Source organism: Caulobacter zeae (assembly GCF_002858925.1).
Classification (GTDB): Bacteria; Pseudomonadota; Alphaproteobacteria; order Caulobacterales; family Caulobacteraceae; genus Caulobacter; species Caulobacter zeae.
On sequence record NZ_PJRS01000040.1, the window covers coordinates 1 to 181883 of the forward strand.

The following is a 181883-nucleotide window of genomic DNA, read 5'->3' on the forward strand; positions in this document are numbered from 1 at the left end:
CCTCTCGCCGATGCCGGGCCTGGTCGTCTCCATGGACGTCGAGGTCGGCCGCCAGGTCCGCGAGGGCGAGGTCGTCTGCGTCCTCGAGGCCATGAAGATGCAGAACATCCTCCGCGCCGAGCGCGACGCCGTCGTCAAGGCCGTCAACGCCAAGCCCGGCGATCCGGTCGCCGCCGACCAGGTGCTCGTGGAGTTCCAGTGACGCCTGTGTTTAGGTCGCCGGCGAAATCAATTGGGGGATGATTCCGTGGACGTGAAGCACAAGCTGTTCGGCTTTTCGGGTCGCATCCGGCGTCTCGACTACTGGCTGCTGAGCATCGGCGCCAATATCTGCATCGCTATCGTCGACAGCCTTCAGACGCTGGCGCTGAACGGGTGGGACATCAACGCCCTGGAGAACAGCGACAATCTCGTCAGCGGCGGGATCTCGCTTGTGTTCAGCCTGCTGAACCTTTGGATCACCATCTGCCTGATGCTCAAGCGCTGCCACGACCGCGACAAGGGCGGCGGCTGGGTGGCGTTCTTCCTGCTGGTGCCGATCGTCGGCTGGATCTGGGGCTTCATCGAGCTGGGCTTCCTGGACGGCACGCAAGGCCGCAACCGCTTCGGGCCGTCGCCCAAGGGCATCGGCGGCAGCGAAGAGGACGACGTGGCCAAGGTTTTCGCCTGAGGGTGTGACCCGGCGGCGACTTCCGCTCGCGCTCGCCTGCGCCTAGGTTCCGCCAAGAAGAGTCGCGGAGCCTTAGATGAACGGTCGGATCGATTGGGCGGAGCTGTTCCTGTCCTCAACGGGCAGGCTGGCGCGCGCGCCGTTCCTGATCGCCTCGGCCGTGCTGATCGGCGTGGCGGTGCTTTACGAGGCCATCGCCGGCGACGTGCTGCGGCTGCTGACCGGCTGGCTGGTCTATACGGCCCTGTTCTACAGCGGCGCCTGCGTGCTTTCGAAGCGCCTCCACGACCGGGGGCGGTCGGGCTGGTGGGCGGCGCTGGTGCTGGTGGCCCTGGTCGCCGTCTGGCCGACCCCGCAGCACTTCCTCGACTTCGTCTTCGCCCTGGTGATCGTCTGGGCGATCGTCGAGCTGGGCGTGATGGGGGGAGAGCAGGGGGCCAACCGCTACGGCCAGCCGCCCTTGAAAGCGCCCGCGATCTAGTCGCCCTGCACCGGCGGGGCGGCGTCCTCGACCGCGCCGAACATCTTGCGGAAGCTGGCCTTCAGGGCCTCGTCGGCCTCGTCCAGCGTCACCGGCAGGCCAAGGTCGACCAGGCTGGTCACCCCGTGCTCGACCTGGCCGCAGGGCACGATGCCGGAAAAGTGCGACAGGTCGGGCTCCACGTTCAGGCTGATGCCGTGGAAGCTGACCCAGCGGCGCAGCTTGACGCCGATGGCGGCGATCTTGTCCTCGCGCGACCAGCCCGGCCCCTTGCGCTCGACCCACACGCCCACGCGCCCGTCGCGCATCTCGCCGGTGACGTTGAAGGCCGAGAGGGCGTCGATGATCCAGGCCTCCAGCGCCGCCACGAAGGCGCGCACGTCGCGCCCGCGCCGGCTCAGGTCGAGCATCACATAGGCCACCCGCTGGCCGGGGCCGTGATAGGTGAACTGGCCGCCGCGGGCGCTCTCGAACACCGGAAAGCGCTCGGGCTCCAGGAGGTCGGCGGTCTTGGCCGAGACGCCGGCGGTGTAGAGCGGCGGATGCTCCAGAAGCCAGATCAGCTCGCCCGCCGCACCGTCGGCGATGGCGGCGGCGCGGGCCTCCATGGCGGCAACGGCTGCCGGGTAGGGCACGTAGCCGGTCGAAACCGCCCACCCCGCCGGGGCGCCGTCCGGGCGCGACAAATCGGGAAGGCCTTTGTCTTCAAGGTTTAACGGGCGATCAAGCATGCGGCCTTAGTCTTGCATGAGCCGGGGCGCGGTCATCCCGCCGCTCGGCAACTTCAGTTCCAGGGGCCTTACTTCGTGAGCCAGGTCAACGCCGTCAATGTCGAGATTTCCGTTCTGCTCGGCCGGTCGATCCTGCCGATGCAGCAACTGCTGCGCATGGGCCGCGGCGCGGTGATCCCGCTGGACGCCAAGACCAACGACGAGGTCTGGATCCTGGCCAACAATCACCCGATCGCCCGCGGCGAGATCCAGATCAACGACGATCGCATCGCCATCCAGGTGACCGGTCCGGCCGACGTCTACGATTACATGGCCGGCGGCGCCTGAAGTTCCCTGTGGGTTCTTTGAGATAATCCAACTCTCCTCTTCCCAAAGCCGATTCAGTTTGCTACCTGCCGCGCCTCACCACGAGCGGTCGTGGCGGAATTGGTAGACGCGCAGCGTTGAGGTCGCTGTGGGGCAACCCGTGGAAGTTCGAGTCTTCTCGACCGCACCAGGTGAACTTGCGTAGAGCGCGGCAGGCTTCGGTTTCCGAATCGCCTTCCGCGCTCTAACCATTTTTCGGCCAAGGTTTGGGAGCAACCGCCCGCCAAGCTTCGGCTTTCAATCATTCGGATCACGCGCGCGCAGCTTAAGCCTCGCCTAAAGTTCAGGAGGTCCCCATGACCCGGGAAACAGCCGACCTGAGCGAAGACGCGCGCCACGCCCTGTCCATTCCCGAGCCGGAGGTCGTCGAGGATCTCGAGGACCTGGCGCTCGGCGACGACTACGCCCTCAAGCCCGACTATGTGGAGATGGTGGTCGACGCGGCCGATCGCGGCGACACCGCGCGCCTGTCCGAACTGGTCGGGGCCCTGGATCCCGCCGACGTCGCCGACCTGATGGGCTTCCTGTCTGCCGCTTATCGCGAGGAGGTCATCCCCGTCCTGGCGCCCCACGCCCTGGGCGAGATCATCTCCGAGCTCGAGGACAACATCCGCGAGGAGGTGCTGGAGGCGACCCCGTCGGTCACCCTGGCCCGCGCGCTGGAGGAACTGGACACCGACGACGCCGCCGACGTCATCGACGACCTGGACGACACCAAGCGCTTCCAAGTGCTGGCGGCCATGGGTGAGACCGACCGGGCGGCCATCGAGACCACGCTGTCCTATGAAGACGAGACCGCCGGCCGCCTGATGCAGCGCGAGTTCCTGGCCGCGCCGCAGTTCTGGACCGTGGGCCACACGATCGAGCACGTGCGCCAGTCGGGCGACAGCCTGCCGGAGCTGTTCTTCGACGTCTATGTGGTCGACCCGTCGTACACGCCCGTCGGCGCCCTGCCGATCAGCCTGCTGCTGACCAGCAAGCTGGAGACACCCCTGGCCGAGATCATGGAGCCGGTGACCGAGATCACCGTCGACATGGACCAGGAGGAGGTGGCCTACATCTTCGACAAGTATCACCTGATCAGCGCCCCGGTCGTCGAGCCGGGCGGGCGGCTGGTGGGCCAGATCACCGTCGACGACATCGTCGGCGTCATCCGCGAGGAGGCGCAGGAAGACATTCTGGCCCTCGCCAACGTGTCCGACGTCGGCCGCGACGCCAGCGTGGTCGAGATCGTGCGCTCGCGCCTGCCGTGGCTGCTGCTGAACCTTCTGACGGCGACCATCTCGGTCTCGGGGATCGCGCTGTTCCAGGCCGAGATCTCCAAGCTGGTGGCCCTGGCGGTGCTGATGCCGATCGTCTCGTCGCTGGGCGGCAACGCCGGCACCCAGACCCTGGCGGTGGCCGTGCGCGCCCTGTCGAGCAAGGAGCTGACCGCGGCTAACGCCACGCGCATCGTCATGCGCGAGCTTTTGGTCGGCGTCATGAACGGTCTGACCCTGGCGGTCGTCATGGGGGCGGCGGTCTATGTCTTCTACGACAATCCCAAGCTGTCGCTGACCGTGGCCCTGGCCCTGGTGGTCAACATCTTCACCGCCGCCGTCGGCGGCATCCTGGCGCCGCTGGCCCTGGAGAAGATGGGTCGCGATCCGGCCGTGTCGTCGTCGATCTTCGTGACCTTCCTGACCGACTTCGCGGGCTTCTTTTCGGTGCTGCTGATCGCGGCGCTGCTGTTCAACTAGACCTGGCGAATTCTTTCCCCGGGACGGGAGAAGCGACACCGAACGGCGCCAGTCTTGCGCGGGACGAGGCGAGGGCATCCGCCCCTGTTTCAAATTGGGTCGTTTCTCGCGATGAAGCCGCGTCATCAGGTCTCCCGCGCCGCCGTCGATCTCATCAAGAGGTTCGAGGGCTATCGGCAGAAAGCCGCCCAGCTGCCCGACGGCCGCTGGACGATCGGCTACGGGCACACCCTGACCGCCCGGGGGGGCGCAACCGTCTCGGAACAGGACGCCGAGGCCCTGCTGCTCTACGACCTGATCACCGTGGCCCACGCGGTGAACGAGCACACCTACGCCCCGCTGAACCAGAACCAGTTCGACGCCCTGACCTGTTTCGCGTTCAACATCGGCACCGAGAACTTCATGCGCTCGGGCGTGCTGCGCCGGATCAACGAGGGCTCGCTGCTGCAGGCCGCCTGCGCCATGGAGATGTGGCGCAAGGCCGACTTCGAAGGCGAGCGGATCGTCATCGACGCCCTGGTGCGCCGTCGCGCCGCCGAGAAGACCCTGTTCCTGACCCCGCCCGACGGCCAGTGGGTGCCCGCGCCCAGCCCCGTGCTGCGGCCCAAGGTCGATTACGACGCCAGCTGCGCCGTCCCGAAGCAGACCCCCGCCGCCGTCTCGGCCCGGCTGGAGGGCGACAAGGCCGTCGCCGAGCGTGAGGAAGGCCCCGCGCCCCTGACCCCGGTCGTCCCGGAAGAGGACGCCCCCAGCGCCAGCCAGCAGGCCGCCGCGGCCGTCAGCGCCCGCCTGGAAGCCATCCTGGCCGACGAGCCGGTCGCTCGCCCGGTCGACAAGCCCGTGCAGGACCTGGCCATGCCGGAGCCGCCGGCTCCCGTGGCGGCCGCCGCGCCCGCGCCCGTGCTGCATGCGCCCGTCGAGCCCGCGCCGACGCTCGAGCCCTTCCGCCTGACGCCGGAAGAGCCGGTCCCGGCCCAGGCCCCGCTGTTCGTGCCCGATCCGCCGGCCGCGCCCGCCGCGCCGGCTCAAGTCGAGCCGACCCTGTTCGAGACCGCCCGCGAGCCGACCCGCTCGCCCTTCAATCTGGGCGGCTTCTCGACCAGCGGCGCCGAGGTCGACATCCAGACCCTCGACGTGCCGCTGAACCCGCCCGAGCAGCCGGTGTTCGGCAACGGCAGCCTGCTGGTCAGCCTGGGCCTGCTGGGCCTGGCTTTGTTCGGCGGCGGCGTGCTGTGGAACCTTTCAGTGGCTTCCGATCCGGGCCTGACGGCCGTGCGCATGTTCGGCTGGGGCGCCAGCGTCATCGGCGTCATCTGCTTCGCGGTCTCGGCCTATCTGCTGCTGCGCAAGCTGGGCGGCCCCGATCTCGACGAGGAATGATCGTCGAACGTCGTGGCTGAAAGGCCGGTCGGACCCCTGATCGCCGAAGAAAAGAGCATGAACGCCCACCGGTCTCGTTGATCGGCGGGCGTTTGTGCTATGCCTGCGGGCATGACGCTGCAAACCGCACCCTCGATGGACTTCGCGCTCGGCGAGACGGCCGACGCGATTCGTGAAACCACGGCCCGCTTCGCCGCCGACAAGATCGCGCCGCTGGCGGCCAGGATCGACGAGACCAACGCCTTCCCGCGCGAGCTGTGGGTCCCGATGGGCGACCTTGGCCTGCACGGCATCACGGTCGAAGAGGAGTTCGGGGGGCTGGGCCTGGGCTATCTCGAGCACGTGGTGGCCATGGAGGAGATCTCCCGCGCCTCGGCCTCGGTTGGCCTGTCCTACGGCGCCCACTCCAATCTCTGCGTCAACCAGATCCGCCGCTGGGCCACGCCCGAGCAGAAGGCCCGCTACCTGCCCAAGCTGATCAGCGGCGAGCACGTCGGCTCCCTGGCGATGAGCGAGGCCGGCGCCGGCTCGGACGTCGTCTCGATGAAGCTGCGCGCTGAGCAGGTCGGCGACCGCTACGTGCTGAACGGCACCAAGTTCTGGATCACCAACGCCCCGCACGCCGACGTGCTGGTGGTCTACGCCAAGACGGGCGAGGGCAGCCGCGGCATCACCGCCTTCCTGGTCGAGAAGGGCATGAAGGGCTTCAGCGTCTCCAAGAAGCTGGACAAGATGGGCATGCGCGGCAGCGACACCGCCGAGCTCGTGTTCGAGGACTGCGAGATTCCCGAGGAGAACGTCATGGGGCCGGTGGGCGGCGGCGTGGGCGTGCTGATGAGCGGTCTTGATTACGAGCGCGCCGTGCTGTCGGCCGGTCCCCTGGGCATCATGCAGGCCTGCCTCGACTACGTGCTGCCCTATGTGCGCGACCGCAAGCAGTTCGGCCAGGCGATCGGCTCGTTCCAGCTGATGCAGGGCAAGGTCGCCGACATGTACGTGGCCCTCAACTCGGCCCGCGCCTACGTCTACGCCGTGGCCCGCGCCTGCGACGCCGGCAAGACCACCCGCTTCGACGCCGCCGGCGCGATCCTGATGGCCAGCGAGAACGCCGTGAAGGTGTCGCTGGAGGCCATCCAGGCCCTGGGCGGCGCCGGCTACACCAAGGAATGGCCGGTCGAGCGCCTGCTGCGCGACGCCAAGCTCTACGACATCGGCGCGGGGACCAACGAGATCCGCCGCTACCTGATCGGGCGGGAACTGGTCGGGGCGTAGGCCGGATCAGCCCTCCGGGCGAGCATCCTCGCGACGAGCTGGTCGACCTTGGCGACGACCGCCGCGCGCAGGGCCTCCTTCTCGCGGGCGCGGCGCGAGCGGCCCCGACGAGGGGGCGGCTTCCTGGTCTTGGGTCCGGCCATGGGGCCTCCATACGGGCACGGGATATCGCCCGGGCGCCGAAGGGCGCTCGGATCGGGGAGGGGGCGGAGCGCCGGGCTGCGCCCGGAAGCTGTTTGAGCAAGTACCGTTTCGACGAAGCCCGGACGCTCCGCGCCGCCGTTTTCCATCAGCCTCCGGCCGGCGGCGCTGTTGACGCCTTGCCGGAACGCGCCCGCCGGTTTCCCGAAAGGCGCGCCGCGGGGCGGGGATGTCCTGGGTAGGAGCGTCTCTCCCGTCTGTCCCCGACGAAGCCGACGGCGGGCGGGCCTGGCCAGCGCCAGGTCCCGAGCGTCCGGCTTTCCTGGCCGGACTCGATCCCGCTCGACTGCATCCCGAAACCGCGAAGGTCGCTGGCCGCGCGCCCTCCCCATCGCTTCGAGACCCGGCGAGTATGGGGCGAGGGGAGCAGGCGGGGGTATGGCGGGGTAAGGGTGAGGCTTTTCAGCGGCTTACGGCCGGGAGGGCGTTGCGCGGGCGGGGCGCCCTGGATCCTTGACCTCGTTTGAAGCGCCGCAGTCGCGCGTCCGCGCGTACCCCCTCAGTCGCTCCGCGACAGCTCCCCCAGAGGGGGAGCATCTTTGAGGAGCGCCGACACCAATAAATCCTCCCCCTCTGGGGGAGGTGGCCCGGAGGGCCGGAGGGGGCAGAGCCCATTGACTCACTCATAACTCGTCAGTTATAGAAATCGCATAACCCGTGAGTTATCGATTTCGCCCATGGAAACCCAGACCGACCTCCTGTTTCGCGCCCTGGCCGACCCGACCCGTCGGGCCCTGTTCGAGCGGCTGTGCCGCGAGGGCGAGCAGACGGTGGGGGCGCTGACGGCGACGGCGGGGGTGTCGCAGCCGGCGGTGTCCAAGCACCTGGCGGCGCTGAAGGCGGCCGGGCTGGTGGCCGACCGGCACGAGGGCCGGCAGACCCACTACAGCCCCCGCACGGCCGCCCTGGGGCCGCTGGCGGACTGGACGAGAGAGATGGCGCGGTTCTGGGAAGGGCGGTTCGACGCCCTCGAGGATCTGCTGAGCAGGATGGACCAATGACCGATACGCGCACCGCCGTCGTCGAGCGGGAATTCTCGCATCCCCCGGAAAAGCTGTGGCGGGCCCTGACCCAGCCGCACCTGATCGAGGAGTGGCTGATGAAGAACGATTTCGTCCCCGAGGTTGGGCGCCGCTTCCAGCTGAAGGGCGAGTGGGGCGGCACGCTGGACTGCGAGGTCCTGACCCTCGAGCCGGGCCGGGTGCTCGCCTACCGCTGGGACTTCGAGCACGAGGACCCGGCCTATGGCCTCAAGAGCATCGTCACCCTGACGCTGACGCCGACGGAAAGCGGCACGCACCTGCGCATGGAGCAGGCCGGTTTCCGCCCCGACCAGAAGCAGGCCTATGGCGGCGCCCACGCCGGCTGGAAGACCTTCTTCGACAAGCTGGACGGGCTGCTGGCGAAGGAAGGCTGACGGTGCGTGGTCCTCGTCCTTCGACAAGCTCAGGATGAGGACCAAGGCCAGGCTCGGGCGATCAAGAAACCTCACCCTTAGCCTGTCGAAGGGCGAGGTTTCCGCCCCAACCACAACAAAGGGAGGAAAACCATGAGCGGCTTCATCCGCCAGAGCCACCGCTGGCTCTCCATCGCCTTCACCCTGGGCGTGCTGACCTACATCGTCGTGATGAGCACGCGCGGCCAGCCGGCGGCGTGGGTGGGCCTGCTGGCGCTGATCCCGTTGATCCTGCTGCTGGTCTCGGGGCTTTATCTGTTCGCGCTGCCCTATGTGCTGCGCTGGCGGAGGAAGGGCTGAGCCATGACGGGCGATACGGCGCCGGTGAAGCTGCTCTCGGGCGGCAATCCGCAGATCCCCAAGGGCGACGGCGACGGGCCGGTGCAGGCCTATATCGCCGCCATGCCGGGCTGGAAGCGCCAGGTGGGCGAGCGGATCGACGCCGTGGTCGCCCGCGAGGTTCCCGGCGTGCGCAAGGCGGTGAAGTGGAACTCGCCGTTCTACGGGGCGCCGGAGGGCGAGGGCTGGTTCCTCAGCCTGCACTGCATGACGAGGTACGTGAAGGCAGCGTTCTTCAAGGGCGCGGCCCTGGAGCCGCCGCCGCCGGGGCCGTCCAAGCAGGCGAACGTACGCTATCTCGATATCTACGAAGACAGCCTGAGTGATGGGGGCTGGGACGAGGCCCAGTTCGCCGACTGGGTGCGGCAGGCCGCGGCCCTGCCCGGCGAGAAACTGTGAGGGAGTAAGCAGATGAAGGCGGGAGCCACCGGCGAGCCCCAGAGCGGGACGGACGCCAGCAAGCTGATCGACGAGCGCATCGCCTCGCTGGGCGACTGGCGCGGCGAGACCCTGGCCAGGGTGCGGGCCTTGATCCACGCGGCGGACCCCGACGTGCTGGAGGAGTGGAAGTGGCGCGGCACGCCGGTGTGGTCGCACGCCGGCATCGTCTGCACCGGCGAGACCTACAAGGCCTACGTCAAGCTGACCTTCGCCAAGGGGGCGTCGCTGCCCGATCCCAAGGGCCTGTTCAATTCCAGCCTGGAGGGAAACACCCGCCGGGCGATCGACATCCCGCAGGGCGCGGCGATCGACGAGGCGGCGCTGAAGGCGCTGTTCCTGGCGGGCGTGGCGCTGAACCTGAGCAAGAAGGGGAAGCGCTGAGCCTTCCCTTCTTCCCGTCATTCCCGCCCTTGTGGCGGGAACCCCTGGTTCCGTTCGCACGTGAAGCTCAAGCGGATCGCCGGCGATCCGCCTCACTCGCCCTTGCGGCTGACAGAGAGGTTCCCGCCACAAGGGCGGGAATGACGGGAGGTGGGGAGGGAACAAAGAAAAAGCCGCCCCGGTCGCCCGGGACGGCTTTCTCGTTTCGCTCTCGCGACGCCTTAGTACTTGAAGGTGGCGCCCATGAAGAAGCGGCGGCCGGCGTAGCCGGTGTTGATCAGGCGGATGTCGCCGGCCCAGCTGGTTTCGTCTTCCTTCGTGAGGTTCTTGCCCTCGGCGAAGAACGACAGGCCCTTCACCGGCGTGCGCCAGGTGATCTTGCCGTCCAGGTAGCCGGTCGGGTCGCGGAAGATCGGGTTGCCCGACTGGTCCGCGGCGGTGACCAGGTATTCCGAACGGTAGTTGTAGGCCAGGCGGGCGTTGATCGGGCCCTTATCGTACCAGAGCGTGGCGTTGTAGCTGTGCTCCGACAGGCCCGGATAGGGCAGGGACGAGCCGTCAAGCGAGCTGAACACGCCGACGTCCTTGGCCTTCTGGTAGGTGTAGTTCAGGTCGACGCCGAAGCCCGACAGCAGGCCCGGCAGCCAGGTGAAGGCGGTCTTGGCCGTCAGTTCCAGGCCCGAGATCTTGGCGCCGTCGCCGTTGATGTAGGTGTTGTAGTAGTACAGCGTGCCGTCGCCGAAGATGTCCTGCTGGCCCAGGTTGGTGCGCTGCGACAGGTAGAACGACTTGATGTCCTTGTAGAAGAAGCCGGCCGACAGCTGGGTGTCGGTGTCGGGGTACCACTCGAACGACAGGTCGTACTGGTCGGCGCGATAGGGCTTCAGGGCCGGGTTGCCGGCCGAGCAGCTGTCGGGACCGTCTTCGGCCGTGCCGTCGTTGGTGTAGTTGATGGTGCAGGTGACGTTCGGGATGATGAAGTTGCCCAGCGGGCGGGCCATCAGCTGGGCGTAACCGGCGCGCGCGCTCAGGCGGTTGTCGATCAGCCAGGTCTGGATGTTGAAGCTGGGCAGCCAGATCGTGTAGTCGCGCTTGAACGTCGCCTGGGTGTTGGACACCGTGTTGGTCGAGGCCACGCCATTGACCAGGCGGGTTTCGTTGCGGGTCACCTGACCGGTCGACGACGTCTCGGTGTAGACGCGGCGCAGGCCGAAGTTGCCCAGCACCTCACGGCCGCCGAGGTCGAAGCCGTAGTCCAGTCGCAGGTACTGGGCGTTGGTCTTCTCGTCGATGCTGTAGGGGATCTGGTCGTAGGTCTTACCGTCGTTGCCGACGCCCTGATACAGGTTGTTCAGGTTGAAGTGGCTGGTGTCCAGGTACTGGGAGATGCCGGCGAAGGTCGGGTACTTCCAGGTCGAGGGCAGGCCGTTGCCGGCATAGTAGAAGTTCGACGGCAGGTCGGTCATCGCCGCGGCGAAGACCTGGTTGGAGAAGGCGCGCGACCAGTTCTCGGTCGAGTTCCAGTAGCTGGTCTGGTAGGCGTTGCCGAGCACCGGGTTGGTCTGGTCGGCGGCCTGGCCGTTGACCACCGTGGCGGTCGAGTTGACCGAGTTGGCGTAGATGACGATGTCGTCCAGGGCGCTGGTCGGGTTGGCGCCGCCGTCGATCACGCGACCGCCGTAGCCGTAGCCCGAGATCGCCGCGTTGGAGTAGCGGCCGCCGAACTTGATCGACTTGATGATCGGCAGTTCGGTCCGGTACTCGAAGTCGATCTTGTACTGGTCTTCCGAGTTGGCCGACTGCGAGGGACGGTACTGGATCTGGTACTGGTTGACCGCCGCCGCGTCCGACGGGCTGAAGCCCGGGGCGAAGGTGAAGATCGGCGCCGAGGTGCCGTCGGCCAGGGTGACCTTCAGGCCGGGCGTGTTGAACGACACCGAGGCGTTGTTGGTCTCGCTGATGGTCTCGGTCGAGGCGTTCGAACCGACGAAGTCGATCTTCCAGCGCTCGTTCTGGTAGTTGAAGCCGTAGGTGACGTACTCGGAGTCCGTCTCGTAGGTGAAGTCGCGCGACGAGATGCTGAAGGCGTTGTTGCCGCCGCGGTTGGCGGTGCCCAGGCAGTCGCCGATGACGAATTCGGTGACGTTGTGGTTGGCGTCGACCTTCACGCCGGGGACGTTCTGGGCCGTGGCCGGCGTCACGCGGGCGCAGCCGGGACCGTAGTTCAGGGCGTCGAGCGACGTCAGGCCGGTGCCGTAGTTGATGTCGTTCATCACGTCTTCGCGCTTGTTGCGCTGATAGGTGACGTACGCCGTCAGGTCGTCGGTGAAGCGGTACTGGGCGGTCAGTTCGGCCGAGGAGCGCTTGGAGTCGCGGTCCCAGACGCGGTAGCGCGGCACGCGCGGGCTGTAGTCGTACCACTGGCTTTCGCAGGCGGTGCGGGCCTGGGCGGTCGACAGCACCGACGAGTCCGGGGTGACGACGCTGGCGCAGCTGGCTTCGGTGTTGAAGCCGCGCAGGTAGTCGTTGACCGTCTGGTTGTAGGCCGGGTTGTAGTACTCGACGGTCTTCTCGGCGGTGTTGTCGAAGTCGGCCAGGCGGGCCCACGAGTTGCCGTCGTAGTAGTCGCCGCGGGTGATGACGCGGTCGTAGGTCAGGTTGCCCATCAGGCCCAGGCGGCCTTCGAACAGCTGGGTGGCGCCGAACAGGTTGCCGCGCGGCTTCCAGCCGCCCTGGGTGTCGAGCTTCTGGCCCGAGGCGGTCATCGAGAAGGTCGGCTTCTTGAAGTCCAGCGGCTTGTTGGTGGTCACCGAGACCGTGCCGCCGACGCCGCCTTCGGTCATGTCGGAGGTGAAGCCCTTGAAGACGTCGATCGACTTGACCAGTTCCGAGGGCAGTTCGCGGAAGTCGTTCGAGCGGCCGCCGCCGCCGTAGACGCTGAGGTTGCCGGCGGTCGACAGGGCGCCCACGCCGTTGATCTCGACGCGGTTCAGGTCGGGCTCGACGCCGCGGATCGACACCGCGTTGCCTTCGCCGAAGTCACGCGCCAACTGCACGCCGGTGATGCGGCCCAGGGCTTCGCCGACGTTCTTGTCGGGGAACTGGCCGATGTCTTCGGCGACGATCGAGTCGGAGACGGTGTTCGCGCGCTTCTTGCGGCCCATGGCCGATTGCAGGCTGGCGCGGGTGCCGACGACGATGACTTCCTCGACGGCGGTTTCCGTCGCTGCGCCGGTGTCCTGGGCGGGAGCCGGGGCCGGAGCAGGAGCCGTCTGGGCGAGGGCCGAGCCGCCGCCGATCATCAGCAGGATGGCAGCCATGCCCGTGGTGCGCAGCAGTCCGTTATCGCGTCGGACCTTGGTGTTGACCTTCATAGTATTCCTCCAAGCGTGGGCGGCGAACCGCCCGGACCAGCGGCGTCTCTCGAGGCGGCTGGCTTTAAAGTCATGAGATGGAAGCCTGGGCGGTTGGAGCGTCCGACGAAGACCGGCAGTCGAATCGGAAGTCCCGGGCCCGGGCCGTTGCGATGCGCGAAGGTCGAGGACAGGACAGGCCCGGCGGCGCTGTGCGCTCTGGCGGGCAAGTCCTGACGGCGGGCCTGGGGTAAGGAGCTGACGCCTAGACGGCCGGCGGCGAAACGCTGCGCCGGTCCGTATCTCGATCTTCTGCGATCGTGCGCGTGTTGCGGGCACGCGGCACTGTCTAAGGCGGTCTGTCGTCCGTCGCGGACCTTTGGTCTCTGCGTACGGAACGTATCCATCCATTTCCAAACCGAAGCGCGGAGTCAACGGTCCGGAGACAAAATTACGTCCGTGAGGCCCATAGTCCCATTCATGTGACAATTAAAGCACTTTATTCCCATATCATGGAATGCTTTCGCAACAATCGGGATTAGTGCTTGATTTTGGCGCTCGTCCTGCCCAGTGTGGCGACATTCGGCGCGTCCGCGCGCCCGGCCGACGGCAAGATCGGGATCGAGAGGAAGCGACAGGAGATGCCCAAGCGGCCCTTCCCAAGCTCCAACCGTCCCCTCCGAACCGCCTGCCGTCTGGGGTAGTTAGCAAGGAGGGACAGTCATCCCACCGGTCGCTTCGGCGGCGCGCCCGGAGCCATCGGAAGGCGGCTCAGGCGCGACGAGGATACCGGTGTCTATAGCGGTCTTTTAGTCACTACAGATTGTGGTCGCGTTTCTCGGCGTTGTGTGTGCGTGCCGTGGTCGACGCTTCCGGAAGGCGGGTTCGCAAGGGGTTGCGAGCGCGCCGGCAAGCACTGACCGTCCCGTCCTGCAGAGGGCGGGGCGAATTCCATTTCTGGGGGGCTCTGCCGGGCGTGATTGCGCCTGGCGAGTCTGTCGGCCGCGCTGTCGAGACGCGCGGGCCGGGCGCATGGGCGCCGAGATTTTCTATTCGCAAAACGTCGTTCCGAAACGAAAGAAGCCCCGGACCGTGTCCGAGGCTTCCGATCCGTTCACGGCCCGCGCTTGGGCGCGGGGCCGAAGGACGGCATTTGTCCGCAAAGGGCGCTGGAGGTCAGATTTGACCCATGGTCTTCACGGAGCGTTCCAGCGCGTTCGCGATCGACAAATGAGACACTGGATCACCTCCTTTTCGGCTGCGCGTCACAACCTGACGCACCACTAAGGTTGGGTGGGCGAGAGGCGTTGGCAAGAGGCGTGGTGTCGTGGGGCTCTTCGACGAGGCGGAGAGGGGGCAGCCCCGGTTCGCGCAAAGGGGGGACGATGCGCGATCCGGGGCCGCGCTCCTGGTAACCGGCTAGAGGGCGCGCCAGGCCAGGAGGATCAGGGTCCAGAGACCAAGGTTGAGGGCCAGGGCCGCCACGCGGGGGCCGTTCACGCGCGCGGCGAGGGCCACGGCGCGGGGGCGCTGGGCGGTCGGGGCGGCGGAAGCGGCGGTGCGGGTCACGGCGATGGTTCCTCTGAAGGGGTGGGCGGCGCTGCGTGCGTCGCTCTTACCCTTCTAAGATAGGAAGCCGGCCGATGGTTTCATATGCGACAAAACCGACGCGCCCCTGCATGGTCCTGCGCGAATTGTCGCAGAGAGTCGCGCCATGCCTGCCTGGGATCCCGACGTCTATTCCCGCTATCGCGCCTATCGCGACCGGCCGGCCCTGGACCTGATGCTGAAGATCCCCCGCGACCTGGATCCGCGCGAGATCTGGGACCTGGGCTGCGGTCCGGGCGAGCACGCCGCCCTGCTGGCCGCGCGGCATCCCGGGGCGGTGGTCCACGGCCTGGATTCCAGCCCGCAGATGCTGGAGCGCGCCCGGGGGCAGGGCGCGGACGTCGACTGGGTGCTGGGCGACATCGACGTCTGGCGTCCGGCCCTCGCGCCCGACTTGATCTTCACCAACGCCGCCCTGCAATGGCTGGTCGGGCACGAGACGCTGTTTCCGCGCCTGCTGGACAGCCTGGCGCCCGGCGGGGTGCTGGCCTGCCAGATCCCCCAGGTCGAGGACGCCGGCTGGCGGAGCAGCCTGCGCGAGGTCGCCGGCCAGGGGCCATGGGCCGGCAAGCTGGCGGCGCTGGACGGCGTGCGCCAGGGCCACGATCCGCGCGCCTATCACGACTGGCTCTCGCCGCTGGCTTCTGACCTCGACGTCTGGGTGACGACCTATGTCCACGCCCTGGAGGGCGAGGACCCGATCGTCGACTGGACCTCCGGCACCAGCCTGCGGCCCTATCTGGAGCGCCTTGAGCCGGGCGAGGAGACGGCGGCGTTCCTGGCGGCCTGGCGGACGCGATTGGCCGAGGATTATCCCAGGCGCGCGGACGGGATCACGCTGCTGCCGTTCACGCGGCTGTTCGTGGTGGCGCGGCGGTAGACGTTACTGATCCCTCTCTCTTCGAGAGAGGGAGGGGCCCGCGCCGCAAGGCGTGGGAGGGTGAGAGGTTACACTCTCTCCGAATGGAGCGCGGCTAGTCGGTTATTCGGCGGTAGTCGCGGGATTTCGCTCGTAATTGAAGGAATCGAGGTTCGCCGGCTGACGGTGAAACCTCTCACCCTCCCACCGCTTCGCGGCGGGCCCCTCCCTCTCTCCAAGAGAGAGGGACCAAACTCTCCAAGAGAGAGGGATCAAAAAAACTACCCCATCTCCGCCAAACTCTTCCTGCGCCGAAGCTGCGTTACCGGAACCGCGAGGCTGTCCAGGGCCAGGGCCGCCGCCTCGAAGCCCGCCGCCACGGCGGGTTCGAAGGCTCTCCAGTCGCGGATGTCGACGCCTTCGAGCTTGGGGGTGATCAGCACGTCGCTGGCCTCGCGGCTGGCGGCGAGATCGCGGCCGGTGGAGACGGTGGCCGCGCGCATCAGGAGGGCGACGATCGGCGGGCCCTTGCGCCACTCGCCTGAAAACAGCCAGCGCCAGAACGAGGGCGGGGTGACGATGTCGTCGGCGGTGATGCTGCGGCCGCGGGTGACGTCGACGCCGATGATCGGCCCCAGCTGGAAGGCGCGCATGACGTCGGCGGGGAAGTTCTTCATCACCGCCCCGTCGACCAGCACGGCCTCGCCGTCGGTCACCGGCGGCAGCACGCCCGGCAGCGAGATCGAGGCCCGCAGCGCCTGGTGCAGCGGTCCGGTACGGTGCAGGTGGTAGGCCCCCGAGGTCAGGTTCGACGACACGCAGAAGAACGGCAGCCACAGGTCGGCGATGTCGATGTCGCCGAAGTGTTCGTGCAAGCGGTCCTTGACCTTCTCGCCGCGGGTCATGGCGATCAGGGGGAAGGCGATGTCGTCCAGGGGGCTGGAATCCACGAAGGCCTTGCGGATCCGGGTCTCCATCTCGCCGTCGTCCCAGCCCATGGCCAGGCCCGCCGCGACGATGGCCCCCATCGAGGCGCCGCCGACGAAGTCGATGGGCACGCCGCGCTCGCGCAGGGCCTGGACGGCGCCGACGTGGGCGTAGGCCCGCGCGCCGCCGCCGGAGAGGACCAGGCCCACCGATTGGCCGGTGAGCACCCGGGCCAGCCGCTCGACGTCGGCCAGGCCGTTTTCGCGCAGGTGGAACAGGCGCGCGGCGTCGGTGGCCTCCACCCAGGCCTGCGAGCCCTGCGGCCGCTTGGCGCCGGGCGGCTGGATCAGGATCAGGTCGATCAGCCGCTGGGCCTGCAGGGGGCGCGAGGCGTAGGTCGGCAGCTCGACCGGCGGGCGATGGTCGCCGCGACCGACGCGGAACAGCCGGTCGACCTGGCGTCCGACCACGTGCTTCCAGGCGGTTTCGCCCATCTCGGCGACATACAGCACGAAGTCGTGGGTGCGCTCGACGCGACTGAACCACTCGGTCGGAGCCAAGAGGCTTTCACCGCCCTCGACGGTGACGGCGTAGCCCAGCGAGCCGATGCAGCGGGCGATGCGCTCGACGATCGGGCGGATGGGCGGCCCGTCGCTGGCGGCGATGAAGCCGTAGACCGACGGATCGCCGATCGAGGCGTGGGCCCCGGCCTGGCGGGCGCGGCGAATCATCAGCCGCGACAGTTCGATCATCACGTGGGGGTCGCGCTCGACGGCCTCGAAGAAGGCCGTGCGGGGCAGGGCTAGGACCTCCGAGTCGCGCAGGGCCACCATGTGGGCCGAGTGCGGGGCGCCGGCGATCATCGCCATCTCGCCGGCCGGTTCGCCCGGACGGATCACGCCCAGGAACTGCGGCTCCTGGCCTTCTTCCCGCCTGAAGGCTCCAAGGCGGCCGGTGCGCAGGAAGTAGAGGTGGTCGGAGGCCTCGCCCGGCGCATAGAGTAGGGAGCCGCCGGGCAGGGAGAACCAGGCGGCGTCGCCCTCGCGCCCTTCGCGCGCGAACAGCCGGGCCAGGGCCGAGTCGGCCATGAAGTCGGGTAGGGTGACCACGGGACGGACGCTAGAGCTAGTTCGCGCCGGATGAAACATCTGATCCTGCGAGCGTGACAATCGGCGGGCGGGCGGCGGGCGGGCGGCGCGCGGGCGAAAACCTCGTCCTTCGACAAGCTCAGGATGAGGTTTTTCTGTTGCCTGGGCTTGTAAGATGCCCGCGCTTGTAAATGGTCCTCATCCTGAGCTCGTCGAAGGACGAGAACCACGCACCGGGGGCGATGTCAGCGATGTCGGCAAAGGTCGAATATCGCCGCTTTCGGTGTGAAACGGAAAAGGCTATGCCTCGCTTATGCCGAAGCTGAACACGCTTATTGACAAGAACAGCGCTTCGTTCGCGAAAAACGCTGCCCACAACACGGCCCTGGTGGAGGAACTGCGCGAAAGGGTCGCGACCGCGGCCCTGGGCGGCTCGGAGAGCGCCCGCAGCAAGCACGCCGCCCGGGGCAAGCTGCTGCCGCGCGAGCGGGTGGAGCGCCTGCTCGACCCGGGCTCGCCGTTCCTGGAGATCGGCCAGCTGGCCGCCTTCGACCTCTACAAGGGCGAGGCGCCTGGCGCGGGGATCATCGCCGGCATCGGCCGGGTGTCGGGCCGCGAGGTGATGATCGTCGCCAACGACGCCACGGTGAAGGGCGGCGCCTATTTCCCGATGACGGTGAAGAAGCACCTGCGCGCCCAGGAGATCGCCGAGCAGAACCGCCTGCCCTGCGTCTACCTGGTCGACAGCGGCGGCGCGAACCTGCCCCACCAGGCCGAGGTGTTCCCCGACCGCGACCACTTCGGCCGCATCTTCTTCAACCAGGCGCGGATGAGCGCGAGGGGCATCGCCCAGATCGCCTGCGTCATGGGCTCGTGCACGGCCGGCGGCGCATACGTGCCGGCGATGAGCGACGAGACCGTCATCGTGCGCGAGCAGGGCACCATCTTTCTGGCCGGCCCGCCGCTGGTGAAGGCCGCGACCGGCGAGGTCATCTCGGCCGAGGAACTGGGCGGGGCCGACACCCACGGCCGCCGCTCGGGCGTGGTCGACCACGTGGCCGACGACGATGAGCACGCGCTGGAGATCGTCCGCTCGATCGTCGCCAACCTGAACGCCGAGAAGCGCCATGAGGCGGTGATCGCCGACGCCGAGCCGCCGCTCTACGATCCCGAAGAGATCTACGGCGTCGTGCCGACCGACGTGCGCGCGCCCTACGACGTGCGCGAGGTGATCGCCCGCATCGTCGACGGTTCGAAGTTCGATGAGTTCAAGGCGCTGTACGGCGCGACCCTGGTCTGCGGCTTCGCCCGCATCTGGGGCCAGCCGGTGGCGATCCTAGCCAACAACGGCGTGCTGTTCTCGGAAAGCGCCCTGAAGGGCGCGCACTTCATCGAGCTGGCCTGCAAGCGCAAGATCCCGCTGGTGTTCCTGCAGAACATCTCGGGCTTCATGGTCGGCGGCAAGTATGAGGCCGGCGGCATCGCCAAGGACGGCGCCAAGCTGGTGACGGCGGTAGCCTCGGCCGAGGTTCCGAAGTTCACGGTGCTGATCGGCGGCAGCTTCGGGGCCGGCAACTACGGCATGTGCGGCCGGGCCTACAGCCCGCGCTTCCTGTTCACCTGGCCCAATTCGCGGATCTCGGTGATGGGCGGCGAGCAGGCCGCCAGCGTGCTGGCCACGGTCCACCGCGACGCCGCGACCTGGACCGACGAAGAGGCCGAGGCCTTCAAGGCCCCGATCCGCCAGCGCTACGAGGACGAGGGCAATCCCTACCACGCCACCTCGCGGCTGTGGGACGACGGGATCATTGATCCGGCTCAAACCCGCGACGTGCTGGGCCTGGCCATATCGGCCAGCCTGAACGCGCCGATTCCGGAGACCACCTTCGGCGTCTTCAGGATGTGACGGTTCAAGCGGAACCTCTGCTTTGGGCGTATCGTTGACGAGGGCCGTGCGTGGACCCCGCCCTTCGACGAGCTCAGGGTGAGGTCCAAGGCGCGGATCGTAGAAAAACCTCATCCTGAGCTTGTCGAAGGACGAGGTTTTCGCCCCAGTGTGTGACGGCGGACTTCAACAAGGAGCGTGCTCATGACCAACCCCATCGCCGACCCGATCGTCGAGGTGCCGGACACCGACGCCATGAGCCCGCTGGTCCACATGGAGTCCACGCCCGAAGGGGCGGTGACGGTGTGGATCAACCGGCCCGAGAAGAAGAACGCCTTCGACGGCGAGACCATCGCCGCCCTGGCCCAGGCCTTCGAGACCCTGCACGGGGCCGAGGGCGTGCGGATCGTGTTCCTGCGCGGCGTGGGCGGCACGTTCTGCGCCGGCGCGGACCTGGAATGGATGGCCGCCGCCGCCGAATGGGACGAGGACGACAACCGCGACGACGCGCTGGTGCTGGCGCGGATGCTCAAGGCCCTGCACGACATCCCGGCCCTGACCGTGGCCCTGGTCGAGGGCTCGGCCTTCGGCGGCGGCGCTGGCCTGGTGGCCGCCTGCGACCATGCGCTGGCGACGGCGGACGCCAAGTTCGCCTTCTCGGAGGTGAAGCTGGGCCTGACCCCGGCCACCATCAGCCCGTACGTGATCGCCGCCCTGGGGCCGCGCACGTCGAAGCTGCTGTTCGCCACCGGCCGGGTGTTCGACGCCGACGCGGCCTGGAGCTATGGCCTGGTCGACGAGGTGTTCGACGACGTCGAGGGGCTGGTCGCCGCCCAGGACGCCCTGATCGAGGAGGTCGTGGCCTGCGCCCCCGGCGCGATCGGCGACGCCAAGGCGCTGGTCAACGACTTCGCCTTCGAGAAGATCGATCGCGGCCTGATCGACGACAGCGCCCGCCGCATCGCCCGTCGTCGGGTCTCCGACGAGGGGCAGGAGGGCGTGCGGGCGTTCCTGGCCAAGCGCAAGCCCAGCTGGATGGCCGAGGGCTAGGGCCTAGCGAGCCGGCGTCCTGTCGCGCGCTTCGATGATCAGCGACAGGACGACGCCCGTGGCCATGCCGATCAGCATCCACAGGCTGCTGGTCACCAGCCAGGAGCCGACGACGGCGTCGAGGGCCCGGCTGAGCCAGAACAGCACGAACATGCCGTAGTAACGGACCTGGGCGAGTTGCTCGCCCAGGACGGCGGTGGGCAGTCGGTGGCCGATCGCCAGGGCCAGGATCACGGCGACGCACAGCGGAGCCCAGGACGGCGGGGTCTCGCCGGTCATTCGCCAGGCCGTCAGGCCGGCCGCGATCACCGCGGCCAGGAAGGCCAGCGCGCCGAAGAGGCGCAGGGGCTTGCCCATCTCCAGATGCCAGGCCTGCATCCCCTGCGCGCCGCCGCGGAAGTCGACGGCGGCCGCCACGCTCAGGGCGAGGATCATCGACGGGCTGATCACGTCGACGTCGAACAGCGGCAGGCTGAGCGCCCAGGCGAACGGCGCCACCTGTCCCAGCAGGCGCTGGTGCAGGGGAAGGGCCAGGCCCGAGGCCGCATCGGTGGTGACGAAGGTCCAGGCCAGCAGCAGGGCGCCCAGGCCCGTCACTGCGAGCGGACTCCACAGGGTGTCGGGCAGGAGCGCCGACACCGGCAGCAGCACGAGGCTGAGCGGCGCCCAGCCGATCCGTTCCAGCGCGCCGGCGCGCCAGGACCGGTGGATCTCCCAGGCGGTCTTCAGGCGCAGGTAGCCGTAGAGATAGGACAGCTGGCCGGCCAGGATGACGCCCGCCGTGGCGACATAGACCGCCAGCAGGGCCAGGGGCGACAGGTTGTTGACGGCGGCGATCAGCGGGGCCAGCAGCGGCGCGCCCAGCGTGAACCAGATCATGCCCGAGCTCAGCCGGGGACGCTCATAGCGCCGGCGCCAGAGGGCGACCGTTTCGGCGTCGAAGCCGGCCATCAGCACCCCATCGCCGGCGCCGAGGCGCTCGAGCAGGGTCTTCATGACGATCTCGAAGCGCGGATTGAGACGGCGCCACAGCGGGATCTTGGCCGTCGGCGGCCCCTGCAGCACGGCCACGACCGCGCGGGCCTGATCGTCGTTGCGCAGCAGGCGGTCGCGGCGCTCGACGAAGTCGCGGCGCTGGATGATCGCCTCGGCGGCGGCCGAGGGTTCGAAATGCAGGTCGTCGCGCCGCCAGCGGAAGGCGTCCACCGCCGGCGCGAGCAGGGCGTCCGACCGGGGCGCGGTTTCCAGCAGCAGGTGGGCCAGCCGGGTCTCGACCTCGTCGGCGACCGTGATCTGTTCCAGGGCCTCGGCGTTCAGCACCGCGTGGAAGGCCGCCTCGAGCTCGGCGGCGGGAGCGACCTCCTGACCGCGCAGCAGCAACTCGAGGCGCTCGATCCGCGCGGCCAGCTCCTGGGCTTCAGGCGTGAGCGGCGCGGGCGAGGGGGGAGCAGGGCGCTCCAGCGTCGCCAGGGCGATCGGTGCGGCGGAGGCTGCGGCGGCAAGCGGATCGCCGGCCTGCACGTCGGGCTCGCCGTCGCCGTCGCCGTCGTCATCTTCCTCCCACATCCAGTCCCAGTCGATCCGCGCGACCGCCTCGTCGTGGGCTTCGCGCAGGCGCATGAAGCCCTCGGCGTCGTCCTCGGGATTGGTGACGCGCAGTTTGCGGGCATAGGCGCGGCGGATGGCGTCGCGGTCGCGGGTGGGCTCTATGCCGAGCACGTCCCAGATGTCGTGGCTCACAGGAAGCTCTCGCCCTCGAGTTCGTCCAGGGCGGCCAGCAGCTGCTGGCGCGCGGCGTCGATCTGGCGCGGGTCCTGGCCGTCGAGCACGCCCTCGAACTGCGACAGCAGCATGCCGACATGCTCGCGCACGTCGCCCAGGAACATCTCGTAGCAGCGCTGGGCGCGGGCCATGGCGGCGCGGTTGGCGTCGGTGTCGCGCGGATTGACCTTCAGCGCGGCCAGGGCGGCGCGGCGGGCCTCCAGGTCGGGGGCGTTGCGGTCGTCCTCGTCGACGATCACCAGCTGCCGGCGCTCGTTGGTCTGGGGCACCAGGACGTCGATCTCGATCAGGCCGTTGACGTCGTAGCTGAAGCGGCATTCCAGCGAGATCTCGCCGGCCTTGGCGGGCGGCACGGGGATCTCGACCTCGCCCAGGCGGACGTTCTCGGAAACCATCCGCGCCTCGCCCTGGTAGATGCCGAACAGCACCTTGCGCTGGCCGTTCTGCATGGTGCTGAAGATCTTCGAGCGGCTGGCCGGAACCACCGTGTTGCGCTCGATGACTGGCGAGAAGATGCCGGTGCGCAGCACCCCGCCAGGCCCCTGTTCGGCGACGTCGACGCCCAGGGAGTAGGGGCAGACGTCGGTCATCACGACGTCCTTGAGAGCGGCGTCGCGGCTCTTCAGGCCCGCCTGGATCGCGGCGCCGATGACCACGGCCTCGTCGGGATGGACGGCGGTGGAGGGGAAGCGGCCGAACATGCGGGTGACCGCGCGACGCACGACGGGCATGCGCGTGGCCCCGCCGACCAGGATGATCTCCTTCAGGTCGTCCGGTCGCAGGCCGCCGTCGCGAAGGGCGCGGGTGACCGGCTCCTTCAGCTTGGCCAGCAGCGGCGCGGCGGCGGCCTCGAAGTCCTCGGCGGTGACCTCCAGCGTGTAGGCCTGGTCCTTCCAGGTGACCGCCATCTCGGCGCGGTCGGCGGTGGTCAGGGCGCGACGGGCCTTCTCGGCGGCGGCGTCCAGGCGGGTGGAGAGCGCCTCGCCGAGCAGGTCGGCGGCGAAGGCCTCGCGGTGGGCGGTCCGCATGCGGTCGACCAGCACCTTGTTGAAGTCCTCGCCGCCCAGCCGGTTGTCGCCGGTGGAAGAGCGCACCTCGATGACGCCTTCGAAGATCTCGAGCACCGACACGTCGAAGGTGCCGCCGCCCAGGTCGAAGACCAGGAAGCGGGTCTCGTCGGCCAGTTCGTGGATGCCGTAGGCGAGGGCGGCGGCGGTGGGTTCGTTGAGCAGGCGCTCGACCTTCAGCCCGGCCAGTTCGCCCGCCCGGCGGGTGGCCTTGCGCTGCTTGTCGTTGAAATAGGCCGGCACGGTGATGACGGCCTCGCGCACCGGCTCGCCCAGATAGGCTTCGGCGTCGGCCTTCAGTCGCGCCAGCACCAGGGCCGACAGCTCCTCGGGGCTGTAGGACTTGTCGCCCAGCCGCGTGGCGCGGGTCGTGCCCATGTAGCGCTTGAAGGTCGTGGCGGTCAGGTGCGGGTGGGTCGAACGCCGCTCGCGCGCGGCCAGGCCCACCAGCAGGGAGCCGTCGTCGTCGAGCCCCACCGCCGAAGGGGTGAGCACCGCGCCCAGGCTGTTGGGCACGAGCTCGGCCTTGCCGTCCCGCCAGACGCCCACGGCGCTGTTGGTGGTTCCCAGATCGATGCCGATGATCACGCGACGCTCCCCCGTACGCAAACTCAAGCTTGGGTTTAGCCTCGCCGGCGTCGAGAACCAAGGGCGCGTGCATGGTGGGAGCAGGGCTGCGGGCGGGCGGGGGATTTATCCCCTTGCTCCCGCCGTAAAAACGCGCATCTAGGCCCCATGCGCCGGTTCGACTTTTCCAGCCCCGACTTCGCCCAGGCCTTCAAGGCCTTCCTCGACGAGCGTCGCGGTTCGCCCGCCGACGTCGACGCCGCGGCCGCGGATGTGCTGGAGGCCGTGCGACACGGCGGTCTGGACGCCGTGCTCGACTACACCCGCCGGTTCGACAAGGTGGAGCTGACGCCGGAAACCGTGCGCGTCACCGCCGAGGAGATCGAGGCGGGCGCGGCCGAATGCTCGGCCGAAGTGCGCGAAGCCATCGCCTTCGCCGCCGCCCGCATCCGCGCCTATCACAGCCGCCAGCGTCCGGCCGACCAGGCCTGGACCGACGAGGCCGGCGTCGAGCTGGGTTGGCGCTGGACGCCGCTGGAGGCCGTGGGCGTCTATGTGCCCGGCGGCCGCGCGGCCTATCCCTCGACCGTGCTGATGAACGCCGTGCCCGCCCAGGTGGCCGGCGTCGACCGCATCGCCATGGTCACCCCGCCCGGCAAGCTTCAACCCGCCGTGCTGGCCGCCGCGAAAGAGGCGGGCGTCACCGAGATCTGGCGCATCGGCGGGGCCCAGGCCGTGGCCGCCCTGGCCTATGGCGCGGGTCCCATCCAGCCCGTCGACAAGATCGTCGGTCCCGGCAACGCCTATGTCACCGCCGCCAAGCGCCGCCTGTACGGCGTGGTCGGCATCGACGCCCTGGCCGGTCCGTCCGAGATCGTCGTCGTGGCCGACGCGCAGAACAATCCCGACTGGATCGCCGCCGATCTCCTGAGCCAGGCCGAGCACGACCCGGCCGCCCAGTCGATCCTGATCACCGACGACGAGGCCTTCGCCGCCGCCGTCGAGGCCGCCGTGGCCGAGCGCCTGAAGACCCTGTCGACGGGCGAGGACGCCGCCGCCTCGTGGCGCGACCACGGCGCGGTGATCATCGCCCCGCTGGACGAGAGCCCGGCCCTGGTCGACGCCATCGCCCCCGAGCACGTCGAGTTCGCCATGGAGAACCCCGAACGCCTGTCGGACCGGGTGCGCCACGCCGGCGCGATCTTCCTGGGCCGCCTGACGCCGGAAGCCATCGGCGACTACGTGGCCGGCTCCAACCACGTGCTGCCCACCAGCCGCGCGGCGCGCTTCCAGTCGGGCCTGTCGATCTACGACTTCATCAAGCGCACCTCGATCGTGAAGTGCGACGCGGCCTCGTTCGGGATCCTGGGTCCGCACACCGCGGCGCTGGCGCAGGCCGAGGGGCTGCCGGCCCACGCCCTGTCGGCGTCGATCAGGTTGCCTTCGAAGAGCTGACGGGCAAATCTCGCCGTACGATGTCAGACACGCCCAAGCACTTCCTGAAGACGATCGCCATCGACGAGGATTCGCTGGCGGCGGCCTCGCGCGACCAGGAGCAGGAGCGCCAGGTCGCGATCTTCGACCTGCTGGACGAGAACTATTTCGAGCCGGCGGAGGCGCAGGGCGGGCCCTATGACCTGAAGCTGTCGCTGATCGAGAATCGCCTGGCGCTCGACATCGCCGGCGGCGGCTACGAGAAGCGGCACCTGCTGTCGCTGTCGCCGTTCCGCGGGGTGATCCGCGACTACTTCATGATCTGCGACAGCTACTACCAGGCGATCCGCAACTCGACGCCCCAGCAGATCGAGGCCTTGGACATGGGCCGGCGCGGCCTGCACAACGAAGGCTCGGCCCTGCTGCGCGAGCGGCTGGACGGCAAGGTGAAGACCGATCTCGACACGGCCCGGCGCCTTTTCACCCTGATCTGCGCGCTGCACTGGCGGGGCTGATCGTGGTCGATCTGCCCGATGCGGTGCTGTTCACCTGCAACTACAACCGCGTGCGCTCGCCGATGGCGGAGGCGCTGTTCAAGCGGTTCTACGGCACCCGGGCCTATGTCGACTCGTGCGGCCTGAAGCCGGATCCGGCCGGGGAGGGGATCGACCCCTTCGTGGTGGCGGTGATGGACGAGATGGGCGTCGACGTGGCCGCCCACCAGCCCAAGACCTTCGACGAGCTGGAGGACGACAGTTTCGACGTCGTCGTGTCGCTGACGCCCGAGGCCCAGCACCGCGCCGTGGAGCTGTCGCGCGACCGGGCCGTCGAGATCGAGTACTGGCCGACCCATGATCCGACCCTGGTGAACGACGGCTCGCGCGACGCCATGCTGGCCGCCTATCGCGAGGTTCGCGACACGCTTTCGGCCGCGATTCGCGCGCGTTTCGGGACACCATCGACGTTCGGGGGGTGAATGCGCTATAAGCCCCGCCTCGCAGCCGCGGCTCGCGTCACGACTCGTTTCCGGGTCGCGCGGGCCGCGTTGCTATTGAACCCCTGTTGAGAGGCCTGATGGCTAAGGAAGAACTGCTCGAGTTTCCCGGTACGGTCAGCGAACTGCTGCCCAACGCCACCTTCCGCGTGAAGCTCGAGAACGATCACGAGATCATCGCCCACACCGCCGGCAAGATGCGCAAGAACCGCATCCGCGTGCTGGCCGGCGACAAGGTGCTCGTTGAAATGACGCCCTACGACCTGACCAAGGGCCGTATCACCTACCGCTTCAAGTAAGCCGGGCGCGCACATGACGGTCGCCCAGCCTTCGCTGGTCCTGGCCAGTGCGAGCCCCCGGCGCTTGGACCTGTTGGCCCAGGTCGGCGTAACGCCCGACCGGGTCGATCCCGCCGACATCGACGAGTCGCCGCTGCGCGACGAGGCTCCTCGCCGCCATGCCCTGCGCCTGGCGCAGGAGAAGGCGCGCGCCGTCGCCGCCCGCTCGCCGGGCGATTTCGTGCTGGCCGCCGACACCGTGGTGGCCGTCGGTCGCCGCATCCTGCCCAAGGCCGAGACGGAAGCCGACGTTCGCCATTGCCTGAAGCTGCTGACCGGCCGCGCCCACAAGGTGCTGACCGGCGTCGCGCTGGTCGGGCCGGACGGAACGATCAGCTCGCGCGTCGTCGAGACCCGGGTGGTGTTCAAGCGCCTGTCCGACGCCGAATTCGAATCCTACGTCGCCAGCGGGCAGTGGCGCGGCAAGGCCGGCGGCTACGGCGTGCAGGGCGCGGCCGGCGGCTTCATCGTCGACCTGCAAGGCTCCTATCCCAGCGTGGTCGGCCTGCCGCTGTACGAGACGCTGTGCATGCTGGAAGGCAAGGGCTGGACCCGCCGCGAGGCCGCCGCATGAGCGAGCGTCGCGCTTACCTCTACAAGGGCGTCGGCGAGACCGTCGGCGTCGTCACACTGGACGGCCGCCCCGAGCGCCTGATCGTGCAGTGGCCGGGCGACGACGTCCTGGACGCCGAGGGCGTGCGCGGCGTGGCCCGGGTGAAATCCGTCGAGCGCGCCTTCGGGGCGGCCTTCGTGGCCCTGCCGGGCGGCGCCGACGTGCTTTTGCCGATCAAGCCCGACATGCCCAAGCTGGTGCAGGGCGGCCTGGTCGAGATCGAGATCCGCACCGCCTCGCGCGCCGACAAGGCCGCCGTGGCCCGCTTCGTCGGGGAAGGCCCCGTGGGGGAGGGAGCCGAGCCGCGCGTGCTGGCCGCCGCCCCGACGCTCGAAGAGCAGCTGCGGCACTATGTGAAGGCCGGCTCGCCGACCACGGGCGAGCGCGCCCTGGAGGCGGTCGAGGCCGCCGAGGCCGATATTCTCGAAACCGTCTTTTCCCTGCCGGGCGGCGGCGACGTCGCCATCGAGACGACCCGCGCCCTGACCTCGGTCGACGTCGACCTGGGCGGCCGGGAAGGCGACGCCAAGCGCGCCGCCCGCCAGGCCAACATGGCCGCGATCGCGGTTTCGGCCCGGGTGCTGCGCTTGAAGGGCCTGGGAGGCCTGGTGGTGTTCGACCTGGTGGGGCGCGGCCACGACGGCCAGGCCCTGACCGTGGCGGCCCGCAACGCCTTCGCGCCCGACAATCCGGGCGTGGCCATCGGGGCGATCAGCAAGTTCGGGGCGCTGGAGATGGCCCTGCCGCGCCGCGCCCGGCCGGTCATGGAACGCCTGGTGGACGCTCGCGGCGGCTGGACCGCGCCCTACGCCGCCCGTCGCCTGGCCCGCGCCCTGGAGCGGGAAGGGCGCGCCGATCCCGGCGGCCGACTGGCCGCCCGCTGCGCCCCGGCCGTGCTGGAGGCCTTCGCCGAGCTCGACGCGGGTCTTGCCGAGCGCCTGGGTCGCCGTTTCACCGTTTCGGCCGAGCCCGGCTGGAGCAACGACCGTATCGAGGTGTCCGCGGCATGAGCAGCGCCTGTCCCATCTGCGGAAAGCCCGCCCAAGCCGAGGCGCGTCCGTTCTGCTCCAAGCGCTGCGCGGACGTCGACCTGCAGCGCTGGCTGTCGGATCGCTACGTCGTGCCGGGCGGCCAGGACGACGAGGAAAACCCTCCATCCACAGACTTCGACAATTAGTCGAAAAGGGCGCTGGACAAGCCCGGCGGGCTCTCCTATAGACCCCCTCCTCGCCGCCGGGCGAGGCCAGAAGCGGCCTTCACCGCTTCGAAGGCCCAAGGGCCTGGGTAGCTCAGTTGGTAGAGCAGCGGATTGAAAATCCGCGTGTCGCTGGTTCGATTCCGGCCCCAGGCACCACCTTCCTTTCAAGCTGTTCCAAGTCGACGCCTAGGCGAGCTGTCGTTTCGTCTCGCCTTCCTGCGACCGGGCAGGGCGGGCTCAGCGCCTTCCGGCCAAGCTTTCGGCTAGGTCGGCAGGGCGACGGATTCTTGTCCTGCGAGGACATTTGCGTGCGGTCGCAGAGATTCTGAGGCGCCTCGTTTGGAGGACATCTGACCACCCCGCGCGCACTTGCCGGAAGATCGCTGTTTTGTCGCTATGCTGCGGTGCGGCGCCAATATTCCCTTTGATAGGGAAAAACCGCTCCGAAATCCTGATTTGCCATTTGTGCAATGCAGCAAAGGGCGTTCATCGGGGGTGACTGTCGTAAATTTATGCCCAAGCGGCCCCCTTGACGGTGCGAAAAGGGGTTGCCAAAGGACCCATGCCGCAATTCTAACATTGCGGTAAGGCCTGGGCTTCGAGAGGAGCTCCGGTCACTCGCGCTTCGAAACGATCCTTCACGGCGGGCATGAGCCTTCCGCGGCGGGCGTAACGGGTCGAGCGCAGCGAAGCGGGTTCGCCCACCTTCCGAGAGATCGGATGGGAAAGCGGGCTTTTCAAGTTAGGGTGGAGACGCTCTCGCGCGACGACCCTCGGTCCAAACGTGCTAGACCAATCAGGAACTGGCGACAGATGCTCGACATTAAACGGAAGACCCCCCTCATCGCTCTCGTCGGCGCCATGGCGCTGATGGCGAGCGCCCCGGCCTTCGCTCAGGACGCCGCCGCTCCCGCGCCGGCCACCACCGAAGCCGCCGCTCCGGCCGCCACCCCGGCTGCTGAAACCCCGGCCCCGGCCGCTGACGCCGCTCCCGCCGAGGACGCCGGTGAAGCCGCCACCGAAAAGATGAAGTCGCACTCGCTGACCCCGGTCGGCATGTTCCTGGCCGCCGGCATCGTCGTTAAGGTCGTCATGATCGGCCTGATCCTGGCCTCGATCTTCTCGTGGGTTCTGCTCATCACGAAGCTCCTCGAGTTCGCCAGCCTGAACAAGCAGACCGACCAGTTCCTGGAAGCCTTCCGCGGCGCCCGTTCGATCTCGGACATCGCCCGCATCGGCTCGTCGGAAGAATTCGAAGGCAACCCGCTGGCCGACATGGCCGCCGCGGCCGCCCAAGAAGTCGAACTGTCGCGTCAAGCTGGCCTGCAAGTCGGCGGCGAGCACCGCGACTCGACCCTGGCCCGCGCCACCTACGCCATCAACGCCGTGCAAGCCTCGCTCGCCAAGCGTCTGTCGGGCGGCATGGTGTTCCTCGCCTCGGTCGGTTCGGGTGGTCCGTTCATCGGTCTGTTCGGCACCGTCTACGGCATCATGACCTCGTTCATCAGCATCGCGAACACCAACACGACCAACCTCGCCGTCGTGGCCCCGGGTATCGCTGAAGCCCTGCTCGCCACCGGTATCGGTCTGTTCGCCGCTATCCCGGCCGTTATCTTCTACAACTACTTCCAAACCCGCATCTCGGCTTTCGGCACCCGCTCGGAAGGCTTCGTTGCTGAACTGATGAACGCTATCTCGCGTCAGCTCGACAAGGGGGCGTAAGACCGATGGCCGCCAAACTTTCGGGCGGCGGCGGCGACAGGTTCAACGTCGAACAGAACAGCGAGATCAACGTCACGCCCTTCGTGGACGTCATGCTGGTCCTCCTGATCATCTTCATGGTGGCGGCTCCGCTGGCCTCCGTGTCGATCGAAGTGAACCTGCCGCCGGCGGTAGCGAAAGCATCGCCTAACCCGCCGAAACCGGTCTACATCTCCATCAAGTCAAACGGTCAGCTGTACATCGGCGACGATCGCACTTCGATTGACACGATGGGTGAGGACCTGACGAAGAACATCGGCAGACGCGACCCTTCGAAGGAGCGCATCTTCATCCGTGCTGACGAAAAGACGCGCTACGGCTCGTTCATGGAGGTGATGAACACCCTCCAGGACAACGGGTTCTACAGCGTGGCTCTCGTGGGCCGTGATGAGAACAGCTGAGGGGTGATGCATGGCTGAACAACAAACGCCCGAGCATCGCCACTACGATCCGCTGACTTCGGAAGGCCCGCGCCGGAAGAAGGGCATCGGCACCTTCGGCGTCGCGACGATCATCGTGATCGGCCTGCACGCGGCTCTCTTCGCCTACCTGGCGAAGCAGAAGTTCGAAGCAGTGCTGAAGGAGTATAGCGACGAAGCTGTGGACGTGGAGCTGCCTCCGCCTCCGCCGCCTCCGCCGCCGCCTCCTCCGCCGCCGCCGCCGCCGCCGACCAACGCTCCGCCCCCGCCTCCCGCGGTGGTGCAGCCGAGGCCGCCGATCGCGCCGCCGCCGGACGTGACGCCGCCGCCGCCGCTCCCGATCCCGCCCGTCAAGGAGCGGGTCGAGCAGACGGCGCCGCCGATCATCTCGTCGGCTCCGCCGGCGCCGGTGACGGCTCCGCCGGCCCGCGCTTCGGTCGTGACGCGTCCCGACTGGGCGCGCAAGCCGAACGCGGACGACATGGCCCGGTACTATCCGGACCGTGCGCAGCGGATGGAAGTCGGTGGTCGTGCGACGATCCGTTGCACGGTGAACGCCAAGGGTTCGCTCGAGAACTGCTCGGTCGTGTCGGAATCTCCGGCCGACTACGGTTTCGGCGACGCGGCCCTGAAGCTGTCGCGCCTCTTCCGCATGAAGCCGAAGACCCTCGACGGGGCTCCGGTGGACGGCGGCGAGATCACGGTGCCGATCACCTTCCAGGTCCCGCAATAGCGACCGACCTGGGACGATCCCAAGAAGACGCCTCGGAACTCCGGTTCCGGGGCGTTTTTCTTTGCCCGCAACGGCGGGCGAAGGCGCGGCGGCATCAAGGCCTGTTCGAGGCGTGAAAATTTCCCCGCGTGACGCCTTTTCGCCGCTTGATCCCGGGGGCGGGTCCGACTAAGAACACGCCTCTCGCGGAGCCGCCTTAGCTCAGTTGGTTAGAGCGCTAGATTGTGGATCTAGAGGTCCTCGGTTCGAGCCCGAGAGGTGGTACCACGAGACGATGAACAGGCCCGGCGGCGACGCCGGGCTTTTTCTTTTTCGTCGTTCAAGCCGTCACGTCTCGAGGCCGCGCCATTGCGTCGCGGCGGCGGACCGCCGCATGGCGAGGCCTGGCGGTCCGTGGGATTTTCCGGGCGCGGACGAGGTTTCGTGGGACGGATCGTCGCGCACTTGCACGGACCATAGCCAAGTCGCGTGCAACGTGCGTACGGTGACGTTCACGACACCGCCGCTTGAGCGGGCCCGCGTGCGTCGCGGAGCGAGATCGGGGAGGAAGCAATGGCGGACGGCGCTATGGGAATCGTTCCGACGGAAGAGCAATTGGCCGCCGCCGCGCTGGACGTGGCCGGGCTGCTGGGATTCGCCGACCTGCTGCCGGCCTACGCCGCGGCGCAAGGCGGCGAGAAGCTCGACGTGCTGAACGCCATCGTGCGCGTGATCGCCGCCGATGTGCTGGGGGTCGAGCCCGGCGGCGACCGTATCGCGCCCGAGTCGGTGCTGTTCCTGGGCCAGGACTAGCGGCGCTCGAGAGGCGGCGGCGTTATCGCAGGCCGACGCTCTCCTTCCACATATCCATCATTCGCGGCCGTGCGGCCGGCCTTGCTGGCGCTGCCTGAAATGGTGCGCCGTGCTTCTAAGGCTCGGTCCAGCCGCCGCCGAGGGCCTGGTAGAGCGCCACGGCGTTGAGCAGGCGGGCCTCGCGCACCTGCGACAGGGCAAGCTCGGTGGCCAGGAGGCCGCGCTGGGCGTCCAACTCCTCCAGATAGGCGACGTAGCCGGCCTGGTAACGCTTGTGGGCGTGGCCCAGCGTGCGCGCGGCGGCGTCGCGTTGCAGGCGGGCGTGGTCCTCCTGCTCGGCCAGGCGGCCCTGGCCCTCGAGCGCGCTCTCGACCTCGTTGAAGGCCGTCAGGGCCGCCTTGCGATAGGCGAAGGCGGCCTGGTCGCGACGCGCGGCCGCGGCGTCCGAGGCGCCGCGCAGGCGGCCGCCGTCGAAGATCGGGGCCAGCACGCTGCCGCCCAGGCTCCAGGTGGTCAGCGGATCGACGTGCAGCACCTTCAGCCCGCCGGCGGCGGCCGACAATCTCACCTGCGGCAGGAAGGCGGCGCGGGCGGCCGCCAGGCTGGCGTCGGCGCCTGCGAGCGTCGCTTCGGCCTGGGCGATGTCGGGGCGGCGCTCCAGCAGGGCCGAGGGCAGGGGCGCGGCCGGCTGTGGCACGGTCAAGGCGTCGAGACCGCCCCGGGCGATCGGCCCCGCGCCGTCCTCGCCGGCCAGCAGGGCCAGGCCAGCCTCCTGGCGACGGACGGCCAGTTCCAGGGCCGGCACGCGCTGGGCGGCGGCCTCCAGCTCGCCCTCGGCCTGACGCAGTTCGAGATTGGAAGTCACGCCCTGCTGGGCGCGGCGGCGGGCGCGGGCGGCGGCCTCCTGGCGCGAGACAAGGGTGGCGCGGGCCGTGGCCAACTGGGCGTCCAGCGAGGTCACCGAGACATAGGCGCGGGCCACAGCAGCGGAGACCGACAGACGGGCGGCGTCGCGGCCATAGCGGCTGGATTGCAGGCTGGCGCGGGTGGCGGCGTCGCCGGCCCGCAGCCGGCCCCACAGGTCGATCTCGTAGGCGGCCTGAAGCTGGCCCTGGGCGGCCAGCGGTTCGGCCGGCGTGCCGAAGGCCGAAAGCTCGCGCTGCTTCTGCACCCCGCCCGCGGCGTTCAACGTCGGAAGCAAGGCGGCGCGCGACTGAGCGGCCAGGCCCTCGGCCTCGCGCACCCGGGCCTCGGCGATCCCGAGGTCGGCGTTGCGGACGAGGGCGACGGCGATGAGTTCGGAGAGGCGAGGGTCGCCGAAGGCCTTCCACCAGTCGGCGGCGACGGCGTCCTGGCCGGCCGGCGACTCGGCGCGCCAGCCGGCGGGAGGGCTGACGGCGGCCTCGCTGGGCGGGGCGGTCTTGGGGCCGGGCGTGGCGCAGGCGGCGAGCAGCAGCGTCGTGGCCAGCAGAGGGAAGGCGCGGCGCATCAGCGGCGCTCCTTCTCGCGCGGCGCCTGGGCCAGGTCGACCTGGGCTTCGACCGACATGCCGGGCCGCAGGCGGGCCAGATCGGCCTGGCCGGCGTCGAGCACGATGCGCACGGGCAGGCGCTGGGCGATCTTGGTGAAGTTGCCGGTGGCGTTCTGGGCCGGGAGGATGCTGAACTCCGAGCCGGTGGCCGGCGAGATCTGCTCGATGCGGCCGTGGAAGCGCCGGTCGGCCAGGGCGTCGACCGTGACGCTGGCGGGCTGGCCAGGGCGCATTCGGCCGGCCTGGCGCTCCTTGAAGTTGGCGATGATCCAGCGCTGCGGCGGCACGAGGGAGACAAGCTGGGTCCCGGCGGTGACGAACTGGCCCTGGCGCACGCCGATCTGGCCCAACTGCCCGTCCGTGGGGGCCAGGACGAGGGTGTTGTCCATGTCGATCTGCGCCAGCCGCAGGGCGGCGCGGGCGGCGGCGACGGCGGCCTCCAGCCCCTGGCGCGAGACTCCGACCGAGCGGACGTCCTGGCGGGCGATGTCGCGGCCGGCCTGGGCGGCCACGACCTGGGCCTCGGCGGCGCGCAGGGCTGCGCGGGCCTGGTCGCGTTCGCGCAAGGAGACCGAACCGTCCGTGGCCAGGTCGGCGACGCGGGCCATGTCGGCGCGGGCGCGCTCTAGCTGGGCCTGGGCCGAGCCGATGTCGGCGTGGCGGGCGGCCAGGGCGGCCTCGCGCGAGGCCTGGGCCTGGGTCGAGTTGGCCAGATCCGCCTCGCGGGCGGCCAGGGTGGCGCGGGCCTGGTCGAGCCGCTGGCCGTAGATGCGGCGGTCGATCTCGACCAGGGGCTGGCCGGCGCGCACGGTCTGGAAATCCTGCACCAGCACCTTGGTGACATAGCCGCTGAGCTGGGGCGCGATGACGGTCACCTGGCCGCGCACATAGGCGTTGTCGGTGCGCTGCACCGAGCCGGCGAAGGGCGGCAGCTTCCACAGGAACAGGATCAGCAGCACGACGGCCAGCGTGACGGCCGCCGTCAGCACGATGGCCCGCAGGCCCGGCGGCTTGGGCCTGGCGGGAGGCGGGGCGGCCGCGGCGGCGCGGTCCTCTGGCTGAGGCGAAGGCGCGGTGGGCGGCGGCGGGGCGGCGGCGTCGGTCATGCGGGTTCCGAGGCGGGCTTGGGTGGTGTCTGGGGCGGTGTCGGAGTGGCGGCGCCCTGGCGCTTCATGCGCACGGCCAGCAGCACGAACAGCAGGGCGGCGTAGAAGAACTGGGCGACGGCGATGATCCCGATCACCCGGAAGACGTCGTTGAAGGCCAGGATGTTGGCCTGCTGGACCAGTTGCTGGGTCAGCAAGGCCACGCCGTCGGCGGCGCGGAAGGCCGGATCGCCTTGGGTGGCGGCATAGGCCCCGCCATAGGCCTGCAAGGTCGCAGCGACGGCCGGGTCGGAGCCGGTCAGGTGCTCGGCCAGATAGACGGCGTGATGCTGGGCCCGCACGGTCTGCAGCGTGCCCAGCAGCGAGGCGCCGAACAGGCCGCCCAGGTTCTGGGCGACGCCGAACATCACCGAGAAGGTGATGATCGAGCCCAGGCCCCGGGTCAGCAGTTGGCCGATGCCGAACATGAAGGCCGGCCCCAGGAACATGGCGGCGGCGAAGGCCAGCAGGGCCTGGCTGAGATAGAGGTTGGCCGGCGCGGTCAGCACCGTGGCGCGGGCGTCGAGGAAGGCGCCGAGCGCGATCAGCAGGATCGAGCCTAGGAACTGCGGGGCCAGGGTCTTCTGGTTGAGGGTCGTGGCGCTGACCACGACGCCGGCTATGGTGGCCAGCAGGACCATGCCGTAGAGCAGCCGCTGCTGCTCGGCGGCCAGTCCCAGGGCGTTCATCAGGCCGGCTGCGCCGACGCTCTGCTCGGACAGGATCAGCCGCACCAGGGCGATGTTCAGGCAAAAGCGCAGGAAGGCGCCGGTGGCCACCCAGCGGGTGTCGATCAGCGGGTGGATGCGGCCGTGCTCGACCAGCGAGGCGACGGCGATCATCACCACGGCGGCGGCCAGACACCAGCCGAGCCACGGCGCCTCGAACCACCAGACGATGCGGCCAAGGCCAAGCACCGCGACGATCAGGCCAAGGCCGCCGCCCAGCAGGGCGAAGGTCAGGACGTCGGTCTTTTCGAAGACGTGGATGCGCACCCCGTGCGGCAGGCGAAACAGCAGCACGGCGGCCAGGCAGGCGGCGGCCAGGCACGCTTCCAGGGCGTAGAGGCCGTGCCAGTAGGCGGCGTCGAGCAGGTCGGTGGAGATCACCCGGGCCAGCGGCGCGCCCAGCTGCGAGACGCCGACCCCCAGCACCAGCGCTCCCATCCGGAACGAGGCGGGGAAGGCTTGCAGCATGTAGAACATGGCCAGGGCGCTGAGCGCGGCGGCGCCGACGCCGCTGATCGCCCGCAGGGCCAGGGCCATCGGATAGTTGTCCAGGAACAGGTGGGCGAAGGCGGCCACCGTGTAGAGGCTGAGGAACACCAGGGTGAACCGGCGGATGCCGAACTGCTGGCGGTACTTCACCAGCAGGAGGTTCATCGAGATGTTGGTCATGATGTAGATCGTGGTCAGCCAGGCCCCTTGCGTGGGGGTCAGGCCCAGCGAGCCCTGGATGGCCGGCAGGTTGACCGAGATCAGCGCCGTGCCCAGCGAGCCGGTGACGCCGATCAGCAGGCTGATCAGGCCGTGGACGATGCGGAAGGGCAGGGGAAAGTCCGGCGTCGAAGGCGAGCCGGGCATCATCGGCCGCTCGTGCGGCAGCCAATCCGGGGTCTGGCCGATCGTCTCGCCGTGCCGGGGCATCGCGCCTCTTGGTGCTGACGACGTCACTGTGGGATGCGCCGCGTCGTCGGTCAAATGTCGTCGATGACGCAGGCTTGGGAGCGTGGCCGGGCTGCGTCTTGAACGAAATTCCTCAGACCTCGGCGCATCTTGACGCTTGCGCCAAATTCGAACGCTTGTAAGGGTTCCCTAGGGGTAAAGGGGATTGAAGTCTTGAGTTCGACCACCGAGATCGCCGCCGGCCAGGACGCCGAGGCGCAGGAAACCGAAGCCGTCACCAAGAACCTGGTGTTCACGGCGGCCGAGCGGCTGTTCGCCCTGCACGGCTTCCAGAACGTGTCGGTGCGCGACATCACCGCCGCGGCGGGCGTGAACCTGGCGTCGGTGAACTATCACTTCGGCTCCAAGGACGCCCTGCTGTTCGAGATCTTCAAGCGGCGCACGGCCGAGCTCAATCGCGAGCGGGCCCGCATGCTGCACGAGGCCAACGACAGGAACGAGGGCGCCCCGCCGGTGCGCGAGATCCTGGCTGCCCTGCTGACCCCGCCGCTGCGCTGGCTGGCCCCCGACCACGAACGCCGCATCTCGCTGCAGTTCCTGATCCGCGCCCGCAGCGAGGGCACCGACGAGATCCGCAGTGTGCTCAAGACCGACGTCTCGCACCTGCGCCGCTTCTCCGACGCCCTCTTGAAGGCCCGCCCGGACCTGTCGCCGGAGGACGTCTACTGGCGGCTGCACTTCACCCTGGGCATGCTGCACAACAACCGCTTCGCCGAGTTCGACCGCCTGAACGTGCTGTCGGAAGGCCAGACCAGCGAGGCCGACGTGGTGTCGCTGCTGGAGCGGATGCTGGCCTTCGCCGAGGCCGGCTTCGCGGCTTGAGGCTAAACCCCTCTCTCATGGAGAGAGGGAGGGGCCCGCGCCGCAGGCGTGGGAGGGTGAGAGGGTACGCTCTCACCGATGAAGCGCCCCCACTTCGTCATCCCGGAAAGCCCGAAGGTCTTATCCGGGACCCAGGGGGGCTGGGCTCGGCAGCCAGTTTGGGCGCCCCGGCGGATATCGACGCAGTGCGGCGGCCCCTGGGTCCCGGCTCTCCGCTTCGCTGCGGCCGGGATGACGGCTTAAGGCGAGAATTGGGATTCACGGCCAAGGGTGAAACCTCTCACCCTCCCACCGCTTCGCGGCGGGCCCCTCCCTCTCTCAAAGAGAGAGGGTTTGGCGCGTTTGCACGAATCACCGGCATGTGAGGAACGATCGCCGGGCCTGGGGGTTAAGGTGCCCCATGGCTCGGCTCGGCATCACTCATGAGACCCGCTACGCTTACGAGCGCCCGGTGGCGTTCGGGCCGCACCGGCTGCTGATCCGGCCGCGCGACAGCCACGCCATCCGCATCGTCGAGGCCAGGCTGGCCACCTCGCTGCCCGGCCAGACGCGCTGGAGCTATGACGCCAGCGGCAACTGCGTCTGCACCTTCCTGCCTGAGGGGCGGGCCGATTTCCTGACCATCACCAGCAGCCTGGTCATCGACCGCTTCCCCGCGCCGCTGAGCGACCAGGCGATCGACGACCCGCACACGGTTTCGCCGATCGTCTACGGACGCGAGGACCGGGCGGTGCTGGACCCGTTCATCCGTCCGGCCACCGAGGACGCCGACCGGGTGATGCTGCGCTGGCTGCGCGAGCAGATGGAGCGGCCCGACGAGCCGGCGCTCGATTTCCTGCTGCGCCTGAACGCCACGATCCACGACCAGTTTGAGTATCAGGCGCGGTCGGCCGAGGGCACGCAGAGCCCGGCCCTGACCGTGGCGCGCAGGGCGGGCACCTGCCGCGACTTCGCCTGGCTGATGGTCGAGGCGCTGAGGCGGCTGGGCTACGCGGCGATGTTCGCCACAGGCTATATCTACAGCCCCTCGCACGGCGGGATCCGGGGCGCGGGCGCGACCCATGCATGGTGCGAGGTGTTCCTGCCCGACCTGGGCTGGACCGAGTTCGACCCGACCAACGGCCTGGCCGAATCCGAGGACCTGATCCGGGTTGCCGCCACCCGCACGCCCGCCGAGGCCCTGCCGGTCTCCGGCACGGTGATCGGCGATCCGGGCCTTTCCGAGCTCAGCGTGGCCGTCGACGTGCAGCAGCTTGACGCGCTGTGCGAGGCGGCTTGAGCCTTATCAAATGAAAAGCGCCGCCAAGGCGCGTAGAGTGATGTTCAGACGGGAGGCGCCGCCATGATGACCAAGCCGTTCCAGCACCAGAAACCCACGACGGACTTCGCGTTCTCGAAGTCGGAGCCCAAGGCCCAGCACGGCCAGAAGCCCGCCAAGGAATGCGTCGAGCTGAAGGACGAGAAGCGCTCGTTCGAGCCGCGTCCGGGGCACTAGGCCGCCCCAAATCGTCATCCCGCGGAGGCGCGCTTACGCGCCGTAGACCCCGGACCCAGGGGCCGATGCACGGCAGCGGCTCCCGCCGACCGCGCCTGATCCCCCCACCGCGCCCCGTCTCCTGGATCCCGGCTCTCCGCTGCGCTGCGGCCGGGATGACAGGGTAGGGAGAGCGGGCGAGGCTCACCCCCGCCGCAGGATGAACTCCAGGTCCTGGACCTCGCCCACCGGGAAGAAATACTCGCCCGCCTTTTCGAAACCCATGCGGCCGTAGAGGCGCTGGGCGCCGAAGTTCTCCGACCAGACGCCGATCCACAGCGGGCGCGGGCCGTCCTTTTCCAGCCAGTCGAGCACGGCGTTCAGCAGCAGCGAGCCGCGGCCGCCGCCCTGGTGGTCCTTCAGCACGTAGATTCGCTTGAGCTCGCCATGACCCGGCTCGACGTCGGGGTGGGGCAGGTCGCAGGGACCGGCCAGGGCGTAACCGATCGCCTGGCCGTCGTGCTCGAGGATCCAGCTGGCCTTTTCCGGATCGGCCAGGTCGCGGCAGGTGCGCTCCAGGCCGTAGGCATAGGCCAGGAAGGTCTCCAGGTCCTTGGGCGGATAGAGGTGCGCGAAGGTCTCGGCGAAGGTGCGCGCCCCGAGGGCGGACAAGGTTTCGGCGTCCGCGAGGACGGCGCGGCGCAGGGTCGTGCTCATGGGCAGGTGATGCCTCGAAAAAGGCGGTGCGGACAAGCCATGTGACGCGTTCTTGAAATGCGATTGGTCTTATGGCGACCGGCCGACAAAGGGCCTAGGTAGGGGCCGCCATAGCGCGGTTTTTGGGGTCGGCCTCGGGCCGGACCGACCCCCATGCTTGCCAAGCGCGCACGGGCATGTCATGACAACGTTGTCATAGGGTGGACGAAATTGACCAAGAAAAAAGCCGATAACGGTGAGACGGGCCGCGACGTCCTGGTGCTCCTCGGGGGCGCCGGCGACCTGGCCCTGCGGATGCTTCTGCCGTCGCTGTATTTCCTGGAAGTCGACCGGCTGCTGCCGCGCGACCTGCGCATCTTCGGCGTCGCGCGCGGCGACCTGGACGGCGCGGGCTACCGCAAGCTGGTGCGCGAGCACCTGGGCAAGCGCGCCAATGTCGAAGAAGCCGCCTGGGAGCGCCTGGCCGCCCGCCTCGACTACCTCTCGGTCGACATCACCAAGGAGGAGGGCGCCAAGGCCCTGGCCGGCAAGATCGGCGGCCACGACTCGCTGACGGTGTTCTTCGCGGTTTCGCCCAGCCTCTATCCGTCCGCCTGCCAGGCCCTGCAGGCCGCCGGCCTGACCGGCCCGTCGACGCGCCTGGTGCTGGAAAAGCCCATCGGCCGCGACCTCGAAAGCTCCAAGGCCACCAACGCCGCCGTCGGCGCCGTGGTCGACGAGAGCCAGATCTTCCGCATCGACCACTATCTGGGCAAGGAGACGGTCCAGAACCTCACCGCCCTGCGGTTCGCCAACGTGCTGTTCGAGCCGCTGTGGGACAACAAGTCGATCGACCACGTCCAGATCACTATCGCCGAGACCGAGAAGGTCGGCGACCGCTGGCCCTATTACGACGAGTACGGCGCCCTGCGCGACATGCTGCAGAACCACCTGCTGCAGCTGCTCTGCCTGGTGGCCATGGAGGCCCCGTCGGGCTTCGATCCCGACGCCGTGCGTGACGAGAAGGTCAAGGTGCTGCGTTCCCTGCGCCCCTTCACCAAGGACAACGTGGCGCACGACACCGTCCGCGGCCAGTACGTGGCGGGCGTGGTCGAGGGCACCGCGCGCGCCGGCTATTTCGAAGAGGTCGGCCAGCCGTCCAAGACCGAGACCTTCGTGGCCATGAAGGTGGCCATCGACAACTGGCGCTGGGCCGGCGTGCCGTTCTTCCTGCGCACCGGCAAGAACCTGCCCGACCGCCGCACCCAGATCGTCGTGCAGTTCAAGCCCGTGCCGCACAACATCTTCGGCCAGGTGACGCAAGGCGAGATGCAGGCCAACCGCCTGGTCATCGACCTGCAGCCGGAAGAAGACATCTCGCTGTCGGTGATGACCAAGCGTCCGGGCCTGTCGGAAGAGGGCATGCGCCTGCAGTCGCTGCCGCTGTCGCTGAACATGGCCGCGCCGGGCGCCCGTCGCCGGATCGCCTATGAGAAGCTGCTGCTGGACGCGTTCCGCGGCGACCGCACCCTGTTCGTCCGTCGCGACGAGGTCGAGGCCGCATGGCGGTTCGTCGACGGGGTGGCCAAGGCCTGGGCCGATGCGGGCATCGAGCCGGCGACCTACGCCGCCGGCACCTGGGGGCCACCCAGCGCCGCCTCGCTGATCGCGCCGCAAGGCCGCGGCTGGAAGTCGTAAGAAGGGTATCCGCAACATGCCCAAGATCGAAGTCTTCCCGACGCGCGAGGCCCTGTACGACGCGGCCGCCTCGACCATCGCCGGCGCCCTGACCACGGCCGTGGCCACCCACGGCAAGGCCGGGTTCGCCGCCACCGGCGGCACGACGCCCGCGCCGGTCTACGATCGCCTGGCGACCCTGACCGTTCCCTGGGACAAGGTCACCGTCACCCTCAGCGACGACCGCTTCGTGCCGCTCGACCATCCGGGCAGCAACGAGGCCCTGGTGCGCCGTCACCTGCTGACCGGCGACGCGGCCAAGGCCGCCTTCGCGCCGCTCTATTTCGACGGCGTCGACCACGAAGCCTCGGCCGCGAAGGCCGAAGAAGGCGTCGCCCAGGCCCTGCCGTTCGGCGTGGTGCTGCTGGGCGTCGGCGCCGACGGCCATTTCGCCTCGCTGTTCCCGGGCAACCCCGCCCTGGCCGCGGGCCTGGATCCCGACACCGACCGCCTGGTCGTGGCCGTGCCGAAAGGCGAGCCGGCCCCCGACCTGCCCCGGATCAGCCTGACCTTCCAGGCGTTGATTCAGGCGTCGCTGATCGTGTTGCTGGTCACGGGCGAGGCCAAGCGTGAGCTCCTGGCCGGGGAGGTAGATCCCGACCTGCCGATCGCCAGGATCCTGAAGCAGGACCGCGCCCCGGTCCGCATCCTCTGGGCGGAGTAAGTTCTGATGGCCCTCAATCCCGTCATCGCGCAGATCACCCAGCGGATCATCGAGCGCAGCCGTCCGACCCGCGAGGCCTATCTGGCCCAGATGGAAGCCGCGTCCCTGGCCCAGCCGGGCCGCGCCAAGCTGTCCTGCGCCAACTGGGCCCACGCCTTCGCCGCCTCGCCGGCCGCCGACAAGGTGCGCGCGCTCGACCCGAACGCGCCCAACCTCGGCATCGTCTCGGCCTATAACGACATGCTGTCGGCCCACCAGCCGCTGGAAGAGTATCCGGCGCTGATCAAGGAAGCCGCCCGCGAGGCCGGCGCCACGGCCCAGTTCGCCGGCGGCGTGCCGGCCATGTGCGACGGCGTCACCCAAGGCCGTCCCGGCATGGAGCTGTCGCTGTTCTCGCGCGACGTCATCGCCATGGCCACGGCCGTCGCCCTGACCCACGACGCGTTCGACGCGGCCATGTACCTGGGTGTCTGCGACAAGATCGTGCCGGGCCTGGTCATCGGCGCCCTGGCCTTCAGCCACCTGCCGGCAGTGTTCGTGCCGGCCGGCCCGATGACCTCGGGCCTGCCCAACTCGGAGAAGGCCCGCATCCGCGCCCTCTACGCCGAGGGCAAGGTCGGCCGCGACGAACTGCTGGCCGCCGAGAGCGCCAGCTATCACGGCCCGGGCACCTGCACCTTCTACGGCACGGCCAACACCAACCAGATGCTGATGGAGCTGATGGGCCTGCACCTGCCGGGCTCGGCCTTCGTGCATCCCAACACCCCGCTGCGCAGCGCTCTCGTCAAGGAAGCCGCCCGTCGCGTCGCCGCCGTCACCCACAAGGGCAACGAGTGGATCCCGGTCGGCCGCGTCATCGACGAAAAGGCCGTGGTCAACGGCGTTGTCGGCCTGATGGCCACCGGCGGCTCGACCAACCTGGCCTTGCACATCGTGGCCATGGCCCGCGCGGCCGGGATCATCCTGACGCTGGAAGACCTGGACGACATCTCCAAGGCCGTGCCGCTGCTGGCCAAGGTCTATCCGAACGGCTCGGCCGACGTGAACCACTTCCAGGCCGCCGGCGGCATGGCCTTCGTGGTGCGCGAACTGCTGAAGGCCGGCATGGCCCACGAGGACGTGCTGACCATCGCCGGTCCTGGCCTGTCGAACTACCACCAGGAGCCCTACCTGGACGGCGACGAGCTGAAGTGGCGCGAAGGCTCGGAAACCTCGCTCGACGAGGCCATCCTACGCCCGGTCGAGAACCCCTTCAGCAAGGAAGGCGGCCTCAAGCTGCTGGCCGGGAACCTCGGTCGCGGCGTGATCAAGATCTCGGCCGTGAAGCCCGAGCACCACGTGATCACCGCGCCCGCCGCCGTGTTCCAGGAGCAGGAAGACTTCATCGCCGCCTTCAAGCGCGGCGAGCTCGACCGCGACGTCGTGGTGGTGGTGCGCTTCCAGGGCCCGTCGGCCAACGGCATGCCCGAACTGCACAACCTGTCGCCGTCGATCTCGGTGCTGCTGGACCGCGGCCACAAGGTGGCCCTGGTCACCGACGGCCGCATGTCGGGCGCCTCGGGCAAGACCCCGGCCGCCATCCACGTGACGCCGGAAGCCGCCAAGGGCGGGCCTTTGGCCTACGTGCAGGACGGCGACGTCATCACCATGAACGCCGACACCGGCGAACTTTTCATCCATGTGGACGAGGCGGAACTCCTCGCCCGCACGCCTGCACCAGTCCCGGCGTCCAAGCCGGGCTTCGGGCGCGAACTGTTCAGCTGGATGCGACACGGGGTCGGCGCCGCCGACGCCGGCGCGTCCGTGCTGTTTGCTTAAAGGGAACGGGAAACCCATGAACGGCGCCAACGCACACGGGCTGGGTCTGGTAGGCGATATCGGCGGGACCAACGCCCGCTTCGCCCTGGTCGACTTCGACGGTCCGGATCCCCGGCTGATCGAGCCCACCGCCTACAAGGGCGAGGACTACGACACGGCCGAGGACGCCATCGAGGACTATCTGGCCAAGGTGGGGGTCAAGCACCCCGACCAGGCCGTGGTCGCGGTGGCGGGCCCGATCGAGCATGGCGCCGTTCACTTCACCAACATCGACTGGCGCCTGTCGGAAGACAGCCTGCGCCGGGCGGGCGGCTTCCGTAACGCCCGGCTGATCAACGACTTCACGGCCCAGGCCCTGGCCGCGCCGCGCCTGAGCCCCAAGGACCTGCGCCAGATCGGCCCGCTGCCGACCTCGGGCGAGGGCGATCTGGCGATCATCGGCCCGGGAACCGGCTTCGGCGCCGCCGGCATGGTGCGCCGCCACGGCTGCGACACCCCGCTGACGACCGAAGGCGGCCACATCTCTTTCGCCCCGGTCGACGAGCTGGAGATCGAGATCCTGCGCGGCCTCCAGGCCAAGTACGGCCGGGTGTCGGTCGAGCGGATCCTGGCCGGTCCGGGCATGGAGGACCTGCACGTCCTGCTGGCCAAGATCGAGGGCCGCCCGGTCGAGGAACTGGCCGCCAAGGCCATCACCGAAGGCGCCGTGGCCGGCCGCGAGTGCTGCAAGACCACGGTCGAGCGCTTCTGCGCCATCCTCGGCTCGGTCGCCGGCGACCTGGCCCTGGCGCTGGGCGCGCGCGGCGGCGTGTTCATCGCCGGCGGCATCGCACCGCGGATCATCGACCTCCTGGAAGCCAGCGCCTTCCGCGAGCGTTTCGAGGCCAAGGGCCGGCTGAGCGACTATGTGCGCGACATCCCGACCCACGTGATCCTGCACCCGCATACCGCCCTGATCGGGGCTGCGGTTGCGATGACGCCGGACGGCCAGGCCTCGATTTCGTAGGGCTGGTTTTCCTGAGCCAGTGCGTGGTCCTCGTCCCCATCGGATCGCGCCGCTGGCGCGGCCCGCCCAAGGGCATGCTTCGACACGCTCAGGATGAGGACCACGGCCGGCGTTCTGGACGTATAGAAACCTCATCCTGAGCCCGTCGAAGGACGAGGTTTCCGCCGCGGAAGTCGCCGCTAGAACCCCCGCTTTGGGCCCCTTCGTTCAAAAAGGGGTCGCCTTGACAAGGTTGTCATGGCTTGTTGTCTCGCTTGAAGGCTGAATCAACGCCGCGCGAGGCCATTTCTTGAACGCCAAGGTTACGATCCACGACGTCGCCCGCATGTCGGGCGTTTCGATCAAGACCGTGTCGCGGGTGCTGAACCGCGAGCCCAACGTCAAGGCCGACACCCGCGACCGGGTGCAGGAGGCCGTGGCGGCGCTGAACTACCGTCCCAACATCTCGGCCCGCAGCCTGGCGGGCTCGAAGGCCTATCTGATCGGCGTGTTCTTCGACAACCCCAGCCCCGCCTACGTCACCGACGTGCAGTTGGGGGCGATCGGACGGTGTAGGACGGAAGGCTATCACCTGATCGTCGAGCCGCTCGATTCCGAGGGCGACGTCGAGGAGCAGGTGGCGCCGATGCTGGCCACCCTGCGGATGGACGGGGTGATCCTGACCCCGCCGGTCTGCGACGACGTGCGCGTGCTGGACGTGCTGGACGCCGAGGGTGTGCCGTATGTGCGCCTGTCGCCGGATAAGGACCTGGACCGCTCGGCCTATGTGCGCATGGACGACATGGCCGCCGCCTATGACATGACCGCCCACCTGATCAAGCTGGGCCACAAGGACATCGCCTTCATCAAGGGCCACCCCGACCACGGCGCGGCCCACCTGCGCTACGACGGCTACGCCAAGGCCATGGCCGACCACGGCCTGGTCGTGCGCGAGGATCGCGTCGCCCAGGGCTGGTTCTCCTTCCGCTCGGGCTTCGAGGCTGCCGAGACCCTGCTGGCGGGCGAGGACCGGCCGACGGCGATCTTCGCCTCCAACGACGACATGGCCCTGGGCGTCATGGCCGTGGCCAATCGCCTGCGGCTGAACGTGCCCGACACCCTGTCGGTCGCCGGCTTCGACGACACGCCCGGCGCCAAGGTCGTATGGCCGCAACTGACCACCGTGCGCCAGCCGATCCAGGCCATGGCCGCGGCGGCCGCCGACCTGCTGCTCAGCGGCGCGCTGAAGGGCGAGGACGGCGTCGCTCCTTCGCGCCTGCTCGACTTCGAGCTGGTGGTCCGCGAAAGCACCGGACTGGCGGCGGGGTAGGGGCGACTGTCGCTCCCCGTTTCGTCTTGGTGAAAAAATCTGCTCGCCGCTGCTTGCGGCGGGGTTGAACATTGCGATCGGCTCACCATATGAGCGTCAGAGCTGATCGCGCCCTGCCTGTCAGGCAAGTTGCGCAATGTGCTCCATCGCCCATCTCGTGCGGCGTTTCGAACGCCGCCTTCGGGCTTTCCACCCTTTGTTGAACTTTTGGTTCGGCGACACGCCGAGCCCTGTCTGGAATTAAATGAACACCAATACCGCCCGTGCGGCCGCCGCTCAGCGCAAGCCCCGCACCCAACCGCATTCGCGCGCCGTGACGCCGCCTGCCCGCACCGAGTGGGCGTGGCCGGGACTCACCCGCGCTGAACTGCGCGAACACATCATCGAACAGATCGGCTGATCACGGCCCTCGCGGCCGGCGCCAGGCCGGCCGCATGCTCGGCGCCGCGAAGCCTTTTCCCGCAAGGCTTCGCGGCTTTCAGCCGATAAATCGTACAAACACCCAAAGAGAATTTTGTTACGCGATTGACAGCGTTGTCCATTGACAGCGCTGTCGCGTTACTCCTAGGTTGCATCCGCCGACCCCCGAGAAGGGTCGGAGAACAAGGGAGGATGCGCAAGGCATCCCGCAAAACTGGCGAACTTGCCCACGTCGACACCGTCGGCGGAGATCGGCTCTCTGCGGCCGTAACCTAGGGGAATGCTCATGATTTCGAAGACTTACGCGACCCGGTACGCGCTGATGGCGGCGGCGTCCTCGGTCGTCCTGATGGGCGCGGGCCAGGCCCTGGCCCAGACCGCCGCCACCGATGCGGCGGCGCCGGCCTCGGCCCAGGAACCATCTGCGGTTGAAGAAGTGATCGTCACCGGCTTCCGCGCCTCGCTGCAGAGCGCGCTGTCGGCCAAGAAGAACTCGAACCTGATCATCGAGTCGGTCACCGCCGAGGACATGGGCAAGTTCCCCGACCAGAACATCGCCGAGTCGCTGCAGCGCCTGCCCGGCGTGCAGATCGACCGCGAGAACGGCCAGGGCACCCGGGTGCGTATCCGCGGCCTCGACCAGAACGTCACCGTCCTGAACAACGACATCTTCGTCTCGGGCATGGAGCTGTTTCGCCTGGGCGAGGGCAAGATCAACCAGACCAACTCGCTGGAAGGCATCCCGTCCGAACTGATCGGCGGCGTCGACGTCTACAAGTCGCCGGACGCCTCGCTGCTGGAAGGCGGCCTGGGCGGCATCATCAACCTGAAGACCCGCAACGCCCGGTCCCTGCGCGACGACGTCACGATCGCCGGCGACCTGCGCGGCAACAAGGCCGGCGAGACCGACTGGAACCCGACCGGCTCGCTGGTGCTGGGCTACAAGTTCAGCGACCGCTTCGCCGTGCTGGGCACGCTGTCCTACGACAAGACCGAGCTGCACACCGACGTGCTGGGCGGCGAGAACCGCGGCGGCTGGGCGTTCAACGACCGGCCGGTGGTCGGCGGCGGAACCCTCGACGTGTGGTCGCCGGAATATCGCTACGCCACCTATCGCGACCAGGAGCGCAAGCGTCTGGGCGCGTCGATCAACCTCGACTTCGCCCTGACCGAGTCGCTGCAGCTGACCGGCGACTGGTTCCACTCGGACCTGAAGATCAAGACCAGCGAAGCCTCTATCAAGTTCCCGTTCGCCAACGAGAACGCCACCTACGCGGCCGGCGCCAGCGTCGACAGCAACGGCGTGCTGCAGAGCGGTACGGTCACCGCCAACTCGGCCGAGGGCACCTCGTACCTGCAGGACTCCCAGGCCAAGACCGACAACTTCCAGGTCGCCTTGAACTGGGACAACGGCGGGCGGGTGACCGGCAGCGTGCGCGCGGCTTATTCCACCGCCGACTACGAGAGCGCCAGCGCCAACAACGACGTGCGCTACACCCAGTACACCGTGCGCAACGGCACGGCCGCGGGCCTGACGCCCAACGCCACCGCGCCGGCGACCTTCACCTACAGCTACGCCAACGGCGACAATCCGCGCTTCACGCCGGCCAACGCCGCCCAGTTCACCACGCCGTCCAGCGTGTTCGCCAAGTCGCACTGGGTGTTCGGTGAAGACACCCAGATCGACAACACCTCGATCCGCGGCGACCTGAAGTGGCGGCCGGAGTTCGGCGAGAGCGGCGACCTGGTGATCAGCGCCGGCCTCCGCTACGCCGAGCGCAAGATCGACTCGGAGTTCTGGCAGCTGCTGGCCGACTATTCGGGCAAGGGCGAGCTGAACGGCCGGTCCTTCGGCCAGGACTGGACGCCGTACGGCTACTTCCAGGACGGCGCCATCGGCTTCAAGTCGTGCGGCCTGCCGGCCGGCACGCCGGGCCGCCCGAACTGCGGCCAGACCGCCACCGACGATGGCCGCTTCGGCGCCTCGCCGGCCCTGATCACGCCCTACCAGACGGCGGCGTCGAACCCCGAGCGGTTCGAGACCCTGACGGTCGGCGGCATCACGGCGCTGTTCCAGAACCGCAGCCAGATGGAAAATCCGGTCGCCTGGCTGTCGAACCTCTATTCCTCGACGCCGTTCAAGAAGTTCGCCGACCCGATCCAGTCGTTCCGCATCAAGGAGCGCACGACGACCGGCTATGGCATGGTCGACCTGGGCGGCTCGGACGATCGCTATCACGTCAACGCCGGCGTCCGCGTGGTCCGCACCGAGCTGACCATCGACTCCAGCGGCACCCCGACCACGCCGTGGTACTGGGGCACCGACAGCTGGAACGGCGTGATCGGCAATCCGGACGCCATCAAGACCACCCGCGAATATACCGACGTCCTGCCCAGCGCGAGCGCGGTGTTCGACGTCAACGACAGCGACAAGGTGCGCGTGTCGGCGGCCCGGGTCGTGTCGCGTCAGGACCTGTTCCAGCTGGGCCAGGGCTCGGCCTTCAACTTCACCCGCAGCTCGACGCCGGGTCCGAATCTCAACCGCTTCCTCTACACTAACGGCAGCGGCGGCAACCCGGACCTCGACCCGTACCGCGCCTCGCAGTTCGACATCGCCTACGAGCGCTATATCGGTCGTAGCGGCATCGTCTCGGGGGCGTTCTTCTACAAGAGCGTCGACTCGTTCATCCAGACCGACACCGTGCCGCGCACCGTGGCCGACGGCTCGGTCGAGGGGGCGACCCTGGGCGTCTACACCGCGCCGGTGAACGGCGACGGCGGCAGCATCAAGGGCGTCGAACTGGCGGCGCAGTACGCCTTCGAGAACGGGTTCGGCTTCAACGCCAACTACACCTTCTCGGACTCCGAGACCTCGAAGTCGAACGACTATGACGACAACCTGCCGATCCCGGGGGTGGCCAAGCACGCCTTCAACCTGCAGGGCTTCTACGAGGGCCACGGCTTCGAGGCCCGCGTCTCCTACGCCTGGCGCGACAAGAGCTACCAGGGCGACTTCTCGTTCGGCTCGGGCGCGGACCGCCACAGCCTGGGCACGTGGGAGCGGGCCTATGGCCAGCTCGACGCCCAGGTCGGCTACCAGGTGACCCCGGCGATCAAGATCGTGCTGGAGGGCATCAACCTGACCGAGGAGCCCACCGGCCGTTATCTCCAGTGGGAGAACCTGCCGTTCCGCTACGCCACGGCCGATCGCCGCATCGTGCTGGGCGCGCGGTTCAAGCTGGGGATGTAAGTCCTCTCATGCCGGCGGCGGACAGTCTTGCGAGCCCGCCGCCGGCTCTTTTCCTGACACGCGCTCCGCCAGAGGGTGCGAACGGGGAGGAAACGCCATGGATCGCGCCATAGGCTCGATCGCCATCCTCGGCGGCGGCACCGCCGGCTGGATGGCCGCCGCCGTGCTGGCCCAGGTGCTGCGCGGGACGAAGACGACGATCACCCTGGTCGAAAGCGCCGAGATCCCCACCGTCGGGGTGGGCGAGGCGACCATCCCGCCGATCGTCGACTTCCTGCGGCTGCTCGAGATCGACCAGGGCCAGTTCATGGCCGCCACCGAGGGCAGCTTCAAGCTGGGCATCCGCTTCGACGACTGGCGGGTCGTGGGCGAGCGCTACTGGCATCCGTTCGGAACCTTCGGGCCGTCGGTCGACCGTCGGCCCTTCCATCACGTCTGGCATCGGCTTGTCGCGGCGGGCGACGATCCCCGTCTCGAGGCCTACAGCCTGGCTACGGCGCTCGGCGACGCCGGCCGCATGGCCTTCGCAGACGGGCAAGGGCTTGACGGGCAAGGGCAGGGGCCTCTTGGCGGCATGCGCCATGCCCTGCATTTCGACGCCGGCCTGGTGGCCAGGTTCCTGCGGACCTATTCCGAGCAGCGCGGCGTGCGCCGGCTGGAGCGGCGCGTCGAGGGCGCGACCCTGAAGGATGACGGCTTCGTCGAGGCCCTGGTCCTGGATGGCGGCGAACGACTGGAGGCCGACCTCTTCATCGACTGTTCGGGCTTCCGCGGCGTGCTGATCGAGGGCGCGCTGAAGACCGGCTACGAGGACTGGAGCGCCTTCCTGCCCTGCGACCGGGCGGTGGCCGGCCTGACCGGGCGCGACGCCAACCCGCCGCCCTTCACCCAGGCCGCGGCGCGGCCGGCCGGCTGGCGCTGGCGGATCCCGCTGCGCCATCGCACCGGCAACGGCTATGTCTATTCCAGCGCCCATGTCAGCGACGACGAGGCCCTGGCCGACCTCGAGGGAGAGGCCGGCAAGCTGCTGACCGAGCCGCGCGTGCTGAGGTTCACCGGCGGTCGCCGCAAGGCGTTCTGGAACCGCAACGTCGTGGCGCTGGGCCTGGCCTCGGGTTTCATCGAGCCGCTTGAGTCGACCAGCATCCACTTCGTGACCAGCGGCCTGATGAAGCTGCTCGACCACTTCCCGGACAAGGATTTCGACGGCGCCAACATCGCCGACTACAACAAGGCGCTGATCGCCGAGTACGAGGCCGCGCGCGACTTCATCGTGCTGCACTACCAGCCCACCCGGCGCGACGAGCCGTTCTGGCGCGAGCGGGCGGCCGCGACGCTGCCGCCGGACCTGGCCGAGCGCCTGGCGCTCTACCGCGGCACGGGGCGCATTCCGCACCGGCCGACCGAGCTCTTCACCGAGCTGTCGTGGTTCTACGTGCTGGAGGGCATGGGCGTGCGGCCACAGGCCTACGACCCGCTGGTCGATCTCTCCAACCTTTCACAGGTGCGCGAGGGCCTGGCGGGCTGGCGGCGGCGCGTGGCCGAGATCGTCCAGGCCGCGCCCCTGCACGACGCGGCGCTGGACCAGGTGGCCGGACAGAGGCGACCCGCGGCCTGAGGGCAGTACGGAACCTCGCGCAACGAAACGATACAAAAAGAGGATAGACAGCGCTGTCAAGAAATGGTGTCTGATCGATGTGACCGCTATCGCCACGCGCCTCGAAGGGGCGGCGGGCAGGGCGGTCGCGCAACGAAACCAGGGAAGGAAACCGCTTTGGCCGATCGGCGCGCGACCGCGTCGCCGGGGCCTCGTCTCCGCTTCTCGTCATTCATCCCGCTCCAGCGTCGACGCTGTATTCGTCGACGGGATGCCGCCTTCGGCTGTTCGGTCCCCCCTCCGGCCGACGGCGGTGGCTGGAGGCCCCTCCTGCAAGGGGTTGCTCCCACTGCGGCGCGGCGGGCTCGCCGCGCCGATCTTTTCCGATTTTCTCGCTTTCAAGGGCACCGTCATGAACCTTCGCCGTCCGCTCCTTCGCGCCTCGTCGCTGGCCTTGACCGTGGGCCTGGCCCTGCCGGCGCTGGCGGCCGAGCCGAGCCTGATCGCGACGACGCCGCAGACCACGGCCCATCCGGCGCTATGGCCGGCGGCCAAGAGCCCGGCCAGCATCACCGACGCCAAGACCGAGGCCTTCATCACGCAGCTGATGGGCAAGATGAGCGTCGAGGAGAAGGTCGGCCAGACGATCCAGGGCGACATCGCCTCGATGACCCCGGCGGACCTGGCCACCTATCCGCTGGGCTCGATCCTGGCCGGCGGCAACTCGGCGCCCGACGGCAACGACCGCGCCACCCCCAAGGCCTGGACCGACCTGGTCGACGCCTATCGCAAGGAGGCCCTGGCCAAGCGTCCGGGCCGCACGCCGATCCCGCTGATGTTCGGCATCGACGCCGTGCACGGCCACAACAACATCGTCGGCGCCACCATCTTTCCGCACAATGTGGGCCTGGGCGCCATGCGCGACCCGGCCCTGATCGAGCGCATCGGCCAGGCCACCGGCGAAGAGGTGGCGGTGGTCGGCGGGGACTGGACCTTCGGGCCGACGGTGGCCGTGCCGCGCGACGACCGCTGGGGTCGCTCGTATGAGGGCTACGGCGAGGATCCCGAGATCGTCGCCAGCTATTCGGGCCCGATGACCCTGGGCCTGCAAGGCAGGCTCGTCCCCGGCAAGCCGATCGCGCCGGGCCGCATCGCCGGCAGCGCCAAGCACTTCCTCGCGGACGGCGGCACCCAGGACGGCCGCGACCAAGGCAATGCGGTGATCTCCGAGCAGGAACTGGTCGCCGTCCACGCCCAGGGCTATCCGCCCAGCATCGACGCCGGCATCCTGACGGTGATGGCCTCATTCTCCAGCTGGAACGGCCAGAAGATCACCGGCAACAAGACCCTGATCACCGACGTCCTGAAGGACCGCATGGGCTTCGAGGGCTTCGTCGTCAGCGACTGGAACGCCCACGGCCAGCTTCAGGGCTGCTCGAACGTCTCGTGCCCGCAGGCGATGAACGCGGGGCTCGACATGTACATGGCCCCCGACAGCTGGAAGGGCCTCTACGAGAACACCGTGAAGCAGGTGAAGTCGGGCGAGATCCCGATGGCGCGGCTGGACGACGCCGTGCGGCGGATCCTGCGGGTGAAGGTCAAGTCGGGCCTGTTCGACCGCGTTGCTCCCCAGGTGCAAGGCAAGTTCGACCGCCTGGGTTCGGCCGATCACCGCGCCATCGCCCGCGAGGCGGTGTCCAAGTCGCTGGTGCTGCTGAAGAACGACGGCGTGCTGCCGATCAAGGCCGGGGCCAAGGTGCTGGTGGCCGGCGACGCCGACGACATCGGCAAGGCCTCGGGCGGCTGGACCCTGACCTGGCAGGGCACGGGCAACAAGAACAGCGACTTCCCCAACGGCCAGTCGATCTGGGGCGGCCTGAAGGAGGCGGTGGAAGCGGCCGGCGGCAAGGCGACCCTGGCCAAGGACGGCAAGTTCGCGGGCGAAAAGCCCGATGTCGCCATCGTGGTGTTCGGCGAGGATCCCTATGCCGAGTTCCAGGGCGACGTGGCCAACCTGGCCTACCAGCCCAACGGCAAGATCGATCTGGAGCTGCTCAAGACGCTGAAAGCCCAGGGTATCCCGGTGGTGGCGGTGTTCCTGTCGGGGCGCCCGCTGTGGGTGAACCCCGAGATCAACGCTTCGGACGCCTTCGTCGCGGCCTGGCTGCCGGGCTCGGAAGGGGGCGGCGTCGCCGACGTGCTGGTGGCCGGCAAGGATGGGAAATCCAGGCGCGACTTCACCGGCAAGCTGTCGTTCAGCTGGCCCAAGCGCGCCGATCAGGGCCCGCTGAACCGCGGCCAGCCCGGCTACGACCCGCAGTTCGCCTATGGCTACGGCCTGTCCTACGCCAAGCCCGCAAAGGTGGCGCAGCTGTCGGAGAGCGCCGGCGACCTCGGAACCGCCGCCAGCGTCGACCGCTACTTCGTGGCCGGCCGGGTTCCGGCCCCGTGGATGCTGAGCTTCTCGGGCGCCGGCGCGGTCAAGACGATCGACGCCGGGGCCCAGGAGAACGGCCGCCAGGCGACCTGGAGCGGGGAGGGCGAAGGCCTGCTGGCCGTTCAGGGCCCGCCGGTCGACCTGTCGCGCCAGACGACCGGCGACATGGCCGTGCTCGTGAGGTGGCGAGTCGACAAGGCGCCGGTTGCGCCGGTTTATCTGACTGTCGGTTGTGGCGAATCCTGCGGTGGGAGGCTAGACGTAACGTCAACGTTGTCAGGCTCGAAAATCGGCGAATGGCGTTCAGCCAAGATCAAACTTTCCTGTTTCCAGGCGGCGGGCGCCCAAATGGCGCACGTTTGGTCTCCGTTCGGCCTGAGCACCTCGGGGCCGCTGACGATTTCGCTCACCGAAATCCAGTTGGCGTCCAACGAGGGCGACGCTTTCTGTCCCAAGTAACCCCCCACCAAGACAAAGGAGCGGCCGCATGATCCGCGCGCGTCGTTCCCGCATCGTCGCTACCATCGGCCCGGCCTCGGGTTCGCCGGAAATGATCGTCAAGCTGGCCAAGGCCGGCGCCGACGTCTTCCGCCTGAACTTCAGCCACGGCGCCCACGAGACCCACGCCGCCGTCTACGCCGCCATCCGCGCGGCGGAGGCGGTGGTCGGGCGTCCGCTGGGCATCCTGGCCGACCTGCAAGGGCCCAAGCTGCGCGTCGGCAAGTTCGCCGACGGTCCGGTTCAGCTGAAGCCCGGCCAGGCCTTCCGGTTCGATTCCGATCCGACCCCGGGCGACGAAACGCGGGTTCATCTTCCCCATCCCGAAATCCTGACCGCGATGAAGCCGGGCGCGACCCTGCTGCTCGACGACGGCAAGCTGCGGATGACCGTGACCGAAGCCGGCCCCGGCTACGCCGAGACCAAGGTCGTCAACGGCGGCAAGCTGTCGGAACGCAAGGGCGTGGCCGTGCCGGACGTCATCATCCCGATGTCGCCCCTGACGCCGAAGGACCGCGAGGACCTGGCCTTCGCGCTGCGCCTGGGCGTCGACTGGATCGCCCTGTCGTTCGTGCAGGCGCCGGAAGACATGGCCGAGCTGCGTCGCATCGTCGAAGGCCGTGCCGCCGTGCTGGCCAAGATCGAGAAGCCGCAGGCCTTGCAGACCCTGGGTCCGATCCTGGACCTCTGCGACGGCGTGATGGTGGCTCGCGGCGACCTCGGCGTCGAAATGGCGCCCGAAGAGGTGCCGGTGGCGCAGAAGGAAATTCTGCGCGCCGCTCGTGAGCGCGGCATTCCGGTGATCGTCGCCACCCAGATGCTGGAGTCGATGACCAGCTCGCCGACCCCGACCCGGGCCGAGGCCTCGGACGTGGCCAACGCCGTTTACGAGGGCGCGGACGCGGTGATGCTGTCGGCCGAAAGCGCCGCCGGCGACTATCCCGAAGAGTCGGTGGCGATGATGAACCGCATCATCGAGCGCGTCGAACGCGACCCGCGCTGGCCCGAGCTGATGCAGGCCGAGCAGCCGCATGTCGACGAAGACGCCGACGTGCTGGTGGTCGCCGCCGCCGGCGCGGCCAAGTCTGGCTCGACCAAGTGCCTGGTGGCCTTCACCACCACGGGCGCCACGGCTCGCCGCCTGGCCCGCGAACGGCCGCTGCAGCCGGTGCTGGCCCTGTCGCCGAAGATCGAGGCCGTGCGCCGCATGGCCCTGGTCTGGGGCGTCGAGCCGCGCGTCTCGGCCCAGCCCGACAGCCTGGAGGTCGTCACCACCGACGCCGCCGCCCGGGCCCTGGAGCTGGACCTGGCCAAGCCCGGCGAACGCATCCTGATCGTCGCCGGCACGCCCTTCGGCGCCCCCGGCGCGGCCAACCTGCTGCGCCTGGCGCATGCGCCGTTCCCGGTGAGGAAGCGGTAGAAGGAACCTCCCCCTCTGGGGAGGCGATCGCTTTGCGATCGGTGGGGGGAGGACGGCCAGCGCCTCGGCGGCTGAAAACGTCCCCCCTCCGGCCCTCTGGGCCACCTCCCTCATGGGGGATCTTTACGACCCGAACGGCTCGGGCAGCAGCCGCTCGTAGCCCTTTCTCACCGCGCCGTAGCACTCGCAGGCGATGGCCTCGAGGCCCGGGCGGTCGAGGATGTCGACGACGCCGCGGCGGTAGCGGATCAGGCCCTTGGCCTGCAAGGCGCCGGCCACGGCGGTGACCGTGGTGCGTTGGACGCCCAGCATGTCTGCCAGGAACTCCTGGGTCAGGCTTATGGTGTCGACGTCTATGCGGTCGCGGAAGCCCAGCAGCCAGCGGCAGAAGCGGGCCTCCACCGCGTGCAGGGCGTTGCAGGCCACCGACTGGATCGCATGGCCGAACAGCGCGTCGTTGTGGCGCTCGATCAGGTCGCGCAGGACCGGGCTGCGCTCGACCCCTTCGCGCAGGGCCGAGGCGCTGATGCGCGAAACCCCGCCGGGCGCCTGGACGATGGCGCGCGACAACGACTGGCGCGACGAGATCGCGGCCATCAGGCCAAGTCCGCCCTCGCGGCCGATGGTGGCCGACTCGATGGCCGCGCCGTTCTCCATCAGCGTCATCAGCGAGATGACGCAGTCGTGCGGGAAGTAGACCGTGTCGATCGGGTCGCCGGGATCGTACAGCAGCTTCCCCTTCTCCAGGTCCTGATGGGACAGCTGGGCGGCGATGTAGCCGAAATCCTCGGGGGGCAGGGAAGCGAGCAGACGGTTCTTCAAGGGATGTAGAGGCCCTGTCATGGCGAATCGAACGCCGGCTTGCGGCAAGGGTTGCAAGCTATAGGCAGGACTGAGGTGCGGCGCTGTCAGGTAGCCGACGCAATGCAGGCGCTGTCGGGCCTAAATCGAGTTGGCGCTATATTGTGGCCATATGAGCTGTAATAGCTCCGACTATCTCGCATATGTCGGGTTCCCGACGAAGAGTGTTGAAGGGGGCTGAAACTACAGCGAAATCAACGAGCGATCAGGACTTTCCCCAAGGAAAAGGCCGCGCCGTCGCCGGCGCGGCCCTGATCTTCGGTTAAGTCCGTGAACGGACTCAGGCGATGCCGATATGGGCCCGATCTCCAAGGTCGGGCTTGCGATCGGTGAGGTTGGCCTTGGCGATTTCCCAAGCGAAGCGGATCGCGCCGCCCTTGGATATCCAAAGCTCGGCGTCGCGGGCGTCCAGGCGCAGCAGGGTCAGGTGCGGGTCATCCTGGCCGTCGGGATACCAGGCGGCGACGATGGGCGACCACCAGCGCCGGATGCGGGCGGTGTCGTGGTCGCGGCTCAGGCGTCCGCCGATGCAGGCCTGGAAGTCGCCGTCCTTGGCCTGGACCACGAACATGGCGTCGCCGCCATCGGCCGCCACGGCCCGGGCCAGATCGGTGTCGTCGCGGGTGAAGAACCATATCTGGCCGGTCTCCGGTTCGGCGAAGGCGGTCATGGGCTGGTAGTGCTGGTGGCTGTGGACGAGACCCAGCATGCCGAAGCGGGCCTCCTCGATCTCTTTCCAGAGGCGCTTTTCGACGTCGGTCTTGTCGTTGGGATCGGTGCTCATGGCGGCTCCTGCGCTTTGCGGTAAGGCAGGAGAACCGGCCGGGGAGGGGGCGGTTCCTAGGGCCAAGGTCTGGACCCCGCGCTCTCGCTTGCATAAATGACGAATACGAACTCGCCTTAAGCGAGCGTCGGCGTGTTCCAGCGCTGGCGATGGTTGGAGGGACGATTGCAGGATCTCAGCTATTGGGCGCTGGTCTATGGCGCGGCGATCGTACAGGTCGTGCTGGCGGGCCTCGTCTACCTGATCCCGTTCTGGGCGGCCTCCAGCCGGGGGCATCCGCGCAAGATGTCGATCCTGGCGCTGAACCTGCTGCTGGGATGGACGGTGGCGGGCTGGGCGGCGGCGCTGATCTGGGCTCTGACCCGGCCGTCGCCGCGCGAGTTGCCCGAGGACGAGCAGATCCTGCGCTTTGCTGGCCTGCGCGACCAGGGCCTGATCACCGAGGCCGAGTTCCTGGCCAAGAAGCAGCAGATCCTGGGAAGCCCGGCCTGACCGGGCTTCCCGCGGCTTTCTAGAACCCCATCAGCCGCGCATAGCGGTCGCGGTGGAACGAGGCCCCGCCGAACAGGGCTTCGGCCACGCGGGCCCGTTTCATGTAGAGGCCGGAGTCGTGCTCGTCGGTCATGCCGATGCCGCCGTGCATCTGGACCATCTCGTTGGAGGCCAGGTGCAGCACCTCGCAGGCCTTGGCCTTGGCGAGGGACGACAGGGCGCGGGCGTCGGCGCCGGCGTCCAGGGCCTCCAGGGCGGCCTCGACGCACGAGCGGGTCGTCTCCAGGTCGGTGAACCACTTGGCGGCGCGGTGCTGCAGGGCCTGGAACGTACCGATGACCTGACCGAACTGGGTGCGGGTCTTCAGATAGTCGAGCGTGATCTCGAAGGCGGCGCTGGCCGTGCCCAGCATCTCGGCCGCCAGGCCCGCATAGGCGCGGTCAAGCACGGGCTCGAGGATCGTCCAGCCCTTGCCGACCGCGCCCAGGACGGCGTCGGCGCCGACCTCGACGCCGTTGAAGGCGATCTGGGCCGCGCCGCGGCTGTCGGCCAGCGACAGGTGGGTGCGGACGACGCCGGGCGCGCCGCCGGGCACGAGGAACAGGGTGACGCCGTCGGTGTCGCCGCTGGCCCCGCCGGTGCGGGCGGCGACGATCAGCAGGTCGGCGGCCTCGCCGTCGAGGACGAACGTCTTGGTCCCGTTCAGGGCCCAGCCGTCGCCGCTCGTGGTGGCTGAAAGCGCGATCCGCGTCGGATTGTGGTGGGCGTGCTCGTCGATCGCCAGGGTGGCGACGGCCTCGCCGGTGGCGATCCTGGGCAGCCAGGCGGCCTTCTGGGCGTCCGAGCCGCCCAGTTCCAGCGCCGAGGCGGCGATCAGGGCGGTGGAGAGGAGGGGAGAGGCGGCCAGGGTCTTGCCGGTCTCTTCCAGGATCAGCCCCAGGCCCAGATAGCCGAAGCCCGAGCCTTCGTAGGCCTCGGGCACGACCACGCCCGCCCAGCCCATCTGGCCCATCTCGCTCCAGGCGGCCGGATCGAAGGTCTGCCTGGAGCCCTCGTTGCGCAGGCGGCGCAGGGCCGAGACCGGGGCGCTTTCCTGCGACCAGGCCTTGGCGGCGTCGCGCAGCATCGTCTGTTCTTCGGTCAGGACGGCCATGTCAGGCGCTCTCCATGTCTTGATGGCGGACGGCCCAGTCGAGGGCCTGTTCGAGACGGTCGTTGCCCCAGAAGAGCTCGCCGTCGGCGGTGACGAAGGAAGGGGCGCCGAACAGCCCGCGCTCGCGGGCCTGGCGCACGTGGTCTTTCAACTGGTCCTTGATCGGCGCCGAGGCGGCGGCGGCCAGGACGTGCTCGGGTCCCGCGCCGACGCCGGCGATCAGCGGGGCCAGGACCTCGGGGCTGCCGATGTCGAGGTCGTCGACGAAATTGGCCTGGTAGACGGCGCGACTGAAGGCCGGAGTCCAGCCGTCCTCCAGCCCGCAGATCGCCACCCGCGCGGCCAGCAGGCTGTTGCGCGGGAACTGGCTGGGATGGTGCAGCGGCAGGCCCTCGCGGTCGCAGACCCGTTGCAGGTCGCGCCACATGTAGTCGCCCTTCACCGGGAAGGCGTTGAACGGGCTGTCGGTCAGGCCCTGCTGCTCGTTGAACAGCGGGCCGACGATGAAGGGGCGCCAATGCACCACCACCCCGGCCTGGTCGGCCAAGTGCTCCACCCGCATGGCGGCGGGATAGGAGTAGGTGGAGGCGAACTCGTACCAGAACTCGATCATGACCTTGTCTCCGCTGCTTGGCGGAAGGCTGTCACTGGTGATCGAGCAGGCCAAGCACGCGCTTGGCGACGACGTTCAGATTGACCTCGCTGGTGCCGCCTTCGATCGAATTGCCCTTGGCGCGCAGCATGGCGCGCAGGGCGGCGATCTCGTCGGGGGCGAAGCCTTCGCCTTCCCAGCCCAGACCTTGCAGGCCCAGCGCCTCGACCAGCAACTCGGTGCGCTCCTGGTTCATCTTGGCGGCGGCGTACTTGATGATCGAGACGGCGGCGCTGGGGCCCGAGCCGGTCTTGGATTCCGCTTCGGCTCGGCGGACGGTCAGCAGGAAGGCGTGGGCGTCCATCTTGTGAGCGGCGAGGCGCGCGCGCAGGTCGCCGTCGGCGATGCGGCCCTCGCTGTCGACGCCGACATGGGCCTTGGCCGCATCGACCGGGTCGAGACCGCCGCCGCCGCCGAAGCCCGAGGCGCTGATGTTCTGGCGCTCGTACTGCAAGAGTCGCTTGGCGATCTCCCAGCCGCCGTTGACCTTGCCGACCAGCTGCTCCTTGGGAACCTTCACATTGTCGAAGAAGGTCTCGCAGAACGGCGAGGAGCCGCTGATCAGCTTGATCGGCCGGGCCTCGACTCCGGGCGAGGTCATGTCGAACAGCACGAACGAGATGCCCTCGTGCTTCTTGCTGGTGTCGGTGCGCACCAGGCAGAAGATCCAGTCGGCCTGGTCGGCATAGCTGGTCCAGACCTTCTGACCGTTGATCAGCCAGTGGTCGCCCTTGTCCTCGCATTTCGTCTGGAGGGAGGCGAGGTCGGAGCCGGCGCCCGGCTCGCTGTAGCCCTGGCACCAGCGGGTCTCGCCGCGCACGATGCCGGGCAGGAAGCGCTGCTTCTGCTCCTCGGTGGCGTACTCCAGCAGCACCGGGCCGAGCATCCAGACGCCGAAGCTCATCAGGGCGGGGCGGGCCTTGATGCGGCGCAGTTCCTGCTCGAGCACCTTGTTCTGGGCCTTGGAAAGGCCGCCGCCGCCGTACTGGGTGGGCCACATCGGCGCGGTCCAGCCCTTGTCGGCCATGCGGTCGAGCCAGAGCTTGGCGTCGGGGTTCTTCCACTGCGCCTTGCGGCCGCCCCAGGGGGCTTCCTTCTCGTCCGTCATCGGCGTGCGCATCGACGGCGGGCAGTTGGCCTCCAGCCAGGCGCGCGTCTCGGCGCGGAAGGTGTCGAGTTCGGTGGCGCCGAAGTCGGCCATGGCGGGCTCTCCCTGGATCGTGCCGGGCGCTTGGCGGCCCGCTTCGGCGCCCAGACTACGCCACGCAACGCCGGGAGCAAGTCGATTCAAACAATCGTTCGCATCGCCATGCGCGACGAGAACGTCCTGGACGCGTTATAGAAGCGCCGATGACGTTTCCCGGTCCGGGATTCGCCGTTCAGGGGTCTTGATGTCCGCGCCAGAACTGAGACCCGCCGCTCTGGCGGTCGCACCGACTCTCGCCGCCATCCTGGCCGCCTCGGCCGGCGTGCTGCTGCTGGCGTCGGGTGCGACCCCGTCCGAGCCGACGCGTTTCGCGATCCTGCTGGCCTTCGCGCCGTCGGCCCTGATCGAGATCAGTCACTTCGTCTCGTCGATCATCGGCCTCGTGCTGGTGCTGCTGGCCTTCGGCCTGCGCGCGCGCCTCGACGCGGCCTGGTGGGCCAGCCTGGTGATGCTGGCCGCCGGCGCGGTGCTGGCGATCTTCAAGGGCCTGAACTGGGAAGAGACGGCGACCCTGACCGCCTTCTTCGTGGCCATCCTGCCGTTCCACGAGGCTTTCCCGCGCAAGGCGGCCCTGTCGCGGATGGAGATCACGCCCGGCTGGCTGCTGTCGGCGGCCGCGGCCATCGGCGGGGCGGCGTTCCTGGGCTGGTGGATGTTCAACCACGTCGAATACGCCGACCGCTCGTGGATGCGGATCATGGGCGACCGCGAGGCCGCCCGCGCCATCCGCTCGTCGATCGCCGCGGCGGTGGTGCTGATGGGCATCGGCGTGTGGCGGCTGATCGCCACCCCGGCCACGCCCCCCGTCGTCGACGACACCGACCCCGACTTCGACCGCGTGCGCGCCATCCTGGCCAAGGCCGAGGCCGCCGAGCCGGCCTCGAACCTGGCTTTGCTGGGCGACAAGCGCTTCCTGTTCTCGGCCTCGGGCGAGAGCTTCCTGATGTTCGGCGTGCGCCGCCGCTCGTGGATCGCCCTGGGACCGCCTATCGGTCGCCACGACGAGCGCATGGAGCTGTTCTGGCGCTTCCGCGAACTGGCCGACGCCCATGCCGCGCGCGCCGGCTTCTACGCCCTGGGGCCGGAAGACCTGCCTGACACCGTCGACCTGGGTCTCGCGATCCAGAAGACCGGCGAGAGCGCCATCGTGCCGCTGGAGAGCTTCACCCTGGCGGGCCGCCGCCGCGAGGTCCTGCGCCGCAACTGGCGCAAGGCCGGCGAGGGCGGGGCGGCGTTCGAGGTCCTGCCGGCCGGCGCGGCCATGACCGTGATGGCCGAACTGCGGGTGATCTCCGACGCCTGGCTGGGCCACCACGCGGGCGGCGAGAAGAGCTTCTCGATGGGCGGCTTCGATCCGCGCTACGTGGCCGAGTTCCCCGTCGCCCTGGTGCGCTCGGAAGGCCGCATCGTCGCCTTCGCCACCCTATGGACCACGGCCCACAAGGCCTCGTTCTCGATGGACCTGATGCGCTACTCCGACGAGGCGCCCAAGAACATCATGGACTACCTGTTCGTCGAGCTCCTGCAGTGGGGCAAGGCGGAGGGCTATACGGCGTTCGAGTTCGGCATGGCCCCGCTGGCGGGCCTGGACGACCGGCCGCTGGCCCCGATCATGTCGCGCGTGGGTCGCCTGCTCTACGAGCGCGGCGAGGGAATCTACAATTTCCAGGGCGTGCGCCGCTACAAGGACAAGTACGACCCCGTCTGGCAGCCGCGCTACATTGCCGCGCCTCGACGCTGGGCCATCCCTTTCCTGCTCGCCGACATCGGCCTGTTGTCGTCCGGCGGCATGTCCGGCCTGACGAAAAGGCCGCGGCCTAATAGCGCGGGTCGCCCGTCTTAAAGCCCAGAAGATTGAGCGCGTGAGCGGCCAGAAGCAGGGTCGCCACCGCCGTCGCCATCATCATCGGGCGCCACGGCGCCATGCGCGGACCCTTTGCCGGGTTGGAAGGGCGCGCGCCCAGCCAGCCGAACAGCACGGTGAGGGCGAGCGTGGTCGCGCCCGCGATCAGGGTGAGGGTCATGTCCATGGGCCGCAGATGGCCTGCGACAATCGGTCTGGCAATAGGTTAATACGCATTAACACATTGGAACCAAATCCTCTGTACATACCTTGGTAACTGTGTCTGTTAACCTGTCCACAGGAACGCTAAATCTAGCGTTTACCGTCGCGTTTACACGCTAGGAATCGGTGACTAGCGTGGGTCCCCAGGTGCGGGGAGAGCGATTCGCATGACTGCTGCAGCGCCATGGAGCGTAAAGGGAATTGACCCGAAGGCACGGGAGGTCGCCAAGGACCTCGCCCGTCGCTCGGGCATGACCCTTGGCGAGTGGTTGAACCGGATGATCATCGAGGGTGATTCAGCCGGTTTCGACGCGCCTCCCGCCGATCCCGTTAACGATACTGGTCGTTCGAACGGCCGCTCTGTTTACCTTGAAGCCGATCGCGCCGAGGCGCCGCCGCGCATCGAGGCGCCTGAGCATCCCGCCGACGAGGTGGGCCGCATGGCGTCGGCGCTTGACCGCCTGACCCAGCGCATCGAGGTCGCCGAGGCCCGCTCGGCCCAGGCCATCACCGGCATCGACCAGTCCGTGCGCGGCGCGTTGCAGCGCCTGTCGCATTCCGAACGCGAGCAGATCGCCGTCGCCGCCCGCTTCGAGGGCCTGGCCGACGAGATCAAGACCGAGCAGGGCCGCAACGCCGAGCGCCTGCGCCGCATCGAGAACGAAGCCGCCGGCCCGCGCTCGGCCGAGGCCCTGCGCGCGCTGGAAAGCGCCGTCGGCCGCGTGGCCAACCACCTGTACGAAGGCGAAGGCCGCACCCGCGAGACCCTGGCGGCCCTGGAAGCCAAGGTCGCCGCCCAAGCCGCCGCGCCCGCCGCCGGCCTCGTCGACGAGGTCGTCGCCCGCCTGCAGGAACGCCTGGAAGCCGCCGAGGCCCGCACCGCCGATGCGTTGCAGCAACTGGGTGGTTCGTTCCAGGCGCTGGACACCCGCTTGTCGGCCGTCGAGGGCGAGGGCGGCAGCGCCCAGAAGCGCCTCGAGGAACTGGCTGGCGGCCTTACCGCCCGCATGGAGGCCGCGCGCGCCGAGATGGCCGCCAAGCTGCGCGAGACGGCCGACGGCCGCTTCGACCGCATGGAGCGCAAGCTGGGCGAGATGACCGCCCACATCCAGGCCGCCGAAGCCCGCTCGGCCCAGGCGATCGAGCGCATGGGCCGCGAGGTCGTCGGCCTGGCCGACGCCTTCAACCGCCGCATTCAGACCTCCGAAGCCCGCCAGGCCAACGCCATCGAGCAGGTCGGCGGCGAGGTGGCCCGCATCGCTTCGAGCGTCGAGCACAAGCTGAACCGCGCCGACAGCGTCCAGGCCCAGGCCCTCGAGAAGCTGGGCGTCGAGATCGCGCGCATCACCGAGAAGCTGGCCGAGCGCATCAGCGCCTCTGAGCGTCGCAACGCCCTGGCCATCGACGACGTCGGCGACCAGGTGGTCAGGGTCACCGACCGCCTGAACCAGCGCGCCGAGCGCAGCTCGCAGGAACTGATCGACCGCATCCGCCAGTCGGAGGAGCGCACCGCGCGCCTGCTCGACGAGGCCCGCGAGAAGATCGACACCCGCCTGGCCGACGCCCAGCGTCGCCTGGCCGAGACCCCGACCCCCGCGCCGGCGCCGGCTCGTGCTGCCGCGCCCGCGGCTTCGCCGTTCGACGCCGACCGCTTCTCATTCGGCGCCGAGGCTGTCTCCGAGGACGTGTTCGACCAGCCGGCCTTCCCGCAGGCGACCTTCCAGGCCCCCGCCGTCGCCCCGCAGGCCGCCGCGCCGGCCCCGACCGTCGACAGCGGCTGGTCGGCCTCCAGCGGCTTCGACGCCGACTTCCCGGTCGAGGAGCCCGAGGCTCCCGGCTTCGCCGACGAGGACTTCGAGGCCGCCGACGGCTTCTCCGCGACCCCGCGCATCGAGGCGCCGTCGTTCGAGGCCGACGCCTTCGATCCCGAGCCCGAACTGCCGATGGCGCCGGCCCGCGCCCTGTCGACCCGCGAGGTGATCGAGCAGGCCCGCGCCGCCGCCCGCGCCGCGGCCGCCGGCGCCGAAACCAAGGCCAAGGCGAAGACCAAGGCCGACAAGGCCGCGGCCAAGTCGCTGTTCGCCGGCTTCGGCAAGGCGCTGCAGAAGAAGGACAAGCGCACGTCCTCGACCCTGGTCACCGCGCTGCTGGTCTCGGCCGGGGCCGCGGCCCTGGGCGTCGGCACGGCCGGCCTGACCCTGCTGCCCAAGGACAACGACGGCGCGCTCAACGACCGCGTGGCCCGCGCCATCGCCGGTCGCGCCGCCGACATCGAGATCAAGACGGGCGAAGCCGACACCACGCCGGCCCAGCCGCGCGTGGCCATGGCCGTCGTCACGCCCGCCGCCCAGCCGGGCGCGGCCCAGGCGTCCGCCGAGGCCGAGGCGCCGGCGCCCGCCGCCGTCGACGAGGGCGCTGCCCTGTTCGCCGAGGCGGTCAGCCGCCTGGAAGCCAAGGATCGCGGCGGCCTGGTTCCGCTGCGCAAGGCCGCCAATCTGGGCCAGCCCAAGGCCCAGTTCCTGCTCGCCAAGATGGCCGAGATGGGCGAGGGCGGCGTCAAGAAGGACCTGGTCGAGGCCCGCCGCTGGTACGAGCGCGCGGCCCAGGGCGGCGATCCCAGCGCCATGCACAACATCGCCCTGTTCGCCTATCGCGGCGACGGCGGGGCCAAGAACCTGACCACGGCCGCCAACTGGTTCCGCAAGGCCGCCGAGACCGGCCTGGTCGACAGCCAGTTCAACCTGGCCCAACTGTACGAGAACGGTCGCGGCGTCGCCCAGAACCCCGCCGAGGCCTATCGCTGGTACCTGATCGCGGCTCGCGCCGGCGACGCCGACGCCCGCGGTCGGGCCTCGGCCCTGCGCGGCCAGCTGACGCCGGAAAGCCAGCGCATCGCCGAACGCTCGGCCGAAGCCTTCCGCTCGCGCCTGGCCGCCGCGCCGCGCACGACGCAAGTGGCGACCGCCGCCGCGCCGTCGGCCGGCACGGCCACCGCCCAGCGCGCGTTGTCCAGTCTCGGCTACTACCAAGGCCCCAAGGACGGCGTTTCGTCGCCAGCCCTGCGCATGGCCGTCCAGGCCTATCAGCGCGACCAGAACCTGCCGGCCTCCGGCGCCTTGGACGGCGAGACCCTGAACCGCCTGTCGGCCTTCGCGCGCTGATCTCAGCCCGGGCCCGAAGTTCGCAAGCGCCCTCGAAGCCCGCTCCGGGGGCGTTTTGCTGTCCACTTCCAGCGTGGACCTCGCCGCCGACCTCGGTAATAGTCACCGTTTCGACGCAAACCGGGCCGGGTGAAACAATCCCAGGCGCGGTTCGGACTAGGGTTTGCGCGATCGGCCGGGACGCCGGCGGTCGCGGACGGGGCGGGGGAAGGCCTTCGGGCCTGCCGGAGGAGTGACGAGCTGATGACGGATCACGTGACCGAACGCGTGCCGGTTCCGCGCGCCGTATGGGTGTTCGGCCTTTGCACGCTGGCGCCCTTCGTCATCGCCTCGGGGCTGTTCTGCTACGGACCCCAGGGCCAGCGCGGCCCGGCGCTGGTGGCGCTGCTGGCCTATTCGACGGCGATGCTCTCGTATCTCGGCGGCGTGCGCTGCGGGCTCGAGATCGACCACGTCCAGCCCCGCTGGATGACGCTGGGCCTGTCTCTGCTGCCGCCGCTGGCCGGCGTGGCCCTGATGCTGGGAGCCGAGCGCTTCGGCGCCGCCTGGCAGCTTTCCGGCTTCCTCTTCGTGTTCCTGCTGCAATGGCTGTGGGACGTCACCAGCCACGAGGGCCCCGCCTGGCGTCCGCGCCTGCGCACCCTGCTGACCACCGGCGCGGCCCTGTCGCTGGCCTTCGCGCTCGAGCAGGCGCTGGCGCTTTAGCGCGTCGCAACGGCCTTGCGCGCCAGCGGATCGTCGAGGCAGGCCTTGGCCACCGCGTGGTTCAGCTTGGCCTTCTTTCTTTCCAGCCTGTGGGTCAGCGCGCCGCCCGCGGCGGCGCCGGCGAAGGGCATGACCACGTTGCCGCCCACGCCGACCACGGCGCGGACGATGCGGTGCTCGTTATACTGCTCGGCCTCGGCGCGGGCCTTGCGGCACCTGGCGCTGTCGTAGCGCGGATGGCTGGCGTCGAGCCTGGCGACGGTGTCGCGCGGGGCGGGATTGCTGGCGCAGGCCGACAGCACCAGGAGGGCGGCGAGGCTCGGGATCAGCGGACGCATGGAGCGGGGTCTCCCTGGTGGAGGTTTCCGGGCAAACGCCGGTGATCGCTGGAGCGATCCCAGGGTGAAGCTTGGAGCGCTGGGCGTGGTCCTCGGTCGCCTCAGTCCGGCCGCAGAGACTTGGGACCTACCGCGTGCACCCGCTTGCCGCCCAGCGCGCCGGCCAGGGGCGGGGCGGAAAACAGGCCCGCGAACGCCGCGTCGAGGATGTTGAGGCCGCCGGCATAGGCCCCGAAGGCCGGCAGGATCAGGCGCTGGCCGTCGGTGACGAAACAGCGCCTGCGCACGCTGCCGCGACCGCTGGAGACCCGCGCCGCCGGGTGCAGGTGGCCTGCCACCTCGCCGGGCTGCGGGCCGGGCTCGGGCTCGTGGCGCAGGATCAGGCCGCCGATGGCCATCTCGTCGATCACCTGGCCGGGCAGGGCGCGCGGACCGTCGGCGTCGTGGTTGCCCACCGCCCAGATCAGGTCGCGGCCGACTGACAACGCGCGCAGGCGCTCGGCGTCATCGGCGGCGAGACGATCCTCGGCCGCACCGTCGTGGAAGCTGTCGCCCAGGAAGATCAGCGTCGCTGGCGCCAGGGCCGCGACCTCGGCTTCCAGCCGCGCCAGGGTCTCGCGGGTGTCGTAGGGCGGCAGCATCTGGCCGAAACGCGCGGCGTAGGACGAGCCCTTCTCGAAGTGCAGGTCGGCGACGACCAGGGCGCGCTCGGCTTCCAGCCACAGGGCGCCGGAGCCGCGCAGCACCACCGTTCGCTGGGCCACCAGCACCGCCAGGCCGCCACAGTCTCTGGACTGGAACCTGGTCATCAAGACAGCGCCTCCGCGATCAGGTCTTCCTCCGCCTCGGCCAGGATCATGTCGCTGGCCGCGTCGCCCGGGGCGCGCTCGCGGCCGATCTCCAGCATGATCGGCACGGCGAAGGGCGAAACCTTGTCCAGCGCCGCATGGCGGATGCGGCCCTTGATACGGGCCAGAAGGTCGCCCAGCCGCGCCACGTCCAGCTGGCCGGTCGCCGCGTCGGCGCGGGCGCAGCGCAGCAAGAGGTGGTCGGGCTGGTGCTTGCGCAGCACGTCGTAGATCAGGTCGGTCGAGAAGGTCACCTGCCGGCCCGACTTCTCCTCGCCGGGATAGCGCCGCTCGATCAGGCCGCCGACCAGGGCGCAGGCCTTGAAGGCGCGCTTCATCAGGAAGCTCTCGTTCAGCCAGTCCTCGAGATCGTCGCCCAGCATGTCCTGGTCGAAGAGGTCATCGAGGTCCAGCTCGTCCATCGGCTTCAGCGACCAGATGTTCAGCGCGTAGTCGTTGCAGACGAAGCCCAGCGGCCCGACGCCCAGGCGGTCCAGCCGGCGGGTCAGCAGCATCGCCAGGGTGGTGTGGGCCAACCGTCCCTCGAACGGATACATGACCATGTGGAACCGCTTCCCGCGAGGAAAGGTCTCCAGCAGCATCTCGTCCTCGTCGGGGATCCGCGAACGGGCCTTCTGGTAAGCCATCCACTCCTGCACGTCCGGGGGCAGGGCGGTCCATTCGGTCTCGTCGTGCATCATCTTGCGCACGCGCGACGCCAGATAGGTCGAGAGCGGGAACTTCGAGCCGCCCCAGCTGGGCATCTTCGGGTCCTTGGCCGGGGCGGGGCTGACATAGGCGTCGGCGCCCACCAGGCTGTTGAACTGCCAGACTTGGCCGGCGAACACGAAGGTGTCGCCCGGCGTCAGCTGCTCGAAATAGCCTTCCTCGGCCTCGCCGATCTTGCGACCTCCCATGGGGCGCCGGCCGCCGCCGATACGGACGTTGACCACCGCCGGCGAGACGATGGCGCCGACGTTCATGCGGTGGCGCTGGACGACTTGCGCGTTGCGGGCCTTCCAGAAGCCGTCGGCGTCCTCGACGATCCGGCGGAAGCGGTCGTAGGTCTTCAGGGCATAGCCGCCGGTCGAGACGAAATCGACGACGGTCTCGAAGTCTTCCCATGACAGGTCGGCATAGGGCCCGGCGGTGCGGACTTCGTCATAGAGATCGACCAGCCTGAAGGGCTCGGAGCAGGCGCAGCCCATCACGTGCTGGGCCAGGACGTCGAGGGCGCCGATGCGGGCCGGCTCGCCGTCGAGGTGGTTTTCCAGGATAGCGTCGGCGGCGGCGCGGCACTCCAGCATCTCGAAGCGGCTGGCGGGCACGAAGAGGGCGCGGCTGGGCTCGTCCAGGCGGTGATTGGCCCGGCCGATCCGCTGGACCATCCTGGAGGCCCCCTTGGGCGCGGCCAGCTGGATGACGAGGTCGACGTCGCCCCAGTCGATGCCCATGTCCAGCGTCGAGGTGCAGACGACGGCGCGAAGGTCGCCGCGCGCCATGGCCGCCTCGACCTTGCGCCGCTGCTCGGCCGACAGGCTGCCGTGGTGCAGGGCGATCGGCAGGCCCTCGTCGTTGAGCTTCCACAGCTCCTGGAAGGCGAACTCGGCCTGGAAGCGGGTGTTGACGAAGATCAGCGCCGTGCGGGACTGGCGGATGATCTCGTAGACCTCGGCCATGGCGTGCTGGGCGGTGTGTCCCGCCCACGGCACGCGGCCGCCGGAGACGAGGACCTCCACGACCGGCTGGGCGCCGCCGGAGCCGAGGACGAGGTCGACGGACGAGATCGATGAACGAGGAACCTCCCCCCGTGGGGGAGGCGATCGCGTAGCGATCGGAGGGGGGAGGGCGTCCGGCGTTTCGGAAGCTGAAACCGCCCCCCCTCCGGCCCTCCGGGCCATCTCCCCCGGAGGGGGAGGATCTTGTTGCTTACCAAGCCACCGCCGCACCAGGTCCGGGTCATCGACCGTCGCCGACAGCCCCACCCGCCGCATGCGCGGCGCGAAGGTCTGAAGCCGCGCGATGTCCAGCGCCAGCAGGTCGCCGCGCTTGGAGGGCCACATGGCGTGGGCCTCGTCGACGATCACGCACGACATGTCGGCGAAATACTCCCGCGCGCCCTCCCAGGCGCAGAACAGGGCCAGTTGCTCGGGCGTGGTCAAAAGGATGTCGGGCGGGCGGATGCGCTGGCGGGCCTTGCGGCTCTCGCCGGTGTCGCCGGTTCGGCTCTCCGCGACGATCGAGAGGCCCATCTCGCGGATGGGCGTCATCAGGTTGCGCTCGACGTCGACGGCCAGCGCCTTCAGCGGCGAGATGTAGAGGGTGTGGATCCCGGCGGGCGCGTTTCGCGGCGGGCGCTCGTAGAGCTCGATCAGGCTGGGCAGGAAGCCCGCAAGGGTCTTGCCGCCGCCGGTGGGCGCGATCAGCAGGGCGTCGCGGCCGGCCCTGGCCTTCTCGATCATCGCCAGCTGGTGGGCGCGCGGCGACCAGCCGCGGGTGGCGAACCACTCGGAGAAACGCGGGGGAAGCAGGTCGGCCGGAACCATCGCGGTGGCTATAGCATGTTCCTGTTCTGTTTCTGGCGGGGAATCGACTTAGCCGCAAAGAACGATGTGCGAAGTTTGCCCTCGTTCGCCAAGCTTCCTAGGGTCGGCTCCGAAAATCTCGGAGTTCGCCATGTCCCGCCGCGCCACCCTTCTGCTGACCGCCGCCTTGGCGCTACCCGCCCTGGCCCATGCGCAGGGCGCCAAGGTCGATAGCAGCCCGATCGATCCGGCCAAGCTGTCGGAGATCACCCGCGTGCTGGCGAGCGACGAGTTCCTGGGCCGCGCCCCGGGCGGTCCGGCCGAGCAGAAGACCACCGACTACATCGCCGCCCAGTTCAAGGCGCTGGGCCTGGAGCCGGCCGGCGACGCCGGGTCCTACACCCAGAAGGTGCCGCTGGTGCACACCCGCATCGACGGCCCGGTGGCCATGAGCTTTGCGACCGCCGGCGGCCCGGTGGCCCTGGCGCAGGGCGAGCAGGCCCAGGTCATGACCCTGCTGCCGGTCGACAAGGTGGCGATCAAGGACGCTCCGCTGGTGTTCGTCGGCTATGGGGTTTCGGCTCCCGAGCGTGGCTGGGACGACTTCAAGGGCGTGGACCTGAAGGGCAAGGTCGCCGTCTTCCTGATCAGCGACCCCGACCTGGAAGCCGAGGCCGGCGAGCCGGCCTTCGGCAAGTTCGGCGGCAAGGCGGCCACCTATTACGCCCGCTGGACTTACAAGTACGAGGAGGCCGTGCGTCGCGGCGCGGTCGGCGCGCTGATCGTCCACGAGACCCTCGGCGCCGGTTACGGCTGGTCGACGGTGAAGGCATCCAACGGCGAGGGCTACGACATCGTCCGTCCCGACCCGGCCAAGGAGAAGCTGCAACTGCAAGGCGGGATCCAGCGTGACGTGGCCGTCGACCTCTTCAAGCGCTCGGGCCTCGATTTCGAAGCCCTGAAGCGCTCGGCGCGCGAGCCGTCGTTCAAGCCGGTGGCGCTGACGGGCGCGGCGTTCTCGGCCGCCTACAAGGTGGCTCACGAGCCGATGGTCAGCCACAACGTGGTCGCGCGCCTGCCGGGTACGAGCCACGCCGACGAGAGCATCATGTACGCCGCGCATTGGGACGCCTACGGCGTGGGCGCGCCGGACGCGCAAGGCAAGACGATCCGTCCGGGCGCGGCCGACGACGCCATCGGCGTGGCGGGCGTGATCGAGGTGGCGCGGGCCTTCAAGCAGGGCCCGGCGCCGCAACGCTCCATCGTCTTCGCCGCCTGGACGGGCGAGGAGCGTGGCCTGCTGGGCTCGGAATACTACGCCGTGAAGGCCGGCGATGCGGCTCTGGGCAAGATGGCCGCCAACTACACCCTCGACGTGCTGCAAACGGCCGGCCCGGCCAAGGACATCGTGCTGGTTGGCGCCGGCCAGAACGAACTGGAGCAGGGCCTGGCCAAGGCCGCGGCCGCGCAAGGGCGCACGGTGACGCCGGACGCCAAGCCGGAACGGGCGCTGTTCTATCGCGCCGATCACTTCTCGCTGGCCAAGCGTGGCGTGCCGGTGCTGCTGGTGATGGGCCTGGGCGGCGGGGCCGACCTCTTGAACGGCGGCCGCGCGGCCGGCGACGCCTGGGTCGCCGACTACACCGCCCGCTGCTACCACCAGCCCTGCGACGCCTGGAGCGCCGACTGGGACCTGCGCGGCGCGGCCCAGGACGTGGCCCTGGTCTACGAGGCCGGCAAGGCGATCGCCAACTCGCGCGTCTGGCCCGACTGGAACGCCGGTTCGGAGTTCAAGCCGGTGCGGGCGGCCAGCGCGGGTCAGCGGAAGTAAGCTTCGAAGCACCAACAAGCTCGTCATCCCGGAAGCCGCGTAGCGGCTATCCGGGCCCCAGGGGACTGGGCGCGGCGGATCGATCAAGCGCTCCGGCGGCTGCCGACGCCATGCCGCGGCCCCTGGGTCCTGGCTCTGCGCTTCGCTGCGGCCGGGATGACGCGCTTTTGGGGGGGGGGAGGGGAGTTCCCCGTTCGTTTCCCCGCGCCGAAGTGTTAATCCACGCTCGTGAGCGCGCTTCCTCCGAATCTTGACCTTGCCCCGGCCCTGGTGGTTCTGCCCGGCCCGCGCGCCGGACTGGCCGACGGTTCGGGCGAGGGGCGGGTGATCCGGCCGCCGGACGCGCGCGACCTGTTCGAGCACGGGCCGGTGCTGGTCGCCCACGCGGCCATGACGGCCAAGCGCCTGAACCTGCACGCCCCGCTGCGCTATCCCGGCATCTTCGACGTGCTGGAGCTCTATGCCTTCACCCGGCCGGCGACCTTCTGCGCGCCGTCGTCGGTGGGGCTGGCCATGGCCTTGGGCCTGCCGGAACCGAAGGGCGCGGCCGCCCAGGCCCAGACCCTGCGCGAGGCCGCCGACTTCCTGCTGCGCGAGCTGGCCCTGACGCCCCATCCGTCGCGGGAGGAGGCCCTGGCCGTGGCCGAGACCCTGGCTCGCGCCGGATGGTCCTGGGGGGCGGCGGTGGTCGGCGCCCTGCGCTCGGTTCCGGTCGGCAACCAGTTCAGGAGCTCCGGCCTCGACGTCTGGAGCCGGCTCGTCGAGTGGGAAGACCAGGCGCCGCTGGGCGAGCCGCTGTCGCGCCCGATCGACCCCGAGGCCGCCTCCGAACGCCTGAAGTCGCTGCTGACCCGCGCCGGCCTCGACGAGGTGCGCGAGGCCCAGGACACCTACGCCCGCGAGGCGTCGTTCGCCTTCCAGCCCCGGGAACGTGAAGGCGAGCCGCGCATGATGCTGGCCGAGGCCGGCACGGGCGTGGGCAAGACCCTCGGCTATCTGGCCCCCGCCAGCGTCTGGGCCGAGGCCAACGGCCCGTCGGTGTGGATCAGCACCTATACGCGCGCCTTGCAGCGCCAGATCGAGCGCGAGAGCTCGGCCATCTATCCCGATGCGCAGGTGCGGGCCCGCAAGGCGGTGGTCCGCAAGGGCCGCGAAAACTACCTGTGCCTCCTGAACCTGCAGGAGCAGGTCAACAGCGCCCAGCTAGGCAATGGCGACCTGGTGGGCCTGGCCCTGGCCGCGCGCTGGGCGCGGGTCAGCCGCGACGGCGACATGACCGGCGGCGACTATCCGGCCTGGCTGCCGACCCTGTTCGCCGTGCAGCCGTCTGCTCAAGCGAGCGCCGCCAACCTGGTCGACCGCCGGGGCGAGTGCATCCACGCCGGCTGCCAGCACTATCGCGTCTGTTTCATCGAGAAGGCCGTGCGGGCCTCCAAGCGCGCCGACATCGTCATCGCCAACCACGCCCTGGTCATGACCCAGGCGGCCTTCGACGGCGCGCGCACGGCGCGGGGCCTGAAGGGCGACAACGAGACCACGGCGGTCAAGCGCGTGGTGTTCGACGAGGGTCACCACCTGTTCGACGCCGCCGACAGCGCCTTTTCGGCCGCCTTGTCGGGCGCCGAGGCCGCCGAGCTGCGCCGCTGGATCCGTGGTCCGGAAGGACGCGGGCGGCGGGGCAGAGGGCTGGAGGCCCGGCTGCTCGACATCCTGGGCGACAAGGAAAGCGCCCGCCAAGCGCTGAGCGCGGTGATCCAGGCCGCGACCGCCTTGCCGGGCGAAGGCTGGTCGGGCCGCATCGCGCCGCCGGACGGCCAGGTCAATCCGATCGGGCCGATCGAGAACTACCTCGTCGCCGTCATCGAGCAGCTGCGCGCCCGCACCAGCGAGCGCGGCGGGCCGGAACTGGGCCTGCAATGCGCCGCCCGCCCGGCGGTGGACCTGGTGCGCGAGCGGGCCGGAGAAGCCGCCCGGGCCCTGGCCGGGGTTGAGGCGCCGCTGCTGGCCCTGGCCCGCCAGCTGGAGGACGTGCTCGACGAGGACGCCGAGCACCTGGGGCCGTCCGAACGCGCCCGCATCGAAGGCGCACTGCGGGGCCTGGACCGCCGGGCGCGCATGACCTTGCCGGCCTGGCGCTCGATCCTCAAGGCCATCGACGAGGACGCCGAGGACGATCCCGACTTCGTCGATTGGTTCGAGGCCACCTTCCTCTACGGCCGGGTCGTGGATGCGGCCTGCCGCCGCCACTGGGTGGATCCGACCGAGCCGCTGCGCGCGGCGGTGCTCAGCCCCGCGCACGGCGTGCTGGTGACCAGCGCCACCCTGGTCGATCCGGCGCTGGAGGATCCGTTCGCCCTGGCCGAGATGCGCAGCGGCGCGGCGCGTCTGCCGCAGCCGCCCAAGGTGCTGCGCCTGGCCTCGCCCTTCGACTACGAGAAAAACGCCCGCGCCTTCGTCGTCACCGACGTCAACAAAGAGGACGCGCGCCAGGTCTCGGCGGCCATGCGCGAGTTGTTCCTGGCCGCCAACGGCGGGGCGCTGGGCCTGTTCACCGCCATTCGTCGGCTCAAGGCCGTGCACGAGCGTATCGCCGCGCCCCTGGCCGACAAGGGCCTGCCGCTCTACGCCCAGCACGTCGATCCGCTGGAGGCCGGCGCCCTTGTCGACATCTTCCGGGCGGAGGAGGACGCCTGCCTCCTGGGCACTGACGCGATCCGTGACGGCGTCGACGTGCCCGGCCGCAGCTTGCGCCTGCTGGTCTTCGACCGCGTGCCCTGGCCGCGTCCGGACATCCTTCACAAGGCCAGGCGCACCAAGTTCGGGGGGAAGGGCTACGACGACTCCATCGCCCGCGCCCGCATCAGCCAGGCCTTCGGCCGCCTGATCCGTCGGGCCGAGGACCGGGGCGTCTTCGTGATGCTCGATGCGGCCGCCCCCACGAGGCTCTTTTCAAGTCTGCCCGAAGGGGTGACCATCGAGCGACTCACGCTCGTGGAAGTCATTGAAGCGACGGCCGCATTTCTGTCCGAAGCGCGCGATTAAACGAGCCGTGAGCATCCTCCGTGGGGGGAGGATTCCAGGAGGAAGACTTGGCGTTTCGTTTGGGGGCGACGGCCCTGCTGCTTGCCGGCCTGCTGGCCGGTTCCGCGTCCGCGCAGGAGTTCGTGCGGGGCGACTGCCTCAACGTGGTCCAGCCCACGCGCGGCCTGCGTTTCGAGAATGATGACCACGCCCGCTGGTACAAGCGGTTCTGGACCGGCAACTGCCAGGACCTGAACCTGTGCTTCCCCGGCTCGCCCAACTGGAACGACATCGTCAGCAAGCTGCTGGTCAAGGGCGGTCCGGCCGAGAAGCCGGCCCTGCTGCCCAAGGCCTGCCGCCTGGGCCAGCTGATCGGCATGGAGTGGGCGCGTGATCGCCGTATCAAGCGGATCAGCACCCAGGACCTCAAGCGCTTTTCCAACATCCTCGACGACGCCGGCGACCCGCTGAAGGGCGTCGAGGCGGTCGAGGTCAAGGCGCGCGCCCTGCTGGCCAAGCCCCAGGGCTGACCGCCTGGCCAAGCCGCCCCCGAACCGTCGTATTGGCGACGTGCGGCCGTCGAATTTGTGCAATCGAACGCGTATAGAGGAGCGGTCGGGGAGAAGAGCAGCGAAGGGAGAGATCCTATGGCCGCAGCGCGCCTGACCACGACCGATATCGCCATCGACGACAGGGCCGCGCCAAGCGAGGTCCGCTCGTCCCGCGCGCTTGTGCAGGCGGTGCGGTGGCGCAGCGGCCTGTCGCAGGCCGAGTTCTCGCGGGCCTTCGCCATTCCCCTGCCGGTGCTGAGCGAGCTGGAACACGGCGAGGCGCGGCCAGATGCCGCCATGCTGGCCTATCTGCGGGTCATCGACCACGCGCCCGACGTGGTTCGCGAGGCCCTGACGCGCGCTGGCCTCTAGGCTGCCGCACGCGGATGGCCCAGAAGGGGGACAGCTTCCTCCGTCAGCGGATTCCGCCATGTCCGATCCCGAAGACTACAGCCGCGGCTTCGGCGGCGAGGCGCTGGCGGCCCGCCTCCGGCGCGTCTCCGAGCGGATCGACCGTGACGGCTCGCGGGTCTATGCCGCCCGCGGCGTCAAGTTCGAGCAGCGCTGGTACGGCGTCCTGCGCCAGTTGGTCGAGCGCGGCGCCCCGATGGCGGTGGGCGAGATCGCCGCGATCCTGCGCATCACCCACGTGTCGGTCAGCGAGGCCAGCCGGTCGATGGAGAAGGCCGGCCTGATCGTCTCGCAGGTTTCGGCCCAAGACGGGCGCCGCCGCCTGATCGCCCTGACCGACGAGGGACAGGCGATGGTCGCCAGGCTCGGCCCTGTCTGGGACGCGTTCAACACCGCCGCGCGGGAACTGGACGCCGAGGTCGGCGACCTTGTCCGGCGGCTCGACCAACTGGACGACGCCTTGGACCGCCGGTCGATGTTCGATCGGATCATGGATGGAATTTCATTGGACGACCCCGGGTATGGGAAGGATATGTAGGCGCCTACATATTTCTTTCGGAGGGGACCATGAGCACCACGCGACGCATCTTCCTGGGCGCGGCCGCCGCCTCGCTGGCCGCCAGCGCGACCGCTTCGGCCGCGACGGGACAGGCCGCCGGCGTCGTGATCAACGGCAATCTGCTCCTGCCCATGGATAGTGAGAAGCCGCTGGACCAGGAGGCCCGCGACCTCGTCAAGGCGTCGGGCCTGACGGCGGCCAAGCTGACGATCGGCGGGCCGGGCACGGAAACCAGGGCCGAGACCGCCGCCTCCATCGCCGACATCGACAAGGTCGTGGCGCTCAATCCCGACCTCTATCTCAAGGTCGCGTCCGTCGCCGACTTCGCCCGCGCCAAGGCGAGCGGTCGTCTGGGGATCATCTATTCGTTCGAAGCCGCCGAGATGTTGGAAGGCGACCTTGCCGCCATCGACCAGTTCCGCGCCGCCGGCGTGCTGGTCATGGGGCTGAGCTACAACCGGACGACGCCGTTCGCCTCGGGCACGATGTCGTCGCCGCCGACCGGCTTGACCGAGTTGGGGCGGCGCGCGGTGGAGCGCATGAACGCGACAGGCGTGACGATCGACGTCAGCCACAGCGACGAGCCGTCCAGCCTGGGCGCCATCGCCGTGTCCAGCAAGCCCGTGCTGATCACCCACGCCGGGGCCGCCGCCGTCCACGCCCATCCCCGCAACAAGTCCGACCGGCTGATGAAGGCCCTGGCCAATCGTGGCGGGGTCATGGGGATCTATGAGCTGAGCTATCTGACGACGGCGCCGGCCCAGCCCTCGCTGGACGTCTATTTCGCCCACCTGATCCACGCCCTGAAGGTCTGCGGCGAGGACCATGTCGGCATCGGCAGTGACGCCCTGCTGTGGCCGTTCGACACCTCGTCCGAGAGCATGGCCCAGTGGAACAAGAGCCTGGAAGAGCGCAAGGCCGCCGGCGTGGCCGCGCCCGGCGAGGGGCCGCCGCCGTTCGTGACCGGGCTGAACCGCCCGGATCGCTGCGCCGTCATCGCCGACGAACTGCGGCGGCGGGGCTATTCGACGCGGGTGGTCGACAAGGTGATGGGCGGCAACTTCCGGCGGGTCTTCGCCGAGACCTGGACGGCTTAGCCCTTTTTCCGCTTCTGCGAGAACAGCCAGGCCCGCCAGGCGTCGTCGTGCATCATGTCGGGCGGCACTACGTGGGCCATGCCTGAATAGGAGACGAAGCGCACGTCGCCGCCGGCGTCGGCCAGAGCCCCGGCCCAAGCCAGGTCCGGCGCGTAGGGGTTCTCGCGGTCCTTGTCGCCGTGGACGATCATCACGGGCGTCGGCGCGACCTTGGCGGCCAGGGCGCGCTCGGGCGGCACGCCGGAGAAGGCCGCGACGGCGGCGAACTTGCCGGGCTCCAGGGCCGCGGCGTTCATCGCCGCCGAGCCGCCCATCGAGAAGCCGACGAGATAGATGCGGTCGGTGTCGATCGGCAGGCGGGCCGAGAGGTCGTCGATCAGGGCCAGGATCGCCGGCAGGCTGGTCCCGGGGCGCGAGGCCAGCAGCCGGTCGGCGCCCTTGGCGTAGTTGGCGGTGCGGATAGGGGCCTGGGGCGCCAGCACGAAGGCTGGGAAGGTCTTGGCCGTGCCGGGGCGGGCCCAACTGCGCACGAACGGGCCCATCTGGGCCTTGTTGTCGTGGCCCACGGCGCCCGAGCCGTGCAGCACCACCACCAGCGGCAGCTTCTCCTTGGTCGCCGGCGACAGCAGCCGATAGGGCAGGCGCACGCCGTCGGGCGCGGTGAAGCTGGCGGCGGCGAAGGCCTCGGCCGGCGGCAGGTCGGACGGGGTCGGCGTCAGGGGCGTGGTCGCGTAGCTGCGCGTCTCGACCGCGAGCTTGGGGGCCGGCGCGAGGGCGGGCGCCTCCGAAGGCGTCGAGGCGCAGGCGCCCAGCAAAAGGCAGGCGAGCAACATGAGCGGCTTTTGCATGGCGTTTGCATAACCTGCTTCGCGCCGCTTGTCTGGAGGCGGAGCAACCCCGGCCATGACCTGCGGGTTTATCTCTCGACGCCCTCGCGGGCGAAGCATGGGAGAAACCGGTCATGATCGGTCACAGGCATCATCAGGAAGACGGCCGCCACTTCACGCACGGCACCTCGGCGACCACCGCCGACTGCGCGGCCGAAGGCAAGCTGCGGCCGGAGGACCGCCATATCGAGGCGCCTCATTCCAAGCAGGCGGACAGGCCGCTGGCGCACAACGAAAAGCACGACCAGCTGGCCGAGAAGGTCGAGTGCTCGGAAAGCCGCCAGGAAGCCCTGCTGGACGAGGGCCTGGAAGAAAGCTTCCCGGGCAGCGACCCGGTCAGCGTCAAGCGGATCACCTGACGAAAGATCAGGCCTCGCGCGGGAAACGCGCGGCGGCGCGGGAGGCGAAGCTGCCGTGGGCGGCTTCGCTTTCGGCGGCGACGGAGGCGGCTGGCATGACGACGCTGCTCTTGCGGCGACGGCGGCGCTGGCGCTGGGCCGAGATGTCCGAGAAGCGCATGGCGCCGCGCTCGCGGGCGTCGCGGCGGACGGCTTCGATGTGGCTGGCCAGGTAGACGACGGCGATGCCCGCGACGTCGGCGGCGAAATCGGTGAAGCTGGCGCTGCGATGGGCGAACAGCTGCGCGACTTCGGCGCTGGCGCCCAGCAGGATCGCGGCGATCGCCAGGTCGTTGCGGCGCATCTTGGGGAAGGCCAGGAAGGCCATGGCGGTCAGGCCGCCGAACGCCAGGGCGTGCGCGGCCTTGTCGCTGAGCCCGAAAGCCTGTTCCAGGCCCTGGAACGGGCCGAGCATCAGGGTTACGGCGCTGGCCGCCCCGACGAACAGCACGGCCTTGGCGGCGATAACGACATGGTTGGGCGTCAGCATGGGCTCGGCTCGCGGTGGAGCCTTGAGTCCTAAGGCCGCATGCCTCGCAAACCGTGAAGGAACACGGTCAACGGAAGATGACTATTTCTTCGGACTGACCGGCCGGCTCCTGGCCTTGTCGGAGGCGTCCTTGGCGGTCTTCCAGGCGTGGTAGGCCTCCAGATACGGTTGCCGGCGCAGGATCTTCGAAGCGGGGTCGACGATCACCGGAACGGCGTCGCCGACGCGCACCCGGCCCGTCCCATCGGCCATCGGCAGGGTTACCATCTTGCCGCCGACCTTGACCTCCACAGGCATCGGGAAGCGCCCGGCCGGGGTCTTCCAGGCCAGCACCAGGTCTTCGCCGTCGCGGGTTTCGACAAGCTCCGGCAGGGCGGCGTGGCGCAGATAGGTGTCGAAGAACCAGCGGTAGTCAGCGCCGGTCGCCTCGCTCACCGCCTTGATGAAGTCGTCGGTCACCGCGTAGCGCGGGGCGAAGTTGCCGGGCTTGGGATCGGGGCGGCCATAGACCAGCACCCGGGTGGCGGTGAAGAAGGCCTCGTCGCCGATCAGGCCGCGCAACGTGTGCAGCATGTTGGCGCCCTTGTAGTAGATGTCGGTTCCCGGCCCGACCTTGGCGTCGTAGACGGCTTCCTCCTCCATCGGCTTGCCCGAGACGATGGGGAACTTGTTGAAGCTCTTCACCCGCATCTCGTTCAGGCGGACCATGTATTCCATGTCGCCGTGCAGCCACTGCGAATAGAGCGGCTGCATGTAGGTGCCGAAGGCCTCGTGCAGCCACATGTCGTCCCAGTCGACATTGGTCATCTGGTTGCCGAACCACTCGTGGGCCAGTTCGTGCTCGAGCAGCCAGTCGAAGCCGTAGATTTCCTTGGCGTAGCCGGCGCCGTAGGCGTTCAGCGTCTGGTGCTCCATGCCCAGGTGCGGTGTCTCGACCGCGCCCATCTTCTCCGAGCGGAACGGATAGGGCCCGATCATCCCCTCGTAGAAGTCGAGCATCGGCGTGAACTGGGCCAGCAGGTCGCGGCCCTTGGCCTCGTTGCCCTCCAGGGCCCAGAACTCGATCGGGAAGCTGTCGCCGAAACGGCTGCGGTAGAGCGCGGTCAGGTGGACATAGGGGCCGATGTTGAGCGCCACGGCGTAGGTGTTGGGCGTCTTGATCCGCCAGTGGAAGGTGCGCCGCCCGCCGCCGGCCTCGGTGACGTCGATCAGGACCCCGCCCGACGGCGCCGACAGCCCGGCCGGAACGGTGACGTGCAGGTCGACGAGGTCGGGCTCGCCGGTCGGGTGGTCGATGCACGGCCAGAAGAGGTCGCAGCCCTCACCCTGGACGGCGGTGGCGATCCAGGGGCGGCCGTCGGGGGCCTTGGTCCAGACGAAACCGCCGTCCCACGGCGCGTTCTTGGCCTCTACCGGCACGCCGGCGTAGCGGATGCGCACGGCGGTGGTGCGGCCGGCCGGGATCGGGGCCGGCGGGGTGATCGAGAGGCGGCCGTCCGGATTGCGCCAGGCCGTGGGCGGCAGGTCCCGGCCGTCCAGCGACACCGCCGACACCGGCAGTTCACGGTCGAGGTCGAGCACGATGGTCGCCAGCTCGCGGTCGGCGCGCAGGGCCAGCACGGCCTCGCCGGAGATCGACTTGCGCTCGGGGAAGACCTCGATCGACAGGTCGACATGCTCGATATGCACGCCGGCCTGGTCGGGCTTCAGCGCCCCGCCGGTGGCCAGGGTCTGGGCGGTGGGGGCGGCGCGCGCGGGCTTGGTCGGCTTGGCGGGCGCGGCGGCGATCAGCAGCGGCAGGGCGGCGGCGAGGGCCAGTGCCCGGACGGACGACGAAGGCAAGACGACTCCCCGCGATGATCAGGCGTCATCGGTAGGGGAGGCGGGGGCGAAGGCCAAGCCTTTGAATCCCTCTCTCGCAGAGAGAGGGGTTTTACAGCTTCTCGCTGATCTTGATGGCCACCTTGCAGCCGGTCTGGATGACGGCGCTGAGCAGCGGATAGGCCGTGGCCTCGTGGGCGCCTTCCTCGATGGCGAGGTCGCGGTGCATCAGCTCGTCGTCGCGGAATTTGGAGAGCTCGGCGGCCAGGGCCGGGTCGCGGTCCTTCAGCTCGTCGATCTGGCCGGCGTAGTGCTTCTCGATCACCGACTCGACGGCCTCGGTGCAGGCGTGGGCGGCCTTGTCGCCGATCAGGGCGGTGCCGGCGCCCAGGGTGAAGGCCGCCAGGCGCCACAGGGGCGACATCAGGGTCGGGCGCACCTTGCGCTCGGACAGCAGTTCGTCGAAGCGCGACAGGTGGACCTGCTCGTGGCCCTCCATCTCCTTCAGCTGCTCGGCGATGCGCTCGCGGCCGCGGGCGTGCTTCATCACGGCCTGCTGGCCGCGATAGATGTGGACGGCGGCCAGTTCGCCGGCCTGGTCGACGCGCAGGATCTCGGCCAGGCGCGCGGCCTGGGCGCCGCGGCCGGGGCGGGGCGGAACGGCTTTCTGCTGGGCGGCGCTCATCGTCAGGCCTCCTTGGAGCGAAGGGCGGCGAAGGCCGAGGCGACGGCCAGGCCCAGCGAGACCAGGGCGTTCCAGCCGGCCATCGACAGGCCCAGGAACACCCAGGCGGCCTTGTCGCACATCGGAGGCTGGATCTTGGCGCCTTTCAGCATGGCCACCAGGTCGTCGGAGGTGGCGAGGCCCCCGCCGGTGCAGGTGCTGGGACCGGGCCACCACTTCCATTCGACGCCGGCGTGGAAGGCCGCCAGGCCTGCGCCGTAGAGGAAGATCGCGCCCAGCAGCCACAGGGCCGGCGCGCGCAGGCGCGTCCAAAGGGGCGTGCGTTGCAGGATGGTGGCGATCAGGCCGACCGTTCCGGCCACCCAGTAGACCTCGCGCTGCTTCAGGCACAGGTGGCAGGGCGCCAGGCCCCCGAAGCTTTCGAACGCATGGGCCGCGCCCAGCATGATCGCGCTGGCGGCGAAGGCCAGGACCGGCCAGTGCCTGGCGACCCACGCCAGGGGCGGACGCTTGGGAACGAGGGGACCGGTGGTCACGGCCGGGGTGTCGGTGGTCATACGGCGCACGCGCCTCCGCTGCTTCCCCCCAGGAAATGGCTCGCGGCGAGGCCGATGACAAGGAGCAGGATCAAACCGCCGGCCACCAGGGCGAGGCGCCGTTCGATCACCGGCAGCAGGGTCGGGCCGAACTTCTTGACGACGAAGGCGACGAGGAAGAAGCGCGCGCCGCGGGTGACGACAGAGGCGAAGATGAACATCGGGAAGCTGAAGGCCGCCAGGCCCGAGGCGATGGTCACAAGCTTGTAGGGGATGGGGGTCAGACCCTTGGCCAGGATCACCCAGACCCCGTACTTGTCGTACCAGCACTTGAATTCGGCGAGGCCCCCCGCGTGGCCGGTGGCGGCCATCATCCACTGGCCCACGGGGGTCAGGAAGTAGCCGATGGCGTAGCCCAGGATGCCGCCCAGCACCGAGGCCAGGGTGCAGATGGCGGCGTAGCGCCAGGCCTTGTCCGGCCGCGCCAGCACCATCGGGGCCAGCATCACGTCGGGCGGGACGGGGAAGAACGAGCTCTCGGCGAAGGAGACCGCGAACAAGCTCGTGGGAGCGTGACGCGAGGCGGCCAGGCCCATGACCCAGTCGTAGAGGCGGCGCAGCATGCGAACTCCCGTTTGCGGATGCGCCGTTGCTAGCAGGGGGCGGCGCGCTTGTCCCGGGCGATGCGACGACGATTTCCCGTTCTTTTTGCGACGCCGCGAAGGCGGGCGCTGAAGCATGCCCCAGACAATAAAACGCCCCGTCCTCCAGGCGCCGGGCCGACATGGCGCGGAGGAGGACGGGGCCACGCGGTCGCCGCAACATTACGACCGCGTGTCTCGGTTAGGACCTTTGGGGTCCTAGAACTTGACCGCCAGCGAGACGCTGTAGTTGCGTCCGGGAGCGGTGTAGCCGTCGACGATCACCGCCGGCACGGTGGCCGAGGCGGCGGCCGACTGGCCGCGCACGTCCGACCACCACCAGTACTTCTCGTCGGCCAGGTTGAAGACGCCGCCGCGCAGGGTGACCGCGTCGGTGACGTTCCAGTAGGCGGTGGCGTCGGCGGTGGTGAAGGCCGGCGGGGCGAAGCAGCCGCCCGTGCAGGTGACGCCCAGGCTGTCGACCGACTTCTTCTGCACGTGCATGACGCTGAACTGGCCGCCGAAACGACCGGCCGGATCGCGGTACGACAGACCGGCCGTGAACTTGGCCGGATCGACCGACTGCAGCGGGGTGCTGACGCCCGCCGTGTTGGTCGAGAAGCCGCGAGCATAGGAGGCCGCGCCGATCAGGCGCCAGTTGTCGGCGATGATGACTTCGCCGCGAGCCTCGGCGCCGCTGATCTCGGCCTCGGCCAGGTTGACGAACTGGAACACCGCGGGGTCGGTGGGGCGGAACGAACCGCTGACCTGCACCTGCTCGATGAAGTCGTCATACTTGCCGGTGAAGCCGGTGACGCTGATGTTCCAGGTCGGCTGGCGCAGGCGGAAGCCCAGTTCGAAGGTCTGGCTGGTCTCGGGCTTCAGGTCCGGATTGGCGATCGCGGTGTAGAAGCTGGTCGGGTTCGAGAAGCCGTTGTTGACCTGCGACGGGGCCGGGGCCTTGAAGCCGGTGGCGGCGTTGGCGAACACGCTGATCAGGTCGGTGGCCCGCCACACGGCCGACAGCTTCGGCGAGAAGCGCGAGTCGCTCTGGCCGACCGCGGTGTTGGCGGTGAACAGCGGATCGTTCTTCGGGTCCAGCTTGTAGTAGTCGTAGCGCAGGGCCGGATAGAAGGTGACCGGACCAACCGCGAACTCGTCCTGCACGTAGCCGCCGAACAGGGTGTAGTCGGTGGTCGGGAAGGCGCGGTTGGGGAAGGTCTCGCCGGCCGGCGGCACGGTGCCGTCGCGCAGGCCCTGCTGGCGCGTCAGCGAGGCGTCAGCGCCCCAGACGATGCTGTGGTCCACGCCGCCGAAGCTGGCCTTGCTGGTCAGCTCGACCGCGCCGCCGAACACCTCGTTGTCGAACTTGGCGTCGCGGGTGCGGTCGGCGGCGGTGTAGCGGTCCTCGGCCGAGAACTGCCGGGTGGTGCTGTCCTGATAGTAGAGGGTGGTGCGGGCGCTCTGGATCAGGCCCTGGCCGCCGGTGAAGGCGTGGGCCAGGCTGACGCGGTCGCGGCGCATCTTGTCGAAGGCGGTCAGCCCGACCACGGCGGTCGAGGCCGGGGTGGCGTTCGGGGCGACATAGGTGATCGCCGACAGCACGTTCCAGTCGATGTCGCGATCCAGGTGGTCGACGGTCAGCGAGAACTTGTTGCGGTCGTCGAGGTTGAACACCAGCTTGCCGAGCACGGCGTTGGAGCTGTTGTCCTCGGGGTTGGCGACCGTGCGGCGCACGTCGCGCAGGGCGGCCGTGCCTTGGGTCTCGGTCTCGTGGCCGTCGCGGCGGGTGTAGGCCAGCAGGCCTTCCCAGCGGCCGCTGGCGCCGGCGACGAGGGCGCTTTCGCTCCAGCTTTCGTCGGCCGAGCTGTAGCCGACGCGGCCGCGGGCGGCGATCGACTTGCCTTGCAGGACGTCGGAGGGATCCTTCGTGAAGAAGCTGACCGAACCGGCCAGGCCGTCGCTGCCGTAGAGGGCCGAGGCCGGGCCGCGCACGATCTCGACCGATTTCAGCACGTCGACGTCGACATAGTCGCCGCGACCGGCGGCCTGGGCGCCGAAGGCGTAGCCGTCGGGCACGCGCACGCCGTCGACCATGATCAGGACGCGGTTGCCCTCCAGGCCGCGGATGGCGAAGCCGGCGTTGCCGTCACGACCCGTCGAGGCGCCGGCGGCGGTGAAGCGGGAAGGGGCGCTGCGCACCGACACGCCCGGCTCGAACCGCACCAGGTCCTTCACGTCGTTGACCAGGGCGTCCTCGATCTCCTGGCTTGTCGTCACGGAGACGGTCGCGGGGGCGTCCAGGACGGACTTCTCGCTGCGCGTGGCGGTGACGGTGACCTTGTCGACTTCGGCGCCGTCGGCCGACGGCGCATCGGCCGCGAAGGCCGCCGTGGCGAAGAGCAGAGCGCCGGCCGAGACGGCGGCAAGATAGGCGAGTCTGTTGCGCGGCAAAGTTCGATCCCCAGTTTTCGGCCTCAGATGCGAATTGTTCGCATTCGTTGGATGGGGAGCTACGACCGTCTGGCGGCTTGGTCAAGTTATTTGCAATTGATTCTTAGATTCATCCGCAATAGGAGCCTCTCCAACGCACCGATCGTCCTGGAAGGGGGATTCCGATGAAGACCATGCTCGCTTCGGCGGCGCTGCTGGCGGGCCTGGGCCTGTCCGGCCTGGCGCACGCCCACTCGCCCTACATGCTGCCTAGCACCTTCGACGTCTCCGACCGCAAGGTCGTGACCGTCCAGGGCTCGTTCACCGAGAGCTTCTTCACCCCTGAAGTGGTGATGAAGTCGGACACCTATGCGGTGGTCGGTCCGGACGGCGTGCGTAAAGCCCTGACGCCGACCTATCTGCGCGAGCTGGCCCTGGTGGAGGCGCCGATCGAGACCGCCGGCACCTACCGCATCACCACCGGGCAGCGCGCCGGCCGCGTCGGCAAGGCCACGCTGGTCAACGGCGAGTGGGAGTTCCTCGAGCCGGGCAAGGCGCCGGCCGGCGCCGAAGTGGTCGACATGCAGAGCATCACCACCGCGGACGTCTACGTCACCCGCGGCGCGCCCAGCACCGGCGCCCTGGCCCCGGTCGGCAAGGGCCTGGAGTTCCAGGCGATCACCCACCCCAGCGATATCACCACCGGCCAGCCGGCCAAGTTCGTGGTGCTGTACGATGGCAAGCCGGTGGCCGGCCAGGAGGTCACCCTGACCGCCGGCGGCGACCGCTACGCCGACGTCAAGGCCGCCCCGGTCACGGTCAAGAGCGACGCCCAGGGCCGTTTCGAGCTGAAGCCCGAACGCTCGGGCGTCTACCAGGTTCAGGCCCGCTACCGCGTCGCCCCGGCCGCCGCCGGCCAGCCCGGCCAGAGCCACACCTACTCGCTGACCTTCGAATCCCTGCGCTGAGAGCCGACATGATCCGCAACACCCTGATCCTGGCCGCCGTCCTGGCCGCCGTCTCCGCCCCGGCCCTGGCCGCCTCGCACGCCCGCGACACCTTCATCAAGGAGCAGGACGTCAACGGCGACGGCGTCGTCACCAAGGAGGAGTTCGTCATCACCCGCGACCAGCTCTTCAAGGCCATCGACGCCGACAAGAACGGCGTGCTGTCCAAGGAAGAGTATGTCGGCGAGTTCAAGGTCCGCCTCGAGAAGCGCCTGGCCGCCTCGACCGAGACCGCCGAGAAGAAGGAAGAAGAGCGCGTGCGCCAGATGCGCCAGGCCGACGTGCGCTTCGGCGTCCTCGACAGCGACAAGAGCGGCGGCATCACCCCGGCCGAGTTCGCCTATTCGGGCTGGCGGATGTTCGTGACCCACGACACCAACAAGGACGGCGTGGTCTCGGCCGCCGACCCGGTGGCCGCGGACACGAACTAAATCCGCCAAACCTCGCCCTTGGGGGGGCGCGCCCCCGGCTTCTTGATCCCCTTCTGGAGCCGGGGGCGCTTGCCCGCCGCCTAGTCTTCTGGTGCGTAGACGCGCACCCAGTCCACCAGCAGGCTTTCGGGCAAGGCTGCGTCGTCGACGCCGCGCCGGCCCGTCGTCTCCGCCCACCGCCCGCCGACCGCCAGGTTGAGGATCAGGTGGAAGCGCTCGTCGAAGGGCCGTCCGCCCGCCCGGGTGAAATAGGGCTTGCCGTCCAGCAGCCAGGTCAGCCGGTTCGGCGTCCATTTCAGCGCGAACACGTGGAAGGCCGTCAGGTCGCCCAGCGCCGTGTCGGCCGAGTCGCTGCGGTTGGCCTTCAGCGTGGGGCCATGATGCGCCGCCGCCCGCACCCGGTCGCGACAGGACCGGCAACGCACCCCCAGGTTCACGGCCTCGGCGATGTCGATCTCGCCCGACAGCGGGTAGGGGCCGTAGTTGTCGTGCTCGGGCAGCATCCAGATCGCGGGCCACAGCCCCTGGCCCAGCGGCAGCCTGGCGCGCACCTCGATACGGCCGTAGCGGAACGAGGCCAGGCCCTTGGTGCTGACGCCGCCCGAAGCGTAGTCGCGGCTCACCCGCGGGCCGCCGTCGCGCCGGGCGGGGCCCGACGCGCGCTCCTTGCGGGCGTTAAGCCGCAGCACCCCGCCAGAGACCGTGACATTGGCCGGCGCGTAGCACTGGCGCTCCTCGTTGCCGCCGCCCCAGCAGTCGGTCGCCGCCGTCCACCGGGCCGGATCCAGCCGATCGCCGTCGAACTCGTCCGACCAGATCAGTCGCGGCGCCGCGACGGCCGGGCAGGCGATGGCGGCCAGCAGCAAGGCGAGCAGTAGGCCTCTCACCGGATCGCCGTGGTCGAGCGGCCGCCGGCCGGCAGGCCCAGGATCACGCGCCCTTTGGCGGACTTGGGCAGTACGACCTCGACATCCGAAACCCCCTTGGCCGCGCCGGCGGTCAGGACCCAGCCCGCGCCGTCAGGCTGGACGTCGAGATCCAGGGCGTCGCGCGCCGTCCACCAGTCGCCGAAGGCCTGGGTCGAGCCCATCCAGGCCCGGCCATTCCAGCGATCGGCCAGGGCTTCCTCGAACCTTAGCTTGTCGCCGACCGTGTTGGGGTGGATCAGCACCGTGACCACGCCGCCGTCCCGGGCCACGCGCGTCACCAGGGCGTCGGCCGCGTCGAGCCGTTGCAGCAGGGGCGGGGCCTTTTCGTCCTCGATGGCGACGGGGAACTCGAACACCGGCTGCAAGGCGCCGTCGGCGCGACCGTCGGTCAGCTGGAAGGGCAGGTGGGTCAGCACCGTGTTGGCGGTGATCGACGAGGAATAGCGATAGCCGCTGGCGTCCAGGGCCTGGGGCAGGGTGAACGGATAGGCCAGCCGTCCGGGCCGGAACGAGACCACCTGCGCGCCCGCCAGCCGGTCGAGCAGGAACTTCGACACCCGAAGCTCGCCCAGGATCGTGGCGCCCTTCACCGTGTCGACCGTCTCGACGAAGGGGCGGTAGCGCGGGTAGCGCTCGCGGCCGTCGCCCAGCGGCATCGCATGCTCGAAGGCCCCGGAGTGGGCGACGGTGTGGCTGCCCACCTCCTGGCCGCGCGCCAGCAGGCCTTTGACGTCGGCCACGGCGGCGTCGTCGAAGAACACCTTGTCGTTGTAGTCCTTCATGTACTTGGTCTGTACGAAGAAGGTCCCGCGGATGTTCCGGGCCTTCAGAGCGTCGGCATAGGCCAGGGCGTTATGCACCGACGGCCCGTAGTCGACGTCGTGGGTGAACAGGATCGACACCTGCCTGCCGGCGGGCGTGGTGGAGACCAGCCAGGGCATCGGCTCTCCGGCGACGTAGAGATCGCGCACCCAGCGGAACAGGCTGTCCAGCGACGGCTCGTACCCGTTGACGTAGCGCCGGGCGAGGGCCTCGGCCCGGCCGTTCATGGCGCGCTGGGCCAGCGAGCCGAGGTCGACGCCCAGCACGCAGGCCTGGCCGCCGACCCGCCGGCAGGCGGCGGCGACCGAGCCGTCGTCGAAGCGGGCTGCCACCTCCGCCGTTCCGGGCGCGTAGCCGACGCTGGCGACCTTGGCCTCGCCGGTGGAGGAGGCGACGATCTCGTCGCTCTCGGGCTCGCCGGTGGTCTTCGTCCAGCGCATGCGCAGGCGGGAGGAGGCTTCTGTTCCCTCGCCGACGCCGAACAGCTCGCCAAGCCCGCCGCCCGCCAGGTTGAAGGCCAGCACCGTGCCGCCGTCCCGCACGTGCTGGGCCAGGGCGCGCAGCTGCTCTGCGCTCAGCACGCGACCCGAGATGATCGGATAGACCAGCACCACCTTGTGGGTCAGGGCCTTGGCGGGATCCTCCGTCACCGTGATCGGTACGCCGTGGGCGCGGAAGCCGCGCACCAGCCCCAGCCACCCCGACTGCGGGTCGGTGACCAGAATCGCCAGGCGATGGGGGCCGCCCTTGTCGAACTGGGCGATGCGGGTGCGGGGCGGCTCGATGATCTTCGAGGCCTTGGCCGGGCCGCGCACGCCGGGGAAGACGTGCATCACCGACGGATCGGGCCGCTCGCGCCACCACCACCAGCCGCCCGCCAGCAGCACGGCGAGGATGAGCAACAGCAGCGGCAGGCGACGGCGGGTCATGAGGCCTCCAGTCAAGCGCGAGACATCCAAACCCGAAAACGCCCGACGCGCGAGCCCGTGATTTCGTGATCCGCAAGGTTGCCGGCGCGCCGCGAAGCTTTCCCTTCGGCGCGGGGGCTTCTATATGCGGACGCCTCCTTATTCTCGTTCGCCCCCGGAAAGACGCCCGTTCCATGGCCCGCATCCTGATCACCTCGGCCCTGCCGTACATCAACGGCATCAAGCACCTGGGCAATCTCGCGGGCTCGATGCTGCCGGCCGACGTCTATGCGCGCTTCCAGCGGGCCCGGGGCCACGACACCCTCTACATCTGCGCCACCGACGAGCACGGCACTCCGGCCGAGCTGGCGGCGGCCGCCGCCGGCCAGGACGTTGCGACCTACTGTGAAGAGCAGCACGTGTTGCAGCACGACGTGGGCCGCGCGTTCGGCCTGTCGTGGGACCACTTCGGCCGTTCGTCCTCGCCGCAGAACCATCGCCTGACCCAGCACTTCGCCGAGGTGCTGGAGGCGCAGGGTCTGATCGAGGAACGGGTCGACCAGATGGTCTACTCGATCGACGACCGTCGCTTCCTGCCCGACCGCTACATCGAGGGCACCTGCCCGCACTGCGGCTTCGAGAAGGCGCGCGGAGACCAGTGCGACAACTGCGGCAACCTCCTGGACCCGACCGACCTGAAGGACCCGTACTCGGTGATCTCGGGCTCGCGGAACCTCGAGGTGCGCGACACCAAGCACCTCTACCTGCTCCAGACCAAGATGGCCGACCGCATCCGCGCCTGGGTCGACAGCCACCCCGACTGGCCGACGCTGGCCAAGTCGATCGCCTACAAGCACCTGGACGAGGGCCTGATCGACCGCGGCATCACCCGCGACCTGGCCTGGGGCGTGCCGGTGACCAAGGACGGCCTGCCGCGTCCGGGCATGGAAGAGAAGGTCTTCTACGTCTGGTTCGACGCCCCGATCGAATACATCGCCGCCACCCAGGAGTGGGCCGAGGCCGCGCTGGATCGTGACTGGCGCTCGTGGTGGCGCACCGACGCCGGCGCCGACGACGTCCGCTACGTCCAGTTCATGGGCAAGGACAACGTGGCGTTCCACACCGTCAGCTTCCCGGCGACCATCCTCGGCTCGGAAGAGCCGTGGAAGAGCGTCGACATGCTGAAAGCCTTCAACTGGCTGAACTGGTACGGCGGCAAGTTCTCGACCAGCAGCAAGCGCGGCGTGTTCATGGACGCGGCGCTCGACATCCTGCCGCCGGACCTGTGGCGCTGGTACCTGACCTCGAACTCGCCGGAAGGCAGCGACACGGCCTTCACCTGGGAGCAGTTCGCCAGCGCCGTGAACCGCGACCTGGCCGACGTGCTGGGCAACTTCGTCAACCGCATCCTGAAGTTCACCGAGAGCAAGTTCGACGGCGTCGTGCCGGAAGGCGGGCAGATCGGTCCGCTGGAGGAGAAGCTCTACGCCGACGTCGCCGAGCGCCTGGCCGACCTCGCCGAGCAGATGGACGCCATCGAGATCCGCAAGAGCGCCCAGGCGTTGCGGGCCCTTTGGGTGGTCGGCAACGAGTACCTGCAGGAAGCCGCCCCGTGGACGGCGATCAAGTCCGACCGCGACCGCGCCGCGGTGATCGTGCGCACGGCCCTGAACCTGGCCGCGCTCTACGCCCGCATCTCGGCCCCGTTCATCCCGTTCGCCGCCGAGAAGATCGGCGAAGCCTTCGGCCAGGCCTGGCCGCCCGCGTGGCCGTCGTCCGACGTCGCCGCCGAACTGTCGACCGTCCCGGCCGGCCAGACGGTGCGTGCGCCCGAGGTGCTGTTCAAGAAGATCGACGACGACATGATCGCCGAATGGGCCGCGCGGTTTGGGGGCGCGGAGTAAAAAGATCCTCCCCCTGAAGGGGGAGGTGGCCTGATGGGCCGGAGGGGGAAGTCCCTGCGGAAACTGGTGAAGTCGTAGGCGTGGGAGGTTACATCCCCCTCCGTCGGCTTCGCCGACACCTCCCCCTTCAGGGGGAGGATCTGAAACCGCTTCCCCTTCGCCGCCCACCGCTCTACGAGCGGGCCATGCCGCTCGTCGCCCGTCTCAGCCTGTTCTATGTGGCCATCTATCTGGTCATCGGGGTGAGCCTGCCATACGTGGCCACCTTCCTGCGGGCGAGGGGGCTTTCCGGGGCCGAGATCGGCGCGGTGCTGGCCGCGCCGCTGCTGCTCAAGCCATTTACCGGGGCGGCGCTGGCGGTCTGGGCCGACGGGTTCAAGCTGCGGCGCTCGCCGATGATCCTGCTGGCGGTCGGCGCCGCCTGCGCCTACCTGGCCATGCTGATCGCGCCGGGCTTCTGGGGCCTCCTGGTCTGCTGGCTGCTGGGCGCGACCCTGTTCTCGACCATCTCGCCGCTGATCGACGTGGTCACCCTGCGCCGGGCGCGGCTGGAAGGCTTCAACTACGGCCTGCCGCGCGGGTCGGGCTCCAGCGCCTTCATCGCCGCCAACCTGGCCATGGGCGTCGTTCTGACCTTCATCGGCGCCGAGGTCATCGTCGTCTGGATCACGGTGGCCGCCCTGTTGACGGCCTTCGCCGCCTTCGCCCTCGTGCCGGCCGAGCGGGTGCACGAGGAGGGCGAGGCGCCGGCCAAGCGCGACCGCTGGAAGGGCCTGGGCAGCCTGCTGACCGACCGGGTGTTCGTGCTGGCGGTGGTCACCGCCGGCCTGATCCAGGGTGCGCATGGCTTCTACTACAGCTTCTCGACCATCCTCTGGCGCAGGCAGGAGATCCCCGAGCCGATGATCGGCGTCTTGTGGGGCGTCGGCGTCGCGGCCGAGGTCGGGTTCATGTGGTTCCTGGAGCCCTGGCGACGGCGCGTGGGGCCCGGCAAGCTGCTGGCCATGGGTGCGGGCGCGGCGGTGATCCGATGGACCGCCTACGCCTTCGCTCCGCCGCTGTGGGCGCTGTTTCCGCTACAGGCGCTGCACGCCTTCACCTTCGCGGCCAGTTTCCTAGCCTCGCTGCAACTGATCGAGCGCCTTACGCCGCCCAAGAGCGCCTCGGCCGCCCAGGCCCTGAACTCGGCGGTGTCGCAAGGCTTCACCCTGGGCCTGGCGACCCTGGCTTCCGGCCCGCTTTTCGATGCGCTTGGCGTGAAGGGCTACTGGGCGATGGCGGCGCTGGGGGTGGCGGGGCTTTGCGGCGCGCTGGTGCTGGGACGGAGTGCGCGGGTCAAGGCGGGGGCTTAATCGCTCTCCCTCCCCCTTGATGGGGAGGGCTGGGGTGGGGGTGATGCTGCGTTCGATGTTGCACCGCCGCCAATTCAGCAGGTCACCCCCATCCCCGACCCTTCCCCCATCAAGGGGGAAGGGCGAAGGGGGCTCAGATCTCGTACGAGATCTCTTCGCCTTCCAGCCAGGCCACGATCTGCTCAGCGGCGGCCACCGGATCGACCTTTGTCGTGTCGATGACCAGTTCGGCCGCCTCGGGCGCCTCGTAGGGGCTGTCGATGCCGGTGAAGTTCTTCAGCTGGCCCGAGCGGGCCTTCTTGTAGAGGCCCTTGACGTCGCGGCTCTCGGCCACGGCCAGGGGGGTGTCGACGAAGACCTCGACGAACTCGCCGTCGGCCAGGATCTCGCGCGCCAGCTGGCGCTCGGCCCGGAAGGGCGAGATGAAGGCGGTCAGCACGATCAGGCCGGCGTCGACCATCAGCTTGGCGACCTCGGCCACCCGGCGGATGTTCTCGACGCGGTCCTCCTCGGTGAAGCCGAGGTCCTTGTTGAGGCCGTGGCGCACGTTGTCGCCGTCCAGCAGGTAGGTGTGGCGGCCCAGCGCGTGCAGGCGCTTTTCGACCAGGTTGGCGATGGTCGACTTGCCCGCGCCCGACAGGCCCGTCAGCCACACCACCCGGCCGCGCTGGCTCTTGAGCGCCGCGCGCGATGCCTTGGAGACGTCGGTGTGCTGCCAGTGGATGTTGTCGGCCCGGCGCAGGGCGAAGTTCAGCAGGCCCGCGCCGACGGTGCGGTTGCTGATCCGGTCGATCAGGATGAAGCCGCCGAGATCCCGATTGTCGGCATAGGCCTCGAACGGGATCGCCTGGTCGAGCGAGATGTTGACGTGGGCGATCTCGTTGAGCTCCAGCCGCTTGGCGGCCGTGTGCTCCAGGGTGTTGACGTTCACCCGGTGCTTGATCTCGGTGACGCTGGCGCCGACCAGGCGCGCGCCGATCTTCAGCAGGTAGGAGCGACCCGGCGGCAGGGGCTCGTCGTCCATCCAGACGAGTGTCGCCTCGAACTGGCCTGCGACGGCGCAGGGGCTGTCGGCGGCGACCAGCACGTCGCCACGGCTGACGTCGACTTCATCGGCCAGGGTGATGGTCACCGACTGGCCGGCCACGGCCTGGTCCAGGTCGCCCGGCAGGGTGACGATGCGCGACACCCGGCTCTCGCGGCCCGAGGGCAGCACTTTCACCCGGTCGCCCGGCTTGACCACGCCCGAGGCCAACTGGCCCGAGAAGCCGCGGAAGTCGAGGTTGGGACGGTTGACCCATTGCACCGGCATGCGGAACGGTTGGGCTTGCAGGCTGTCCTCGACCTCGACGCTCTCCAGCCAGTCCATCAGGATCGGGCCGTCGAACCAGGCGGTGTGCTCGCTCTTCACCGCGATGTTGTCGCCGCCCAGGCCCGAGATCGGGATCGGGGTGAACACCGACAGGCCGATCTTCTCGGCGAAGGCGCGGTAGTCGGCGACGATGGCGTCGAAGGTCGCCTGGTCCCAGCCGACCAGGTCCATCTTGTTGACCGCCAGCACCACGTTGCGGATGCCGAGCAAGGACACGAGGTAGCTGTGGCGACGGGTCTGGGTCAGCACGCCCTTGCGGGCGTCGATCAGGATCACGGCCGCGTCGGCGGTCGAGGCCCCGGTGACCATGTTGCGCGTGTACTGCTCGTGGCCGGGGGTGTCGGCGACGATGAACTTGCGCTTGTCGGTCGAGAAGAACCGGTAGGCGACGTCGATGGTGATGCCTTGCTCGCGCTCGGCGGCCAGGCCGTCGACCAGCAGGGCGAAGTCGATCGCCCCGCCTTGCGTGCCGACCCGCTTGGAGTCGGCCTCGAGGGCGGCCATCTGGTCCTCGAAGATCATCTTGCTGTCGTAGAGCAGCCGGCCGATCAGGGTGGACTTGCCGTCGTCGACGCTGCCGCAGGTGATGAAGCGCAGCAGCGACTTGTTCTGGTGAGCCTCGAGATAGGCTTCGATGTCTTCGGCGATGAGGGCGGACTGGTGAGCCATCAGAAGTAGCCCTCCTGCTTCTTCTTCTCCATCGAGGCGGACTGGTCGTGGTCGATGACCCGCCCCTGGCGCTCGCTGGTGGTGGTCAGGAGCATCTCCTGGATGATCTCGGGCAGGGTCGAGGCGGTGCTCTCGACGGCGCCGGTCAGCGGGTAGCAGCCCAGGGTGCGGAAGCGCACGCTCTTGATCTGCGGCTCTTCGCCGTCACGCAGGCGGAAGCGCTCGTCGTCCACCATGATCAGCGCGCCGTCGCGCTCGACCACCGGCCGCGGGGCCGAGAAGTAGAGCGGCACGATCGGGATGTTCTCCAGATGGATGTATTGCCAGACGTCCAGCTCGGTCCAGTTGGAGATCGGGAAGACGCGCAAGGATTCACCCGGGTGCTTGCGGGTGTTGTAGAGCTTCCACAGCTCCGGACGCTGGTTCTTGGGGTCCCAGCGCTGCTCGGCCGAGCGGAAGCTGAACACGCGCTCCTTGGCGCGGCTCTTCTCCTCGTCGCGGCGGGCGCCGCCGAAGGCCGCGTCGAAGCCGTACTTGGCCAGGGCCTGCTTGAGGCCTTCGGTCTTCCACAGGTCGGTGTGCAGGGCGCTGCCGTGGTCGAACGGGTTGATGCCGCGCGCCTCGGCCTCGGGGTTCTTGTGGACCAGGAGGTCGAAGCCCAACTGCTGGGCGATCTTGTCGCGCAGCTCGTACATCGCCTTGAATTTCCAGGTCGTGTCGACGTGCAGCAGCGGGAAGGGCGGCTTGGACGGATAGAACGCCTTGGCGGCCAGGTGCAGCATCACCGCGCTGTCCTTGCCGATCGAATACAGCATGACCGGGTTTTCGCACTCGGCGGCCACCTCGCGCATGATGTGGATGCTCTCGGCTTCCAGGCGCTGCAGGTGGGTGAGGCGAGCGGGGGTGATCAGCGGCATGGTCGGCTCGGAAGCGACGGCGGGCGCCTGGGGTGCAAGCTGGGTAAGGGCCAAGACGGTCGTCCGCAAACAGAAAGACTTCGCCCGCGCCGAGCGGCGAGAGGGAAGCACCGGGGGAGCCTGCGACCTAGGTCTCCGGGGGGCTTGGAGCAAGGCGCAGAAATCTAGGGGCGCTGTCAGCTTGTGTGGGCGCCGTTGCATCAACATGACCAAAAGTTCATTCGAGCATGGCCGTGGATTGCGGCATAACGGCGCTATCGGATCGACGGGTAAGCCGATGTCATTCTTGTCAGAACTCCTCGCGGCGATCGTGCTGTGGCTCTCGGCCACGGCGCTTTGCCAGTTCGGCGTGGTGATCGAGGAAAAGATCATCAAGCCGAAGGTCGAACGCACCGTCGCGCGTTCGCCTCGCGAGGCCGCGCGCCTCGAAACCGCGCCCAAGATCATCTGTCCCGAGCAGGCCGCGCGTCTCGCCCGCGCCTGATCCGTCCGCCCCGGGATCGTCGGGGCGACGCCTCCCAGAATCGCGCAACACTCGGTCCGCTTTGGGGAAAACCGCGTCAACCGGCTATGCGCGGGCGCCTTTCGCGGCTAGGTTTACTCGCCTGCGCGATGAAGGGGCTTGCGCGCTGCGTCGCTGTGAGAGGCCCCCTCGTCGTTCGCCTTGGGACAGTGGCTGCGTATGAAGCCTAAGAAGCGCCGACCGCTCGACTTTTCCACCCTGCCGGTGGAGACGCCCCGCGATGATGCGGCGAATACGGCTGGCCTGCCTGAGTCGGAACCGTCGGCCTTCGATGTCGCCGAGCCGGATCCCGATGCGCCGATCAGCGAGCCGGACAACGATCTCGACATCGCCGACCTGCCGGGGACGGGCTTCCTGGCCGCGCCGCCGCGCGGCGCGCGTCCGCCGTCCTACCAGCCGCCCGAGCCGCAAGCCGAGCCGGCGCCCGAACCGCTGACCTCGGCGATCGCGCCTGAGCCCGCGCCCGAGCCTGAAGCCGAACCCGCGCAACCCGCCGCCGATCCGTTCGAACCGGTGCTGCGCGAGGACCGTTCTTCGGCGCGCCGTTCGTTCTTCCGCGGGTCCTCCCCGCCGCCTGAACCGGCCCCGCCCGAGCCCGTCTCGCCGCCGGAGCCCGAGCCGGTCGCCGTGGCGCCGCCGCCTTCGCCCGAACCCATGCCCGAATTCGCCCCGCCGCCGGAACCGCGAGCGCGCCGCACGCGCGCCGCCGAGCGCCCGCCGGCCGACGACCTGCCGCCGCTGCCGACCTTCCTGACCGCGCCCGCCGCAGCCCAGCCGCCGGCCCCGCGTCCCGAGCCCGAACCGCCGGCCAAGTCGGAGCCGGCCGCGCGTCCGGCCGTGGCCGAACGTCCGGTGCAGGCTCTGGCCGAGCGCGCCGAGCGCAAGCCGATGCCGGGCGGCGTCTACTGGAGCATGGCCGTCTGCGTCGCCGCCCTGTGGGCCGTGGCGCCGGTGATGTTCGCCATGGGCTACGGCCCGACCCTGCCGATGCCGGTGACCATGGCGGTGTTCGCCGCCCTGGCCGCGGGGCCGGCCGCCTTCATCCTGCTGGCCGCCTACATGCTGCGCCAGGCCATGGGCGTTTCGGCCGAGCTGCGCCGCACGCGCCAGCTGACCGACCAGTTGCTCACGCCCGCGACCCTGGCCGCCGCCGGGGCCACCGGCGTTGTCGACGCCCTGAGCGGCCAGATCGACGCGGCCACCAGCGCCGCCGACGCCGCCCGCGAGCGCATCATCACCCTGCGCCAGGCGCTGGCCGAAGAGACCGCCCGCCTGGTCGAGGCCGCCGATTCGTCCAGCCGCATGGCCAAGCAGCTGGCCGAGGGCCTGGGCCATGAGCGCACCGCCATGCAGGCGCTGTCGGCCGCCCTGGACACCCAGTCGACCGGCGTGGTCGACGCCATCGGCAGCCAGGCGCGCATGGTCGCCGAGGCCTCCGACCTGGCCGAAACCCAGCTGCGCGAAGCCGAGGCCGCCCTGGCCGCCCGCGCCGCCGACCTGGCCGCCGCCGCAGCCGAGGCGTCCGACGCCGCCCGCGTCGGGGCCGAGGACCTGTCGCGCCAGATCGCCCGCCTGGAGACCGCCGGCCAAGGCGTCGGCGATCAGATCGGCAATGTCGAGCGCAGCCTGGCGTCGCAGCGCGCGGCCCTGGTGACGGCCGCCCAGGCCCTGCGCGCCGACCAGGAGGACTTCTCCTCCGAGACCGAGACCCGCACCGCCCAGCTCACCGAGTTCGTGGCCTACACCCGCGTCGGCGCCTCCGAGCTCGGCGACATCGCCGCCATGGGCGCCGAGGTGCTGCGCGGCCTGATCGTCTCGTCCGGCGACCAGCTGCGCGAGATGACCGAGGCCGCCCGCGCCGAGCGCGAGGCCCTGGCCGCCGAGACGCAGGCCGCGTTGGCCCGCCTGGAAGCCGCCGCCGCCGACCGTCGCGGCGATCTCGAGGGCGAGCTGACCCGCGCCATGAACGCCATCACCGACGCCGCCCAGCGGGCCGGGGAGGGCGTCGAGTTGCGCGTCGAGACCGCGCGCGGCCGCGTCGACCAGCTGAACGAGATCGCCTTCTCGGCCGGCCAGAAGGCCGACGCCGTGTTCGAGTCGCGCATGCAGGAAGCCCGCAACCTGATCGAGAACGCCGCCCAGGTGGTCGAGCAGGCCGGCGCCCGCACCGCCCAGAAGCTGGCCGAAAGCGTCGAGACCGCCCGCACCGCCATCGCCGAGATGGAGCGCCTGCTGGTCGAGGCCGGCCAGAGCAGCGCCGCCCTGCCGGGCGAGGCCCTGGCCCGCGCCGCCGAGGTGCGCGCCCAGATCGAGAAGGGCATCGACGACCTTCGCGCCGCCGCCCGCCGCACCGCCGAGGAGACGGCGGCCATCGACCAAGCCTTCCAGGATCGCGTGCGCCGCAACTACGAAATGCTGAGCGAGGCGGTGACGCAGATGAACGCGGCCGCTTCCCAGACCCCGAGCTTCGTCGCCCCGCAGAGCCGCGGCGCTTCGGCCCTGGTGCGTCCGCCGCAGCCTGCGCCCCAGCCGGTCCCGCAACCGGCGCCGCCGCCCCAGCAGCGCCAGGCGCCGCCTCCGCCGCCTCCGGTCCAGCCCGCGCCGCAGCCGCCGCGCGCCCAGACCCCGCCGCCGGCCTATCCCAACGATGACTTCGCACCGCTGGAGCCGCCGCCGCGCCAGCGCCTGAAGCTGACCCCGACCGCCACCGACGACGAGTTCCGCACCATGTTCGACGCCGCCGGCGGTCGCGGCGCGGCGCCGACCCCGCCGCCTGAACCGGCGCAGGACGAGGGCGGCTGGAGCTGGAAGAACCTGTTGGGCGACATGCAGTCCAGCTCGCCGGGCGACGCGGCCCTGGGCGAGAAGCTGGCCGGCGAGATCCTGGCCATGGGCATCGACCCGTCGGCCCTGCTGCCGCGCGGTCGCATCGACGAGATCGCCGCCGCCATCCAGACCCACGACGAGGCCGGCGCCCGCGAGGTGGTCAAGAAGCTGGCCCCGGCCGCGATCCGTCGCCTGGTCCGCCGCCTGTTCTCCGACGCCACGCTGAAGGCCAACGCCGAGCGTTTCGTGCGCCGTTACGCCGGCATGGTGAACGAGGCGGCCCAGCAGGATCGCGAGGGCTTCCTGGTGGCCGCACTGCTGGCCTCGGAAGCCGGCCGCGCCTACCTGCTGCTCGATGCGGCGGCCAGCGACCTGGCCTGATCACGTGCTGAAGCGCGCCTTCGACTTCGCCGCCGCCGCGGCGGGCCTTGCCGTGCTGGCCCTGCCGCTGGCGGTAGTGGCCGTGCTGGTGCGCGCCACCTCGCCGGGGCCAGCGGTCTACTGGTCGCAGCGGGTGGGGCGGGGCAACCGCCTCTTCCCGATGCCGAAGTTCCGCACCATGCGGATCGACACCCCCGAGGTCGCCACCCACCTGCTGGACGATCCGCACCGCTGGCTGACGCCGGTCGGGCCGTTCCTGCGCAAGACCAGCCTCGACGAGCTGCCGCAGCTGTGGAGCGTGCTGGTCGGTCACATGAGCCTGGTGGGCCCGCGCCCGGCCCTGTTCAACCAGGACGACCTCGTGGCCGCTCGCACCGCCGCCGGCGTCCACGTGCTGCGTCCCGGCGTCACCGGCTGGGCCCAGATCAACGGCCGCGACGAACTGGCCATCCCCGAGAAGGTGGCGCTGGACGCCGAGTACCTGGCCCGCGCCTCGTTCCTGTTCGACCTGAAGATCCTGCTGGGCACCGTCGCGCCCGTGGTGCTGGGCAAGGGCGTGCGCGCCTAGCCCCGGAACGTCGCCGTGTACGGAGCGTTGGCTCGGTGCATCAACACGGAGACACGCCATGAAGAGGATCGTCATGACCGCCGCCGCCTTCGCCCTGGTGGGCGGCGCGGCCTTCGCCCAATCGACCATCGCCCGTGACGAGACGCTCAGCGCCAAGGGCAGCTTCACCGTCGGCCAGATCGAGGACGCCGATGTCATCGACTCCGCCAACCGGAAGGCCGGCGAGGTCGAGCACGTGCTGCTGGACGCGGCCGGAAAACCTACCGCCGTAGTCATCGAGATCGACCGCGTCGGCCCCGACAAGAAGGTGGTGGTGGCCTTGGCCGACGTCTCGGTCGCGCCCGAGCCGGGCGATCCGAACGACTATCTGGTGCGCACCAAGCTGACCAAGGATCAACTGGCCAACCTGCCGGACTGGAAGCCGTAGAGGCGGTTTCGCTACGTCCCGTAGACCCCCGCTTCGCGGGGGCTCTACGGGGAAGAGTCAGGCGAGTTCGCCGTAGGCCTTCTCGACCGCCGCCACGAACCGGGCGTCGCCCGCCAGATCGGCCGGGAACACCGCTTCCAACGCCAGGAAGGCGGCGACATCGCCCTTCACGTCGCCCGGCAGGGCCTGGACCACCGTCAGCAGGCGATCCGCCAGCGGATCGGTGATGGCCACGCCCTCGGCGGCGCGCAGCTTCAGGAACCGGAACCAGGCGGCGATCGGCACGGCCAGGCGCTCGACGCTGCGGTCGGCTTCCAGGGCGTCCTTCACCGTGCCCAGAATGCGGAAGGGCAGTTTCTGCGAGCCGTCCCAGGCGATCTGGCTGAGGAAGTGGCGGATCTCGGGATTGCGGAAGCGGTCGAGGATGGCCTCGGCGTAGGCGGCCAGGTCCAGGCCGCGCGGGGCGGTCAGGGTCGGGATGATGTCCTTGGCCATCAGGTCGCGGGCCAGGGCCTCCAGCGCCGGATCGCCGACCGCCTCGAACACTGTCTCGTGGCCCTTCAGCAGGCCGGCATAGGCCAGGGTCGAGTGCACGCCGTTCAGGAGACGCAGCTTGGCGCGCTCGAAGCCGCGCACGTCGTCGGTCAGGGTGACGCCGACGCTGGCTAGATCCGGCGCGCCGTCGCCCAGCACGTCCTCGACCACCCACTGGGTGAAGGCCTCGCGCTGGATCGGCCATGCGTCGGCCAGGCCCGTGGCGGCCTGCACCCGGGCGCGCAGGGCGTCGTCGGTGGCCGGAGTGATGCTGTCGACCATGGTGCGCGGGAAGGCGCCGTTCTGCTCGATCCAGGCAGCCAGGGCCGGGTCCACCGCCTGGGCGAAGGCCACCGTCGCCGCCTTCAGCCGCCAGCCGTTGTCGGCGAGGTTGTCGCAGGCCACCACGGCGTAGGGCGCCAGGCCGGCCGCGAAGCGGCGGCGCAGACCCTCGACGATGTAGCCCACGGCGCTGACCGGGCGGCCAGGCGAAGCCAGGTCGTGGACGATGTCGGGATGTGCCTTGTCCAGCTTGCCCTCGCCGGTCAGGGTGTAGCCCTTCTCGGTGACCGTCAGGCTGACCATCCGGGTCTGCGGCGCTGCCAGGCGCGCGAACACCGCCTCCGGGTCTTCCGGGGCGACCAGCACCTCCAGAATCGAGCCGATGACCCGGAAGCTGGTTTCATGATCCAGCTGGGCCAGGGTGTAGAGGCCGTCCTGCGGCGATAGCGCATCGCGCACGCCGGGGCTCTTCAGCGAGACGGCGCAGATGCCCCAGCGCGGGTCCGTGGACAGCAGTTGGTCGAAATAGAAGGCCTGGTGGGCGCGATGGAAGGCCCCGGGACCGAAGTGGACGACGCCGATCTCCACCTTGTCGCGCTCGTAGGCCGGCAGGGCCACGCCGGGCAGGGCGGCGGGGAAGCTGGTGGCCGAGAGGCGCAGGGCCTGGCTGGCGGCGGTGTCGGTGGTCACGGGGCGCCTCGATAATGATCCGGCGGGTCTTCAAAGCCCGCTCGAGCGCTTAGATGAGCCAGGAAGACACCGGTGGCAATGGTGGTTTCGCAAAGACTTCCGTAGCGGCGCCCGGCGGCCGGGAAACCCGCTCGGCGTTATAATTTTCACATAAAACCGATGCGTGCATCGCCACCCTGGCTGGATAGGGGAAGAGCATGCGTACGATTCTGACGATTTTGGCCTTGCTGGCCTTGGGCGCGTGCAGCCGGGTGCAGGCCGATGCGCCCGCGGCTCAGCGCGCGGCGGTGACCAAGGCCTGCCTGGACGGCGAGCTCGATGCCTTCGGGCTGAAGCTCGATCGCGTGGGCTGCGCCTGCGCGTCCAACGTCCTGCAGGCCCAGCTGTCGCCCAAGGCGATGACCGCGCTGGAGGACTATGCGCGCGGCCGGGAGGACGGCTTCGACGCGGCCCGCGCTGGGCTGGTCGGCGACGAGAAGCTGATGCTGGACCCTAAGCGTCCGGCCGGCGCGCCCGACCTGCGCAAGGTGGCGGCCGACTGCCTCTGATCGGGCGATCAGGACAACCATACAAGCAAGTGGGCAGACAACAGAGTGGGGGAGATCATGCAGACCAAGCGCTATTTCGCCAGCCGGCGCGACTTCCTGGCCGCGGGCGGCTTCCTGGCGGCCAGCGCCGCCCTGGCCCCCGTCGCGGCCTATGCCCGCGACCCGCGCGTCGGGGCCTTGCCGCCGACCCCGGCGCCGGGCGGCCCGCCGGAGGCGCGTTGGGCGCAGCTATCCAAGGCGCTGTCGGGCCGGCTTCTGCGCCTGGGCGACGCCGACTATCAGGTGATCGCCCTGCCCAACAACCTGCGCTACGCCCACACCCTGCCGCAGGGCGTGGCCCGCTGCGCCTCGGCCGACGAGGTCGGCTTTGCTGTCCGCTGGGCGCGCGAGAACAACATCCGGCCGATCATCCGCGGCGGCGGCCACTCCTATGCCGGCTATTCGGTCACCGACGGCCTGCTGATCGAGACCAGCCTGATCAACTACGCCCGCTACGACAGGACGACCGGCGTCGCCCGGTTCGGGGCCGGCGCCCGCAATCGCGACCTCTATCGCCTGCTGCGCGCCGAGGACCGCGCGGTAACCCATGGCCGCTGCCCGTCGGTGGGCGCGGCGGGCTTCCTGCTGGGCGGCGGCATCGGCTTCAACATGCGCGCCCACGGCATGGCCTGTGACCAGCTGGTCGAGAGCAAGATCGTGTTGGCCGACGGCGCCCAGCGCCGGCTGCTGGCCAAGGCTCCCGACTCCCGCGACGCCGACCTGTTCTGGGCCTGCCAGGGCGGCGGCGGCGGCAATTTCGGGGTCAGCACCGAGTTCGCTCTCCAGACCTTCGACGTGAAGGGCAAGGTCGTCACCGTCTTCGACCTTTCCTGGAGCCGCACGCCGGAAATCCGTCCCAGCGTCTCGGTCGAGGCGCTCGGCGCCATGCTGATGGAGGTGCTGAACGCCGCGCCCGGCAACCTCGGCTCGCGGGTGTCGTTCGGGGCGATCACGCCGCTGCAATACAAGGCCGGCTACGACGTGCCGATCAGCGTGCTGGGCCAGTACGCAGGCCCGCGCGAGGAACTGCTCAAGATCCTCAAGCCCGTTCTCGACGCGGCCGCGCCCACCGGCGGGGCGGGGATCAACGAGCTGCCCTACTGGGCGGCGCAGGACTTCCTGCACGAGGACGGCTTCGCCACCTTCTACCAGGAGCGCTCGGGCTTCGTCAGGAACCCGAAGTTCGGCCTGGAAGACCTGGCGCTGGGCTTCAAACACCTGCGCCAGTGGCCGGGCGTGAACGGCTACTGCGACCTGCGCTTCTTCCAGACCGGCGGGGCGATCAACGTCCCCAAGCCTGGCGACACCGCCTTCGTGCACCGCGACAGCCACTGGCTGATGGTGGTGGGCCTCTATTGGAGCGAGGGCGACAGCCACAACAAGATCCTGCTCGACGCCAACCGCGTCTGGCAGGACGAGTTCTACGCCGCCATGTGGCCGCGCGCCGGCGGCGGGGCCTACCAGAACTTCGCCGACCCCTCGCTGTCGCACGACCCGTCCAAGGCGGATTACTTCGCCACGGCCTATTACGGCGACAACCTCGGCAGGCTGAAGGCGATCAAGGCCAAGGCCGACCCCGACCGGGTGTTCAACTTCAACCAGGCGATCCCGCGGCCTTAGGCCTGGCAGCCGGCGTGGCCTCTCAGGCCGCGTCCAGGCCGATGTCGAGCACCGGGGCCGAGTGGGTGAGGGCGCCGACGCTGATCACGTCGACGCCGGTCTGCGCGATCGCGCGAACGGTCGTCAGGTTGACCCCGCCCGAGGCCTCCAGCACCGCCCGGCCCTTGGCCAGCGATACGGCGGTCTTCAGGTCATCCAGGCTGAAGTTGTCGAGCATGACCACGTCGGGGCCGTGCTTCAGGGCGTCTTCCAGCTGGTCCAGGCCGTCGATCTCGACTTCCACCTTAACCAGGTGACCGGCGAAGGCGCGGGCCCGGCGGACGGCCTCGCCGACCCCGCCGCAGGCGGCGACGTGGTTGTCCTTGATCAGGATGGCGTCGTCGAGGCCGAAGCGATGATTGACCCCGCCGCCGCAGCGTACGGCGTACTTCTCCAGGGCTCGCAGACCCGGCGTGGTCTTGCGGGTGTCGACGATGGTCGCGCCCGTGCCCTCGACGAGGCGCACATAGGCCCGCGTCAGGGTGGCTATGCCCGACAGGCGGCCCAGCAGGTTCAGGCCCGTCCGCTCGGCCGCCAGCACGGCGCGGGCGTTCCCCTCGGCGCGGGCCAGCACGGTTCCCGGCGCGGCGTCGGCGCCGTCGGGCGTGACCACCTCGAAGGTCGCGGTCGGGTCAAGGGCGGCCAGGGCCAGGCGCGCGCACGACAGGCCCGAGACCCGGCCGTCCTGGCGGCTGGCGAAGAGCACCGACAGCCGGGCGTCGGCGTCGATGCAGGCCAGGCCGGTGATGTCGCCGGCCCGGCCCAGATCCTCGGCCAGGGACAGATCGACGATGGGGCGGACGAGAAGGTCGGGCAGCGGCTCGATACGGGGAAGGAGGGTCAAAATACGCTCTTCAAGGCAATGTCGGCGTCGGGAGCGAACAGCGGCGAGACGCTGTCGTCGGGGCTAAGAGTCTGGCGCTCGGTCCACTCGCCCTCGAACGGGCGGCGGAAGACGTGCAACTGGGCGTGCTTGACGTCGATCACCCAGTATTCGGCGATCCCGGCGGCGGCGTAGGCCCGGCTCTTGGAGCCGAGGTCACGCTTGAGGGTGGCCAGCGAAGACTCGATGACGAGGAACACCTGATCGGCGCGCATGAAGAAGCCTTCGGCGTCGCGGGCGATCACCGCGCCGTCCGGGTCGAAGGCCGAGATATCGGAAACGCGGACTGTACCGCCGTTGAGCACTTCGTAGCGGTCAGTCAGGCCCAACTGCGAGAGGGCCAGATTCAGCGCGAGCGACAGACGGGCGGCGGTCCGCGCATGAGGCAGGGATTCCGACGACATCCGCACCAGCCTTCCGTCTTCGAGTTCCACGCGGGTGGCGTCGTCGCGATCGAAAATTCCGGCCCGGAGCATGGTCTCCAGGTCGTCGACGGTCAGCAGGAACTCAGTCACGCCCTGTTCGGCGAAGCCTTCGGCCACGCCGTCGAACGGGTTGTCAGATGGACCGAGGTTCGTGCTCATGGTCGCGTCTCCGTTCCCCTTACGTACCACTACTCGGCGGCGTGGCGCAAACCGGCCTGGACCGGGTCGAGGGTGACGAAGGTGCGGACGGGGGCGGTCTTTTCGGGGAAGTCGGCGCGGTAATGACCGCCCCGGCTTTCCTCGCGGGCGAGGGCCGCGTCGACGATCAGGCGGGCGGCGACCAGGGGCGGGCAGGCGCCGTGGGCCGCTTCCAGGGCGGCGATTTCGGCTTGCAGGCGGACGAGGCCCGCCGCATCGCGGATGACGCCGGCGTCGCGGCTCATGGCCTTGCGCAGGGCCTGGAAGGCGGCGTCCGGCAGGTCGGGCAGCGCGGCCAGCGACACCGGCTCGCCGCCGACTTGCCCGTCAGCCGCCGCAGCGCGGCCCGCGCGGGCGCCGAACACGGCCGCTTCCAGCAGGCTGTTGGAGGCCAGCCGGTTGGCGCCCTGCACGCCGGTGGAGGCGCATTCGCCGGCGGCGTAGAGGCCCGGCAGGTTGGTGCGGCCGTCCAGATCGGTGGTCACGCCGCCCATGTGGTAGTGCACGGCGGGCGTGACCGGGATCATCTCGCGGCGCGGATCGACGCCGGCGCTCTGGCAGGCCTCGAACACGGCCGGGAACTCGTGCGGGAAGTGTCCGCCCACCGCCGTCGTGGCGTCGAGGAACGCGCCGCGGCCGGCGGCGCGCTCGGCGTGGATGGCGCGGGCCACCACGTCGCGCGGAGCCAGCTCCTTGGCCGGATGGTAGTCCACCATGAAGGCGCGGCCATCGGAGTTGCGCAGAATCGAGCCCTCGCCGCGAAGAGCCTCGGTGGCCAGGGGGGCTGGATCACGGCCGATGTCGATCGCGGTGGGATGGAACTGCACGAACTCGGGGTCGGCGATCTCGGCCCCGGCCAGGGCGGCCAGGCCCAGGCCCTCGCCGCGCACCTGGGCGGGCGTGGTGGTGACGGCATAGAGGCCGCCGACGCCGCCGGTAGCCAGGATCACGGTCTTGGCGTGGATTTCGACCAGTACGCCGTCGATCTCGGCCAGCACCCCGACCACCCGGCCGGTTTCGTCCTGGAGCAGGCGGCGGGCGCGGGCGTTCTCGCGCACTTCGATGCTCGGCGTGGCGCGCACGGCGGCCACGACGGCGGCCATTATCGCCGCGCCGGCGCCGTCGCCGCCGACGCGGGCGACGCGGGCCTTGGAGTGGGCGGCCTCGAGGCTGAGCACGAAATCGCCATCGGCTTTCCGGTCGAATGGCGCGCCGATGGCGGCCAGGGCGCGGACGGCGGCGGGACCTTCGCGGGTCAGCAGCGCCACGGCCTCGCCGTCGCACAGGCCGGCGCCGGCGGCGATGGTGTCGGCCGCGTGCAGCGACGGGGTGTCGTTGCCGGCCAGGGCGGCGGCCAGGCCGCCTTGCGCCCAGGCGCTGGAGCAGCCGGTGGCCAGCGGCGTCGGCGACAGCACCAGCGCGGTCTTCGCGGCAAGCGCGGCGCTGAGGCCGGCCAGGCCCGCACCGAGGATGATTGGGCCGTCGAAGGTGATGCGTTCGATCATCTCGCACTCCACTCCCTTCCCCCTCGATGGGGGAAGGGTCGGGGATGGGGGTGAACGCTGCGGTTCAGCCATCCGAGGAAGACGAAGGCGGGCAGTGATGCGGAAGGGCCGCGTCACCCCCATCCCAACCCTTCCCCCATCAAGGGGAAGGGCCTTTAAATCAGCTCCACGTCCACGTGGTGGCGCGCCTTGACCAGGTCGTAGCGGGCCGGGGCGGCGGGCGGGGGCAGGTCGATCATCCGCTGCACGGCCTGGCGGGCGCGACCCAGGACATCGGCGTCGACCGTGACCTCGTACTGCTCGTGCACCAGGGCGTCGTAGATGTTCTGCAGCGTGATCCGCTTCATGTGCGGACACATGTTGCAGGGGCCGATGAACTGGGTTCCGGGGCTTTCGGCCTGGACGTTGCTGGCCATCGAGCACTCGGTGATCAGCACCACCTGGGCCGGCTTGCGGGCCGCCACGTAGTCGTTCATCGCCGCGGTCGAACCGGCGAAGTCCGAGGCCTCGAGGATCTCGGCCGGGCATTCGGGGTGGGCCAGCACCTCGGCGCCGGGCCAGGCCGCGCGCATGTCGGCGATGTCCTGGGTGGTGAAGCGCTTGTGCACCTCGCAATGGCCGGCCCAGGCGATGATCTTGACGTTGGTCTGGCGGGCGACGTTGCGGGCCAGGAACTCGTCGGGGATCAGGATGACCTTGTCGGTCCCCCATTCCTTGGCGGCCCACTCCACCACCTGCACGGCGTTGGCGCTGGTGCAGCAGATGTCGGTCTCGGCCTTCACGTCGGCGGTGGTGTTGACATAGGTGACCACCGGAACGCCCGGATGGCGCTCCTTGATCAGCCGCACGTCCGCGCCGGTGATCGACGAGGCCAGCGAGCAGCCGGCCTTGAGGTCGGGGATCAGGATCTTCTTCTCGGGGCTCAGCACCTTGCTGGTCTCGGCCATGAAGTGCACGCCGGCCTGGATGATGATCGCCGCGTCGCTCTTGGCGGCCTCCTTGGCGAGCGCGAGGCTGTCGCCCACGAAGTCGCCCACGCCGTGGAAGATGTCCGGCGTCATGTAGTTGTGGGCCAGGATGGCGGCGTTCTTCTCGCGCTTGATCCGGTTGATCTCCGAGATCAGCGGCGCCTGCAGACGCCATTCCATCGGGGTGACGTGGTGCTTGACCTTGTCCCAGACGGCGGCGGTTTCCGCCTCGATATCGGCGGTGAAGGCGAGGGGCGCGAAACCGTCGGCCATGTCGTCCTCTCTTATGCTCAAAGTGAGCATTTCCTGGGCCTCAAAAAACGCCGGGCAAAGGTTGCGGCTCCGTCCGGCGTTGCGGCTTATGCTGAAAGTGAGCATAAGGGGCTATCCACATATAGCCGCTCGTTCCGGGAATGCAAAGCATGCGGACGAAAAATCCCGCGCGGCCGGGCAATCACGCCTGTTCGGTCGAAGGGCAGGTCAATGCGGGCGGCGGGTCTCGAAGGCTTGGTCTATGGCCCGCACCAGCGCGTCCAGCGCATAGGGCTTGCGCAGAAGCGGCCAGGGCGCGGCGCGGGCTTCCGCCAGCTCCTGGCCGGTGTAGCCGGAACTCAGCAGGATCGGCAGCTCGGGTCGCTCGGTCGACAGGATGGAGGCCAGATCCACCCCGCTCTTGTCGCCGGGCATCATCACGTCGGTGAGCAGCAGGCCAAGGTCGGGATGGGCCCGGGCCATGCTCAGCGCCTCGTCGGCGTCACCGGCCCGGCGCACGTTGTGGCCCAGCTCGATCAGCATGGCCTCGACCAGGTCGCCGACCTCGACGTCGTCCTCGGCCAGAAGCACCTCGACGCCGGGGCGGGGAGCGGGCGGGGCCACCGGCGTCGCCTGCAGGATCGCGCCCTCGTGGCTGGCCGGCAGCAGCAGCGACACCGTCGTGCCCTGGCCCGGCTTGGAGGCGATCTCGACCTCGCCGCCGCTCTGGCGCACGAAGCCGTAGACCTGCGACAGGCCAAGCCCCGTGCCCTTGCCCGAAGCCTTGGTGGTGAAGAACGGCTCGAAGGCGCGGGCGATGGTGGCCGCGTCCATGCCCTTGCCCTCGTCGCGCACCGAGACCCGCAGGTAGGCGCCGGGCTTCAGCTCGCCGCGCGGCTTGTCGACGGTCTCGGGCCCGGACTCCACGACGATCGCGCCGCCCGGGGGGCTGGCGTCGCGGGCGTTGACCACCAGGTTCAGCAGGGCGGCCTCGAACTGGCCCGCGTCGATCCGCGCCGTGCGCGTGCCCGAGCCCAGGCTGAGCTTCAGCGGCAGCACCTCGCCGACGGCCCGGCGCAGCAGGGCCTCGCTCTCGGCGATCAGGCGGTCCACCCGGCAGATCTCCGGATTGAGCGGCTGGCGGCGGGCGAAGGCCAGCAGGTGCTGGGTCAGCTTCTCGCCACGTCTGGCGGCCGAAAGCGCCGCGTCGACCATCTTGTCGCGCCGGCGGGCGTCGTCGGGATGGCGCTGCACGGCGTCCAGGGCGCCGATGACCACGGTCAGCAGATTGTTGAAGTCGTGGGCCACGCCACCGGTCAACTGGCCGATGGCTTCCAGCTTCTGGGCTTGGTTCAGCGCGGCCTGGGCCAGGTCCCGCTCGGCGACGGCGGCGTCGACCTTGTCGGCCAGCAGTTCGTTCATGCCCGTCAGCTTGGCCTCGGCCTCCTTGGCGTCGCTGACGTCGAAGGCGATGCCGATGAAGCCCGCGAAGCTCCCTCCGGGGCCATAGCGTGGCTGCGAGAACGATTTCAGCCACCGCCACTGGCCGTCTGGCCGGCGATAGCGCGCCTCCAGGCTGAACGGCCTGCGCGAGGCCTCGCCGGCGATCTGGGCCTTGAGGATGGTCGGCAGATCCTCGGGATGGATGCGGGTGCGCCAGTCCAGCGTCAGGGCGTCGCGATAGTCGGCGCCGGCGAAGTCCACATAGGCGGCGTTGACGAACTCGCGCGCGCCGCCCATGCCGGTGATCCACATCAGGGCCGGGGCGCTGTCGGCCAGAGCGCGGAAGCGGGCCTCGCTCTCCCGCAGGCCTTCCTCGGCCTGGCGGCGCTTGGTGACCTCGAAATTGACGCCCAGCACGCGCACGGCGCGGCCTGCTGCGTCGCGCTCGATCCGGCCCAGGCCATGGATCCAGCGCTCGCCGTCCGGCCCGTCGACCAGCCGATACTCGACCTCGTAGAGCGGCCCGCTCTTGATCGCCCGTCTGATCTCCTCCTGCACCCGGGGGCGGTCCTCGGGATGCACCGCGGACGCCACCTGCTCGAAATCCAGCGGACCGTCCGGGGGCAGGCGCAGGTTGCGACGCGCGGCCGGCGACAGGTGCAGGGCCCCGGTGGTCACGTCCCATTCCCAGGGGCCGACGCCGGCGGCGGCCTGGGTCACGTCCAGCCGCGTCTCGGCGTCCTGCTGGCGGCGGCGGGCCTCGGCCAGGCCGATCACCGCCTGGCGCATGCCGTGGGCCACCGCCGTCGTGGCCGTGGCCGAGACCAGGTACAGCACCATCGAGGCGGTCTGCGGCTCGCTCAAGGTGTCGGCATACCGGCCGGCCCACAGCCACCAGCCGAGCGCCGCCCCGCTGGCGATCGGCACGAGCCCCCAGCGCCAGCCGGCATACAGCGTCACCAGCACCATCGCCGGGAAGAAGGCCTGGGTCGCGCCCAGGGTCTGGTCGGGCCCGAGCAGGGCGAAGCGCATGCCCAGCGCCGCCAGCGTGGCCACGATCGCGGCCAGGGCCGCCCGCCAGAACGGCGGAGGAACCTCTGGTATGAGCCACGCGCTTAGCAGGGCGGACGCCGCAAGGCGCGGCGTCGGCGTGGGGGCGAGCGGATCGTTTTTGTTCATTCTTGCTCCGCGCTCATGAGCAGGCTTGCCAAGAGCATGGACACGCTTACCTAGGACACGCAACACGGGAGATCATGAATGGCGACCGCTCCGAACATCGGCATTTCGGCCAAGCAACGCGCTGACATCGCGCAGGGACTGAACAAGGTCCTGGCCGACAGCTATGCGCTCTACCTCAAGACGCACGGCTATCACTGGAATGTTCGCGGGCCCTACTTCCAGTCCCTGCACATCCTCCTGGAAGGCCAATACAACGAAGAATGGGCCGCTCTTGACCTGATCGCCGAGCGCATTCGCGCCCTGGGCGAGCTGGCGCCCCAGGGCTACGCCGCCTTCGGCAACCTCTCCAGCATCAAGGACGGCGACGCCGAAAAGGACTGGGAGGGCATGATCAAGGAACTCCTGGCCGACAACGAGACGGTCATCGCCACCCTGCGCGGCGCCATCGACGCCCCGGACGAGGCGGGCGACGAAGCCACGGTCGACCTCTACACCCAGCGCCTGGCGGCCCACGAAAAGCACGCCTGGATGCTGCGCTCGACCCTGAGCAAGTAATCCGACCACCCCGCGTGCCGTCCTCAAGGCGACATCCGGGCAAGAAGGCCGCCGCGGTGCTGATCGCCGTCGGCGGCCTTTCTGCGTGCGCCACCGCCTATCACCTGCCGCGCCAGCACGGCCGGGCCGCGGGCCTAGCCAGCCAGGCGGGCGCGCTGTCCGACGCCGGGCTGGCGCGCTACACGGCCGACATGGACCCGGCGATGCTGGCCCTGGCCCGCCGCCACGATCCGCGGCCGCGCAAGGACTACTGGGGCCGCGTGCGAGGCTGGGAGGTGATCGACATCGCCACGATCCCGGTGCTGGGCGATGGCGCCCCAAGCTTCGAGGACGCGCGGCTGATCAACGCCTACCGCGCGCCGGCGCCCCTGCCGATCGAGGCGGCTCGGCCCTTCGTGCTGAAGACCTCGGGCGAGGAGCGGGCGAGGGCGCTGCACTGCCTGACCCAGGCGGTCTATTTCGAGGCTGGCTTCGAGCCCGCCGAGGGCCAGCAGGCCGTGGCCCAGACCGTGCTCAACCGTCTGCGCCATCCGGGCTATCCCAAGTCGATCTGCGGGGTGATCTACGAGGGCTCGCTGCGCAGCACCGGCTGCCAGTTCAGTTTCACCTGCGATGGCTCGCTGGAGAAGACGGTGGTCCCGACGATGTGGGACCGCGCCCAGGCCGTGGCCCGGCGGGCGCTGTCGGGCTTCGTGATGAAGGACGTGGGCGTGGCCACCCACTACCACGCCGATTACGTGGCCCCTTACTGGGCGCCGACCCTGGTCAAGCTGCGCCAGGTCGGCACGCACATCTTCTATCGCTGGACGGGACCGTCGGGCACGCTGGCCGCGTTCAAGGGCCGCTATGCCGGCGGCGAGACCCGGATCTCGACCGCCACCCTGATGGGCGCCGACCCGCGCACGCTGGAGGCCGCCCCGCCCGCCGTGCTGGCCCAGAACCTCGCCCAGGCCCTGGGCGGGCCCGCGCCGACCGCGGCCCTCAAGGACGCCCGAGTGGTGGTCATCCCAGATGCGGCCGCGCCGGGCGGCGAGCGGATCAGGGTCGAGGGCAGTGTCGCCGGCCGCCGCATCGCCACGCCCGAAGAGATCGCCCGCATCAACAAGGCCCTGGAAGTGCTGCCCGAGGTCCAGGCCGAAGCCGCCGCCGGGCCCGTTTCGCCGCCGCCGCCCGTCGAGGCGCCGCCGCCCAAGCCGAAGCCCAGGCCGCCGAATCTGCTGAATCCGCTCTAAAAGATCCTCCCCCTCTGAGGGAGGTGTCGCCGAAGGCGACGGAGGGGGGCGTTCTCAGCCGCCGCAACGTCGGAAGGTCATCACCAACTCCCCCCACCGATCGCTGCGCGATCGCCTCCCCCAGAGGGGGAGGTTCCAAAGAAAAAGGGGCGACTTTCGCCGCCCCTTTCAAACTTCGACCGGACCCAGTCCTACCAGGCGCCGATCTCGTTGGCCTCGGCGTGGCTGATGGGGTGGTGAGCCTTCTTGTGGTCTTCCTCGGCCAGGAAGCGCACGGCTTCCAGGGCGGCCATGCAGCCCATGCCGGCGGCGGTCACGGCCTGGCGGTAGACGTCGTCGGTGACGTCGCCGGCGGCGTAGACGCCTTCGATGGCCGTCGAGGCCGTGCCCGGCTTGACCTTCAGGTAGCCCCCGGGACCGACTTCCAACTGGCCGGCGAACAGTTCCGACGACGGGGCGTGGCCGATGGCGATGAACACGCCGTCGGTCTTCAGCTCGGTGAACTCGCCGGTCTTGATGTTCTTCAGGCGCACGCCGGTGACGCCCATCGGTTCGCTGTCGCCCACGACCTCGTCGATGACGCTGTCCCAGACCACCTCGACCTTCGGATGGGCCAGCAGGCGCTCTTGCAGGATCTTCTCGGCCCGCAGCTCGTCCTTGCGGTGCACCAGGGTGACCTTGCTGGCGAAGCTGGTCAGGAACAGGGCTTCCTCGACGGCCGTGTTGCCGCCGCCGACCACCACGACTTCCTTGTTGCGATAGAAGAAGCCGTCGCAGGTGGCGCAGGCGCTGACGCCGAAGCCCTGGAACTTGCTCTCGCTCTCCAGGCCCAGCCACTTGGCCTGGGCGCCGGTGGCGATGATGATCGTCTCGGCGATCCAGTCCTGGCCGCTGTCGGTCTTGACGACGAACGGACGCTTGGAGAGGTCGACCGACATGACGATGTCGCTGACGAACTCGGTGCCCACGTGCTCGGCCTGGGCGCGCATCTGGTCCATCAGCCAGGGGCCCTGGATGACGTCGGCGAAGCCCGGATAGTTCTCGACGTCAGTCGTGATGGTCAGCTGGCCGCCCGGCTGGATGCCGGCGATGAGCACGGGCTTGAGCAGCGCGCGGGCGGCGTAGATGGCGGCGGTGTAGCCGGCGGGGCCCGAACCGATGATCAGGCAGCGCGTCTGGCGGGGAGCGGTAGTGGACATGGGCGATATCTAGGCGCGATTCCGCTCCTGCGCTACATTGCACGCCATGAACCCGTTGCTGGAACGCATCACGATCGATCCTGGCAAGGCCGGCGGTCGCCGCTGCATCCGCGATCTGCGGGTGCGGGTTCAGGATGTCCTGGAAATGTTGGCGGCAGGCATAACGCCCGATGACGTGCTGCGAGAGTATCCGTACCTCGAAGCCGACGACGTGCGGGCTGCGCTCGCCTATGCCGAGGCTTGAGGCAAACGGTCGACGTCTCAGTTATTTTTCGGCAGACCCTGACGGGGAGGCGGCCGTCATACAGATCGGTCGCTGAGTTGATAGGGGAACCCATGAAGGGCGGACTGACGATCGGCATTGGCATCGGGACGGCGATCGGCGTCGCCCTGGGCCTGGCCACGAACAACATGGCGATCGGCATCGGCGTGGGCATCGCCATCGGCGGGGGCCTGGGCACCATGCTGGAGGTCGCCAAGCCGGCGCAGGCCAAGGCCGACGGCAAGAAGGGCGAGGGCGGCGACAGCGGCTCGACCCATTCTTCGGACAACAGCTCCTCGTCTTCCGCGTCCGACTGCGGCTCGTCCTCGGACGGCGGCTGCGGGGGAGATGGCGGCGGTGGCGGCGGGGATTGACGGCTCGTCCACGATTTCAGGGTTAATATGGAAGCAGTATCCAGACAGATTGTCTGGATAGAAGCTCCACGAGTTCGCCCATGACCGCTTCGCCCGAAATCGAGATCGCCGGCCGCAAGATCGGCGCGGACCATCCGCCCTATGTGATCTGCGAGCTGTCGGGGAATCACAACGGCAGCCTCGACCGTTGCCTTGAGATGGTCGACGCCGCCGCCGACACCGGCTGCGACGCCATCAAGATCCAGACCTACACCGCCGACACCATCACGCTCGACGTCGACCGGCCCGAGTTCAAGATCCACGGCGGCCTGTGGGACGGGCGCAGCCTGTACGAGCTGTACGAAGAGGCCCACACGCCGTTCGAATGGCACGCGGCCATCTTCGAGCGGGCCCGCAAGCGCGGCGTGACCATCTTCTCCAGCCCGTTCGACGAGACGGCGGTCGACCTGCTGGCCGGCCTCGACGCCCCGGCCTACAAGATCGCCTCGTTCGAGGCCGTCGACCTGCCGCTGATCCGCTATGCGGCCGCGCAAGGAAAGCCGCTGATCATCTCGACCGGCATGGCCAACCTGGCCGAGATCGAGACCGCCCGCAGCACCGCGCTGGAAGCCGGCGCGCCGGGCGTGCTGCTGCTGCATTGCGTGTCCAGCTATCCGGCCACCTTCGCCGACGCCAACGTGCGGACTGTGGCCGACATGGCCGCCCGCTTCGGCTGCCCGATCGGCCTGTCGGACCACACGCCGGGCACGGCCGCCTCTGTAGCGGCGGTGTCGGTCGGCGCCTGCGCGGTCGAGAAGCACTTCACCCTGGCCCGCGCCGACGGCGGCCCCGACGCCGCCTTCAGCCTGGAGCCGGCCGAATTCAAGGCCCTGGTCGACGACACCAGGAACGCCTGGGCCTCGCTGGGCCGCGCCCACTACGACGTGCTGGGCTCCGAGCAGGGGTCCTTGCTGTTCCGCCGCTCGCTCTACGTCACCGCCGACGTGCCGGCTGGCGCAATCCTGACGCGCGACAACGTCCGCTCGGTGCGCCCGGGCAACGGCCTGCCGCCGGCCGATCTCGACAAGGTGCTGGGCCGTCCCGCCGCCCGCGCTCTGACCCGAGGCGAGCCGCTGGCCTGGGACATGGTGGCCGGCTAGGCCGCCACCAGCGCCTTCAGGCCGCTCCAGCCGACGTTCATCAGGGCGTCGACGAAGCTCATATAGGGCGTGAACTCGGGCCGGCCCTGCGGGTACTCCGCCAGATAGCAGGGCTTGAAGCGGACGGGGAAGCCGGCGGCGGCGAAGACGCCGTCCTCTTCCATGTAGTCGGCCGAGCCGGTCGGCGAGATGTAGGCCTCGGCCTCCACCGCGCGGCAGATGGCCAGCAGGTGGTCGGAGCGGGCGCCGGCGGCGTTCAGGCTCGAGGCGCGGATGAAGCGGGTCTGGATCCCGATCCGTTCGGCCGCAGCCTGGGCCAGGCCGCAGGTCAGGTCGGCCAGGGCGCCGTCGGGCTCGCGGGCCAGTTGCTCGGACACGAAGGCGAAGCCCTCGGCGAAGAACGGGCGCTTGCCATAGGCGTGGCGGATGGCGGCCAGGTGCTTGTCGCGCCAGGGCTGGCCGTCGTCGATTCGGATGGCGTGGATCGGCGTGTCGCGGTCGTGCTTCCTGACCGGAACCGTCAGCATCAGTTCGCCCTGGGCGGTGAGGATCCGGTTGCGCGACTGCCACGAGCGGCGGGCGAACTGCACGTCGTCGAGGAACACGAAGACGTCGCTGGCCGCCATCAGTTGGAAATAGCCCAGATAGGGCAGATAGGTCGGCTGCATGATCGCCGCCGTCTTCAGAGGCGAGGCGACGCTCATCCGGTCAGGGCCAGGCCGCCGGCGGCGGGGGCGGTCCAGGCCTGGGCGAGGGCGGCGTCGACCTCGGCCAGCTTGGCGCTCTTGCCGTAGGGCTCCCAGGCCCCGCAGACGAAGGCGGCGCTGAAACGCTCGGTCAGCTTCGTGCGCAGCTGGCCAAGGCCGGCGATGGCGTCGCGCGAGTGATAGATCCAGCGCGGCTGGGCGCCCGAGTGCAGCAGGGCGCCGGTTTTCAGCGACCCGAAGCCCGACAGCAGGCCGCGGATCTCGCCGGGCAGGGCGCGCAGGTCGGCTTCGCGCACGCACTCGGCCACCACCAGGGTCTTGCCGCCGCTTTCGTACAGATAGGCCCGGAAGCAGTCGCCCTTGGCCGTGAAGTTCTGGACGTAGACCGGGCAGGGGCCGTCGAAATCCGCCTCGAAAACGTAGGTGAAGAAGCTCTTCTTCACCAGCGAAGGCGTCGAAAGGCCCATCGGCTTGAACAGCGGCGTCGGATTGGCTGCCCAGACGACGGTGTCGCCCGCCGCGTGCTCGGCCATCACCTGGCGGGGCGAGATCAGGCTTTCGAAGCGGATGTCGACGCCCAGGGTCTCCAGCGACCGGCGGCAGGTCTCGAACAGGGCGGTGAAGCCGCCCGCCGGCAGGCTGGCGGTGACGTTGGCGGTGCGGCCCGAGAGGCCGCGCGGCACGCCGTACAGCTCGTCGGCCCATTCGTTCGAGGCCTTCAGGGCGACCAGGGCCGGAGTCTCGGCGCTCGCCGGATAGACCCGGTTGATGGCCAGCGGGATGGCCGCGTCGCCGTGCACGGCGGCAAGGTCGGCGCTCAGGTGCCAGCGGCAGTATTCGGCCAGGGTCTCGGCGATGGGCGAGGGATAGGCGGCGATGCGGTCGGCCAGGCTGTCGCCGGCGGGACGGGCGATGCGCAGGCTGGCGCAGTCGACGGCCGGGCCGCCGAAGTCCCAGGTGAAGACCCGCTTGCCCGCGCCGTCGAGGCTGAGCGAGCCGAAGCGGTTGTCGAAGGTCTCGAAGGCCGCGCCCTGCGCCTTCAGGCGTTCGACCAGGGCGTCGCCCTGGGGGCCGAAATAGACGCAGCCGTCGCGCATCTCGGCGCCGCTGACGACCTTGGGGCGGGCCACGCCGCCGAGGGCGTCGAAGCGTTCGTGCAGCTCGATGTTGCGCCAGCCCAGGCGATGGGCTTCGAAGGCGGCCATGATCCCGGTCAGGCCGCCGCCGACGATGCGGATGCGGCCGCTCACGAGGCGGTCCCCCAGACGACGAGATCGCTGTTGCTGGGCACGCGCACGCCGGCCTGCAGGTTGTCGAAGCAGACGCGGAAGACGTCGGGCTCACGCAGGCCCAGTTCGTCGCGCAGGCGGTTCACGAGGCCCGCCTCAGTGTAGAACAGGTTGAAGAGGCCTTCTTCGCCGGTCTCGGGCGTGGCCAGGCGGAAGCCGTCGGGCTCCTCGGCGACGCCCCGGCCGTAGCGATAGTCGTCCACGAGGCGCGTGCGGACGAACACCTCGGCGTTCGGCGCAAGCTTCTCGCGCACGGCGGTCAGAACCCGGTGGGCCTGGGCGTTGGTCAGGTAGCAGAGCAGGTTGGGGATCAGCAGGACGTCGATCGGTCCCTCGATCCCGTCGGGCAGGCCCAGCGACAGGTCGGCCTGGATCAGGGTCGCGGCCTCGCCCAGGTTCCAGCGGGCGTCTTCCAGCGCCGCGGCCGAATAGTCGACATTGACCAGGGTCCAGCCATAGGCGGCGTAGAGCGACAGGTTGTTGCCCGTGCCGCCGCCCAGTTCGACCACCTTGCCGGCGCGCTGGTGCAGGCCGCGCTTGAAGAAGTGGCGGGCGATGAACTCGTCGGGGTACTTCAGACCCCGGATGTCGGGCAGGGCGCGCATGTCCGTCCGCCCCCGAACCGGAGGCCCCTCAAAAGCTGGCGCGAACCGGTGGAGCGGTCGCGGCAGCAGCCTGGGGCCGCTTTGCCGAATACTTTGTTAACCCTGTCCTTAAGGGATGCGGCGCGATTGTCGCACCCGGCTCTACGCCCGCCGGTCGCCGCCGTAGTTCAGCAGGTCTTCCCGGCTTCTCACGAAGGCCCGCACGTCGTCGGAGGTGAAGGCGCGGTTGGCCGGATAGAGCGCGTCATAGACCGCCGCCACGAAGGCGTAGTCGTCGGGCCGGTCGACCGTCCAGCGCACCGCGCCCTCGCCGGGGGCGTCCGGCAGCCAGGCCAGGTTCCAGCGGTCGGGATTGTTCCAGACGTCCCAGGTGACGTGCTCGCGGGCCTCGGGGCTGTTCGCCAGCGCGGCCGCGCGGCGCAGGCCCGCGGCGGTGATCACCTCGACGTCGAGGCCCTTAGGATAGGCCGCGCCCTCGGGGCTGTTGCTGGTGTAGTCGGCGCGCGACGACAGGTGCAGGTCGATGGTCGCGTCGATCACCGCCGGATCGGCCAGCGGGCAGTCGGCGGTCAGGCGCACCACGTGCTCGGCCGGATGGGCGTCCAGCGCGCCGACGAAGCGTTCGAGCACGTTGTCCAGCGGGCCGCGATGCACGGCGATCCCGTCGCGGCGCACGGCCGCCTCGATGGCGTCGTCCAGCGGATCGGTGCTGGTGGCCACCACCAGTTTGTCGATGCGGCGCGAGCGGGCGACGCGTTCGATCTGGCGGATGATCATCGGCGCGCGGACGATCGGCATCAGCACCTTGCCCGGCAGGCGGGTGGAGCTCATGCGGGCTTGCAGGACGGCGAGGATCATCCGGTCAGGCTAGAGCGCGGCCTTGCGGGCGTCCATCCGGGCCAGGACCTCGGCGGCGGCGCGGCCGGTCTCGTCCACCGGCTCGTAGGTCCAGCCGTGGAAGGCGCCGCCATAGGGACGGGCCGCGCCCTGGCGCTCGAGCTCTTCGTGGAAGAGCCGGAACTTCACGCTCTGGCCTTCCATCTTGAGGATGAACACCGGCTTGCCGGTCGAGGCCGCCTCGGTGGCCATGTTGGTCGAGTCCTCGGTGACGAGGATGTAGTCGGCCGCGGCCAGGAAGGCGAAGTAGGGGTTGGGGCCTTCGCCGTCCCAGATGATGCCGGGCACGTCGCGCAGGCGGGCGGCCAGCAGGGCGCGGGCCGGCTCGGGCGTGCGGCGCGAGAAGGTCATCAGCAGGCTGCCGCCTTCCTGCTCCAGAGGCAGCTGAATCTCGTGCGCCATCTGGGCGGCGCGTTCCACCGGCAGGTCGAAGGCCTTGGACTTGCCGCCCAGCAGCACCGCCACGCGCGGGCGGGGCAGGGCCTCGATGGCGTCCTTGAACTTCTCGTATTCGGCGTCGAGGCGGCCCTGGCTGACGCGATGCGGCGAGCCGGTGATCGGCACGACGTTGTCGCCGGTCAGGCGGTCGTGCTTGGGCGGGATCACCAGGTCGAACATGTGGGCCGGGACGCGCGGATCCTGGATCTGCACCACATAGGTCTTGCCGCTCGACCATTTCTTCAGGCGGATCGACAGGGGCAGGGTGGCGCGGCCGGCGGCGACCCACAGGTCGGGCCAGGGCGGGGTGATCTCGCTCTCGGGCGTCAGCCAGCGGCGCGGCAGCCAGGCCAGCCACCAGGGCAGGCGGCCGGTGCGCCCCTTCCAGCCCACGCGCTTGACGACGATCCTGGCGGGGCGCTTGCGCGCGATGGCCTCGGCTAGGCCTACAGCCTGGGCCTCGATGCCGGCGCGACCGTCCGAGACGGCCCAGATGGTCAGCGGTTCGGAACCTGGCGTCTGATTGGCGCTCATCGCTCCAGCCCTCAAAACGGCGAACGCCGCGGAACCACCCTGAACAGGCGACTCCGCGGCGATTGGCCGAACTTCATGGCGGGTTTGGGGCTGACCCCTAGACCCACTCGACCTTGAGGATCTCGTAGGCCTTCACGCCGCCGGGCGTGTTGACCTCGACCACCTCGCCGACTTCCTTGCCGATCATGGCGCGCGACAGCGGCGAGCTCAGCGAGATGCGGCCCGACTTCACGTCGGCCTCGTGGTCGCCCACGATCTGGTAGCGAGCCTCTTCTTCGGTGTCCTCGTCGACCACGCTGACCGTGGCGCCGAACTTCACCTGCGAGCCGGAGAGCTTCGAGACGTCGATGACCTGGGCGCGAGCGATCTTGTCCTCGATCTCGGCGATCTGGCCTTCGATCCAGCCCTGGCGTTCCTTGGCGGCGTGATATTCGGCGTTTTCCGAGAGGTCGCCGTGCGAGCGCGCCTCGGCGATCGCGGCGATCACGGCGGGCCGTTCGATCGTCTTCAAACGCTTCAGTTCTTCGTCGAGGGTTTGATAACCCACGACGGTCATCGGCACTTTTTCCATTGTGGATTTTAGCTCGGTTCGCCCTAAGGGAGGAAGACTTCCAGTCGCTGGCGATCGCGACCGGGGGCTGAGAGGATAGGCGCCGCATTCCGGATAAGCAAGCCTCACGCGCCCTAAGGGTTGCGTGGCCAAGCTGACGAAGGCGCCCGGTCCTCAGGCCCGTCGCGAACCGCGCGTCGCAGTTCCCGCCAAGCGGTCTGCCGGCAGTTGGAACTGGCCGACCAGTCGGGCCAGCTCGCCGGCGTCGTCGTTCAGCGCATGGGTCGCCGCGGCGGTCTCCTCCACCAGGCCCGCGTTCTGCTGCAGAACCTGGTCCATCTGATTCACCGCCGTGTTCACCTGCGTCAGGCCCTGGGCCTGGTGTTGGGCGCTGGCGGCGATCTCGGAGACCAGGCCGTCGATCTCGGCGATCTGCAGGACGATGCGGTCCAGCGCCTCGCCGGTGCGGCCGACCAGTTCTACGCCCTCGCCGACCTGGCGGGTGGAGGTGGTGATCAGCTGCTTGATCTCCTTGGCGGCCTCGGCCGAGCGCTGGGCCAGGGCCCGAACTTCCGAAGCGACCACGGCGAAACCCTTGCCGGCCTCGCCCGCGCGGGCGGCCTCGACCCCGGCGTTCAGGGCCAGGAGGTTGGTCTGGAAGGCGATCTCGTCGATCACCCCGATGATGCGCGAGATCTGGGTGGCCGAGGTCTCGATCGCGCCCATGGCGTCGACCGCCTCGCCGACCACCTCGCCCGAGCGGCGGGCGTCGTCGCGAGCCCGGGCCACGACGGCGGCGGCCTTGCGGGCGCCGTCGGCCGTCTGTCCGACCGTGGCGGTGATCTCGTCCATGGCGCTGGCGGTCTCGGCCAGGTTGGCGGCCTGCTGCTCGGTGCGGCGCGACAGGTTGGCGGCGGCGTCGGCGATCTGGTCGGAGCCGTGGCGCACGCCCGAGGCGCGCTCGTCGATGATGGCCAGGGCCCCGGCCAGCTTGCCGGCCGCCTGGTTGAAGTCGGCGCGCAGCTGCTCGTACGACTCGGAGAACTCCTCGATCAGGCGCACCGACAGGTCGCCCTTGGCCAGGCGCGACAGGCTGGCGGCGAGGGCGTCGACCATGTCGGCGCGCTGGCGCTCGGCGGCGGCCTGCACGGCGGCGTGGGCGATGCGGCCTTCCTCTTCCGAACGGCGGGCGCTGTCGGCGGCGGCGTCGGCCTCGCGGGCCTCCTGCATGGCGGCCTCGGCCTTGGCCCGGGCCCGCTCGGCCAGGCCGATGACGCGGTGGATGCTGAAGGTCGCGGCGATCAGGGCGCCGGCCTCGACGATCAGGATGACGGCGTGGACCAGCACCCGGCCCAGGCTCGCCGAGCCGGGGAACACGGCGGTGGGCAGCAGGTAGCTGAGCGCCAGGTGGTGCACCGCGACCGTGGCGGCGGCGGCGGCGATGACGGTCCAGTCGCAATAGACCACCAGCAGGGCCAGGGCCGCGAAATACGCCATGTGCATGTCGATCTGCCAGTCGTGGCCGCCCAGGGCGGCGACCAGCAGCGAGACCTGGGCCATCAGCGCCACGCCCGACAGGATGCGGCCCGTGGCGGTCTCGCCCCGGTGCAGGACGGCGCCGGCCGCCAGGGCCGTGACCATGACCGTGGCGACGGCCATGCCGAGCACCGGTTCGCCGACCAGGAAGCGGGCGGCGACGACGATCGGGGCCATCAGGGTGGTCAGCAGCAGGATCAGCCGGCCGCCGGAGCGGCGCTGCGCGTCGAGATTCGAGGGCTTCGTGCTCATGGACGGGGCTCCAGGACGGTCTTGGCGCAGACGCCGGCGGCGTCGGGATCGAGCAGGACGAGGGCGCCGGCGGCGCGCAGGCGGCCGCCCAGCGTGGCCGGGTCGCCGCGCAGGACCAGGATGAAGGGAACCGCGCCGGCGCCGGATATGTCGCCCGCCGAGGTGGCGGCGCCGGCGGCGCGGGCGGGGGTCCACCAGGGCGGGAACACGGCGGCGACGCGTCCAGGGTCGCGCGGCGAGGAGCTGGACAACGTTACGGCCAGTAGAGTGACGATGATCGCGGAGGTTGCGGCCAGTGTCCGACCGAGAGCGTGAAGCAGATCACGCCAGGTTCGAACACGCGACAGGGACAACCTTGATCTCCGGGCAAGCTTAGCCATGGACTGGCGGCTTCTAGGGAGAGGTTTTGCGCATCCGTGGTGTGTGAAGTCTTAAGATCGCGGCCGAGCGTCGCCGTGTCGCAGGCGCAGGCTCGGCCGTGAGTTGCAGGGTTTCTTCCTAGTCGGCGTAGGCGTACTCGCCGCCGCGCTGGAGGGCGGCGCGATAGGCCGGGCGGGCGTGGATGCGGTCGAGGAAGGCCTTCACCTTGGGGCGCGAACCGGCCCCGGCGCGCGACACGGCCGCCTCCAGCGGGAAGCTCATGATCACGTCGGCGGCGGTGAACTCCGGCCCGGCGAACCATTCGGACTTGGACAGCTCGCCGTTCCAGTAGTCGATATGGCTCTTCAGCTGCGGATCGACGAACCCCGACTGGGCCTTGGCGGCGATGGCCTTGACCAGGCCCTTCAGCAGGCCCGGCGCGCGGGCGGGCAGGGCGGTGAAGACCAGCTTCAGCAGCAGCGGCGTCATGGCCGAGCCCTCGGCGTAGTGCAGCCAATAGGTGAAGCGGAGGCGCTCGGGCGTGCCGGCCGGCGGAATCAGGCGGCCGTTCCCGTAGGCGTCGAGGATGTATTCGATGATGGCGCCGGTCTCGGCGATGGTCTTGTCGCCGTCGGTGATCACCGGCGACTTGCCCAGCGGGTGGATGGCCAGCAGCTCGGGCGGGGCCAGCATGGTCTTGGCGTCGCGCTCGTAGCGCCTGACCTCGTAGGGGACGCCCAATTCCTCCAGCAGCCACAGCACGCGCTGGCTGCGCGAGTTGTTCAGGTGGTGGACGACGAGCATGGCGTTTCCCCTATGGATTTGCCTCAGCATGGCGCGGCGACGCGCGCGTCAGTCAAGCCTTGTCACAGCACGCTCTCGACGATGTGGGCGCGATACAGCACGGCGATCAGGTCGGTCTGGGTGATCACCCCCACCAGCCGGCGGTCGCTATCGACGACCATGGCCTCGTGGGTCTGGCCGCTGGAGAGGATCGGCAGCAGGGCGGCGATCGGGGTGCCCTCGCGCACCCGGTGGACGAACGGATCGAGCGCGGCCTCGACGGTGCGGCGGCGGTTGGCCTGTAGTTCGGCCCGCCGGGCCATGCCGATGACGCGGCCGTCCTCGTCCACCACTGGGGCGGCGCGCAGGTCGTGGCTCTGCAGGAAGGCCAGGGCGCTTTCGGCCGACTGGGCGCGGTCCAGGCGGATGACGTCGCGCGACATCACCTCGCCGCAGCGGATCTGCGAGTGCAGACGCTGGTGGGCCTGGATCTCGACCTCGCGGAACAGGGCGTCGAGGTCCTCGCGGCTGACGTCGAGCAGCTCGCCGTAGCGGGCCAGGGCCTTGTCCAGGTCGCCGGCGTCATAGCCGATGCGCGAGGCGGGCAGGGGATCGGCCGTGCCGTGCGGGCTGGGCGGCGGCGCGGGAGCCCTGTGCGGATAGGAGCGGCCGACCAGCCGGTTCCAGGCCATGCCGGCGGCGACCAGCAGCACCGAATCCACGGCCACCGGATTGAGCGCGAAGAGATAGCCGGCCTTGGTCACGGCCGGTCCGCCGATGACGGTGATCAGGGCCACCGCGCCGCCGGGCGGGTGCAGGCAGCCCAGCAGGATCATCACCGCGATCGCCAGGCCCACCGCCAGCGGGGCTGCGACCAGCGGCTGGTTCGGCAGCAGCATGGCCACGGTTATGCCGATGAAGGCCGAGACGACATTGCCGCCGATCACGCCGCGCGGCTGGGCCAGGGGGCTGGCGGGGACGGCGAAGATCAGCACCGCCGAGGCCCCGATCGGCGCGACCAGCAGCGGATGCAGCCAGTCGCCGCCGCCGACCGCGAAGCGTCCCAAGAGGCCCGCGAACAGCAGGCCCAGCAGCGCGCCGCCGCCGCCCTTCAGCGCGTCGAGCGGGCGGATGGGGGTCTTGCCGCGAAGAAGGGTGAGAAGGCGCTGGGTCATGGGGCTCGATAGGCCAGGACGACGAGGCCGGCGACGGCGCAGGCCTGGGCGAAGGCGATCAGGATCAGCCAGGTCCCGAACGGCTGCTTGCGGGTCTTGTGGCGCAGCCAGCGCTGGGCCATCAGCGCGCCGGGCGCGGCGCACATCGCCGCCGACAGCAGCAGCACGCGCTCGGGCACCCGCCGCTCGCCACGCACGGCGGCGGCCTTGTCGTGGGCGAACAGCAGGAAGCAGAACAGGTTAGCGGCCAGCAGGGCCAGGGTGATGATCAGGGTCATCGCACGGCGTCCGGCGGCGCGTGGTCCAGGGCGGCCAGGTCCGGCTCCATCCAGCCGCGACGCGCCTCGACGCTGAACAGCCGCTCGCGCGACCAGAAGCCCAGCGGCCAGGCCTTGTCGCCCAGCGGCGTGGCCAGCAGGCGGGCGGCCGCTTCGCCGTCGTCGAGATCGGCCGGCAGGGCGGCGACGAAGCCCCGGATGGCGGCCAGATAGGCCTGGGTGATGGTCTCGTGATAGCCGCTGGCGTCGTCGTTCACCCCGCCGACGGCTTCGTTGTAGGCGCGGATGATTCCCGGCAGGTCGCGCTCCAGGCCCTCATCGCGGGTGCGCACCAGACGCAGGGTGGCCGTCAGGTGGGCGGCGTGGGTCCACTGCGCCTTGGGCAGGCTGCGATCCAGCAGCCGTTCGGCGAGGCGGGCGACATCGTCTTTGGAATAGGCGGTCATGCTCAGAAGCTCGGCTTGGCCAGCATCAGCCAGACGATGGCCAGCACGGCGGCGAAGGCGGGGAAGCCTAGCACGAACCAGGCGCGGAACAGGCGGTGGTAGCGCTCGGGCAGGGGCTCGCCGGCCTTGGCGGCGGCGTCGGCCAGGTCGCGCAGGCGGATCTGGATCCACACCACGGGCAGCCAGCACAGGCCGGTGACGACGTAGAGCACCAGGCTCAGCCCGATCCAGCCGCTGAAGAGCGGATAGCCGACCACATGGGCCAGGGCCGCGCCGGTGATCGGCTGGACGATGACGGCGCTGGCGGTGAACACGGTGTCGGCGATCACCACCACCCGGGCGGTGTGGGCGATCAGGGCCGGCTGACCGGTGCGGTGGGCCATCAGCATGAAGAAGGCGATGCCGGCGCCCGTGCCCAGCAGCACCGTGGCGCCCACCACGTGGGCGGCCTTCAGCAGGAGATAGAGGTCCATCAGCGTTCGTCCAGCAGAGCGAGGGCGGCGATCGCCAGCATGGCGGCGGGAATGCTCTTGACCAGCGGGCCCAGCGGGTCGAGCCACAGGTCTGGCCGCACGATCGCGCCGCCGGCCAGATAGCCGGCGGTGACGGCGATCATGCCCAGCAGGGCCAGGCGCGCGGTGCGGCGGTGGGCGACCATCAGCGCCAGGGCGATGTCGACGATCCCGCCGCCGACCACCAAGGCCTGGGCCAAGGGCTGCGGCATGTCGGCGCTGGTCAGCAGGGCGACGGCGGCGTCCCGGCTCACCGTGATCCCGATCAGGCCCGAGACCAGCCAGAAGGCGCAGAGCGTCGCCAGGATCAGCGGCTTGGCCAGCCAGGCCTTGGCGAACCAGCGCTCCTGCACGCCCGACGGCATGGCGGCCAGGATCTGGTCGAGCGAATGGGGGACGAGGCCCAGCCGTTCGGCGTGCGCGGCCTCGCCGGCCACGCCCAGGCGCAGCTGCTGGAGGGCGGTGCTGCGCATCGGGCTGCGCCAGCCGAGGAAGGCCAGGGCGTCGGCGGCCTTGGCCGGGATCGCCGCCACGGCGGGCGGCAGGGCGACGACGGGGGCGGGCGCAAGGCCCAGCCAGCCGCGCAGCCGGACCAGCAGGTCGGCGAGGGCGATTGGCTCGGCATGGACGAGGTCGAGGCTCTGGCCGGGCGCGGTCTCGGGGCGGATCGCCGTCGCCACGGCGGCGGCGACATCCTCGGCGGCGACAACCTGGACGCGGGCCTGGGCATGCACGGCGGGGATCGCCAGCGGGAACGCCGCCAGGGCCCGCAGCAGCGCCGTGCCGCCATAGGCCGCCGGCGCGATCACCAGGCCGGGCCTCAGGATGATCCAGTCGATGGCGCTTTGCGCGATCAGGCTTTCGGCCGCCTGCTTGGTGGCGCCGAACGGATCGACGCGACCGGGCGCGACCCCGGCGGCCGAGATGTGGACGAGCCGCGCGCCGGTCGCCTGGCAGGCCTCGACCAGGCGGGCGACGGCCTGGGCGTGAACGGCCTGCAGGTCGTCGCGCGGGCCGTCCTGCAACGCGCCGGCGCAATTGACCACGGCGTCGGCGCCGGTCAGCAGTGCGGTCCAGTCGGCGGCGCCGGCGGTGCGCAGGTCGGCGGCGCGCCAGTCGACGCTCGGGAACCGCCGGCGCGCTTGGGTCAGGTCGCGGCCCACCCCGACCACCGCATGGCCGTCGGCCAGCAGGCGGGCGGTCACGTAGGATCCGATCAGCCCGTAGGCTCCGACGACGACGATGCGCATGGCGGCGTTGTTAGCGGGGGAAAGCGCGGCAGTGAAGGGCGTGGGTCCCCAAAGATGCTCTCCCTGAGGGGGAGCTGTCGCGAAGCGACTGAGGGGGGGAGGGACTGCTGACGTTGGGGGATGTGCTGAGGTCATCAGACACTTCCCCCTCCGGCCCTTCGGGGCAACTCCCCCTTCAGGGGGGGGGGATCTTGGTCGGTGAACCTCCCCCTCCTGGGAGAGGCGGCCGAAGGCCGGTGGGGGGACGGTTTCAGCTTTCGGGGCGGTGGCCGGTTTTGCAGTTTCTCCCCCCACCGATCGCTGCGCGATCGCCTCCCCCTCCTGGGGAGGTTTCTCAGTGCGCGGGCTGCCAGAATTCCAGGTTGCTGATCTGGCGTTCGAGGATGGCGATGCGGTCGCGCAGGTCGCGGGTGGCGGTGAGGCTGGCGGCGGTGACCGCTTCCTCGCGCATGGCCTTGAGGGCGCGCTGGGCGTCGCCGACCTCGACGATGGCCTCGTAGCAGGCGGCCCACAGGGCGCGGGCCCGCTCGCGCTCCATCTTGGGATCGAGGAACGGCGGCTTGAGGGTCTGGGCCAGTCGGTCGAGTTCGGCCAGTTCCTCGCCCCGGCCCTTGCGGACCAGGATGTCGCGGAACGGCGTGTCCTCGCTGATATCGTCGATCAGCGCCTCGAAGATCTCGTGGGCCAGGCCCTTGAGGCGCGCTTCGCCAAAGCCGATCCGCTCCAGCGCCTCGTCATAGGGGCGCGCCCAGCCCGGATGGTCGACGGCCGCGATGGCCACGGCCGCGTGGAAGGGGTTCAGTCGACGGCCGATCTGCTCGCGCGCGACGCCGCGGATGCCAGGATCGGGCGGACCGCGCTCGCGGCCTTTCCAGCCGCCGCCACCGCCGCCGCGCGGGGTGAACGGGCGCCCCTCGCCATAGGCGCCTTGCCCGCCGCCGCCATAGGCCGGTTTGGGGAACAGGACGTCGAGCTTGGCGTAGAGATCGTCCTTGTAGGCGCTGGCCAGGTCCTTGTCGGCGATCGTGCCGGCCGCCGCGCGCAGGCGCTGCTTGAGGCCCGCCTTGCGCTCGGGCGTGTCCAGCGGCTCCAGGTCGCGCTCGCGCACGAACAGCGCCTCGACGAAGGGGGTGGTCTGGGTGACCTGGGCCTTCAGCGCCGCCGGGCCCTGCTCGCGCAGCACGTCGTCGGGATCCTTGCCGCCGCTGACGATCGAGAAGCGGAACGAACGGCCGGGCTTGAGCAGGGGCAGGGCGCGGTCGATGGCGCGGCTGGCGGCGCGCTGGCCGGCCTTGTCGCCGTCGAAGCACAGCGTCGGCTCGGGATGCAGGCGCCACAGCGCCTCCATCTGCTCTTCGGTCAGGGCCGTGCCCATGGCCGCCACGGCCGAAAGGTTCGCCCGCTGGCAGGCCACGACGTCCATATAGCCTTCGACCACCAGCAGCGGGGTCTGCTCGTTGGGAGCCGCCGCTTGGGCCGCATGCAGGATCTTGCGGGCGTCGTAGAGGCCGTAGAGCACCCGGCTCTTGTGGAAGAGGCTGGTCTCGGGACCGTTCAGGTACTTGGCGCGGGCGTTGGGATCCATGGCCCGGCCGCCGAACGAGACGACCTTGCCGCGCGTGTCGGTGATCGGAAACATGATCCGGTCGCGGAAGCGGTCGTAGGGCGCGCCGCCGTCCTCGGGCGCGATCAGCAGGCCCGCCTCGACCAGGTCGCCGGGCTTAGCGCCCTTGGCGACCAGATAGTCCTTCAGCGCCGTGCGGCCGTTGGGGGCGAAACCGATGCGAAAGCGCGTCCACTGGTCTTCGGGCAGGGCGCGGCGGTCGAGATAGGCGCGGGCGTCCTTGCCCACCGGGCGGCGCAACTCGGCCTCGAACCAGGCCGCGGCCAGCTCCATCCAGTCGCCCAGACCCGCGCGCTTGCGGTCGTCCTGGGCGGCGCGGGCGTCGGGCTCGGGCAGGGACATGCCGGCCTCGGCGGCCAGCCGTTCGACCGCCTCGGAGAAGGTGAGGCGCTCGGTCTCCTGCAGGAAGCTGATGATGTCGCCGTGCTTGCCGCTGGAGAAGCAGTGGTAGAAGCCCTTGTCGTCATTGACGAAGAACGACGGGCTCTTTTCCTTGGTGAAGGGCGACAGCCCCGCGTACTCGCGACCCTGCCGCCGCAGCTTCACCGTCTTTCCGACCACGTCGGAGGGGCGAAGGCGGGACTTCAGTTCTTCAAGGAAGCGGTCGTCGAAGCGCATGGCGTTAGGGCGCCAACATAAGCTCCTCCGCGCGCGAAGGCACGCCTTGCTCACCGACAAACTACAGGGGGCGTGGGACTTATCCCTGCGTCTTCCACAAGTAGCTGGGCGCGGGTGCAAAGAAGCGTCGCATTAGGAACAGGCCTTTCGGCCCCTCCGTTCTCAGCCCGTGGGACGCCTCGACGCGTCCCGACGCCACATGAGAGCCACGGAGAAGACTGATGCCCGAGTCCCGCTGGAACGACCGTGAAGGCCGCTTCGAAATCGACCGCGACCGAGATTTCGACGACGAGCGCGGCTACGGCTACGACGCCTCGCGCGCTGATGGGCGCCGCCAGGATCGCTACGCCCAGGATCCCGACTGGCGCGACCGCTACGCCGCCCGCGAGCAGCGCAGCTACGGCGAGCCGCGTCGCCGCTCGGGAAGCGCCGAGCTGCGCCGGGCGATCAGCCAGGGCGGCGACATCGGCTATGGCTCGATCCGCTCGGGTTCGGACTACGCCTCGGGCCGGGGCTATCGGGCGCCGGGCGATTACGGCCAGGTCGGCGGCTTCGACTTCGGCGGCTCCACGGCCGACTACGGCGGGGGCGGCTATCGCGGCGAGGCGCCCGACTATGGCGACCGGGCCTATTTCGACCGCCGTCACGAGCGCGAACGCAACTACTACACCGACGGTCCGGGGCGGGGGCGCCAAGACCGTGAGCACTGGGCCTATGCCCGCCATCCGCGCGACCGCCACGACGAGGATCGCGGCTGGTTCGAGCGGGCCCGCGACGAGGTCTCCGCCTGGATGGGCGACCACGACGCCCAGCGCCGCCGCGAGCACGACGCGGCCATCCGCGCCGACCATCGCGGCCGGGGTCCCAAGGGCTATCGCCGTTCGGACGAGCGCATCCGCGAGGACGTCAGCGACCGGCTGACCGACGACGGCTGGCTGGACGCCTCGTCCATCGAGGTGGCGGTCAAGGACGGCGAGGTCACTCTGAGCGGGACGGTCCACGCCCGCGACGACAAGCGCCGGGCCGAGCTGTTGGCTGAGAGCGTCTCGGGCGTCGACAACGTGCAGAACAACCTGCGCCTGGATCGCGGTCCGGAAGCCAAGGCCGGCGATTGGAGCCTGCAGGGCAATGCGCCCCAGCAGGGCGTGACGGGCAAGGCCTAAAGGCGTGCGTGGTCCTCGCCCTTTGACGGGCTCAGGGTGAGGACCATTTCACAGGACGTGCAGTAGAACCTCATCCTGAGCCTGTCGAAGGACGAGGTTCGCCTCCCATTTTTCCGCTTAGGTACTGTTCCCTAGCTTGGCTGGCGGGCCGCTTGGGACCATCTAGGGCCCATGTCCGAGCCCGCCCTCCAAGAACCGACCTTCACCGACGCCGAGATCGACGCCCTGGTCGAGACCTTCTACGCCAAGGTCCGCCGCCATCCGCGCATCGGGCCGGTGTTCAACGGCCAGATCGCCGAGGACGCCTGGCCCCATCACATGGCCACGCTGAAGGATTTCTGGGCCACGGTGCTGCAAGGCTCAGGGCGCTACAAGGGCTCGCCGATGGCGGTGCACCAGCGCATCGAGGGCTTCCAGGAGTGGATGTTCACCCCCTGGCTGAACCTCTTCCACGCCACCTGCGTGGAGCTGTTCGACGCCCCGCGCGCGGCGATCGTCGGCCAGAAGGCCGAGCGCATCGCCCGTTCGCTGAAGCTCGGGCTGTTCTTCCGCCCGGGAGCGCCGGCGTGAGCGGGATCTCCAAGAGCATCGAGGCGGAAGGCTTCGCCATCGTCCCGGCCGCCGACATGCGCGCCTTGCTGGGCGGGCTGCCGGACTGGGACCTCTTCGCCGAGAGCTGGAACGACCTGGGCGTCGACGGCTTCATGGCCGACGGCGGGCGCTATCGCAGGCGGCGGTTCGCGGCCTTCGCGGCTTCGGCCGACGGTACGATCGCGCGCAAGCCGCACCAGCCGCACTACCAGAGCCGCGACTACAACGCCCTGAACGGCGGCGTGCAGCGGTGGTTCGAGCCGGTGACGCAAGGCGTCGCCGAGCATCCGGCGACCCGGGCGGTGCTGAAGGCGGGACTGGAGCTCTTCCACCCGCTGACCGCCGACCCGCCCGCGGCCTGGCATGTCGAGCTGCACCAGTTCCGCATCGAGGCCCACGACGGCGAGGCCGGTCTGCCCACGCCCGAAGGCGCACACCGCGACGGCGTCGACTGGGTGATCGTTATGCTGGTCGAGCGGCACAATGTGGCCAGCGGCGTCACCGACATCTTCGCCCCGGACGGTCGCGCCCTGGGCTCGTTCACCCTGACGCAGCCGGGGGACGCGGTGTTCATCGACGACCATCGCGTCCTGCACGGGGTGACCGCGATCTCGCCGCTCGAAGCCGGGCAGGAGGCGCGGCGCGACGTGCTGGTGGTCACCTTCCGACGGGAGGACTGAAGGCGCTCCGGCGAAGAGACGGGGCGCGACCGTTTGTCTCACTCCACCTTGAGAGGTGGGCGTGCAAGCCTGCCGCTCCTTCGCGAAACGAGCGCCGTAATCCATGACCGACGACGCCCCTTCGCCCTCTCACGCCGGTCGACGGGACACCTTCTCGGCGACCATGGCCGACGCCGTGCCGATCCTGATCGGCTATGTCGACGCCGATCGCCGCTATCGCTTCGTCAATCGCGCCTACGAGACCTGGTTCGGCGTCCGTCGCGAGGACATCGAGGGCCGGTCCCTGCTCGAGGTCATGGGCGCGGACGCCTATGAGCGCGTGCGCGACCATGTCGACGGGGCGCTGGAAGGCCAGAGCCTGACCTTCGAGGGCGAAGTGCCCTACCAGGCCGCGGGCCTGCGCCATGTCGAGGCCAAGTACGTACCGGACGTGGCCCCCGACGGCGCCGTGCTCGGCTACTACGTGCTGGTCACCGACATTTCCGCGCGCAAGCGGGCCGAGGCCGAGCTGGCGCGCCTCCTGGTGCGCGAGCGGCGGCGGGCCCTGATGCTGGACCTGGGCCGTCAGCTGCGCGAGGAGAGCGAGGTCGCCGCCATCGCCGACAGGGCCTGCGCCGTGCTGGCCGCGCAGCTGGGCGCCCAGCGCGCCGGCTATGCCGAGGTGGACCTGGCCGGCGTCTCGACCCAGATCGTCGGCGAGTGGGGCGGGGAGGGCGTGCAGCCCCTGGTCGGTCCGTTGTTCGTGCTCGACGATTTCGGCCCGGCGATGAGCGATGACTTGCGGGCCGGGGTGCAGGTGGTGATCGACGACGTCCGCGAGGACACGCGCACCCGTCACAGCCTGGACGCCTATGTCGCGCTCGACATCCGGGCCTTCGTGGCCGTGCCGCTGGTCAAGGCCGGGCGGCTGGTCTCGTATCTTTTCGTCTGCCAGGAATGCGCCCGCACCTGGGGTGTCGACGAGGTCGCCTTCGTCGGCGACGTGGCCGAGCTGATCTGGGCGGCCAGCGGCCGGGCCCGCGCCGACGCCGCCCTGCGCCAGGCCGAGGAGACCGAGCGCCTGCTGATCCGCGAGGTCGACCACCGGGCCAAGAACGTGCTGGCGGTGGTGCAGTCGCTGGTCCAACTGACCCCCTTCGTCGACAAACGCCAGTACGTCACCGCGCTCAGCGGCCGTATCGGCTCTTTGGCTCGTTCGCACAGCCTGCTGTCGACCACCCGCTGGACCGGCGCGGGCTTACGGGCCCTCTTGGAGCAGGAGCTGGAAGCCTACAGCGTCGAGCACGAAAGCCGGGTGGTGCTGGACGGCCCGCCTGTGCTGATCCGGGCCGAGGCGGCCCAGTCGCTGGGCCTGGTCGTGCACGAACTGGCCACCAACGCCAGCAAGTACGGGGCGTTGTCGGCGCCCGGCGGGGTGCTGGAAGTGCGCTGGACCTGGGAGGCCGGGCGGCTCGTCATCGACTGGCGCGAGGGCGGCGGTCCGACGACCATCGCCCCGGCCCGGCGCGGCTTCGGTTCCACCCTGATCCAGAACGCCGGCAAGCAGCTGGGCGCGCAGGTCTCGCACGACTGGCGGGCCGAGGGCCTGCATTGCCGCATCGAGCTTTCACGCGGGGCCCTGCCCCATGCGGGCGGGGGCGAGCGCTCGGCGGCCATGACCGGCGCCCCGCCCGACGGCGGCCTGCAGGACCAGCGGGTGTTGGTGGTCGAGGACGAGGCCCTGGTGGCCATGGAGCTGGCCCGCGTGCTGGCCCTGGCCGGCGCCCAGGTGGTCGGTCCGGCCGGCGACGTCGAGGAGGCCCTGGAGCTGATCGAGAGCAGCCTGATCGACCGCGCCGTGCTCGACGTGAACCTCGGCGGCCGCATGGTCACGCCGGTGGCCAAGGCGCTGGCCGAGCGGGCCATCCCCTTCGTCTACCTGACCGGCTACCAGGAACCCGGCCTCGACGACGGCCCGGTGCTGCACAAGCCCGCCGCTCCCGAGGCCCTGGTCAGCGCCCTGGCGGGACGGCGCGTGGAGCGGGTTTAGGGACGCACTCCCAAACTCCCGTCATTCCCGCCCTTGTGGCGGGAACCTCTCTTTCAGCCGCAAGGGCAGATGGCGCGGATCGCCAGCGATCCGCTTGCACTTCACGTGCGCATGGAACCAGGGGTTCCCGCCACAAGGGCGGGAATGACGGGAGGAAAAGGGGGGGGGCGGCAGGTGACACCCCGCCACACTCGATCACCTTGACTCCGGCCTCCATCGGGATCAGAACAAAATGTGAACGGAGGTCGCCATGCCCGGCTCGCGCGAGGCGCGTATCGAGGCCCTGAGAGGTCGGATCGCCGCCATCGAGGCGGGGACTCGGACTCCGACTCCGGTCCTGCCGTTCGGTGACTGGCGCATCGACTCCCGCCTTCCCGGCGGGGGGCTGCCCAGGGCCGGCTGGCACGAGGTGGTCGGCGAGGGGCTGGAGGGCGAGAGCGGGGCGGCGACGGCGGCCTTCGTGGCGCTTCTCGCAAGACCTCGCGCCGCCAAGGGCGCGGTGGTCTGGGTGTTGCGGCGCTCGGACCTCTATGTTCCGGGCCTGGTGAACCTGGGCTTTCCGGTCGAGCGGCTGGTGATGGTGCGGGTGCGTGACGAGGCCGAGGGGCTGAGCGTGCTGGAGGACGCCCTGGCCACGTCCGGCGTCGCGGTCGCCATCGGCGAGGCCGAGGCGCCGGACCTGGTGGCTGGCCGCCGGCTGCAACTGGCCTGCGAGCGGGCGGGGGGCTTCGGGATCGTGCTGCACCGCCGGCCCTATGGCGGACCGGTCAAGGGCGCGACCGGTTCGGCGGCCTTCAGCCGCTGGCGGGTGGGGCCCGCGCCGGGGCGCGCGCCGCCGGATGGGCTGGGCCTCGGCCCGCCCGCCTGGCGCGTGGCGCTGGAACGCTGCCGTGGCGGACGCCCGGGAGCGTGGATCCTGGAACATTCGGAGGCCGATCATGGCCCGCATCCTTTCCGTGTGGTGTCCGAACTGGCCGATCACGACCTGGCGCCGCCATCACCCGAACGCCTTCTCGCCGTCGGCTGAGGGGGAGAGGGTGTCGAGCCCCAGATCCTCCCCCCCTGGGGGAGGTGGCCCGGAGGGCCGGAGGGGGCCGGCGCAGCCGGTGGAGCCAGACCCCCCCTTCGCCCTGCTCGTCTCCGAACGCGGAACCCGTCGCCTGGCCGCCGTCGACGCCGCCGCCATGGCGCTGGGTCTTTCCGCCGGCCAGAAGGCCGCCGACGCCCTGGCGCTGGTTCCGCAGCTTGTCACCGCCGATCACGACCCGGACGCCGACCGGCGGGCGCTGGAGAGCCTCTGCGACTGGTGCGTGCGGTTCTCGCCGGCTGTTGCGGTCGACGGCGACGACGGCCTGCTGCTCGACATCACCGGGACCGACCACCTGTGGGGCGGCGAGGACGCCATGCTGGCCGACCTGCTGGAGCGCCTGTCGCGCTGGGGCGTGCCGGCGCGCGGGGCGATCGCCGACACCGCCGGCGCGGCCTGGGCCCTCGCTCGCTTTGGAGGGGCGCGCTTCGGATCAGGGCGAGCGGTGGTTCCGCCCGGCGGCCAGCGCGAGGCCCTGGCGCGCCTGCCGGTGGCGGCCCTGCGGCTGGACGAGGCCGCCCAGGCCCAGCTGCCGCGCCTTGGCCTGCATCGCGTGGGCCAGCTCTACGCCCTGCCGCGTGCCCAGATGGCCAAGCGCTTCGGCTTGGCGTTCACCCAGCGGCTGGACCAGGCCCTGGGCGCGGCCGGCGAAGCCCTGGCCTTCCGGCGCCCGGCCAGCCCCTGGTTCGAGCGCCTGGCCTTCTTCGAGCCGATCAGCGCGCCCGAGGATCTGGTTCGCGTCGCCGCCGACGTGCTGGCCCTGATCTGCAAGCGGCTGGAGGCAGAGGGGCGCGGGGCCAAGCGGTTCGAGGTCGTATATCACCGCCTGGACGGCAAGGTCTTCGCCGTGCCCGTCGGCCTGGCGCGGCCAGGGCGCGATGCGGCGCGCCTGGCCAAGCTGGTCGCGCCCAGGCTCGACGTCGTCGATCCGGGCTTCGGCATCGACGTGATCACCGTCCACGCCTTCGCGGTCGAGGCCCTGGCGCAGGGCCAGGCCCGCATCGACGCCGAACTGGACGCGGCCGAGGCGCTGGCGCCGCTGGTCGACCGGCTGGTCAACCGGCTGGGCGATGGGCGCGTCTGGCGGCCCGACCCGGTGGAGAGCCATGTGCCCGAGCGCGCCGTGGGCCGGTCCGCGCCCCTGGCGGCGCCGACGGACGCCCGGCCCTGGAACCCCGACCTGCCGCGCCCGACCCGGCTGCTGAAACGCCCCGAACCGATCGAGGTGATGGCCAAGCTTCCCGACGACCCGCCGCTGCGCTTCACCTGGCGCGGCCGCCATCACCGCCTGCGCGCCGCCGAGGGGCCTGAGCGCATCGGCCAGGAATGGTGGCGCGGCGACTTCGACGACACGGGTCCGGGCCGGATCCGCGACTATTACCGGGTGGAGGACGAGGCCGGCGGCCGGTTCTGGATCTACCGCCAGGGTCTCTATGGCGACGACGCGTTGCCGAAGTGGTGGCTGCATGGCCTGTTTGGTTGAAGCCTCAAAGACCCTCCCCCTGAAGGGGGAGGTGTCGGCGAAGCCGACGGAGGGGGAAGTCATTCCTCACGTTCGTACGCGCGCCGAACTCAGCAGCCGCTTCCCCCTCCGGCCCTCCGGGCCGCCTCCCCCTTCTGGGGGAGGGTCTGGAGACGCGGGCGCTAAAAAGATCCTCCCCCTCTGGGGGAGGTGGCCCGGAGGGCCGGAGGGGGGCCGTTTTCAGCGTCCGCGGCGGTCGACGCTCATCAGCTGCTCCCCCCTCCGTCCGCTGCGCGGACACCTCCCCCACGGGGGGAGGATCCCATGACCCACGCCTACGCCGAGCTCCAGGCCACCACCAACTTCTCGTTCCTGCGCGGGGCCTCGCGCGCCGAGGAGCTGATGCTGACCGCCGAGGCCCTGGGCCTTGCCGCCGTGGGCGTGGTCGACCGCAACAGCCTGGCCGGGGTGGTGCGGGCCTGGACGGCGGCCAAGAAGCTCAAGGTCCGGGCCCTGGCCGGCTGTCGCCTCGACTTCGCCGACGGCACGCCGAGCCTGCTCTGCTATCCCTCCGACCGCGAGGCCTTCGCGCGGCTGACGCGGTTGCTGACGGTGGGCCAGCGGCGGGCGGGCAAGGGCGAGTGCGTCCTGTCGTGGGCCGACTTCGTCGAGCACGGCGAGGGGCAGCTCGTCTTGGTCGTGCCGCCCGAAAAGCTGGACGCCGCCTTCGAGGCCGACCTTGCCCGCATAGCCTGCGTGCTGAAGGGCCGGGTATGGCTGGCGGCCAGCCGCGCCTACGCCGCCCAGGATCTCAAGCGCCTCGCCCGCCTCGACGCCCTGGGGGAGGGCGCCGGCGCGCCGATGGTCGCCACCAACGACGTGCTCTATCACGGACCCGAGCGGCGGCCGCTGCAGGACGTGATCACCTGCGTGCGCGAGCACTGCACGATCCAGGAGGCCGGTTTCCGGCTCGAGGCCAACGCCGAGCGCCACATCAAGGCCCCGGCCGAGATGGCGCGCCTTTTCGAGCGCTGGCCCCGGGCGATCGCGCGGACCACCGAGATCGTTTCGCGCATCGGCTTCGACCTCAAGCACCTCGAGGAAGAGTACCCCGACGAGCCGGTGCCGCCGGGCAAGACCTCGATGCAGCACCTGACCGACCTGACCTGGCAGGGGGCGGCCTGGCGCTATCCGGCCGGGGTTCCGCCCAAGGTCGAGGCCCAGCTGAAGGAAGAACTGCGGCTCATCGCCAAGATGGACTACCCCAACTACTTCATCACCGTGCACGACATCGTCGGCTGGGCGCGGGGGCAGGGGATCCTGTGCCAGGGGCGGGGGTCTGCGGCCAATTCCTCGGTCTGCTACTGCCTGGGGGTGACGGCGATCGACCCCACCAAGCACCGGCTGCTGTTCACACGCTTCATCTCCGAGAACCGCGGCGAGCCGCCCGACATCGACGTCGACTTCGAGCACGAGCGGCGCGAGGAGGTGATGCAGTACGTCTACCAGCGCTATGGCCGGGAATATGCGGCCATCTGCGGCACGGTGATCCACTACCGCCCGCGCAGCGCCATCCGCGACGTCGGCAAGGCCCTGGGACTGACCGAGGATGTGACCAGCCTGTTGGCCGGCACCGTCTGGGGCAGCTGGGGCGACGGTTTGCCAGAGGAGCACCTGAGGAACGCCGGCCTTGACCCCAAGGCGCCGGAGATCGCCCGCGCCGTGGCCCTGGCCACCGAGCTGATGGGCTTTCCCCGCCATCTGTCGCAGCACGTGGGCGGCTTCGTGCTGACCAAGCGGCGGCTGGACGAGACCGTGCCGATCGGCAATGCGGCGATGAAGGACCGCACCTTCATCGAGTGGGACAAGGACGACATCGACAGCCTGGGGCTGATGAAGGTCGACGTTCTGGCCCTGGGCATGCTGACGGCGATCCAGCGGGCCTTCGGCATGCTGCGCGAAGATCACGGCGAGCCGATCGTCGACCTGGCGGGCGTGCCGGCCGAGGTGGCGGGCGTCTACGACATGCTGTGCGTGGCCGACAGCATCGGGGTGTTCCAGGTGGAGAGCCGGGCGCAGATGTCGATGCTGCCGCGCCTGCGGCCCCGGCGGTTCTACGACCTGGTCATCGAGGTGGCGATCGTGCGGCCCGGCCCCATCCAGGGCGACATGGTCCATCCCTATCTCAAGCGCCGTAACGGCATCGAGCCGGTGGACTGGCCGCATCCCTCGCCCGAGCACGGCCCGGAGAACGAACTTCAGGAAATCCTTGGCAATACCTACGGCGTGCCGCTGTTCCAGGAACAGGCCATGAGTCTGGCCATCGAGGCGGCCAAGTTCACGCCGGACGAGGCCGACGGCCTGCGCAAGGCCATGGCCACCTTCCGCAACCTGGGCACGCCGGCCGAGTACCGGGTGAAGTTCGTCGAGGGCATGGTGCGCCGCGGCTACCAGCGCGACTTCGCCGAGCGCTGCTTCAAGCAGATCGAGGGCTTTGGCCACTACGGCTTTCCGGAAAGCCACGCGGCCAGCTTCGCCAAGCTGGTCTATGTCTCGGCCTGGATCAAATGGGCCTGGCCGGACGTGTTCTGCGCGGCCCTGATCAACTCCCAGCCGATGGGCTTCTACCAGCCGTCCCAGCTGGTCCGCGACGCCCGCGAGCACGGGGTTGAGGTGCGGCCGCCGGACGTGATGGCCAGTGACTGGGATTGTACGCTGGAGGCTTCCAGTTCCTCCCCCGCGTCAGCGGGGGAGGGGGACCGCGAAGCGGTGGAGGGGGCGACGGCGCGCACGGCGCTCTGTCCCTCGCCCCCTCCGTCACGACGCGACCCCCGCAAGATCTCCTGCGAAAAGACCCGCCCGCGCTGGAAGGCCCTTCGCCTGGGCCTGCGCCAGATCAAGGGCCTCAAGGCGGTCGACGTCCAGGCCCTGGTGAAGGCCCGCGACGAGGGCGCGCGCACGCCGGCGGAGTTCGCGCAGGGGGGCGTGCCGCAGCGGGCGCTGGAACTGCTGGCCGAGGCCGACGCCTTCGCCTCCACGGGCCTGTCGCGCCGCGACGCCCTGTGGGCGGTCAAGGGGCTGAAGGGCGAGCACAGGGCGCCGGTCCAGGCCCCGCTGCTGGCCGGCCTGCCCCTGTTCGAGGATCGGGTGGCCCTGCCGGCCATGGGCAAGCCTCAGGAAGTGGCCGAGGACTATCGCACCACCAGCCTGTCGCTGAAGGCCCACCCATGCGGCTTCTACCGGCCGATGCTGCGGGACATGGGCGCGGTCACCGCCGACCGGCTGGCGGGCATGCGCAACGGCCAGAAGGTGTCGGTCGGCGGGCTCGTCCTGATCCGCCAGAGGCCGGGCACGGCCAAGGGCGTGGTGTTCGTCACCCTGGAGGACGAGACGGGCGTGGCCAACGCGGTCGTCTGGAAGGACCGCTTCGAGGCCGACCGCAACGTGGTGATGACCGCCTCGTTCCTGGTGGTGCATGGTCGGGTGCAGGCGGCCGAGGGCGTGATCCACATCGTCGCCGAGGGCTTCACCGACCTGTCGGCGGAGCTGTCGACCCTGCGCGACGAACCCGGCGCCCCGGCGCCGCGCGTGCGCCAGAAGGTGTCGGGCCGGCTGCTGCGAAGCCGGGATTTTCATTGAGGGGCTTGGGGGCCTCCCCCTGTGGGGGAGGTGATCGCGAAGCGATCGGTGGGGGGAAGTGAGCGAAATCGGCGGAGGTTTCGGCAGCTGAGAACGACCCCCCGCCGGCCTTCGGCCGCCTCCCCCACAGGGGAGGTTCTGCGGATCAAGCCTCCGCCGTCTCCGCCGTCGTCGACCGCAGCCGCTCGACCAGCGCGAACAGCTGCGCGCGTACGCCGAACTCGTCGCCGGCCAGGGCGGCGGCCTCGAGGGCGGCAAGGGTCGTCTCGTCTATGCGCGGCGTCGGCGCCACCGGGGTGGCCTCGACCACGCCGGCCGACTTGGGCGCGGCGGTCTCGTTGACGTCGACCAGGGCCTCGGTGAGCTTTTCGCCTGGACGCAGGCCGGTGATGCGGATCTCGATGTCCTTGCCGGGGACGAGGCCTTGCAGCTCGATCATCCTGCGGGCCAGGTCGATGATCTTCACCGGCTCGCCCATCTCCAGCGTCAGCACGCCGGCCGGGGGCTCGGCGTCGGCGGCCGACTGGGCCACGGCCCGCAGCACCAGCGACACCGCCTCGGGGATGGTCATGAAGTAGCGCTCGACATTGGCGTCGGTCAGGGTGACCGGGCCGCCGCGGGCGATCTGGTGGCGGAACACCGGCACCACCGACCCGGCCGAGCCCAGCACATTGCCGAAGCGAACGACGCCCACCCGCATCTGGCCGCCGCCGCCTAACTGGCGGGCGATGGCTTCGGCCACGCGCTTGGTGGCGCCCATGACGCTGGACGGGGCCACGGCCTTGTCGGTCGAGATCAGGGCGAAGTGCGCGGCGCCGGCGGCCCTGGCGGCGAGGGCGACGTTGCGGGTGCCCAGCACGTTGGTGCGCACGCCCTCGCACGGATGGTTCTCGACCATCGGCACGTGCTTGAGGGCGGCGGCGTGGAAGACGATGTCGGGCTGTTCGGCCGCCAGCAGGCGGGTGACGCGATCGGCGTCGCGCACGTCGCACAGGGCCTCGCGGCGCGGCAGGGCGGGCCAGGCCTCGGCGATCTCGCGGTCGATCAGGAAGAGGTTGGCTTCGGAGGCGTCGACCATCGTCAGGTGGGCCGCGCCGCTGGCGGCGATCTGCCTGCAAAGCTCCGATCCGATGCTGCCGCCGGCTCCGGTGACCAGCACGCGGCGGCTGCTGACCAGGGCGCGGACGGGCGCGGGGTCGAGGCGCACGGGCGCGCGGCTGAGCAGTTCCTCGAGGCTGATCTCGCGCAGGGCGGCGGCTGTGGGGCCCTCGCCCATCTCGACCACGCCCTGGCGGCGCAGCAGGCGCACGCCTTCGCTCTTCAGCCGGCCCAGGCGCTCGGCGCCGAAGGCGCTCAAGGGGGCCTCGGCCAGGAACAGCACGGCGGCAGGCGACAGGCCGCCGTCGTTGAGCTGGCGCATGACGGCGTCGAAGCGGTCGATGGCGCCCAGCACGCAGACGCCGCGGATTTCGTCGCCGGTCTCGCGGGCCTGCGGGGTCAGCAGGCCGACCACGGCGTAGCGCTCGGCCAGGGCCGGGTCGCGCAGGAAGGCTTCGGCCTCGGCCGCCGTGCCGATGATCAGCAGGCGCGGCAGGGCCGGATGGGCGGGGGCGGGGCGCAGGCGCAGCAGGGCCTCGCCCAGCACGCCCTCGTGCAGCGCCCGGCGACCGACGCGCAGGGCGGCCAGCAGGCCGATCTGCACGACCAGGGCCGCCAGGATGGTGCGCAGGCCGCCGTCCAAGTCGGGCAGGACGACGAAAGCCAGCAGCGAGAAGGTCAGGGCCGTCAGCGCCGCCGAGCGGGCGATGCGCAGGTAGTCGGCGGCGGCCACGAACCGCCAGGGCGCTCGCTCCAGGCGGAACAGCAACTCCACGACGAAGGCCGACAGGGCGTAGACGCCGGCATGGGCCAGCAGGCCCGGCCGATCGGTGTCCAGGCCGACGGCCAGGACCTGCCCGACCAGAAGGGCCAGAAAGGCCAGGAACACATGCGCTGCGATCTTGCCGGCGCGACCCATGGACACTCGAACTCCGTTCAACTTTCGCGGCTTAGCATGCCGCTCGCTCGTCGTCGCCGATTCAGGGGGCGTTTCAGGCGCGGGCCAGCGGCAGGGTGGTCACCAGGTCGCCGGCGGCGGCGGGCGGGGCGCCGGCGGGTCTCATGACCAGGGCGTCGGCGCGGGCGAAGACGCCGACCAGCGAGGAATCCTGGTCGGGGAAGGGCGCGACCGTCACCCGACCCTCATTGTCGATCGACCGCGCGGCGCGCATCCAGTGTTCGCGAGGGCCGTTGCCGGGCAGGGGGGCGGAGAGGCGCGCGACCCCGAACGGCAGGACCGGATCGGCGCCCGACAGGGCCGCCAGCAGCGGGCGCAGGAACAGCTCGGCGCAGACCAGGGCCGAGGCCGGGTTGCCCGGCAGGCCCAGCACCCGGCGGCCGCCCTCGATGAAGCCGAACCAGGTCGGCTTGCCCGGACGCACGGCGATGGTCTGGACGCGAAGATCCAGGCCCAGTCGCGTCATGGCCGGCTTGACCAGGTCGTAGTCGCCGACCGAGGCGCCGCCGATGGTCACCACCAGGTCGACGGCCGCGTCGGCCACGGCGGCGGCGATGGCGTCCACGGAGTCGGCGGCGGGGGCCAGCTTGATCGCCTGCCCGCCCCAGGCCTCGATCAGGGCCGCCAGGCTGAACGAGCCGGATTCGAAGATCTGGTCGGGCGCCGGCGCACCGCCGGGCGGAACCAGTTCGTCGCCGGTGGCCAGGATCGCCACCTTGGGCCGACGGGCGACGGGCAGCACGGCCAGGCCGGCGGCGGCGGCCAGCGACAGCCGCCAGGGATCGATGCGCACGCCGGCCTCCAGCAGCCGGTCGCCGGAGCGGAAGTCGCCGCCGGCCGGGCGGATGTTGGCCTTGGGGCTTTCACCGGCCGCGAAGGACACGCGGTCGCCATCACGGATCGCCTCTTCCTGGATGACGACGAGATCGGCGCCGGCGGGAACCGGCGCGCCGGTGAAGATCCGCACCGCTTGCCCGGCCTGCACGGCCTTGGGATAGGCCCGGCCCGCCGCGCTTTCGCCGACGACCGCGAAGGCTTCGACCACGCCGTAGTCGGCCCGGCGGATCGCCCAGCCGTCCATGGCCGAGGCGTCGAAGGGCGGCTGGCAGCGATCGGCGACGACGTCCTGGGCCAGCACGCGACCGACGGCGTCCGGCAGGGCGGCGGCCTCGACGCCCAGGCGCGTAGCGCCGTCCAGCATGCGGCCGCGGGCGTCCTCGACGGTCAGGTTCTTCAGGGCTTGGCTCACGGACCGGAGGTCTCCGTCAGGGGGCGGCGCGGGTCAATCGAAACCTGCGCCGGCCCCGCCCGGCTTGTACCGGTTTGGCGGAATGCCCAGCAGGCGCTTGAACATGGTCGAGAAGGCCGCCGGGCTGTCGTAGCCGAGATCCAGCGCGATGGTCGTCACCGGCTCGCCGGCCGCCAGGCGGGGCAGGGCGGCGAGCAGGAGCGCCTGTTGCCGCCAGGCGCCGAAGCTCATGCCGGTCTCGCGGCGGAAGGCGCGGGTGAAGGCCCGGCGGCCAAGGCCCAACTGTCCGCACCAGTCGTCGATGGTCTCGTGCGGCGTGGGGCGTTCGAGAAAGGCGTGGCAGCGATGGGCCAGGGCCGGGGCGGCGGGAAAGGGCACGGCCAGCGGGATCACCGGCGCGCGGGCCAGTTCGGCCAGCAGCAGGTTCATGACCAGGCCGTCGCGGCCGGCCTCGTCATAGTCGACGGGGATGTCGCAGGCGGCGATCAGGAGGCAGCGCACCAGCGGCGAGACGCCGATCACCCGCCCGGTGTCGCCCAGCGCCGCCGAGGCCCGTTCGTCCAGCAGCACGCTGCGGGTGCTGACCGCGCCGACCATGCGGACCGAATGGGGCGTGCCCGCCGGCGTCCACACCGCGCGCTCGGGCGGGGCGATCCACGCGCCGTGCGGGGTCGAGACCACGGCCACGCCGGCCGCGGCGTAGAGCAGCTGGCCGCGCCCGTGCTGGTGCCAGTTCAGCTCGAACGAGGGCGGGTACTCGTTGCCGGTGGCCACCACCGGACGGGGCGTGGCGTCGTAGTCGGCGGGATGCACCCAGGGCTTGGCCATCTGTCCCACTTGCGAAAGTGAAAGTCCCGATGCGGAATGCGGGACGCAGTTTCAGGTCCTATCGCGGTCGCACCTTCACTGGAAGAGCCCGATGACCGACACCGTGATCCGATCCCCCGCCGCCGACCCGTCCAGCCCGCAGGCAGAGACCACGGTGTTCGGCGTGATCCTCGCCATCAGCGGCTGTCACCTGCTCAACGACATGATGCAGTCGCTGCTGCCGGCCATCTATCCGAACCTGAAGACCGACCTGCACTTGAGCTTCGGCGAGATCGGCCTGGTCACCCTGGCCTACCAGATCACCGCCTCGATCCTCCAGCCGCTGGTGGGGCTCTATGCGGACCGCCGCTCCAACCCCTGGGTGCTGCCGGGTGGGACGCTGTTCTCGCTGGCTGGCCTGGCGGTGCTGTCGGTCGCGCACGTCTACGGCCTCGTCCTGCTGGGCGCCTCCCTGCTGGGAGTCGGCTCGTCGGTGTTCCACCCGGAATCGTCGCGGGTGGCGCGGATGGCGGCCGGCGGCCGGCCGGGCCTGGCCCAGTCGCTGTTCCAGGTCGGCGGCAACGCCGGCCAGGCCCTGGGACCGCTGGCGGCGGCGCTGGTGGTGGTGCGCTGGGGTCAGTCGAGCCTGGCCCTGTTCGCGCTGCTGGCCCTGCTGGCCGGGGCGGTGCTGTGGAACGTCGCCGTCTGGGCCCGCCATCACGGCGCGGCGCGCCTGGCTCTGGCCGGGGCCCGCAAGGTCTCGATCGACCTGCCCAGGGGCGCGGCCGGCAAGGGCATCGCCATCCTGCTGGTGCTGATCTTTTCGAAGTACGTCTACATGGCCAGCCTGACCAGCTACTTCACCTTCTACCTGATCGAGCGCTTCCACCTGTCGGTCGAGAACGCCCAGATGCACCTCTTCGCCTTCCTGGCGGCGGTAGCGGCGGGCACGATCGCCGGCGGGCCGGTGGGCGACCGCTTCGGCCGCAAGGCGGTGATCTGGATCTCGATCCTGGGCGTGCTGCCGTTCACGCTGCTGCTGCCCTACGCCAACCTGTTCTGGACCGGGCCGCTGGTGGTGGTCATCGGCCTGCTGCTGGCCTCGGCCTTCCCGGCCATCGTGGTGCTGGCCCAGGAACTGGCGCCGGGCCGGATCGGCATGATCTCGGGCCTGTTCTTCGGCTTCTCGTTCGGCATGGGCGGCCTGGGGGCCGCGGTGCTGGGCGAACTGGCCGACTGGAAGGGCGTCGAGACCGTCTACAAGCTGTGCGCGGTGCTGCCGGCGCTGGGCCTGCTGGCCGCCTTCCTGCCGAACACCCGGAGGCGGTGAGAGCTGAGGCCAGACAGCAAAAAGGCCAGCCTCGCGGCTGGCCTTTTCGTTTGAAGCGAGATGTTCGCCGGATCAGCCGACGAAGGCGCGCTCGATGACGAAGTCGCCGGGCTCGGCGTTGGAGCCCTCGACCAGGCCGTGGGCCTCGAGCAGGGCGGCGGTGTCCTTGATCATGGCCATCGAGCCGCACAGCATGGCGCGGTCGTGCTCGGGATCGAACTTGCCGCCTTCCAGGCCCAGGTCCTCGAACAGCTTGCCGCTGTTGATCAGGTCGGTGAAGCGGCCCTGGCGCTCGAACGCCTCGCGGGTGACGGTGGGATAGTAGACCAGCTGGGCCTTGGCCTCGTCGCCGACCAGCGGGTCCTCGTGGATCTCGCTGGTGAAGAGGTCGCGATAGGCCAGTTCCTGCACTTCGCGCACGCCGTGGGCGACGATCACCTTCTCGAAGCGGCTGTAGGCGTCGGGATCGCGGGCGACCGACAGCCACGGCGCCAGGCCCGTGCCGGTGCCGAACAGGAACAGGCGCTTGCCCGGCTTGACCGCGTCCAGCACCAGGGTGCCGGTCGGCTTCTTGCCCAGCAGGACCTGGTCGCCGGCCTTGATCTGCTGAAGGCGCGAGGTGAGGGGACCGTCGGGCACCTTGATCGAGAAGAACTCCAGCTCCTCGGCGAACGAGGGCGAGCCGATCGAATAGGCGCGCAGGATCGGCTTCTTCTCGCCCAGCTCCTCGCGGGCGGGCAGGCCGATCATCACGAACTCGCCCGAGCGGAAGCGGAAGCTGGCCGGGCGGGTGATGGCGAAGCTGAACAGCCGGTCGGTCCAGTGCTTGACCCAGAGGACGGTCTCCAGGTGGTGCGGGGACTCCTTGGCGGGAGCAGGGGCGGCGGCGGTGGCGGTCTCGGCCGTCATGTCAGTGATTTCGATCCTGTTCGCGCCGTCCGAATAACGGCGGCGCGCATAAGAAAAGTCGGGTGTCGCTCCGGCCCTGAAGGCGACACGCGTGTCATGTGAGAAGTTGAGAGCGGATGTCAACTTTTGCTCTCTGAACGCGCTTTGAGAAAAAATTCTACAAGCAGCTCAAAATAACGCGGTTCGCTTTTTCCGACTGTGTCAAAAATGTGATTGCCGACCACCCAAACGGGGCGCAGACTTCCTTTTGCTTCGTTCGCGAAGCCAACGATACGGAGGAACGTATGCGGGTGAGGTTCATCATGGCCGCCGCGGCGGCCAGTCTGTTAGCGTTAGGCGTAGCGGGTTGTGAAGGCGGCGCCCAATCCAAGTCCGCCCAGGCCCAGAAAGTGACCCTGGAGGGCAAGTCGGTGACCGCGAGCGGCTGCGTGCGGCCGGTCGAGAACACCAAGTGCCTCGTCGTGCGCGGCCCCAACGGCGGCTATTACGACGTTTCCAGCGCCAGCCCGGCTCCGGACCCCGCCAAGGGGGTCGGCGTCTCGCTGCGTGGTCGCGACCAGGGCAAGAACACGGAATGCGGCCGTGAGCTCACGGACGTGAAGTGGTCGTACCTGAACGTCCAGTGCGCGGCGGCGACGCCGAGCGCCTCGACCGGCGCCGAAGAAAAGAAGGACGGCTAAGGCCGCCTGTCGCTTCGAACGGCTCTAAGGTTCCGGTGAAGGCTGCGCTTCAGCCTTCGCCGGAGCCGGGGTCGGTTCGCGTCTTGGGCGTGTCGACACTGGCCTCGCCGCCGGCCGGTTCGGTCGCGGGACGCGGCGGCTTGCCGTCGACATTCGGATTCGGTCGCTGATTCTCGTGCTCGACCTCCCGATTGGAGGGGCGCTCGCCGGTATTCGCGGCCATCTTTCATCCTTTCAGGCATTCTTTCAGGCGCGGGCGGACCAAGAAACCTGTGAAAAGGCGCCGCTTGATCCGTGACTTCCGCAATAACGCGTGTCGAACGCGTCCTGATCCGCTTGCCGGGCGCAAACGACCCTGCTACACGACGCCGCTCTGGCGCTGGGAAGCGTCGGCGGCGCCGCTCGCGGCCCTCCGGCCTAGACCGACGCCAAGGCTGCGGTCCTCTCTATCGGGACCGGAGTTCTGCAGGAGTGTAGCTCAGCTGGTAGAGCATCGGTCTCCAAAACCGAGGGCCGGGGGTTCGAGTCCCTCCACTCCTGCCACTATATGTCATCGGCCGGTCCGGCGTTCGGCCCGGCCTGTCAGATACGCGAGCCTCTGAAACCATGGCCAGGAAACCGGGATCCAGCCCGTCAGCGATCAAGAACCGCGCCGCCCGTACGGCCGCGGCGCTGGCCCCTGCCGGTCAAGCTCCTTCCGCCGCCGCCGCGGCGCCCAAGAAGCCCTTCAACCCGGTGCAGTTCTTCCGCGAGGTCCGCGCCGAGGCCCGCAAGATCACCTGGACCACCCGCAAGGAGACCTGGATCACCTCGGTGATGGTCTTCATCATGGTGATCGTCGCCTCGGTGTTCTTCTTCGGCGTCGACTGGATTTTGGGTACGCTGGCCAATCTGCTGCTGAAGTTCGCGGCCGGATAAGACATATAAAGACCATGAGCACCGAAACCGCGACCAACCCGAACCACAAGTGGTACATCGTCCACGCCTACTCGAACTTCGAGAAGAAGGTGGCCGAGAGCATCCGTGAGCAAGCCAAGGCCCAGGGCCTGGAAGACAGCTTCTCCGAGATCCTGGTGCCCACCGAGGACGTCGTCGAGATCCGTCGCGGCCGCAAGGTCAACGCCGAGCGCAAGTTCTTCCCGGGCTACGTCCTGGTGAAGATGAACCTCTCGGACGAGGCCTACCACCTGATCAAGAACACCCCGAAGGTGACGGGCTTCCTGGGCAGCGGCTCCAAGCCGACCCCGGTCTCCGAAAAGGAAGTCCAGCGCATCGTCGGCGCGATCGAAGAGGGCGTCGAGAAGCCCAAGACCGTCGTGCTGTACGAAGTCGGCGAGAACGTCCGCGTCATCGACGGTCCGTTCGCCAGCTTCAACGGTTCGGTCGAGCAGGTCGACGAGGAAAAGGCCCGCCTGCGGGTCACCGTCTCGATCTTCGGCCGCGCCACCCCGGTCGAGCTGGAATACAGCCAGGTCGAGAAGATCGCCTAAGCGATCCCTCAGCCGAAGCTTTCGAAAACCCCGCGCCGGCGACGGCGCGGGGTTTTTCCTTTCCGGCCTCAGGCGGGTTCGCCCTCGATGACGACCTGGGCCCGTGGAATGCGCCGGCTGTTCTGGCTGGGGAAATCGTTCTTCAGGAAGGCCTTCATGTCATCGATCAGGGCGATCACCCGGCGCCGGCTGCCGACGTAGGAGATCGGCTCGGCGGCGTTCGGCAGGCTGGTGCACAGGTTGATGCAGCCGATCGACGACAGGAAGCCGTTCACACCCGGATGGATCAGGATCTCGGCCCGCGCCCCGGTGTTCTTCAGCTCGATGCCGGGCTTGGGCCGGGCGCTGGTGCTGAGATTGTCGACATAGCCGATGGTGTCGTACTTCGTGCCGTCCTGGGTCCACAGCGGATAGACGCCGGGCTCCACGCGCTTGCCGTTCTCGGCGACGCTGTTGTCGCCAGGACCGCGCGACTCCGCCGTCTGTCCCGACAGCCCGGCCACAGGCTGGCCGTCGTGATAGACCTGATAGACGCCCACGGTGCGCTTCTTTCCGTCCGACGCGCGCTTCTGCACCGTCTGCCGGACGATATGCAGCTCCCAACCTTGCTTGCTGATCGGCATCGCGATCTCCCCCTCTGGTTTGCCAGCGGCGAAATTAACACGTCATGGTTGTTGCTCAATCCCCGGTCGTGTCGCTGGGCGGGCCTGGGTGCTTGCGTGCGGGCCGCGCTCCTGCTAAACGCCGCGTCCTCGCTTCGGGACCTGGTTCCGAGGCGTGTTCGTCGTTCTGGCGAACCCAAATCCGTGGAAGGGCCGCCAAGCCCGCACCACGGCTCACCAGCGAGGGCTCCGGCCCTCACGAGAGGATAGTATGGCTAAGAAGATCCTGGGCTACATCAAGCTCCAGGTGAAGGCTGGTTCGGCCACGCCTTCGCCCCCCATCGGCCCGGCTCTGGGTCAGCGCGGCGTCAACATCATGGGCTTCTGTAAGGAGTTCAACGCGCGCACCGAGAACGTCGAAAAGGGCACCCCCCTGCCGACCGTGATCACTGTCTACCAGGACAAGTCGTTCACCTTCATCACCAAGACGCCCCCGGCGACCCACTACCTGAAGCAGATCACCGGCCTGAAGTCCGGCGCGAAGCTGACCGGTCGTGAGACCGTCGGCGAAGTGACGCGCACGCAACTGCGCGAAATCGCCGAAAAGAAGATGAAGGACCTGAACGCCAACGATCTCGAGGCCGCCGCCAAGATCATCGAAGGCTCCGCCAAGGCCATGGGCCTGAAGATCGTGGAGGCCTAATCCAATGGCTACCCAACCCAAGCGCATCAAGGCCTGGACCGGCGACCGTGACGCCACCCACGCCGTCGCCGAAGCCATCGCTCTGGTCAAGGCCAACGCCAAGGCCAAGTTCGACGAGACCATCGAGATCTCGGTGAACCTGGGCGTCGACCCGCGTCACGCCGACCAGCAGGTCCGTGGCGTCGTTCAACTGCCGTCGGGCACGGGCCGTGACGTTCGCGTCGCCGTCTTCGCCAAGGACGCCAAGGCCGCCGAAGCCACCGCCGCCGGCGCCGAAGTCGTCGGCGCCGAAGACCTGGTCGAAAAGATCCAGAACGGCTTCATGGACTTCGACCGCGTCATCGCCTCGCCGGACATGATGGCCCTGGTCGGTCGCCTCGGTAAGGTGCTGGGCCCGCGCGGCCTGATGCCGAACCCGAAGGTCGGCACCGTGACCCCGAACGTCGCTCAAGCCGTCAAGGACGCCAAGAGCGGCGCTGTCGAGTTCCGCGTCGAAAAGGCCGGTATCGTTCACGCCGGCATCGGCAAGGCCTCGTTCACCGAGGAAGCCCTGCTGATCAATGTCAAGGCTCTGATCGACGCCCTGAACAAGGCCAAGCCGTCGGGCGCCAAGGGCGTCTACGTCAAGAAGATCGGCCTGTCGTCGACGATGGGTCCGGGCTTCAAGGTCGACGTGGCCTCGATCAACGCCTAATCGGCTGATCGAAGCACACTGACTTCGGAGGCGGGCGCTGGAGCGATCCAGCGCCCGTCTTGCGTTTGGGGCCCCGGTTTGGCGGCGCGGCTAGCCGATGTTATCTTTCGTCTAGACGGAGAGACGCCATGGCCTTCCACATCCGCGATCCCGAGACAGACGCCCTGGTCCGCCAGCTGGCCGAGAAGACGCGCCTTGGCATCACCGAGGCCGTGAAGCTGGCCGCTACCGAAGCCCTGGCCGTGCGCGAGAAGGCGACCGCCGAGGCGCGGGAGGAGAAGCTGGCCAGGATGCGGGAGATCGTCGCCGAAGTCAGCACTTGGCCGCGCACAGGTCTCAAGGCTGACAAGGCGTTTTTCGACAGCCTCAACGACGAGTGATGTTCGTCGACGCCTCGGCCTGGAGGGCCATTCTGCTGGCGGAAGCCGAGTCCGAAGTCTTCATGGCAAAATTGGCTGATGCGCCAGTGGTGCTGACCTCAGCCATAGCCGGCTGGGAAACCGTGCGAGCCGTCGCGCGCGCGACCAGTCGGAGCCAGTACGAGGCGGCCGACAGGCTTGATGAGCTCCAACGAAGCGCCGGTGTGCGGCTGGTCCCGCTTGGGCAGGCCGAGCAGGCCTTGGCCCTCGAAGCCCATGCCCGCTTCGGTAAGGGCGTCCATCCGGCCAAGCTCAATATGGGCGACTGCTTTTCCTACGCTTGCGCCAAGGCGCATGACGTTCCGCTGCTCTACAAGGGCGGCGACTTTGCTCTGACGGATATCGAGGCCGCGTGACTTCCGACGCTTCCAGGATCATCGACGTCGCCGTGCTCGGCGGCGGGCCCGCCGGGCTGATCGCCGCCCAGCGCCTGGCGCAGGCGGGCCGCTCGGTCGTGGTGTTCGAGAAGATGCCGACCTTCGGCCGCAAGTTCCTGATGGCCGGGCGGGGCGGGCTGAACCTGACCCACTCGGAAGACTTCGAGCGCTTCGTGGCCCGCTACGGCGAGCGCGCCGGACCTCTGCGGCCCATGCTGGAGGCGTTCACTCCGGCCGACCTCGTCGGCTGGGCCAGGGATCTGGGCCAGGAGACCTTCGTCGGCGCCAGCGGCCGGGTGTTTCCCAAGGTCATGAAGGCCTCGCCGTTGCTGCGGGCCTGGCTGGCGCGGCTGGAGGGGCTGGGTGTTTCGCTGCGCACGCGCTGCGCATGGGCGGGCTGGGACGCCGACGGCGCGCTGCTGGTCGATGGTCCAGGCGGCCGCGAGGCCTGGCGCCCGCGCGCGACGATCCTGGCGCTGGGCGGCGCCAGCTGGCCCAAGCTCGGCTCCGACGCGGCCTGGACCGGCGTGCTGGAAGGGCAGGGCGCGAAGGTCGCGCCGTTCGCGCCGGCAAACTGCGGCTTCGAGGTTTCCTGGAGCGCGATCTTCCGCGACCGCTTCGCCGGCGAGCCGCTGAAGAACGTTCGCCTGGCCTGCGACGGCCGCCGGGCGCGGGGCGACGCCATGGTCGCCGGCTACGGCCTTGAGGGCGGGGCGATCTACGCCCTGGGCCCGGCCCCGCGCGAGGCGATCGCCCGTGATGGCTATGCGACGCTGACGATCGACCTGCGACCCGACCTGCCGGCCGAGACTCTGGAGCGCCGCCTGTCGGGCGCGCGGGGCGGCCAGTCGCTGGCCAATCACCTGCGCAAGGCCCTGAAGCTGTCGCCGGTCGAGGTCAACCTGCTGCGCGAGGCCCACGGCCTGGACCTGCCCAGCGAGCCCGCGGCGCTGGCGGCGGCGATCAAGGCCGCGCCGATCCGTCTGAGGTCGGCTCGGCCGCTTGAGCGGGCGATCTCCGCGGCCGGCGGGGTGGTCTTCGACAGCCTGGACGGCCTGGCGCTTCGATCACGGGCCGACGTGTTCCTGGCCGGCGAGATGCTGGATTGGGAAGCGCCGACCGGCGGCTACCTGCTTCAGGCCTGTTTCGCCACGGGCGTGGCGGCGGCGAAGGCGGCGGAGGAGCGGCTGGGGGAGTAGGGAGCCTCAGAAACTCCCTACGTGATGGATGTTGCCGTCCGGATCCTTGAACCACACCAGCCTCATGTCGCCGGCCAGATGCACGCCATCTTCCACCGTGATCCCGGGCATGTCGTAGGTCTCGAAGGCCACGCCTTTGTCGCGCAGGGCGGCGACGACGGCGTCGAAGCGCCCGCCGACCGGCCAGGTGACGGCCGTGCCCTGGTTGGTTCCGGCGAACTCGGACTCGTAGACGGTCAGGCTCACGCCGCCGGCGCGGTAGGCCTGGACGCCCATCTCGGAATCGCCCTCGGGCGGAAGGCCCAGAACGTCCTCGTAGAACCGTCTGGCGCGCGCCAGGTCCTTGACCGGGAGGGTGGGGGAGGCGTCGAACTGGGCCAGCATGGGAAGGCTCTTTCTCGGGTTTCACCGCCTTGAAGACGTTCGAGCGCGGCGCGTTCCGACACCCGGTTGCGTTCCTCGAGCAAATCCTCTATACGGCCCGCCTCTCCGCTGGACTCCGGTTTGGCGGCGAACCTGTTTGAGAACTGCGGGGCGCGGGGTCACCAGCGCCATAATTGAGGAAGAGCCCTTCCTCGCCGTCGGGAGACAGGGATAGAGACGCCAAGACCTCCTATCTCGCGGCCTAGCCCGAGTCAGGTGCGCGGCCGACTTTCCTTGGAACAGGCTGATGCAACTCGCGCGCGGGAGCAATTCCGCATGGGACGAGCATCTGGCTGCCGGAATGGTCCGGCCGCCTGCAACTGAGTAGGAGACCGCAATGGACCGCGCTCAAAAGCAGGAATCGATCGAGTCGCTGAAAAGCGTCTTCGCCGATGCCGGCGCTGTCGTCGTGACCCACTACATGGGTCTGACCGTTGCGGAAATGACCGACCTTCGTCTTCGCCTCCGCAAGGAAGGCGCCGCGATCAAGGTTGTGAAGAACACCCTGGCCCTCAAGGCTCTGGACGGCAAGCTCGGTGAAAAGGGCGACTCGCTCTTCACCGGTCCGGTCGCCATCGCCTACGGCCCGGACGCTGTCTCGGCCGCGAAGATCGCGGTGCAGTTCGCCAAGGAAAACGACAAGCTTAAGATTGTCGGTGGCGTCCTGGACCAGACCAACGTGCTGGACGAGAACGCGGTGCGCGCTCTGGCGACCCTGCCGTCGCTGGACGAACTGCGTGGCAAGCTCATCGGCCTCATCCAGGCTCCGGCGACCAAGATCGCTGGCGTCCTGCAGGCTCCGGCCGCCCAGCTGGCTCGCGTCTTCAATGCCTACGCGACCAAAGACGCCGCGTAACGGTCATCCCCGCAAATCTATCCCAATCTCTCTAAGGAACTGACACATGTCGAAGCTCGAAAAGCTGGTCGAAGAACTGTCCACCCTGTCGGTGCTGGAAGCCGCTGAACTCTCGAAGCTGCTGGAAGAAAAGTGGGGCGTCTCGGCCGCCGCTCCGGTCGCCGTCGCCGCCGCTGGCGGCCCGGCCGCTCCGGTTGAAGCTGCTGAAGAGCAAACCGAGTTCACCGTTGTCCTGGTCGACGGCGGCGACAAGAAGATCAACGTGATCAAGGAAGTCCGCGGCGTCCGTCCGGACCTCGGCCTGAAGGAAGCCAAGGACCTGGTCGAAGGCGCTCCGCAGAACGTCGTCGAAAACGTTTCGAAGCAGCAGGCCGACGAAGTCGCCAAGAAGCTGACCGAAGCCGGCGCCAAGGTCCAAGTGAAGTAATCCGGCTCCGCGTCGCCTGACGCGGATCTGGTCTTCATGACCTTACGAGACGGGCCCGGAGGGAAACCTCCGGGCCCGTTTTCGTTTCCGGTCAGGCTTGGACTTGCGACCTGTCGTTGCGGACGACTACTAAGGGCTCCTTGGGGTAAGGGGCGTGCATGTCTGACGACCAGTGGATTTACGCCGGCCAGGCCGGTGAGGGTGAAGTCGTGTCCGGCGCTTGGCTGCTGGAGCTGTTCCGTAACGGGGCCATCGACGGCGACACCAGGGTGCGCCGCGTCGACGGCGACGAATGGGCCAGCCTGATCGAGCGCCTCCCGGAGCTGGATCCGCCGGCGGCCCCGCCCCCGATCAAGGGCGCCTGGACCGACGCCAAGCCCCATCCCTGGCGGCGCTATCTGGCGAGGATGTGCGACCTGACGGTAGTCGGCTCGATCACCTGGGGCCTGGTCGGGCTGATCGCCTATCTGGTCACGCCCGAAGCCGCCGATCGGTTCTTCGGGTCCCTGGACGGGCCGCTCGGGCGGATCTCCGACATTCTGCTGACCTTGGCCGTCGTCATTCCGGGGACCGCCCTGATGATCGGCCTCACCGGCCTGTCGATCGGAAAATGGCTGTTCGGGATCAAGGTCGTGCGGCCGAACGGTCGGCCGATCGGCCTGGGCGCTGCGTTCAAGCGCGAAGTGCTGGTGTGGGTCCGGGGCTGGGGCCTCGGCGTGCCGTTCGTCAGCCTCTACACCCTGATCGGCTCGTACCGGCATCTGAGCGACAAGGGCGTCAGCGTCTGGGACGAGGGCGAGGACCGGGTGGTGCTGCACCGGCCGATGAACGCCCTGCAGATCACGCTGATGGTTCTGGGCATTCCCCTGCTGATCGCGGTGCGGCTCGGCCTGGTGGCGCTCGACCGGATGTCATGACCGATTGGCACGTGGCCGAGGGCGACGTCGTCCTCGGTCGTTTCTGGGAAGACGACGTCAGGCTCGGCGCGGCGCGGGGCGACTTTCCGCCGTGGGCCAAGGTCTGGCGCGAGGGCATGGCCGAGTGGGCGCCGATCGGCCGCCTGTTCCCCGAGGCGCGAAGGCGCGGCCGGGCCCACGGCCTGGGCCTGGTGCTCGCCTGGATCCTGGGCGCGGCCTATCTGGCGGCCCTGGGACTTAGCATCACGCTGCTCTATTCCGACGTCTTCTCGTTCGGCCGGCTCTGGACGGACCTGGCGCTGTGGTCGGGGTCCGGCGCGGCGACCGGGCTCCTGGCCGTGGTCGGGCCGCTGGTCTGGGTGCGGGTCGCCCGCGGCGGGGAGGGCGGCGGCGCGCTGCGGATCCTGGCGGTGCTGGCGATGGTGTTGGGCCTTGGGCTTTCCGCCATGCAACTCTTCCAGGCGCCGATCCTGTGGCGACTGGTGCAGGCCGAGACCTCGAAGGTTCTGCACGGCTTCGACTACGAGCCCAAGAGCCGCATTCTCCATATCGACGGCGAGATCGGCCTGGGCTTCGCCCGCGATCTGCGGGCGGAGTTCGAGCGGCATCCCGACGTTGCCCGGATCGACGTCTCCAGCCCCGGCGGCCTGGTCGACGAGGCGCTGCGGGCGGCGCGCGACCTGGCCGGCCGCAAGGGAATGGTCGTGGCGGCGCGGGGGCAGTGCGCCAGCGCCTGCGTGATCCTTCTGATGGGCGGCGAGGAGCGGCTGGCCGACTACGACATGGACATCGAGTTCCACGCCTCGTCCTTGCCGCCGGAGTTCGACACGGCCCACCTGCGGGTGGGCGGCCGGGTGCTGGACCGCGAGGTTCGCAGGTTCCTGCAGGGCAGGGGCGTCTACGCCAAGGGTCTGGACGAGGCCGAGCGCCTGGGGCCGGGCAAGCTCTATCGCGTGCCGGCCGCCGATCTGGTCGCGCCGGGCATGCTGACCGGCCTGGTCGACGAGGAGGATCGCCGCCTGTCGCCCGCCCAGGCCAGGGCCCTGGTGATCGAAAACTACGGAGAGCCGCTGGCCTCGCCAGGACCCAGCGCCAACGACTGAGGGGCGCGCGATCTATTCATCCGATAAATCGCACCTTCTGCGTTGACGGCGCTGTCAGCCGCCACTACGCCGGTATCAGGAAAATGATAGCGGTAACTTAGTGGAGGAATCGCATGGCTTGGCTGGGTAACGGCGCAAAGGCGCGCGTCCTGGGTCTGGTTTCGGGCCTGGCGCTCAGCGTCGGGGCGGGCATGGCGGTCGCCGCGCCGCAGACGACGGTCGACCGCAACGGCGCCTATGTGTCGGTCGAGACCTACGCCCCCAACGTGATCCGCGTGACCATCAGCCAGGACAAGGACCTGGCCAAGGCCGCCCCCGGCTACGGCGTCAACGGGACGGCCACCGACAAGGGCTGGCGCCACGACCAGAAGGCCGGCGCCGACATCTTCACCTCGGCCGAGCTGTCGCTGGAAGTCGTCGCCCAGCCGTGGCCGGGCGCGCCCAGCCTGCAGGAGCGCTACTTCGCGCCGGCCCTGCCGCCGGTCTCGATCAAGGTGCGCAAGCCCGACGGGACCTCGCTGGTCGACATGACCGGCTGGGAGATGGCGCCCCACGTGATCAGCGGCGAGAAGACCTTCCGCGCCGGCGCCAGCTTCTCGACGACCGCCGACGAGCACTTCTACGGCCTGGGCCAGAACCAGGAGTCGGAAAGCGCGCTCGACCTGCGCGGCCGCACCATCGACTGCAAGCACGACTATGACGCGCCGCATGGCGAAAGCGTCTGCGTGCCCTTCCTTGTGACCAACAAGGGCTATGGCGTCCTCTGGGACAACCCTTCGGCCACCAAGATCTATCCGGGCGTCAACGGCCGCACCCTGTGGCAGAGCAATGTCGGCGAGCGCGTGTCGTTCTTCGTCATCACCGGCAAGACCACCGACGAGATCTACGCCGGCTACCGCGCCCTGACCGGCGTGACGCCGCTGCCGCCCAAGGCCGCCTTCGGCTACATCCAGTCCAAGGCCCGCTACGAGAGCCAGGCCGAGTTCATGGCCGTGGCCGACGGCTACCAGAAGCGCCAGCTGCCGCTCGACATCATGGTGCTGGACTGGTTCCACTGGACCCGCATGGGCCAGATCGACATCGATCCGGCCCAGTTCCCCGATCCGGCCGGCATGAACAAGACGCTGCATGACCGCGGCATCCACACCATCATCAGCGTGTGGCCCCGCTTCGAGCAGGAAGGCCGCTATTTCAACTACCTGGCCGGCAAGGGCTGGTTCCTGAAGGACGAGAACGGCAATCCGGTCGACGGCCTGCCGTTCCGCAGCGACCGCACGGGCGCGCTGATCGACAGCACCAACCCCGAGGCCCGCGACTGGTTCTGGGGCAAGATCCGCGACAACATCATCTCGCAGGGCTTCGACTGGCTGTGGCTGGACGAGACCGAGCCTGACCTGGTGCCGTCGGGCTTCTACTTCCACGCCGGCACGGGCGACCGCATCCGCAACGCCTTCCCGCTGATGCACGCCCAGCTGGCCGCCGACGGCTCGCGTCGCGACCGTCCCGACAAGCGTAACCTGATCCTGGCGCGCGCCGCCTATACCGGCGCCCAGCGCAACGGCTCGCTGTTCTGGTCGTCCGACATCCAGCCCACCTGGGAGGCCCTGCGTCGCCAGGTGCCCACGGGCCTGAACTTCACTGCGTCCGGCCTGGCGTACTGGGGCAACGACATCGGCGGCTGGCAGTGGCTGCCGTCGACCACCACGGCGACCAAGGCGCCGCTGCTGGATCCGTCGGACGCCCGCGACGTGGTCGGCCAGAACAACGACTATCCCGAGCTGTTCACCCGCTGGTTCCAGTACGGCGTGTTCACGCCCACCCTGCGGGTGCACGGCATGCGCAAGGGCAACGAGCTGTGGTCGTTCGGCAAGGAGGCCGAGGGCGTCCTCTCCAAGTACCTGAAGCTGCGCTACGCGCTGATGCCGTACCTCTACTCGATGGGCAAGACGACCTACGACACCGGCGCGCCCTTCATGCGCGGCCTGTTCATGGACTTCCCGAACGATCCGCAGGTGGCGAATATCGGCGATGAGTACATGTTCGGCCCGGCCTTCCTCGTGGCCCCGGTCACGCAGCAGGGCCAGACCGAGCGCGACGTCTACCTGCCGGCCGGCGCCGACTGGTACGACTACTGGACCGACCAGAAGTTCACGGGCGGCCAGACGATCCGCGTGAAGGCGCCGATCGACGTCATCCCGCTGTTTGTCCGCGCCGGTTCGATCGTGCCGATGGGCGCGCCGATCACCAACACCAGCCAGGCCCAGGCCATCAGTGCGGTGAAGGTCTATCCGGGCCGCGACGCCGAGTTCTCGCTCTATGACGACGACGGCGTCACCAACGCCTACGAGAAGGGCGTCGGCAAGACGGTGAAGCTGCGCTGGGACGACAAGGCCGGCAAGCTGACCGCCACCGGCGACAAGGCCCTGGCGGCCCAGGCCCAGGCCGCCGTGCAGGTGGTGAAGTAGGAAGGCGAAGAGGGGAGGGCTGAAACGTCCTCCCCTTTTTCTTTTGAACCTTTCCCCTTCCCCCATCAAGGGGGAAGGGGGCTAAGGCGCGACACGTTCCGCCAACGCCCGCGCCACCGCTTCCAGCCGCGCCTCCCAGGTTTCCCCATCCGGCTGGAAGGCCCTGACCGTCGGGTACCAGGGGTAACCCGTCGTCCCCAGCGCCGGCCAGTTCGGGTTGGCCGAGACGATCCAGGTCTCGGCCCCAAGCGCGGCGGCGAGGTTGGTGGTGGCGGTCGGCGGGCCGACGACGAGGTCGAGCGCGCGGCAGAGGGCGGCGACGCCCTCCAGGTCCTGCATCAGGTCCAGGCCCGGCGGGCGATGGATGGTCAGGCCCAGCGCCTGCGCGCGGGCCAGATCGGGCTCGGCGTCGCCATATTGCAGGTTCACGAACACCGCGCCTGGCGTGGCCAGCACCGGCCCCCAAGTCTCGAAAGGGGCGAAGCGGCGCGACCGCAGGCCGGCCATCAGGCCGCTGCGCCAGACGATGCCGATCTTTCGACCGGGGGGCAGGCGCGAGAGCCAGCCGCGCCAGTGCTCGACCCGCGCCGGATCGGGCGCGAGGAAGGGCTTTGCGCCCTCGAAGCGCTCCAGCGTCCTGCGCAGCAGCGGCAGCAGGTCGCCCAGTGGCGCCCAGGCCTGGACCGGCTCGACGTCGGGAACCGTGCGGCGCAGGCGGCCGGCGAGGCTGGTGGTGGCGTGGCCGATCACCCGCACGGCCGGCCAGGCGCGGGCAAGCAGCGGCGCGAGGCGCGGCTCCACCGCCAGCGTCAGGCGCCCCGAAGGCCCCAGGGCGGCCAGGGCGTCGCCGATCATCGAGCCGAACATCACCTCGTCGCCCAGGCCCTGCTCGCCGACCAGCAGCAGGTGCAGGCCCGCCAAGGGCGTGGCGGACGTCCAGCGCGGGGCGGGAATGTCGAAGGCCAGCGCCTCGCGCCGTTCGGGCGCCAGGCGGGCGGCGTAGTCGTCCCAGCCGCCAAGGTCGCCCAGGCACAGGCGGGCCGTGGCGCGGGCCAGCCGCACGGCGGCCGCCTGCGGTGGCGTGGGCCCTGCCGCCAGCGCCGCGTCGCAAGCCTCCTTGGCGGCCGCCGCGTCGCCGACATCAAGGCGGGCCAGCGCCGCATTGGCCAGGATCGGCGCGTCGCGCGGCGCCAGGCGCAGGGCCTCGTCGTGGAACACCCGGGCGTCGGCGTCGTCGCCCTTCTGGGCGGCGATCGAGCCGAGCAGGCTCCACAGGTGCGGGGCTTCCGGCGCTTGGGTCATGGCTTCGCGGACGATCGCCAGGGCTTCGTCGCAGCGGTCGAGGTCGCGCAGCACGGCCGCCAGGTCCTGGGCGTCGGCCAGGTCGCCGGGGCAGGCGGCCCGTACGCGGACCAGCAGGTCGGCGGCGAGAGCCGGCTGGCCCATGCGCCGGGCCAGGCGCGCCAGGTCGCGCACGCCGTCGGGATCGCCCGGCGCCTGCTGGTGCGCCTGCCGCAAGGCCTCGAAGGCCTTGGGCAGGGCGCCGGCCCGCTCGCGCACCAGGCCGATCAGGCGCAGGGCCAGGCTGCCGCCCTCGGGCAGGGTCGCCGCGGCCAGCGACTCCGCCCGGGCGAAGTCGCCGTCCGCCAGGGCGTCTCCGGCCGCGATGAGGCGTTTGCGGGTAGGAGGGGGAGCCTCGTCCAGGCGCGCGGCGATGCGGTGCAGGGGCGACAGCGGCCGCTCTGCGGGGCGGGTCTTGAGCGCGGCGGTCATCGGCAGGCCTTGCGAGGGGGAAGCGTCGCCGCGTTGAACGGATGGGCGGCGTGAAATTGGTCGCTGTTTCCCCCTTTCCATCCTCGCTTCGATCCCCTATATCGGCCCGTTCACGAAGACATTTCGGCGGAGTGCGTCCACGCACGTCCGCTCTTCAACGCCCCGAGGCGCGATCAGCCGCCCTCCGATCCGCGCGAAGGGGCGCCCGACAGGCTTCCGGTCCCGGTCGCCAGTCAGGGGAATTCCAGCGTCCGACGCTCTCTGGCAAGGGGAGCGGCGAGGGTGGACGCCGAGGCATTCGAATTCACGCGCGGATTCCGTCCGCGCCGCAGGGAAAAAACATGGCGCAATCCTTCACCGGCAAGAAGCGGATCCGGAAGTCGTTCGGCCGCATTCCCGAGGCTGTGCAGATGCCGAACCTCATCGAGGTTCAGCGCTCCTCCTACGAACAGTTCCTGCAGCGCGAGGTCCGTCCGGGCCAGCGTCGCGACGAGGGCGTCGAGGCGGTCTTCAAGTCGGTGTTCCCGATCAAGGACTTCAATGAGCGCGCCGTGCTCGAATACGTCTCGTACGAGTTCGAAGAGCCGAAGTACGACGTCGAGGAATGCATCCAGCGCGACATGACCTTCGCCGCGCCGCTGAAGGTCAAGCTGCGCCTGATCGTGTTCGAGACGGAAGAAGAAACCGGCGCCCGCTCGGTCAAGGACATCAAGGAGCAGGACGTCTACATGGGCGACATCCCGCTCATGACGGACAAGGGCACCTTCATCGTCAACGGCACCGAGCGCGTCATCGTCTCGCAGATGCACCGCTCGCCGGGCGTGTTCTTCGACCACGACAAGGGCAAGACCCACGCCTCGGGCAAGCTGCTGTTCGCCGCCCGCGTGATCCCGTACCGCGGCTCGTGGCTCGACTTCGAGTTCGACGCCAAGGACATCGTCTACGTCCGTATCGACCGTCGCCGTAAGCTGCCGGCCACGACCTTCCTCTATGCCCTGGGCATGGACGGCGAAGAGATCCTGACCACGTTCTACGACGTCGTCCCGTTCGAGAAGCGTTCTGGCGGCTGGGCCACCCCGTACAAGCCCGAGCGCTGGCGCGGCGTGAAGCCGGAAGTCGCCCTGATCGACGCCGACACCGGCGAAGAGGTCGCTCCGGCCGGCCAGAAGATCAGCGCCCGCAACGCCAAGAAGCTGGCCGACGGCGGTCTGAAGACCCTGCTGCTCGGTCCAGAAGCCCTGACCGGCCGCTACCTGGCCCGCGACGCCGTCAACTTCGAGACCGGCGAAATCTACGCCGAAGCCGGCGACGAGCTGGACGTCCCCACGATCCAGGCCCTGGCCGACCAAGGCTTCGACACCATCGACGTGCTCGACATCGACCACGTGACGGTCGGCGCCTACATGCGCAACACCCTGCGCGTGGACAAGAACGCCGTCCGTGAAGACGCGCTGTTCGACATCTACCGCGTCATGCGTCCGGGCGAGCCGCCGACGGTGGAAGCCGCCGAAGCGATGTTCAAGTCGCTGTTCTTCGACGCCGAGCGCTACGACCTGTCGTCGGTGGGCCGCGTGAAGATGAACATGCGCCTTGAGCAGGAAGTCTCGGACGAAGTCCGCGTCCTGCGCAAGGAAGACGTCCTGGCCGTGCTGAAGCTGCTGGTCGGCCTTCGCGACGGCCGCGGCGAAATCGACGACATCGACAACCTCGGCAACCGCCGGGTGCGTTCGGTCGGCGAACTGCTGGAAAACCAATACCGCGTCGGCCTGCTCCGCATGGAGCGCGCCATCAAGGAACGCATGTCGTCGGTCGATATCGACACCGTCATGCCGCACGACCTGATCAACGCCAAGCCGGCCGCCGCCGCCGTCCGTGAGTTCTTCGGCAGCAGCCAGCTGTCGCAGTTCATGGACCAGACCAACCCGCTGTCGGAAATCACCCACAAGCGTCGTCTCTCGGCCCTCGGCCCGGGCGGTCTGACCCGTGAGCGCGCCGGCTTCGAAGTCCGCGACGTTCACCCGACCCACTACGGCCGGATCTGCCCGATTGAAACGCCGGAAGGCCCGAACATCGGTCTGATCAACAGCCTCGCGACCCACGCCCGCGTGAACAAGTACGGCTTCATCGAGAGCCCGTACCGTCGCGTGAAGGACGGCAAGCCGCAGGACGAAGTCGTCTACATGTCGGCGATGGAGGAATCCAAGCACGTCATCGCCCAGTCGAACATCAAGGTGGTCGAAGGCGAGATCCTGGAAGAGCTGGTTCCGGGCCGCATCAACGGCGAACCGACCCTCCTGCAGAAGGAGACGGTGGACCTGATGGACGTGTCGCCGCGCCAGGTCGTGTCGGTGGCCGCCGCCCTGATCCCGTTCCTCGAAAACGATGACGCCAACCGCGCCCTCATGGGTTCGAACATGCAGCGTCAGGCCGTGCCGCTCGTCCAGTCGGACGCCCCGCTGGTCGGCACCGGCATGGAAGCAGTCGTCGCCCGTGACTCGGGCGCCGTGGTCATCGCCAAGCGCACCGGCGTCGTCGAGCAGATCGACGGCACCCGTATCGTCGTGCGCGCCACCGAAGAGACCGATCCGGCTCGCTCGGGCGTCGACATCTACCGGATGTCGAAGTTCCAGCGCTCGAACCAGTCGACCTGCATCAACCAGCGTCCGCTGGTGAAGGTGGGCGACAAGATCAGCGCCGGCGACATCATCGCCGACGGTCCGTCGACGGAGCTGGGCGAACTGGCCCTGGGCCGCAACGCACTCGTCGCGTTCATGCCCTGGAACGGCTACAACTTCGAAGACTCCATCCTGATCTCCGAACGCATCGTCCGTGACGACGTCTTCACCTCGATCCACATCGAGGAATTCGAAGTCATGGCCCGCGACACGAAGCTCGGTCCGGAAGAAATCACCCGCGACATCCCGAACGTCGGCGAGGAAGCCCTGCGCAACCTCGACGAAGCCGGCATCGTGGCCATCGGCGCCGAAGTCCAGCCGGGCGACATCCTGGTCGGCAAGGTCACGCCGAAGGGCGAAAGCCCGATGACCCCGGAAGAGAAGCTGCTGCGCGCCATCTTCGGCGAGAAGGCTTCGGACGTCCGCGACACCAGCCTGCGCCTGCCCCCGGGCGTCGCCGGCACGATCGTCGACGTGCGCGTCTTCAACCGTCACGGCGTCGACAAGGACGAGCGCGCCCTGGCCATCGAACGTTCGGAAATCGATCGCCTGGGCAAGGACCGCGACGACGAGTTCGCGATCCTGAACCGCAACATCTCGGGTCGTCTGAAGGACCTGCTGATCGGCAAGGTCGCCCTGTCGGGTCCCAAGGGCCTGCAGCGCGGTGAAATCACCGCCGAAGGCCTGGCCGGCGTGGCTTCGGGCCTGTGGTGGCAGATCGCTCTCGAAGACGAGAAGGCGATGGGCGAACTGGAAAGCCTGCGCCGTCTGTTCGACGAGAACCGCAAGCGCCTCGACCGTCGTTTCGAAGACAAGGTCGACAAGCTGCAACGCGGCGACGAACTGCCCCCGGGCGTCATGAAGATGGTCAAGGTCTTCGTGGCCGTGAAGCGCAAGCTTCAGCCGGGCGACAAGATGGCCGGCCGTCACGGCAACAAGGGCGTCATCTCGCGCATCCTGCCGATCGAGGACATGCCGTTCCTCGCCGACGGCACCCACGTGGACCTCGTGCTCAACCCGCTGGGCGTGCCTTCGCGCATGAACGTCGGTCAGATCTTCGAAACCCACCTGGGCTGGGCCTGCGCCAACCTCGGCAAGCAGATCACCGGTCTGCTCGAGGACTGGCAGCATGGCGGCCAGAAGGAAGCCCTGGTGTCGCGTCTGCGTGACGTCTACGGCCCGGACGAAGAGCTGCCGGACACCGAGGAAGACCTGGTCGAACTGGCCAAGAACCTCGGCAAGGGCATCCCGATCGCCACCCCCGTCTTCGACGGCGCGCGCATGGAAGACATCGAGGACCACCTCGAGATGGCCGGCGTGAACCGTTCGGGTCAGTCGATCCTGTTCGACGGCACCACCGGCGAGCAGTTCAAGCGTCCGGTCACGGTCGGCTACATCTATATGCTGAAGCTGCACCACCTGGTCGACGACAAGATCCACGCCCGTTCGATCGGTCCGTACTCGCTGGTCACCCAGCAGCCGCTGGGCGGCAAGGCCCAGTTCGGCGGTCAGCGCTTCGGGGAAATGGAAGTGTGGGCTCTGGAAGCCTACGGCGCCGCCTACACCCTGCAGGAAATGCTGACGGTGAAGTCGGACGACGTGGCAGGCCGGACCAAGGTCTACGAGTCGATCGTCCGCGGCGACGACACGTTCGAAGCCGGTATCCCGGAAAGCTTCAACGTGCTGGTCAAGGAAATGCGCTCGCTCGGCCTGAACGTCGAGCTGGAGAACAGCTGATCCGGATCTCCCTCCTCGGTCGAGACGACCGGGGAGGGGCCCCTTTCAGCCTCTTCTCCACTTTGAATTTTCGCGGGTAGTCCCGCAGAAGGAACCAAGATGAACCAGGAAGTCCTGAACATCTTCAATCCGGTCCAGGCCACGCCGACCTTCGACCAGATCCGCATCTCGCTCGCTTCGCCGGAAAAGATCCGTTCGTGGTCGTTCGGCGAGATCAAGAAGCCCGAGACCATCAACTACCGCACGTTCAAGCCCGAGCGTGACGGCCTGTTCTGCGCCCGTATCTTTGGCCCGACCAAGGACTACGAATGCCTGTGCGGCAAGTACAAGCGCATGAAGTACAAGGGCATCATCTGCGAAAAGTGCGGCGTGGAAGTCACCCTCGCCCGCGTTCGCCGTGAGCGCATGGGCCACATCGAGCTGGCCTCGCCGGTCGCTCACATCTGGTTCCTGAAGTCGCTGCCCTCGCGCATCGCCATGATGCTCGACATGCCGCTGAAGGACATCGAGCGCGTCCTGTACTTCGAATACTACATCGTCACCGAGCCGGGCCTGACCCCGCTGAAGCAGCACCAGCTGCTGTCGGAAGACGACTACATCCGCGCTCAGGACGAGTACGGCGACGACAGCTTCACCGCCGAGATCGGCGCCGAGGCCGTCCAGAACCTGCTGAAGGCCATCGACCTCGAAAAAGAGGCCGAGCGTCTGCGCGAGGAACTGGCCGGCACCGTGTCGGACATGAAGCAGAAGAAGTTCAGCAAGCGCCTGAAGATCCTGGAAGCCTTCCAGGAGTCGGGCAACCGTCCCGAGTGGATGGTGCTGACCGTCGTTCCGGTCATCCCGCCGGAACTGCGCCCGCTGGTGCCGCTGGACGGCGGCCGCTTCGCGACCTCGGACCTGAACGACCTGTATCGCCGGGTCATCAACCGTAACAACCGTCTGAAGCGCCTGATCGAGCTGCGCGCGCCCGACATCATCATCCGCAACGAAAAGCGGATGCTGCAAGAGTCGGTCGACGCCCTGTTCGACAACGGCCGTCGCGGTCGCGTCATCACCGGCGCCAACAAGCGCCCGCTGAAGTCGCTGGCCGACATGCTGAAGGGCAAGCAAGGCCGCTTCCGTCAGAACCTGCTCGGCAAGCGCGTCGACTACTCGGGCCGTTCGGTCATCGTCGTGGGTCCGGACCTGAAGCTGCACGAGTGCGGCCTGCCCAAGAAGATGGCTCTGGAGCTGTTCAAGCCGTTCATCTACGCGCGCCTGGACGCCAAGGGCCTGTCGGGCACCGTCAAGCAGTCCAAGCGCATGGTCGAGCGCGAACAGCCCCAGGTGTGGGACATCCTCGAAGAGGTGATCCGCGAGCACCCGGTCCTGCTGAACCGCGCGCCGACGCTTCACCGTCTGGGCATCCAGGCGTTCGAACCGAAGCTGATCGAGGGCAAGGCCATCCAGCTGCACCCGCTGGTCTGCGCCGCGTTCAACGCCGACTTCGACGGCGACCAGATGGCCGTGCACGTTCCGCTGAGCCTGGAAGCTCAGCTGGAAGCGCGCGTCCTGATGATGTCGACCAACAACATCCTGTCGCCCGCCAACGGTCGCCCGATCATCGTGCCGTCGCAGGACATCGTCCTGGGTCTGTACTACCTGTCAGTCGCTCGCGAGGGTGAGCCGGGTGAAGGCAAGATCTTCGCCGACCTGGGCGAAATCGAAGCCGCCATGGACGCCGGCGTCGTGTCGCTGCACGCCAAGATCAAGTCGCGCTTCACCGAAGTGGACGCCGATGGCGTGGCTCGCCGCCGCGTGATCGACACCACCCCGGGCCGCATGAAGATTGCCGCCCTGCTGCCGCGCCACCCCGCGATCGGTCACCGACTGATCGAGAAGGCGCTGACCAAGAAGGAAATCGGCAACCTCATCGACATCGTCTACCGCCACTGCGGTCAGAAGGCGACGGTGATCTTCGCCGACCAGGTCATGGGCCTGGGCTTCAAGGAAGCCGCCAAGGCCGGCATCTCGTTCGGCAAGGACGACATCATCATTCCGAAGCGCAAGGAAGCGATCGTCGCCGAGACGCGCGCCCTGGCCGAGGAATATGAACAGCAGTACGCCGACGGCCTGATCACCAAGGGTGAGAAGTACAACAAGGTCGTTGACGCCTGGGCCAAGGCCACCGATCGCGTCGCCGACGAGATGATGGCCGAGCTTCAGACGAAGCATAAGGACGAGAACGGCCGCGAGAAGGAAATCAACGCCATCTACATGATGGCCCACTCCGGCGCCCGTGGTTCGCAAGCCCAGATGAAGCAGCTGGGCGGCATGCGCGGCCTGATGGCCAAGCCGTCCGGTGAAATCATCGAGACCCCGATCGTCTCGAACTTCAAGGAAGGCCTGACCGTTCAGGAGTACTTCAACTCCACCCACGGCGCCCGTAAGGGTCTGGCCGACACCGCGCTGAAGACCGCCAACTCGGGTTACCTGACCCGTCGTCTGGTCGACGTCGCGCAGGACTGCATCATCGTCGAGGAAGACTGCGGCACCACGAAGGGCATCACCCTTCACGCCGTGGTCGAAGGCGGCGACGTGCTGGTCTCGCTGGGCCTGCGGGTCCTGGGCCGCTTCTCGGCCGAGGACATCAAGAACCCGAGCACCGGCGAGCTGGTGGTTCCGGCCGACACCTACATCGACGAGAACATCGCCGACGCCATCGAGGCGGCGGCTGTCCAGTCGGTGAAGGTCCGCTCGGTCCTGACCTGCGAAGCCAAGATCGGCGTTTGCGGCGCCTGCTACGGCCGCGACCTGGCCCGCGGCACCCCGGTCAACATCGGTGAAGCTGTCGGCGTCATCGCCGCTCAGTCGATCGGTGAGCCGGGCACGCAGCTGACCATGCGTACCTTCCACATCGGCGGCACCGCCCAGGTGGCCGAGCAGTCGTTCTTCGAAAGCAGCAACGACGGTATCGCTCGCGTCAGCGGCGCCACCGTCGTGGCTTCCGACGGCGCCCTGGTCGTGATGAGCCGCAACACCTCGGTGAGCGTGCTGGTCGACGGCAAGGAACGCGAGAACTACAAGCCGCCGTACGGCGCTCGCCTGAAGATCAAGGACGGCGACGCCGTGAAGCGCGGCCAGCGCCTCGCCGACTGGGACCCCTACACCACGCCGATCATCACCGAAGTCGGCGGCCGCATCCGCGCCGAAGACCTGGTGGACGGCTTCTCGGTCCGCGAAGAAGTCGACGAAGCGACGGGCATCGCCCAGCGCGTCATCGCCGACTGGCGTGCGTCGGCCCGCGGTTCGGACCTGCGTCCGGCCATGGGCGTGCTGGCCGAGGATGGCAGCTACAAGCGTCTGTCGAACGGCGGCGAGGCTCGCTACCTCCTGTCGGTCGGCGCCATTCTCTCGGTGGCCGACGGCGACGAAGTGAAGCCGGGTGAGGTCATCGCCCGTATCCCGACCGAAGGCGCCAAGACCCGGGACATCACCGGTGGTCTGCCGCGCGTCGCCGAACTCTTCGAAGCCCGCCGTCCGAAGGACTGCGCGGTCATCGCGGAAATGGACGGCCGTGTCGAATTCGGCAAGGATTACAAGAACAAGCGCCGGATCAAGATCACTCCGGACGTCGACGCCGACGGCAACCAGCCCGAAGCGGTCGAGTTCCTGATCCCGAAGGGCAAGCACATCGCGGTGCATGATGGCGACTACATCACGCGCGGCGAGTACATCATCGACGGCAACCCGGATCCGCACGACATCCTGCGCATCCTGGGCGTCGAGGCCCTGGCCAACTTCCTCGTCGACGAGATCCAGGAGGTCTATCGACTGCAGGGCGTGCCGATCAACGACAAGCACATCGAGACGATCGTTCGTCAGATGCTGCAGAAGGTCGAGATCATCGAGCCCGGCGACACCGGCCTCATCAAGGGCGACCACCTTGATAAGCCGGAGTTCGACAAGGAACAGGACAAGGCGATCGCCCGTGGCGGCCGTCCGGCTGTGACCCAGCCGGTGCTGCTCGGCATCACCAAGGCGAGCTTGCAAACCAAGAGCTTCATCTCGGCCGCGTCGTTCCAGGAAACGACCCGCGTCCTGACCGAAGCCTCGGTGCACGGCAAGACCGACACCCTGGAAGGCCTGAAGGAAAACGTCATCGTGGGTCGCCTGATCCCCGCTGGTACGGGTTCCTACCTGCGCAGCCTGCAGCGCGTCGCCGCCAAGCGCGACGAGCAGCTGGCCCAGCAGCGCGAAGAGGCGATGGAGCCGCTGCCGGCCGAGATCGCGCTCTCGGACGCCGAATAGGCGTCCGAGATCACCGGAAAACCTGGATGCCGGCAGGCATCCAGGGCGGACGCCGAATAGGCGTCCGAGATCACCGGGAAACCTGGATGCCGACAGGCATCCAGGGCGGACGCCGAATAGGCGTCCGAGATCACCGGGAAACCTGGATGCCCGCAGGCGTCCGGGTTCGGGACCGCGGACTCTGATTTGTCCGACAGTTTCGAGCAGATACGGAAAAGACCCGGGAGCGATCCCGGGTCTTTTTCGTTTGGGCGTGTCGCCAGCGCCTTCACGGACTGGCGAAAGCGCCACGCCAGCAAGCTTTACAATTGTCTGAGGATAGGACAGCATTCTTCCATAAGTAGAAAAATATGGAGGATGCATGTTCAGGTTAAAGCGCGTCGCGGCGGCGTCGGCCGCCATGGCGCTCGCCCTTTTCCATCTCGGATCGCCCGCCCAGGCCCAGACCTGCTCCTGGAGCAGCGACGTGAGCGCGGCGTGGGACGCCTACTACACGGCCTATCTCGCCTACAACGCGGCGACCGAGAAGGATCAGTTCTTCGAGTGGACCGACGAGTACATCCAGATGTACGGGGCCTTCCTGGTCCAGTACGAGGCCTGCGGTCGCGGCCCGCCGAACTCCAACATCGGTGACATGATGGACTGCCAGTACAACGCCCAGACGGAGTTCGAGCTGGCGCTGTCCAACCGCAGGGCCGAGCTGACTATCGACGCCTCGAACGCCGAGCATGCGATGAACCTCGCCGAGAGCGAATACAACGCCCTGGCGGCGCTTCCGCGGTGCGACGCGCCGTAGGGGCGTGGATGGCGACTGGCGGCGGCTTTGCCGCGCGCCTATCAATTGACGGTCGAGCCTGGCTCGGCCGTTTTTTGTGGGCGGTCGCCGGAGCGGCCTGGTGTCGGGGGACATCCATGTTTCGCAGCTTCTCGATCGCGGCGGTCGCGGCCGTCCTGTGCCTGGCCGCGTGTGCGCCGGAGATCCCGCCGGACCCCAAGCCCTCGGATGGCTTTACCGGCGCCGAGAAGGTGGCGATCGACGAGGTGTTCTCGATCATCTCCGGCACGTTCCCTGAGCCCCAGGAGGTGCTGTTCCGCGACCCGCTGGTCAGCGACGTCGAAGGAGAGGGGCGGTTCGTCTGTCTCGACGCGGCCATGCCCGGCGATCGCTGGACGGGGTTCGTCGCCACCAAGGCCAAGAACGAAGAGGCCTATCACGTGGTCCGGGAGAAGGACGCCCTTTCGCCCAAGGCCAGGCCGCAGTGCCGGGCGCTGGTGCTCAAGTATCTGGGGGAACAGGACGTCGACTGGTACGACGCCGAGATCGCCTACAACAAGGCCGGCTGCGCTCACCTCGACACCACTTACTGGGAAGCCTGGAAGCTGGCCTGCAACGGCAAGATCATTCGCCCCGTCACGACATCGAAGCCGAGCGCCTAGATTTGGCAACCTTCGGTGGAAATATGACGTATTGTAAAAAGACTCGCGTTATTTCGGCGCGTTAAATGAAATTTCAGCCGGGCCGGGTGAAAAGGAGTGCAAATTCCTTCCTCTCGCCCGGACTCCATGCGCTCGGACATCTCCACCAAGGTCAGCCTGACCATCGCCGCCGCCTTCGCCGTTCTCCTGGCCGGGCTGCTCGCCGTGGTCGCCTGGAGCTCGCTCGGCTTCGCCAAGCGCCAGGCCGTGGCCCAGCAGGAAACCAGCATGCGCGTGGCCTGGGACGTCATCGGACGGCAGGGCCAGAACTTCCGGCGCGAGGGCGACCAGCTGCTGGTTGGCGATCACGTGCTGAACGGCGACCTGGCCGGCGTCGACCGCGTCAAGGCCCTGGCCGGGGGCGTGGCCACCGTGTTCGCGGGCGACAAGCGCATCACCACCAATGTCGAGAAGCCGGACGGCTCGCGCGCGGTCGGCACCAGCCTGGCCCAGGGCCCGGTCTACGACGCCGTGCTCGGCCGCGGCGAGGCCTATCGCGGCGAGACCCAGATCCTCAAGCGCGACTACTTCGTGGCCTACGACCCGATCAAGGACGCTTCGGGCCAGGTGATCGGCGTGATGTTCGTCGGCGTCCCCAAGGACATCTACTTCGGACCCGTCTATCGCCAGCTGGCCTGGCTGGGCGTGGCCGGGGTGCTGCTGGGCATGGCCGGCGGCGTCGCCTCGGTGCTGACCGTCCGCCGCCAGCTGTCGCCGCTGAAGACCCTGCGCGAGGCCATGGCCCGCCTGATGAAGGGCGACCTCAACGTCGCCCTGCCGTTCGCAGGCCGCCGCGACGACATCGGCCTGATGGCCGACGCCGTGCACGCCTTCCGCGACGACGCCGAAGCCAAGCGCCGCATCGAGGCCGACGCCGCCAGCGATCGCGACCAGGCCGAGGCCGACCGCGCCGCCGCCCAGGCCCGCGACGCTCGTTCTGCCCGCGAGCAGAACCAGGTGGTCGAGAGCCTGGCCGAAGGCCTGGGCCGCCTTTCGGACGGCGACCTGACGGTTCGCCTCGACCAGCCCTTCGCCCACGACTACGAGGGTCTGCGCAGCGACTTCAACCAGGCCGTCGAGCGCCTGGAAGCGGCGATGAGCTCGGTGGTCGACGCCGTCGGCGCCCTGAACGCCGGCGCCGGCAGCATCGCCGACGCCTCGTCCGACATCTCCGACCGCACCGAACAGCAGGCCGCCAGCCTGGAAGAGACGGCCGCGGCCCTGGAAGAGATCACCGTCACCGTCCGCCGCACCGCCGAGGGCGCCCGCGGTGCGCACATGGCCGTGCGCGAGGCCCAGACCGAGGCCGGCCGTTCGCGCACCGTCGTCGAGGACACCATCGCCGCCATCGGCGGGGTCGAGGCCTCGTCGCACCAGGTGGGCCAGATCGTCGGCGTCATCGACGAGATCGCCTTCCAGACCAACCTTCTGGCCCTGAACGCGGGCGTGGAAGCCGCCCGCGCCGGCGACGCCGGCAAGGGCTTCGCGGTCGTGGCCCAGGAAGTGCGGGCCCTGGCCCAGCGCTCGGCAGAGGCCGCCAAGGAGATCAAGGTCCATATCGCCGACAGCGCCCGCCAGGTCGAAGCCGGCGTGAAGCTGGTTGGCCGCACCGGCGAGGCCCTGCAGAAAATCGTCGCCCAGGTCGAGGCCATCGACGGCATCGTCAGCCAGATCGCCGCCGGCGCCCAGGAACAGTCGGTGGGCCTGTCGCAGGTCAACACTGCGGTGAACCAGATGGACCAGGGCGCCCAGCGCAACGCCGCCCTGATCAGCCGCTCGGCCGGCGACAGCCGCAACCTGGTCACGGCCGCCGACGAGCTGTCGGGCATGGTGGCGCGCTTCCGCACCTCGCAGGTGTCTTCTTCGACGCAGCGCCGCGCCGGCTGACTTCAAGCTCGGCCTTGGGCTTGACGCGCCCGGCCAGTATCGCCTTGAGTGTGCGCGTTCGGTGAAGTGCCGCTGAACGCGTGTTCTCGGGGGCGAGCGTGTTTTCTAAATTCGGGGCTGCGGCCGTTCTGTCGCTGGCGGCCTTTCAGGGGGCGCAAGCCCAGTCGCCGCCGCCGGCGTCGGCCTTCGGACGGCTGCCGGGCGTGCAGGACGTGGCCATGTCGCCGGCCGGCGACCAGCTGGCCATCCTGGGCGGGGCCCCGGCGGCGCGCACTGTCCGCTTCGCCACAATCGACAAGCCCGGCGAGACGCAGCTCTCCCTCGGCGACGTCCAGACCATGGACGTGCGCTGGGTGGGCGAGACCTACCTGCTGGTCCGCGCGGCCTACTGGGAGAGCACCGGTCCGCGCAACGCCTATCGCTTCGAGCGCAACGTCGTCGTCGACAACAAGGGCAAGGTGGTCTCGACCCTGCTCGAGGGCGACAACCCGTCGGCCTATGCGCTGAGCCAGCCGGTGCTGGGCGTGGTCGACGGCGACAAGCCCAAGGCCATGGTGCTGGGGCTCGACCAGGTGGTCGAAAATGGCGAGGGCAACCTGGGCACCCGCCTGGTTCGCAAGGGGGTGATCAACCCGCTGGTCTGGACTCTGTGGCGCGTGGACGTGGCCAAGGGACGCGGCAATGTCGCCGAGCGCGGCACGCCCGACACCAAGCGCTGGAGCGTCGACGCCGACGGCGAGGCCCGCGTGCGCATCGACGAAGACATCATCAGCCACAAGGTCAGCCTCTACGCCCGGGCCAAGGGCCAGAAGCAGTGGCGTCCGCTGGCCAGCGCCGACCGTGACGACAGCTATCTGGGCTATTCCGACGCCGAGGACGCGGCCTTCATGGTCCGCAAGGGCGCCGACGGCGTCTCGCAGGTGGTCCGCATCCGCCTGGCCGGAGGCGAGCCGGAGCTGGTCGGCAAGTCGGTGACCAACCAGGACGTCGGCCTGCTGCGCGACGCCCACCTGACCACGCCGGCGGCCATCGTCTCGGGCGGCGAGCGTCCGGTCTACGAATGGCTCGATCCGCAACTGGCGAGCGTGCACGGCGCGCTGTCCCGGGCCTTCAAGGGGCGCGACGTGCTGCTGACCGGCTGGTCGAAGGACCGCACGCGCTTCTTCGTCCGGGTAGCCTCGCCGTCGGCGCCGGCCACCTGGTATCTCTTCGACAAGACCCGCAAGGAGATCTCGCCCCTGGGTGAGGAGTATCCCGAACTCAAGGACCAGGCGCTGGGCCAGACCCGCTGGCTGACCTACAAGGCGCGCGACGGCCTGGAGATACCGGCCTACCTGACCTTGCCGCCCGGCGCGCCGGCTGCGGGCGGCAAGCTCCCGCTGATCGTCATGCCGCATGGCGGGCCCGCGGCTCGCGACGGCTTCGACTTCGACTGGTGGGCCCAGTTCCTGGCCACGCGCGGCTATGCCGTGCTGCAACCGCAGTTCCGGGGCTCCTCCGGTTTCGGCGACGCCTTCGAGAAGGCCGGCGAGCGTGAATGGGGCGGCAAGATCCAGACCGACCTGCTGGACGGCGTCGCCAGCCTGACTGCCGAGGGCGTGGTCGACCCGGCCCGAGTCTGCATCGTCGGCGCCAGCTTCGGCGGCTATTCGGCCCTGGCCGGCGCGACCCTTCACCCGGAGGCCTATCGCTGCGCGGTTTCGGTCAACGGCGTCGCCGACCTGCCGCAGGCCCTGGGCGAGACGGTCACCGCCTACGGCAAGGACTCCGACTCGTTCCGCTACTGGCGCCAGGTCATGGGCTCGACCGCCAGCGATCCGACCGCCCTGACCGCGATCTCGCCCGCCCGGCAGGTGGGCAAGGCCACGCCGCCGGTGCTGCTGGTCTGGGGCGAGCGCGACACCACCGTGCTGCCGGCCCAGTCCGAGCGCATGCGCGACGCGATGCAGGCGGCCGGCCGGCCTGTCGAGACCCTCTCGCTCGAGAAGGACGACCACTACCTGACCAACTCGGCCTCGCGCACCCGCGTGCTCGAGGCCACCGAGCAGTTCCTGGCCAAGCACTTGCCCGTGACGCGGTAGGCCAGGTGACGCGATAGGCCAGGGACGCGATAGGGAAGGGCGCTAGTCCTTCTTCTTCTGCATCTCCAGCAGGCGCAGCTTCTGCTGCGTGGCGTCGCGCTGGCGGCCCAGGCCGTCCTGCTCCAGGCCCCCGACCATCGGAATGTCCTTGCCCCGGCCGGGGCCGTCACGACTGCGATGGTCGACGCCGGGGCCCATCGGCGCGTCGCGATAGGCGCGGGCGGCTTCCTGCCGCAGCGACTGGATGTCGAAGTCGCGGCGTTTTCCCGCTTCGATGGGGGCTGCGTATTCCGGCGCCTTGCGGGCGGCCTCGCCCCAGCGCTCGTCGCAGCGCTCGCGTTCGCGCCGGTTCAGGCCCACCGCCCGGTCGTTGGCGCAGCCCGTGCCGCTGCCGCGCAGGGCCGTCTTCAGGTCGCCGCCGGGCTGGGCGGCGGGCAGCGGCGCGGGATGGTCCGAGGCGCCGCGGTCGCGTTGCCCGGCCGAGGGGGCGGCCACGAACGGGGAGGGGGCGATTCCCGTCGGCGCCGGTCGCCGGGCCTCGCGTGGAATCGGCAGGGGGCTGGCCGACGCCGCCGGGGCGGCCTCGGCGGCTTCCCGTGGGACTTCGCGCGGCGTCTGCGTCATCAGGTCGATGGTCACGATCGACACCGTGTCCTGGTCGGGAAACACCTCGCGCACGGGCAGGGCCAGCCAGGCCAGCACCGCCAGGTGCACGACCGCCGATCCGCCCGCCACGGCCCAGAACCGCTTGTCGGGCTTGGCTTCGACGGGGCGATCCAGCAGAAGGGTTATGGACCGCGCGGCGGCTTCGACCACAAGAGGCTCGACGACAAGGGAAGGTTGCGAGCCCAGGCTGGCGATCGCTGATGGCGAAAGCGTGACCGTCGCATCGGCCAGTCGCAGGGCGAGTAAACGTCCCGTTAACCGACGCAGAAGGCGACGATTGACGTGGAGCCCCTTCGCGAGTAGGTTCCGCGCTCTTTTCGAGGTGGGTCTTGCGCCCGTCCTGATGAGCGTCCGTCCCTTAACCGACGGCAGGCCCGCCGGAACGCTTTCCGCGTCCCGGCGAGTTTCGTGTTTATCGGGTCTCCAACCGGAGCCTTGAAGCCGGAAAGAAGAACAACAAGGACCCTGAAGCGCCTCGGCCGAAAGGCACACGCTTCCATCAGAGCAGAGACTTAATGCCTACCGTCAACCAGCTCATCCGTAAGCCGCGCTCTCCGAAGCCGGTCCGGAACAAGGTGCCCGCCCTGAAGGGCTGCCCCCAACGTCGCGGCGTCTGCACCCGCGTCTACACGACGACCCCGAAGAAGCCGAACTCGGCTCTGCGTAAGGTCGCCAAGGTCCGTCTGACCACCGGCATCGAAGCCGTGTGCTACATTCCGGGCGAAGGCCACAACCTGCAGGAGCACTCGGTGGTGCTCATCCGCGGCGGCCGCGTCAAGGACTTGCCCGGCGTCCGCTATCACATCCTGCGCGGCGTCCTCGACACCCAAGGTGTCAAGGATCGTAAGCAGCGTCGTTCGCTCTACGGCGCCAAGCGTCCGAAGTAAGGAAGAAGAAGAATGTCCCGCCGTCGCCGCGCAGAGAAGCGTCAAGTCCTGCCGGACCCCAAGTTTGGGGATCTGGTTGTCACGAAGTTCATGAACTACGTGATGTACGAAGGCAAAAAAGCCGTCGCCGAAAACATCATCTACGGTGCTTTCGACATCCTGGAAGCCAAGCGCAAGGACCAAGGTCCGCTTGAAACCTTCCATTCCGCCCTGGACAACGTCGCCCCGGCGATCGAAGTCCGTTCGCGCCGCGTCGGCGGCGCTACGTACCAAGTGCCGGTCGAGGTCCGTCCGGACCGTCGCCGCGCCCTGGCCATCCGTTGGCTGGTGACCGCCGCTCGCAAGCGCGGTGAGAACACCATGACCGAAAAGCTGGCTGGTGAGCTGCTCGACGCTTCGAACAACCGCGGCACCGCCGTGAAGAAGCGCGAAGACACCCACAAGATGGCTGAAGCCAACCGGGCCTTCTCGCACTACCGCTGGTAAGCTTTCTTACCAGCACCCTTTCAGGCGCGGGCGGTTTGCGATAAACCGCCCGCGCCGCACGTTTAAATCCCGGTCGTGTCCGTCAGGGCCGCCCCGTTTCGCAGAGCGATCGCTATGCCCCGCACGCATAAAATCGAAGACTACCGCAACTTCGGCATCATGGCCCACATCGACGCGGGCAAGACGACGACGACCGAGCGGATCCTGTATTACACCGGTAAGTCCCACAAGATCGGCGAAGTCCACGACGGCGCCGCCACCATGGACTGGATGGAGCAGGAGCAGGAACGCGGCATCACCATCACGTCGGCCGCGACGACCGCTTTCTGGAACGACAAGCGCCTCAACATCATCGACACCCCCGGGCACGTCGACTTCACCATCGAAGTCGAGCGCAGCTTGCGCGTCCTCGACGGCGCCGTGACGGTGCTGGACGGCAACGCCGGCGTCGAGCCGCAGACCGAAACCGTCTGGCGCCAGGCCGACAAGTACAAGGTTCCGCGGATCGTGTTCGTCAACAAGATGGACAAGATCGGCGCCGACTTCGACAAGTCGGTCGAGTCGATCCGCGACCGCCTCGGCGCCAAGGCCGTGCCGATCCAATTCCCGATCGGTTCGGAATCGAACCTGAAGGGCCTCGTGGACCTGGTCCGCATGAAGGCCGTGGTCTGGGACAACGACGGCCTGGGCGCGACCTACCGCGACGAAGAGATTCCGGCCGACCTGCTGGACAAGGCCGTGGAAGCGCGCGCCTACCTGGTCGAGAACGCCGTCGAGCTCGATGACGACGCGATGGAAGCCTATCTGGGCGGCGAAGAGCCCTCGGAAGAAACCATCAAGAAGTGCATCCGCAAGGCCGTTCTGACCGGCGCCTTCTACCCGATCCTCTGCGGCTCGGCCTTCAAGAACAAGGGCGTCCAGCCCCTGCTCGACGCCGTCGTCGACTACCTGCCGTCGCCGGTCGACATTCCGCCGACCAAGGGCATCGACTTCAAGACCGAAGAAGAGATCGTTCGCAAGGCCTCGGACGAAGAGCCGCTGTCGGTTCTGGCGTTCAAGATCATGGACGACCCCTTCGTTGGTTCGCTGACCTTCTGCCGCCTGTACTCGGGCAAGATGGAAACCGGCATGAGCCTGCTGAACTCGACGCGCGACAAGCGCGAGCGGGTCGGCCGCATGCTGCTCATGCACTCCAACAACCGCGAAGACATCAAGGAAGCCTACGCCGGCGACATCGTCGCCCTGGCCGGCCTCAAGGAAACCCGCACGGGCGACACCCTGTGCGATCCGCTGAAGTCGCCGGTGATCCTGGAGCGCATGGAATTCCCGGCCCCGGTCATCGAGATCGCCGTCGAGCCCAAGTCGAAGGCCGACCAGGAAAAGCTGGGCGTCGCCCTGCAGAAGCTGGCCGCCGAAGATCCGTCCTTCACCGTCTCGACCGACTTCGAGTCGGGCCAGACGATCCTGAAGGGCATGGGCGAGCTGCACCTCGACATCAAGATCGACATCCTGAAGCGCACCTACAAGGTCGAGGCCAACATCGGCGCGCCGCAGGTCGCCTATCGTGAATCGCTGGGCCGCAAGGTCGACATCGACTACACGCACAAGAAGCAGACCGGTGGTACGGGCCAGTTCGCCCGCGTCATGATCACCTTCGAACCGGGCGAGCCGGGTTCGGGCTTCGTGTTCGAAAACTCGATCGTCGGCGGCGCCGTGCCGAAGGAATACATCCCGGGCGTCCAGAAGGGCCTGGAATCGGTCAAGGACAACGGCCTGCTGGCCGGCTTCCCGCTGATCGACTTCAAGGCGACCCTGACCGACGGCAAGTTCCACGACGTCGACTCGTCGGTCCTGGCCTTCGAAATCGCCTCGCGCGCCGCCTTCAAGGAGCTGCGCGAAAAGGGCGCTCCGAAGCTGCTCGAGCCGATCATGAAGGTCGAGGTCGTGACCCCGGAAGAGTACCTGGGTTCGGTCATCGGCGACCTGAACAGCCGTCGCGGCATGATCCAAGGTCAGGACATGCGCGGTAACGCCACCGTCGTGAACGCCTTCGTCCCGCTGGCCAACATGTTCGGTTACGTGAACACCCTGCGCGGCATGTCGCAAGGCCGCGCTCAGTTCAGCATGGTCTACGACCACTACGATCCGGTGCCGCAACACGTCGCCGACGAAGTGATCAAGAAGTACGCCTAAGCTTTTCGTCTCCGGACGAAACGTTTAGCGGAAGAGTAGGGCGGGTCTTCGGACCCGCCCGCCCAAACCCCAGAAGTTCAACCAAAGGCCCCTCTGGGGTCCTGGAGCTAAGAAAATGGCCAAGGAAAAGTTCGAACGTAATAAGCCGCACTGCAACATCGGCACCATCGGTCACGTTGACCATGGCAAGACGACGCTGACGGCCGCGATCACGATTACGCTGGCGAAGTCGGGCGGCGCGACCGCCAAGAACTACGCCGACATCGATGCTGCGCCGGAAGAAAAGGCCCGCGGCATCACGATCAACACGGCTCACGTCGAGTACGAGACGGCCAACCGTCACTACGCTCACGTCGACTGCCCCGGCCACGCCGACTACGTGAAGAACATGATCACCGGTGCTGCCCAGATGGACGGCGCGATCCTGGTCGTGTCGGCCGCCGACGGCCCGATGCCGCAGACCCGCGAGCACATCCTGCTGGCCCGTCAGGTCGGCGTGCCGGCTCTGGTCGTGTTCATGAACAAGGTCGACATGGTCGACGACGAAGAGCTGCTCGAGCTCGTCGAAATGGAAGTTCGTGAGCTGCTGTCGTCCTACCAGTTCCCGGGCGACGACATCCCGATCACCAAGGGTTCGGCCCTGGCCGCCGTGGAAAACCGCGACGCCAACATCGGCGAAGAGAAGATCCTCGAGCTGATGGCTTCGGTCGACGCCTACATCCCGCAGCCGGAACGCCCGATCGACCAGGCCTTCCTGATGCCGGTCGAAGACGTGTTCTCGATCTCGGGCCGCGGCACCGTGGTCACCGGTCGCGTCGAGCGCGGCATCGTGAAGGTCGGTGAAGAAGTCGAAATCGTCGGCATCCGTCCGGTCCAGAAAACCACCTGCACGGGCGTCGAAATGTTCCGCAAGCTGCTGGACCAAGGTCAAGCCGGCGACAACGTGGGCGTGCTGCTGCGCGGCACCAAGCGTGAAGACGTCGAGCGTGGCCAAGTGCTCTGCAAGCCGGGCTCGATCACCCCGCACACCAAGTTCGTGGCCGAGGCCTACATCCTGACCAAGGAAGAAGGCGGCCGTCACACGCCGTTCTTCACGAACTACCGTCCGCAGTTCTACTTCCGCACCACCGACGTGACCGGCATCATCAAGCTGCGCGAAGGCGTGGAAATGATCATGCCGGGCGACAACGCCGAGCTGGACGTCGAGCTGATCACCCCGATCGCCATGGAAGAGAAGCTCCGCTTCGCCATCCGTGAAGGCGGCCGCACCGTCGGCGCCGGCGTCGTCGCGAAAATCGTTGAATAACGATTTTCACGACAAGGCTTAGAGGCCAGAAGCGCATGCGCTTCTGGCGCGCGAAGATCGTCGAGTAATCGATCGATCCAGCGATACGCTGATTGAAGATCAGGCCCCGGAGGGAAACCTCCGGGGCCTTTTCTTTTGATCCTCCCCCGCTGGGGGAGGCGGCCCAAAGGGCCGGAGGGGGCCGTTCTCAGCTGCCGAGGCGGTAGCCGGGCAAGGCGCTCCTCCCCCGCCTGCGGGGGAGGGGGACCGCGAAGCGGTGGAGGGGGCGAGGCTAGGCGCCGCGCCGGCCGTCGCCCCCTCCGTCACGGCGCGTATCCGCACCGCGCCACCTCCCCCGTTATTCGGGGGAGGAGCGGGAGCGAAGGGGACAGAGCCCCGTCGATCCCCGGCGCTCGCCGAAAAGAGTTCCACGAACTCAACGCCCTACGACTTTCTCACGCGCCTGCATCAGACGCGTTCAAACCCGCCGTACACTCTACCCATCTCGCCGCACCGAAGGGGCGCAAGGCCAGCGACCATGCGGCGGCGGGATGCAGTCGAGCGGGAACGAGTCCGGTCGGGAAAACCGGACGCTCGGGGACCTGGCGCTGGCCAGGCCCGCCCGCCGTCGGCTTCGTCGGGGACAAACGGGCGAGACGCTCCTACCCAGGACATCCCCGCCCCGCGGCGCGCCTTCCGGGAAACCGGCGGGCGCGCTCCGGCAAGGCGTCAACAGCGCCGCCGGCCGGAGGCTGATGGAAAACGGCGGCGCGGAGCGCTCGGCTTCGTCGAAACGGTAACTTGCTCAAAACAGCTTCCGGGCGTCGCCCGGGCGCCCCGCACCCCTTCGATCAACTCGCAGCCAAGGCGCGAGGCCGCAAAGCCGCGCCCCAAGATCCTCCCCCTCTGGGGGAGGTGTCCGCGAAGCGGACGGAGGGGGTCGTTCTCAGCTTTCGAGGCACCGGAAAGCCATCCCCCCACCCATCGCTACGCGATCGCCTCCCCCACAGGGGGGGGCTCGAAGCTGACCCTCAGTCCGCGTCCTGCAACGCCGGATCAGTGGTCGGCACAGCCGGCGGCGGCGAGCGGTCGTTCAGGGCGGCGTCGAGCGCGGCGGGGTCCAGGGCCTTGTCCCAGCGTGCGACGACGACGGTGGCCACCGCGTTGCCGATGAAGTTGGTCAGCGACCGGCACTCGCTCATGAAGCGGTCGACGCCGAGGATCAGGGCCATGCCGGCGACGGGGACG

The 181883-nt window shown here is 69.3% G+C and carries 159 protein-coding genes, 4 tRNA genes and 1 pseudogene; 100 read left to right on the plus strand and 64 right to left on the minus strand.

What is annotated here, in order from left to right; translation table 11 throughout:
* The 3 genes from SGCZBJ_RS18650 to SGCZBJ_RS18660 form a co-directional block, all read left to right on the plus strand.
* On the plus strand, positions 1 to 202 hold a 202-nt coding region (locus SGCZBJ_RS18650), incomplete at its 5' end, for an acyl-CoA carboxylase biotin carboxyl carrier protein subunit (protein WP_133149293.1).
* 45 nt (positions 203 to 247) lie between these two features.
* Positions 248 to 670 carry a DUF805 domain-containing protein gene (locus SGCZBJ_RS18655; RefSeq protein WP_101719461.1) on the plus strand — a complete coding sequence of 141 codons (423 nt, stop codon included), beginning with the start codon at positions 248 to 250 and terminating at the stop codon, positions 668 to 670.
* Positions 671 to 746: 76 nt separating this feature from the next.
* Positions 747 to 1151 carry a DUF805 domain-containing protein gene (locus tag SGCZBJ_RS18660; protein ID WP_101719462.1) on the plus strand — a complete coding sequence of 135 codons (405 nt, stop codon included), beginning with the start codon at positions 747 to 749 and terminating at the stop codon, positions 1149 to 1151.
* Here SGCZBJ_RS18660 and lipB read toward each other — a convergent pair.
* Positions 1148 to 1882, minus strand: a complete 735-nt coding sequence (lipB, locus tag SGCZBJ_RS18665; protein ID WP_101719463.1) for a lipoyl(octanoyl) transferase LipB — start codon at positions 1880 to 1882, stop codon at positions 1148 to 1150. The genes SGCZBJ_RS18660 and lipB overlap by 4 nt on opposite strands.
* Positions 1883 to 1894: 12 nt before the next feature.
* On the opposite strand from lipB, the gene SGCZBJ_RS18670 reads away from it, so the two are divergent.
* From SGCZBJ_RS18670 to SGCZBJ_RS18715, 10 genes are all read left to right on the plus strand, one after another.
* Positions 1895 to 2209 (plus strand): FliM/FliN family flagellar motor switch protein, encoded by a 315-nt coding sequence (locus SGCZBJ_RS18670; protein ID WP_101719464.1) that lies wholly within the window; start codon positions 1895 to 1897, stop codon positions 2207 to 2209.
* Between the two features lie 84 nt (positions 2210 to 2293).
* A tRNA-Leu gene (locus SGCZBJ_RS18675) sits at positions 2294 to 2378 on the plus strand.
* 166 nt (positions 2379 to 2544) lie between these two features.
* Entirely contained in the window at positions 2545 to 3987 is a 1443-nt protein-coding gene (gene mgtE, locus SGCZBJ_RS18680) for a magnesium transporter (RefSeq protein WP_101719465.1), read from the plus strand.
* Between the two features lie 111 nt (positions 3988 to 4098).
* Entirely contained in the window at positions 4099 to 5367 is a 1269-nt protein-coding gene (spmX, locus tag SGCZBJ_RS18685; protein WP_101719466.1) for a lysozyme-family localization factor SpmX, read from the plus strand.
* A 111-nt stretch (positions 5368 to 5478) separates the two neighbouring features.
* The gene (locus SGCZBJ_RS18690) at positions 5479 to 6639 is read left to right on the plus strand and encodes an isovaleryl-CoA dehydrogenase (RefSeq protein WP_101719467.1); all 1161 of its coding nucleotides are present in this window, start codon (positions 5479 to 5481) and stop codon (positions 6637 to 6639) included.
* Between the two features lie 878 nt (positions 6640 to 7517).
* A complete protein-coding gene (locus tag SGCZBJ_RS18695) occupies positions 7518 to 7841 on the plus strand; it encodes an ArsR/SmtB family transcription factor (protein ID WP_101719468.1) in 324 nt (107 codons plus the stop codon).
* Positions 7838 to 8257: an SRPBCC family protein gene (locus SGCZBJ_RS18700; RefSeq protein WP_101719469.1), complete on the plus strand. Its 420-nt coding sequence runs from the start codon at positions 7838 to 7840 to the stop codon at positions 8255 to 8257. The genes SGCZBJ_RS18695 and SGCZBJ_RS18700 overlap by 4 nt, the downstream gene beginning before the upstream one ends.
* A 132-nt stretch (positions 8258 to 8389) precedes the next feature.
* Positions 8390 to 8596 carry a hypothetical protein gene (locus SGCZBJ_RS18705; protein ID WP_101719470.1) on the plus strand — a complete coding sequence of 69 codons (207 nt, stop codon included), beginning with the start codon at positions 8390 to 8392 and terminating at the stop codon, positions 8594 to 8596.
* A 3-nt stretch (positions 8597 to 8599) separates the two neighbouring features.
* Positions 8600 to 9034: a DUF1801 domain-containing protein gene (locus SGCZBJ_RS18710; protein ID WP_101719471.1), complete on the plus strand. Its 435-nt coding sequence runs from the start codon at positions 8600 to 8602 to the stop codon at positions 9032 to 9034.
* Positions 9035 to 9046: 12 nt separating this feature from the next.
* Complete coding sequence (locus SGCZBJ_RS18715; protein WP_101719472.1) at positions 9047 to 9457, plus strand: DUF1801 domain-containing protein; 411 nt, start codon at positions 9047 to 9049, stop codon at positions 9455 to 9457.
* Between the two features lie 221 nt (positions 9458 to 9678).
* Here SGCZBJ_RS18715 and SGCZBJ_RS18720 read toward each other — a convergent pair whose 3' ends face one another.
* Positions 9679 to 12831 (minus strand): TonB-dependent receptor, encoded by a 3153-nt coding sequence (locus SGCZBJ_RS18720; RefSeq protein WP_165799377.1) that lies wholly within the window; start codon positions 12829 to 12831, stop codon positions 9679 to 9681.
* Positions 12832 to 14229: 1398 nt separating this feature from the next.
* Positions 14230 to 14379 (minus strand): hypothetical protein, encoded by a 150-nt coding sequence (locus SGCZBJ_RS25735; RefSeq protein ID WP_165799378.1) that lies wholly within the window; start codon positions 14377 to 14379, stop codon positions 14230 to 14232.
* 145 nt (positions 14380 to 14524) lie between these two features.
* Here SGCZBJ_RS25735 and SGCZBJ_RS18725 point away from each other — a divergent pair, with 145 nt between their 5' ends.
* Entirely contained in the window at positions 14525 to 15298 is a 774-nt protein-coding gene (locus tag SGCZBJ_RS18725; RefSeq protein WP_101719473.1) for a methyltransferase domain-containing protein, read from the plus strand.
* A 260-nt stretch (positions 15299 to 15558) separates the two neighbouring features.
* Here SGCZBJ_RS18725 and SGCZBJ_RS18730 read toward each other — a convergent pair whose 3' ends face one another.
* Entirely contained in the window at positions 15559 to 17352 is a 1794-nt protein-coding gene (locus SGCZBJ_RS18730; RefSeq protein WP_101719474.1) for a patatin-like phospholipase family protein, read from the minus strand.
* 253 nt (positions 17353 to 17605) lie between these two features.
* Here SGCZBJ_RS18730 and SGCZBJ_RS18735 point away from each other — a divergent pair, with 253 nt between their 5' ends.
* Both SGCZBJ_RS18735 and SGCZBJ_RS18740 read left to right on the plus strand, forming a co-directional pair.
* A complete protein-coding gene (locus tag SGCZBJ_RS18735) occupies positions 17606 to 19198 on the plus strand; it encodes a carboxyl transferase domain-containing protein (RefSeq protein ID WP_101719475.1) in 1593 nt (530 codons plus the stop codon).
* Between the two features lie 183 nt (positions 19199 to 19381).
* Positions 19382 to 20227: an enoyl-CoA hydratase-related protein gene (locus SGCZBJ_RS18740; RefSeq protein WP_101719476.1), complete on the plus strand. Its 846-nt coding sequence runs from the start codon at positions 19382 to 19384 to the stop codon at positions 20225 to 20227.
* Between the two features lie 3 nt (positions 20228 to 20230).
* Here SGCZBJ_RS18740 and SGCZBJ_RS18745 read toward each other — a convergent pair whose 3' ends face one another.
* Both SGCZBJ_RS18745 and SGCZBJ_RS18750 read right to left on the minus strand, forming a co-directional pair.
* Positions 20231 to 21967, minus strand: coding sequence for a hypothetical protein (locus tag SGCZBJ_RS18745; RefSeq protein WP_101719477.1), 1737 nt, complete (start codon positions 21965 to 21967; stop codon positions 20231 to 20233).
* Positions 21964 to 23664, minus strand: a complete 1701-nt coding sequence (locus SGCZBJ_RS18750) for an Hsp70 family protein (RefSeq protein WP_101719478.1) — start codon at positions 23662 to 23664, stop codon at positions 21964 to 21966. Before SGCZBJ_RS18750 ends, SGCZBJ_RS18745 begins: the two co-directional genes overlap by 4 nt.
* Before the next feature lie 147 nt (positions 23665 to 23811).
* Between SGCZBJ_RS18750 and hisD the strand changes: the two genes are divergently transcribed.
* The 13 genes from hisD (at position 23812) to SGCZBJ_RS18815 (ending at position 31925) form a co-directional block, all read left to right on the plus strand.
* Positions 23812 to 25098 (plus strand): histidinol dehydrogenase, encoded by a 1287-nt coding sequence (hisD, locus tag SGCZBJ_RS18755; protein WP_101719479.1) that lies wholly within the window; start codon positions 23812 to 23814, stop codon positions 25096 to 25098.
* A gap of 20 nt (positions 25099 to 25118) precedes the next feature.
* A complete protein-coding gene (locus tag SGCZBJ_RS18760; RefSeq protein WP_101719480.1) occupies positions 25119 to 25592 on the plus strand; it encodes a UPF0262 family protein in 474 nt (157 codons plus the stop codon).
* Positions 25592 to 26053, plus strand: a complete 462-nt coding sequence (locus SGCZBJ_RS18765; protein ID WP_101719481.1) for an arsenate-mycothiol transferase ArsC — start codon at positions 25592 to 25594, stop codon at positions 26051 to 26053. Before SGCZBJ_RS18760 ends, SGCZBJ_RS18765 begins: the two co-directional genes overlap by 1 nt.
* Before the next feature lie 98 nt (positions 26054 to 26151).
* A complete protein-coding gene (infA, locus tag SGCZBJ_RS18770; protein ID WP_004617696.1) occupies positions 26152 to 26370 on the plus strand; it encodes a translation initiation factor IF-1 in 219 nt (72 codons plus the stop codon).
* Positions 26371 to 26383: 13 nt separating this feature from the next.
* Positions 26384 to 26983, plus strand: coding sequence for a Maf family nucleotide pyrophosphatase (locus tag SGCZBJ_RS18775; protein WP_101719482.1), 600 nt, complete (start codon positions 26384 to 26386; stop codon positions 26981 to 26983).
* Positions 26980 to 28032 (plus strand): ribonuclease E/G, encoded by a 1053-nt coding sequence (locus tag SGCZBJ_RS18780; RefSeq protein ID WP_101719483.1) that lies wholly within the window; start codon positions 26980 to 26982, stop codon positions 28030 to 28032. Before SGCZBJ_RS18775 ends, SGCZBJ_RS18780 begins: the two co-directional genes overlap by 4 nt.
* Positions 28029 to 28199, plus strand: coding sequence for a DNA gyrase inhibitor YacG (gene yacG / locus SGCZBJ_RS18785; RefSeq protein ID WP_101719484.1), 171 nt, complete (start codon positions 28029 to 28031; stop codon positions 28197 to 28199). The genes SGCZBJ_RS18780 and yacG overlap by 4 nt, the downstream gene beginning before the upstream one ends.
* Positions 28200 to 28300: 101 nt before the next feature.
* Positions 28301 to 28376 (plus strand) — tRNA-Phe (locus tag SGCZBJ_RS18790).
* A gap of 657 nt (positions 28377 to 29033) precedes the next feature.
* Entirely contained in the window at positions 29034 to 29942 is a 909-nt protein-coding gene (locus tag SGCZBJ_RS18795) for a MotA/TolQ/ExbB proton channel family protein (protein WP_058347886.1), read from the plus strand.
* 5 nt (positions 29943 to 29947) lie between these two features.
* Positions 29948 to 30382: a biopolymer transporter ExbD gene (locus SGCZBJ_RS18800; protein WP_058347885.1), complete on the plus strand. Its 435-nt coding sequence runs from the start codon at positions 29948 to 29950 to the stop codon at positions 30380 to 30382.
* A gap of 10 nt (positions 30383 to 30392) precedes the next feature.
* Positions 30393 to 31133: an energy transducer TonB gene (locus SGCZBJ_RS18805; RefSeq protein WP_101719485.1), complete on the plus strand. Its 741-nt coding sequence runs from the start codon at positions 30393 to 30395 to the stop codon at positions 31131 to 31133.
* Positions 31134 to 31323: 190 nt separating this feature from the next.
* Positions 31324 to 31400 (plus strand) — tRNA-His (locus SGCZBJ_RS18810).
* Between the two features lie 285 nt (positions 31401 to 31685).
* On the plus strand, positions 31686 to 31925 hold the full coding sequence (locus SGCZBJ_RS18815; RefSeq protein ID WP_133149294.1) for a hypothetical protein: 240 nt from the start codon (positions 31686 to 31688) through the stop codon (positions 31923 to 31925).
* 115 nt (positions 31926 to 32040) lie between these two features.
* Here the strand turns inward: SGCZBJ_RS18815 and SGCZBJ_RS18820 are convergent, their stop codons facing one another.
* From SGCZBJ_RS18820 to SGCZBJ_RS18830, 3 genes are read right to left on the minus strand one after another with little or no spacing between them, the layout of a single operon-like run.
* Positions 32041 to 33414 carry an efflux transporter outer membrane subunit gene (locus SGCZBJ_RS18820; RefSeq protein WP_101719487.1) on the minus strand — a complete coding sequence of 458 codons (1374 nt, stop codon included), beginning with the start codon at positions 33412 to 33414 and terminating at the stop codon, positions 32041 to 32043.
* Positions 33414 to 34562: an HlyD family secretion protein gene (locus SGCZBJ_RS18825; protein WP_101719488.1), complete on the minus strand. Its 1149-nt coding sequence runs from the start codon at positions 34560 to 34562 to the stop codon at positions 33414 to 33416. Before SGCZBJ_RS18825 ends, SGCZBJ_RS18820 begins: the two co-directional genes overlap by 1 nt.
* Positions 34559 to 36247: an MFS transporter gene (locus SGCZBJ_RS18830; protein WP_101719489.1), complete on the minus strand. Its 1689-nt coding sequence runs from the start codon at positions 36245 to 36247 to the stop codon at positions 34559 to 34561. Before SGCZBJ_RS18830 ends, SGCZBJ_RS18825 begins: the two co-directional genes overlap by 4 nt.
* A 192-nt stretch (positions 36248 to 36439) precedes the next feature.
* Between SGCZBJ_RS18830 and SGCZBJ_RS18835 the strand changes: the two genes are divergently transcribed.
* Positions 36440 to 37108, plus strand: a complete 669-nt coding sequence (locus tag SGCZBJ_RS18835; RefSeq protein ID WP_101719490.1) for a TetR/AcrR family transcriptional regulator — start codon at positions 36440 to 36442, stop codon at positions 37106 to 37108.
* 120 nt (positions 37109 to 37228) lie between these two features.
* On the opposite strand, the gene SGCZBJ_RS18840 is transcribed toward SGCZBJ_RS18835, so the two are convergent.
* On the minus strand, positions 37229 to 37366 hold the full coding sequence (locus tag SGCZBJ_RS18840) for a hypothetical protein (protein WP_101719592.1): 138 nt from the start codon (positions 37364 to 37366) through the stop codon (positions 37229 to 37231).
* Positions 37367 to 37508: 142 nt separating this feature from the next.
* On the opposite strand from SGCZBJ_RS18840, the gene SGCZBJ_RS18845 reads away from it, so the two are divergent.
* Both SGCZBJ_RS18845 and SGCZBJ_RS25740 read left to right on the plus strand, forming a co-directional pair.
* A complete protein-coding gene (locus SGCZBJ_RS18845; protein WP_101719491.1) occupies positions 37509 to 38387 on the plus strand; it encodes a transglutaminase family protein in 879 nt (292 codons plus the stop codon).
* Positions 38388 to 38450: 63 nt separating this feature from the next.
* Positions 38451 to 38603, plus strand: coding sequence for a hypothetical protein (locus SGCZBJ_RS25740; protein WP_165799376.1), 153 nt, complete (start codon positions 38451 to 38453; stop codon positions 38601 to 38603).
* 14 nt (positions 38604 to 38617) lie between these two features.
* Here SGCZBJ_RS25740 and SGCZBJ_RS26580 read toward each other — a convergent pair.
* Positions 38618 to 38764 (minus strand): annotated as a pseudogene (locus SGCZBJ_RS26580) (hypothetical protein); the annotation flags it as partial.
* Positions 38765 to 38786: 22 nt separating this feature from the next.
* Complete coding sequence (locus SGCZBJ_RS18850; protein ID WP_101719492.1) at positions 38787 to 39299, minus strand: GNAT family N-acetyltransferase; 513 nt, start codon at positions 39297 to 39299, stop codon at positions 38787 to 38789.
* Positions 39300 to 39509: 210 nt separating this feature from the next.
* Here SGCZBJ_RS18850 and zwf point away from each other — a divergent pair, with 210 nt between their 5' ends.
* The 10 genes from zwf to pyk all read left to right on the plus strand — a co-directional run bounded on the left by zwf (position 39510) and on the right by pyk (position 55434).
* A complete protein-coding gene (gene zwf / locus SGCZBJ_RS18855; RefSeq protein ID WP_240621569.1) occupies positions 39510 to 40976 on the plus strand; it encodes a glucose-6-phosphate dehydrogenase in 1467 nt (488 codons plus the stop codon).
* Positions 40977 to 40992: 16 nt separating this feature from the next.
* Positions 40993 to 41679, plus strand: a complete 687-nt coding sequence (gene pgl, locus SGCZBJ_RS18860; RefSeq protein ID WP_101719494.1) for a 6-phosphogluconolactonase — start codon at positions 40993 to 40995, stop codon at positions 41677 to 41679.
* A gap of 6 nt (positions 41680 to 41685) precedes the next feature.
* Positions 41686 to 43497 carry a phosphogluconate dehydratase gene (gene edd / locus SGCZBJ_RS18865; RefSeq protein WP_101719495.1) on the plus strand — a complete coding sequence of 604 codons (1812 nt, stop codon included), beginning with the start codon at positions 41686 to 41688 and terminating at the stop codon, positions 43495 to 43497.
* A gap of 16 nt (positions 43498 to 43513) precedes the next feature.
* A complete protein-coding gene (glk, locus tag SGCZBJ_RS18870) occupies positions 43514 to 44503 on the plus strand; it encodes a glucokinase (protein ID WP_101719496.1) in 990 nt (329 codons plus the stop codon).
* 289 nt (positions 44504 to 44792) lie between these two features.
* On the plus strand, positions 44793 to 45812 hold the full coding sequence (locus SGCZBJ_RS18875) for a LacI family DNA-binding transcriptional regulator (RefSeq protein WP_101719497.1): 1020 nt from the start codon (positions 44793 to 44795) through the stop codon (positions 45810 to 45812).
* Between the two features lie 244 nt (positions 45813 to 46056).
* Positions 46057 to 46212: a hypothetical protein gene (locus tag SGCZBJ_RS25745; protein ID WP_165799379.1), complete on the plus strand. Its 156-nt coding sequence runs from the start codon at positions 46057 to 46059 to the stop codon at positions 46210 to 46212.
* A 306-nt stretch (positions 46213 to 46518) separates the two neighbouring features.
* On the plus strand, positions 46519 to 49482 hold the full coding sequence (locus SGCZBJ_RS18880) for a TonB-dependent receptor (protein ID WP_101719593.1): 2964 nt from the start codon (positions 46519 to 46521) through the stop codon (positions 49480 to 49482).
* A 97-nt stretch (positions 49483 to 49579) separates the two neighbouring features.
* Positions 49580 to 51100 (plus strand): tryptophan halogenase family protein, encoded by a 1521-nt coding sequence (locus tag SGCZBJ_RS18885; protein WP_101719498.1) that lies wholly within the window; start codon positions 49580 to 49582, stop codon positions 51098 to 51100.
* 391 nt (positions 51101 to 51491) lie between these two features.
* The gene (locus tag SGCZBJ_RS18890; protein WP_101719499.1) at positions 51492 to 53975 is read left to right on the plus strand and encodes a glycoside hydrolase family 3 protein; all 2484 of its coding nucleotides are present in this window, start codon (positions 51492 to 51494) and stop codon (positions 53973 to 53975) included.
* Between the two features lie 28 nt (positions 53976 to 54003).
* Positions 54004 to 55434 carry a pyruvate kinase gene (gene pyk, locus SGCZBJ_RS18895; protein ID WP_101719500.1) on the plus strand — a complete coding sequence of 477 codons (1431 nt, stop codon included), beginning with the start codon at positions 54004 to 54006 and terminating at the stop codon, positions 55432 to 55434.
* Between the two features lie 123 nt (positions 55435 to 55557).
* On the opposite strand, the gene SGCZBJ_RS18900 is transcribed toward pyk, so the two are convergent.
* Both SGCZBJ_RS18900 and SGCZBJ_RS18905 read right to left on the minus strand, forming a co-directional pair.
* Positions 55558 to 56256 (minus strand): Crp/Fnr family transcriptional regulator, encoded by a 699-nt coding sequence (locus SGCZBJ_RS18900; RefSeq protein WP_240621570.1) that lies wholly within the window; start codon positions 56254 to 56256, stop codon positions 55558 to 55560.
* Positions 56257 to 56575: 319 nt separating this feature from the next.
* A complete protein-coding gene (locus tag SGCZBJ_RS18905; protein WP_101719502.1) occupies positions 56576 to 57079 on the minus strand; it encodes a pyridoxamine 5'-phosphate oxidase family protein in 504 nt (167 codons plus the stop codon).
* 165 nt (positions 57080 to 57244) lie between these two features.
* Here SGCZBJ_RS18905 and SGCZBJ_RS18910 point away from each other — a divergent pair, with 165 nt between their 5' ends.
* Positions 57245 to 57571: a superinfection immunity protein gene (locus tag SGCZBJ_RS18910; protein ID WP_101719503.1), complete on the plus strand. Its 327-nt coding sequence runs from the start codon at positions 57245 to 57247 to the stop codon at positions 57569 to 57571.
* 19 nt (positions 57572 to 57590) lie between these two features.
* Here the strand turns inward: SGCZBJ_RS18910 and SGCZBJ_RS18915 are convergent, their stop codons facing one another.
* From SGCZBJ_RS18915 to SGCZBJ_RS18925, 3 genes are read right to left on the minus strand one after another with little or no spacing between them, the layout of a single operon-like run.
* Entirely contained in the window at positions 57591 to 58724 is a 1134-nt protein-coding gene (locus SGCZBJ_RS18915) for an acyl-CoA dehydrogenase family protein (RefSeq protein WP_101719504.1), read from the minus strand.
* A 1-nt stretch (position 58725) separates the two neighbouring features.
* A complete protein-coding gene (locus SGCZBJ_RS18920) occupies positions 58726 to 59337 on the minus strand; it encodes a 2-hydroxychromene-2-carboxylate isomerase (RefSeq protein ID WP_101719505.1) in 612 nt (203 codons plus the stop codon).
* A 31-nt stretch (positions 59338 to 59368) separates the two neighbouring features.
* Positions 59369 to 60577, minus strand: a complete 1209-nt coding sequence (locus SGCZBJ_RS18925) for an acyl-CoA dehydrogenase family protein (RefSeq protein ID WP_101719506.1) — start codon at positions 60575 to 60577, stop codon at positions 59369 to 59371.
* Between the two features lie 190 nt (positions 60578 to 60767).
* Here SGCZBJ_RS18925 and SGCZBJ_RS18930 point away from each other — a divergent pair, with 190 nt between their 5' ends.
* On the plus strand, positions 60768 to 62426 hold the full coding sequence (locus SGCZBJ_RS18930; protein ID WP_101719507.1) for a phosphatidylglycerol lysyltransferase domain-containing protein: 1659 nt from the start codon (positions 60768 to 60770) through the stop codon (positions 62424 to 62426).
* Here SGCZBJ_RS18930 and SGCZBJ_RS18935 read toward each other — a convergent pair.
* Positions 62401 to 62607 carry a hypothetical protein gene (locus tag SGCZBJ_RS18935; protein WP_338065463.1) on the minus strand — a complete coding sequence of 69 codons (207 nt, stop codon included), beginning with the start codon at positions 62605 to 62607 and terminating at the stop codon, positions 62401 to 62403. The two genes, SGCZBJ_RS18930 and SGCZBJ_RS18935, sit on opposite strands and share 26 nt — an antisense overlap.
* Positions 62608 to 62815: 208 nt before the next feature.
* Here SGCZBJ_RS18935 and SGCZBJ_RS18940 point away from each other — a divergent pair, with 208 nt between their 5' ends.
* Positions 62816 to 65809 carry an SEL1-like repeat protein gene (locus tag SGCZBJ_RS18940; protein WP_101719509.1) on the plus strand — a complete coding sequence of 998 codons (2994 nt, stop codon included), beginning with the start codon at positions 62816 to 62818 and terminating at the stop codon, positions 65807 to 65809.
* 243 nt (positions 65810 to 66052) lie between these two features.
* On the plus strand, positions 66053 to 66514 hold the full coding sequence (locus tag SGCZBJ_RS18945) for a DUF3429 domain-containing protein (RefSeq protein WP_101719510.1): 462 nt from the start codon (positions 66053 to 66055) through the stop codon (positions 66512 to 66514).
* On the opposite strand, the gene SGCZBJ_RS18950 is transcribed toward SGCZBJ_RS18945, so the two are convergent.
* From SGCZBJ_RS18950 to SGCZBJ_RS18960, 3 genes are all read right to left on the minus strand, one after another.
* Positions 66511 to 66852, minus strand: coding sequence for a hypothetical protein (locus SGCZBJ_RS18950; protein WP_101719511.1), 342 nt, complete (start codon positions 66850 to 66852; stop codon positions 66511 to 66513). The two genes, SGCZBJ_RS18945 and SGCZBJ_RS18950, sit on opposite strands and share 4 nt — an antisense overlap.
* A gap of 101 nt (positions 66853 to 66953) precedes the next feature.
* Entirely contained in the window at positions 66954 to 67661 is a 708-nt protein-coding gene (pdeM, locus tag SGCZBJ_RS18955) for a ligase-associated DNA damage response endonuclease PdeM (RefSeq protein WP_101719512.1), read from the minus strand.
* Positions 67661 to 70246 (minus strand): ligase-associated DNA damage response DEXH box helicase, encoded by a 2586-nt coding sequence (locus tag SGCZBJ_RS18960; protein WP_101719513.1) that lies wholly within the window; start codon positions 70244 to 70246, stop codon positions 67661 to 67663. The genes pdeM and SGCZBJ_RS18960 overlap by 1 nt, the downstream gene beginning before the upstream one ends.
* Positions 70247 to 70376: 130 nt before the next feature.
* Between SGCZBJ_RS18960 and SGCZBJ_RS18965 the strand changes: the two genes are divergently transcribed.
* The 6 genes from SGCZBJ_RS18965 to SGCZBJ_RS18990 all read left to right on the plus strand — a co-directional run bounded on the left by SGCZBJ_RS18965 (position 70377) and on the right by SGCZBJ_RS18990 (position 77695).
* A complete protein-coding gene (locus SGCZBJ_RS18965) occupies positions 70377 to 72056 on the plus strand; it encodes a M20/M25/M40 family metallo-hydrolase (protein WP_205685423.1) in 1680 nt (559 codons plus the stop codon).
* A gap of 228 nt (positions 72057 to 72284) precedes the next feature.
* On the plus strand, positions 72285 to 75098 hold the full coding sequence (locus tag SGCZBJ_RS18970; protein ID WP_101719515.1) for an ATP-dependent DNA helicase: 2814 nt from the start codon (positions 72285 to 72287) through the stop codon (positions 75096 to 75098).
* 47 nt (positions 75099 to 75145) lie between these two features.
* Positions 75146 to 75607: a hypothetical protein gene (locus SGCZBJ_RS18975; protein WP_240621572.1), complete on the plus strand. Its 462-nt coding sequence runs from the start codon at positions 75146 to 75148 to the stop codon at positions 75605 to 75607.
* A gap of 117 nt (positions 75608 to 75724) precedes the next feature.
* Positions 75725 to 76000, plus strand: coding sequence for a helix-turn-helix domain-containing protein (locus SGCZBJ_RS18980; protein ID WP_058347856.1), 276 nt, complete (start codon positions 75725 to 75727; stop codon positions 75998 to 76000).
* 58 nt (positions 76001 to 76058) lie between these two features.
* Entirely contained in the window at positions 76059 to 76577 is a 519-nt protein-coding gene (locus SGCZBJ_RS18985; protein WP_101719516.1) for a MarR family winged helix-turn-helix transcriptional regulator, read from the plus strand.
* A gap of 29 nt (positions 76578 to 76606) precedes the next feature.
* Positions 76607 to 77695: a dipeptidase gene (locus SGCZBJ_RS18990; protein WP_101719517.1), complete on the plus strand. Its 1089-nt coding sequence runs from the start codon at positions 76607 to 76609 to the stop codon at positions 77693 to 77695.
* Here the strand turns inward: SGCZBJ_RS18990 and SGCZBJ_RS18995 are convergent.
* Entirely contained in the window at positions 77692 to 78543 is an 852-nt protein-coding gene (locus SGCZBJ_RS18995) for a carboxylesterase family protein (protein WP_101719518.1), read from the minus strand. The two genes, SGCZBJ_RS18990 and SGCZBJ_RS18995, sit on opposite strands and share 4 nt — an antisense overlap.
* Before the next feature lie 113 nt (positions 78544 to 78656).
* On the opposite strand from SGCZBJ_RS18995, the gene SGCZBJ_RS19000 reads away from it, so the two are divergent.
* Positions 78657 to 78941 (plus strand): hypothetical protein, encoded by a 285-nt coding sequence (locus tag SGCZBJ_RS19000; RefSeq protein WP_101719519.1) that lies wholly within the window; start codon positions 78657 to 78659, stop codon positions 78939 to 78941.
* Between the two features lie 7 nt (positions 78942 to 78948).
* Here SGCZBJ_RS19000 and SGCZBJ_RS19005 read toward each other — a convergent pair whose 3' ends face one another.
* The 6 genes from SGCZBJ_RS19005 to SGCZBJ_RS19030 all read right to left on the minus strand — a co-directional run bounded on the left by SGCZBJ_RS19005 (position 78949) and on the right by SGCZBJ_RS19030 (position 85607).
* Positions 78949 to 79470 carry a VanZ family protein gene (locus SGCZBJ_RS19005; RefSeq protein ID WP_101719520.1) on the minus strand — a complete coding sequence of 174 codons (522 nt, stop codon included), beginning with the start codon at positions 79468 to 79470 and terminating at the stop codon, positions 78949 to 78951.
* Positions 79471 to 79551: 81 nt separating this feature from the next.
* Positions 79552 to 81312 carry a M1 family metallopeptidase gene (locus SGCZBJ_RS19010; RefSeq protein ID WP_165799381.1) on the minus strand — a complete coding sequence of 587 codons (1761 nt, stop codon included), beginning with the start codon at positions 81310 to 81312 and terminating at the stop codon, positions 79552 to 79554.
* A 91-nt stretch (positions 81313 to 81403) separates the two neighbouring features.
* A complete protein-coding gene (locus SGCZBJ_RS19015) occupies positions 81404 to 81976 on the minus strand; it encodes a demethoxyubiquinone hydroxylase family protein (protein ID WP_101719521.1) in 573 nt (190 codons plus the stop codon).
* A 2-nt stretch (positions 81977 to 81978) separates the two neighbouring features.
* The gene (locus tag SGCZBJ_RS19020; RefSeq protein WP_101719522.1) at positions 81979 to 82533 is read right to left on the minus strand and encodes a disulfide bond formation protein B; all 555 of its coding nucleotides are present in this window, start codon (positions 82531 to 82533) and stop codon (positions 81979 to 81981) included.
* The gene (locus SGCZBJ_RS19025; RefSeq protein ID WP_101719523.1) at positions 82530 to 83135 is read right to left on the minus strand and encodes a YqaA family protein; all 606 of its coding nucleotides are present in this window, start codon (positions 83133 to 83135) and stop codon (positions 82530 to 82532) included. The genes SGCZBJ_RS19020 and SGCZBJ_RS19025 overlap by 4 nt, the downstream gene beginning before the upstream one ends.
* 237 nt (positions 83136 to 83372) lie before the next feature.
* Positions 83373 to 85607, minus strand: a complete 2235-nt coding sequence (locus tag SGCZBJ_RS19030) for a TonB-dependent hemoglobin/transferrin/lactoferrin family receptor (RefSeq protein ID WP_101719524.1) — start codon at positions 85605 to 85607, stop codon at positions 83373 to 83375.
* A 164-nt stretch (positions 85608 to 85771) separates the two neighbouring features.
* Here SGCZBJ_RS19030 and SGCZBJ_RS19035 point away from each other — a divergent pair, with 164 nt between their 5' ends.
* Both SGCZBJ_RS19035 and SGCZBJ_RS19040 read left to right on the plus strand, forming a co-directional pair.
* Complete coding sequence (locus tag SGCZBJ_RS19035) at positions 85772 to 86554, plus strand: DUF4198 domain-containing protein (protein WP_101719525.1); 783 nt, start codon at positions 85772 to 85774, stop codon at positions 86552 to 86554.
* Between the two features lie 8 nt (positions 86555 to 86562).
* Complete coding sequence (locus SGCZBJ_RS19040) at positions 86563 to 87024, plus strand: EF-hand domain-containing protein (protein ID WP_101719526.1); 462 nt, start codon at positions 86563 to 86565, stop codon at positions 87022 to 87024.
* An 80-nt stretch (positions 87025 to 87104) separates the two neighbouring features.
* On the opposite strand, the gene SGCZBJ_RS19045 is transcribed toward SGCZBJ_RS19040, so the two are convergent.
* Both SGCZBJ_RS19045 and SGCZBJ_RS19050 read right to left on the minus strand, forming a co-directional pair.
* Positions 87105 to 87911 carry a glycoside hydrolase family 16 protein gene (locus SGCZBJ_RS19045; protein WP_101719527.1) on the minus strand — a complete coding sequence of 269 codons (807 nt, stop codon included), beginning with the start codon at positions 87909 to 87911 and terminating at the stop codon, positions 87105 to 87107.
* Positions 87908 to 89704, minus strand: coding sequence for a polysaccharide deacetylase family protein (locus SGCZBJ_RS19050; RefSeq protein ID WP_101719528.1), 1797 nt, complete (start codon positions 89702 to 89704; stop codon positions 87908 to 87910). The genes SGCZBJ_RS19045 and SGCZBJ_RS19050 overlap by 4 nt, the downstream gene beginning before the upstream one ends.
* A gap of 173 nt (positions 89705 to 89877) precedes the next feature.
* Between SGCZBJ_RS19050 and metG the strand changes: the two genes are divergently transcribed.
* Both metG and SGCZBJ_RS19060 read left to right on the plus strand, forming a co-directional pair.
* A complete protein-coding gene (gene metG, locus SGCZBJ_RS19055; RefSeq protein ID WP_101719529.1) occupies positions 89878 to 91587 on the plus strand; it encodes a methionine--tRNA ligase in 1710 nt (569 codons plus the stop codon).
* 185 nt (positions 91588 to 91772) lie between these two features.
* Positions 91773 to 92939 carry an MFS transporter gene (locus SGCZBJ_RS19060; RefSeq protein ID WP_101719530.1) on the plus strand — a complete coding sequence of 389 codons (1167 nt, stop codon included), beginning with the start codon at positions 91773 to 91775 and terminating at the stop codon, positions 92937 to 92939.
* A gap of 133 nt (positions 92940 to 93072) precedes the next feature.
* On the opposite strand, the gene cysN is transcribed toward SGCZBJ_RS19060, so the two are convergent.
* On the minus strand, positions 93073 to 94980 hold the full coding sequence (gene cysN, locus SGCZBJ_RS19065) for a sulfate adenylyltransferase subunit CysN (RefSeq protein ID WP_101719531.1): 1908 nt from the start codon (positions 94978 to 94980) through the stop codon (positions 93073 to 93075).
* The gene (gene cysD / locus SGCZBJ_RS19070) at positions 94980 to 95951 is read right to left on the minus strand and encodes a sulfate adenylyltransferase subunit CysD (RefSeq protein ID WP_420808169.1); all 972 of its coding nucleotides are present in this window, start codon (positions 95949 to 95951) and stop codon (positions 94980 to 94982) included. The genes cysN and cysD overlap by 1 nt, the downstream gene beginning before the upstream one ends.
* Here cysD and SGCZBJ_RS25460 point away from each other — a divergent pair.
* From SGCZBJ_RS25460 to SGCZBJ_RS25290, 4 genes are all read left to right on the plus strand, one after another.
* The gene (locus SGCZBJ_RS25460; protein WP_133149295.1) at positions 95884 to 96381 is read left to right on the plus strand and encodes a hypothetical protein; all 498 of its coding nucleotides are present in this window, start codon (positions 95884 to 95886) and stop codon (positions 96379 to 96381) included. The two genes, cysD and SGCZBJ_RS25460, sit on opposite strands and share 68 nt — an antisense overlap.
* 198 nt (positions 96382 to 96579) lie before the next feature.
* Positions 96580 to 99627 (plus strand): coiled-coil domain-containing protein, encoded by a 3048-nt coding sequence (locus tag SGCZBJ_RS19080; protein ID WP_240621573.1) that lies wholly within the window; start codon positions 96580 to 96582, stop codon positions 99625 to 99627.
* A gap of 7 nt (positions 99628 to 99634) precedes the next feature.
* Positions 99635 to 100195, plus strand: coding sequence for a sugar transferase (locus SGCZBJ_RS19085; protein ID WP_101719597.1), 561 nt, complete (start codon positions 99635 to 99637; stop codon positions 100193 to 100195).
* 58 nt (positions 100196 to 100253) lie between these two features.
* On the plus strand, positions 100254 to 100622 hold the full coding sequence (locus SGCZBJ_RS25290) for a PRC-barrel domain-containing protein (protein ID WP_205685425.1): 369 nt from the start codon (positions 100254 to 100256) through the stop codon (positions 100620 to 100622).
* A 57-nt stretch (positions 100623 to 100679) separates the two neighbouring features.
* Here SGCZBJ_RS25290 and SGCZBJ_RS19095 read toward each other — a convergent pair whose 3' ends face one another.
* Entirely contained in the window at positions 100680 to 102128 is a 1449-nt protein-coding gene (locus SGCZBJ_RS19095; protein ID WP_101719534.1) for a mannitol dehydrogenase family protein, read from the minus strand.
* Between the two features lie 197 nt (positions 102129 to 102325).
* Here SGCZBJ_RS19095 and SGCZBJ_RS19100 point away from each other — a divergent pair, with 197 nt between their 5' ends.
* Positions 102326 to 102676, plus strand: a complete 351-nt coding sequence (locus SGCZBJ_RS19100) for a hypothetical protein (protein WP_133149296.1) — start codon at positions 102326 to 102328, stop codon at positions 102674 to 102676.
* A 57-nt stretch (positions 102677 to 102733) separates the two neighbouring features.
* Positions 102734 to 104335 (plus strand): FAD-binding oxidoreductase, encoded by a 1602-nt coding sequence (locus SGCZBJ_RS19105; RefSeq protein ID WP_101719536.1) that lies wholly within the window; start codon positions 102734 to 102736, stop codon positions 104333 to 104335.
* Between the two features lie 22 nt (positions 104336 to 104357).
* Here SGCZBJ_RS19105 and nadC read toward each other — a convergent pair whose 3' ends face one another.
* The 5 genes from nadC to SGCZBJ_RS19130 form a co-directional block, all read right to left on the minus strand.
* Positions 104358 to 105200 (minus strand): carboxylating nicotinate-nucleotide diphosphorylase, encoded by an 843-nt coding sequence (gene nadC / locus SGCZBJ_RS19110; protein WP_101719598.1) that lies wholly within the window; start codon positions 105198 to 105200, stop codon positions 104358 to 104360.
* A 14-nt stretch (positions 105201 to 105214) separates the two neighbouring features.
* A complete protein-coding gene (locus SGCZBJ_RS19115) occupies positions 105215 to 105841 on the minus strand; it encodes a Uma2 family endonuclease (RefSeq protein ID WP_101719537.1) in 627 nt (208 codons plus the stop codon).
* Positions 105842 to 105870: 29 nt separating this feature from the next.
* The gene (locus SGCZBJ_RS19120; protein WP_101719538.1) at positions 105871 to 107385 is read right to left on the minus strand and encodes an L-aspartate oxidase; all 1515 of its coding nucleotides are present in this window, start codon (positions 107383 to 107385) and stop codon (positions 105871 to 105873) included.
* A gap of 155 nt (positions 107386 to 107540) precedes the next feature.
* Positions 107541 to 108626 carry a quinolinate synthase NadA gene (nadA, locus tag SGCZBJ_RS19125; protein ID WP_165799382.1) on the minus strand — a complete coding sequence of 362 codons (1086 nt, stop codon included), beginning with the start codon at positions 108624 to 108626 and terminating at the stop codon, positions 107541 to 107543.
* Between the two features lie 207 nt (positions 108627 to 108833).
* Positions 108834 to 111227, minus strand: coding sequence for a hybrid sensor histidine kinase/response regulator (locus SGCZBJ_RS19130; RefSeq protein ID WP_101719540.1), 2394 nt, complete (start codon positions 111225 to 111227; stop codon positions 108834 to 108836).
* Positions 111228 to 111305: 78 nt separating this feature from the next.
* Between SGCZBJ_RS19130 and SGCZBJ_RS19135 the strand changes: the two genes are divergently transcribed.
* On the plus strand, positions 111306 to 111782 hold the full coding sequence (locus SGCZBJ_RS19135; protein ID WP_101719541.1) for a Dps family protein: 477 nt from the start codon (positions 111306 to 111308) through the stop codon (positions 111780 to 111782).
* A gap of 56 nt (positions 111783 to 111838) precedes the next feature.
* On the plus strand, positions 111839 to 113014 hold the full coding sequence (locus SGCZBJ_RS19140; protein WP_240621574.1) for a cell wall hydrolase: 1176 nt from the start codon (positions 111839 to 111841) through the stop codon (positions 113012 to 113014).
* A gap of 191 nt (positions 113015 to 113205) precedes the next feature.
* Here the strand turns inward: SGCZBJ_RS19140 and trxB are convergent, their stop codons facing one another.
* The gene (gene trxB, locus SGCZBJ_RS19145; protein ID WP_101719543.1) at positions 113206 to 114213 is read right to left on the minus strand and encodes a thioredoxin-disulfide reductase; all 1008 of its coding nucleotides are present in this window, start codon (positions 114211 to 114213) and stop codon (positions 113206 to 113208) included.
* Positions 114214 to 114259: 46 nt separating this feature from the next.
* On the opposite strand from trxB, the gene SGCZBJ_RS19150 reads away from it, so the two are divergent.
* From SGCZBJ_RS19150 to pseI, 3 genes are all read left to right on the plus strand, one after another.
* Entirely contained in the window at positions 114260 to 114457 is a 198-nt protein-coding gene (locus tag SGCZBJ_RS19150) for a DUF433 domain-containing protein (protein WP_101719544.1), read from the plus strand.
* Between the two features lie 92 nt (positions 114458 to 114549).
* Complete coding sequence (locus SGCZBJ_RS19155) at positions 114550 to 114849, plus strand: hypothetical protein (protein WP_101719545.1); 300 nt, start codon at positions 114550 to 114552, stop codon at positions 114847 to 114849.
* 80 nt (positions 114850 to 114929) lie between these two features.
* A complete protein-coding gene (gene pseI, locus SGCZBJ_RS19160; RefSeq protein ID WP_101719546.1) occupies positions 114930 to 115988 on the plus strand; it encodes a pseudaminic acid synthase in 1059 nt (352 codons plus the stop codon).
* Here pseI and SGCZBJ_RS19165 read toward each other — a convergent pair.
* From SGCZBJ_RS19165 to dnaG, 15 genes are all read right to left on the minus strand, one after another.
* A complete protein-coding gene (locus tag SGCZBJ_RS19165; RefSeq protein ID WP_101719547.1) occupies positions 115985 to 116692 on the minus strand; it encodes a WbqC family protein in 708 nt (235 codons plus the stop codon). The genes pseI and SGCZBJ_RS19165 overlap by 4 nt on opposite strands.
* Positions 116689 to 117945 (minus strand): FAD-dependent oxidoreductase, encoded by a 1257-nt coding sequence (locus tag SGCZBJ_RS19170; protein ID WP_101719548.1) that lies wholly within the window; start codon positions 117943 to 117945, stop codon positions 116689 to 116691. Before SGCZBJ_RS19170 ends, SGCZBJ_RS19165 begins: the two co-directional genes overlap by 4 nt.
* A complete protein-coding gene (locus SGCZBJ_RS19175; protein ID WP_101719549.1) occupies positions 117942 to 118589 on the minus strand; it encodes a class I SAM-dependent methyltransferase in 648 nt (215 codons plus the stop codon). Before SGCZBJ_RS19175 ends, SGCZBJ_RS19170 begins: the two co-directional genes overlap by 4 nt.
* A gap of 141 nt (positions 118590 to 118730) precedes the next feature.
* A complete protein-coding gene (locus tag SGCZBJ_RS19180) occupies positions 118731 to 119447 on the minus strand; it encodes a cytidylyltransferase domain-containing protein (protein WP_101719550.1) in 717 nt (238 codons plus the stop codon).
* Positions 119448 to 119456: 9 nt separating this feature from the next.
* Complete coding sequence (locus SGCZBJ_RS19185; protein WP_101719551.1) at positions 119457 to 120458, minus strand: mitochondrial fission ELM1 family protein; 1002 nt, start codon at positions 120456 to 120458, stop codon at positions 119457 to 119459.
* A 97-nt stretch (positions 120459 to 120555) separates the two neighbouring features.
* A complete protein-coding gene (gene greA / locus SGCZBJ_RS19190; RefSeq protein WP_058349843.1) occupies positions 120556 to 121029 on the minus strand; it encodes a transcription elongation factor GreA in 474 nt (157 codons plus the stop codon).
* Positions 121030 to 121182: 153 nt separating this feature from the next.
* Positions 121183 to 122796, minus strand: coding sequence for a methyl-accepting chemotaxis protein (locus tag SGCZBJ_RS19195; protein WP_101719552.1), 1614 nt, complete (start codon positions 122794 to 122796; stop codon positions 121183 to 121185).
* On the minus strand, positions 122793 to 123047 hold the full coding sequence (locus SGCZBJ_RS19200; protein WP_240621575.1) for a hypothetical protein: 255 nt from the start codon (positions 123045 to 123047) through the stop codon (positions 122793 to 122795). The genes SGCZBJ_RS19195 and SGCZBJ_RS19200 overlap by 4 nt, the downstream gene beginning before the upstream one ends.
* Positions 123048 to 123294: 247 nt before the next feature.
* Positions 123295 to 123960, minus strand: a complete 666-nt coding sequence (locus SGCZBJ_RS19205; RefSeq protein ID WP_101719553.1) for a glutathione S-transferase — start codon at positions 123958 to 123960, stop codon at positions 123295 to 123297.
* 62 nt (positions 123961 to 124022) lie between these two features.
* On the minus strand, positions 124023 to 125114 hold the full coding sequence (locus SGCZBJ_RS19210) for an HPP family protein (RefSeq protein WP_101719554.1): 1092 nt from the start codon (positions 125112 to 125114) through the stop codon (positions 124023 to 124025).
* Positions 125111 to 125392: a DUF1294 domain-containing protein gene (locus SGCZBJ_RS19215; RefSeq protein ID WP_101719555.1), complete on the minus strand. Its 282-nt coding sequence runs from the start codon at positions 125390 to 125392 to the stop codon at positions 125111 to 125113. Before SGCZBJ_RS19215 ends, SGCZBJ_RS19210 begins: the two co-directional genes overlap by 4 nt.
* Positions 125389 to 125838, minus strand: a complete 450-nt coding sequence (locus SGCZBJ_RS19220; RefSeq protein ID WP_101719556.1) for a hypothetical protein — start codon at positions 125836 to 125838, stop codon at positions 125389 to 125391. Before SGCZBJ_RS19220 ends, SGCZBJ_RS19215 begins: the two co-directional genes overlap by 4 nt.
* Before the next feature lie 2 nt (positions 125839 to 125840).
* Positions 125841 to 126311, minus strand: a complete 471-nt coding sequence (locus SGCZBJ_RS19225; protein ID WP_101719557.1) for a DUF2269 family protein — start codon at positions 126309 to 126311, stop codon at positions 125841 to 125843.
* Positions 126311 to 127600, minus strand: a complete 1290-nt coding sequence (locus SGCZBJ_RS19230; RefSeq protein ID WP_101719558.1) for an SDR family oxidoreductase — start codon at positions 127598 to 127600, stop codon at positions 126311 to 126313. Before SGCZBJ_RS19230 ends, SGCZBJ_RS19225 begins: the two co-directional genes overlap by 1 nt.
* Before the next feature lie 334 nt (positions 127601 to 127934).
* Positions 127935 to 129842, minus strand: coding sequence for a DNA primase (gene dnaG, locus SGCZBJ_RS19235; protein ID WP_101719559.1), 1908 nt, complete (start codon positions 129840 to 129842; stop codon positions 127935 to 127937).
* A gap of 221 nt (positions 129843 to 130063) precedes the next feature.
* Between dnaG and SGCZBJ_RS19240 the strand changes: the two genes are divergently transcribed.
* The 7 genes from SGCZBJ_RS19240 (at position 130064) to SGCZBJ_RS19270 (ending at position 140493) form a co-directional block, all read left to right on the plus strand.
* Positions 130064 to 131005, plus strand: coding sequence for a BON domain-containing protein (locus SGCZBJ_RS19240; protein ID WP_101719560.1), 942 nt, complete (start codon positions 130064 to 130066; stop codon positions 131003 to 131005).
* Between the two features lie 171 nt (positions 131006 to 131176).
* On the plus strand, positions 131177 to 131575 hold the full coding sequence (locus SGCZBJ_RS19245) for a group III truncated hemoglobin (protein ID WP_101719561.1): 399 nt from the start codon (positions 131177 to 131179) through the stop codon (positions 131573 to 131575).
* Between the two features lie 56 nt (positions 131576 to 131631).
* Positions 131632 to 132276, plus strand: coding sequence for a 2OG-Fe dioxygenase family protein (locus tag SGCZBJ_RS19250; RefSeq protein ID WP_101719600.1), 645 nt, complete (start codon positions 131632 to 131634; stop codon positions 132274 to 132276).
* A 103-nt stretch (positions 132277 to 132379) separates the two neighbouring features.
* Positions 132380 to 134305, plus strand: a complete 1926-nt coding sequence (locus SGCZBJ_RS19255) for an HWE histidine kinase domain-containing protein (protein WP_165799383.1) — start codon at positions 132380 to 132382, stop codon at positions 134303 to 134305.
* 250 nt (positions 134306 to 134555) lie between these two features.
* Positions 134556 to 135332, plus strand: coding sequence for an ImuA family protein (locus tag SGCZBJ_RS19260; RefSeq protein ID WP_101719562.1), 777 nt, complete (start codon positions 134556 to 134558; stop codon positions 135330 to 135332).
* On the plus strand, positions 135244 to 136875 hold the full coding sequence (locus tag SGCZBJ_RS19265) for a Y-family DNA polymerase (protein ID WP_101719563.1): 1632 nt from the start codon (positions 135244 to 135246) through the stop codon (positions 136873 to 136875). The genes SGCZBJ_RS19260 and SGCZBJ_RS19265 overlap by 89 nt, the downstream gene beginning before the upstream one ends.
* Positions 136876 to 137178: 303 nt before the next feature.
* Positions 137179 to 140493 (plus strand): error-prone DNA polymerase, encoded by a 3315-nt coding sequence (locus SGCZBJ_RS19270; protein ID WP_101719564.1) that lies wholly within the window; start codon positions 137179 to 137181, stop codon positions 140491 to 140493.
* A gap of 145 nt (positions 140494 to 140638) precedes the next feature.
* Here the strand turns inward: SGCZBJ_RS19270 and SGCZBJ_RS19275 are convergent, their stop codons facing one another.
* The 3 genes from SGCZBJ_RS19275 to SGCZBJ_RS19285 form a co-directional block, all read right to left on the minus strand.
* The gene (locus SGCZBJ_RS19275; RefSeq protein WP_101719565.1) at positions 140639 to 142510 is read right to left on the minus strand and encodes a polysaccharide biosynthesis protein; all 1872 of its coding nucleotides are present in this window, start codon (positions 142508 to 142510) and stop codon (positions 140639 to 140641) included.
* Positions 142511 to 142583: 73 nt separating this feature from the next.
* On the minus strand, positions 142584 to 143798 hold the full coding sequence (locus SGCZBJ_RS19280; protein WP_276308971.1) for a molybdopterin molybdotransferase MoeA: 1215 nt from the start codon (positions 143796 to 143798) through the stop codon (positions 142584 to 142586).
* Positions 143799 to 143831: 33 nt separating this feature from the next.
* Positions 143832 to 144626, minus strand: coding sequence for an AraC family transcriptional regulator (locus SGCZBJ_RS19285; RefSeq protein ID WP_101719566.1), 795 nt, complete (start codon positions 144624 to 144626; stop codon positions 143832 to 143834).
* Between the two features lie 91 nt (positions 144627 to 144717).
* On the opposite strand from SGCZBJ_RS19285, the gene SGCZBJ_RS19290 reads away from it, so the two are divergent.
* Positions 144718 to 145935: an MFS transporter gene (locus tag SGCZBJ_RS19290; RefSeq protein WP_101719567.1), complete on the plus strand. Its 1218-nt coding sequence runs from the start codon at positions 144718 to 144720 to the stop codon at positions 145933 to 145935.
* A 72-nt stretch (positions 145936 to 146007) separates the two neighbouring features.
* Here the strand turns inward: SGCZBJ_RS19290 and SGCZBJ_RS19295 are convergent, their stop codons facing one another.
* Positions 146008 to 146844, minus strand: coding sequence for a ferredoxin--NADP reductase (locus SGCZBJ_RS19295; RefSeq protein ID WP_101719568.1), 837 nt, complete (start codon positions 146842 to 146844; stop codon positions 146008 to 146010).
* A 284-nt stretch (positions 146845 to 147128) separates the two neighbouring features.
* Here SGCZBJ_RS19295 and SGCZBJ_RS19300 point away from each other — a divergent pair, with 284 nt between their 5' ends.
* The gene (locus SGCZBJ_RS19300) at positions 147129 to 147524 is read left to right on the plus strand and encodes a hypothetical protein (RefSeq protein ID WP_101719569.1); all 396 of its coding nucleotides are present in this window, start codon (positions 147129 to 147131) and stop codon (positions 147522 to 147524) included.
* A 49-nt stretch (positions 147525 to 147573) separates the two neighbouring features.
* Here SGCZBJ_RS19300 and SGCZBJ_RS25750 read toward each other — a convergent pair whose 3' ends face one another.
* Positions 147574 to 147747 (minus strand): hypothetical protein, encoded by a 174-nt coding sequence (locus SGCZBJ_RS25750; RefSeq protein ID WP_165799384.1) that lies wholly within the window; start codon positions 147745 to 147747, stop codon positions 147574 to 147576.
* 244 nt (positions 147748 to 147991) lie between these two features.
* Between SGCZBJ_RS25750 and SGCZBJ_RS19305 the strand changes: the two genes are divergently transcribed.
* From SGCZBJ_RS19305 to nusG, 3 genes are all read left to right on the plus strand, one after another.
* Positions 147992 to 148067, plus strand: a tRNA-Trp gene (locus SGCZBJ_RS19305).
* A gap of 63 nt (positions 148068 to 148130) precedes the next feature.
* Positions 148131 to 148442: a preprotein translocase subunit SecE gene (gene secE / locus SGCZBJ_RS19310; RefSeq protein ID WP_101719570.1), complete on the plus strand. Its 312-nt coding sequence runs from the start codon at positions 148131 to 148133 to the stop codon at positions 148440 to 148442.
* 14 nt (positions 148443 to 148456) lie between these two features.
* Complete coding sequence (gene nusG / locus SGCZBJ_RS19315) at positions 148457 to 149014, plus strand: transcription termination/antitermination protein NusG (protein WP_058346465.1); 558 nt, start codon at positions 148457 to 148459, stop codon at positions 149012 to 149014.
* Between the two features lie 68 nt (positions 149015 to 149082).
* Here nusG and SGCZBJ_RS19320 read toward each other — a convergent pair whose 3' ends face one another.
* On the minus strand, positions 149083 to 149637 hold the full coding sequence (locus SGCZBJ_RS19320) for a hypothetical protein (protein WP_101719571.1): 555 nt from the start codon (positions 149635 to 149637) through the stop codon (positions 149083 to 149085).
* A 250-nt stretch (positions 149638 to 149887) separates the two neighbouring features.
* Between SGCZBJ_RS19320 and rplK the strand changes: the two genes are divergently transcribed.
* The 5 genes from rplK (at position 149888) to SGCZBJ_RS19345 (ending at position 153008) form a co-directional block, all read left to right on the plus strand.
* Positions 149888 to 150319, plus strand: coding sequence for a 50S ribosomal protein L11 (gene rplK / locus SGCZBJ_RS19325; protein ID WP_010918527.1), 432 nt, complete (start codon positions 149888 to 149890; stop codon positions 150317 to 150319).
* 4 nt (positions 150320 to 150323) lie between these two features.
* A complete protein-coding gene (gene rplA / locus SGCZBJ_RS19330; RefSeq protein ID WP_101719572.1) occupies positions 150324 to 151013 on the plus strand; it encodes a 50S ribosomal protein L1 in 690 nt (229 codons plus the stop codon).
* Positions 151014 to 151141: 128 nt separating this feature from the next.
* Positions 151142 to 151393 carry a type II toxin-antitoxin system VapB family antitoxin gene (locus tag SGCZBJ_RS19335; RefSeq protein WP_101719573.1) on the plus strand — a complete coding sequence of 84 codons (252 nt, stop codon included), beginning with the start codon at positions 151142 to 151144 and terminating at the stop codon, positions 151391 to 151393.
* Positions 151393 to 151788 carry a type II toxin-antitoxin system VapC family toxin gene (locus SGCZBJ_RS19340; RefSeq protein ID WP_101719574.1) on the plus strand — a complete coding sequence of 132 codons (396 nt, stop codon included), beginning with the start codon at positions 151393 to 151395 and terminating at the stop codon, positions 151786 to 151788. Before SGCZBJ_RS19335 ends, SGCZBJ_RS19340 begins: the two co-directional genes overlap by 1 nt.
* Positions 151785 to 153008 (plus strand): TIGR03862 family flavoprotein, encoded by a 1224-nt coding sequence (locus tag SGCZBJ_RS19345; RefSeq protein ID WP_101719575.1) that lies wholly within the window; start codon positions 151785 to 151787, stop codon positions 153006 to 153008. Before SGCZBJ_RS19340 ends, SGCZBJ_RS19345 begins: the two co-directional genes overlap by 4 nt.
* 6 nt (positions 153009 to 153014) lie before the next feature.
* Here SGCZBJ_RS19345 and SGCZBJ_RS19350 read toward each other — a convergent pair whose 3' ends face one another.
* Complete coding sequence (locus tag SGCZBJ_RS19350; RefSeq protein WP_101719576.1) at positions 153015 to 153392, minus strand: VOC family protein; 378 nt, start codon at positions 153390 to 153392, stop codon at positions 153015 to 153017.
* 376 nt (positions 153393 to 153768) lie between these two features.
* Between SGCZBJ_RS19350 and rplJ the strand changes: the two genes are divergently transcribed.
* The 5 genes from rplJ to SGCZBJ_RS19375 all read left to right on the plus strand — a co-directional run bounded on the left by rplJ (position 153769) and on the right by SGCZBJ_RS19375 (position 159199).
* A complete protein-coding gene (gene rplJ / locus SGCZBJ_RS19355; protein WP_101719577.1) occupies positions 153769 to 154287 on the plus strand; it encodes a 50S ribosomal protein L10 in 519 nt (172 codons plus the stop codon).
* A 46-nt stretch (positions 154288 to 154333) separates the two neighbouring features.
* Positions 154334 to 154714, plus strand: coding sequence for a 50S ribosomal protein L7/L12 (gene rplL, locus SGCZBJ_RS19360; RefSeq protein WP_101719578.1), 381 nt, complete (start codon positions 154334 to 154336; stop codon positions 154712 to 154714).
* Positions 154715 to 154872: 158 nt separating this feature from the next.
* Complete coding sequence (locus tag SGCZBJ_RS19365; protein ID WP_101719579.1) at positions 154873 to 155631, plus strand: RDD family protein; 759 nt, start codon at positions 154873 to 154875, stop codon at positions 155629 to 155631.
* Positions 155628 to 156734 carry a GYF domain-containing protein gene (locus tag SGCZBJ_RS19370; RefSeq protein WP_101719580.1) on the plus strand — a complete coding sequence of 369 codons (1107 nt, stop codon included), beginning with the start codon at positions 155628 to 155630 and terminating at the stop codon, positions 156732 to 156734. The genes SGCZBJ_RS19365 and SGCZBJ_RS19370 overlap by 4 nt, the downstream gene beginning before the upstream one ends.
* A gap of 113 nt (positions 156735 to 156847) precedes the next feature.
* Positions 156848 to 159199, plus strand: a complete 2352-nt coding sequence (locus SGCZBJ_RS19375) for a glycoside hydrolase family 31 protein (protein WP_101719581.1) — start codon at positions 156848 to 156850, stop codon at positions 159197 to 159199.
* 81 nt (positions 159200 to 159280) lie between these two features.
* On the opposite strand, the gene SGCZBJ_RS19380 is transcribed toward SGCZBJ_RS19375, so the two are convergent.
* Positions 159281 to 160972 (minus strand): tetratricopeptide repeat protein, encoded by a 1692-nt coding sequence (locus SGCZBJ_RS19380; protein WP_165799385.1) that lies wholly within the window; start codon positions 160970 to 160972, stop codon positions 159281 to 159283.
* Positions 160973 to 161313: 341 nt separating this feature from the next.
* Here SGCZBJ_RS19380 and rpoB point away from each other — a divergent pair, with 341 nt between their 5' ends.
* From rpoB to SGCZBJ_RS19410, 6 genes are all read left to right on the plus strand, one after another.
* Positions 161314 to 165384, plus strand: coding sequence for a DNA-directed RNA polymerase subunit beta (gene rpoB, locus SGCZBJ_RS19385; protein ID WP_101719583.1), 4071 nt, complete (start codon positions 161314 to 161316; stop codon positions 165382 to 165384).
* A gap of 99 nt (positions 165385 to 165483) precedes the next feature.
* Entirely contained in the window at positions 165484 to 169674 is a 4191-nt protein-coding gene (gene rpoC / locus SGCZBJ_RS19390) for a DNA-directed RNA polymerase subunit beta' (protein WP_101719584.1), read from the plus strand.
* A gap of 361 nt (positions 169675 to 170035) precedes the next feature.
* A complete protein-coding gene (locus SGCZBJ_RS19395) occupies positions 170036 to 170470 on the plus strand; it encodes a hypothetical protein (RefSeq protein WP_101719585.1) in 435 nt (144 codons plus the stop codon).
* Between the two features lie 116 nt (positions 170471 to 170586).
* Positions 170587 to 171111, plus strand: coding sequence for a hypothetical protein (locus tag SGCZBJ_RS19400; RefSeq protein WP_101719586.1), 525 nt, complete (start codon positions 170587 to 170589; stop codon positions 171109 to 171111).
* Between the two features lie 126 nt (positions 171112 to 171237).
* On the plus strand, positions 171238 to 173037 hold the full coding sequence (locus tag SGCZBJ_RS19405) for a methyl-accepting chemotaxis protein (protein WP_101719587.1): 1800 nt from the start codon (positions 171238 to 171240) through the stop codon (positions 173035 to 173037).
* A 98-nt stretch (positions 173038 to 173135) separates the two neighbouring features.
* Positions 173136 to 175118: an alpha/beta hydrolase family protein gene (locus SGCZBJ_RS19410; protein ID WP_133149297.1), complete on the plus strand. Its 1983-nt coding sequence runs from the start codon at positions 173136 to 173138 to the stop codon at positions 175116 to 175118.
* Positions 175119 to 175160: 42 nt separating this feature from the next.
* Here SGCZBJ_RS19410 and SGCZBJ_RS25755 read toward each other — a convergent pair whose 3' ends face one another.
* Positions 175161 to 175934 carry a hypothetical protein gene (locus tag SGCZBJ_RS25755; protein ID WP_165799386.1) on the minus strand — a complete coding sequence of 258 codons (774 nt, stop codon included), beginning with the start codon at positions 175932 to 175934 and terminating at the stop codon, positions 175161 to 175163.
* 365 nt (positions 175935 to 176299) lie between these two features.
* On the opposite strand from SGCZBJ_RS25755, the gene rpsL reads away from it, so the two are divergent.
* The 4 genes from rpsL to tuf all read left to right on the plus strand — a co-directional run bounded on the left by rpsL (position 176300) and on the right by tuf (position 180656).
* Positions 176300 to 176671, plus strand: a complete 372-nt coding sequence (gene rpsL, locus SGCZBJ_RS19420) for a 30S ribosomal protein S12 (RefSeq protein WP_058350131.1) — start codon at positions 176300 to 176302, stop codon at positions 176669 to 176671.
* Between the two features lie 12 nt (positions 176672 to 176683).
* Positions 176684 to 177157 (plus strand): 30S ribosomal protein S7, encoded by a 474-nt coding sequence (rpsG, locus tag SGCZBJ_RS19425; protein ID WP_004624018.1) that lies wholly within the window; start codon positions 176684 to 176686, stop codon positions 177155 to 177157.
* A gap of 114 nt (positions 177158 to 177271) precedes the next feature.
* The gene (gene fusA / locus SGCZBJ_RS19430; RefSeq protein WP_101719589.1) at positions 177272 to 179350 is read left to right on the plus strand and encodes an elongation factor G; all 2079 of its coding nucleotides are present in this window, start codon (positions 177272 to 177274) and stop codon (positions 179348 to 179350) included.
* Between the two features lie 115 nt (positions 179351 to 179465).
* Positions 179466 to 180656, plus strand: coding sequence for an elongation factor Tu (gene tuf, locus SGCZBJ_RS19435; protein WP_101719590.1), 1191 nt, complete (start codon positions 179466 to 179468; stop codon positions 180654 to 180656).
* A 1010-nt stretch (positions 180657 to 181666) separates the two neighbouring features.
* On the opposite strand, the gene SGCZBJ_RS19445 is transcribed toward tuf, so the two are convergent.
* Positions 181667 to 181883 (minus strand): cation:dicarboxylate symporter family transporter (locus SGCZBJ_RS19445; RefSeq protein ID WP_133149298.1); only part of this gene is annotated, 217 nt, incomplete at its 5' end.

What these genes read in the sequence shown, in the direction of transcription:
- SGCZBJ_RS19375 (WP_101719581.1), top strand. Translation starts at nt 156,848, where the DNA reads ATGGCTTGGCTGGGTAACGGCGCAAAGGCGCGCGTCCTGGGTCTGGTT.
- SGCZBJ_RS19100 (WP_133149296.1), top strand. Translation starts at nt 102,326, where the DNA reads ATGCGTACGATTCTGACGATTTTGGCCTTGCTGGCCTTGGGCGCGTGC.
- SGCZBJ_RS19005 (WP_101719520.1), bottom strand. Translation starts at nt 79,470, where the DNA reads ATGCTGACGCCCAACCATGTCGTTATCGCCGCCAAGGCCGTGCTGTTC.
- SGCZBJ_RS19295 (WP_101719568.1), bottom strand. Translation starts at nt 146,844, where the DNA reads ATGACGGCCGAGACCGCCACCGCCGCCGCCCCTGCTCCCGCCAAGGAG.
- SGCZBJ_RS19290 (WP_101719567.1), top strand. Translation starts at nt 144,718, where the DNA reads ATGACCGACACCGTGATCCGATCCCCCGCCGCCGACCCGTCCAGCCCG.
- infA (WP_004617696.1), top strand. Translation starts at nt 26,152, where the DNA reads ATGGCTAAGGAAGAACTGCTCGAGTTTCCCGGTACGGTCAGCGAACTG.
- SGCZBJ_RS18695 (WP_101719468.1), top strand. Translation starts at nt 7,518, where the DNA reads ATGGAAACCCAGACCGACCTCCTGTTTCGCGCCCTGGCCGACCCGACC.
- secE (WP_101719570.1), top strand. Translation starts at nt 148,131, where the DNA reads ATGGCCAGGAAACCGGGATCCAGCCCGTCAGCGATCAAGAACCGCGCC.
- nadA (WP_165799382.1), bottom strand. Translation starts at nt 108,626, where the DNA reads ATGGCCGACGGTTTCGCGCCCCTCGCCTTCACCGCCGATATCGAGGCG.
- rpoC (WP_101719584.1), top strand. Translation starts at nt 165,484, where the DNA reads ATGAACCAGGAAGTCCTGAACATCTTCAATCCGGTCCAGGCCACGCCG.
- SGCZBJ_RS18715 (WP_101719472.1), top strand. Translation starts at nt 9,047, where the DNA reads ATGAAGGCGGGAGCCACCGGCGAGCCCCAGAGCGGGACGGACGCCAGC.
- edd (WP_101719495.1), top strand. Translation starts at nt 41,686, where the DNA reads ATGGCCCTCAATCCCGTCATCGCGCAGATCACCCAGCGGATCATCGAG.
- SGCZBJ_RS19080 (WP_240621573.1), top strand. Translation starts at nt 96,580, where the DNA reads ATGAAGCCTAAGAAGCGCCGACCGCTCGACTTTTCCACCCTGCCGGTG.
- SGCZBJ_RS25745 (WP_165799379.1), top strand. Translation starts at nt 46,057, where the DNA reads ATGAACACCAATACCGCCCGTGCGGCCGCCGCTCAGCGCAAGCCCCGC.
- SGCZBJ_RS25290 (WP_205685425.1), top strand. Translation starts at nt 100,254, where the DNA reads ATGAAGAGGATCGTCATGACCGCCGCCGCCTTCGCCCTGGTGGGCGGC.
- SGCZBJ_RS19215 (WP_101719555.1), bottom strand. Translation starts at nt 125,392, where the DNA reads ATGACCCTGATCATCACCCTGGCCCTGCTGGCCGCTAACCTGTTCTGC.
- SGCZBJ_RS19105 (WP_101719536.1), top strand. Translation starts at nt 102,734, where the DNA reads ATGCAGACCAAGCGCTATTTCGCCAGCCGGCGCGACTTCCTGGCCGCG.
- rpsG (WP_004624018.1), top strand. Translation starts at nt 176,684, where the DNA reads ATGTCCCGCCGTCGCCGCGCAGAGAAGCGTCAAGTCCTGCCGGACCCC.
- SGCZBJ_RS19320 (WP_101719571.1), bottom strand. Translation starts at nt 149,637, where the DNA reads ATGCCGATCAGCAAGCAAGGTTGGGAGCTGCATATCGTCCGGCAGACG.
- SGCZBJ_RS18820 (WP_101719487.1), bottom strand. Translation starts at nt 33,414, where the DNA reads ATGCGCCGCGCCTTCCCTCTGCTGGCCACGACGCTGCTGCTCGCCGCC.
- SGCZBJ_RS19155 (WP_101719545.1), top strand. Translation starts at nt 114,550, where the DNA reads ATGAAGGGCGGACTGACGATCGGCATTGGCATCGGGACGGCGATCGGC.
- SGCZBJ_RS19175 (WP_101719549.1), bottom strand. Translation starts at nt 118,589, where the DNA reads ATGCGCGCCCTGCCCGACATCCGGGGTCTGAAGTACCCCGACGAGTTC.
- SGCZBJ_RS25750 (WP_165799384.1), bottom strand. Translation starts at nt 147,747, where the DNA reads ATGGCCGCGAATACCGGCGAGCGCCCCTCCAATCGGGAGGTCGAGCAC.
- SGCZBJ_RS19370 (WP_101719580.1), top strand. Translation starts at nt 155,628, where the DNA reads ATGACCGATTGGCACGTGGCCGAGGGCGACGTCGTCCTCGGTCGTTTC.
- SGCZBJ_RS19035 (WP_101719525.1), top strand. Translation starts at nt 85,772, where the DNA reads ATGAAGACCATGCTCGCTTCGGCGGCGCTGCTGGCGGGCCTGGGCCTG.
- SGCZBJ_RS18830 (WP_101719489.1), bottom strand. Translation starts at nt 36,247, where the DNA reads ATGCCCCGGCACGGCGAGACGATCGGCCAGACCCCGGATTGGCTGCCG.
- dnaG (WP_101719559.1), bottom strand. Translation starts at nt 129,842, where the DNA reads ATGCGCTTCGACGACCGCTTCCTTGAAGAACTGAAGTCCCGCCTTCGC.
- SGCZBJ_RS19380 (WP_165799385.1), bottom strand. Translation starts at nt 160,972, where the DNA reads ATGACCGCCGCGCTCAAGACCCGCCCCGCAGAGCGGCCGCTGTCGCCC.
- spmX (WP_101719466.1), top strand. Translation starts at nt 4,099, where the DNA reads ATGAAGCCGCGTCATCAGGTCTCCCGCGCCGCCGTCGATCTCATCAAG.
- SGCZBJ_RS18660 (WP_101719462.1), top strand. Translation starts at nt 747, where the DNA reads ATGAACGGTCGGATCGATTGGGCGGAGCTGTTCCTGTCCTCAACGGGC.
- SGCZBJ_RS19050 (WP_101719528.1), bottom strand. Translation starts at nt 89,704, where the DNA reads ATGACCCGCCGTCGCCTGCCGCTGCTGTTGCTCATCCTCGCCGTGCTG.
- SGCZBJ_RS19220 (WP_101719556.1), bottom strand. Translation starts at nt 125,838, where the DNA reads ATGACCGCCTATTCCAAAGACGATGTCGCCCGCCTCGCCGAACGGCTG.
- SGCZBJ_RS19115 (WP_101719537.1), bottom strand. Translation starts at nt 105,841, where the DNA reads ATGAGCACGAACCTCGGTCCATCTGACAACCCGTTCGACGGCGTGGCC.
- SGCZBJ_RS19060 (WP_101719530.1), top strand. Translation starts at nt 91,773, where the DNA reads ATGCCGCTCGTCGCCCGTCTCAGCCTGTTCTATGTGGCCATCTATCTG.
- SGCZBJ_RS19165 (WP_101719547.1), bottom strand. Translation starts at nt 116,692, where the DNA reads ATGAGCGTCGCCTCGCCTCTGAAGACGGCGGCGATCATGCAGCCGACC.
- pseI (WP_101719546.1), top strand. Translation starts at nt 114,930, where the DNA reads ATGACCGCTTCGCCCGAAATCGAGATCGCCGGCCGCAAGATCGGCGCG.
- SGCZBJ_RS19000 (WP_101719519.1), top strand. Translation starts at nt 78,657, where the DNA reads ATGATCGGTCACAGGCATCATCAGGAAGACGGCCGCCACTTCACGCAC.
- SGCZBJ_RS19275 (WP_101719565.1), bottom strand. Translation starts at nt 142,510, where the DNA reads ATGGGTCGCGCCGGCAAGATCGCAGCGCATGTGTTCCTGGCCTTTCTG.
- SGCZBJ_RS18730 (WP_101719474.1), bottom strand. Translation starts at nt 17,352, where the DNA reads ATGTTTCATCCGGCGCGAACTAGCTCTAGCGTCCGTCCCGTGGTCACC.
- SGCZBJ_RS19210 (WP_101719554.1), bottom strand. Translation starts at nt 125,114, where the DNA reads ATGACCCAGCGCCTTCTCACCCTTCTTCGCGGCAAGACCCCCATCCGC.
- SGCZBJ_RS19150 (WP_101719544.1), top strand. Translation starts at nt 114,260, where the DNA reads ATGAACCCGTTGCTGGAACGCATCACGATCGATCCTGGCAAGGCCGGC.
- nusG (WP_058346465.1), top strand. Translation starts at nt 148,457, where the DNA reads ATGAGCACCGAAACCGCGACCAACCCGAACCACAAGTGGTACATCGTC.
- SGCZBJ_RS18995 (WP_101719518.1), bottom strand. Translation starts at nt 78,543, where the DNA reads ATGCAAAAGCCGCTCATGTTGCTCGCCTGCCTTTTGCTGGGCGCCTGC.
- glk (WP_101719496.1), top strand. Translation starts at nt 43,514, where the DNA reads ATGAACGGCGCCAACGCACACGGGCTGGGTCTGGTAGGCGATATCGGC.
- SGCZBJ_RS19230 (WP_101719558.1), bottom strand. Translation starts at nt 127,600, where the DNA reads ATGCGCATCGTCGTCGTCGGAGCCTACGGGCTGATCGGATCCTACGTG.
- SGCZBJ_RS19250 (WP_101719600.1), top strand. Translation starts at nt 131,632, where the DNA reads ATGCGCGCCTTGCTGGGCGGGCTGCCGGACTGGGACCTCTTCGCCGAG.
- SGCZBJ_RS18985 (WP_101719516.1), top strand. Translation starts at nt 76,059, where the DNA reads ATGTCCGATCCCGAAGACTACAGCCGCGGCTTCGGCGGCGAGGCGCTG.
- SGCZBJ_RS18735 (WP_101719475.1), top strand. Translation starts at nt 17,606, where the DNA reads ATGCCGAAGCTGAACACGCTTATTGACAAGAACAGCGCTTCGTTCGCG.
- SGCZBJ_RS19185 (WP_101719551.1), bottom strand. Translation starts at nt 120,458, where the DNA reads ATGAGCGCCAATCAGACGCCAGGTTCCGAACCGCTGACCATCTGGGCC.
- SGCZBJ_RS19245 (WP_101719561.1), top strand. Translation starts at nt 131,177, where the DNA reads ATGTCCGAGCCCGCCCTCCAAGAACCGACCTTCACCGACGCCGAGATC.
- rplA (WP_101719572.1), top strand. Translation starts at nt 150,324, where the DNA reads ATGGCTACCCAACCCAAGCGCATCAAGGCCTGGACCGGCGACCGTGAC.
- SGCZBJ_RS18940 (WP_101719509.1), top strand. Translation starts at nt 62,816, where the DNA reads ATGACTGCTGCAGCGCCATGGAGCGTAAAGGGAATTGACCCGAAGGCA.
- SGCZBJ_RS18920 (WP_101719505.1), bottom strand. Translation starts at nt 59,337, where the DNA reads ATGATCGAGTTCTGGTACGAGTTCGCCTCCACCTACTCCTATCCCGCC.
- SGCZBJ_RS18850 (WP_101719492.1), bottom strand. Translation starts at nt 39,299, where the DNA reads ATGAGCACGACCCTGCGCCGCGCCGTCCTCGCGGACGCCGAAACCTTG.
- SGCZBJ_RS19135 (WP_101719541.1), top strand. Translation starts at nt 111,306, where the DNA reads ATGGCGACCGCTCCGAACATCGGCATTTCGGCCAAGCAACGCGCTGAC.
- SGCZBJ_RS19020 (WP_101719522.1), bottom strand. Translation starts at nt 82,533, where the DNA reads ATGACCACCGACACCCCGGCCGTGACCACCGGTCCCCTCGTTCCCAAG.
- SGCZBJ_RS19015 (WP_101719521.1), bottom strand. Translation starts at nt 81,976, where the DNA reads ATGAGCGCCGCCCAGCAGAAAGCCGTTCCGCCCCGCCCCGGCCGCGGC.
- SGCZBJ_RS18800 (WP_058347885.1), top strand. Translation starts at nt 29,948, where the DNA reads ATGGCCGCCAAACTTTCGGGCGGCGGCGGCGACAGGTTCAACGTCGAA.
- pgl (WP_101719494.1), top strand. Translation starts at nt 40,993, where the DNA reads ATGCCCAAGATCGAAGTCTTCCCGACGCGCGAGGCCCTGTACGACGCG.
- SGCZBJ_RS18725 (WP_101719473.1), top strand. Translation starts at nt 14,525, where the DNA reads ATGCCTGCCTGGGATCCCGACGTCTATTCCCGCTATCGCGCCTATCGC.
- SGCZBJ_RS18825 (WP_101719488.1), bottom strand. Translation starts at nt 34,562, where the DNA reads ATGACCGACGCCGCCGCCCCGCCGCCGCCCACCGCGCCTTCGCCTCAG.
- pyk (WP_101719500.1), top strand. Translation starts at nt 54,004, where the DNA reads ATGATCCGCGCGCGTCGTTCCCGCATCGTCGCTACCATCGGCCCGGCC.
- SGCZBJ_RS19180 (WP_101719550.1), bottom strand. Translation starts at nt 119,447, where the DNA reads ATGATCCTCGCCGTCCTGCAAGCCCGCATGAGCTCCACCCGCCTGCCG.
- SGCZBJ_RS18960 (WP_101719513.1), bottom strand. Translation starts at nt 70,246, where the DNA reads ATGGTTCCGGCCGACCTGCTTCCCCCGCGTTTCTCCGAGTGGTTCGCC.
- yacG (WP_101719484.1), top strand. Translation starts at nt 28,029, where the DNA reads ATGAGCAGCGCCTGTCCCATCTGCGGAAAGCCCGCCCAAGCCGAGGCG.
- SGCZBJ_RS19255 (WP_165799383.1), top strand. Translation starts at nt 132,380, where the DNA reads ATGACCGACGACGCCCCTTCGCCCTCTCACGCCGGTCGACGGGACACC.
- SGCZBJ_RS19270 (WP_101719564.1), top strand. Translation starts at nt 137,179, where the DNA reads ATGACCCACGCCTACGCCGAGCTCCAGGCCACCACCAACTTCTCGTTC.
- SGCZBJ_RS18890 (WP_101719499.1), top strand. Translation starts at nt 51,492, where the DNA reads ATGAACCTTCGCCGTCCGCTCCTTCGCGCCTCGTCGCTGGCCTTGACC.
- tuf (WP_101719590.1), top strand. Translation starts at nt 179,466, where the DNA reads ATGGCCAAGGAAAAGTTCGAACGTAATAAGCCGCACTGCAACATCGGC.
- SGCZBJ_RS18990 (WP_101719517.1), top strand. Translation starts at nt 76,607, where the DNA reads ATGAGCACCACGCGACGCATCTTCCTGGGCGCGGCCGCCGCCTCGCTG.
- SGCZBJ_RS19365 (WP_101719579.1), top strand. Translation starts at nt 154,873, where the DNA reads ATGTCTGACGACCAGTGGATTTACGCCGGCCAGGCCGGTGAGGGTGAA.
- SGCZBJ_RS18935 (WP_338065463.1), bottom strand. Translation starts at nt 62,607, where the DNA reads ATGACCCTCACCCTGATCGCGGGCGCGACCACGCTCGCCCTCACCGTG.
- trxB (WP_101719543.1), bottom strand. Translation starts at nt 114,213, where the DNA reads ATGTCCACTACCGCTCCCCGCCAGACGCGCTGCCTGATCATCGGTTCG.
- SGCZBJ_RS18700 (WP_101719469.1), top strand. Translation starts at nt 7,838, where the DNA reads ATGACCGATACGCGCACCGCCGTCGTCGAGCGGGAATTCTCGCATCCC.
- SGCZBJ_RS18775 (WP_101719482.1), top strand. Translation starts at nt 26,384, where the DNA reads ATGACGGTCGCCCAGCCTTCGCTGGTCCTGGCCAGTGCGAGCCCCCGG.
- SGCZBJ_RS19300 (WP_101719569.1), top strand. Translation starts at nt 147,129, where the DNA reads ATGCGGGTGAGGTTCATCATGGCCGCCGCGGCGGCCAGTCTGTTAGCG.
- SGCZBJ_RS18885 (WP_101719498.1), top strand. Translation starts at nt 49,580, where the DNA reads ATGGATCGCGCCATAGGCTCGATCGCCATCCTCGGCGGCGGCACCGCC.
- SGCZBJ_RS18905 (WP_101719502.1), bottom strand. Translation starts at nt 57,079, where the DNA reads ATGAGCACCGATCCCAACGACAAGACCGACGTCGAAAAGCGCCTCTGG.
- SGCZBJ_RS18690 (WP_101719467.1), top strand. Translation starts at nt 5,479, where the DNA reads ATGACGCTGCAAACCGCACCCTCGATGGACTTCGCGCTCGGCGAGACG.
- SGCZBJ_RS19265 (WP_101719563.1), top strand. Translation starts at nt 135,244, where the DNA reads ATGGCCCGCATCCTTTCCGTGTGGTGTCCGAACTGGCCGATCACGACC.
- rplJ (WP_101719577.1), top strand. Translation starts at nt 153,769, where the DNA reads ATGGACCGCGCTCAAAAGCAGGAATCGATCGAGTCGCTGAAAAGCGTC.
- SGCZBJ_RS19285 (WP_101719566.1), bottom strand. Translation starts at nt 144,626, where the DNA reads ATGGCCAAGCCCTGGGTGCATCCCGCCGACTACGACGCCACGCCCCGT.
- SGCZBJ_RS19400 (WP_101719586.1), top strand. Translation starts at nt 170,587, where the DNA reads ATGTTTCGCAGCTTCTCGATCGCGGCGGTCGCGGCCGTCCTGTGCCTG.
- SGCZBJ_RS18845 (WP_101719491.1), top strand. Translation starts at nt 37,509, where the DNA reads ATGGCTCGGCTCGGCATCACTCATGAGACCCGCTACGCTTACGAGCGC.
- SGCZBJ_RS18945 (WP_101719510.1), top strand. Translation starts at nt 66,053, where the DNA reads ATGACGGATCACGTGACCGAACGCGTGCCGGTTCCGCGCGCCGTATGG.
- SGCZBJ_RS18705 (WP_101719470.1), top strand. Translation starts at nt 8,390, where the DNA reads ATGAGCGGCTTCATCCGCCAGAGCCACCGCTGGCTCTCCATCGCCTTC.
- SGCZBJ_RS19025 (WP_101719523.1), bottom strand. Translation starts at nt 83,135, where the DNA reads ATGCTGCGCCGCCTCTACGACTGGGTCATGGGCCTGGCCGCCTCGCGT.
- SGCZBJ_RS18720 (WP_165799377.1), bottom strand. Translation starts at nt 12,831, where the DNA reads ATGAAGGTCAACACCAAGGTCCGACGCGATAACGGACTGCTGCGCACC.
- SGCZBJ_RS19040 (WP_101719526.1), top strand. Translation starts at nt 86,563, where the DNA reads ATGATCCGCAACACCCTGATCCTGGCCGCCGTCCTGGCCGCCGTCTCC.
- SGCZBJ_RS18780 (WP_101719483.1), top strand. Translation starts at nt 26,980, where the DNA reads ATGAGCGAGCGTCGCGCTTACCTCTACAAGGGCGTCGGCGAGACCGTC.
- SGCZBJ_RS18805 (WP_101719485.1), top strand. Translation starts at nt 30,393, where the DNA reads ATGGCTGAACAACAAACGCCCGAGCATCGCCACTACGATCCGCTGACT.
- SGCZBJ_RS18710 (WP_101719471.1), top strand. Translation starts at nt 8,600, where the DNA reads ATGACGGGCGATACGGCGCCGGTGAAGCTGCTCTCGGGCGGCAATCCG.
- pdeM (WP_101719512.1), bottom strand. Translation starts at nt 67,661, where the DNA reads ATGACCAGGTTCCAGTCCAGAGACTGTGGCGGCCTGGCGGTGCTGGTG.
- rplL (WP_101719578.1), top strand. Translation starts at nt 154,334, where the DNA reads ATGTCGAAGCTCGAAAAGCTGGTCGAAGAACTGTCCACCCTGTCGGTG.
- rplK (WP_010918527.1), top strand. Translation starts at nt 149,888, where the DNA reads ATGGCTAAGAAGATCCTGGGCTACATCAAGCTCCAGGTGAAGGCTGGT.
- SGCZBJ_RS18925 (WP_101719506.1), bottom strand. Translation starts at nt 60,577, where the DNA reads ATGGCCGACTTCGGCGCCACCGAACTCGACACCTTCCGCGCCGAGACG.
- hisD (WP_101719479.1), top strand. Translation starts at nt 23,812, where the DNA reads ATGCGCCGGTTCGACTTTTCCAGCCCCGACTTCGCCCAGGCCTTCAAG.
- lipB (WP_101719463.1), bottom strand. Translation starts at nt 1,882, where the DNA reads ATGCTTGATCGCCCGTTAAACCTTGAAGACAAAGGCCTTCCCGATTTG.
- SGCZBJ_RS18915 (WP_101719504.1), bottom strand. Translation starts at nt 58,724, where the DNA reads ATGGCCGTCCTGACCGAAGAACAGACGATGCTGCGCGACGCCGCCAAG.
- SGCZBJ_RS18760 (WP_101719480.1), top strand. Translation starts at nt 25,119, where the DNA reads ATGTCAGACACGCCCAAGCACTTCCTGAAGACGATCGCCATCGACGAG.
- SGCZBJ_RS19225 (WP_101719557.1), bottom strand. Translation starts at nt 126,311, where the DNA reads ATGGACCTCTATCTCCTGCTGAAGGCCGCCCACGTGGTGGGCGCCACG.
- SGCZBJ_RS19395 (WP_101719585.1), top strand. Translation starts at nt 170,036, where the DNA reads ATGTTCAGGTTAAAGCGCGTCGCGGCGGCGTCGGCCGCCATGGCGCTC.
- SGCZBJ_RS19260 (WP_101719562.1), top strand. Translation starts at nt 134,556, where the DNA reads ATGCCCGGCTCGCGCGAGGCGCGTATCGAGGCCCTGAGAGGTCGGATC.
- SGCZBJ_RS18950 (WP_101719511.1), bottom strand. Translation starts at nt 66,852, where the DNA reads ATGCGTCCGCTGATCCCGAGCCTCGCCGCCCTCCTGGTGCTGTCGGCC.
- SGCZBJ_RS18880 (WP_101719593.1), top strand. Translation starts at nt 46,519, where the DNA reads ATGATTTCGAAGACTTACGCGACCCGGTACGCGCTGATGGCGGCGGCG.
- SGCZBJ_RS19340 (WP_101719574.1), top strand. Translation starts at nt 151,393, where the DNA reads ATGTTCGTCGACGCCTCGGCCTGGAGGGCCATTCTGCTGGCGGAAGCC.
- SGCZBJ_RS19130 (WP_101719540.1), bottom strand. Translation starts at nt 111,227, where the DNA reads ATGAACAAAAACGATCCGCTCGCCCCCACGCCGACGCCGCGCCTTGCG.
- SGCZBJ_RS18795 (WP_058347886.1), top strand. Translation starts at nt 29,034, where the DNA reads ATGCTCGACATTAAACGGAAGACCCCCCTCATCGCTCTCGTCGGCGCC.
- SGCZBJ_RS19405 (WP_101719587.1), top strand. Translation starts at nt 171,238, where the DNA reads ATGCGCTCGGACATCTCCACCAAGGTCAGCCTGACCATCGCCGCCGCC.
- SGCZBJ_RS19335 (WP_101719573.1), top strand. Translation starts at nt 151,142, where the DNA reads ATGGCCTTCCACATCCGCGATCCCGAGACAGACGCCCTGGTCCGCCAG.
- SGCZBJ_RS18965 (WP_205685423.1), top strand. Translation starts at nt 70,377, where the DNA reads ATGTCCCGCCGCGCCACCCTTCTGCTGACCGCCGCCTTGGCGCTACCC.
- SGCZBJ_RS25740 (WP_165799376.1), top strand. Translation starts at nt 38,451, where the DNA reads ATGATGACCAAGCCGTTCCAGCACCAGAAACCCACGACGGACTTCGCG.
- SGCZBJ_RS19195 (WP_101719552.1), bottom strand. Translation starts at nt 122,796, where the DNA reads ATGAGCACGAAGCCCTCGAATCTCGACGCGCAGCGCCGCTCCGGCGGC.
- metG (WP_101719529.1), top strand. Translation starts at nt 89,878, where the DNA reads ATGGCCCGCATCCTGATCACCTCGGCCCTGCCGTACATCAACGGCATC.
- SGCZBJ_RS19205 (WP_101719553.1), bottom strand. Translation starts at nt 123,960, where the DNA reads ATGCTCGTCGTCCACCACCTGAACAACTCGCGCAGCCAGCGCGTGCTG.
- SGCZBJ_RS18930 (WP_101719507.1), top strand. Translation starts at nt 60,768, where the DNA reads ATGTCCGCGCCAGAACTGAGACCCGCCGCTCTGGCGGTCGCACCGACT.
- SGCZBJ_RS18740 (WP_101719476.1), top strand. Translation starts at nt 19,382, where the DNA reads ATGACCAACCCCATCGCCGACCCGATCGTCGAGGTGCCGGACACCGAC.
- SGCZBJ_RS19350 (WP_101719576.1), bottom strand. Translation starts at nt 153,392, where the DNA reads ATGCTGGCCCAGTTCGACGCCTCCCCCACCCTCCCGGTCAAGGACCTG.
- mgtE (WP_101719465.1), top strand. Translation starts at nt 2,545, where the DNA reads ATGACCCGGGAAACAGCCGACCTGAGCGAAGACGCGCGCCACGCCCTG.
- SGCZBJ_RS18980 (WP_058347856.1), top strand. Translation starts at nt 75,725, where the DNA reads ATGGCCGCAGCGCGCCTGACCACGACCGATATCGCCATCGACGACAGG.
- rpoB (WP_101719583.1), top strand. Translation starts at nt 161,314, where the DNA reads ATGGCGCAATCCTTCACCGGCAAGAAGCGGATCCGGAAGTCGTTCGGC.
- fusA (WP_101719589.1), top strand. Translation starts at nt 177,272, where the DNA reads ATGCCCCGCACGCATAAAATCGAAGACTACCGCAACTTCGGCATCATG.
- SGCZBJ_RS18815 (WP_133149294.1), top strand. Translation starts at nt 31,686, where the DNA reads ATGGCGGACGGCGCTATGGGAATCGTTCCGACGGAAGAGCAATTGGCC.
- SGCZBJ_RS19240 (WP_101719560.1), top strand. Translation starts at nt 130,064, where the DNA reads ATGCCCGAGTCCCGCTGGAACGACCGTGAAGGCCGCTTCGAAATCGAC.
- SGCZBJ_RS19120 (WP_101719538.1), bottom strand. Translation starts at nt 107,385, where the DNA reads ATGATCGAACGCATCACCTTCGACGGCCCAATCATCCTCGGTGCGGGC.
- rpsL (WP_058350131.1), top strand. Translation starts at nt 176,300, where the DNA reads ATGCCTACCGTCAACCAGCTCATCCGTAAGCCGCGCTCTCCGAAGCCG.
- cysN (WP_101719531.1), bottom strand. Translation starts at nt 94,980, where the DNA reads ATGGCTCACCAGTCCGCCCTCATCGCCGAAGACATCGAAGCCTATCTC.
- greA (WP_058349843.1), bottom strand. Translation starts at nt 121,029, where the DNA reads ATGGAAAAAGTGCCGATGACCGTCGTGGGTTATCAAACCCTCGACGAA.